We start from the raw sequence: 226,781 nt of genomic DNA on the forward strand, positions 1-226,781 counted from the left end.
GCGCATTGGGGTTTGACCCGATAGCGCTGGATTATAACGGGGTCGCGATGACAGCCAATGGCAGCGTTTCAACCGCCACAATCACGCTTGACCGCGTCTCATTGGGCGATCAGACCGATCTTGCGGTGCCAGCGTTTGTGAATGGTGGCACGATGGATCAGTCATTGCTTGGAATGTCCTATCTCAACCGCTTTGCGCATATTGAAATTTCGAACAATTACATGGTGTTGACCCGATGAAATATGTTGTTCTTTCTCTCTTGGTATTGGCGGCCTGCGCCCCTGCCCCCACTGAACTGCCCGAAGATTTTGATTCAAGTTTTACCTTCTAAGGCCGGCGCAATTTACCCGCACTTAATGATTTGCCGCGAAGCTGCTGCAATGGATCAAACCCGCCAATTGCACCCGACGGTCATCGCGGTCATGGCAAGCTGTGCGTTTTGCCTGACATTGGCCGCGGCACAATGGGTACAGGGCAATCTTTGGGTCTGGGACATGCTGCGCGCGCTTTGCGGCGGCTAGTTCTTTTGCGCCTTTAGCACCCAACGCCCGTCTTCTTGCGCGTGATATTGTGCGGTGCATCCCGCATCGGTCAGGGCCTTCCACTGGCTGCGTGCATGCGCAAGCGCCGCCTCGTCCCAGCCGTCGAACATAATACAGCTGCGCGCCAGCGCTGTGACCTCTGCCGCGGTCAGATCGGCCCCGCCGACACAAATTACATAGTCAAACCCCTTAACAGGTACATCGCCGATCAGCACGGGTTGCGCGTCATCATGCGGCCCGCCCGCGATCCCGTGCGGCAAAAACGATGCATCCGGCCCTTTCCACAACACAGCGTCCAGCCGCGCGGCCAAATCAGGATCAGCCGTGCGGATCAGCACCCGCAGGCCTTGCGCGCGCGCCATGACGACGAGTTTGGGCAGCGCCACGTCAAGCGGGCTTTCCTTAAGCTGATAAAATTTGGCCGCGCCCATATCAGTTTTCGTATTTATCCGCGATCAACCGGTTAAGCGCCATCACTCCCCAGCCAGTCGCGCCCGCAGGCGCAAGTGCGGTTTCGGATTTCACGCTAGCCACACCGGCAATATCGATATGGCACCACGGCACATCTTCTTTGACGAATCGTTGCAGGAATTGCGCGGCGGTGATCGATCCGGCCATGCGCCCGCCAATGTTTTTCATGTCTGCAATGCGCGATTTGAGCATATCATCATAGGCTTTGCCCATCGGCATGCGCCATGCGCCTTCGCCTTCGGCGCCTGCGGCTTTGATGAATGCATCCGACAGATCATCCGAATTCGAAAATACCCCTGCGTTTTCATGGCCCAATGCAACCAGAATAGCGCCTGTCAGCGTGGCAAGGTTGATCATGCCCACTGGTCTGAACCGTTCTTGCGCATACCACATCACATCGGCCAGCACCAAACGGCCTTCGGCGTCGGTGTTGATCACCTCGATCGTGTCGCCCTTCATGGATTTCACCACATCACCCGGGCGCACCGCATTGCCCGATGGCATGTTTTCGACCAGCCCAACCAGCCCGACAACATTGGCCTTGGCCTTGCGCAGCGCCAGCGTGCGCATGACACCGGCCACAACACCTGCGCCGCCCATATCCATGGTCATGTCTTCCATGCCTGCAGCCGGTTTGATGCTGATCCCGCCAGTGTCGAACACCACCCCTTTGCCAACCAGCGCAAACGGGGCCTCATCGCCGCCGCCGTTCCACGACATGACAACAACCTTGCTCGGGCTATCAGACCCCTGCCCGACGCACAGCAAGCTGCCCATGCCGAGCCGTTCAAGATCATCTTCTTCAAGGATTTCGACCTCCAGCCCCAGTTCATGCATCGCCGCCAGCCGCGCCGCGAAATCATCCGTGGTCAGGATATTGGCGGGCTCGTTCGTCAGGTCACGGGTGAAAAACACGCCTTCAGAGATTGCGGCCATCGGGGCGGCGGATTTTGCGACAGCTTCGGGTTTGGCCACCATAAAGGTCACCGCGCCTCTGGCGGGTTTGTCCCCTGTTTTATGGCTGTCAAAACGGTAGTCACGCAGCGCAAGCCCAAGCGCGATTTCATCCGCGCGCGCAATGCTGCCCGCGACCACGGTGATATCGGCGTCACCCATCAGCTTGGCCAGTTGTGCACCCGCTTTGCGTGCCTGTGCCTCGCTGGGGCGGCGCGGTAGTTTGGCCACCAGCACCGTTTCCGCCGCCAGCCCGACCGGATAGGCAAGCACCGCTACATCGCCCTGCGCCATTTTTTCGAACTTTTCGCCATCCACAAACCGCGCGATCGCCTTACGCGTCAGCGTGTTCACCTTGCGCGCGCCCGCGTCAAGCTTGCCGTCTTCTCCAACAAAAATGGCAATAACCCCGCGGGCCGTTGCAAGTTGATCAAGATTGACGTCTTTGAACTGAATTTCGGCGGGCGTTGTCATGGTGGCTCCTTGGGGTGGATATGTTTCGCGCATTGGTAGCGCGCGCCCTGCGTAAATACCAGATAGCTGTTCAATCCCGCCTGTGAATGCGATAGCTTGGCAGATATACAAGCCCCGCTTGCAACAAGGATATCCGATTGGCCAAGTTCGACCGATACTTGCTGTCTCAATTGATGGTGATGTTTGGCTTTTTCAGCCTTGTTCTGGTGCTGATCTACTGGATCAACCGGGCGGTTGTTCTGTTTGACCAGCTGATCGCCGACGGGCAATCGGCGGGGGTTTTCCTTGAATTTACCGCGCTTTCCTTGCCATCGGTGATCCGGCTTGCGCTGCCTTTGGCGGCATTTGCGGCGGCAGTTTATGTGACCAACCGGATGACAACCGAATCTGAACTGGTAGTGGTGCAAGCCACGGGCTATTCCGCGTTCCGTCTGGCGCGTCCGGTGTTCTATTTCGGGTTGATTGTGGCTTTGCTCATGTCGCTGTTGATGCATTACCTTGTACCGCTCAGCTCTGCGCGGCTGGATCAGCGGCAGGCGGATATTTCGCGCAACATCACCGCACGGCTGTTGACCGAAGGCCAGTTTATCGAGCCGGTCAACGGGATCACCTTCTACATCCGCGACATCACACAGGCCGGCGAATTGCAGGATATTTTCCTGTCGGACATCCGCAATCCCGAGGAACAGGTCACCTATACCGCCACGCGCGCGTTTTTGGTGAATGACACCGCCGAGACACAATTGGTCATGATCGACGGGCTGGTGCAGGTGTTCGACACAAGCACCGAGCGGCTGACCACGACCGCGTTTGACGATTTTGCCTATAATATCGGAAGCCTGTTCACGGCCCAAGGATCGACCAAACGCAAGGAAAACCATCTTTCAACCGCCGAATTGCTATGGCCCACGCCAGAAATTATCGCCGAAACCAACCGCAGCGCCGCTGTGCTGATAGCGCGCGGCCATGACCGGTTCAGCCAAACCCTGCTGGGGACGGTCGCAGCACTGCTGGGTTTTTCTGCGCTGATGGTCGGGGGGTTCAGCCGCTTTGGTGTCTGGCGCCAGATAATCGCGGCGATTCTATTGATTGTCGTCGTCAAAGCCATGGAAACCGCAGGGATCAACGCCGCACGCAGCGATGACCGGCTGTGGTTTGCAGTCTATTTGCCGGTTGTGGCCGGATTTCTGATCATCTGGTTCCTTTTGTTTTGGGCCACTCGCCCACATCTCTTCAAGCGCCGCCGCAATGCGAGGGTCGCGCCATGATTTTGCACCTGTATTTTGCGCGCCGTTTCCTGATGACGTTTCTGGGCGTTCTGGGCATTTTCTTTGTGATCATGTTGTTCTTGGACATCGTTGAACAATTGCGCCGCTATGCAACGGCGGATGCGAGTTTTTTTGATATTCTGGCGTTGTCGTTGCTGAATATCCCCCAAGGCGTCTATGTCATCTTACCGCTGATCATGATCCTTGCCGCGATTGCATTGTTTCTTGCACTGGCGCGTTCTTCTGAAATGGTGGTGACCCGCGCGGCGGGGCGTTCCGCGCTGCGGGCGCTTGTCGCGCCCTTGGTCGTTGCCTTGATGATCGGCGTTATCGCTGTCGGCGTGGGTAATCCGATCGTGGCAAGCACATCCAAAGAATATGAATCGCGTTCCGGCGCGCTCCGCGGGCGCGAATCTGTGCTGTCTGTCGGGTCTTCGGGGCTTTGGCTGCGGCAAGGCACAGACGCGGGCCAATCCGTGATCCGTGCGCAAAGCGCAAATCTGGACGGCACGCGGCTGACCGATGTGAGCTTTATCCGCTTCGGGCGCGACGGCACGCCCACACAGCGCGTCAACGCCAAGACTGCGCAGCTTGTGCCTGGTGCCTGGGCGTTAACCGACGCAAAGCAGTGGTTTTTTGGCACCGGCGTAAACCCCGAAGCCGCCGCGATCAGCCACGCGACATTCAGCATTACATCGACACTAACGCCGGATCAGATCCGCGACAGTTTTGGCACGCCTTCCTCGATTCCGATTTGGGAATTGCCTACCTTTATCAAGCGGTTGCAGACCGCCGGATTTTCCGCGCAGCGGCATCTAGTCTGGTTCCACGTCGAACTGGCACAGCCGCTATTTCTGGTCGCGATGGTGCTGATCGGCGCGGCCTTTACCGTGCGCCACCAGCGCGGCGGGCGCACGGGGCTGATGGTGATGTTTGCGATATTGCTTGCATTCGTGATCTACTTTATCCGCAACTTTGCGCAGGTCTTGGGCGAAAACGGGCAATTGCCAGCTGTTCTTGCGGCATGGGCGCCGCCATTGGCCGCGATCGGCATCGCCTTTGGTATTTTGCTGCATAACGAGGATGGCTGATGCGCCTGATTGCGATACTTTTGCTGCTTGTTCTTCCCCAGACCGGTCTCGCGCAGGGCGCGGCAAGCCTGATTGCGGATCAGGTCCGGCTGACCACGGACCAGCAGTTGATCGCCAGCGGCAATATCGAAGTGCTTTATGACGGCACGCGACTGACCGCGACGCAGATTACCTATGACCGCGCCAGCGACCGACTGAGCATTGTCGGGCCTATCGTCATCCAATTGGCCGATGGCACTGTTGTTCTTGCCGATAGCGGCGCGTTGGATCCGACTTTGGAAAACGGGATATTGCGCGGCGCGCGTATTGTGCTTGACCAGCAATTGCAACTTGCGGCCAATCAGGTCGACCGTATCGACGGGCGTTATTCGCAGCTTTACAGGACTGTCGCGTCATCCTGTCAGGTTTGCGCGGATCAGGCGCCGCTTTGGTCGATCCGTGCGCAAAGGGTGGTCCATGACAGCGTTGAGCAGCAATTATACTTTGAAAACGCAACGCTGTTCATTCGCAATGCGCCGGTGTTCTGGCTGCCTATGATGCGCCTGCCTGATCCAAGCCTTGAACGGGCAACAGGGTTCCTGATCCCAAGGCAGCGCAATAACACCCAATTGGGTTTCGGGATCAAAGTGCCGTATTTCATCACCTTGGGCGATCACCGCGATTTGACGCTAACGCCTTATGTGTCGGCGGAAACGCGCACGCTGGAACTGATCTACAGGCAGGCATTTCGTAACGGGAACCTGCGGATACAGGGCGCGGCCAGCGATGATACGCTAGAGGATGACAACCGGTCCTATGTGTTTGCGCAGGGCGCGTTTGAACTTTCCGGCGGTTACCAGCTGGATTTCGATATCGAAGCGGTCAGCGACACCGCCTATTTGCAGGACTACGGCTATTCCTCAAAGGACCGGCTCGACAGCGCGATATCGGTGACACGTGCGACGCCCGACAGCCTGCAGCAGGTGCATCTGACCTATTACCAGACCCTGCGCGACGACGAATCAAATGCATCATTGCCACCCCTCGTTGCCGATGCCCAATACGAGACCCGCCAGCCCGCACGATGGGGCGGCACGTTGACCTATGGCGCCAGTATCGACAGCGCCTATCGCTATAGCAGCACTGACGGGGATGCGGGGCGCGATGTAACACGGGTCGGCGGCTTTGGCAGCTGGGAAGAAAGCCGCATCCTGTCAGGCGGGTTTGTCGCCCAGACCAAACTTTCGCTGCGCGCCGATTATTATGCGGTGCAAGACGACAGCAGCTATGCCGCGGGCGCAGTACAGGTGGTGCCATCCTCGCAGGTCACATTACGTTGGCCCTTGGCCGCTTATAGCGACAGCGGTGCCGCACATTTGCTGACACCTGTGGTCAGCCTAGCTTGGGCCGATGCCTATGGCGATACACCCCCAAACGAGGACAGCACCCGCAGCGAATTGGACCGCGGCAATCTTTTTGATCTGTCGCGGTTCACCGGCGAGGACGCCGTTGAAACAGGCGGGCAGATGGCGGTCGGGCTGACCTATACGCGCATTGGCTCTGCGGGGCTGGATACGACACTGGCGTTCGGACGGATCTTGCGCAGCGAGGCGCAGGAAGATTTCACCAGCGCCTCTGGTTTGGACGGGTTGCAATCCGACTGGCTGGTTGCAGGGCAGATTGCGGGCAATAACGGTTTCTTGTTTGACGCGCGCGCATTGTTTGACGACCGTGACGGGCTTACGGTCGCAGATGCGCGTATTGCGTGGCAAAACACACGGGTTTCGCTGGCGGCGCATTATATCTGGCAATCTGCGGATGCCGCAGAAAACCTGACCAGCACCGTGTCGGAATGGACCGTTGATGCGGGCGTTGTTTTGTCGGACCGCTGGCGCGTTGAACTTGACGGGCGCTATGACATTGCCGCCGATTCCCCCGTCAGCGCGGGGATCGTACTGGGATGGCAAAACGAATGTGTGAAAATAGACGTTTCCGCCTCGCGTAGCTATACGTCTTCCACTACAGTTGATCCAAGCACGACTTTTGGGCTAAGTGGCTCTTTGACAGGCTTTTCTGCAGGGCGTTCTGCAGCGGGCCGCGCCACGAGTTGCCGGAATTGATGATAAGAACGAGGACCCCGATGCGCGTATTTACCTATTTCGCCCTGATGCTGGCTTTTGCGCAGACGCTTGGCACGCAAGCCAGCGCGCAGGGGCAGCTGACCCCTGTGATCACAGTTAACGACATGGTTATCACCCGCTATGAGCTTGACCAGCGCATGCGGCTGCTTGAACTGTTTCGCACCCCTGGCGATCTGAACGAGGTCGCGCGCGAAGGACTGATCGAAGACCGGCTCAAGCAGCAGGAAATGGACCGCGTCGGACTGCGCCTAAACCCGGGCACGCTTGAAACCGCGCTCGAGGATTTTGCGGGCCGTGCCAATATGACCTTGCCGCAGTTCACCAATGTTCTTGCGCAAAACAACGTTGATCTTGAAACCTTGCGCGACTTTGTAAAGGTCGGGGTTGCATGGCGTGACTATATCCGCGCGCGTTATAGCCGCGAGGTCACCGTGACCGATGCCGATGTCGAACGCGCGATTCAGGCCCGCGGCACCCAGCCGACCCAGATCGAGGTCCTGCTTTCCGAAATCATCATCGCACCGCCGCCGGACCGGATTGCCCAAGCACAACAAGCAGCGCGCGAAATCTCGCAATTGCGCTCTTTTGCCGAATTCGAGGCCGCCGCGCGCCAGGTCTCTGCACTGCCATCACGTGAAAACGGTGGCCGTTTGGGCTGGTTGCCAATTTCCAACTACCCGCCGCAATTGCAGCAGGTCCTGCTTGACCTTGCACCGGGCGAAGTCACCGAACCGATTGATATTCCCAATGCGATTGCCCTGTTCCAAAAACGCGGCATGCGCGAGGCAACCCGCCCGCAACAGCCGCCATTAAGCATTGATTACGCGGCCTATTATATCCCAGGCGGTCAGTCCGACGCGGCATTGCGGATCGCGGCAGATGTTAAGGATAACGTGGATAGCTGCGACGATCTTTACGGGGTTGCGCGCAACCAGCCTGCCGAAATGCTTGACCGTCTGGTCGTCGCCCCGTCAGAGATTTCAGGCGATGTCGCACTGGAACTGGCGCGGCTTGATCCGGGCGAAGTGTCCTATAACCTGACCCGCGACAACGGGCAGACATTGGTGTTCTTGATGATGTGCGCGCGCAATCATGCCGGCAGTGAAGGGCTCGACGCGGGCACTGTGCGCAACCAGATTGTCAGTCAGCGGCTTGCCGGACTGGCCGAAGCATTGGTCGCGGATTTGCGTGCATCGGCTGTGATCACCGCCCGATGAAACCCGTCGCGATCAGCTGCGGTGAACCTGCGGGCATCGGCCCGGAGGTTGCGGCGGCAGCTTGGGCGGCGCTGCGGAATGAATTGCCACTGTTATGGATTGGTGATCCCGCGCATTTGCCCGCAGGCACCCCGTTTCAAGTGGTCCGCGACGCCGCCGATGCGGGCGGCATAAGCGCCGATGTGCTGCCAGTTCTGGCACAGGATTTCGGCCCCGCAGCCACGCATGGCACGGCCAATCCGGCCCATGCCCAAGGCGTGATCGACGCGATTGCAACAGGGGTCGCGTTGACCCAAAGCGGCGCGGCAAGCGCGCTTTGCACCGCGCCTATCCATAAGGCCGCGCTGATTGACGGGGCAGATTTCCCCTATCCCGGCCATACCGAATATCTCGCGGCTTTGGCCAAGGTCGACCGCGTTGTGATGATGCTTGCCTGTGATGCATTGCGCGTTGTGCCGACCACCATTCATATCGCGATTGACGCAGTGGCCGCCCAGCTGACCGCCAGCCTGCTGACCGATACCATGCTGATCACACATGCGGCGCTGCGCCGCGATTTCGGGGTTGCCGCGCCGCGTATCGCGGTGGCCGGTCTGAACCCGCATGCCGGCGAAAACGGCAAGATGGGCATGCAAGAAATCGACATGATCACCCCCGTGCTGGACGCTTTGCGCGCGCAGGGAATGAATATTGCAGGCCCCTTGCCCGCAGATACGATGTTTCATGCAGGCGCACGGGCGCAATATGACGTTGCTGTGTGCATGTATCATGATCAGGCCCTAATCCCGATCAAGACTTTGGATTTTGCAGGCGGCGTCAATATCACCTTGGGATTGCCGTTTATTCGCACCTCACCGGATCATGGCACTGCGTTTGATATCGCGGGCAAAGGCATTGCCGACCCGACATCGATGATCGCGGCCCTGCGTATGGCGGCAAGAATGGCACATAGTCGCGCGCAAATTTCGTAAATTTGCACGCCGCTCCGCGGGGAGTATTTATGGGAAAAAAGAAGACATGAGCACCATTGATAACCTGCCTGCGCTGCGTGACGTGATTGCAAAGCATGAACTGGCGGCGAAGAAGTCGCTGGGTCAGAATTTTCTGCTGGATCTTAATCTGACCGCAAGGATTGCACGGTTGGCGGGCGATGTTTCGGCGGCGGATGTGCTTGAAATCGGGCCTGGTCCGGGCGGTTTGACCCGCGGGCTTTTGGCCGAAGGCGCGCGCCGTGTTCTGGCGATTGAAAAGGATCCCCGTTGCATGGCGGCGCTGGCGGAAATCTCGGATGCCTATCCGGACCGGTTTCAGGTGATCAATGGCGATGCGCTGGAGGTGGACCCGCTTGCGTATTTGACGCCCCCGATCAAGGTTGCCGCCAATCTGCCCTATAATGTCGGCACCGAATTGTTGGTGCGCTGGCTGACCCCGCCCGCATGGCCACCGTTCTGGCAAAGCCTGACCTTGATGTTCCAGCGCGAAGTTGCGCAACGCATTGTGGCGCAGCCGGGCAGCAAGGCCTATGGGCGGCTTGCCCTGCTTGCGCAGTGGCGCAGCGATCCGCGTATTGTTCTTGAACTGCCGCCCGAGGCCTTTAGCCCGCCACCAAAGGTGAATTCGGCAGTGGTGCATCTGACCGCACTGCCCGCGCCGCGTTTTCCGGCGGATCCTGCGATTTTGAACAAAGTGGTCGCCGCCGCCTTTAACCAGCGTCGCAAGATGCTGCGGTCGGCGTTGAAATCCGTCAGCCCTGATATCGAAGCGCATTTGACGGCAGTGGGCATCAAACCGACAGAGCGCGGCGAACAGATCGGACTAGAGGCCTATTGCGCCCTTGCCCGCCGGATTGCCGACAACCCCGCCTAAGAAAAAGCCCCCCGCAAACCGGAGGGCCAATCGTTTAATCCGCGGCTTCTGTTGTGTTATCGCTTGGCGGTGTCTTGGGCTTGCGCGGTGCGCGTGGTTTGCGCGGGCGCGGCTTTGGCTTTTCTTCGGGGGTGTCCACCAGCCCCGAACCGCCATCATCGTTTGACGTGGCATCGACATGCTGGTCAATTGCGTCTTGCGGTTGCGCATGGTCAGGCTGCGCGTTTGCGGCGGCTTCCTGCGCGCTGATCCGGTCCTGGCGTTCGCGGTCCCGTTCGGCCTGACGTTCGCGGTTTTGCGCCTCTTGCTCTTCGCGCCGTTGATCAACCTCGCGCTGCGCCTCGGCCAGAAGCCGTGTGTAATATTCGGCGTGTTGGGCAAAGTTTTCGGCATTCACCCGATCGCCTGCCAACTGCGCATCCCTGTGCAATTGATTATATTTTTCAATGATCTGCTGAGGTGTTCCGCGTACTTTACCATCCGGACCGGAGCTATCAAACACGCGGTTGATAATGTTACCACCCGACGGGCGTGGATTGCGGTTCTTGTTCCGTGACCGGGACTTAGATGATCTCATTGATTTGCTTTCAAGCCTTTGGCTGTCGTTGCGCTTGCCATTTCACGCCTTATGCGCGTCTTGAATATTTGGCCTTGCGATGTTTTGGCGACTAATCGGGGAGAGATCCAAGCGGGCTCTCTTACCGTCCGATGCATTTGAATAACCATGTGCTGCGGGTCAAGACAAGTAAAAATTTCGCAATTGCTGTGCTTTTTGCGCCAATATCACTGAAAACCCGCTATTGCGGCATATGGGCCGCAACAATTCTGTCGCGCCCGTCAAGATCTTGCAGCACCTGCACCTGAACCAACCCTGCGTCTTGCATCATTTGTGAAACGGCCGCGGCCTGTGTTGGCCCGATTTCAACCATCAACCGCCCTTGCCACGTCAGATATGCCGGTGCCTGCGCGCAAATGGTCCGATATGCCGATAGCCCGTCCGCCTCGTCGGTCAGCGCCAGCCGCGGCTCGTGCAATTGCACTTCTGGCTGGAGCCCGTCCATTTCGTCAAGCGCGATATAGGGCGGATTGCTGACGATCAGATCAAACGTGCCGTCGATGGCCTGAAACCAGCGCGATTGCACGAAACCGATCCGGTCAGCAACAGCAAGGCTTTCGGCATTGCGCCCAGCCACGTCCAAAGCCTGCACCGAAATATCTGTGGCAATCCCTGTCGTTGCGGGCCGCTCTGCGGCAAGCGTCACAGCAATGGCGCCGCTTCCGGTGCCAAGGTCCAAAAACGTGGCAAAAGGCGCCGCGAGCGCCGCAGCGATCAGGCATTCCGTCTCGGGGCGCGGGTCAAGCACATCTGGCGTGACCGTAAACCAGCGGCCATAAAATTCGCGCCCACCCAAAAGATGCGAAACAGGAACACGCGCCGCCCGTTTTGTCAGCAACCCGTCAAACGCGATTTGTGCAAACGCATCAAAATCATCTAGCGGATCATGCATATGCAGGCTGATCCGGTCGGGCGCGATACCCAAAGCCGAGGCCAAAAGCCGCCGTGCGTCCTTTGGTGCCGTATCGATACCCGCCGCGCGCAGCTGCGCAACAGCCGCAAAAAGCGCCTGCTGGACAGTTGTCACGCGCCCATTTCCGCAAGCAATGTTGCTTGGGCATCTGCCTGCAAGGCCGAAATCGTTTCCTCAAGATCGCCCTGCATCACCTGATTAAGCGAATAAAGCGTCAGGTTGATGCGGTGGTCGGTCATCCGCCCTTGCGGGAAATTATAGGTGCGTATGCGTTCCGACCGATCCCCTGACCCGACCTGCGCCTTGCGGTCCGCAGACCGTTCACCGTCCACCCGTTGCCGTTCAAGGTCAAACAGCCGCGTCTTAAGCACCTGCATCGCAATTTCGCGGTTGCGGTGTTGTGACTTTTCGGCGCTGACAACGATGATCCCCGTCGGAATATGCAAGATACGCACTGCAGAATCGGTTGTGTTGACGTGCTGCCCGCCGGACCCTGACGCGCGCATCGTATCAATGCGCAGATCGCCCGGATTGATTTGCACGTCGACGTCTTCGGCCTCTGGCAGGACGGCCACGGTCGCCGCCGATGTGTGGATGCGCCCGCCGCTTTCGGTTTCGGGCACGCGCTGCACACGGTGCACGCCGCTTTCATATTTCAGCTTGGCAAAAACGCCATCGCCCGCGACCCGCGCGACAACTTCCTTGATCCCGCCCAGTTCGGTTTCGGACATTTCCAGAATTTCGAACTTCCAGCCCTGCCCTTCGGCATAGCGCTGGTACATGCGCAGCAAATCCCCCGCAAAAAGTGAGGCCTCATCGCCGCCCGTACCGGGGCGGATTTCAATCAATGCGGGGCGTCCGTCGGCGGCATCTTTGGGCAAAAGCGCTAGCTGCACCTCATGCTCTGACGCGGCCAGTGCCGCCTTGAGATCGGGCAGTTCGGCTTCGGCAAGCTCTTTCATTTCCGGATCGGAAAGCATGGCGCGTGCGTCGGCAATTTGCGCGACTAGCGCCTTATAGGCGGTCACGGTTTCGACAACCGGACGCAGCTCTGCATATTCGCGGCCAAGTGTTGCAATTTCCTGCCCCACAGAACCATCGGCCATCTTGGCCTCGAGGAACTGGAACCGGTCGATAATTTGTTCAATTTTGTCAGGTGCTATCATGCCCACCGGATTGGCGGATCACAGCGGTTCGGTCAAGGGGGCAAGCGCGCGCAACCAGCCCAAGATGCGGGTTTTATTGACCCCCATATCCGACCGGCCATAGCGCAAGTGCCCCGCAATCACGACAAGATCGCCCTGAATGGCGATCACGGTATAATCCGGAAACCCCCAAAAAGCGGAACGGGTCTCAAAGGTCAGCGACCCTTTTGCAATATCGCCGGCAATCTGTCGGCTGCGCGGCGTGGCCAGCACGGCTTGCGATGCTGCTTCAAGCACCTTTGCAGGTGGCGCCGTGATCCTGCGCGCCGCCTGAAACCCGCCCGCGCGCAGCACATCACCTGGGGCGCTCTGCGCGCGCTGCTCATGAATTGCGCCCATATGCAAAGGTGCAAAACGGACATAGACCCACAGACAAGCTGCGGCTAGTACAAGAAACAATACGATATATTTCAAAATCTTACCTGCCGAACCTTATGCGCTATCCGCGCGTTTCGCGTCTATTCCAAAGTGCCAGACAACACAGCTCCATCGCAATATGCGCACCCGCAACCGCCGTGGCGCCAGTGGTGTCGTAGGGGGGCGATACCTCGACAATATCACCGCCCACCATATTGATCCCCGCCAGATCACGCAGCATCGCAGCCGCCTGCCAGCTTGCCAGCCCGCCCCAAACAGGCGTGCCTGTGCCTGGCGCAAAGGCAGGGTCAAGCGCGTCGATATCAAAGGTCACATAGGTCGGATGCGCGCCGACAATCTGCTTGATCTGTGCCACCACGTCCGCCGTGCCGCGTTCGTGACAGGCGCGCGCGTCTATATAGGTCATGCCCAGATAATCATCGCATTCGGTGCGGATACCCACCTGCACCGACCGCGCCACATCCACCAGACCCAGCTTTACGGCCTTATACATGAATGTCCCGTGATCTATCCGGCTCATGTCGTCATCGGCCCAAAGATCCGAATGCGCGTCAAACTGGATCACCGCTAGCGGCCCGTATTTCGCCGCATAGGCGCGCAAAATCGGCAAGGTCATGAAATGATCCCCGCCCAAGGCGACAGTGCCCGGCCCGGCATGCAAAATGCGGGCAAAATGTGCTTCGATGAGCGAAGGCACCTGCGCCACATTGGCATAGTCGAACGGCATATCGCCATAATCAATGATCGCAAATTCGGACAGCGGGTCGAACCCGTCCCAGCCATATGGCGGATCATAGGGCTGCAAACACGATGCCTCGCGGATCGCGCGCGGGCCAAATCTTGTGCCAGGGCGATGCGTCACCGCCTGATCAAAGGCAATGCCGGTAATCGCCAGATCCACATCCGACAAATCCTTTGTATAGGTCCGGCGTAAAAACGACGGCGCGCCCGAAAACGCGTTCTCATAAGCCAGCCCTTTGCGGCCCTCGCGCGTAAACGCCAGATCTACCTGCCCCTTTGCATCCTCAAGCGCCATCGCCTATCCCTTCTTTTTTCCAACAAATACTCCCCCCGGAGGGGACGACAGATCAACCTAGCGGCAAGGCCCGCTCGACCAGACGCGCAAAATAGGACGCGCCGTAAGGCGCCGCCTCATCATCAAAATCAAATTGCGGATGATGCAGACCGGCCGTATTCCCGTTGCCGATAAACAGATAGGCGCCGGGGCGTTTTTCCAGCAGATAGGCAAAATCCTCGGCCCCCATATCGCGGCTGGCGGTATCATCGACATCGGCGGAAATTTCGCGCGCGACATCCACGGCAAAGGCGGTGCGTTCAGGATCGTTGATCGTGGCAGGATAGCCGACCTCATAGGTCAATTCCGCCTGCACGCCAAAGGCCGCCGCCTGCCCTGCGACAATTTGCTCTAGCCGTTTCATCACCATCGCCTGCACATCGCGGTTAAACGTGCGCACCGTGCCGCTTAATTGCGCAGATTCGGCAATCACGTTATCAGCCGATCCTGCATGCATCTGGGTGATCGATACCACCAGATCTTCTTGGGTGAAATGATTGCGGCTGACGATGGTTTGTACGGCATTATAGATCGCAACGGCCACAACAAGCGGATCATTGGTTTCGTGTGGCAGCGCGGCATGGCCACCGACACCGGTAATTTGCACGCGAAATTCATCCACCGCTGCCAAAACCGGCCCTGGCGTTGCGTAAAACGCGCCTACAGGCGTGCCCGGCGCATTATGCAGCGCATAGACCTGCGCGATATCGAACCGTTCGAGCATACCTTCGCGCACCATCACATCGCCACCGCCGCCCGCCTCTTCGGCGGGTTGAAAAATAAGCGCGACACGGCCCGCAAAATTGCGCGTTTCTGCCAGATATTTCGCCGCCCCCAAAAGCATGGTCGTATGCCCGTCATGGCCACAGGCATGCATCTTGCCGGGTACGGTTGATGCATAATCCAGCCCCGTCAGTTCATCCATCGGTAGCGCATCCATATCCGCGCGCAGGCCTATGGTCGGGCCTGCCGCATTGCCTTCGATGATGGCAACAACGCCGGACGTGGCGATGCCTTCGTGGATGTCCGAAATCCCGAATTCGCGCAGCCGTTCCACCACAAAAGCCGCCGTTTTATGGCAATCGAACTGGATTTCAGGATGCATATGCAAATGCCGCCGCCAAGTTTTCATGTCTTCGGCGTAATCGGCAATCCGGTTGATAATGGGCATAGTCGGCTTTCTGAAAGACTTTTCTGATCCGACCGAGAAGCAGCCAAATCCGCGTGGCTGTCAAGCCCTGTCAAGGCAGGCTTGGCGCGGGCGCGCAGCTTGGCTAAGGTCCGCCGGAACAACAAAGGTCCAATAATGCCCGATGATACCCTGATCCACGACCCCGCTGGCGGATTGCCGCGTCTGCTTGAAATCATGCGCCGCTTGCGTGACCCCGACACCGGCTGTCCTTGGGATATCGAGCAGGATTTTGACAGTATCGCCCCCTATACGATCGAAGAATCATACGAGGTTGCCGATGCTATCGCCCGCAAGGACTGGCCCGAATTGGAAGGCGAATTGGGCGATCTGCTGCTGCAAACCGTCTATCACACGCAAATGGGTGCCGAGGCCGGATTGTTTGACTTTGAATCGGTAGTGAAATCCGTAGCCGACAAGATGGTCGCGCGCCATCCGCATGTGTTTGGCGACGAATCGCGCGATAAATCCGCCGAACAGCAGACCGCCGATTGGGAAAAGATCAAAGCTGCGGAACGTGCGGGCAAGGCGCAGGAACGCACGTTGGACGGGGTGGCAACCGGCCTGCCCGCGCTGACCCGCGCGGTCAAATTGCAAAAACGCGCCGCGCGTGTCGGGTTTGACTGGCCCGAAACCACCCAGGTTATCGCCAAAATCCAGGAAGAAGCCGCCGAACTGGTCGAAGCGCGCGACACATTGACCCAAGCCGAGATCGACGAGGAATTTGGCGATCTGATGTTTGTGATGGCCAATCTGGGGCGGCATCTGGGCGTCGATCCTGAAACCGCGCTGCGCCAAGCAAATGCCAAGTTTACAAGGCGCTTTGAGGGGGTTGAGGACGCGTTAGCAGCCCGTGGCAAGCTGCCATCAGAAAGCAATCTGGCGGAAATGGATTCGCTTTGGGACGCCGTGAAAGCGGGAGAAAAAATGCCAAAGTAAAAAAGTCACCTATTGACCCGAGTAAAATAGTCAGATTAAAGCAGGGCAACCAATAACGGAGCCTTGGACATGACCCTACGTACAACCTTGCTTGCAACTGCCTGCGCGGCAATCGCCGCCCCTGCCGTCGCTGATGTGAACATCTACACAACCCGCCAGCCTGAATTGATCCAACCGGTGATGGATGCGTTTACCGCACAAACCGGTATTGCGGTAAACCTTGCCTATGTCGACGACGGGCTTGTTGAGCGGCTCAAGGCCGAAGGCGCGCGTTCACCCGCCGATCTGGTGATGACTGTCGATATCGCCAACCTGATGCAAATCGTCGAAGCGGGTGTGATCCAGCCCGTCGAAAGCGATGTGTTGACCGCGGCCGTGCCTGAAAACCTGCGCAGCAGCGACAACCTGTGGTTTGGCCTGACAACACGCGCGCGCATCATCTACGCATCCCGCGACCGCGTGGCCGATGGCGAAGTCACCACCTACGAAGATCTTGCTTCCGACAAATGGGAAGGCCGCATTTGCACCCGTTCCGGCGTGCATAACTATAACCTTGCGCTGACATCCGCCGTAATTGCTCATCTGGGCGAAGAAGGTGCATCGGCTTGGGCCGCTGGCGTGCATGAAAACCTTGCGCGCAAACCCGAAGGCAACGACCGCGCGCAGGTCAAAGCGATCTGGGCCGGCGAATGCGACATCAGCCTTGGCAACACATATTACATGGGCCAGATGCTGTCGGATCCGGAACAGACCGAATGGGCAAATTCCGTGCGCATCATCTTCCCGACGTTTGAAAACGGCGGCACACATGTGAATATTTCCGGCGTTGCCATGACAAACGCGGCCCCGAACCGCGCCGAAGCCCTGCAACTGATGGAATATCTTGTCTCGCCCGAGGCGCAGGCCATCTATGCCGAATCCAACTTTGAATACCCTGTGCTTGCGGATGCGCCACTGTCTGAACTGGTCGCAAGCTGGGGCACATTTGACGCCGATACCGTCAAGCTCGATGAGCTCGCCGGACACCGCCCAACAGCGTTGCGGATCATGGAAGAAGTCAACTTCGACGGCTAAATGACACCAAACGGGCGGGGGCAATGCCCCTGCCCACCCCATTGTAGTGGCTTGCACATCTGGTCCTGACTTCGCATTGTTGCGCCATGTCAGATGTGCGCGACCAATATGAATCCTTTCCCTATCCCGCCCGCGATCCACGTGATGAGGCCAAGCGGCTGATCACCGGATCGCCTTCGATTCCTATCGAGATGGATCACTGTCTTTGGGCCGGTCAGCGCGATTGGTCGCAGCCGCTGCGTGTGCTGGTCGCGGGCGGCGGGACGGGTGACGGGCTGGTGCAATTGGCGCAATTGCTGACAGATGCCGGCAAACCCTATGCGATCACCTATGTCGATCTGTCGACAGCATCGCGCAAAGTCGCCGAGGCGCGGATCAAGGCGCGCGGGCTGACTGGTGTCAGCTTTCACACCGGATCATTGCTGGACGCGCCCGATTTCGGGGTCTTCGACTATATCGACTGCTGCGGTGTACTGCACCACCTGCCCGATCCGCGCGCCGGATTGCAGGCGCTGCGCGCCGCACTGGCCCCCGGTGGCGGGCTTGGGTTTATGGTTTACGCGCCATACGGGCGTAGCGGCGTTTACCCGTTGCAAGCCGCGTTCAACCGGCTTTACGGGCATCTGCCGCCACGCGCGCGGCTCAAACACGCCAAAAAAGCCTTTGCTGCGATCCCCGAAACCCACCCGCTGCACCGCAACCCGCATCTGGGCGATCATAAACAAAGTGACGCAGGCTTTTACGATCTTTTGGTGCATAGTCAGGATCAGGCCTTTGATGTGGCAGCATGGGTTGGCGCGCTGAACGATACCGGCTGGGCGCTTGCCGCATTTGCGCAGCCGGGGCTATATGATCTGGGACGGTTGGTTGACGTGCCTGAAAACATGGATGACATCACCCGATTGGCCACGGCCGAACAGCTGCGCGGCACGATCAAGGTGCATGTCGGCTACGCCCGTGCCGCCACTGACCCCACCCCGCATTGGCAGGCTGCGCCCGACCGTGTGCCGCATTTGCATAACGTGCCTGCCGCCGCTTTTGCGGCAGCGATCGCCGCGCAGAAAATCCCGAAACTGCGCATGGGGACCGAACAAATCGACGTGCAAATCCCCGCGGCAGCGGCCCCGTTGGTTGCGGGCATCAACGGGCAAAACAGCATTAGGGCAATCGCGCAAGACGCTGGTATTGCCGAGGAAAAAGCTCTGAAGCTTTGGACAAAAATAGACGCAGCACTGACCCCTTGGGGGACGCTGCGCTATTCTGGCATTACCCGTTAACCCGCCGCTTTTTCTTCCAGCATCAGCCATTCGTCTTCGGCGTCCGAACGCGCGTTCTGGCGCGCGATCAGCGCATCGGTTGCCTTCTGGAATTTGGCCGGATGTTTGGTAAACAATTCCGGATCGGCCAGCAGTTCTTCTAGCTTGGCGATTTCGGCTGTCAGTTTGTCAATCACGCCAGGCAATTCTTCAAGCCGGTGTTTTTCCGTGAACGACAGGCCGGATGTAGATTTCTTTTCGGCCTGTTTTTGCTTTTTAGCCAAAGGCTTGGACGCCTCTTTGCTTTCAAAGAAATCCCCGCCCCGCTGCGCGCGGTAATCAGTCCAGCCGCCCGCATAAACGACCGCCTGCCCGTTGCCTTCCATCGCGACTGTCGTAGTCGCCACGCGGTCCAGAAAATCACGGTCGTGGCTGACCAGCAGCACGGTGCCGTCATAATCGCCCAGAATATCCTGCAACAGATCCAGCGTTTCGATATCGAGATCATTGGTCGGTTCGTCCAAGATCAACAGGTTGCTTTCGCGTGCCATCAACCGCGCCAGTAGCAGACGCGCCTTTTCGCCACCCGACAGCGACCGGACAGGCGCGCGGGCTTGGGCCTCGTCGAACAGGAATTCTTTTAGATAGCCGACAACATGTTTGGGCTGTCCGCGTACCATGATCTGGTCCGATTTGCCGCTGACCCCAAGCACCGGATCAGTGGCAAGGTTTTCCCAAAGTGTCATGTCAGGGTTCAAGGCCGCGCGCGTCTGGTCGAACACCGCGATGTCAAGGTTGGTGCCTAGTTTGACAGTGCCTGCATCTGGTTCAACCTGACCCAGCAGCATTTTGATAAGGCTTGTTTTTCCGACACCGTTGGGGCCGACAAATGCAATCCTGTCACCGCGCTGCACAGTAAGGTCCAGCCCCTGCACAATTTGTTTTCCGTCAAAGGCTTTGGTCAGGCCGATTGCTTCGACCACTTTTTTGCCTGATGTGCTGCCGCCATCAAACGCCATCGCCGCGGTGCCCTGACGCCGGATTTGCCCTGCTTTTTCGGCACGCAAATCCTGCAGTGCGCGCAGCCGCCCTTGGTTACGGGTACGGCGGGCAGAGATGCCTTCAACGGCCCAGCGGGCCTCGGCCTTGATTTTGCGGTTCAGCTTGTGGCGCTGCTGGTCTTCTTCTTCCCAGATTTTGTCGCGCCATTCTTCGAATCCGTCAAACCCCTGTTCAGCGCGGCGCACGGCCCCACGATCAATCCACAGGGTTGCACGGGTCAGCGCGCGCAGGAACGCACGGTCGTGGCTGATCAGCACAAAGGCCGCGCGCGTTGTTTTCAGCTCGTTTTCAAGCCACGCAATTGCTTCGATATCCAGATGGTTTGTCGGCTCGTCCAGCAGCATCAATTCCGGTGCTTCGGCCATCAGTTTGGCCAATGCCGCGCGGCGGCGTTCCCCGCCTGATGCGGTTGCGACCTTGCCATTGGGGTCAAATTTCAACCCTTCGGCGACCATATCGACCTTATAGGCCTCGTCTATGTCCAGCCCGCTGGCGGCATATTCGCCAAGGGTTTCAAACCCCTCCATCGTCGGGTCCTGTTCCATATAGCCGACCTGCACGCCCGGTGATGCCACGCGGGTGCCGCTGTCGGCCTCGACCAATCCGGCCATGACTTTCATCAAGGTGGATTTGCCCGATCCGTTGCGCCCGACAAGCGCCACGCGGTCGCCAGGTTGAACCACCAGCGACAAGTCTTGAAATACGGGATCGCCGCCGAATGTCAGCGCGATGTCGGAAATTTGGAGTAAGGGTGCTCTAGCCATAGCGCCTGCTAGAGCGCGGCGCGTGCGCCGTCAACTGGCAACCGTACGCAGCCGCGCTACACGGGCCGCAGACATGGCAGCAACGGGCAGACAGGTGAACACATGCAGGGTGTTCATTGCAGGGTCAATCACCGCATGATCGCCGACCCATCCCCCTAAGGAGAGGTATGATTTGAGCAGCGCAGGCATTGGCGCAATACCGCGCGGCGCGATATCTGCAAGCCGGACCGCCTGCGCCGCCGTGACCGCCGGCAGCAGCGCATCAGGCCCTTGGTGGTTGCGCAAAAGCCGCTGGAACGCCGCCCCGTAGATAGCGGGGTCGGTACCTGCAAAGCTTGTGCAGCCGAACAGCAATTGCACGCGGTGCCGGTCGACAATCCGCGTCAGCGCCCCCCAAAGCATCCGCAGCAAATCCGCATCCAGATCACCACGCGCTGTGCAAAAGCGCCCGATTTCAAGAAAGGGGCCTGCCTGCCCGTCCCAGCCTGACAAATCATAATATTGCGCCACATAGCCCTGCGCCAGATCGCGGGGTGTTTGCGCCAGCCGGAACCGCAATGTGGCCCGCAGCACCCCCGCCCTGTCATGGATCATCAGATGTTGGAATGCAGGGTCCAGCGGGTCCGCATCCGCACCCGCACGCCCATAAAAACAAAGATGCCGAAGGCCCTGACAGGCGCGCAAATCCGCCGCATGCGCTGCCAAGCGCGCGCATAGCTGTCCCTTTTGATACGGAAATGTCATCACGGCATCCCTTGGCGATCCTCTTGCATCAGCTTAGGTTAGATCCGAGAAATGCAAAAGGATTATGACCGATGGGTAAGATCGTGAAAACGGACGCTGAATGGCGCGCGCAACTGTCCGATGAGGCTTATCGCGTCGCCCGCAAACACGGGACCGAACGCGCAGGCACGCATGACAATTTCCCCAAGGGCCCGGGTACATTTAGTTGCGTCTGTTGCGATGCGCCGCTGTTTGACCAATCCGCCAAGTTTGAAAGCGGCACCGGCTGGCCATCGTTCTTTCAACCGATCAGCGCTGACGCGGTGGGCGAAAGCGTGGACCGCAAGTTTTTCATGAAACGCACCGAAATCCACTGCGCGCGCTGCGACGCCCACCTCGGCCATGTCTTTCCCGACGGCCCGCAGCCCACAGGGCTACGGTACTGTATGAATGGGGTGACGATGGTGTTTGAGGGGGATTAACCCGCTTCGTCCTTCATCACCCAGGCGCTTGCCCCAATAATCACAGCCGCGCCGATCCACATCATGCCAGGTGGTGCAAAGCCGAAGAAGATGATCCCAAGCCCGACATTGAGCGGCAGTTTCAGGTGGTCAAACGGCTGGAGATACGCGGCATCCGCCACCGAATAGGCCTTTGCGATCAGGTATTGCGCGGCGGCGATCAGCAGTCCCGACAGCGCCACAAGCCAAAGCGCCGAAGCCGTGACCGCAAATCCGCTGCTGATAGCCGCGACCCCGTTGATCGGCACTAAAAGCACCAAAAGTGCCAACGTCAGCGTGCCTGCATTCTCAGACTTGGTCAGTTCCTTGGTCACCACGGATGAGGCCGCCCAGAACGCTGCGGCGCCCACCGGCAAAAGTGCAGATAGTTGGAACGCATCGGCCCAAGGGTCCAGAATAATTGTGCCACCGACGGCCCCGACAAGAACTGCAAGCACGCGCGGGGGTGTCATCCGCTCGCCCAGAAACAGCCAAGCACCAAGCGTGACAAATAGGGGCGAAGTAAGAATCAGCGCAATCGCCTGCCAGATCGGCACAACGGCCAGCCCTGCGACCCAGAATTGCACCCCGATTGCCGCCAAACCCACGCGCAACAAATGCGCCAGCGGGCGGTCACTGCGCCATGGTGCGCGCCAGACCAGCGGGATTACAATCGCGCAGGCCAGCGCATATTGCCAGAATGCAATCGTGGCCGATGGCACCCCGTGGATCATGCCAGCGCCCTGCACGGCTGTATTGGCGCCCGCAAACAATGCGCCAGCAGCGACAAAATAAAGCGGGCCCATGATGGCACCGCTGTTCATGACTTTCATTTGGATCATCGCATCTGTCCTTTCATCTTGCGCGTGACCCAAGGCAAAACAGGACAGACCCGGCGCGAAAACGCACCTGGTTTGCACTATTCTCTTTCATCCGGACTATGACCGTCGGCTCAGGCATCGCACCTGATCTGCTGACCAAGGGAAAACCCCTTGCGCTCGCGGGCTTATCCCATCGGGACATACCGCCGGTGGGGAATTGCGCCCCGCCCTGAGAATATGCCGGCACAATTGCACCGACCCCATGCCCGATAGGCAAAAGGCGGTCCAAATTCAAGCGCAGATTGAATGGCTTAGCTATCGCCGAGGAATGTGCCCGCGTCGATCCGGCCCAATGAGCCCAGCAATTGCCCGATAAAGGTAATATCCTGAATCCCGTCGTCCGTGACGCGCCGGTCAAGCGACACGACCTGCCCGTCTTGCAACGTATAGCGCGCAACGTCTTGGGTGATGTTGTTTTCGTCAAAGCGGAAAGCCACAACCTGCCGGTCGACCTCTTTGGGGGCGAAGGCACCAAAATGCACAAACTGGCTCGAGGCGTAGTAAACCGCGTTATTGGCAAGCGTGCCTTCGGACATGGGCGGGCCAAAACGCGCGACTACTTCGGCGCGGGTGGTCAGGCCAGGCGTAATTTCGGTCAATTCTTCGGGCGCAGGCGCGTAGCCGTGGAATTTGTCGATCTTGCTGCAGGCCGATGTGGCCGCCAAAACCAGCGCAATCCCTGCGATCCGTGCAGCGATTTGGAATTTTCCTGATGTCTTGCTCATGACTGGCCTCTTGCTTTGGCGACTTATGCCTTTTATCCCCACTATATCACCGCCCGCCCCTGATCAAGAATGGAAGCACCATTGGCCCAATTGCCGTCATCACTGTTACGTTTTGCCGACCTGCCAACCCGCAAAGCCACGGGGTTTGAACTGATACCCACCGCCGAGCAACGCAAAGCGATTGCGCAGCTGTTGAATATTGTTGCGGTGAAAAAGCTGCGCTTTACCGGCGATCTGGCCCCGCAAGGGCGCAAGGACTGGACGCTGAACGCGTCGCTGGGCGCAACCGTGGTGCAGTCTTGTGTTGTCTCGCTTGATCCGGTGACCACCCGCATCGACGAAAACGTCAGCCGCCGCTACATGTCGGATATCGCCGAAATCGAAGCCGCCGAGATCGAGATGCCCGAGGATGACACGATTGATCCTTTGCCCGACTCGCTTGATGTGGCGCAGGTGATGATCGAGGCCTTATCACTGGCCCTGCCCGCCTATCCGCGCGTCCCGGGGGCCGATATTACACAGGTAAATTTTAGCGCACCGGGCGCCGCACCAATGACCGACGAGCAGGCAAAACCGTTTGCAGGCCTAAGTTCGTTAAAAGAAGCCCTTGAAAAAAAGGACAAATAGGCGTCTAAGCCGGATATCGCAAAAAAGGTTGCGTCACAATTAAATCGCAGTATGTTCGCGACCTCTTTTATATCTCTCTCGACAGGGCTGCCATATTGGCGTAGGACCCGCCGAGAATGCACGAAATCAGGGCCGCGGCCCTACTTATCATAGGGTTGAGACATGGCTGTCCAGCAGAATAAAGTATCCAAATCACGTCGTAATAACCGGCGCGCGCACGATTCACTTGTCGCGGCGAACCCCAACGAATGCGACAACTGTGGTGAGCTCAAGCGCCCACACCACGTTTGCCCATCATGCGGCCACTACGCGACTCGCGAAGTGATTGCAGACACAACAGAAATCGATCTGGACGAAGACGCAGCGTAAGCTGCGGCATAGGTACCTGTTGATGCAAGATAGCCAGATGGACAACGCTCCTTTGCCGGCTACCAATGCATCTAATGTGCTGTCGGTCGACGCCATGGGCGGAGATAAAGGGCCTGCAACAGTTGTTGCGGGCCTTTCCAAGTTTCTGGGCAAGAATCCCGATGCGCAGGTCATACTGCATGGCCCGGAATCAGAACTGGCCCCGCTGCTTGCCAAACATAAGATCACCGGTCGTGTCGCTATTCATGACGCCGCCGAAGTGGTCAAAATGACCGACAAGCCCAAGGATGCGTTCCGTAAGGGTGCCGCCACGTCGATGTGGTCGGCGATTGCGGCTGTGCGTTCTGGTGATGCGTCTGTCTGTGTCAGCTGCGGCAACACAGGCGCGTTGATGTTGATGTCAACAATCCGGTTGCGCAAGACCGACGGGGTGAACCGCCCCGCCATTGCCTGCCTTTGGCCGTCACGTAACCCTGCGGGGTTCAATGTGATGCTGGATGCGGGTGCCGATATCAGCGCCGATCAGGATGATCTTTTGACCTATGCGCTGATGGGGGCGTCTTATGCGCGCAACGGGCTCGACATCGCGCGCCCGCGCGTCGGGCTTTTGAATGTCGGGACCGAAGACCACAAAGGCCGCGCCGAACTGAAGGTCGCGCATGAAATGATTGCAGCGGCGGCGGATGCCGGCGGGTTCGACTATATCGGCTTTGTCGAAGGTGGCGATCTGCCAACCGATAAGGTCGACGTTATTGTCACCGATGGGTTTACTGGCAATGTCGCTCTCAAAACCGGTGAAGGCACGGCATCGCTGATTGGTGATCTGCTGCGCGAAAGCCTGCTCAAGACACCGCTTTCGATGCTTGGCGCGTTGCTAGCGCGCGGGTCTCTCAAGCGCTTGCAAAAACGCATTGATCCGCGCCGTGTCAACGGCGGCGTGTTTTTGGGTCTGAACCAAACCGTGATCAAAAGCCACGGTTCATCCGATGCAACCGGTGTCGCGGCCGCGCTGCATCTTGCTTACCGCTTGGCGCAAAACGGTTTTTCGGAAAAATTGGCGGCGCGGGTTGCATCTGTCGCGGCTCTTGCCCAAGATGTCCCACATGACGCTGGCACCGACAAACCAGGCACCAAAACAGGTTAATACGTATGACACGCCGCGCTGTTGTTAAGGGAATCGGACACTATCTTCCCGAACGCGTTGTCCCGAACGCCGAATTCGAAAAGACCCTTGAAACATCCAGTGAATGGATTATCGCGCGCTCGGGGATCGAGCGCCGCCATTTTGCCGCGACGGGTGAAACCACTTCCCAGCTTGCCACCCATGCCGCCAAAGCCGCGCTCGCGATGGCGCAGATGGATGCCGACGATATCGACGCAATCATTGTTGCGACCTCGACCGCTGACAACACCTTCCCTTCTGCGGCGACCATGGTGCAGGCCGCACTTGGCAATACTTCCGGCTTTGCCTTTGATATACAGGCCGTTTGCGCCGGATTCGTCTATGCGCTGAGCAATGCAAATGCGCTGATCCTGTCAGGTCAGGCAGAGCGGGTTTTGGTCATTGGTGCCGAAACATTCAGCCGGATCATGGATTGGACCGACCGGTCTACCTGTGTGCTGTTCGGTGATGGTGCGGGCGCGCTGATTCTTGAAGCGCAAGAAGGCACAGGCGACACTAGCGACCGCGGGATTCTGGCGACTGATCTGAATTCCGATGGCCGCTACAAAGACCTGCTTTATGTTGATGGCGGGGTGGCCACGCAAAATACCGGCGTGCTGCGCATGGAAGGCAAAGAAGTCTTTCGCCACGCCGTCGAAAAGCTGGCGCAAACAGCCGATACAGCACTCGAAAAGGTCGGGCTGACAGCGGATGACGTCGATTGGGTTGTGCCGCATCAGGCCAATATCCGGATCATCCAGTCGACGGCCAAAAAGCTCGGCGTTGAAATGGACCGCGTGATCGTCACGGTTCAGGACCACGGCAATACCTCTGCGGCATCGATTCCTCTGGCGCTCTCGGTTGGGGTCGCGCAGGGCAAGATCACGCCTGGCGACCTTGTCGTGACCGAAGCCATCGGCGGCGGGCTCGCTTGGGGTGCGGTTGTACTGCGCTGGTAGCCGCAAATGACCGTGTTAAAGCGACTTGCCAAGCCCTTGTTATTGACTCTGAATTTCCTGCGCGCCTATGCTGGGCAAAATAGGTAGGGGAAGAGTAATGGTCGACAAAACATTAACACGTATGGATCTTGCGGACGCTGTCCATTCACAAGTGGGCCTTTCGCGCAATGACAGTGCCGATTTGGTCGAAAGCGTGCTGACCCATGTGTCGGATTCTTTGGTCGCTGGCGAATCCGTGAAGATCTCGTCTTTCGGGACATTCTCGGTCCGTGAAAAGGCCGCCCGCGTCGGCCGTAACCCCAAGACCGGTGAAGAAGTGCCTATTCACCCGCGCCGTGTCCTGACATTCCGCCCCTCGCATCTGATGAAAGATCGCGTAGCCGCAGGAAACAAGTCCTAGCACTATGGCCAAAGCCAAAGACGCATTTCGAACGATCAGCGAAGTCGCTGAATGGCTTGATACGCCCACCCATGTCTTGCGATTCTGGGAAACGAAATTTTCCCAGATCAAACCCGTCAAAGGTGCGGGCAGCCGCCGCTATTACCGGCCGGCCGATATGGAATTGCTTGCCGGCATCAAACAGCTATTGCACGAAGACGGGCTGACCATCAAAGGCGCACAAAAAATGCTGCGCGAACATGGCGTGAAACATGTGGCCAGCTTGGGCAAATCGCTGGTCCCTGCCGCCAATTCGCCCGCGCCGCCATCTGCGGCCGCATCCGCCCCCCTGACAACCGCAGCACCTGCACCCGCCCCCAAACCGCAACAGCCGCCATTTCAGGACAGTCTGCCGTTTGAACAGCAACCGGCATTTACGCTTGATATCGCGCCCCTGCCCGATGAATTCCCGACCTTGCCTGCGCGGCTGGTCGGAACCCGATTTGCCGACAGCGCCACGTTGCAGGCGCGCGCGGCCCGAATTGCGCCATTGCTTGCGCGGCTGGGCGCACTGCGCGACCAGATGCACAAACAGTCATGATAACCATGCGTTTCGGGCTTGCCCCCACAGGCAATTCTTGTATGAAAGCGCCTAGTCGGGCTATAGCGCAGCCTGGTAGCGCGTCCGTCTGGGGGACGGAAGGTCGCAGGTTCGAGTCCTGCTAGCCCGACCAATCATAACCGCCCGCTTGCGTTTTCACGCAGCGGGCGTTTTGCGATCCAAAGGGGGGTATGATGCAAACACCCGGCGTTTTAGCTGATCACCAAATTCGTGCGCTTATCGCGGCGGGCCATATCCGCGCCACCGCTCCGGTGACCGACGCTCAAATCCAGCCCGCTTCGCTTGATCTGCGGCTTGGCACGACTGCCTACCGTGTGCGCGCATCATTTCTGGCAGGGCGCAACCGCAGTGTGCGCGACCGTTTGGCAGATTTCCAGATGCATGCCATTGATCTGGACGGTGGTGCCGTGCTGGAAAAGGGCTGTGTTTACGTGGTCCCCCTGATGGAAAGCCTGTCCCTGCCCCAAGGCATGACCGCCGCTGCCAGTGCCAAATCATCCATCGGGCGGCTGGATCTGCTGACCCGTATCATTACCGATCACGGTGTCGAATTTGACCGCGTGCCAGCGGGCTATGACGGCCCGCTTTACGTCGAAATCTGCCCCCGTTCGTTTTCCGTGGTGGCCCAACCAGGCCAGATGCTGAACCAGATTATCTTCCGGCAGGGCAAGACCATGATGTCGGACGACGACCTGCGCCGCCTGCACGCGCAAACGCCGATTGTGTCGGGCGATCCGGTGATTTCGGACGGTTTGGGATTTTCGGTCGATCTGCGCCCAGAAACAGGAAATCTGGTCGGATACCGCGCCAAACCGCATACGGGCGTGATTGATCTGGCAAAATTGGACCACTACGCCCCCGCCGATTTTTGGGAACCAGTGCACACGGATGATGGCTGGATCATTCTTGATCCGGGCGCATTCTATATTCTGGTCAGCCGCGAATCGATTGTGATCCCGCCGATGCAAGCCGCCGAAATGGCCCCCTATCTGGCGATGGTTGGTGAATTTCGGGTGCATTACGCGGGTTTTTTTGACCCGGGATTCGGCTATGCGGATGCGGGCGGGACAGGGTCGCGCGGCGTGTTAGAGGTCCGCTGCCACGAGGCCCCGTTTGTGCTGGAGCATGGGCAGGTCGTGGGGCGGCTGGTCTATGAACATATGGCAGCCATGCCCGACGCGCTTTATGGGCGCGAGATCAAATCAAACTATCAAGGACAGGGGCTAAAGCTGTCCAAGCACTTTAAATCTAACGCATAAAGCGGCGCATCATCCGCATACCGCGGCGCGCCTTTTTTAGGTTTTGCTGGGTTGCCTGCGCGGATTGGCGTTCTTCGGGCGTCATATCCTCGGGGTTTTTGCCACGGTTTGCCGCCACTTTGATGCCGTTGTTCATCAGCATCCGCAGCCCCATGTTGATCAGCCTGTTCATGTTCATTTGCGCTATCCTATCGCTATGTTGCGCAAACTATCAGAAAAAGAACTAATCCTCAAATAATTCTGTCTGGTTATCATCGCCCTCTTCGCGGTCGTCGTCAGACTGACCCAAGGCCCCCGGCGGCGGCCGGTTTTCAAGCAGACCCGCAGCGCGCAGGTCTTTCAGCCCCGGCAGATCGCGCGCACTTTCCAAGCCAAAGTGATCAAGAAAGGTCGGCGTCACCACAAATGTCACGGGCCGCCCAGGTGTCATGCGGCGTCTGCCAAAGCGGATCCATTCCAGTTCGATCAGCTGGTCCAGCGTGCCGCGGCTGACACTGACGCCACGGATTTCTTCGATATCGGCGCGGGTCACCGGCTGGTGATAGGCGATAATCGCAAGCGTTTCGATCGCGGCGCGCGACAGTTTGCGGGTCTCGACCGATTCCTTTTGCATCAAGAACCCGAGGTCGGGCGCAGTGCGGATCGCCCAAGCATTGTCGATCTTAACGAGATTCACCCCGCGCCCGTCATAACGTTTGCGCAGGTAGGCGATCGCCTCGGCAGGGTCGCAGCCATGCGGCATCCGCCCAACCAGTTCTTGGACGGTGACCGGTTCGGCCGATGCAAATAGTATCGCCTCGACCATGCGTTCTTGTTCGCCCATTGGCGGGGCTTCGAACAGGCTGTCGTTTTCGGATTTAGACATCACGCGGCGCCCTTTTGCGAATTTCAATCGGCGCAAAGCTTTCGCCCTGTCGCAGTTCAATCTTGCCTTCTTTGGCCAGTTCCAGACTGGCGGCAAAGGTCGCGGCGGTCGTCGACCTGCGGCGCTGCGGGTCAGCATCCCAGCCTTCGGGCAGATAGCTGACAAGATCGGTCCAGTCACCGGCAAAGCCGATCAAATGGCGCATATGTTCCAGCGCCTGTTCCATCGTCATTACATGCTGGCGGTCCATCACAAAGGGCCGGAAATCATCGCGGGTGCGGATCCGCGCATAGCCTTGCATCAGGTCCAGCAATGACGCCGTATAGGTCACGCGCCGCACGCGCTGCACATCTTCTGTGATGCCACGCGCAAAAAAATCGCGGCCCAATTGATCGCGCGCCATCAATTTGGCGGCCACATTGCGCATGGCCTGCAAGCGTTCCAACTGAAACGCAAGATGCGCGGCCAGCTCTTCGCCTGACGGGCCTTCTTCTTTGGGATCGGGGGGCAACAGCAGGCGCGATTTCAGGAACGCAAGCCAAGCCGCCATCACCAGATAATCCGCCGCAAGTTCAAGCCGCAGCTGTTTGGCGCGTTCCACAAAGGCCAGATATTGCCGCGCCAGTGCAAGAATGGAAATCTGGCGCAGGTCCACCTTTTGCGTGCGCGACAGGGTCAACAACAGATCAAGCGGCCCTTCAAAGGCGCCCACATCTACGATCAGCGCCTCGGCGGCGACCCGGTCGCTGACGCTGATCTTATCATTGGAAAGGTCGAAATTCTCTTGCATCAAAACTCACGCTAATAGCGTCTCAAGTTCGGCCTCCAGCGCGCTGATGTCAACAATTTCGGGCGCTTTGCGCAGCGATAAAGCCTGATCCGCGCGGTTTTGTGCGGCTTGGGTCATGGCACCTGCCGCATTGGCGACCGATTGCATTTCAGTGGCGACACCATTGCAGTGCAAAACAATATCACAACCCGCCACAATTGCGGCCCGCGCGCGGTCGGCCACGGTGCCCGATAGTGCCTGCATCGACAGATCATCAGTCATCAACAACCCGCCAAAGCCGATATCGCGGCGGATCACGTTGATCATCGCGGGCGATGTGGTGGCGGGTGCGTCGGGGTCAATCGCGGTAAAGACGATATGCGCGCTCATCCCCATTGGCAGATCGTTCAGCGCTTTGAATGGGGCGAAATCTTTTGCATCCAGCGCGGCGCGATCCGCTGTCACTGTGGGCAGGTTCAGGTGGCTGTCGACCGCCGCGCGCCCATGGCCCGGAATATGTTTCAGCACCGGCAAGACACCCCCCGCCAGTAACCCGTCCGCGCAGCTACGCGCCGCCGCAACGACCGTTTCGACATCGCGCCCGTAAAGGCGGTTTTGCAAAAACGGGTGGGTCACATCCTCGGCGATATCTGCTAAGGGCGCGCAATTCACATCAATGCCTACGCTGCGCAGATCAGCCGCGATCAGCCGGTTGCGAACCCATTGCGCGCGCAGGGGATCACGGGTGCGGTCCATTTGGTCCAGCGCAGGCAGAAATTCGCGCCAATGCGGGCTGCGCATCCGCTGCACCCGCCCGCCTTCTTGATCAATCAGTATCGGGGCATCGCGCCCGACGGCTGCGCGCAAATCGGATGTCAGGCGTTTTAGCTGGTTCGGGTTATCAATATTGCGCGCAAAAAGAATAAAGCCAAAAGGCTGCACATCGCGGAAAAATTTACGTTCCCATTGTGTGATTTCTTGACCTTCAGGCGCAAAAATCGCGGCGTTCAGTGTCATTAATTGACCACAACGGCGATGCAATCCGCGCCTTCGGCGGTTAAGGCTGCACAAAAACGGCGGGCTTCGGCGCGGTCTTCAAAACCGCTGGCGCGCAGGCGATACCATGTGCCGCTGGACTGGTCGGAAACCTGAATGACCCGCTCCTTGCCGCTCAGCAATGTGTCAAACTGCCCTTCGATCAGCGCCCATTGGGTCGCCGCCAACTCAGGTGACGGGAACGCGCCAAGTTGCACAAGGTTGGTGCCTGCGGTGAAGCTGGCAGAGTTTACGGCGACCTCGCTATTTGTTGTAGCCGCTGGCGTGCTACGCAACGCTGCAGGGCGCAAAATCGGCCGCAATGAGCGCGCAACGCCAGGCACATCGGCGGAAATTGTCACGATCTGTTCTGTTTGCGGCGGTGTTTGAGCCGTGATCTGACTTGCGGCTTCAAGGATTTCCGCGACAACGGCATCCGCTTCGGACTGGGCCAGATCGGCTGCGGCCCGCGGGTCTGCGGCTTCGGCGATGGGTTGCGCGTCCAGATCTTCTTGGGCCAGCCCTGCGGTTGTTGGTGCCAGCACAAGCCGGTCTTCAGGGCCGCCCGCCTCGCCGATTGCGGCGACTTCATTGACAGAAAGTCCGGTATGCGCGGCAACAGCCCCGCCCGGATTATCGGGCAGCACCCGCATTTCACCTTCCATGGCGCGCACAACGGGAATGCCGCTGACATCGCGCATGATCAATTGGTAACCCCAAATACCGACACCAAGCATCAATGCTAGTGACAGTCCGGCGCCTGCAAAATTCATAATGGAATTGGTGCGCGATGCGTCACCCGACGGGGCGAACCCTTCGTTGTATACTGCCATTTCTGCCTCACTGCCCGTGCCTTTTTGGCTTTTGGGTCCGTTAATTCAGCTTACTCTGGCAGCATGTGCGTTAGCGCATCTCTTCTGCCGGAGTGACCCCAAGAATACCCAATCCGTGCGAAATGACAATCGCTACGGCGCGAATCAGGGCAATTTTCGCCTGTGTGGCATCTGAATCACTCTCTTGGACAAAGCGCAGCGCGGTTTCATCATTGCCACGATTATAGAGTGCGTGGAAATCCGACGCCAAATCATAAAGATAAAACGCAATCTTGTGTGGCTCGTGCCCTTTGGCGGCAATTTCAACAAGTCGCGGCCACTCGGCCAGCTTTTTGATCACGCCCAGTTCCGCGTCATGCGTCAGGCCAGACAGATCAACACCCGCCAAAGTCGCATCATCGACCGCCGTAAAGACGCCCGCCTTTTTCATCGCCGAATTCACCCGTGCATAGGCGTAATTCACATAGAAAACGGGGTTGTCCTTGGATTGTTCCAACACTTTATCAAAGTCGAAATCAAGCGTCGCATCGTTCTTGCGCGTCAACATATGGAACCGCGTCACGTCCGGACCGACAAGATCAACGACATCGGCCAGCGTGACAAATGTCCCTGCCCGTTTGGACATTTTGAACGGTTCGCCGTTTTTATACAGCTTTACCAATTGCGTCAGCTTCACATCCAGCGGCACCTTGCCGTCAGACAGCGCCGAAACGGCCGCCTTCATCCGTTTGACATAGCCGCCATGATCGGCGCCGAATACGTCGATCAGCTGGTCATAGCCGCGCTGCACCTTGTCATAATGATAGGCGATGTCGGGCGCAAAATATGTCCACGCTCCGTCAGATTTCTGCACGGGCCGGTCCACGTCATCGCCGTGTGCGGTGGATCTGAACAGCGTCTGTTCGCGCGGTTCCCAATCTTCGGGCAGTTTGCCTTTGGGGGGTTCCAGCGTGCCGCGGTAGATCAGGCCTTTTTCGTCCAGCTCTGCGATCGCTTTTTCGATCAGGCCGGTGCCATAAAGCGATTTTTCGGAAAAGAAGCTATCCATCACAACACCAAGCGATTCCAGATCGGTGCGGATCAGGTCCATCATCGCTTCGGTTGCGAATTCACGGATATCGGCAAGCCAGTGATCTTCGTCCTTTTCGACGTATTTATCACCGACCTTCGCCTTAAGCGCCTCTCCGACCTCGATGAGATAATCGCCCGGGTATGTCCCCTCGGGCCACTCCACGCTTAGGTCGTGGGCCTCAAGATAGCGGTTATACACCGACCGCGCGAGCACATCGACCTGCGCCCCGCCGTCGTTGATGTAGTATTCCTTGGTCACGTTATAGCCCGCGTAATCCAGCAGACGCGCGAGCGCATCACCAAACACGGCGCCGCGTGTGTGGCCGACATGCAAAGGCCCTGTCGGGTTCGCCGATACGTATTCCACCAAGATTTTGGCGTTCTGGCCCAATGTGGATTGCCCGTAAGTCGGATCGGTCAATGCGGTTTTTACCACCGCCTGCCAGACACCCGCATCAAGCCGCATGTTCAAGAACCCCGGCCCTGCGACCTCGGCCACGGTGATCATCGGGTCGGCCAGCAGTTTGGCCGCGAGCGCATCTGCAATCGCGCGCGGGTTCATCTTGGCGGGCTTTGCCAGCACCATCGCTGCATTGGTTGCCATATCGCCGTGGGCGGCGTCGCGTGGGGGTTCAACCGCGACGGCATCTGTCGACAACCCTGCGGGCAATGTGCCTTCGGCCACCAGTTGATCAAGGCAGGCAACCACACGGGTACGGATATCAGCAAACAGGTTCATAGCAGTCCTTTGGCCCGATATCGGGCATCATAACATTTGGTCAGGGTTTACCACCCTAACCGCGCAGGTCAATGGACCCTCGGCGTTTGCAGGCCCGCACATAAGTCACACCGCGGTTCACCCGCTAAAGTGCGACACAATCCGCAAAATAGGCCGATGTCCCGTCTTCGGCGATCTCGTGCACAAGCCCGTGAATGTCATTTTCAAACCCGGGGCATTCGCGCGCAAATTCGCGGTTGAATTTCAGATAATCGACAATTTTCTTGTTGAACACCTCGCCCGGCACCAAAAGCGGGATACCTGGCGGATAAGGGGTGATCAGGCTGGTTGTGATCCGCCCTTCGAGTTCATCAATCGGGACCCGCTGCGTGGTGCGCTGTGCGATATGGGCAAAGGCCGCGCTTGGCGTCATCGCGGGGGTATGATCGCTCAGGTAGATATCGGTCGACAGGATCGCTACATCGTATTTGGTATAAAGCGCATGCACATGCTGACACAGATCGCGCAGCCCCATTTTTTCATAGCGCGGGTGCTGGGCACAGAATTTCGGCATCGTCCGCCATAGCGGCTGGTTGCGGTCATAATCGTCTTTGAACTGCTGCAATGCCGCCACAAGCGTGTTCCAGCGCCCTTTGGTGATCCCGATCGTGAACATGATGAAAAAGCTGTAAAGCCCTGTTTTCTCAACAACGACACCGTGTTCAACCAGATATTTCGACACGATGGACGCCGGAATGCCGGTTTCTTCGAACCGGCCGTCCAGATTCAAGCCCGGAGTGATCAAGGTCGCCTTGATCGGGTCAAGCATGTTGAAACCGGGTGCCATATAGCCGAACCCGTGCCATGAATCTTCACCGTCCGAGGCCTGCACACCGTCCGCATCGGTCCGTTTGAGCACCCAATCCTTGGTTTCGCCGATCCCCTCGTCGCCTAATGCCTCTGGTCCCCAGACTTCGAACCACCAGTCGTCTTCACCGAATTCTTCATCGACTTTGCGCATCGCGCGCCGGAAATCGAGAGCCTCTGCGATGCTTTCTTCAACCAGCGCGGTGCCGCCTGGCGGTTCCATCATCGCCGCCGCCACATCACAGCTTGCGATGATCGAATATTGCGGGCTGGTCGATGTGTGCATCAGATAGGCTTCGTTGAACAGGTGACGATCCAGCTTGGTGTCTTCGCTGTCTTGCACAAGCACATGGCTTGCCTGTGAAATCCCCGCCAACAATTTGTGGATCGACTGGGTCGCATAGGTCACGGAATGCTTGGTGCGGCCACGTTTGCGGCCCATCGCATGATAGCTGCCATAAAACGGATGGAACGCAGCATGGGGCAACCATGCTTCGTCGAAATGCAGGTTTTCGACATAACCGTCCAGCAGACCCTTGATGGTTTCGGTGTTATAAAGCACCCCGTCATAGGTTGATTGGGTCAGCGTCATGATCCGCGGTTTGATCGCATCAACATCGACACCTTCAAGCAACGGGTTGGCGCGGATTTTGGCCTTGATGCTTTCGATCTCGAATTCGCTTTGCGGGATCGGGCCGATGATGCCGTAATGGTTACGCGTGGGCTTCAGGAACACAGGGATCGCGCCGGTCATGATAATGCTGTGCAGGATCGATTTGTGGCAGTTGCGGTCAACCACCACCACATCGCCGGGTGCAACGGTGTGATGCCACACCATTTTGTTGGACGTCGATGTGCCGTTGGTCACGAAATAGCAGTGATCTGCGTTGAAAATCCGCGCCGCATTGCGTTCGGACGCGCCAATCGCGCCGTTGTGATCCAACAGCTGGCCGAGTTCCTCGACCGCGTTACACACATCCGCGCGCAGCATGTTTTCACCGTAAAACTGGTGGTACATCTGCCCGATAGGCGATTTCAGAAACGCCACGCCGCCCGAATGGCCGGGGCAGTGCCACGAATACGACCCGTCTTCTGCGTAATCCAAAAGCGCCTTGAAAAACGGCGGCTGGATGCCTTCAAGATATTGTTTGGCTTCGCGAATAATATGGCGCGCCACAAATTCGGGCGTGTCTTCGAACGCATGGATAAACCCGTGCAATTCGCGCAGGATGTCGTTGGGCAGATGCCGGCTTGTCTTGGTTTCGCCGTACACATAGATCGGCACGTCTTCGTTTTTCCAGCGTACTTCTTCGATGAAATTGCGCAGATTCAAAACGGCAGGGTCAAGGTCGGGACCGGGCGTGAACTCTTCGTCGTCGATGGACAAAAGAAAGGCGCTCGCGCGCGATTGTTGCTGCGCAAATTGCGACAGGTCGCCATAGCTGGTGACGCCCAGCACCTCGAAACCTTCTTCCTCGATCGCCGTGGCCAGCGCCCTGATCCCGAGGCCCGATGTATTTTCGGACCGGAAGTCTTCGTCGATGATGACAATGGGAAAGCGGAATTTCATGTTTGATTCCTTCTTGCGCTGAATTTGGGTGCATCGAACTCCATGGACTATGCAGGCAAAGCTGCCCGCATGTCCATGAAGCCGGTCTTAAGTGGACACAGGAGCCGGTTGTTCGGGCTCGTCCGATCCAGGCGGGCGCAGGGCAATGATGCGCACATCGGGGGCGGGTTTCACCTCTTCATCTTTGCGGATCAGTTTGATCGCGCCATTTGTGCCGATCCGCGCGAAAAGATGCGCATCGGGCCGTTTTGCGCGCCAGTCCTCAAGCGTGTATTCTTCGCTCAGCCGCGTGATCCGGAATGTCCAACCATCCGCAATCATACGTTCCAACCCGCGGTGGGTTTCTTCAACGCCAAACTTGCGCCCGCCCAATGTCCGCGGCAACTGGTGGCGCGCGCTGTCGTTTTTGGCGCGCATGACTTGGAACACGGAATCGCGGCCGAATTCTGGTGCCAGATCGGTGGCGACCAGCGTGTTATAGGCGTCGTTATCTGTGGCGGCGACCAATGTCGCATAGCTGATCAATTCCAGCCGCTGCTCGGCGGCCTCGGACAGGATATCGCCCGAAAACGTCGGGATGCCCGCCGCGCGCGCGCCGCGCAAGTTGCCAAAGTTCGGGTCGGTCATCAGCACTGGCACCTCGGCCTTTTTCAATGCTTCGGCAAAGGCGGTTGTCCAGTTTGACCCACCAATCACCACAACCCCCGGCACGTCCGCGCCGGTCAACCCCAGCCAGCGCGCAAAAGGCGCGAGCGTGAACCCGTGCAACACCACGGTGACCGCAACCAGAACAAAGGCCAGCGGTGCAATCAGCGGCGCATCTTCAAAACCAAGCCCGATCAGCCGGTCCCCGAACAATCCTGCGACAGCAACAAGAACCACCCCGCGCGGGCCGGTAAATGCCACAAGGATCTGTTCACGATACGGAACCCCCGACCCCAAAAGTGCCACAAACACTGTCAGCGGGCGGGCAACCAAGATCACCAGCAGAACAAAGCTGATTGCGCGCAGATCAAGCTGACGTAGCGCGGAAAAATCAAGGCTCGCTGCGAGCAGGATAAACACGCCTGAAACCAGCAAGACCGTGGCGTGTTCCTTGAAACGCCGCAGTTCTTCGTAGCTGGGCAGGTTCGCATTGGCGATCACGATCCCCATGATGGTAACCGCCAAAAGCCCGCTTTCGTGCAGCACGTAATCCGACAGGCCAAAAATGCCCAAAAGCAACGCAAACAGCACGGGCACTTTCATATACTCAGGCACCCAGCCCCGTTTGAACGCGCGCGCAAGCCCGTAGCCGGCAAGGATGCCCAGCACGGTCGCAACCGTGATCCCGATGACCAGATCCATGATCGCGGCATTCACCGTGGTGGCCGTGTTCATTACCAGCACGACCTCGAATGCCAGCACAGCGGCCAAAGCGCCGATCGGGTCGTTGACGATGGCCTCCCACTGCAGCAAGGCCGCGGGGCGTTTGGACAGTCGCGCGGTGCGCAACAACGGTGCAATCACGGTAGGACCGGTCACGATCATGATGCCGCCGAAAACAGTCGCGCTTTCCCACGACAGCCCTGCCCCGTAGCGCAGCGCCAATGTTGACGTCAACCAGCCAAGCGGCGCACCGATAAACACCAGCCGCCGCACACCCTTGGCCGCATCCGCCAAATTATGAAAGTTCAAGGTCAGCCCGCCCTCGAACAGGATAATCGCAACCGCAATCGATATCATCGGCCCCATCAGCGGCCCGATATCACGTGCCGGATTGAAAACGCCCGTTACCGGCCCGATCAGCACCCCCGCGACCAGCATTAGTACAATCGCAGGCATCCGCAGGCGCCAAGCCACCCATTGCGACCCGACCCCAAGCGCACCCACAAGCGCAAATGCCATGACAGGCGCCATTGCGCCAATGTCCGATTCAACTGCCATCGATAACCCCTGCTGGTATTTCTTCGCCACCGATCAGCCGGCGATGTTCCTGAATCGCGAACCTATCTGTCATGCCTGCAATATAATCCGCAACACTCCTTGCCAAGGCGATTTCATCGGGCGCATCCGCCACATCCTTGCGCCATTGCTTGGGCAGTTCATCCGTATTCTGCATGAAAAACGGAAATAAATCATTGACCATCTGCGTCACCACCACCCGCATTTCCACAACCGCAGGCGCGCGGTACATGCGGGTAAACAGGAATTTGCGGATGACCTTCAGGTCGGTCCACAGTTCCGGCGAAAACTGGATCATCATGCGCCCCGCGTGGCGGATGTCATGCACGGTGGACGGGTTCAGGTCTGTCAAATTGCGCTGGCTGACCTTGATCACATCCTCGACCAGCACCCCAAAGAACCGGCGCAAGGCCTCGTGGCGGCGACGGTAATAATTCAGATCGGGGTATTTCGCGTCCACACGCGCAAAACAATCGCGCAGGATCGGCAGTTCTGCCAGATCATCCGTGCTGAACAGCTCAGCACGAAGACCGTCGTGTAAGTCATGGTTATTATAGGCAATATCGTCGGCAAGTGCAGCAACCTGCGCCTCGGCGCTGGCATGTGTGTGCAATTCAAGATCATGGCGCGCGTTATAGGCGGCCAGCGCATAGGGAATATCGCCCGTCACAGGACCATTGTGTTTGGCGATACCTTCCAATGTCTCCCACGTCAGGTTCAGCCCGTCCCATTCGGCATAGTGGCGTTCCAGATCGGTCACGATCCGAAGCGCCTGCGCGTTGTGGTCAAACCCGCCGTAAGGCTGCATCAAGGCATCCAACGCCTCTTCGCCGGTATGGCCAAAGGGCGTGTGACCCAGATCATGCGCCAATGCGACGGCTTCGGTCAGCTCGACATTCAGCCCCAATGTGCCCGCAACAGTGCGCGCGACCTGCGCGACCTCGATCGAATGGGTCAGCCGCGTGCGGAAATAATCACCTTCATGTTCGATAAATACTTGGGTCTTATGTTTGAGCCGCCGGAAGGCTGACGCATGAATGATCCGGTCGCGATCGCGTTGAAAAGGCGAGCGAAAATAGCTTTCTTCTTCGGGGTAAAGCCGCCCGCGCGGGTTTTGCGGGTCGGTTGCATAGGGGGCTGCCATTGTTTTGCCTGTCTTGTCCGTCTTGCTTATGGACCCTATATTGCAATTGAACACAAACGCATAGGTCGCAAAATGCTGACAATTCCCCCAAAAGTAACGCCACGCGCCTTTGAACGGCTGGCCGAGATTGGTGCCGCAGCCCAAGGCAAGGCCCTGCGCATCGCGGTTGAGGGCGGCGGGTGTTCGGGATTTCAGTATGAAATTGATCTCGATGAGGTCAAAGACGATGACCTTGCCCTGACAGATCAGGGCGAAACCGTGGTGATTGATGCCGTGTCCCTGCCCTTTCTGGCCGATGCGACGATCGATTTTTCCGAAGAACTGATCGGCGCGCGATTTGTGATCAACAATCCCAATGCGGCATCATCTTGCGGCTGCGGCACATCATTTTCGATGTAGCCTGCCCTTGTACATCGCCGCGCCCTCCTGCAAAACTGGCCAAAACAGGGGCGGACAATGAAAATCGCGACATTCAACATTAACGGCATCAAGGCGCGGATGAACGCGCTGACCGATTGGCTGGACGATGCCAATCCCGATGTCGCTATTTTGCAGGAAATTAAATCCCAGGACGAAGGATTCCCGCGCGAAGCCCTTGAAGACAAAGGCTATAACGTCGAAACCCATGGGCAAAAAGGGTTTAACGGTGTTGCGATCCTGTCCAAGCTACCGCTTGAAGATGTGACCCGCGGCCTGCCCGGTGCGGCGGGTGCCGGACGTGAAGGTGTCGACGATGAAGAGGCGCGCTATATCGAAGCCACGGTCGTGGGCGATGTCGCGATCCGCATTTGCGGGCTGTATCTGCCCAATGGCAACCCTGCCCCTGGCCCCAAATATGATTATAAACTGCGCTGGATGGACCGGCTGTATACCCGCGCCCAAGAATTGATGGCGGCTGAAATGCCCGCGCTGATGGCCGGTGATTACAACATCATCCCCCAGCCCGAGGATGCCGCGCGCCCCGCCGATTGGACCGATGACGCGCTGTTCCGGCCCGAAAGCCGCGCCGCATTTCGCAAAATCGTGAACCTTGGCTTCACCGAGGCTTTTCGGTCGTGTGAAACAGGCGACGGGCATTATTCATTCTGGGATTACCAGGCGGGCGCATGGGAAAAGAACAACGGCATCCGCATTGATCACTTTCTTTTGACCCCGCAATGCGCGGATTTGTTGAATAATTGCTGGATCGAATCTGCGGTTCGCGGGCGCGAACGCCCGTCGGATCATGTGCCCGTCTGGGTTGACCTCGCGGCCTAGGTTCATCGATAATTAAGACAGGCGCATTATGCTATGCGCCATTGTTAAGGTGCATCTTGTAAGGAGCATGGCAAAAATGCTCGGTAAAACAATTGCTTTGGCCTGCAGTCTGGCCTGTTTTTCGCCTTCTATTGCGGCGGCGCAATGCCTGATGGCCAACACCAGTGCCAGTTGCGTCACCGCGCCCGTATCCACAACCCCGCGCCCAAGCCCTGTTGAAATCGGCAGCTATCTGGAACGTGGCGAACATTCGATCATGATGAACGCAGACTATTATGGCCTGCCGCCGGTACGCGATGGCTGGGTCTATATGCGGATCGAAGATGACGTTTACCGCGTTGATTTCAGGACGTTTCAGGTACTGGAACAGGTGACCGACCAGACCAATTACTATTTTCGCTAGGTAGACACGTCAAAATCATACAGCCATGACAGCCGGTTCAAAAACGCATTCGGCGCGACAGCCCCCATTGCACGCAGGCCACTATGGGCGATGCGGCGCTTGACGCCTGAAAAATGGTAGTTGCGCGCATTGGCATTGGCTGCGTTGATCGCACGGACCACACGGTCGCGGCGGTCCTGTTGATACAGGCGCAGACCTGTCGCAAGCGTTTCATGGCGATTGCATGCGCGCGCCAGAACATATGCATCCTCGATCGCAAGATTCGCGCCTTGTGCCAGAAATGGCAGCGTCGGATGCGCCGCATCGCCCAAAATCGCCATGCTGCCCATCTGCCAGCGCTGCGCCACCGGATGGCGGAACAACCCCCACAGGTTTACCTTTTCGACATCGGCAAGGATCGATTTCAGCCGCCAGTCGCAATCCGCAAAAGCGTGCCGCAGATTGCCCGGATCATCATTGTGATTCCAGCCTTCATCGGCCCATTGGCTGCGCTGCTGCACGGCCACAATATTCAGCCGTCCGCCCGGCAGCGGATAGGTGACCATATGACGCCCAGGTGCCATCCAGATCCGCGCCACCGGTTCATGATCTTCCGATTGCACCAAGGCGCGCCATGCAACCTGACCGGTAAAAAACGGCTGCGCGGGCGTGTTGATCACGCTGCGCAGCACAGAATGCAGCCCGTCCGCCCCGATGGTCAGATCAGGCGTCACGGTTTCGCCGGTTGCAACAAACGATCCGTCCTGCCTGATATCGCTGATCCGCGCGTTCAGCTTCACCACAACGCCGGTTGCCGCGCAGGCACGCGCAAGCAAATCAATAAGTGCGGCGCGATGAAAAAAACGGTAGGGGGGCGATTGTTCAGACAGGTCAAAACGGGTGATCGCCCGCCCGGTAAGCGCATCCATGGGCACAACCGCCTGCGCCTGTAGCCCCGAAAGGCCCAAAGGTTTTTCCAGCCCCAGCGCATAAAGCGCGCGCATCCCGTTGGGGGTAATTTGCAGCCCCGCCCCGACTTCGGTCAATGCGGGGGCCTGTTCGTAGACAGTGACAGAGGCGCCATGTCGCGCAAACGCAAGGGCCGCGGTCAGCCCTCCGATGCCGCCGCCAATTATGGCGACGTTGCGGTTTGCGTTATAATGCATCCTAGTCGTCGCGATGCACCTTTTCACGGCGCTCGTGGCGTTCTTGCGCCTCAAGGCTCATGGTGGCGATGGGGCGCGCGTCCAGCCGCTTGAGCGAAATCGCCTCGCCGGTAATTTCACAATAGCCGTATTCACCTTCGTCGATGCGGCGCAAGGCGGCGTCGATTTTGGCGACCAATTTACGCTGGCGGTCACGTGTGCGCAACTCGAGCGAACGGTCGGTTTCTTCGGATGCACGGTCGGCGACATCGGGGATATTGCGGGTCTGGTCTTTCATCCCTGCAACGGTGTCACGGGTATCTTCGACAAGTTCCGCCTTCCAGTTCAACAGCTTACGACGGAAATATTCCGTCTGGCGTTCGTTCATGAACGGCTCGTTGTCGGCAGGGGTATAGTCTTCTGGCAGAAACGTTTCGGCTTTCATCTTCATACCTTATCAATTCTCCGGCACGGCCTTGCCACAATCCAAAAGTACAGTAGCGGGGGCCATATTTACGCGGGGGTTTACTCCTTCGGATGGCAACTGTCACCCCCTGTTTTTGACGATTAAGGGTTGTTGATGATCGGCACGGACCTGATAGGTTGCGACCACAATAACTGGATTTGCGAAGATGAAGTTTACAGGCACCGACACATATGTAGCGACTGAAGATCTGGGGGTTGCGGTGAATGCGGCGATGGTTTTGCAGCGCCCCTTGCTTGTCAAAGGCGAACCCGGCACCGGCAAAACCGAACTGGCCCGTCAGGTCAGCGCGGCGCTGGATATGCCGATGATCGAATGGAACATCAAATCCACCACCAAGGCGCAGCAGGGGCTTTATGAATACGACGCCGTCAGTCGGTTACGCGACAGCCAATTGGGTGACGCCAAGGTCAATGATGTGGGCAATTACATCAAAAAGGGGAAGCTCTGGCAGGCGTTTGCGTCTCCCGAACGTGTGGTTTTGTTGATTGATGAAATCGACAAGGCCGACATCGAATTTCCCAATGATCTGCTGCAAGAACTGGATCGCATGGAATTCCACGTCTACGAGACGGGCGAAACCGTGCAGGCGCGCCACCGCCCCGTGATCATCATCACGTCCAACAATGAAAAGGAATTGCCAGACGCGTTTTTGCGCCGCTGCTTTTTCCACTATATCCAGTTTCCCGATATCGACACCCTGCGCAAAATCGTCGCCGTGCATTTCCCGGGAATCAAGGACGCGCTTTTGACCACGGCGCTGACGCAGTTTTATGACATCCGCGAAACCGCAGGACTTAAGAAAAAGCCGTCAACATCCGAAGTTCTGGACTGGCTGAAACTGCTCTTGGCCGAAGATCTGACGCCCGAGGATCTTAAACGTGACGGCGCCAATGCATTGCCCAAATTGCATGGTGCCTTGTTGAAAAACGAACAGGACGTGCATCTGTTTGAACGGCTTGCCTTTATGGCCCGCGCGGGGCGGTAATACGGGCGTGACTGGCGGGGGCCGAATTTCCCGCTATGCTTGGCGCAATCAAGGGGCCAATAACATGACACAGACCATCATCCGCCCGCTGCGCAGCAGCGACAGACCCGCATGGGAAACCCTATGGACCGGTTACCTGACATTTTACAAAACGTCATTACCGTCAAATATTTACGACACGACTTTCGCGCGATTGATCGGCGAAGATTCGCAAGATTACAGCTGTCTGCTTGCGGTGCAGGACGATCAGCCCGTGGGCTTGGCCCATTATCTGTTTCACCGCCACTGCTGGCGCGTTGAAAATGTCTGCTATCTGCAGGATCTGTTTGCCGCCCCGCATGTGCGCGGCACCGGTGTCGGTCGGCAATTGATCGAAGCCGTTTATGCCGCCGCGGATGCGGCAGGGGCGCCAAATGTCTACTGGATGACCCAACAGGACAATCACACAGGTCGCCAGCTTTATGACCGGGTGGGCAGCTTGACCGATTTCATCAAGTACCAGCGCCCAACATGAAGCGGATCGCGGCCTTTGCATTTGCCTGTCTGACAGCCTGCACGCCTGCGCCACAGGCCAGCCAGACGGCGCAGCCGACCCTGCTGGAATTTCCGCAGATGCGCAGTTTTGGCACCCCGACCCCGACGCCGCCCCAGCGCCCTAATTCCGAAATCGCAGGGGATATTCTGGACCTCGCCTTTGCGATGGAAACCGGACAGCCGCTGCCGGTCCTGACAAGGTTTGAACAGCCGATCACCCTGCGCACTGCAGGCAACCTGCCCGCCCATATGAGCCGCGATCTGGAGCTGCTTTTAGCACGTTTGCGCGCAGAGGCAGGGATTGACATCAGCCGCAGCAACGCCGCCCGCGCCAATATCGTGATCGAAATTGTCACCCCCGCGCAGATGCGGCGCGTGGCCCCCAATGCCGCCTGTTTTGTTGTCCCGCGGGTGCAAAGCTGGGCCGAATTGCAACGTTCGCGGCGCAATGGCGCGCTGAACTGGGCAACGCTGACCACACGTGAACACGCGGCGATTTTCATCCCTTCGGGCACCCCCCCACAAGAAGCCCGCGACTGTATGCACGAAGAACTGGCACAGGCGCTTGGACCGCTCAACGATATGTACCGGCTGCCGGATTCAGTCTATAATGATGATAATATCCATGCCGTGCTGACGGGGTTTGACACGCTGGTTTTGCGGGCCTTCTACGACGACCAACTGCACAGCGGCATGACCCGCGCACAGGTCGCAGCCCGCCTGCCCGGCATTCTGGCGCGGATCAATCCGGGCGGGCAACGGGCGGGCGGCGCTGCCGATCCCGCCACGCCACGCGACTGGAAATCCGCCATCGAAACCGCGCTGAACGGTCGCCTGACACCAGCTGCAAGGCGCAACGCCGCCGCGCGCGCCATAGATATTGGCGAAGAAATCGGCTGGACCGGTGCGCGCAGGGGTTTTGCCTATTACGTCTACGGTCGGTTACAAATCGCGCATGATGCATCGGCTGCGTTGCGGTCGTTCAACACTGCCTTTGCGATATTTTCGCCGGATCGCACGCTTGATATCCATGCCGCCCATGTGGCGGTGCAACTAGCCGCCGCAACGCTGGTCGCGCGCGACCCCCAAGCCACAATCGCCATCACGGATCAGGCGATTCCGATTGCGCAACGCTACGAAAACGCAGCGCTGTTGTCGCAGCTTTTGATGTTCAAGGCCGAGGCGCTTGATCTACAAGGCAACACCGAGGCCGCATCCGCGCAACGGCTGGACAGTCTGGCATGGGGGCGTTACGGATTTGGCAGCCGCGATGAGGTCATCGACCGGCTAAACGAAATCGCGTCGCTTGCGCGTGATAATCCAAGCTAACAAAGGATAAACGCGATGATTTTTCCACTTATTGGACTGGTATTTGGGGCCATCTTTGGCGGGTTTCGCGCCAAATCGCGGGGCGGATCGGGCAAGGATATCGCGCAATGGTCGGCGGTCTTTGCGATCATCTTCGGGTTGGTTGGTCTGTTCACCCTGATCTACATCGAACGCAGCCTGACCTAAGCGATGTTTCTGCCCTTCTTTGACAATTTGCGCAAACATGCCGTTCCGGTATCGCTGCGCGAATTTCTGGCCTTTCTCGAGGCGATGAAAGCGGGGCTTGCCACCTATGATATCGACGCGTTCTATTATCTGGCGCGCACGATCATGGTCAAAGACGAACGCAATCTGGATAAGTTCGACCGCGCCTTTGCGGCAACCTTTGAAGGGCTGGACGCGATCCCCCCCGAAGCCGTGATGGAGGCCGTCGATATTCCTGCCGATTGGCTTGCGAAGCTCGCCGAGAAGCACCTGTGCGCTGCGGAAAAAGCCGAGATCGCGGCGATGGGCGGTTTTGACAAGCTGATGGAGACGCTCAAAAAGCGGCTTGAGGAACAAAAGGGCCGCCATCAGGGCGGGAATAAATGGATCGGCACTGCGGGCACTTCGCCCTTTGGCGCCTATGGCTACAACCCCGAAGGCGTGCGCATCGGCCAAGCCGAGAGCCGCCACCAGCGCGCGACCAAGGTCTGGGACAAACGCGAATTTCGCAACCTTGATGACAGCGTCGAACTCGGCACCCGCAACATCAAGGTCGCGCTCAAACGCCTGCGCAAATGGGCGCGTGACGGGGCGCATGAGGAACTGGATCTGTCAGGCACCATCCGCGCCACGGCTGAACATGGCTATCTTGATGTGCAAACACGGCCAGAGCGGCGCAATGCAGTTAAGGTTTTGTTATTTCTGGATATTGGCGGTTCAATGGACCCGCATATCAAACTGGTCGAAGAACTGTTCAGCGCCGCGAAATCCGAATTCAAACACTTTGAGCATTTCTATTTTCACAACTGCCTGTACGAGGGCGTCTGGCGCGACAATGCCCGCCGCTGGGATGCGCAAACCCCGACTTGGGACATTTTGCGCACCTACGGGTCTGATTACAAATGCATTTTTGTCGGTGACGCCAGCATGTCGCCTTATGAAATCGCCTATAAGGGCGGTGCGAATGAACATTGGAATGCCGAAAGCGGCGCGACATGGCTGGCACGCGCGCGCGACCAATGGCCCAGCCATCTGTGGATCAACCCTACCGACGCCCGCTATTGGGGCTATACGCAATCGATCCGGATGATTCAGGATATTTTTGGCGCCGACCGCATGGTGCCGATGACATTGGCCGGCATTGAAACCGGTATGAAAGCATTGGGGCGATAGGTGGAAATCTTAGGCATCCAGATCGGCAAACCCGAACCGACCAACGCCAAATCGGGCCTGACAGGGCATTTCAAAAAACCCGTGCCAAGCGTCCAGATCACCGATCAGGGGCTTGTCGGCGATACCATCTGCGACAAGAAACACCACGGCGGCGTGGATCAGGCAGTTTATATTTTCGGGGAACCCGACCGTCTGTGGTGGGAGGCTACGTTGAAACGCCCTACCCCGCCCGGATTTTTCGGCGAAAATCTTTTGATATCCGATCTTTGCAGCGCAAAGCTAAACCTTGGCGATATCTTTGAGATCGGGGAAACCCTGCTGCAAATCACATCGCCGCGCATTCCTTGCGCCACCTATGCCGCCCATATCGGCAGTGGTCAGGCGATCAAACAATTCTATGCCGCCGAACGCCCTGGCGCCTATGCGCGGGTGCTGCGCGCGGGCAGCGTGACCACCGGAATGGCCGTGCGCCACCAGCCGTTTGACGGGCCAAAGATCACGATTATCGACAATATGCGCGCCTATCTGGACGGGTTTTCCGACGCGGATTTTCTGTGCAAAGCCCTGCAAACCCCCGCCCATTACAAGCTCCATGCCGAGGCCAGACAGCGGCTGGGGCTGCCCTTGTGATGGGCCGATTCACCCCCATATTAACCCTATGATCAAATTCACCCCGATCCTTTTGGCCGTGCTTTACGGTTTGGCGATGTACCGCTTTTCGGTTTGGCGCACAGCGCGCGAGCTGGATGCAAAATCCACCGAACTGGTTGATCCGGGGCTGGGCCAGATGCTGCGCCGAATGGCGGATGCTTTGGATATCGCGCGCATTCGCGTCCATATCTATGAGATTGAACCAGTGAACGGGCTGGCGGTCGAAGACGGGCGCATTTTCATCACGCGCGGGTTTTACGAAAAATACCGCGAAGGCAAGGTCAGCGCGGATGAAATGGCCTCTGTGATCGCACATGAATTGGGGCATGTGGCCTTGGGACATGCGCGCCGCCGGATGATTGATTTTTCAGGACAAAACGCAATGCGCACCGCGCTGGCGATAGTTCTGGGGCGGTTCATTCCGCTGATCGGCCCATGGATTGCGGGAATGGCGATGCGGCTGCTTGCGGCGGGAATTTCGCGCAAGGACGAGTTCGAGGCGGACGCCTATGCTTCGGCGCTTTTGATCAAGGCGGGGATCGGAACCGCGCCGCAAAAGGCGCTGTTTACCAAGCTTGAAACCCTGACCGGCGCGCGCGGCGCGACCACGCCTGCGTGGCTACTGAGCCATCCCAAGGTCGCGCAACGCATCGCCGCGATAGAGGCAAACGAGTCCAAGTGGCACTAGCCGATCAGCGCTTTGCCGAACCTTGGAAGCCGCGCTTTTTTCATCAGCGCGCGCATTTCCCACGGGCGTTCTGACAGGCGGTTTGCTTCGGCCAGTACGCGGTCTGCAACGGGCCGCACGGCATCAGGGGATTGCGCGAACAACTGGCACAAAAACCCGTCAGGGTCGCGGCGGATCAGCCCTTCTTCGGCAAGGATATTGCCCGGAAAATCCTTGGCGTTCATCGTCAGGATCGCGTCACATGACCCGATCACCGCCGCCGTCAGCACATGGATATCGCCCGCGTCAGGCAGCCAGAATTGCGCCTCGCGCGCGGGGTCGTAGGTGACGCAGGCCTGCGGGAACTGCGCGCCGAGTGCGGCGATTTCACCGCGCGCGAAAACTTCCGCTTCTGGCCCAATCTTGCGCGTGGCCCGCGCCCATTCTTCCAGAATTCGCGGGCTCCAGCGGGGTGCGAACAGCCCCGCCTGCGCGCAGCCAAGCACGGTTTCGCGCATGACCGTCGGGTAAAGAACGCAGGCGTCGATCATCACCCTCATAGGCGGAAGACAACGACCTTAAGATAGCCGCTTTCGGCCAGATGCGGCAGTTGCGGATGATCAGGGCCGGCAAAACCGGTATAGATGATCTGCCCGCGCCGCCCTGCGCGGCCAATCCCGCGCGCGGATGCGTTGCGAAATTTGGTCAGATCGGCGGCATGTGAACATGAACACAGCACCAGATACCCGCCTTCGGTGACCAAAGGTGCCGCCAGCCGCGCCACACGTTCATAGGCGCGCAGGCCTGCTTCGGCGGCGTTGCGGGTTGGTGCAAATGCGGGCGGATCACAAACGACAACGTCGAAATTTGCGCCCTCTTCGGCCAAGGCGGCAAGCACGTCAAAAGCATCACCCTTGCGGGTTTCAAACCGGTCACTGGCCCCCATTGCGGCAGCGCCCTGTGCGGCCAGTTCCAGCGCGGGTGCGGATCCGTCAACCGCCAGCGCCGATGCAGCGCCCCCCGCCAATGCCGCCAGCCCAAAGCCGCCGACATGCGAAAACACATCCAGAACCCGCGCATCCTTGGCCAATCCGGCGGCAAAGGCATGGTTGGGGCGTTGGTCAAAGAACAGACCGGTTTTCTGGCCGCCCATGACATCGGCCATATAGATGGCGCCATTCATCGGCACTGGGATCGGCCCTTCGGGCGCTGTGCCAAGCACGATTTCGGTCTTTTCTTCCAAACCTTCCAGTGTGCGCGCGCGGCCTGTGCCGTTCATGATCACGGTTGTGACGCCGGTCACCTCGGCAAGTGCGGCCACCAGCGGGGCAATCAGCACATCGGCCCAAGCCGCGTTCGGCTGTACCACGGCCACATCGCCAAAACGGTCGATGACCACGCCAGGCAACCCGTCGGATTCGGCATGCACAAGGCGATAGAACGGCGCATCATAAAGCCGCGCGCGATGCGCAAGCGCGCGGGTCAGACGGGCAGCAAACCATGCCTGATCAATCACCGCCTCGGGATCTTGGTCGAGCATCCGGCAAATGATTTTTGACGCAGGCGTGACTGCGACAATGCCCATAGGCACGCGGTTCGCGTCTTCGAGCATTGCAATAGTACCGGGCGCAAGATTGCGTGTGCGGCGGTCGGTGACCAGCTCATTGGCGTAAACCCAAGGAAAGCCGTGACGGATCGCACGGGCTTCGGCCTTGGGGATCAGGCGGACAACGGGCATGGTGGCGGGGGAGGTGTCAGATGTGTTCATATCTGACCTCCTACCCCTATTCGCCCCTGCTTGGGAAGATGTCGCGTGATGTCTTTAGATCAGGTTGTTGCGCAAGGTTGCGGTCAGGAAATCTGTGACCTCAACCTTTTCGGTGCGCCCTGCAGCCTCAAGCGCTTGGGCGCCGCTGCCACCAGGTGCATCAAGATTGGCGACAATCCGGCGCGCGGGTTCGATCACTGCACCTGTGCGCGCATCGCGGACCGTCATCATAAAGATGATGTTATAGACGCCACCGATCGAACCACGTGTGCGTTCGGTCACCCCGTGAAAGCGGATCAGCTGGATATCAACTGTCACCGGCGTGTCCCCGCGGATCACGGATGTATTGCGTGCTGCGGCGGTTTCGAACATCGCGCCGATCTGGGCAATACGCGGTCCGGGCGCATCGCCGCGCCAGACGATATCTGCTTGCGGGTAATAATTATTGGCTTCGGAGACCACCAGACCTGGGGTTGCGGTAAAGTTCAATGATTGCAACGTATAAGACCGGTCAACCGCAGGGCGCGGGTCTGAACCCGGTCCCGCACAGGCAGCCATCGCGCCAATCAGCAAGACAATTCCAAAAAATCGTTTTATCATCGTTATATCCTTAACCGCAGTCACATATTTCGGGCAGGCGTATCATACCGCACCAAGTCGGGTAAATAGGTACAACACAAGGGCTAACAATTAGACAACGGTTTGACGCACGATAGACTTGTTAGCGCTAACAGAATATGCTACGCCCTGCGCGAACACATGTTATGAGGAAGCCAATGCCACTTCATCCAGTAATTGCGCAAGTCACTGACCGCATTCGTGCACGCTCAGAATCAACGCGCCAGACCTACCTTGAAAACATGGCACGTGCCGCATCCGAGGGGCCGCGCCGCAGCCATATGGCCTGCGGAAATCTGGCCCACGCCTATGCGGCAATGGGCGAAGACAAAGACACGCTGGCCGCTGGCCGCGCACCCAATATCGGCATCATTACCGCTTATAACGATATGCTTTCGGCGCATCAGCCGTTTGAACAATACCCGAATCTGATCCGCGCCGCGGCCCGTGCGGCCGGTGGCACCGCACAGGTTGCGGGTGGCGTGCCTGCAATGTGTGACGGCGTGACCCAAGGCCAGACCGGCATGGAACTGTCGCTGTTTTCGCGCGATGTGATCGCGCTCGCCGCCGGTGTCGGCCTGTCGCATAACGTGTTTGACGCTGCAATCTATCTGGGCGTCTGCGACAAGATCGTACCGGGTCTTGTGATGGCCGCCGCCACTTTCGGCTATATCCCCAGCGTGTTCCTGCCTGCGGGGCCAATGACATCCGGCCTGCCCAATGACGAAAAGGCCAAAGTCCGTCAGAAATTCGCACTGGGCGAGGTTGGCCGCGAAGAATTGATGAAATCCGAAATGGCGTCATACCACGGGCCGGGCACCTGTACGTTCTACGGCACAGCCAACACCAACCAGATGTTGATGGAATTCATGGGATTGCATCTGCCGGGTGCGTCATTTGTGAACCCCAACACGCCGATGCGCGATGCGCTGACCGTAGCAGGCACCGAACGCGCGCTTGAGATCACCGCACTAGGTAATCAGTTCACCCCGACCTGCGATGTCTTGGACGAAAAGGCGTTTGTGAACGGGCTTGTCGGGCTGATGGCAACCGGCGGGTCAACCAACCTTGTGCTGCACCTGCCTGCGATGGCGCGAGCGGCGGGGATTATCCTTGATTTGCAAGACTTTAGCGATCTGTCCGATGTGACCCCGCTAATGGCAAAGGTCTATCCAAACGGGCTGGCCGATGTGAACCATTTCCACGCCGCAGGCGGGCTTGGGTACATGATTGGCGAATTGCTGAATGCCGGTTTGCTGCATGACGACGTGAAAACAGTCGCGGGCGACGGGCTGCATCTTTATACGCAAGAGCCAAAACTGACCGACGGGCGGATCACCTATGCGCCCGGAGCAGGCAAATCACTGAACGAAAAAATTCTGCGCCCCGCCAGCGATCCGTTCCAGCCACAAGGCGGGCTCAAGCAATTGAAGGGCAATCTTGGGCGCGGCGTGATCAAAGCCTCCGCCGTCGCCAAAGAACGCCATATCGTCGAAGCCCCTGCCCGCGTTTTCCACACCCAAGAAGCCGTGAAGGACGCGTTCAAAGCTGGCGAATTCACCAGCGACACAATTATCGTCGTGCGCTTTCAAGGGCCTAAATCCAACGGCATGCCCGAACTGCACGGGCTGACGCCAACATTAGCCGTGCTGCAAGACCGCGGGCTGAAAGTCGCGTTGGTCACGGACGGGCGCATGTCGGGCGCATCGGGCAAGGTGCCGTCGGCAATCCATCTGTCCCCCGAAGCCGCCGATAACGGGCCGATCAGCCTGATCATGGACGGCGATATCGTGCGGCTTGACGCGACCAAAGGAACCATTGATGTACTGGGCGTCGATCTGGACACACGCAGCCCTGCGATTGCGGATCTGACTGGCAACGGCAACGGCGTGGGCCGCGAATTATTCGACGTCTTCCGCCGCAATGTGGGCCTGTCATCAGAAGGTGCTGCGGTGGTTGTCTAACCCGACCACGACCTGATAGTATGCTAGTATGGGACTTAAGAAACCCCCTGCGCCACAAACCAACGATGAAAGCCAATAAAATGACCCCACAAGAAGCCTCTGCCGCCGCCACCAAAGTCTGCCAATTGGCGCCTGTTGTGCCTGTTCTGGTTGTCGATGATGCAAGCACTGCCGCCGATCTTGCCCGTGCGCTGATTGCTGGCGGTCTGCCCGCTCTGGAAGTGACATTGCGCACCCCCGCAGCTCTGGACGTGATCCGCGAAATGGCCAGCGTGCCGGGCGGTGTTGTTGGCGCTGGCACATTGCTGACGCCAAAAGACGTTGAAAACGCCAAGGCCGCAGGCGCGACATTCGGGGTGTCACCAGGCGTGACAGAACGGCTTTTGGATGCTTGCGAAGCCAATGATCTGCCGCTGTTGCCCGGTATCGCAACCGCAACCGAAGCCATGTACCTGCTCGAGCGCGGCTATACAGTGCAAAAATTCTTTCCCGCCGAGGCCAATGGCGGCGCGCCCGCCCTTAAGGCGATTGGCGCACCGATCCCGCAGGTCAAATTCTGCCCGACTGGTGGTGTCAGCCTGAAAAACGCCAATGATTACCTCAGCCTGAGCAATACGCTTTGCGTGGGCGGGTCTTGGGTTGCGCCCAAGAATCTGGTCGACGCGGGCGATTGGGCCGGAATCGAGGCGCTGGCCCGCGAAGCCGCGCAACTGACCGTCAGCTAGTTATTCAGACACCCGCGCCCGTCTACCGCCACGGCGTTTGGGCGGGCGCGCGGTTTCCAGCGCAGCGTTTAACGTTGCGATCATCGGATGTGCAGGGTTAGCGTTGCTGTGTCGCGCAAGATGCGTCTTGACCGCCGCCAATGTATCCACATCCGCCGAAATCCCCATCGCCCATTCCAAAAATATCGTCCGGCATTCCGGCTCTGATATGTTTGCGATCAGGAACGATTCCGCAATCAATCCGGTGGGGTCGATGGGATCAATGGCCATCATCGATCCCCAGTTTCCGGCAAATCACCGCTGCCGCTGCTGCCGCGGAACGGATCAGCTGCTGTGACAAACCGTCAAGATCCTTGCAATCTGTTTCGCGCAATATCAACCGTTTTGCCCCTTCGCTCATTTCGTCAGGGTGTAACGGCCCTGCGGTGACCAGACGCGCCACTACCTGCACCGACCACATAAGCCGCGCCGCATGGGTTAATGCCTGCGCATCAGCGGCATCCAGCCAGCCGTCAACGACACCTGCCTGCAATTGCCCCGCCATATCGCATGCATTGGCACCCGCACGTAGACAGGCTGTCTGCGCAAGCAATTCGATATCTTGCAAACGCCCCGCCCCGATCTTGGCATCCCATGCACCCTGCGGCGGTTTTGCCTCGGCGATGCGGCGGCGCATGTCGGCAACATCGGCCAGCACAGTGGCACCTTGACCTTTGCCCGTCAGGATTTTTTGGCGGAATGTCTCGAACTCTGCGGCCAGTTCAGGGTCACCGGTAATGGCGCGGGCGCGCGTCAACGCCAGATGTTCCCATGTCCATGCCTCGTCCGCCTGATAATGCTGGAACGCATCGAAAGAGGTCGCAACAGGGCCGGACCGGCCAGACGGGCGCAACCGCATATCCACCTCATAAAGCCGGCCTTCGGACATTTGCGCGGATAATGCGGTCACAAGCGCCTGCGTTAGCCGCGCGTAATAGGTGCGCGTCGCCAATGGGCGGCGCCCGTCCGACATTTCAACGCCACTTGCGTCATAGATCATGATCAAATCAAGGTCGGATTCCGCATTCAGCCGCCCCGCGCCAAGCGACCCCATTCCCAAAACAATACCGCCGCGCCCCGGCATGTCCCCGTGTTTTGTCGTAAATTCAGCAACAATAGCAGGCCAAAGCCCCGCCACCACAGCACCGGCAAGATCGGCATATTGCGTTCCTGCAACATCAGCGGAAACCAATCCGCGCAGCAAATGCACACCAATACGGAAATGCCATTCTTTGGCCCAACGGCGCGCAGCGATCAGTTGCGCCTCATAGTCGGGCGCTTGCGCCAGAACATCGGCAAGCCTTGCCTGTAACGCAACCTGTCCCGGCCACGGATCAAAAAACGCGCCGCCGATCACCGCGTCAAACACGCCCGCGTTGCGCGACAGATATTGCGCCAATGCAGGGGCCGTGGCGGCAATATCGACGATCAACTGGGTTAGTTGCGGGTTGGCCTCAAACAGCGAAAACAGCTGTACACCGGCGGGCAGTCCAGCCAGAAACCCGTCAAATTGCAACAAGGCCTCGTCGGGTTTGGCGGCCTCTTTCAGCTTTGACAGGATTTCGGGTTTCAGACGCTCGAAAATCTCGACGGCGCGGGACGAACGCAGCGCAGGGTAATTGTGCCAACGCGCCACGGTTTCGGCCCCCCAGTCGTCGGTCAACGGCGGTGCGGCGTCGGGTGCAAAGAAGCCTTCGGTCAGCGCATGCACCTCTGCGCAGCGGTTTGTTATCTCTTGGCGCAGCGCGGCAACTTCGGTGCCCATGAATGCCGCAAGCCGCGCGAACCCCTCTGCATCGGCGGGCAGATGATGGGTTTGCTGGTCGTTGATCATTTGCAAACGATGCTCGACTTCACGGTGGTATTTATAATGATCATAAAGCGTTACAGCATCATCTTCAGGCAACCAATTCGCCGCAGCCAGCGCGTTCAGCCCGTCGCGTGTCCCGCGCACCCGCAACGAAAGATCGCGCCCGCCCGCAATCAACTGGCGGGTCTGGGTGAAAAACTCGATCTCGCGGATACCGCCGCGCCCAAGCTTCATATTATGGCCTTCAAGCACCAGGTCGCCGTGCAAGCCCTTGTGATCGCGGATCTTGAGCCGCATATCATGCGCGTCCTGAATGGCCGCAAAATCCAGATGTTTACGCCACACGAACGGGCGCAGCGTGTCTAGAAACCGTGCGCCCGCGGCGGCGTCGCCGGCACATGTGCGGGCCTTGATATAGGCGGCACGTTCCCATGTACGGCCAAGGCTTTCGTAATAGCGTTCGGCCATTTCCGCAGACAGGCATACAGGCGTCGATGACGCATCCGGACGCAGCCGCAGATCGGTGCGGAACACATAGCCGCCTTCGCGCACATCAGACAGAATCGCCGCCATTTTGCGCGTGACGCGGATAAAGCTGGCGCGCACCTCGTGGTAATCGTCGGCGCTGAAACGGGTTTCGTCAAACAGGCAAATCAGGTCGATGTCGGAGGAATAATTCAATTCGCCCGCACCCATCTTGCCCATCGCAAGCGCAAACATCCCCCCCGCCTGCGCCGGATCATCCCCGCTTGGCAGTTTGCCGCGCGCGGCCTCGGCAGCGACAAGTTGCACCAATGCGGCCTGCACGGCGGCATCCGCAAAATCGGTCAGCACCTGCGTCACTGTTTCCAAAGGCCAAACACCCGCAAGATCGGCTAGCGCTGTGATCAGCGCGATCCGGCGCTTGCATTGGCGTAAATGTGCGGTCAGATCATCAAGCGCCACCAGCGGAATTTTCGCGAAAATTCCGCGCACCGCCGCCTCGGGATCATCGAGCGCGGGCACGATCCACGCCGCTTCTTTTTCAAGCAATCCCGCCAGATAGGGGCTGCACCCCGCCGTGCCAATAACCAGCGGAGCCAGCGCGCGCGGCAAATCAGGCAAATGGGTCAGCACATCCGCCCCGCGATCGGGGTCAAATGCATGGGGGCAACGGGTTTGGCGATCAAGAAATGACATGGGTTACAGTTACTCTCTGGGGCATGCGGGTCAATTGCTAGCAATGATAGCCTATGCCCAAAAACATCATAATGGTCATGAAAATACCCCGCAATCATTGCGCACACCATCTAAATATCGAGCTTAACAATTTGAAATAAAACGCATTTCAAAGAAAATGTAAAAAAGATTCACATTAGCCCTTGAAGCAAGACCCCAAGATGCCGATATCTATTCATGTGAAAGGCATTCACATTAACAACGCAACCAAAGGAGCCCACAATGAACACCGCAACCACCCAGACGTCGATGGGACACAGCAACCCTATCGGGTTTTTCGCCCGCGCAGAGGCCTGGCTAGATGAGCGTGGCAAAGGCGCGTGGATCGCGGCCATGGTTCTGGGCTTTATCTTTGTCTGGCCCGTCGGCCTCGCCCTTCTTGCCTATATGATCTGGAGCAAACGCATGTTTAACAAATCTTGCAGTCACACTTCCCACCGTCGCACCATGCGGCACACCAGCGGCAATTCGGCCTTTGACGCCTACAAGCACGAAACGCTGCGCCGCCTTGAAGAAGAACAAGACAACTTCGAAGCCTTTCTCAAGCGCCTGCGCGATTCGAAAGACAAGGCCGAATTCGACCAGTTCATGAACGAGCGCGCCAGCAAGGCTGATACCGATGCCCTGCCGGAACCAAGCCACTAATGGCGATCGGGTGGCCCAGTGCGCTGGGTCGCCCCCCATTTTTAGACGAGATTTCCATGACCACCTATTCGTATGATCCCACTGCCGCCTATGCCGGTGTCGCCCTGAAACGCGGGCTGGCGTGGGTTTTTGACATGATCGCAATCGGGTTTATCTGCACCCTTGCCCTGCCGTTTACCGCCTTTACAGGGATATTTTTCTTTCCGTTCTTGATGCTGGTGATCGGGTTCTTTTACCGCTGGTTTACCATCGCGAACGGATCGGCCACTTGGGGGATGCGCATGGTGGGGATCAGCTTGCGTGATCACCATGACCGCCCGCTGACATCACAAACCGCGTTTTTGCACACGCTGGGCTATTCGATCAGCGTCTGCGTCGCCCCCTTGCAATTGATATCCGTGATTTTGATGCTGGTCTCACCACAGGCCAAAGGGTTGACCGATTATTTGCTGGGGACCTATGCGATCAATCGCGACTATTGATCGGGAATTCGCAGATTTGCCACATGCCCAAAAGGGATAGGTGGCACCTAAAATGAGGGGCTTGGCCAATGTAAAACGGATTGCTAAGCTTTTTGCTGCAACAATCCGGATTTCCTCATGCGCCATACGCTTCCTATTGCACCGCAGTTCTATGTCACTGCACCGCAACCCTGCCCTTATCTGGACGGCAGGATGGAGCGTAAATTATTTACTGCATTGCAAGGCGACAGCGCCACAAAACTGAACGATTCCCTTTCCAAGCAAGGGTTTCGCCGGTCGCAAAATGTGCTTTACCGCCCGTCTTGCGCCGAATGTTCGGCCTGTATGTCGGCCCGCATTGATATCTCGCAATTCAGCGCCTCGCGCAGCCAGCGCCGTATCACCAAACGTGCGCAGCATCTGGCGCGCCGTGCAACATCGCCTTGGGCGACCGAAGAGCAATACGATCTGTTTCGCGACTATCTTGACGGGCGGCACGCCTCGGGCGGGATGGCGGATATGGATATGTTCGAATTTGCGGCCATGGTCGAAGAAACCCCGATCCGGTCGCGCCTGATCGAATATACCGATGGCCGCGCGCTGCGCGCTGTCTGCCTGACCGATATTCTCGATGATGGGCTGTCGATGGTTTATTCCTTCTTTGATCCTGCGCATGAAAAACTGTCGCTTGGCACCTATATCATTCTTGATCACATCGCGATCGCCCAGGAACTGGGCCTGCCCTATATCTATCTGGGCTATTGGGTCCCGGGCAGCCCCAAGATGGATTACAAGGCCAAATTCGAAGGGCTAGAGATCTATAAGGGCGGGCAATGGACGCCGCTGGGTGATCCGGCGCATCACACTGCGGATGTGCATCCGCTGTCGAATGATCCGATTGCCGAACAGGTCGCGCAAATCCGCCTGCCCGACGGCCGTATCTGACCCCCCCCCAAACGCAAAAGGCGCCCGCAGTTTCCTGCGTGCGCCTTTGTTTTGTGATCTTCCCGGCCGCTATTTCAGCAGGTTCGGCACGATTGTCACCACGCTTGGCACCAGCGCCAAAAGCAAGAGCGCGCCGACCTGAATGGCAATAAACGGCATCACCCCGCGGTAGATTTGCCCTGTCGTGATCGACTTGGGCGCAACCCCGCGCAGATAGAACAGCGCAAAACCAAAGGGTGGTGTCAGGAACGATGTTTGCAGGTTCACCGCGATCATGATGGTCACCCATTTGGGATCAAACGTGCCGCCATAGATGACCGGCCCCACAATCGGGATCACGATGTAGATGATTTCAAGGAAATCCAGCACAAACCCCAAGATGAACAGCACAAACATAACCAGCAGGAAGACCTGCCATTCATTGTCGAACGACCGCAGGAACTGTTGGATATAGTGTTCCCCGCCAAACGATATCAGCACAAGGTTCAGCAATTGCGAGCCGATCAGGATGGTGAACACCATCGACGTCACTTTGGCCGTTTCGCGCACAACAGGCGACAAAACCCCACCCGACAGCAAGATCCAGCACGACCAGCCCAAACCGAACATCGCATAAAGGAAGCTTGCAAAGGCCACGAGGTACGCAATCGTGTTTTCGAACAAGACAACTTCCTGCCCCATGCGCATGTCAAAATTCACGCCAACCAGCAGCATCAAGGCAATGGCACCTGTTGTATATAGCACGATATTGCCGGACAGCCCTTGGTCCTGACGTTTGCGGTAGGCCGCAAGCAACAGCGCGCCGCCCGCCCCCAAGGCCGCAGCCGGTGTCGGGTTGGTGATCCCGCCAAGGATCGAGCCAAGCACAGCAACGATCAAGACCAGCGGCGGGAAGACCACGCGCAAGATTTCATTGCCCGCAAGATACCCCACGGCCCCGCGCAACCCGCGGTAAATCACATAAAGCGGAATTGCGATCAGCAATGTTGTTTTGCCAGGCGATGTCAGCGGCGTGATCATCACAAGATCAACCACCAGCAGCAGCGCGATGCCAGCGGCACCGATCAACAGCGGGCGGGCGTCCTTGCTTGGCGCGACACCGCGCGCGATCGCAAAGGTCAGCGCAAGGAACATCGCGGTGATGCCGATGCCTTTGCCAATCGGTGCGGCGGCTTCGACTTTGGCAGCCATGATCGTGGCACGTTCTTCGTCGGACAGCGCGCGCGCTTCTGCGACGCCGCCTGCGGCCTCGATCGCGGCTTGTTCTGACAGTGCGGCTTCCCAAGCTTCGGTGCCGTGCAGTTCTTGCATGGCGACAGCGCAATCGTCACCGACATTGGTGCGCAGTGATGCGGTTTGACCGGCATCGGTAAAGCTGTCCACAATGATCGACTGCGACCCCAACAGGCCCGTTTGACCCAGACCGATGGTCAGCCCGATAATCGCCACAGGTGCCGCAAGGAACCATGTAAAGGCTTCATTGCGGGTGACCGCCTCGCCTTTGCCAGAGGTTTCAAATTGCACAGGCGGGGCTTTGGATGGGTTGATCAGCGCAAACACAAAGGCGTAACCAGCATAAAGAACGGCCAGCAAAATACCTGGCAGCATCGCCGCCTGGAACAATGTGCCGACCGATACCACGGCGGGTTCACCCAGATAGGTCAGCGCATCGGAACAACCGACAAGCTGCGCGCGTTCTTCTTGCGCGGCAGAATACAAATCGCCCGCAAGCGTGCCCAAAAGCACGATCACGATGGATGGCGGAATGATCTGCCCCAATGTGCCGGAAGCCGCGATAACACCTGTCGACAGTTCGGGTGAATACCCGTTCTTGAGCATGGTTGGCAGCGCCAATAGGCCCATGGTTACAACCGTCGCGCCAACGATCCCTGTGCTTGCTGCCAGAAACGCGCCCACGATCACGATGGAAACAGCCAAACCACCTGGCAACGGGCCAAAGACCTTGGCCATTGTGGTCAAGAGTTCATCCGCAATGCGCGACCGTTCCAGCACGATCCCCATCATCACGAACATGACAACGGCAAGCAGCGTTTCAATCGATTGCCCCGCCAGAACCCGTTCGTTCATCCGGTTCACAAGGAAGCCGATATTGCGGTCAAGCGCCTGTTCCCAGCCATTGGGGAACAGCACATGTTCGGCACGCGGCAGATCGGGGTATCGGAAAACCGAGATCGCATCGGTGCGCACACCTTCGGCAATCAGCCCTGCGTATTCCGCGGAATTTGTATCAATCGCTGCATGGATCAACAGACCCGAACTATCCAGCGCCGCAATCACGGCAAATGAAATAACTGCAGATCCGGAAATCGCAAATGCGACCGGAAAGCCTGACAAAATCCCTGCGAACAATGTCAGGAAAACAATGATAATGCCGATTTCAACGCCATCTAAACCTAAAAGCATGTCTTCGGTCCTACCTTAGTGAATTTCAGCGACAAGTTCGGCGGTTTCATCGCCCAGAACGTCGCGGTCAAGATGTTTACCTTCGCTTTGCTCGCCCTCTATCAGTTCGAGATACGAGCGGTAGAAAAAGGCAACCGCCTGCAGCATCACCATCGCGGTGAAGGTGATCAGAAGGATTTTGAACAAGAAATAGGCGTTAAACCCGTTGGGCGAAAAGCCGATGAATTCGATATTCCAGCGTAGCGCGCGCGCCTTGGTGATCAGCCGGTCAAGCGTGTCGGAGGCAGAAGGGTTTGGCACCACCAGATGCCGCCACAAGAAAAACCAGCCGTAAAGCCATGTGACAATCGCCGCAGGGATCATGAACAACATCGAACCGACCATATCAATGATCCGCTTGGTGCGGAAACTGACGGCGGAATAGACCAGATCAACCCGCACATGGCCGCCTTGGACAAATGTATAGCTGGCGCACATGCAGACGATCATCGCGTTATAAAGCTTGAGCTCTTCGGACCACCAGCTCACGTCTTTGGCGAAATTCACCCCGAAGCCGATGCCGATTTCAGACACGGCAAAGACACGTTGCATAAAGATGATCACGATCTGCTGCAGCACCATCAACAGGCCCGCCCATGCGAAAAAGCGGCCCACCTTATTGGCAAAGCCTTCAAGAACGCGCACGCAGCCCCACATGAAGTTATTATTGATAAACCCAATCACGCTGATGACGAGGAAAACCGCAAAGACGACAAAGAACAATTCGACCGAGGCACCGTAGTAGATAAAGCGCATCAGCGCTTCTTTGACCTCTAGGTCCGCCATTGCCGCATTTGTAAAGGGGACCCATGACAACCATTGGCCGGGATGTGTGACAGCGTAACCAAAATTGTAAAATGCTTCGATGAGGTTCGCAAAGAACCACCCAACGGGGTTCCCCCCCCAAGCTTCGACCAGGCCCATGTCCCACCCCTTTTGAAAATTCTGACGGTGTTTTGAACAAACACCTGACGCATGAGGGCCCCTATGCATGCGCATCGGGCCCTCATGACATTTGGTTCACATTGCGCGAACGGGCTTAGCCCATTACACGGTCACGCTGTGTACGGTAAACACCTTCGGATTTCTGGATCCAAGAAGAAGATGCCGCCATTGACGCGTTGTAGCTTGCGCGGAGACGATCATAGATCTCGTCGCCAGCATATTCATCAAGCGTTTCTTTCGCAGCAGCACCCATCGCATCCCAAACGCTGTCAGGGAATTCCAGAACCTTCACACCACCGGCTTGCAGACGCTGAAGCGCTGCACCGTTGTTGTTCATGAACTGTGCAAGGTTCCACTGGTGCGCTTCGCCAGATGCGATTTCGATAATCTTCTGATGCTCTGGGCTCAGGCTTTCGTACACGTCAAGGTTTGTTGCCAAAGACAGGGCTGCGCCCGGCTCGTGCATACCAGCAGTGTAGTAGAACTTGGTGATTTCCTGGAAACCGGCTTTTTCGTCAGCCCACGGGCCGATCCACTCGGTGCCGTCGATCGCGCCAGATGCCAGCGCCTGGTACACTTCTGCACCTGGAAGGTTCTGGATAGATGCGCCCATTTTGCCCAAAGCTTGACCGCCAAGGCCAGGCATACGGAATTTCAGGCCTTGGAAATCTTCTGGGCCGGTGATTTCTTTTGAGAACCAACCGCCCGCTTGTGGGCCAGTGTTACCCGCGAGGAATGACTTCAGACCAAAGATCTGGCCCAATTCGTCGTGGAATGCCTGACCTTCGCCTTGGTAATACCAGTTAGAGATTTCTTGCGCGGTCATGCCGAATGGCACGGATGTGAAATAAGCATAGCCCGGGTGCTGGTTTACAAAGTAGTAATCAGCGCCGTGGTACATGTCGGCCTGACCGGATGTTACGGCGTCGAATACTTCGAACGCACCAACCAGTTCGCCCGCTGCTTTCAGGTCGATTGTCAAAGACCCGCCTGACATGGCTGTGATTGTGTCTGCGGCGCGCTGTGCTGCGTCATGTACACCGGCAAGGCCGCGGCCCCATGTGGTAACAAGCGTCAGCGTGCGGTTGCCTTGTGCATATGCAGGTGCTGCAAGCGCTGTTGCGGCTGCGGCTGTCCCGCCAAGTGCAGAATTCTTTAGAAATGAACGGCGATCCATGAAATTTCCTCCCAGATATTATTCCCTTGGCCACATCTGGGGCCAAGTCGCGATCGTTTTTCGTCCGAGCAGACTAACGCGGGTTTTGCGAACGTAAAATACGTAGTTCTACGTAGTTCGGGTGTTTTTGGTACATTTTCTGCACCAATCTGCATTATTATTAGGCGATCACTAAACAGTGACCACACGGTTGACGAAAGTGAGGGGTTTGATTCGCATGTGATTCCCCGCTAACGGTCGTCCTATGACAAGGCCGTTCGCAAGTTTACGCAACATCATGACAATCGGTTACGGGCAAAAGGTGTTCCTTCTGGCTACCCTCCCGCTTGTGATTGCGGTGTTCTTGATTTCGATTGTGGTCGCGCGGCAATCTACGCAACTGGCCGAACGCGAAATTCAGGCGCTCGAGACGCAACTGATTGCAACCAAACGCGAAGAGCTGAAAAACTACCTGTCAATTGCGCGTACGGCGGTGGTGAATACCTACGGGCGCGCGGCACCCGATGACGAGGCGGCCAAACTGACTGTGACGCAAGAACTATCGTCGATGCTTTACGGGCAGGACGGGTATTTCTTTGTGTTCGATTATGACGGCAACAATCTTGTCGCGCCCCGCCAGACCGATCTGATCGGCCGCAACTGGCTGGGGCTGACCGACCCAAACGGCACCGCCATCACCGATGAATTGATCCGGATCGCGCGCACAGGGGGCGGCTTTCACAGTTTTGTCTGGACCAAGCCATCGACAGGCGAACAGGCCAGCATGATTGCCTATGTGAACGGGTTCCAGGATTGGCGGTGGGCCATCGGCACGGGGATATTTATCGACGATGTGCTTGAAAACGTGGCGGCATCGCGCGCCGAAGTACAGGCGCGGGTCAAACGCACATCATTCTACATCGTCGCCATCGCGATTGTCGCGCTGATGGGCGTATTTCTGACGGGGATGCTTCTCAATATCCGCGAAAGACGTCTGGCGGATGTAAAACTCAAGGAACTGACGCAACGGATTATCGACACCCAAGAAGAAGAACGCGGACGCGTCGCGCGCGAATTGCATGACGGGATCAGCCAGATGCTGGTGGGGGTGCGCTATGCGCTCGAACTCACCCGCCGCAAGCTCGACCCGCAAAGCAGCGATAGTCTGGATAAGGGGATCGAGGGGCTGAGCCAGACAATTCAGGAAGTCCGCCGCATCAGCCGCGACCTGCGCCCTGGTGTTTTGGATGATTTGGGGCTGGGGCCCGCGTTGCAGGCGCTGACAGATGATTTTCGCGCGCGCACCGGCATCAATACCGAATTCGAAACCGTGGTTTTCCGCAACCGGCTTGATCAGGACGCGCGGATCGCTCTTTACCGGATCGCGCAGGAAGCGCTGACAAATATTGAACGCCACGCTGGTGCGCGCCAAGTTGTCATGTCGCTCAAGGGGCACCGGCACGGCGCGATGCTGCGGATCGCCGATGACGGCGTCGGGATGGTTTGGCCGCCGTCCAAACACGGGCCTGCGCATGGTCTTGGCTTGCGAAATATGCAAGAACGCATCGAACAGCTGGGGGGCAGCCTGCGGATCACCACCGCCCGCAACGGCCAGACCGGCACGATAATCGAAGCACAGGTTCCCTTGACCCACCTGCTCAACCCGCAAAAGGAAACGGCATGACGATCCGTATTTTGATTGTAGATGATCACCCGATGGTCGCGCAGGGCATTCAGGCGATCCTTGAAAGCTATGACGATATCGAAGTCGTCGGGACGCTGAACAACGGGCAGGATGCCGTAGATCAGGTGGTGGCACTTGCGCCCGATGTGATCTTGCTTGACCTGAATATGCCGCGCCTGTCCGGTCTTGCCGCAACCGAGATGATTCTCGAAAAACGTCCCGAAACACTGATCGTGATTTTGTCGATGCATGACAGTCCGGAATATATTTCAACCGCGCTTAGCCACGGGGCCTGCGGTTATATCCTCAAGGACGTGCCGACCGATTCAATCCGGCAGGCGATTGACGCCGTTCTGGCGGGCGAACAGTATCTGTGCACCGGCGCCAGAGGGTCATTGCGCCCAAAAATCAGCGGCGGACGCGAACCGTTGACCAGCCGCGAACAGACGATACTTCTGGAACTGGCGCAGGGAAAATCAAACAAGGAAGTGGCGCAGAATTTGAACATTTCCGTGCGCACCGTGGAAACCCACCGCAACAATATCAAAGGCAAGCTGGGGATCAGTTCGACCGCAGGGCTGACGCGCTATGCGTTGGAACACGGGGTGTTGCAGGGAACCGGCATTTAAAGAACCACGCCTGCGGGGGGCAGGCGTGGTATTGCGTGATCAGTTTTCGACGGTCTCTTTGATGCCTTCACGCACGATCTCGAACCATTCGCCCGACAGGCGCAGTTCTTCAAGACCCGCGTTGATGATATCCATATAGGCATCACCATTGGGATTGTTTTTGGAAACAAAGACATGCAGCGTTTGTTGCGATGTCAGATTGGCGATTTGCGCCACGACGTCCTTCATCCCTGCGTTATCAAGATCTTCTTCTGCTGGCAGCGCGTCATAGGTCACGATGTCAACCTCGCCGTTGCGCAGCAGTTCCCAGCATTCCATCTGCGGCACCTGAACAAGCGAGATCGTCGGATCGACCAGCTGCTCGGCTTCGAGATCGAAAGTGAACCAGCTTTCTGGGCGGCACAGACGCGCGCCAAACAGTTCAGGATAGGTTGTCGCGCCGTCATAGGCGCTGCCCGCTAATGTGTAGTAGCCGACCAACGCGTCATAGAACGGTGCCGAGTGGTTGAAATCGGTACAACGGAACGCATTCGGGGCTGACAGGTTTTCAACCTTGTCGCAATCGGGCAGAAACCAAGGGAAGGCCATGTCAAATGCGCCCGATGGCAGCAGGTCGTTCAAATGCGACCCCCAATCATTCACGAAAATGATGCTGAAGGCCTGATCAGGGTTTCCCAGTTCCATGGAACGGCGGACCATTTTTGTTAGCATACCGCCGCCGTCCATCGATTCTTCGGTAAAGGGCGCATAGCCGCTGGCCGTTACAAACCGCAGCGGACGATCCAGACTTTCGGGCTGCAAACGCGGGGCGGATTCTGCGGGCGCGGCTGCTGCGGTTTCGGTTGTTGGCAACGATCCGTCTTCACAAGGGATTTTCAAGACTTGCCCGACTTCAAGCAAGTTCGGGCTGGCCAGAATATCGGTATTGGCGTTGAACAGCACTTGATAACCGCCACGCACATTTGCGCGTCCTGCCACCTGACTAAGCGTATCACCGCGCACGATGGTATATGTCGAACATTGTTCTTGGGCATGAACCTGACTGGTGGACGCCACAACCAGCCCGAGACTTGCTGCACATAGCGCGCTTGCGCCCGTTGACGTAAGCCTCGACAGCCGCTGCTTTGCGATGCTGGTGCCATAAGTATTTGATTTCGACATAGGCCGACCCTTTCAGATATCACGTTTCCGTAGGGTCAGTATTTCACAGAAAACGAAAATGTCTTGCGAATAATTGAATTTATCCAATATTTTTCAACCCTGACGATATAAGGCCTGCACGCATTCGCAGGGTCGGTTATTGAAATGTCTGCGCGCAACTGTGCGCGCCCTCTTGTTGGCAGGCAGATGCTTGATATTAGTCAGGCACACAAATTGCGGAGACACTCATGAGCGACCAAAAAAATTATGTTCCCCCCAAAGTCTGGACTTGGGATGCCAAGAACGGCGGCGAATTTGCGAGCATCAACCGCCCCATTTCGGGCCCGACCCACGACAAACCCCTACCCGTCGGCAAACATCCCTTGCAGCTATATTCACTGGCGACACCAAATGGTGTTAAGGTCACAGTTATGCTCGAAGAGTTGCTGGCAGCTGGGCATGACGCGGAATATGACGCATGGCTGATCAAGATCGGTGATGGCGACCAGTTCGGCAGCGGCTTTGTCGAAGTGAACCCCAATTCGAAAATTCCCGCGCTGATGGACCACGGCACCGGCAGCCGTGTTTTTGAAAGCGGTGCGATCCTGTTGTATCTGGCGGAAAAATTCGGGGCGTTCCTGCCCAAAGACCCCGCCGCACGGGTCGAAGCAATGAACTGGCTGTTCTGGTTGCAGGGATCGGCCCCCTATCTGGGCGGCGGCTTTGGCCATTTCTATGCCTATGCCCCTGAAAAATTTGAATATCCGATCAACCGTTTTGCAATGGAGGCAAAACGCCAGCTTGACGTGCTTGACCGCCGCTTGGGCGCGGTGCGGTTCCTGTCGGGGGATGACTATACAATTGCCGATATCGCGACCGCCCCGTGGTATGGCCGTTTGGTGCAAGGTGATGCCTATAATGCCGGCGAATTTCTGGATGTGGGCATCTATAAAAACGTAATCCGCTGGGCGGATGAGATCATGTCGCGCCCTGCCTACCAGCGCGGTGCGATGGTGAACCGCACCTTTGGCCCGGATGAAGGCCAATTGCACGAACGTCATGATGCGGCGGATTTCGCGACAAAGACGCAAGATAAGGTCGAAAGCACCAGCTAGGACACACCCCCGGCGTCAGGCAACGGCGCTGGGGGGTCTTGCCGCAAAGGCCGATTCCGACACGTACCAGACGATGCGGGCGCGTCCTGCGGCCTTTGCCTCGTAAAGTGCATGATCGGCCTTGCGCAGCAATGTTGTCGTATCCACGCCGCGATCGGTCCAGTAGCCGCCAACCGAAATGGTGACCCGAATGACGCTGTTCGAAAACGGCTCCACGTGTTGGGCCCCCTGAACAAGCCGTTCACCCAATGCATGGGCCGCATCCCCGTGCAGACCCGGGGCAAAAATGGCAAATTCCTCGCCCCCGAGCCGCCCGACAATATCCCCGCTGCGCACTGCGGTGGTCATCGCCGCCGCAACCACGCATAAAACGTCATCGCCCACCAGATGCCCGTAGGTATCATTGACCTGCTTGAAATGATCAAGATCAAGCATATAAAGCGCGCCGCCCTGCTGGTTGCCCAGCTCTGCGAGAAATGCACGCCTGTTCAGCAGGCCGGTCAGCGGATCATGCGAGGCCATGAACATCGCCTCGTGCCGGAGCTGGTTTGCATGGCGCACAAGCAACAAGGCAAAGATAACCAAAGGTGCCGCCGTCAACACGGTTTCCGGAAAACTTAACAAAATGGTCTGGTCCGGTTCCCCGTAAATCATGATGTCCACAAAATGCGCCACCAGCGTCGCAATCCCCCCCCACAAAAGCAGCGAGAGCGGCCAATGCCACCATAGGCGCGGGACAACGCGTGCAAGCAAACTATCCATATTGCGACCAGTGCGAAAAACCATATGTCACCCTATTCATAAAGCCGCTAACAGCCAGTTAATCACCGGCCGAATGCGGCTTTCGCAAGAAAGTTCCAAAAATGCCCCCACAGACGACATTTTCTCCAATATGCGGTTGACCCTTGGTTTTGACACCCCTATTGTCGCCGCACACGCAAAGGAAACCCGATGACCAAGGTCGTACTAATTGTGAGATACACGCGCATGGGCCGGTAACGGTAAGACCATAATGATCCCATGCGCCTCCGACACTCTCGGGGGTTTTTTTGTGACTAATAGAAACCAAAGCGGATAGGACGCGAGAACAATGACAAAAGCCATGACGGGCGCAAAAATGGTAGTACAGGCCTTGATCGATCAGGGTGTGGAAGTCGTCTTTGGATACCCTGGTGGTGCCGTCCTACCGATTTATGACGAGATTTTCCAGCAAAACAGCATCACCCATGTTCTGGTGCGCCACGAACAAGGGGCTGTACACGCCGCCGAAGGCTATGCGCGTTCAACCGGCAAACCGGGTGTTGCGCTGGTGACATCCGGCCCCGGCGCGACCAATGCAGTGACTGGCCTGACTGATGCGCTGCTGGACAGCATCCCGTTGATTGTTCTGACGGGGCAAGTGCCGACATTCATGATCGGCTCGGACGCGTTCCAAGAGGCGGACACCGTTGGCATTACCCGCCCCTGCACCAAACATAACTGGCTGGTCAAAGAAACCGACAAGCTGGCCGCGACCCTGCACGAGGCATTTCATGTCGCGACATCTGGCCGCCCGGGTCCGGTGCTGATCGACATCCCCAAGGATGTGCAATTTGCAACCGGCACCTATACAAAGGCGCAGCAGGTCGAAACCCATTACAACCCGCAAGTCAAAGGCGATCTGGACGCGATCACCGAATTGGCCAAGGCGATGGAAACGGCCAAACGGCCTGTGTTCTATACAGGCGGCGGCGTCATCAACTCTGGCCCTGCGGCCTCGCAATTGCTGCGCGAACTGGTAGCTGCGACCAACTTCCCGATCACCTCAACCCTGATGGGGTTGGGCTGCTACCCCGCATCCGGTGACAATTGGCTGGGCATGCTCGGCATGCACGGGCTGTACGAGGCCAACATGGCGATGCATGATTGCGATCTGATGATCAACATCGGCGCGCGGTTCGACGACCGGATCACCGGCCGTCTGGACGCGTTCAGCCCAAAATCCGTTAAGGCGCATATCGATATTGATGCTTCATCTATCAACAAGGTGATCCATGTCGATATTCCGATCCTTGGCGATGTTGCTCATGTGCTTGAGGATTTGCTGAATGTCTGGAAGGCACGCGGGCGCAAAACCAATGCCGAAGGCCTGTCCAAATGGTGGGATCAGATCAACGAATGGCGCGCGGTTGAATGCCTGAACTACAAACAAGAAGGTAAGATCATCAAGCCGCAATACGCGCTGCAACGTCTTGAAGAGCTTACCAAAAAGCACGACCGCTATATCTGCACCGAAGTCGGACAGCACCAGATGTGGGCCGCGCAATATCTGGGGTTCGAAGACCCCAATCGCTGGATGACATCAGGCGGTTTGGGCACGATGGGCTACGGCTTCCCGGCATCCATCGGCGTGCAAATGGCGCATCCCGATGCGCTGGTCATTAACGTCGCGGGCGAAGCATCATGGCTGATGAACATGCAAGAACTGGGCACCGCGATGCAGTACCGCCTGCCCGTCAAGCAGTTCATTCTCAATAACGAACGGCTGGGCATGGTGCGACAATGGCAGCAACTGCTGCATGGCGAACGCTATTCATCCAGTTGGTCGGAATCCCTGCCCGATTTCGTAAAACTGGCCGAGGCTTTTGGCGCCAAAGGTATCCAGTGCCATGATCCTGATACGCTGGACGATGCGATCATGGAAATGATCACCTATGACGGGCCGGTGCTGTTTGATTGCTTGGTTGAAAAGCACGAAAACTGCTTCCCGATGATCCCGTCAGGCAAGGCCCACAACGAAATGCTGATGGGCGACGCATCAACCGAAGGCGCGATTTCAGGCGCTGGCGAGGCGTTGGTATAGAATTGTGGGGCTAATAACGGTTTCGTTCCAGAAAGAACCCATTCCCTGGAATATTTGGGTGATGGCAGAGCTGAGTACCTTTGCTTCTACGGAAGAAAAGGAAAAGCTCTGGAACGAAGTATTTCGACCCTATGAACATGGCTTGAACTCAATTTACGCTGAACAAATGGAACCTACCGATCTCAAAAACTTCATTGCCTTACTGCAACGTTTCAAGATTACCTCATCACAAGAGGAACATGTAAACGAGGTCATAGAGTTATTGAAAACTGAACTGGAAATAAAATGTCCGCACTAAAAATCAAAAAAGGCGCAACAAGCCACTCAGCCTATAACCTACGGCCCAACTATTCTGACACCGTTGAACGGCACACGCTGGCCGTTCTGGTTGAAAATGAACCGGGTGTTCTGGCCCGCGTGATCGGGCTTTTCTCTGGGCGTGGCTATAACATCGATAGCCTGACCGTGGCCGAGGTCGATCATCTGGGGCACCGGTCGCGGATCACAATTGTCACATCCGGAACACCGCAGATTATTGAACAGATCAAGGCGCAGCTGGGTCGAATTGTCGATGTGCATCAGGTCAACGACCTGACCGTCGAAGGTAAAACCGTGGAACGCGAACTGGCGCTATTCAAAGTATCCGGCAAGGGCGACAACCGGATCGAGGCCGTGCGCCTTGCCGATATCTTCCGCGCCAATGTGGTTGATAGCACGCTGGAATCATTTGTGTTTGAAATCACCGGCACGCCCGAAAAGATCGACGCATTTGCCGAACTGATGCGCCCGCTTGGCCTGCAAGAAATTGCACGCACCGGTGTTGCGGCCCTGTCACGCGGCGCAGTTTAACCTGCCGCGCCGGGCCACGCGTTAGCGCGGTAGCAGCCCGGCGGCTTGGCCATTGGCGATCTCATCGGCGTTAAGCAGCCCGTCGCCGGATGTATCAAGCACCTCGAAGGTGGTGTCGGTCAGATCGGGCATAACGGCGGTGAGTTCGGGGTAGCTATACATGCCGTCGCCGTTTATATCGATATTGGGGTCTTGCGCCAGTGCGGGACCCGCCAGAAAAATCGCGGCGGGGATCACTGCTGAAATCAGTTTGCTCATCTTTGTTCTCCGATAGCTCTGCGTTTTTGTGGCCTTGAATCGCATATGGGGATGCAGGCCATGGCTTACCAGCTTTCAGCCAAAATCAAAGCAATTTTCCTGTGCCGGCGTGGCATTATTGCGCCCCTTGAGCGCAATTGCCCCCTTGCCCCTGCCCGATTGACGCGACACTCTACCCCAAAGAGAGACAGGAAACCAAATGCCCGCGCGCAAAATTATTATTGATACCGACCCCGGCCAGGATGATGCGGTTGCCATTCTTCTGGCGCTTGCCTCGCCCGAAGATATTGACCTGCTGGGGATTACCGCCGTGGCGGGCAATGTGCCGCTGGCGCTGACGCAAAAGAACGCGCGGATTGTTTGCGAACTGGCAGGCAAACCCGACACGCGGGTCTTTGCAGGCTGTGACGCGCCGATGCACCGCAAACTGGTTACCGCCGAACATGTGCACGGCAAGACAGGGCTGGACGGGCCACAGATGGACGACCCGAAAATGCCACTGCAGGCCCAGCACGGCGTTGATTTTATTATCGAAACCCTGCGCAGTGAACCGACTGGCACGGTGACGCTTTGCCCGATTGGGCCACTGACAAATATTGCGACAGCCTTTGAAAAAGCGCCCGACATTATTCCGCGCATCCAAGAGATCGTATTGATGGGCGGCGGTTACTTTGAGGGCGGCAACATCACGCCCGTCGCCGAATTTAACATCTATGTTGATCCCGAGGCCGCGAAAATCGTGTTTGATTCCGGTGTTCCGCTTGTCGTGATGCCATTGGACGTGACGCATAAAGCGTTGACCACAAAGGCCCGCATCGACGCATTCCGCGCGATGGGCACCAAGGTCGGCGATATGGTCGCGGCCTGGACCGACTTTTTTGAACGGTTCGACATGGAAAAATACGGATCAGAAGGCGCGCCGCTGCATGATCCGTGCACGATTGCCTATCTGATTGACCCAACACTGTTCACGGGCCGTCATATCAACGTTGAGATCGAAACAGAATCCGAGCTGACCCTTGGCATGACCGTTGCCGATTGGTGGCGGGTGACCGACCGCGCACCCAACGCGCTGTTTATCGGTGATCTGGACGCCGAAGGGTTTTATGCTTTGCTGGCTGACCGGCTGAAACGCTTGTGAAAATTCCATTTGATAACAGCTATGTAAACCTGCCCGCGCAGATGTTTGTGGCCACGGCCCCAACGCCTGTGCCAGCACCTGCGCTGATTATCTATAATCAGGCGCTTGGCGATGCATTGGGCATTCAGGGCGATCCTGACGCGGCAGTTTTTGCAGGCAACCTGATCCCCGAAGGGGCTGCACCTATTGCCCAAGCCTATGCGGGGCATCAATTCGGCCAGTGGAACCCGCAACTGGGTGACGGGCGCGCCGTGCTTTTGGGCGAGGTTGTCGCGGCTGACGGCACCCGCCGCGATATTCAGCTCAAGGGTGCAGGCCAGACTCCGTTTTCGCGGCGCGGTGACGGGCGCGCATGGCTGGGGCCCGTATTGCGCGAATATCTGGTGTCAGAGGCAATGCATGCGCTTGGCGTGCCCACAACCCGCGCGCTGGCCGCTGTCACCACCGGTCAGGATATCTACCGCGAAGAAATCCTGCCCGGCGCAATTGTGACACGTGTGGCATCGAGCCATATTCGCGTCGGCACATTCCAATATTTCGCAGCGCGTCAGGATTTAGCGGCACTGCAGGCACTGACCGATCATGTGATCGCGCGGCACTATCCGACGGCGACTGGCCCAACCGATCTGCTTGATCAGGTGATCGCGCGCACGGCAAAACTGGTCGCGCGCTGGATGGGGTTGGGGTTTATTCACGGGGTGATGAACACCGATAATATGTCCATCGCGGGCGAAACCATTGATTACGGGCCTTGCGCCTTTATCGACGGGTTTCATCCGGGGCAGGTCTTTAGCGCGATTGATCGCCAAGGCCGCTATGCCTATGCCAACCAGCCGCAGATTGCGGCGTGGAATATGGCGCAATTTGCGACGGCGCTGATTCCATTGATGCCCGACCAAGACGCGGCGATTGAGCAGTTCACCCAAGCCGTGAACCGCTTTGGCGATATCTATCTGGCGCAATGGCGCGCGGTTTTTGCAGCCAAACTGGGGATCACAGCCCCCGTGGCCGAAGATACCGCGCTGATCACCGATCTGCTTGATCTGATGGCAGTCGAGCGCACGGATTTCACCAGCCTCTTTGCGCAGCTTAGCGGTGAAAACCCGCGCGACCTGTTTATCGACCGCCCCGCGTTTGATGCTTGGGCGCTGCGTTGGCACGCGCGCAGAGCCCCTGATTTTTTAAAGATCATGGCTGGCGCAAACCCGCAAATTATTCCGCGCAATCATCAGGTTGAAGCCTGCATTCAATCCGCTGTTTCAGGGGATTTTGCGCCGTTCCACGCGCTTTTGGGTGCCGTAACACAGCCCTTTGCCCCGCTGAACGCGGCAACCGCGCAATTTGCAAAGCCGCCAACAGATGCTGAATTGGTCAAGCAGACGTTTTGCGGGACCTAGGCGGGCGGTTGATCAGCAAAATGCCGACGGCCACCAGCGCCAGCGCGCCAATCAGATCAAATCCGACCTGTTCGCCCAGCAAAAGCCAGCCCAACCCAACGCTCAGCACCGGCGACAGAAAGCTGAACGACGCCACGCCAGAGGCCGGATAGACCGACAACAGCCAAAGCCAGAAAACAAAGCCTGCGCTAACCACAACCACCGTCTGGAACAACAGCCCCGCAATATGGATCGGCCCCAGATCACGAATAAATGGCCCGAAAAAGAACGCCGCCCCCAGCAGGATCGGCGCAGAGACAAGCACCTGCCAATATAGCTGCAATTCGGGGCGCAGGCGGGCCATTGGCGATGCTTTGGCCATCATCGCGGTCACCGCCCATGACAGCGCCCCGCCAAGCGCTGCAATATCGCCCCAGATGCTTGCCTCGCCGCTGCCGCGGTTCAGCATGGCCCATGCCACGCCCGCCATCGCAAATACCAGCCCCAACGCCTTGAGCGCGGAAATCTTGTCATTGGGCATCACAAAGTGCGCAATGATCGCCAGCCAGACAGGCATGGAATAAAATATCACCGCAGAGCGCCCGACCGTTGTCAGATCAAGCGCAACAAAAAGGCACAAAAACTGCAATCCAAAGAAAAAACCGGTGACCAGCACGGCCATGCGCGTGCCTGCTTCGAACCGGATCGGAATGCCGCGCCAGCGCAGATAGGCCCAAAGACAAACCACTGCGCCCGCTGATCGCAGCCCCGCAAAAAACACCGGTTGCAGCCCGCCATTGGTGACCTTGATCACCACCTGATTAAAGGCCAGAAACAGGGCAAACCCCGATAGTGCTACCGCGCCGAACATGTCGATATGTGATTTTCTTTCCATGCGGGCACCCTTTGCCGATGCCCTTGCAAAGTCAAGGCGTTAGCCCGGGTCGATCATCCATTCGCCGTCGGGCCAGAAGGCGTGAAAGGCAAAGGCAAATAGCACATCATGTGCAATGTCGGCACCCGCAGCGTCACGCACGCGGATATTGCCCACATCGCGCCCCTGCCCAATGTTGCGGCTGTCCAACGCTGAGGCCTGACCGGCCACCCACGTGAGCGTCAGGCCGGATTCGCTAATGGCACCCGCTGCGGCAATCCGCCCAAGCGGCCACGCCTGATTGCCCACGCGCACCACACGGGCAAGGGCCGGGATATCATGCGGGGGCAATGCGCCAGAATAAAGAAACGGGCGGTGGGAACTATCATAATTCACATAAGGGTTTGCGCCGTAATCGCGGTTAAAATCGGGCTGCGCCATCACGCGGGCGTCCGGATTACGGGCGCGGAATGTGTCCCAGCTTTCCATCCATGACGGCAGCGTTTGCAATTGCGTCCCGGTCAATTCCCCCACAATTGCCGTACCGATAGCTTGCTGCCACCAGCTTTGGGTTTCGCGGTCAAACATGATCATATCCGAATTGCGCAGTTTGCCCGAAACCCCGAACCGTAGGGTGCCTGCGGCGGTGCGCCGGTCAAATGTTATGCCTGAATTGCACAGCGGGCAAAATGTGACCGCGATGGGCAGATCGCCAATCTGGTCATTCACGATTTCATGCCAGATCAAATAGCGGATCGGATAGGCGCGCGGGCTGTGTCCGGCGATTTCGACAGTGATCACGGGTTCATGCGGGGTTAGGGCAGCGTCTGCCACCGCGATAAACTGCGGATCGTCGATTGCGGGGATGCCGTCTTTGGGCGGGCCGCCCGACAGGATTTCAACCCAGCTTGCGACGTTTGTCTTGGAAAAATCGGTCGCGGGCCATTCATGCACCCAGAATTCGGGGCTGGCGCTGGCGCTATGGGCAGCCAGAATTAATGCGGCGATGGTTTTGATGATACGCATGGCGGGTCTCCCTGATCTTGAGGGTGACTGAAGCGGGCGCGCGGGACTAGCCCCCTCGCAAAGATGTGAGGGGGCTTGAAGTTTGCTATTCGGTGACGCGCACGGCGGTCATCACATCGGGGCGGCCAATGACCGCGCCGTTCTGACCTGCGCCGCGTTTGATCGCATCGACGATGTCCATGCCTGCGGTGACTTCGCCGACAACCGTATATTGGCCGTTCAGGAAATAGCCGGGTTCGAACATGATAAAGAACTGGCTATTGGCAGAATTGGGGTTCTGCGCGCGCGCCATGCCGACAATGCCACGTTCAAACGGCTGGTCTGTAAATTCGGCCGGAATATCGGCAAATTCGGAACCACCGGTGCCCGCCATCGACAGATCACCGCCCAAGATGCCGTTTTGTACATCGCCAGTTTGCGCCATGAAACCGTCGATCACGCGGTGAAACACAACACCGTCATAAAGACCGGATTCCGCGATTGCGGCGATTTGGGCCGCGTGCAGCGGGGCGGTTTCTTCGAACAGGTCGATGGTGATTGTGCCGTTGGCCTCGCCTGCGACATCAATCTCGAGCCCGACAGCAAGCGCAGGGCCCGCCAAAAGCGTCAGAACAGAAGCGAGCTTAAACATCAGCAGCAACTTTCACGGAAATCATGCGGTCTGGGTACATTGGTGGCTCGCCTTTGACGATCGCATCCACATGTTCCATGCCGGAAATCACCTGACCGTAAACAGTGTATTGGCCGTTCAGGAAATCATTGTCTTTGAAGTTGATAAAGAACTGGCTGTTGGCCGAATTCGGGTTCTGGCTGCGTGCAGCACCAAGTGATCCGCGTGCGTGCGGCACCTTGGAAAACTCGGCTGGCAGATCAGGCAGGTCGGAACCGCCGGTGCCTGCGCGCCCAATGTCAAAGTTTTCTTCCATGTTGCCATTGGCCACATCGCCCGTCTGCGCCATGAACCCGTCAATCACACGGTGGAACGCCACGTTGTCGTATTTGCCAGCGCGCGCCAGTTCTTTCATCCGCGCAACGTGCTTTGGGGCCACATCGGGCAACAGTGCGATGGTCACATCGCCACCGGCAAGGGTCATGATAATCGTGTTTTCGGGATCTTTGATATCGGCCATTTTGGGCTCCTGTTAGCTATATTGCCCACTGACATATGACCAAGCGCACAAAATGCCAAGCGGGTCTGGTTGACGTGACGCAGCATTTGCCGCAACAAAGCGTGAAACATGGCCCATAAAGGAATCTCACATGGCTTGGAAAACGCTCGACGACATGGATTTCGCCGGAAAACGCGCTTTGGTGCGTGTGGATATCAACGTGCCTGTCGAAAACGGCGTGGTCACCGACACCAGCCGGATCGCACGTATTGCGGCCACCGTGGATGACATTCAGGCCAAAGGCGGCAAAGTGATCCTGATGGCGCATTTTGGCCGTCCCAAAGGGCAGGTTGTGCCTGATATGTCGCTTGAAATCATCGCGCCTGCCGTGTCCGATGTGCTGGGCCTGCCTGTCACCTTTGTCAGCGATGATTACGCCGAAGCCGTGGCCGAAATGGACGACGGCGATGTTTTGCTGCTTGAAAACCTGCGGTTTAACGCGGGCGAAGAAAAGAATGACGCGGCTTTTGCCCAAGAACTGGCAAGCCTTGCCGATATCTATGTCAACGATGCGTTTTCGGCCGCACACCGCGCCCATGCCAGTACCGAAGCGATTGCAAAACTGCTGCCCGCCTGTGCAGGCCGTCTGATGGCCGAGGAATTGGGCGCGTTGGAAAAAGCGCTTGGCGCCCCTGCCCGCCCTGTTGTTGCGGTGGTTGGCGGCGCAAAAGTGTCCACGAAACTGGACCTTTTGGGCAATCTGGTTGGCAAAGTCGATCATCTGGTGATCGGCGGCGGCATGGCAAATACGTTCTTGGCGGCGCAAGGGATCAACGTCGGCAAATCGCTGTGCGAACATGATCTGGCCGACACCGCCCGCGATATTCTGGCCAAAGCAGATGCCGCAGGGTGCGAAATTATCCTGCCCCGCGACATCGTGATCGCCCGCGAATTCAAGGCCAACGCCGCGCATGAAACCGTGGCTGCAGCTGATTGCCCCGATGACGCGATGATTTTTGACGCAGGCCCGCAGACGGTTGATTATATCAACGGGGTCGTCAAAAATGCGAAAACGCTGATCATGAACGGGCCTTTGGGCGTGTTCGAGCTGACACCGTTCCACGCCGGCACATTTGGCATTCTGGACGTGATCGCCACCCAGACCAAAGCGGGTGCATTGGTGTCGGTTGGCGGCGGCGGCGATACGGTTGCAGCGATCAACGCATCGGGTCACGGCGCTGATTTCACCTATATCTCGACCGCTGGCGGTGCGTTCCTTGAATGGATGGAAGGCAAAACCCTACCCGGTGTCGCGGCACTTGGCTAATTCTACGAAGACAACGCTTGAACAGATCCCCTGTGCGCCTCCGCTGCGAATGCAATTTCTTGCGGGGACGAACGATCACTTGGTTGTTGCATTTAGTGGCGTCGGGGAAAGGCCCAGGGGCTATCAGCCTATTACATTTTTTGCGTCTGCTTCACAGGGCGGGAAAAACAGCGTGCTCTTTGTGAGCGACCGGAGTCGTAGCTGGCTAAACGCAGCGGGCATCGATACCGTCATCCGTGATACGATTGCGATGATTATGAAGCAGCACGCCCTCTCCAAGCTTTCACTGCTAGGAAATTCAATGGGGGCAAGCATGGCTCTCTATTTGGCACCGCTGACAAATGCTGACGTTGTAATCGCCTTTACACCGCAATATGCCGCTAACCCCGCCACGATGCCGGACGAGCGACGTTGGTTACGATTTCGCAAGGTAATTTCAGAATTCAAATACGATGTTGTCCCCTTACAACCGCGGGTCGGGCAGTTGATTTACATTGTACACGGCGGGAATCCTAGCGAGCTGCGCCATGCCAAGAAATTTCCGGTGGTTAAAGGTGTCCGTCATTTCATCTTTCCGCAGCACGGACATAACTTTATTACAGATCTAAGGAAACAAAAGTTACTTTCGCCATTGATTGGCGCAGCTCTTGATGGGCGCCCCTATCGGTTTCGGCGCATAATACAAAAGTTCGGTGGAACATGGCGCAACAAGACACCGGGTTAACCATCCCGCCTGCCATTGCCCAAATCACGCGTTATTTGCCACCGATGATGTGCGGCGCGTCATAAACCATTGGTGCGATCACCGTGCCGTCGTTTTCGAATGCATGCGCGCGATAGGTGGGAAAATGCGGCGGGATCACGGTACCTTTCCACGCAGAATCCAGAAAAATATGCTTGGCATTTTCAGGGCTGATTTGCAGCCAGTCGGGATCATCAAAGGTTCCACCATACACCCCGACAGCGCCTTCAAAACGCGCGAACGTCAGATAGATTTTTGTGCCGCAGGTATCACAGAAGTGGATATATACTTCCATTCCGCTGCCCTCTGACACATGCGTATAGCGTTTGGGATTGCCGCGAATAAGCGCAAAATCCGAACTATCGAACACGGGTTCAACGAGATAGGCGCCACCAGTCGCACGTTGGCAGAATTTGCAATGGCACATGGTTGTGCGCGAAGGCTGCTTTTTGACCTCATACCGCAATGCGCCACAAAGGCACCCGCCCTGAGAAGACATCATCTTAGATCCTTTTCGATAGGTTTGGCCCGACCCTAGCACATATTCGGTTGGCTGTCAGATGGGCCGGTTTTGCGCGCGTGGCCGCCATGGGTGCCCCCGAAACTTTGTTGATGTTGCAGCGTATTCGGCCCGCAATCAACTTTTGTCTTGCAATGTGAACGGCGTTCATAAATGATGTCCCGATAGAGGAGATCATTATGAACAAGATTTACAGCCTATCCACCACCGCGCTTGCGCTTTGCCTGTGCACGCCTGCGCTTGCTCAAACCCGCGACCCGCTGCCGACATTGGGCGAATTTTTCAGCCCCGACCGGATTGCAACAGCGATTGCACATGCGGGGATTTCGGGGCTGCGCACGCAGATGGAACTGCAATATGATCACATGTCGGTCGATCCGATGCGCGGGATCGTGTCGCTTTCGGGGATCGTGGCGCGCCCGCAGCTGCCCTATGATCAGGCCAGCCAATGCGAAATCACAATCGCCCGCGTGACCCTATCGAGCGATTTCACCAGCCCGTTCCAAACCGCCGCCGAGGTCAATCTGAACGTGATCGGTGCGCGGGCCAATCTGGCTTGTTTTGAACGCGATATGGCGGTGGGGCTACGCACGGCGGGCTACCGCGATCTGCCGATTGATCAGTTCAAGCTGCGCGGGTCATATACCTATGCAACCGGCGCGACCGCGATTGATAGCACAGTGGCAATCAACGGGCTGGCGGTGCTGGATTATTCCGCATCGGGCACGATCCTGCCGCGTTTGGGGCGCTACGGGGTGCCTGCCGAACCTGCGATCCGCGTGACCCGCGCGGTTGCGACGCTCAAAGATGATGGCGGCTGGGCCGCTATTTCGCAGGTACTGCCCGAAAACCTGCGTGATCCGGTGATGATCCGCGAAATGGGCACACAAGGCGTGTCAGGCATGCTGAGCCAAGACGGGTTGCGCCCGCTAGGCGCGGTTGAACGCCGCTTTGTCGGGGATCTGATGGCGCAGGTCGAAGCCTATGTCACCGATCCGGGCGAAATCACCATCGAAGCCACCCTGCCCGAGAACGGCATCACGCTTGAGCCTGAAATGTATGCCGATCCGCTGGATCTGATTGCGGGGCTCGGGCTTCAGGTACGCGCGACACCGCTGGCACGCTCGCAAATCCTGAGCCTTGATGCTTTGGCTGCCGTGCAAACGCCCGAAACCCTGTCGGATGATGCGCGTATTGCGCTGGCCACGGCGCTGCTTGACGGGAATGGCGTGCCGCGCAGCACGAGCATGGTCGTCGGCCTGCTGGAACCGCTGCTTGATGCCCCCGCAACGGCGGGCGCTGCGGCCGTTTTGCTGGCGCGCGCGCAGCAAGACAGCGATGTGCCCAATGCCTACCGCCATGCGCTGGTTGCGGCAGCCGCGGGCGAAGCCGGTGCGATCGGACTGCTTGACCGGCTTGAAGCGCGGATGACCACGCAGGCCGTACTGGCCGCGCAAGACCTGCACCTGACCACAACAGGCGCACCCGCACCTATCGCGCTGGTCACTGGTGATGATCCGCGTGATCTGCGGACGCTGGCGTTGGATTACCTGACCGGCACAGGCAAGGCGCGGTCTTATGCGCACGCTTATTACTATGCGCTTTTGGCCGAAGCCGCGGGCGATATCGCCGCCGCATCACTGCGCGATGAAATCACCGCACGGTTTGGTGCGCGCGGGCCCGATGTCGCGCAGGCTTGGCACGCGATTGCTGCGCAGGTCGAACAGCAAGCGGTCACCGATTGGATCAACGCCGATCTTCCCGCGCGCTATCTGGTCGCGGAATAAACATTGCTGGCCCGCAGGCAACCCTGCGGGCCATTGCCCTAGGCCATGCCACCATTGGCGCGTAGGGTCTGGCCGTTCACCCAACCCGCATCGCCGCGCACCATTGCTGCAACCAGATTTGCGATATCCTCGGGCTGCCCGATCCGCCCCATAGGCGACAGGCCTGCAACATGTTCCAGCTGCTCCGGCGTTTTGCCATCAAGATAAAGCGCTGTCGCGACCGGTCCCGGGGCAATCCCGTTCACGGTGATATTGCGCCCAGCCAGTTCCTTGGCAAAAATCGGCGTCATCGCGTCAACCCCTGCTTTGGCCGCGCAATAGCCTGCGTAACCGGGAAAGTTCACTGTTAGCGCCGTCGTTGAAATGTTGATGATGCGTGCCCCATCTTGCATTGATCTTCCCGCCGCGCGCAGACAGTTGAAAACGCCCTTGAGGTTGATCGCAACCATCCGGTCGAAATCCGCGTCAGATGTATCAACCAAAGGTGCCAGCGTCATGACGCCCGCGTTATTGACCAGCAGGTCAGGCGCGCCAAATTGTGCGACGCATGTTTCGAACATTTCGGTGACCTGCGCGGGATCGCTGACATCCGCCCGCACAGCTAGCGCCCTGCCACCTGACGCCGTGATTTGCGCGACAACCTCTTGGGCGGCATCCGCGCGGCCTGCGTAATTGACGATCACCGCAAAACCATCTGCCGCCAAACGCTGCGCAATTGCGGCACCAATCCCGCGCGAACCACCCGTCACGATCGCCGCATTCAATTTCTCTTGTGTCATGGGTTTCTCCTTTAACCATGCCGATTGGTACGCCGCGACCCAATTCCGGACAATTCGCGCATTTTCGGTTTTACTATCCGGATTTTTCGAACAATAATGCGGCATGGACCGGTTTTCAGAAATGCGCATCTTTATGCATGTGGTCGAAGCGCGCAGTTTTCGGGCTGCAGCAACGGTGCTTGGCATGCCGCCGTCGACGGTATCGGATGTTGTAAAACGCGCCGAAGCGCGGCTTGGCACCCGTCTTTTAGATCGCACGACGCGGGTAGTTGCACCAACACCAGACGGGCTTGCGTGGTATGAACGCTGCCGCGAGATTGTCGCACAGATCGAAGACGCCGAGGCCGCCTTTCGCGGGGTGCCAGCCCATGGGCGCGTGCGCATTGACGCTGTCGGGTCATTGGCCCGCGAGGTGTTGCTACCCGCCCTGCCCGCATTTCTGGATGCGCACCCTGAGCTTGATCTGGTCATTTCCGAAGGTGAACGGCTTGTCGATTTGATCCGCGAAGGCGTCGATATTGCGCTGCGCACCGGCCCGCTTGACGATAGTGATCTGATCCGACGCCCGCTTGGTACGCTGGACGAGATTACAGTCGCGGCACCTGCCTATCTTGCGGGACGCCGCATGCCGAACTCACCGGATGATTTTGGGGGACACCATATGGTGGGATATTTTTCGTCGCGCACCCGCGATGTCTTGCCACTTGATTTCGCGGTGCAAGGCAAGGTTGTCACGCGCAGGCTGCCATGTAAATTGACCGTGACAGGTACAGAGACGCTGATCGCAGCGGCGCGTGCAGGGCTTGGTATCGCGCAGCTACCACGCTACCGCGTGCTTGCGGATCTGACGCAGGGGCGGCTGGTTGAAATCCTGCCAAACTGTCAGCCGACACCGTCGCCATTGGCCGCTGTTTACCTGCGAGACAGGCATTTATCACCACGGGTACGTGTCGTGCTTGATTGGCTTTCTGGTCTGTCATTTGGCTAATTTTGCCCCGTCCAATCGATGTTAACGCAAACATCTGGTATGTTAGCGCAACCGTCATTGTACCCTTGTTTCAAGCTGTTAAAGCGCGCTTAGCGAACAGCAAACAAAGGGTGCGATACCATGAAAACCACAAAAGCCGTCCAACGTATTCTGGCCAATTACGAAGGTGAAACACCCGGCGTTAAGGCAAACCTTGCCCGCATCATGATGGCCGGCAAACTGGGCGGCACCGGCAAGATGATCATTCTGCCCGTGGACCAAGGGTTTGAACACGGGCCTGCACGGTCGTTCGCACCCAACCCTGCCGCCTATGACCCGCATTACCATTACCAGCTGGCGATTGACGCAGGGCTGAACGCCTATGCGGCACCCTTGGGCATGCTCGAGGCGGGCGCAGATACATTTGCTGGGCAGATCCCGACGATCCTGAAAGTGAACTCGGCCAATTCGCTGATCCCTGACGCGGCACCAAAAACCCAAGCGATCACCGCATCGGTTGACGACGCCCTGCGCCTTGGTGCATCGGCCATCGGGTTCACGATCTATCCCGGGTCATCGGCTGCGCTGAACATGTTTGGCGATATCGCAGAAATGCGCCGCGAGGCCGCGGCCAAGGGCGTTGCCACTGTGATCTGGTCCTACCCACGTGGTGAAGCTTTGGATAAAGACGGGGAAACCGCGATTGATATCGCCGCCTATGCTGCACAAATCGCAGGTCTGTTGGGCGCACATATCATCAAGATCAAACTATCCACCGATCATCTGTCCCTGCCCGAAGCCAAAAAAGTCTACGAGGCCGAAGGGATCGATATTTCCACCCAAGCTGCTCGGGTCAAACATTGCGTTGACAGTGCGCTTGGCGGGCGGCGTTTGATGGTGTTTTCGGGTGGTGCGGCCAAAGGTGCCGACGCGGTTTATGACGACGCGCGCGCGATCCGCGATGGTGGCGGCAACGGGTCGATCATCGGGCGTAACTCGTTCCAGCGCGACCGTGCGGATGCGCTGGCGATGTTGTCCAAGCTGATGGATATCTATCGCGGCAAGGCGTAATTCCGCCAAAATCCAGTGATTATCCCCTATCTGCGGAAAATAGGGGATTCACATTGCGAATCAGATGTGCGATTCTATGGCCAGTTACCCGCAAGAGGTAACATCTGAGGCAAGCAAATGTTCCGACGTCACCGCCCCCAAATGGGCACCCTTTTGTATTTCCTAGGCGCTTTGATGCTTGGGCTTTATTTCACTTTTGCCGCCGTGCAGGGTGATTATGGCCTGTTCAAGCGTATCGAGATCCGCGCGGAGGGCGCAGCGTTAGAACAAGAACTGGCAATCCTTCAGGCAGAGGTGGGGCGCATGGAAAACCTCACCTCTCGCCTGTCGGACGATTTTCTGGACCTCGACCTGCTCGACCAGCAAGCGCGCGACGTATTGGGACTTATCCGGGCGGATGAGGTTGTTATTCGCTAGTTCGCCCGAATACCCTATTTACCCTGACTTGCCGCGAATGCCTGAACCGCAGCTTCTGCCACCGAAAGATCCTGCGCGGGTGACCCGGAGCTGACACCGATACCACCGACAACCTCTTCGCCTGCAAATACCGGCAGACCGCCGCCAATTGCGACCATGCGCCCGCCCAAAGCAGATGAAATACCATGTGCCGGCTGGCCGGGTTGATTGGCATCGCCAAGCAAATGGGTGCCTTTGCGAATGCCGATTGCGGTAAAGCTTTTATCGATCGCAAGGGTAATCGCGGTGACCTTGCCGCCATTCATCCGTTCAAACGCAATCAGATTGCCGCTTTCATCGGTGATCGCGATACACATCGGCACATCGATCTCTTGCGCTTTGGCGCGCGCACCCGCGATTAGGACATAGGCATCGTCAATGCCAAGACGTTTGATGGTGAGCATGGTGGCCTCCTACAAATTTGATTTCTGTATTCTAGTATACAAGATATGCATTTGAAAGAACAACTGGCCATAGATCATGCGCGCAACCGGCCAATGGCTGGCGCTGCAGGCTGGCACACGCCGTATTAACATTTGCGCAGGCATTTTTACCCTAGGTCACATTAATTTGGGTCCGCATCGCAGAATCGCACAGTTTTCGGGGTGTAAATCGCTGAAAACACCTCCAAAACAACAGTTTTCACTTTACCCCTCGTAATCTTGACAGTCCTCCTGTATAAGATAGTTTAACGTTAAACTATATTTGCAATAAACGCTGGAGGAGCACCCATGCCGCCCAAAAAGGCCGCCGCGAAACCAAACGTCTCAGCCGAGGAACTGCTGGGGCATTACCGTGAAATGCTGCTGATCCGGCGATTTGAAGAAAAGGCAGGCCAACTTTATGGCATGGGCCTGATCGGCGGTTTCTGTCACCTTTATATCGGTCAAGAGGCCGTTGTTGTCGGACTTGAGGCCGCAGCTGATGAGGGCGACAAGCGCGTGACATCCTACCGCGACCACGGCCATATGCTGGCCTGCGGCATGGACCCCAAAGGCATTATGGCCGAATTGACCGGCCGCGAAGGCGGCTTTTCAAAGGGCAAAGGCGGCTCGATGCATATGTTCTCTAAGGAGAAACATTTCTACGGCGGTCACGGCATTGTTGGGGCGCAGGTTCCACTGGGCGCGGGTCTTGCATTTTCGGACAAATACAAAGGCAATGACCGCGTGACATTCGCCTATTTCGGTGATGGCGCGGCGAACCAGGGTCAGGTCTACGAGACCTACAACATGGCGCAACTGTGGGACCTGCCGGTTATTTTCGTGATTGAAAACAACGGCTACGCGATGGGTACATCTGTAGTCCGCTCCACCAAATCCCCATCCTTGTGGGAACGCGGTGCCGCTTATGGCATCAAAGGCGAAGAAGTTGACGGGATGTCGGTTCTGGCCGTCAAAGAGGCGGGCGAACGCGCCGTGGCACACTGCCGCGCAGGCAAAGGCCCCTATATCCTCGAGGTCAAGACATACCGCTACCGCGGGCACTCCATGTCTGACCCCGCAAAATACCGGACCCGCGACGAAGTGCAGAAAATGCGCGATGAACGTGACCCGATCGAGCAGGTCCGCGATATGTTGCTGACAGGCAAACATGCATCCGAGGATGACCTGAAAGCCATCGACAAAGAGATCAAAGCCGTGGTGAACGAAGCGGCTGAATTCTCGAAGGAAAGCCCCGAGCCCGCATTGGAAGAGCTTTGGACAGATATTTACGCAGAAGTGGAGGCTTAAGCCATGGCAACTGAAATTCTCATGCCCGCCCTGTCGCCCACCATGGAAGAAGGCACATTGGCCAAATGGTTGGTCAAAGAAGGTGACACTGTTTCATCCGGTGACATCATGGCCGAGATCGAAACCGACAAAGCCACGATGGAATTCGAAGCTGTTGACGAAGGGATCGTTGGCAAAATCCTGATCGCTGAAGGCACCGAAAACGTCAAGGTAAACGAAGTTATCGCGATCCTGATCGAAGAAGGTGAAGCTGTCCCCGAAGCGGGTGCCGCCCCTGCGGCCGCAGCGCCTTCCGCGGCAGAGCCTGTTGCAGCGGCGCCTGCAGCAGCTGCGGCCCCTGCGGCCCCGGTTGTTGATGCCACCCCTGATTGGCCCGCCGATACGCCCGTGACATCAACCACCGTCCGCACCGCCCTGCGCGATGCGATGGCCGAAGAAATGCGCCGCGACGATGATGTGTTCTTGATGGGGGAAGAGGTCGCCGAATACCAAGGCGCCTATAAGATCTCGCAAGGGCTGCTGGATGAATTCAGCGCCAAACGCGTGATTGATACGCCCATTACCGAACATGGTTTTGCCGGTATCGCGACAGGTGCCGCCTTTGGTGGATTGAAGCCGATTGTCGAATTCATGACTTTTAACTTCGCCATGCAAGCCATTGATCACCTTATTAACTCTGCCGCCAAGACGCTTTATATGTCTGGCGGCCAGATGGGTGCGCCGATGGTATTCCGTGGGCCAAACGGTGCCGCTGCCCGCGTCGGCGCGCAGCATTCGCAGTGTTATGCCGCGTGGTATATGCAGGTGCCTGGCCTCAAGGTTGTGATGCCCTATTCTGCCGCTGATGCCAAAGGTCTGATGAAAACTGCCATCCGCGACCCCAACCCTGTGATCTTCCTTGAAAACGAAATCATGTACGGCAAATCCTTTGATGTGCCTGACATGGATGATTTCACTATTCCCTTTGGCAAGGCCAAGATCGAACGCGGCGGCGATGATGTAACCATCGTTTCCTTCGGGATCGGTGTCGGCTATGCGCTTGAAGCCGCCGAAAAACTGGCCGCTGACGGGATCAGCGCCGAAGTGATCAACCTGCGCACCCTGCGTCCGATGGATACCGCAACGATCCTTGCCTCTGTGCGCAAGACAAACCGCTGTGTCACCGTCGAAGAAGGCTGGCCGCAAGGGTCCGTCGGCGGATATATCAGCAACGTCATCATGCAAGAGGCGTTTGATTATCTTGATGCCCCAGTGATCAACTGCACCGGCAAGGACGTGCCGATGCCCTATGCTGCCAACCTTGAAAAACATGCTTTGCTGACCGTCGACGAAGTCGTCGACGCCTGTAAATCAGTGACCTACCGCTAAGGAGACAATGCGATGCCTACAGAAATCCTGATGCCCGCCCTGTCCCCCACAATGGAGGAAGGCACATTGGCCAAATGGCACGTCAAAGAGGGCGACACCGTGTCCTCTGGCGATATCATGGCCGAAATCGAAACCGACAAAGCCACGATGGAATTCGAAGCCGTTGACGAAGGGGTGGTCGGCAAGATCATCATCGCCGAAGGTACCGAAGGCGTGAAAGTCAACACAGTGATTGCCGTTTTGCTTGAAGATGGCGAAAGCGCCGCCGACATTGGCGCAACACCGGCTGCGGCACCGGCGGCAACGCCCGCCGCGGGCGCAGAGGCGGCCCCCGCAGGGGGCTCCGATAAGCCCGCAACCCCTGCCCCGGCCGCACCCGTCAAAGACGGCAACCGGATCTTTGCAACCCCGTTGGCCCGCCGGATCGCGGCGGACAAGGGTCTTGATCTGGCGGCGATCACCGGTTCTGGCCCGCATGGTCGGATCGTGAAAGCCGATGTTGAAAATGCAACCGCTGCGCCAAAAGCTGCTGCTGCGCCCGCCGCCAAAGCCGCAGCCCCCGCTGCCGCGACAATGGCCACCGGCCCGTCAACGGATGTTGTGTTGAAAACATATGCCGATCGTCCGTTCGAAGAGGTCAAGCTCGACGGGATGCGCAAAACCATCGCCGCCCGTCTGACCGAAGCCAAACAATCCGTGCCGCATTTCTACCTGCGCCGCGATATCCAGCTTGATGCGCTGCTCAAATTCCGCAGCCAGTTGAACAAGCAGCTCGAAGGGCGCGGCGTCAAGCTGTCCGTCAACGACTTCATCATCAAGGCCTGCGCGATTGCCTTGCAGCAAGTTCCCGAGGCCAACGCTGTTTGGGCCGGTGACCGGACGCTGAAATTCACAAAATCGGATGTCGCGGTCGCGGTCGCCATCGAAGGCGGGTTGTTCACACCTGTGCTGCAAGATGCTGATAGCAAATCATTGTCGGCCCTGTCCGAGCAGATGAAAGACCTTGCTACCCGTGCGCGCGACCGCAAACTGGCACCGCATGAATACCAAGGCGGGTCTTTTGCGATCTCCAACCTTGGCATGTTCGGCATCGACAATTTTGACGCCATCATCAACCCGCCACATTCCGCCATTCTGGCCGTTGGTGCGGGGGTTAAAAAACCAATCGTTGGCGCAGACGGCGAACTGACTGTCGGCACGGTCATGTCATGCACATTGTCGGTCGATCACCGCGTGATTGACGGCGTTCTGGGTGCAAACCTTCTGAACGCAATCAAGGACAATCTTGAAAACCCGATGACGATGTTGGCTTAAGCCACCAACGAAAACCCCTAAAACGACACGGCACCTTGCGTTAAATCAAGGTGCCGTTTTGCATTCCACGTCATTCAGGAGCCAACTTGCAATCAAGAAAGTCATCTGACATGGACTGGAACAGCGAACTGGCCGAAGCCAGCAGCAACATCGAAAACTTTCGCAAAGTACAAAGCCCGGCCGGAGATGGCTTTACCGCAATTCACCGTGCGGCGATGACGCCAGGGGCGTTGGATGCAAAGCAAAAAGAGCTGATCGCGCTGGCAATAGGTATTTCCAAGCAATGTGTCGATTGTATTGGCTTTCACGTTCGCGCAGCCATCGAAGCAGGTGCCACGCGTGATGAAATCGCCGAAGTGATTTCAGTTTGTATGATGATGGGCGGGGGACCTGCCTATATGTACGGTGTCAAAGCACTGGAAGCCTATGACCAGCTAGCGATACGGTAGCTCTATGCCCGATTTCATTTGCCTTGACTGACTATTTGCCCTCAATCACAAGTTAGATCGACATTGCGGGCTGGGCACAGCCCGCTTCACCAACGATCTGCCTACACACGGCCGTGACGCGGCACGTCGTCCTATACGTCCGACTCAGCCGCGTGACCGCGCGCGCCGTTTAGGTGGGCGGCACCAGTGCAACGACGGTGATCGATATATCCGAAATATCGCGGGCGCAGTGCACCGTTGCTTGTCGGCCATCATGTTCAACAAATGCTTCACCCGGCCCGCTTGATAAGACCAGCCAATTATCGCCTTCGCGTTCGCGCACCCATTTGGCGACAGTGCGTGATATGTCACCTGAACTCAGGTTCGGCCGGAGCGGGCCATAGGAAATCAGGTCGTCGGCGCCACCAGAAACAAAATCATAATCACTTGTCGTCAATCCTGATGCTTCGCCGATATCAAGAAAACACGGGATCGCCTCGGTTGTCCTATCCGCAATTGCAGGCCTGCGCCCCATCAACGACAGCTGCGCCGTTTCGACAATGCTTCCTTCAGGAATAGCGGCAAGATCGAAAAATGCTTTGCCCTGATAGGCGTGATGTATCCATGTATTACAAGGGATCGGGTCTTGGCCTGGGATAAGCGTAGATTCGAAGCCGACCCGCACATCGCCACGGTCGCGCCCCCCAGTATCACGCCAGTCGTGCATCAACGCCGAGCCAGTTCCGGTACGTTGCAGGAACGGGCAAACCCCGGTTGTGTAGGATGCCGCGACATGATGCACGCCTTGCACAGTGGGTCGCAACACAAATGTCTGCCGTTCGCGGTCTGCAAGATTATCAAGAATGTCGCAGCCGGCCAAAGCTCCAAGCGCTGAAAGAACAGCTATTTGTCCAAGTTTCATCTCTAAAATGCCTCCAATCAATCAAATAATGACTGATTGTAGCACAAATCGAGCGCCTTCATAACAGCGTAGTGTTGGCCGGTCGTTAGCTTCCGTTGGGCAAAAGCTGATTCATTGACATTGCGGGCTGCGAACAACCTGCTTCGCCGACGATGCGTGCGGGTACGCCTGCGACCGTTTTCATCGGCGGTACGTCTTCGAGAACAACAGATCCGGCCGCGATACGACTGCAGTGACCAACAGTAATATTGCCTAGCACCTTGGCCCCTGCGCCGATCAGCACGCCATTGCCAATCTTGGGATGCCGGTCGTCGTCTTCCTTTCCGGTCCCGCCAAGCGTGACGGAATGCAGCATCGATACGTTGTCACCGATCACAGCCGTTTCACCGACAACGATCGAATGCGCGTGGTCGATCATGATCCCTTGACCGATCCGCGCGGCGGGGTGGATATCAACGCCGAAAATCTCGCTGACGCGCATTTGAACAAAATAGGCCAGATCGCGCCGCCCCTGCTGCCAGAGCCAATGCCCGAGCCGGTAGGCCTGCACAGCCTGAAACCCCTTGAAATACATCAAAGGTTGCAAGAAACGCTGGCAGGCGGGGTCACGGTCAACGATGGCCACGATATCGGCGCGCGCCGCCGCGCATAGCGACGAATCTTCGGCATAGGCCGCATCGGCGATTTCGCGCACGATCTGTTCGGACATTTCCGCCGAAGCCAGCTTCATCGACAATCGGTAGGCCAGCGCCCCTTCAAAGCTGTTGTGGTGCAAAATGCAGGCATGGATCATCCCGCCGATCAGCGGCTCTGCCTTGATCGCGTCTTCGGCTTCTGTGCGGATACGCCGCCAGACCGGATCAACTTCGCGCAAACTTGGGTTCGGATGTGCCATCGGGGTTTCCTTTGCCTCTCAGACTTCCTGTTTAGAACAAAACGGCGCCTGTGGCCAAGAACAAAGCTGTGATTTCACATATCAACCGGCGTGATCCCCCCGAGATGGGCGCAAAGCAGCGCAAGACTGGTCAAAAACGCAGGCTCTGACGTGGCAGGTTTGACAGGTTGCGGGTGTTTCATCGCCGCTGACATCAGCGTGCCGGTGCCGAATTTCGGGTGTGCAAGGCCACAGCCAAGCCGGTAAATGTCGGCCATATCCGCCTGATCGCACAACAATTTGACCATCGCGCGCCGTGCCGGCGCGGGCTGTGCTGCCACAACCCGCGCCGCGATTTCCAGATCGGCCAACTGTACGGGCCGCATGGTTACACCTGCATATCCACGCCCATATACGGCCCCGCGCCATAACGGGCCGAGACCTGCGCAACCTCGATCCGGTAGGGCAATGCGCCGACGTCAGCGGCGCGTGCGGTATCCGCATAGGACCAGTCGGGCGTATTTGTCACCGCGCTACGTTTCACCAGCCCGTCTTGTATGACCCTGATTTGATAGCTTTCTGTATCCTCGCCCAGCGGGATTTCCCCGTCTGCCCAGATATCGCCGTCGATCCGGCTGCACCGTATCCATGACAGATCGGTGCCGCCCGCCCCCGCCTGTGCGCGCAGATGCGCCACCGGATAGGGCCGTAGCCCGTTGCCTTGGAATGTGTGCACCGCATAGCGAAAGCTCGCGTCTGTGATGGGTCGTTTGGCCGGCCCAAAACGCAGGTGCCGCGGCAGACCGCGCAGCGCCGAAGGGATCGTGATCTGTGCAGGCGTCCCATCCAGCACGACAATTTGCGATGCGGCGGGCCAGATAGCGGGCATCAACCCGCGGCTTCCTGCTTGCCCGCGCAGCAGTCCGGTTAACCGGTAGCTGCGCGTGGCCGTGGGCGTGGCGGTTTCAAACTGGATGATTTCCCATTTGTCGGGCGTCCCGTCCCCGATTGCAATTGTGTTCGCCCCTGACAAAAGCGCTGCTTTACTGGCGGAACTAAGTTCGCCGTTGATCAGCGTCACCTCGAACCCGCTTTGGCGGTCCCATATCCCGACAGGCCCCGCGCCCAGCGCCGACTGGCTGATCCCGATTATTGCGGGGCTATCCGAGATGGATTGCAGCGTATAATCGCTATCTTGCGGAGCACCATATAGCGCGATGCTGCCTGGCCATGGCCGCCCAGCCGCAGCGAAGTAAGGCGCGGTTGGTTGTTCGTCACCTGTCAGCAGCGGCAGATCCATGAACAGCGCGGTGACCGGCACCGGCCCGAAATAGGGCTGCAAAACCGGACCAGAGCCGTCATCGGGCGCGCTGCGATAGGTTTCCGCGTCAATCCGCGTCGCCTCGATCAGCCGCAAGCCGGATTCTTCGATCCGGTCTACGCGGTAGCGGCCAGCGTGATCAGCCGTGTGCAACGCAACCACATCACCCGCCCCAACATCAAGCCGTGATGGCGGCAGCGCAAAGCTGGCCTGATCGCGCGCGATCCGCGCCTCTTGCAGCCAGCGGGTGACAGCATTGCCGGCCTCGGCGCGGGTCAGGGCCAGCGGCACCTCGGTCTGGTTCACACCGTAGGTTTGTGTGTCAGGATGCACGGCCTCTGCCGCGATGGCGGCGTAATCGGCATCATTGTCGAAATGCACAAGCTGGATACGCGCAGCAGTTTCGGCCGCTGGGCTGCGGGTCAGCGCGATGGATTGATCCTTTTCAGGATCAATCGCCAGATCATCCGCACCCAGTTGATGATCCGCCCGCCCGACGCGGTTTTCAAACACCAGCATCCCGTCGCGTTCCATCGCGTCAAACCCGTAGGTCATCATCAACGGCTGGAGCGCCGCGCGCCCCGATCCGATATCGCGCACATCATAGCCGCGCACGACACCGTATAGCCGCGACACATCAAAGCGCGTGACCCCAGAGCGCGTACAGATTTCCGCAACAACAGAGGCAAGACTGCGGTTACTGACCCGCCCGTTCAGCCAATGCCCGCGTGCATAGTTATCCCCGTCCGACCAAAGACTGCGATTGCCCGGAAAGAACGGATAGGGTCGTGCGTCCCATGCCCAGACATGCATGCGGGCCGTGTCAACCATCGGGGCGCCGTATGCGGTTGACACGGGGTTGTTGGCGACATCCCCGAAATGCCCGTAGACCGCGCGCAAATATTGCATCTGCATGAAATCATCGCGGTTGCCGTTGGAAAAATGCGGCAATTGCGATTCAGATGATTTGGGATCAAGGAATTTATTGGGCTGGTTGGCGCCCTTGTCGATGGCCGCACAGCCAAATTCGGTAAACCAGAACGGTTTGCTTTGCGGTATCCACGCGGTTGGGCTGGTGTCGCGCACCCCGCCCACGCGGTTATGGTGCGGGTTCTCCCACCAGCCTTTGAAATCCTTGTATCGCCAGATCCATGGTTCCCCCATCCCGTCAGTGATCGGGGTGCGCCGCTGGGATGCGCGGGCTTCGGGGCTGGGATAGTACCAGTCATAACCTTCGCCACCTGCGACATTGCTGCGCAGATAGTCGAGATTATAGATCGCACCCGCATCTACATCGGCATGATCATCGCCATCGCGCCAATCGGACAGCGGCATATAGTTATCCACGCCGATAAAGTCGATATTGGGATCAGCCCAAAGCGGGTCAAGATGAAACAGTTTGTCGGCAGTGCCTGTGGGCTGATACCCGTGATATTCCGACCAATCCGCCGCATAGCTGATCTTGCAGGTGGGCCCAAGAATACCGCGTACATCTGCCGCCAGTTGGATCAGCGCGTCCACCGCCGGAAAGCTGTTCCCCGCCCCACGTATCTGTGTCAGCGCCCGCATTTCTGAGCCAATACAAAAGGCAGACACGCCCCCTGCCGCCGCACAAAGATGCGCGTAATGCAGGATAAAGCGGCGGTAGCCCCAATCGGTGGGGCCCACATAGGATACTTGCGTGCCGCTCACGGTGAAATCGGACGCCTGCGCATTGCCCATAAACGCGGCAACCTCTGCCGCTGCCCCTGCGGTCCCGTCGGTGGTGCCATCCATATAGGGGGCGAGCGCCGTGGTAATCCGCCCGCGCCATGGCAGGGCGGGCTGGCCCGTGTTCCCCGTCCACGGATCGGGGAGCGTATTATCCGCCAGTTGCTCCATCAGAATGAACGGATAGAACACAGGCGACAGACCCCGCGCAGTCATATCGCGCAAGGCTTCCACCACAGATGCATCCGTCGGCGTGCCGCCATAGACGGGCGCGCCGTCCAGTTGCGGGATCACCTGCGCGCCCGAACGGGTTACGCCCGACACGCGCCATGGCATCAAATCTGCGTCCACGTCATTTTGTTCGACCTTGGGCATAATCTGGCAATCACCGCAGCGCAGATCATCACCGAACCACGACACCACCATCATCACAGATCCGCAGGCGGGCACCTCGCCCTGCAGCGCATCCATGGACGTACTGAAATCGCTTTGCCCCATTGGCGTGTTGGTGTTGACCGCCACCTGTTCACCGTAGGACGGCGACATATGCACCTGTGACGTGGCCAGCGCATATTCGCCCGTTCCGGGGATCAATGCGACACCAGAGATCAGATCGCCAAGTGCTTCATCGCCGGGGCGCATGACCTCGAACGTCAGCTGCGGGATACGGTTGCCGAATTGGCCCAGTGGCACATCTTCAAGCACGACATAGGCCGTACCACGGTATGCGGGGGTGTTTTCAATGCCTTCAACCGCGGCAATTTTCGGGTCGGGTTGCTGGTCAAGCGCGCCAGTATAAACGCGCATGTTCAGATCATCTTGGGCCACTTCGGTGCCATCCGCCCAAATGCGCCCGATGCGGCTGATTTCACCTTCACAAAGCGCGATGGCCACGCTGACGCTATAGGAAAATTCGGTCACCTTTGGCGTGGGCGGCGCACCTTTGCCGCTGCCCGATGTCTTGCTACTTTCTTTGAACTCGGACGCCCAGATAAGCTGTCCTGGCACGCGCATCCGCCCGTATAGCTGCGCAAGGTCCGCGCCCTCGTTCGCGCCGGTCAGGCGCAAGCGGTCTACCCGCCCCGTTTCCACAGGATCAGACCCCGCACCCATGATCCGCTGGTCAATCTGGCGCCCCAGCGCCGCCCCCGCCGCGCGGCCGATCGTTGCCATAGATAGCCCCAAGACAGAGCCGCCGATTGACCCGCCCAGCGCCATACCCGCTGCGGAAAGAACGATTGTCGCCATGACCTGTTATCCTTTTGAAATCTCGAATTGCGCGGCAATCCTGCGCCGCCACGGGTGCGACAGCGGGCTTTCAACCACGCCGTGCCCCGCATATGAATGGATGAAAGCAGGCTGCACGCCTGCACGGCTGATAATGCCGATATGTTTGGCCACAGCCCCTGTGCGCATCCGAAACAAGATCACCTGCCCCGCGGCCAGCGGATCGCCTGTGACCTCGTGCATATGGGTGCGCGCGCCCCTATAAAGCGCCTCATCCCCTTGGGGTTCGGACCAATCGGCGGTATAGGCGGGCACCTGTGCGGGCTCTGCGCCGTACAGCTCGCGCCAGACCCCGCGCAAAAGCCCCAGACAATCGCAACCAACACCCTTCACGGACGCCTGATGCAGATAGGGCGTGCCGATCCATGCGCGCGCGGCGGTGACAATTGGCGGGCTCATCGGAACAGGCTTCCGCCCGCATTGGCCCCGTCACTGCGCGGCACGCTGACCAGCCAGTCATTCCCCGGAATATCGGGAAAGCCCTGAAAGTTGATGAAGTTGCTGAATTTCTCGCGGCAGGTATCGGCACGTTTGTTGCACCCAGCGATCAGGCGGATCTGATCGCCTGCCACAATCGGCGCTTTGATCTGGTCCCAAAGGGTAATCTGGCGACTGCCACCTGCCAGCGCATCCGATTTGATCACGCCGCGCAATCCCTGTGCGGCCCCTGTTAGCACTTCCAACTGCCCTTGTTCAAACCAGCGGTCATTGAACGGCGCCATATCCGCCAATGCAAAGACCTGCCCGTCAGTGTCACCCGCCACAGCTTCGGCCATGCACGCAGGGTCCGACAGATCAACACCACAACGCGCATCGCCCAGGACCGCGCTACAGGTCTTGAAATAGGACCGCCCTTGCGGCTGGTTTAACGCCTCGGTCAGCCCGCGCAATTCGGCCTGAAACCCGCCGCGCGCGCGGGTGATTTCGCCGATGGTGCCATAAAACCGCAGCTTGCGCGCGCTAGGGTCATCCCATTGCACCAGCCAAGTCTGCACGACGGCCCCGTCATAGCGGCCCGCGTTGATATCCGATTCCGTAATCGCATCGGCTGACAGCACGCCAATAGCCTCGGTATTATCAACCGAAAGCCCTGTGGAGCTGGCCAGCGCGCGGGCGCTTAGCCCCGATTCCGGTGTGAAATCAATGCCATCAAAGGAAAGCGGCAGATCATGATCGGTAAAGCCCAGCGTCACGCCGTTGCTGCGCGTGACCGCCCAGCAGGTGCATAAATGTGTGGCGCCGGTTGCCAGATGGTTTTGCAATGGCGTGGTCATACCCGCACCTCGACCACTGGCACATCGGGGATTTCGCCCGCCTGAAAATGGGAAACAGATGTTTTGATCGCATCGGTGTCAAAGCGCACGGGCACGTCAAAATCAAAACCAGCCGTAATATCCGCTCCCAGATCCGGCGGATGGCCAAAGGTCAAAAGCCCTGTGGTATGATCAATCGTGTAATCCACCCCGTCGGTTTGAACCACGCCGCCAATGGCCACACGGACCGACCCCACCACAGGTTTGGCAACGGGCCGCAAATAGCTGGTATCGCCGGACCGGTAGGTCTTGGTCAGTTGAAACACATCTGCGATCTCATCGCCTGTGCCGATCAGCTGGTCCTCTGCATCGGTTTCCGCCGACGGCGCGCAGGATTTGAAATCGCTCCAGTCTTTCCAGCGAAAGCCGATCAGCTGACCCTGACGGGCCTCAAAAAACGCAATCAGCGTGGCGATATCATCCAATGACCGCAGCCCCATGCCCGCGTCATAGCGGCGGCGCGCGTGTGCCCATGGCGTATTACGTTCTTCAAACCCGTTGGCGAGCGTGACAATATCGGTGCGCCGTTCCGGCCCGCCCACAGACCCAAGGCTTAGTGACGCAGGAAAACGTATCTCGTGAAATGCCATTTTGGCCCCCTTACCGGTTCCGCTGGCTGCGGCCCAAGGCGCGCGCCATCTGTGATGCAACCTGCCCGCTTGAGCGCTGGAAGCTTTGCGCATCAGGTGTTGAAATGTTCATATTGACGGTGACAGCGCCGCCGCCTTGGGTGCGCACCCCCAACCGCCCATCCGCGCCACGTGACAGCGGCATGATGGCTTCGGGGCCGGCTTCGCCCATCAGACCCGTGCCGCCGCGCATCGGGAATGCGACAGGGCTGCTAACAACCCCGCCTTTGGCAAAGGGCATGACGCGGCCTTGGGAAAATGGCGCGCCATCGGCATAGGGCATCATCGACGACACAGCCGCGTTGATCCCGTCTGACAACATGCCGCCCAGATGGTTCATCACCGGATTGACGGCCGCCGAATAGGCCGTGTTGACCATAGATTGCGCCAGCCCGCCCAAAACATCCGACAGTTTCGCGCCATCCAGCACCAGCCCGTCAAATGCACGGCGCAGCCCGCCCGAAAACCCGCGTTCAAGATTGCCCAGATCGCGGGTGGTGTCCGATAGCGACCCCTGCACCCCGCGCAACTGGCTATCAAAGGCGGCGGTCACTTGCGCCGCATCGCCGATGGTTTGTTCCAGCGCGCTGACATTACTGTCCAGCTGGTCGATCTTATCTGCGTCGTCCATCATTCTCTCCAAAACTCGCGTCAGGATATGCCTGTTCGAGTTCGGCCAGACGGTTGCGCCCCATCGGCGCGACGGCTTGCGTCTGGCCCAACATGGTTTGCAGCTCGAACGGGGTAAGCGCCCAGAACTGGGCAGGTGTCAGGCGCAGCCCATGCAGCCCCGCCCGCATCAACCCCTGCCAATCAAGCCCGATCATGGCGGCGGCGCGAATGCCCGCGCGAGCAAGGTTGCCGCCAGTTGCGCAGCCCCCACCGGACCGCCAGCAATATCCGCCGACATCAGATCAGCCGATGTGCCGCGCCAGCCGCCCCCGCGCAGCCCCGCCACGATCACGGCCATCACATCGCGGCTTGAAAATGCACCGCTTTCAAAGCGGCGGATCAAATCAATCAATGACCCTTCGCCAAGGCCCGCCTCCAGCTCGGCCAATGCGCCAAGTGTCAGCTTGCAGGCATGGGGCGCACCATCGATGCGCACTTCGGCCTCTCCCGTCCAAGGGTTTGCCATCAGATCAACGCCGTAAATGTCAGCGCACCCGCCGAGGCCAGCGACAATTCATATGTTGCCTCGCCATTGTGCGACCCTGCATATTCGATTGACGTGATCTGGAACGGCCCTTCGACGGTGCCAAAATCGGGGATAATCACCTGAAAATCGGGCGTTTCACCGTCAAAGAAAATCTGGCGCGCGCGTTCATCGGTGGCTTCGTCCTTGAACACGCCTGATCCTGAAATCGATGCGGATTTCACGCCCGCACCGCCCAGAATTTCGCGCCAGCCGCCTGTGCTTTCCAGACTGGTCACATCAACCGTGTCGGCGTTAAAGCTGATCCGCGTGGCGCGCAGCCCCGCCGCCGTTTCAAACAGGCCTCCGCCCGTCATGTCGATCTTGACCAAAAGGTCTTTTCCGTTTTGCGCTACCATAGCCCGTTCTCCGTTGTATGAAATTAAGCGTCATCCGCGACACGTGCGCGAAAGATCAGGTTGATTTGGCGGACATCGCCCGTGCCGACACGCGCGGCCTTTGCCTTGTAGAAATTCAGTGACACCAGCGCGCCGCGCGTCAGCGTCAGATTGGCATCAACCAATGCGTCCGATACCGCCGCTGCCGCGGTTTTTGCGGTCGAAAATCCGGCACTTTCCGTCACGACCGTGACCGTGAATTCATGCACCGCACCGCCGCCGGTTTTATCGGACGCATCGCGCACGTCCTCCGCGCCCAAAACCACATACAGCGCGGGCAATGTGCCGCTCGGTAGCGCGTCATAGATCGCCGCCCCCACAAGCGCAGTCAGGTCCGGATCGGCGGCCAGATGCGCGTAAACAGCCGTTTGAAGTGCCGAAGCAACGCCATAGCTCATGATGCGGTCTCCTCGGTTGCGTGGCAGGTCAGATAACGCTGGTCGGCGTCATGCTCGGCCACGGCGGTGATTTCGAAAAACCGGTTCCCTTCGCGAAACCGCTGCCCCGCGACAGGCCGCGAAGCCGCGCCATGCGGTGCCGCGCGCACGGTAATGCGGTAAGGCACCCGCGACACAGTCGCGGCAAAAGCTGCCGTCTCGCGCCCAGATCCGGGTTTGATTGCAGCCCAGTGAACGCCCAGCGGTTCCCACTGACGGATATATCCGCCCGCGCCATCACTGACCTGCGTCGGAGCCTCGAGAACAAGCGCGCGGTTGAGATGCGGCATCTTCATAGCGGGCCACCCATGAACAGGCGCACCGTGCGGTACTGTTCAATGAGCGCGCTCACGCCAAAAGGCATCGCAGGCGTGCCACGGGCCACATCATGGCGGTATTCGTAATAATGCGCGGCCAGCATCAAGACGGCCTGCGCTAGATCGGCAGGCAGGTCCGACCATTCCGGCCCGAACCCCGCCAGCAAACCGATCTGCACACGGCCATTTGTCGGCACTGTGGGCAGGCTTGCGCCGCTGGCCTTGAGGCTGGGGCGTTGCATGTCGGGTTCCAGATACCAGCCATCGGTCACGACGGTTTCATCGCCATTCATCGCGATCAATGTGACTTCGGAAATCGCGCTGACGGGCGCCACTGGCAGCGGCTGGCGCCGCGCATCACGCCAATCGGTCAGGGTCCAACTGAAATCGCGCGCGATCAGGATCTTGCCGGTGCGCGCCTCGATCGCAGCCATTGCGGCCCGCAGATAGCTTTCCAGCACCCCATTCTGCAGCCCATCATCCGAGAACCCCGAACCAAGGCGCATATGGTCTTTGAATTGTGCGACCGGCAGCGCCGATTGCGGCACGGTGGTCTCTTCGACTAACATCATGGAATTACTCCGAAAATATCCGATCTTGCGACCGTTTTGATCAAATTCCCCGGACGCGACCCCCTCGCATCACTCGGACGGAAGCAAGTAGCTAGACAATGCGAGACTGCCCAATGCGTCCGGGGACCAAGGGCGATTGCGCCCTTGGGGTTTCACGCCAGGATTAGCTGGTCGCGAACTTCAACAATTTGATCGCGCCAAAGTCGCTCACGGCACCGCCCACGCGTTTGGTTGCGTAAAACAGCACGTGCGGCTTGGCCGAAAACGGATCGCGCAGCACCCGCAGATCAGGGCGTTCGGCCACGGTGTAGCCCGCGCCAAAATCACCGAAGGCGATCGCCATTGCGTCAGCGGCGATATCGGGCATGTCTTCGGCGATCAGCACCGGATAGCCCATCAGACGTGCAGGTTCGCCCGCCGCCAGACCGTCAGACCACAAGAAACGCCCGTCATTGTCTTTGAGCTTGCGGATGGTGCCTGCGGTTTTGGAATTCATCACAAATGTGCCGTTAGCGCGGTATTCGGCACCCAGTGCATAGACCAGATCAACAACCGCATCGCCACCATCAATGCCGCCCGCCGTGCCTGTCGGCACATAACCAAGATTGCCCCAGACCCAGATATCATTATCCACCGCTGGGTAGCTCATGATGCCCTTTGGCTTGTCGATCCCGTCACCGTTGATAAATGCACCGGCCTCGGAACGGGCGAATTTATCGGCGATACGGCCAGCCAGCCAACCTTCGATGTCAAAGGCGCTGTCATCCAGCAAACGCTGGGACGCTTTGGGCAGGGCTGACAATTCATGCAGCGCAATTGTGATCCGGTCGATCTGGGGCGTCGCGGTTTCCACGGTTGCGGCCGTCTCAGTCGCCCAGCCTGCCCCCATTTCCGTGTGATCGACCAGCACGTCATAAGATGTCGCATCGACGCTGACCACATTGGCAATTGCGCGGATAGATGCGGTGGACGACAGCGTGCCCTTGATCGTATCCGCGGTTTGCGGATCGACAAGATAGCCGCCGTCCGCCGCCACAGATGTGGTCATTGATTTACCGTCAAGTTCCAGCCCGCGCAGCGCATCATCATCGCCCGAACGCAGGTAAGCTGCAAAGGCTTTTTGATGCGGCGCTTCTGTTTGCGCGCAATTGGCCAAAGCGGCACGTGATGTCATCATTGTTTTTCGATCCAGCTTGTTCATCCGGTCATCCTGTTTTTGAAGTTTGGCATTAATGCCGTGGGAAAAGTCTTTGAATTCGCTTACGAATCCGGCAATTGCCGCATTCAGCTCCTGTGCCGGAGACATATCTTCCCCGACCCGAGACTTGCTCTCAGTCTTGCTCATCAATCTGTCCTTTGATCGTGATCTGGGCGGGTTAATCCCGCGCCATCAAACGGCGGGCATCGTCAAATGCCTTAGCCAAACCGCGCATGGTAGCAGCAGCGGGGTCGTCGCCCTTGGCCGCAACACGCGCCTCTTGCAGCATCGGAAATGTCACCAGCGACACCTCCCACAGCTCCAGCTGAGACAAAAGCCGTCCGCCTTTGTCGTTCTTTTGGGCTTTGACGGTCCGGTAGCCGATCGACAGACCGTCAATCGCACCCGCCGCCACCAAGGACGCGGCTTCGCGCCCTTTGGCCACATCGGTCAGCAGCCGCCCCTTGACCCAAAGGCCTTTGGCGTCTTCGCGGACTTCATCCCAGACCCCGATGGGTTGGGCCGGATCATGCTGCCAAAGCATCTTGATCTGGCGACCCTGCGCCAATGACGCAGCATATGCGCCCGGCTGAACCGTATCGCCGCCCTGATCCGCCTGCCCGAACAGTGACGCGTAGCCGCTGATCACAGATCCGTCCGTTACGGTCACATCCGCGCCCAATGCGCAAAACTTATGTTCCAAACTCATAGCGTTCTCCCGCTGAGTGCTTTTACAATTTCGAAAACCAGCAGCCCGAAACAACCGCAGACGATCAGCCAGATCTGCCATTCAAGACGGGTGATCATGGTCTCGATCCGGCCCAGCCGGAGATCAACCTGTGCAAACCAGAAATCAGAAACGGGCGGGCGGTGCGGCTGGCCTTGCAGGTCGACAACTTTATGATCCATCGCCAACCTCAAGCGTTGGCAAGCCCAACAATGCGCGCTTCTCGGCATCCGTCAAAAACGCGGCCTCGCCAACACGGCGCCACTGCGCATCGCGCTCAGCCGAAAGGGCGGGGATCTGGTCCAGATCAGGCCGCAATTCAAACCGTTCGCCGGTAAAGTCTGACAGCCAGTCCGCAATCGTGCTTGTGACCCGCGTCACCAGCGGCAGCACGGTCAGCCGGTAAAACGCGCGGTTCGATTCCTGGTAATTGGCATAGGTCGCATCGCCCGGAATACCCAAAAGCATCGGCGGCAACCCGAAAGCAATCGCGATTTCGCGCGCCGCGAGTTCCTTGGTTTTCTGGAATTCCATATCCGAAGGCGAAAACCCCATCGGTTTCCAATCCAACCCGCCTTCAAGCAACATCGGCCGGCCCGCATTGCGCGCCCCTTGGTGCTGGGTTTCCATTTCCACCAGCAGCCGGTCATATTGATCCGCCGAAAGCGACGCCTGCCCGTCCGCGCCGCGGTACACAATCGCACCTGATGGGCGGGCCGCGTTATCCAGCAGGGCCTTAGACCAACGCGACGCGGCATTATGCACATCCACCGCATTGGCGGCGGCCTGAAGCGCCGACAGACCGTAATGATCATCCTGCGGGTGAAAGCTTTTGAGGTGGCAAATTGGGCCCTGCCCGTCGACCATGGCAAAACGGTGCTTGCGCCCGTTCACCGCATATTCATAGCCAACAGGCCAGCCATCAGCGCCCGGCACAATCGACATCCGGTCGGACCGCAACACATGCAATTCAAGCGGCAGACCTTCCTCGCCCACGGCCTCAAGATAACCATTGCCCGTCAACAAAAGCTGGCCGACAGCGGCCTCGATCAATTCCGCGCGGCCCTGCGCCCCGTTCGGGCGGTTAAGCAGCGCCAGCACCGGATGCGTGTCATAGCGGCGCGTCGAGTCTTGCAAGACCAGCGGGATGGCAGCAGCGGCTTCGGCGATCATTTTGACCGCGCGAAACCCGATGGGGTTGTTGGTAAACCCTGTGCGGGTCAGTGAAGCGGCGTCACGCGGGCTCCAGGCGACGCGGCCCGCACCTGACATCGCCATCACACGGCCCGTTGCCGATGCTTTCGCTTCGGGAACCGTGTCGTCTGACGTGGTGCGGTTAAAGAATTCGAACATCCAGATCTCCTTGGTGCAATCGTTGAAAACAATTTGCGCTGAATTGATTGTGAAATTGGTAGGGGCGCGTACGCACCCCTACGCAACGCCGTCAAAGCCCACGAATGCTGGGGTTTCGCCATTTCTGGGCGGGCTCCACCATCAAATCATAAAGCGCCCAAACCAGCGCATCGACACGGTCAGGCGACCCGCGCCCTGCGAATCCCTGCGTCGTCATCTGGCACATCTGGTCCTCAAGCTGCGCCAGCCCGCGCAGGTGTTGCACGCGGCCCTGCTCATAAAGGGCGGCAATCGGTTCCGCCCGCGCGACTTTGCCCTTGGACGCATGCACCGACCGGTAAGACACCAGCGGGTCGACCTGCCGGATGACGGCTTCGACCATATCGCCACCTTGATTGACCTCAGCCACAAGACGATCCGCCCCAAAACGGTCCATCGCATCAATCGCGGCACGCGCCCAGTCGGTTGGTCGGGCCGCAGACATCGACACATCCGCCAGAACATAAGCACGCCAATCCTGCGGTGGACCTTCCATGACGACACCTGCCACAACGATACCGCACTCATCTGACCCTTTGTGCGATGTGCCCGGTGGATCAATCGCCACGACAACGCGAGTGCAAACCGGATGATGATCGGTTTGCAAATTTGCCAGCTGATCCGTCCCCCAAAGCGCGCCTTCGACATCATCCAGCAGCGCACCGTCAATTTCTTGGCGGCCCAGCGACGTGCCCGCATAACGCGCTTCGATTTCAGTGAGAAAGCTTTGCGCAAGATTGGCACGGTTGGCTTGGGTCGGCGCATGGGTTTGCACCGTGGAATCCAAAGCAAGCAATTCGCGCAACGCAGCCGTACGGCGCGGCGTGGTGGTCACACAGGCCTGTGGATGATCGCCAAGTCGCAAGCCGAACTGCAACATATCCCACGTGTCCCCCGCCTTGCGCCATTTTGCCAGCTCATCCGCCCAAAGCGCATCAAACTGCGGGCCGCGCAGGGATTCAGGCTCGTGCGCCGAAAACAGCTGGGCCTGCGCGCCATTGGGCCAGACCAGCAATCGCCGTGTTGCGATCCAGTCGGGGCGGCGATCCGGCGGACAAACCGCCATGATCCCGCTTTCACCAAACACCATGACCTCGCGGGCCTGATCCATGGTTTCGGCCACAATTGCCAAGCGGCGCGCGCGGCCCGGCACTGTGGGGCGCGGCCCTTCGACCATCGTGCGCACCCATTCGGCACCAGCGCGCGTTTTGCCCGCCCCGCGCCCGCCCAAGATCACCCATGTGCGCCAATCGCCAACAGGCGGCAACTGGTGCGGCAAGGCCCAGAATGCAAACATATAGGGCAGCGCCGCCACCTGCGCCTCTGTCAGCCCGTTGATAAATTCAATCTGCGTCAAGCGCGGCGCGGATGCGATCAAGCTGGCCCCCGATGTCATCGCGCAGGGCGTCATAGTCGATGGTTGTGTCGGGTTCGTTGGCTTGTTGCAGGGCATAAAACGCCTCCTCTGCGGCAAGCACCTTAAGATGTGCTGCCTGTAAATCACTGAGCTTGCTCAGGATGGCTTTGGGGGGGATGGCAGTGGCGGTTTCAATTTCCGCAATCATTTGCCGCAACAGATTACGGATCGAAAGATACAGCTCCGCAGTCTCGGCCACACGGGCCGCAGCATCATCAAAGGCGGCAGGCCCTTGATCGTCTAAATTATTCATGTGGATTTTGCCTGTATTAGGCTTCCGTGTCCCCGAGAGGTGCCAAGCACCTTCTAGCAGGACCACAATAGGCATATCAGCGCCCAAAAGTCAATCAGCCGGGGGCCCATCTAAGCGCCCCCGGCTGACAAATAGTTAACCTTTACAAAGCCTTAATTGTCCGTGCTTTGCTCTGCTTCCAGCGCACGCCAACGGGCGACATTGCGGTTATGTTCGTCCAATGTGGTGGCAAACGCATGCCCGCCCGTGCCATCCGCCACAAAGAAAATGAACGGCGTCGTGTCAGGATTTAGGGCAGCTTCGATGCTCGCACGGCCCGGGTTCGCAATCGGTGTCGGCGGCAGCCCGTCTATCACATAGGTGTTCCACGGGGTTTCACCACGCAGCTCACTTTGGCGCAACCCACGGCCCAAGACGCCTTCGCCTTGGGTGATGCCGTAAATCACGGTCGGGTCCGTTTGCAGCTTCATGCCTTGGTTCAAACGGTTGATAAAGACGCTGGCCACCTGACGGCGTTCTTCGGCAATACCTGTTTCTTTCTCGACAATACTGGCAAGGATCAACGCCTCTTCAGGGGATGCAAGCGGCAGGCCGTCAGCGCGTTCAGCCCAAGCAGTGGCAAGGATTGCGGCCTGACGTTCGGACATCTGCGTCACCAATGTAGAAACGCGCATATCCGCCGCAATGTCATAGCTGTCGGGCGCAAGCGTGCCTTCGGGCGGGGCTTCGCTGACGTCGGCAACCAGCAAATCAATCGCGCCAAGCGCATTTACGATCTGCCAGCTTGTTACCCCTTCGGCCAAAGAAACACGGTAGCGCGTATCCGACGATGCACGTACTTGGGTGTAGGCCTCGGGCGTTTCTTCGATCTCCGGCTCGTAGCTGACCAGTTCGACAAAACGATTTGTCGCGGGGTCCAGTTCGCGCACCTGCACCTGCAACCGGTTGATCCCCACACGGTAGACGACTTCGGTGCCGCAGGTATTTTGACCGCCACGGGTGACGATGCTGACAATTTCTTCCATTGAGGCCGCTTCAGGCACCAAAAAGCTGCCAGCCTTAAGCAGGCCGGATTTATTGGCATAATCTGCACCGGTCTCAAAGATGAACTCGGATGAAATTGCTTCGCGTTCGGCCAGATTTCCAGCCACGCGCGACATATTTGACCCCGGATCGACCTGAAAACAAATCGCCTGCGCCAACGGGCCGGGTGCGGAATATTGGCTAATGCCCCATCCGATTGCGCCAACCAGCAAGAACAGCGCGACAATCATCAGGTTCAGAAAATTGGACGCGGTATGGCGCCACATCAGCTGACCTTTCCGAACACGACGCTGGCATTTGTACCGCCAAAGCCGAATGAATTCGACAAGGCGATGTCGATCTTGCGTTCGCGTTTCGCGTTGGCACATAGATCAACCGTGGTTTCCACAGCCGGATTGTCCAGATTGATTGTCGGCGGGGCCACCTGATCGCGGATCGCAAGGATCGAGAAAATCGCCTCGATCGCGCCTGCGGCCCCCAAAAGATGCCCTGTTGCGGATTTTGTCGACGACATGGTCAGTTTGGCTGCGGCCTCTGGCCCGACAAGCCGTTCCACTGCACCCAATTCGATTGTGTCGGCCATGGTCGAAGTGCCGTGCGCGTTGACGTAATCAATCTGCGTCGGGTCAATGCCCGCATTGCGGCAGGCCGCGCGCATGGCGCGTTCGGCGCCTTCGTGATCAGGTGGCGGCGCCGTGATGTGATGCGCGTCACCGCTAAGACCGTAGCCCAGCACTTCGGCGTAAATACGCGCGCCGCGTGCCTTGGCGTGTTCGTATTCTTCGAGCACAACCATGCCCGCACCCTCGCCCATCACAAAACCATCGCGGTCAGCGTCCCACGGGCGGCTGGCCTTTTGCGGGTCATCATTATGCTTTGTACTCAGTGCCTTACAGGCATTAAACCCCGCGATCCCGATTTCGCAGATTGCTGCCTCGGCGCCGCCTGCGATCATAACATCCGCATCGCCATGCTGGATCAGCCGCGATGCATCACCAATTGCATGGGCACCGGTTGAACAGGCGGTCACAACGGCGTGGTTGGGACCACGGAAACCGTATTTGATAGACACCTGACCGGAGATCAGGTTGATCAGCGCGCCTGGCACAAAGAACGGCGACACACGGCGCGGGCCTTTTTCAGCCATCATCACGGCGGTATTTGCGATTGAATTCAGCCCGCCGATGCCCGACCCCATCATGACACCGGTGCGTTCCTGATCTTCGCGGTCCTGCGGCATCCAGCCAGCATCCTCGATCGCCTGCTGCGCTGCGGCCATGCCAAACAGGATAAAGGTGTCAACCTTACGCTGTTCTTTGGGTTCCATATATTTATCGGCGTTGAACGTGCCGTCGGTGCCATCACCAAGCGGCACCTCGCAGGCATATTGAGTGGTCAGCGCGCTTGGATCAAAGCCGGTAATGCGCCCTGCCCCTGATTGCCCCGCGAGAATACGTTCCCACGATTTTTCGACACCATCTGCCAGAGGTGTCACCAACCCCAAGCCCGTTACTACCACACGACGCATATTCTGCCCTCACCTGATTGGCGTATTTGAACGCAGTGATAACCCAGCCTGTCAGGTCGGGGCAAGTGCGCGCAGAGATTCAGGTGGTTACCGCGCGAATCTTCACCGCAAATTAACAGATCAAAAGCGATAAATGCAGCGTATGAACAGGCTGGCGCAGATGAACGCACGACTTCGGCAATACATCGTTTTACTTTTGCTGACCTGCTTTGCCGGTCGGGCCTGCGCAAATTGCGCGGTGATCAATACAATCGACAATCTGCACAGCGTCGAAACACGCCTGCTGCACAACCCCAATTCGCCACTTTTCATCTCCGAGATTCGCTATCTCACCAGTCAGGCCCGCCAGCTAAGCGGGTCTTCCATCACAGAAGGAATCGGCGCAAACCCGATGTCCGAAAAAGGGGCGGCGCTTCTCTATTTTATCTACTACGCGAAAAAGCTCACGCTTGAGGTCAGTATCGACGAACCGAATACTGCCATGCGGCATCTACAAAATCCGCAGGTCCTAGAAAATATGGCAACAGTCGGCACTTACCTGAATTCAATGCGCTGCACCGAGGCGCAGATTGCCAGCGCCGAAAAGCTGCCGATCGTCGTCTCGGACCAGATTGATATTGATCTGCTGGTCGCGCGCGCCTTTGTGACGGCGGCGTTTAGCATGCGCAATATCGCAATTGTGCTGGTGATCGCGCTTTGCCTTCTGGTCTGGTCGTACCTGCGGCAACCGGAAAATACGCGGATAAGGCAGGCAAAACGCGATTGATCCGCCATACGCGGCTTGCTTTATCGTTTCTTAACGCACTGCCGCTTATCGTTGGCCCACCCAAAATGGGAATGACGATGGCCCGTGGTTTACGCATTTATTTTGCTGTTCTTTTGCTTTTGCTTGGCACGCAGTCCGCGCGCGCGAACTGTCTTGTGATCGCTGTTCTTGATAGTATGCACAGCGTTGAACAGCGTCTGGCGCGGGGCGACGACAGCCCCGATCTTGCTGCCGACATTTTGTTCTTGCAACGCGAACTGGCGCTGGTTGCGGATCTGGATCTGACCGATGCGGTCGGGCCTGCCAATCTGGCCGCGTTTGAAACCTTTGTGGACAATACCGCAGTTTTCATACGCATATATCTGCGCGGCGATGCGGTTGTTGCGCGCGCGCATTTAAGAACCCGCGCAGTTGCCGACAATCTGCACGCGGTCGCCGCACGGCTGCCCTATCTGCGCTGTGATGCGCCGCCAAATGCGACCCCGGATCTGCCCGCCGATGAAACCGGATCAAACCTGTCTGGCGTTGCGCTAAACTTCAGCCTGAACCTGCGCCGGATATTGGGTGTGCTTGCCGCGCTGATCGGTGTTTTCTTGACAGTTTTCACGGGGTTCCATTTGCGGGCGCGCAAGCATCGGCGCGAAAAACGGCACCGTATCCACTACCCCACCAGCTATGAGGCGATGAACAGCACATTTGACGGCGTTCTTCTTGATGTGAGCGCCGCAGGCGTGAAACTGCGCCATGACCCGATGCATCCGCTGACAATCGGCGCCAAGGTCAAGGTGCGTATTCTGGACACATGGACCGCCGGAACCATCCAATGGGCGAACCCGAATTACAGCGGGATCCTGTTCAGCCACCCGATGAACACACGCGAGGTTCTCAAACTTGTGCGCGCACCAAAGACATAGCCGGTCCAACAAAAAACGGCGCCCGAAACGGACGCCGTTCTAGATCAATCAGACCAATGGGCTTATTGCGCGCCGTTGATGAATTTAACCGCGTCACCAAATGTCTGGATCGTTTCGGCCGCATCATCAGGGATTTCAATCCCGAATTCTTCTTCAAAAGCCATAACCAGCTCAACTGTATCAAGGCTGTCTGCGCCCAGATCGTCGATGAAAGACGCTGTTTCTGTTACTTTATCTTCTTCAACACCAAGATGCTCTACTACGATCTTGCGTACGCGGTCTGCAACGTCGCTCATGTCAAATTCCTCATGTCTTTCTGGGCAGTTGCCCGTTCTAATTTGGGCTTGCGCCCGACTTAATCTTTCCCCTCGCGGGGTTTCACCGATCTGCGCCACAAACATCCGACGTGACGTCACATGCGCTTTTTCGGCAAATCTGGATGGCCTATAGCAGAGAAATCCGCTTAGGCAAACGGTTTCATGCCCATCATTAAAGCATGGCCATCCCGCCGTTCACATGCAAGGTGGTGCCGGTCACATAAGCGGCCTCTTGACTAGAAAGATACAGCACTGCCGCTGCGATCTCGTCTGCGTTGCCCATGCGGCCTGCCGGAACTTGCGTCAGAATGCCTGCCTTTTGATCATCTGTCAGTTTATCGGTCATTGCAGTGGTGATAAACCCGGGTGCCACGCAGTTCACGGTGATCCCGCGGCTGGCAACCTCGTAGGCGATGGATTTCGACATGCCGACAACACCGGCCTTTGACGCCGCATAGTTTGCCTGACCAGGGTTTCCGGTGGCCCCCACGACGGATGAAATATTCACAATCCGCCCCCAGCGCGATTTCATCATGCCACGGATCACGCCTTTGCACAGGCGCATGGTTGATGTCAGGTTCACATCCAGCACCGATGACCATTCATCATCCGACATGCGCATAAAAATATTGTCGCGGGTGATGCCTGCGTTATTGACCAGAATATCCACCGATCCCATCGCATCCGCTGCCTGTTTTGGCAGCGCTGTGACGGCCTCTGCATCGCTTAGGTTACAGGGCAGCACATGCGCGCGGTCGCCCAGTTCGGCGGCCAGCGCCTCGAGCGGGGCAACGCGTGTGCCAGACAGCGCAACAGTTGCACCAGCCGCATGAAGCGCCTTGGCAATCGCGCCGCCAATCCCGCCAGAAGCCCCTGTAATCAGGACATTTTTTCCATTCAAATCAAACATATATTTTCCTTCAAGCATTCAACGCGGCAACGGCTGCGGCCACATCATCAGGGGTGCCAACAGCCGCGGCTGTCAGGCTGCGGTCGATCCGTTTGACCATACCACATAGCGCCTTGCCAGCGCCAATTTCATAGACTTCCGTGACCCCTTGCGCGGCCATATAGCTGACACTTTCGCGCCAGCGCACAGATCCGGTGACCTGTTCCACAAGCAGCGACCGAATCGTTGCAGGGTCGGTCACGGCGCTGGCTTCGACATTGGCAACAAGCGGCACTGTGGGCGCGTCAATCGCGACACCGTCCAGCGCCTTCGCCATTGCTTCAGCGGCGGGGGCCATCAGGGCACAGTGGAACGGCGCGCTTACCGGCAATAGCAATGCACGTTTGGCGCCTTTTTCCTTGGCAATGACAGTGGCGCGTTCCACGGCATCTTTATGCCCTGAAACAACCACCTGCCCTGGATCATTGTCATTGGCAGCCTGACAGATTTCGCCTTGCGCAGCCTCGGCCGCAACAGCGGCCACGGTTTCGAAATCAAGCCCCAGAATTGCGGCCATCGCGCCAACGCCAACCGGCACTGCCTCTTGCATGGCGGTGCCGCGCAGACGCAACAGGCGTGCGGTATCGGCAATGCTGATCGCGCCCGCAGCGGCAAGCGCGGAATATTCGCCCAGTGAATGCCCAGCGACAAATTGCGCCGCTGTGATGGCAACGCCTTCGGCCTCTAGCGCGCGCATCGCGGCAAGCGAGGTGGCCATCAACGCAGGCTGCGCATTTGCGGTCAGCGTCAGATCGGCAATATCGCCTTCCCAAATCAGCTGCGACAGTTTTTCGCCCAAGGCGTCGTCCACCTCGTCATAAACGGCTCGTGCGGCGGGATAGGCATCGGCCAATGCCTTTCCCATCCCGATTGTCTGTGCCCCTTGGCCCGGAAATACGAATGCGCGCATGCGACCTCTCCCTTTTGATCACGGTTTGCGCCTAGGCTTACCCTGCGGCGCGCAAGCGCACAAGCGAACCCTCATGTGATCGTGACCGCACAAATCCCATGCACAGGCACACATACGCGGCAGTTTGCGCGAATCCTTTGCCCTGCTAGCCTGTGGTAAATTATTCCGGAGATTGCGATGCCTGCCACCAATTCAAACAGCGCCTATGGCTCTGTGAGCAAAATTTTTCACTGGCTGACCGCCCTGCTGATCCTGACAGTTATCCCGCTGGGGGTTGTGGCGAACAGGCTGGCCTTGGACGCGCCGCTAAAGGTGCCGCTGTTTTCAGTGCACAAATCGCTGGGCGTGATCATCTTTTGTGTCGCACTTGCACGGATTCTCTGGGCGCTTACCCAAGAAAAACCGGGCGATCTGCACCCGCAGCGCAAGGTCGAAACGCTGGTCGCGCATATCGTGCACTGGCTGCTTTATCTATCGCTGGTTCTGGTGCCGCTGTCGGGCTGGCTGCATCATGCGGCAACTGACGGGTTTGCGCCGCTGCTGCTGCCGTTTGGCGATAACCTGCCGTTTATCCCCAAAAACGAAAGCATTGCCGCGGTGTTTTCGGGCCTGCATTGGGTCTGGAGCAAAGTTCTCGTGGCATCAATATTGCTGCATTTCGCGGGTGCGATGAAGCACCAGATCATCGACAAGGACGCCACGCTGCGCCGCATGTGGTTTGGCAACCCGACCTTGCCAGAGACACAAGCGCCGGACCGCCAACGCGCAGCCCCGATCGCCGCTCTTGCCATCTATCTGGTTGCCGCAGCAGGGGCCGGACTGGCGGGGCTGTTCTCGCATAATGATCTGGAAAACCGCGCATCGCTTGCGCAGGTGGCGACCGAATGGCAAGTCACCGAAGGCACGCTTGGCATCAGCATTACCCAGCTTGGCAACCCTGTCAGCGGGCAGTTTGACGATTGGACTGCGGCGATCCAGTTTGACGAAAACGCCAGCGGCACGCTTGGCAGTGTCACCACGACAATCGCTATCGGATCACTGCACTTGGGGTCTGTTAGCGGTCAGGCCATGGGCGCCGATTTCTTTGATGCAGCCGCGTTCCCCACCGCGGCATTTACCGCCGATATCACGGCAGACGGGCCAGACTATCTGGCGACAGGCTCGCTACAGATCAAGGATATCACCCTGCCCGTGGTCCTGCCTTTTGCGCTTGATCTTGATGGGGACACGGCAGAAATGTCGGGAACGCTGGCGCTTGACCGCCGTGATTTTGCAATCGGCCAAAGCGTTGCGGATGAAAGCAATCTGGCGTTTGCGGTCGCGGTTACAGTGAACCTGCGCGCGACACGCAACTAAAAAAAACCCGCGCCCGGATCACGGGCGCGGGTCAAAAATTGCATTGGCGCTATGGCCTATTCGGCTTTCATTGCCTCGACAGAGATCACGACCGAAACTTCGTCGCTAACATAAGGGGCAAAGGCACCGACGTCGAATTCAGAACGCACGAGGGTGGTTGTCGCAGTGAAACCGGCCCAAGGCTTTTGCGCCATTGGGTGATCGCCGGCCTGATTAAGCACCGTATCAAGCACCACCGATTTGGTCACACCGTTCAGAGTCAGATCACCAGTAATCAGCGCCGTGTTATCGCCTGTGACCTCGATTCCGGTCGACGTGAAAGTCACCATTTCATCGGAATCCGCGCCAAAGAATTCACCGGACATAAAGTGTTCGAACCGTGCTTCCCAGCCTGTCATCATGCTGCGAACGGGGAAAGATACCGAAACGCTGGATGCTGCGGGGTCTTCCTGATCAAAGGCGATTTCGCCCTCAAACCCAGAAAACATGCCATGGCTGGTCGAATAGCCAAGGTGGTCATAGGAAAACACGATCTGGCTATGGCTTGCATCAAGCACATAGGTTTCAGGGGCGGCAACTGCGGGGGCTGCTGCGGCCATCAAAATTGCGGTGGCAAAAGTTGTGCGTATCATTGGGGGGCTCCATTAATGAGAAATTACCCATACACCAGAAGCCCGATCGCCCCACAAAGCAATTCAGCAATTCCAAACAAATTGTGTTCGGCAATACACGTAAGCCGCAATCAGGCCTTTGTGCCACCCCCGACCATCAGATCCCGTGCCAGCCGGTCACGCAGCGCAATCAGCTGCGCCTCTAACCCTTCGGCAACGCTAATCTGTTGATCTGTATCGCGATATTGCAGCACCAAAAGCGACATCGGGCCATGCCCGTCAATGATGTGAACGCCGCCAATTGTGTCAAACCCGTATGCACCCACCGTAGTCGGCCTGCCCGCGCGGTTGCTGATCACCTGCCGGATTTCGCCGACGCTTGTGTCGACATGGATCTCTGTTTGGGACCCGCGGCTTGCAAACCACAGCAAATAGAACGCTGCCGCCCCCAATAAAACGGAAGCCACAATGCGCATGGTGCCCACGCCCTCGCCCGTAAACAAAAGCGGCACTATAGTGATGCTGACCGCGGAAATCATCAGGCACGCGCCAAAAAAATAAGAAGCCGATTGCGCAAGGATCACGCCAAGTGCGGGGCTGGTGCCCGACCGGATCTGGTAGCCCCAAAACGTATCTTCAACCGAAAACTGCGTATTATCTGTCATGCGATTTTGCCCGTCTGTGCGTTCTGACACCAAGCTACCGCTCGCGGCGCCGCTTGAACACTGTTTTTGCGAAAAAAATTGCGATCATTCACATCAATTGCGGCCAGAATCACACAGCGTTACAATAATGCGACCGACCCGCATTCAGGCAATAAAGACTGGGCAATGCGGCTTGCATCATGGCTCAGGACATGTATAAGGCCGCAACCTTTCTGTGTAAATTTGAACTGCGCAGTCTCTCGTGGATGGGGTGCAGAAAGGGTCACTGCCCCATACTTTGAAATGCGCTGATAAATGAATGGAGTACGCATGCCGCTATACGAGCATGTCATGATTGCGCGTCAGGATCTTTCCAACTCGCAAGCAGAAGCCCTTATTGAACACTTCGGTTCGGTACTTGCTGACAACGAAGGCAAGTTGCTGGAAAGCGAATACTGGGGCGTCAAAACGATGGCCTATAAGATCAACAAGAACCGCAAGGGCCACTATGCCCTGCTGCGCACCGATGCGCCTGCACCTGCGATCCAGGAAATGGAACGCCTGATGCGCCTGCATGACGACGTCATGCGTGTGCTGACCATCAAGGTCGACGCACATGAAGAAGGCCCGTCAGTTCAGATGCAGAAACGCGAAGAACGTGGCGAACGCCGCGAGCGCCGCTAATCAGATCTTAGATAAGGACCACAATCATGGCTACTAAACCATTTTTCCGTCGTCGTAAGTCCGATCCGTTTGAAGGCGAAAACGCGCCAAAGATCGACTACAAAGACACTCGCCTTTTGCAGCGCTATATCTCCGAGCGCGGCAAAATCGTTCCAGCCCGTATCACAGCTGTTGGTGCCAAGAACCAGCGCAAGCTCGCCCAGGCGATCAAACGCGCACGTTTCCTTGCCCTGCTGCCATACGCAGTCAAGTAAGGACACCGACACATGGATATTATTCTACTGGAGCGCGTGGCCAAACTGGGTCAAATGGGCGAAGTCGTTTCTGTCAAAGAAGGCTACGCACGTAACTACCTGCTGCCACAAGGCAAAGCACTGCGCGTCAACGCTGCCAACATTGCCCGTTTCGAAGCCGAGAAAGCTCAGCTCGAAGCACGCAACCTTGAAAGCAAAAAAGAAGCAGAATCACTGGCTGAAAAGCTGGATGGCGAAACCTTCATCGTTATCCGCTCTGCGTCTGACGCAGGCGCGCTTTACGGTTCTGTGACCACACGCGATGCCGCAGAAGCTGCAACGCTTGCCGGTTTCACCGTCGACAAGAAACAGGTCGTTCTGTCTGCAACAATCAAGGATCTGGGCCTGCACGACGTTACCGTCAACCTGCACCCCGAAGTTGCTGCAACAGTCACCCTGAACGTCGCCCGTTCCGCCGAAGAAGCCGAGCTGCAAGCAGCCGGTAAATCTATCGCTGAACTGGCCGCCGAAGAAGAAGCAGCCGCTGAATTCGAAATTCAGGAACTGTTTGACGACATCGGCTCTGCCGCTGACGAATTCGGTGACGACGAAGCACCGGCAGCAAGCGAAGACGAATAATAATTCGTCCCTGCTTATGCAAGAATCAAGGCCGCGCCAGAAATGGGGCGGCCTTTTTCGTGGCCATCCGCGCTTCCCGCTCCGGATGTATACACCCTTGTTACGAATCCCCATCAGATGTCTAATCACCACACATCTAGAAATCCGGGGGATTATCTTATGACACTTCGCTTAAACCGTCGTCACTTTCTTGCAGGCTCTGCCGGGCTGATCGCCATGCACCCGTTTTCCGTCAACGCCGCCACCGGCCAAGCGCATTTGCGCCTGATGGAAACCACCGATCTGCACGTGCATGTGTTCCCATATGATTATTACGCCGATAAGGCCGTTGATACGGTCGGCCTCGCGCGGACCGCATCCATCATCGAAGGGGTGCGCGCGGAATCGACCAACTCGCTTTTGCTCGACAATGGTGATTTCCTTCAAGGGAACCCGATGGGCGATTACATCGCCTATGAACGTGGTATGGCCGAAGGCGACATGCACCCTGTTATTACGGCAATGAACACGCTGGGCTATGATGCATCTACATTGGGCAATCATGAATTCAACTATGGCGTGCCATTCTTGATGAAGTCGGTCGCAGGGGCTGCATTTCCGGTTGTGTCCGCAAACGTCATTAAGGAAATGGGCGCAACCCCAACGCAAGACACGACATTGCTGCCGCCTTACACCATTCTTGAGCGCACCCTGACCGACGGCACAGGTGCGGCCCATCCGATCAAGATCGGGCTGATCGGCTTTGTGCCGCCGCAAATTATGAACTGGGACCGCAAGCATCTCGAAGGGAATGTGCAGGCCCGTGATATCGTCGCTACCGCCCGCGCCTATGTGCCGCAAATGAAAGAACAAGGCGCCGATATCATTGTCGCGCTTTGCCATTCGGGCATCGGCGAGGCTAATGAATCTGACGGGATGGAAAACGCGGCAATCCCATTGGCGGGTGTGGACGGGATCGACGCGATCCTGACGGGGCACAGCCACCTTGTATTCCCGTCATCGAACTATGACGATTGGGCGGGCGTTGATGTTACCGCTGGCACGATCAACGGCAAACCCGGCGTGATGGGCGGGTTCTGGGGCAGCCATATGGGTCTGGTTGATCTGCTGCTGGAACGTGACGGCAACGGCTGGCGCGTGCTGTCGCACACATCCGAAGCCCGCCCCATTTCGCGCCGCGAAGAAGACCGCAGCATCACCCCACTGGTCGCGGATTACGCGCCGGTGCTTGCATCCATCCAGGACATCCATGATGAAACCTTGTCCTATGTGCGTACCGCCGTGGGTAAAACCGATGCGCCGCTGCACAGCTATTTTGCGCTGGTCGCGGATGATCCATCGGTGCAGATCGTATCCAATGCGCAGACATGGTACATCGCCGACCAAATGGTCGGCACCGCCTACGCAGGTCTGCCGATCCTATCAGCCGCAGCCCCGTTCAAAGCAGGCGGACGCGGTGGCCCTGAATATTTCACCGATGTGCCTGTGGGTGATGTCGCGATCAAAAACGTCGCCGATCTTTACCTTTACCCCAACACCGTCCGCGCGGTGAAAATCACCGGGGCGCAGGTAAAACTTTGGCTGGAACGCTCTGCGGGCATGTTCAACCAGATCACGCCGGGATCATCCGATGCGGTGCTGCTGAACCCTGACTTCCCCAGCTATAACTTTGATGTGATGGACGGGGTGACATATCAGATTGACCTGTCACAACCCGCGATGTTCGACCGCGAAGGCGCGGTGATCAACGCAGACACCAACCGGATTGTGAACCTGTCCTTCAACGGCGCACCGATTGATCCGGCCCAGGAATTCATCGTCGCGACCAATAACTACCGCGCATCCGGCGGTGGTTCTTTCCCTGGTGCGGACGGCTCTACCGTGATCTTTGAAGGGCCCGACACCAACCGCGACGTGATTGTGCGCTATATCGTCGACCAAGGCACAGTCAGCCCCCGCGCCGATGCCAACTGGTCATTTGCGCCTATGGCGGGCACCACGGTGATCTTTGAATCCGGTCCTGCGGGCGCGCAATATGCAGATAGCGTCGCGGGCATGGATATCACCCCTGCGGGCAATAGCGACACGGGCTTTGCCCTGTTCCGCATCGCGCTATAACGCAAAAGGCCCGGCATCCGCGTGGATACCGGGCCTTTCTTTACTGTCAGATCGGCTTAGCGATCAAATGTTTCCATTGACAGGCGCGCATTGCAATATTCGCCGTCATAGGTCCCTGCCCAGATATCAATCCGGCCATCCGCCGGACGCGTCAGAACGATACGCGGATCAAGATTGCCGTTATCGTCATCATCGTAATACCAATTGGCCGAAGATGTGTTGATCAGCAGCGCAGAATCGCATTCGCTGATCATGCTGATTACCAACTGATAACGGCCCATGCCGGAAACCTGAAACGAGAAATCAGGTGCGGTGGTGAAATATCCGGCACCTGTATCTGTGCCCGGACGCACGTTTGAACAGTTCCAAATATAGTTTTCACCGCCCGCGATCACGTCAAACGTGCGCTCTTGGTAAAGCTGCTGACCTGTCGCCTGATAAGAGGCCGCAGGTGTCGCATTAAAGTTAGGGCAGGCAACCGCAGCCGAGGCAAAGCCCAGCATCGCTGCCGCAGTCATCAAAATAGATTTCATCATTATCTCCCAAAGGTAAGCTATCACAATTATGGTCGTTAAATATAACGGCCCACTTGCGGTAGGCGTATGACAATACAGTGGCAAAATAATGCGCACTGCGTCAAATAAAAAGGCGCCCCGATGGGACGCCTTTTCATAAAATATCGTTTGGTCGTTTACTCTTCTTCGAGCTTCTCAACCGCAGCCTGCAGATCGTCTTTGCTGACCTCTTTGTCGGTCACAGCGGCCTTTTCAAAGATGTGGTCAACGACCTTATCTTCAAACATCGGCGCCTGAAGCTGCTGACGGAACTGCGCGTTTTGCTGCACGAATTCAAAGAACTGACGTTCCTGACCCGGGTATTGGCGCGCCTGGTTCATGATCGCTTGGGTCATTTCCTGATCGGTGACTTTGACTTCGGCCTTTTGACCGATGTCAGCCAGCAACAGGCCCAGTTTCACGCGGCGCTCGGCCAGTTTCTTGTGCTCGTCAGTGGCTTCGATGGCAGGGTGATCATGGCCTTGCACATCGGGGTTTTCTTCATGCCATAGCTGATGCGCGATCTGGTTTGCCTCGGCGGTAACCAATGATTCCGGCAGCTCGAATGAAACGGCTGCGTCCAAGGCATCCAGCAAGGCGCGTTTGGCAACCGCGCGTGACGCGCCGGTGTATTCTGCTTCCAGACGCTCTGTGATTTGGGCTTTCAAACCGGCCAGATCTTCGGCGCCGAATTTCTTTGCCAGCTCGTCATCAAGTGCGGGCGCTTTTGGCGCTTTGACTTCTTTGATGGTGCAGGTGAAAACTGCCTTTTTGCCCGCAAGATTTTCCGCTTGGTAATCTTCGGGGAAGGTCACTTCGATGTCTTTTTCTTCGCCCGCTTTGACCTTGAGCAGGCCATCTTCGAAACCGGGGATGAATGAGTTGGAACCGATCACCAGCGGGTAATCTTCGGCAGCGCCACCTTCAAAGGCAACGCCGTCAACCTTACCAACGAAATCCAACACGACCTGGTCGTCTTTCTTGGCTTGGGTTTTCTTTGGCTCGTAAGTAACGGCCTGCGGTGACGCGGCAAGGTTATCAAGCGCTTCTTTCACCGAATCTTCATCCGCTTTGACGACCATGCGCTCAAGCTTGATGGCAGAAAAATCCGTGTCAGCGATTTCCGGCAGTTTCTCGTAGGAAACTTCGACTTTCACGTCGTCGCCTTCTTTCCAATCGGGATCAGCCATTTTCATTTCCGGCTGCGCCGCAGGACGGTCACCTGATTCTTCAAGGTGCTTGCTCATTGCGCCGTCGATGGCTTCTTGCATCGCTTCGCCCATGACGCGCTGGCCAAACTGCTTGCGCAGAAGTGCCATCGGTACTTTACCCTTGCGAAAGCCCTTCATTTCAACGGTTGGCTGCGCTTCTTTCAGCTTTTCTTCAACCTTCGCGTCCAGATCGGCCGCGGTCACGGTGATCGCATAGCCGCGCTTGAGGCCTTCGTTCAGGGTCTCAGTAACCTGCATGTGCTGTCCTTCATAAACTTATGGTGCGGGTGAAGGGACTCGAACCCCCACGCCTCGCGGCGCCAGAACCTAAATCTGGTGCGTCTACCAATTCCGCCACACCCGCATGATTAAAGGGGCAGTCTGTTAGGCCTGCCCCATGGTTGGGCGCTGTCTAGCAAAGCCTTCCACCGGATGCGAGAGGAAAAATGCGCTTTCTTGATGCGATTGCGCAGAAACTTCGGATCAGCTTGCTTCAAGCGCGCGCAGAACCGCGGGCAATTGCTCGGGCAGGTCTTCGGCGATCAGACCGGGGCCGAATTTCAGGGCGCATTCCGTATGCAACCATGCCCCTGATTCCGCAGCCTGTTGGGGCGCAAACCCGCGCGCCAAAAGCCCGGTAATGAACCCCGCCAACACATCCCCCGATCCGGCCGTCGCCAGCCAAGGCGCTGCACGCGCGTAGACAGACGCATTGATACTGCAGCGCCCCTTTGGGTCGGAAATTACCGTGTCCGGCCCTTTGAATAAAACAACGCAGCCTGCCCGCTTGGCCGCCTCGCGCGCGGCGTCCACTTTGGAATAGGCGGGGCCCTTTGTCGCGGGCGCGTTCAGCCTGTCGGCAATATCCGGAAACAGCCGCGCGAATTCGCCCGCATGTGGAGTCAGGACACAAGATTTATGCAGCTTGGCAAAAAGCCCTGCATCGCGCGCAAGCAATGTCAAAGCATCCGCATCCAACACCGCCGCACGTCCGCTTTCCAACACAGTGCCAACCAGCGCCGCCTCCCGCGCGCCCAGTCCTAATCCCGGCCCGATGCAAAGCGCGTTGATCCGCGCATCCTCCAGAATCCCCTCAAACGCGGCCGCATCATCCACAGAGGTCAACATCACAGCATTCAACTGCGTCGCATTCTCCACCAACGCAGCCTCAGGACAGCCAACCGTGACAGCCCCCGCACCAATCCGCAAAGCCCCGCGCGCCGCGAGCCGCGCAGCGCCACCTTTGGCGATGCCGCCAGAAAGGATGAATGCGTGACCGTGAGAGTATTTATGGCCATTCCCCTTCCCCAAAGCACCAATTGTATGACATTGCGCCAGCCGCACATGCGCCTGATGCGCCACTGCAAATCGCCCGAGCCCGATATCAACGACCCGCAGTTTGCCGCAATTTTCAGGCCCCGCTTCCAGTAAATGGCCCGGCTTTCGTGTGTGAAAGGTAACCGTCAGACGCGCTGCGCCAACACCACCCCACATTGGCGATAGCATCATGCCTGTGTCGCTGGACAGCATGCTCGGCACATCAATCGCGATGCGCGGACAGTTCACAGTTGCCATAAGCACATTTCGTACGGTGTCAGGCAGCGGACGGCACGCACCAATTCCAAACACGGCGTCAATTACAAGCGGCTGCCCGACCCAGCGTTCCGATGTGCAAGCCGACATTGCGCACACGCGACCCAATTCCAACCACCGCGCATAATTCGCCTTTGCATCCGGCGGCAGCTTATCAGCATCGCCATACAAAAACACCTCAACATCCCAGCCTGCCGCAAACAACAAGCGCGCCACAACAAATCCGTCACCGCCGTTATTGCCCGGCCCACACAGCACGACCGCCCTATGCTTGCCCTTCTCATCATCTTGCAAAAAATACTCCGGGGGTTTGGGGGCTGGCCCCCATGACGGCGCCAGTTCCGGCCATTCTTCAAAAATGGCAGAAACCACCCCGCGCCCTGCGCGTTCCATCAGTTCAAGACCGGTGACATCGCCACTCGCAATCGCCGCGGTCTCGATGGCGCGCATTTGGGCAGCGGTTAAAACTTCGGTCATCAAATAGGCATCCAGTTTATATTTCGCTCAAAAATCGGGACAGTTGCACAATTTTTAATCACATGTGGCGCTTTACCCCATTGCATATGCCCTTATCGTTCGCCACGAATTGTCCCGATGCAACAGAAATGTTCTGACCAGCTTGAAACACCGTTAGGGGAGTCGCAGCCTATGAAAAAGATCGAAGCGATCATTAAACCATTCAAACTCGACGAAGTGAAAGAAGCACTGCAAGACGTGGGCGTGCAAGGTCTTTCCGTGGTCGAGGTCAAAGGCTTTGGCCGCCAGAAGGGTCACACAGAATTGTACCGCGGTGCAGAATATGTGGTCGACTTCCTGCCAAAGGTGAAAATCGAGATCGTCCTTGCCGATGATCAGGTCGACGCCGCTGTTGAGGCCATCGTCGGCGCTGCCAAGACCGACAAGATCGGCGACGGCAAAATCTTCGTCTCGACAATCGAGCAAGCCATCCGCATCCGCACCGGCGAATCCGGCGACGAAGCGCTTTAATTCCACGCCGCAGCCTGCTGCGGCACGCAACACCACGACAAGATACTCAGAAAGGCACCAACTATGGACAACAAAGCTTTCCTTAAGCTGATCAAAGACGAAGAGGCCGACTATGTCGATATCCGCTTCACTGATCCACGCGGCAAACTGCAACACGTAACTGTGGTTTCTGATCTGGTTGACGAAGACTTCCTTGAAGAAGGCTTTATGTTCGACGGTTCATCCATCGCCGGTTGGAAATCAATCGACAAATCCGACATGAAACTGATGCCAAAGGCCAGCAGCGCCTATGTTGATCCGTTCTATGCGGAAAAAACAATCTGTATCCACTGTGACGTGGTCGAGCCCGACACAATGGAACCCTATGACCGCGACCCGCGCGGCACAGCAGCCAAAGCCGAAGAATACCTGAAATCTACCGGTATCGGCGACGCCGCATATTTTGGCCCAGAAGCAGAATTCTTTGTCTTTGACGACGTGCGCTTCCAGGTTTCCATGAACAAAGTGTCCTATCAGGTTGACGCGATTGACGGTGCTTGGAATTCCGACACCGAATATGAAATGGGCAACACAGGCCACCGTCCAGGTATCAAGGGCGGCTATTTCCCTGTGAACCCGATCGACGACGCACAAGAAATGCGTTCCGAAATGCTGTCCACCATGAAGCGCATGGGCATGAAAGTTGACAAGCACCACCACGAAGTGGCGTCTTGCCAGCACGAGCTTGGCCTGATTTTCGGCACGCTTACACACCAAGCGGACGAAATCCAGAAATACAAATACGTTGTGCACAACGTCGCCCAAGCCTACGGCAAATCAGCGACATTCATGCCAAAGCCAATCTCTGGCGACAACGGCACCGGTATGCACGTGAACATGTCGATCTTCAAAGACGGCAAGCCACTGTTCGCAGGCGACAAATACGCGGACCTGTCACAAGAAGCGCTGTATTTCATCGGTGGTATCCTCAAGCACGCCAAAGCGCTGAACGCGATCACCAACCCCTCCACAAACAGCTACAAACGCCTGATCCCTGGCTTTGAAGCCCCTGTTCTGCGCGCCTATTCTGCGTCTAACCGGTCTGGTTGTGTGCGTATTCCTTGGGCCGAAAACCCGAAAGCAAAGCGCGTCGAGGCACGTTTCCCCGATCCGTCCGCAAACCCATACCTGTGCTTTGCAGCACTTCTGATGGCCGGCCTTGACGGCATCAAGAACAAGATCGATCCAGGCCCCTCTTCTGACAAGGATCTTTACGATCTGCCACCAGAAGAACTGGCAGGTATCCCAACTGTTTGTGGGTCACTGCGCGAAGCGCTTGAAGCCCTCGAAGCAGACCATGACTTCTTGATCCAAGGTGACGTGTTCACCAAAGAACAACTCGAAGGCTACATGGAACTGAAATGGGAAGAAGTGTACGCCTACGAGCACACACCACACCCGATCGAATACAAAATGTACTACAGCTGCTAATTTCCGGCAGTTGCGAATTTGGAAAAGGCATCGCGCAAGCGGTGCCTTTTTTGCATTGGCTAGCGCGCAAGCCGGACGGTCGCCAAAACCCCGCGGTGATCAGACCCGAGCAGATCACGGTAAACCACATGCCCGCCACCGGGCGCGGCAACGTGATCCAGAAACAGGGGCACCCCGTAAAGTGAATAAGTCGGGCGCAGGGGGCGGGCCAGAACACTGCCCGCCGCCTGCCGGATACGGCGGGCAGAAGCCGCCCAGGGAAAGATATTGAAATCCCCGCCCAGCACGACCGGCCCGTCCAGCTGCGCGATCAACGCGACAGCCGCATCAGCGGCGCCCGCGTGATCATAGGGATAGGGCCACGGCAAATGCACCGAAGCCACCCACAACCGCTGCCCGCCGTTTTCGATCTGTGCTGCTGCAACGCCGCGCTGCGCAGAACAGCGGGCTGGCGCGGTGAAAGCCGTCTTTGACAGCACAGCAACGCCGCTCCAGCCGGAAAAGCGGCACAGGTGCTGGTAGGGGTATCCAGCCGCCAGCAGCTTCAAGATCGCGTCATTGCGGTGCGAGACCTCTTGCAATGTGACAACATCCGCGCCGCTGGCACGAATATCGGCCGCAAGCACAGCCAAAGCATCATTGCGGTACAGCAGGTTCTTGGAATAGACCGTCAACGCGCCACCCTCGGGTGCGCCAATCATCGCAGGCACCGTCGTTGCAAAGGCCGCACAAGCAGCAACCAAGGCAAAAAAACGCAAGACCGCGGACAGGCGAAACCCCAGATAAAGACAGCAGACCACCCCCAGCGGCATACGCAGCAGCGACAGGCTGTCGCCCAGCGGATGCAGTCTGCCCGCAAAACCCAGCGCCACGCCCGCGCAGGCTGCAAGCAAAGCCAATGCGCCCAGTCTTCGAAACCATAGCATGCGCGTCCCCTTCTCTTGCATCACCTGCCATCCATAGCGTGCAGCGACATCAGGATATGACAAGCATCTGTGCAAAGTTTGCGCAGATCCCACAGGTAGGGTGGATTTAAATCCGCCTTGCGTTTGAGCAATCGTTTGCTCCGAGCCTTCCGTTACCAACTTTGCAAGCACCGAGAACCTGACTTTCGCGCTTTGCGCAGCTAACGGAAGCAAAGAGGAAAATGACCATTGTTGCGGCGACTGGCGCGCTGTACCTTGCCTTTGTGTTGCGGTCGCACAAGATGTAAGTTGAAAGTTCAAAAGCCGTTTCTTGGGGAGATTGCTCAAGGCATTTTGTTGAGCCGCGCTTTTGCAGGCAGATTTGTGTCTTAGTTTCATCTAACCTTAATACGAAATTCGAGAGACTCCCACGGGCACAGATAATAGGATGACAACATGGACAGTACACTTGGTCTGATCTGGCTGCTGACGAGTTTGACAGATATGACGTTGAATGATTGCCCCAACGGTTGCCTGAAAACCGAAAAGCTGGAACCACAGATATTTTATCAGCTGGGACAACTGCATTCTGATGAATTTCAGAATGCGAATGAGTTCTACCTTGGTTACGACAGCCATCGTCGTCGCGGCCCGTCTCGCCCCACTTATGGCCTATCGCTCACAGCTGATGGGGCTGCATGGTTCGGGATTGGCGGGAAATGGAGCAGCCAGTACGTCTACGACTCCCCATTGTTCATCGAAACCTCACTGATGCCTGGTTTGTACAGGCAAGGTGACGGCGCTGATCTTGACGGGACTCTGCAAATTCGAGCGGCACTTGGTGTTGGATATACGTTTGACAACGGCAGTAACCTAACGATCATCTACGACAGCATGTCTAATGCAGATTTTTTCGATGACAGCCCGAGCCGCGAGACACTCGCCATCCGTTGGACGACGAACTGGAACGGTTAGAGCCATCCAATGGCTGCTTTTGGTTGGCTGCCGACATTGTCGAAAAACGCGTAATTGGCGAAGACGTCCCGCATAGCAGCACATAACCAAGATTTACTGAAAGTCGGGTATGGGCCAATATCGCGTCGTGCGACCCTTCAGTGAATGAGTGAAATTTCGCGGCATCGTGCCATTGATGCGGAACGTGACACACTTCCACTTGAGCCTTTGCCCCCTGCCCCTTATGACGCAGGGGAATATTGCTGCTCACCCCAAGAAAGGTGCCCCCCATGATTCCACGCTATTCCCGCCCAGAAATGACCGCCATCTGGGAGCCCGCCACCAAATTCAAAATATGGTACGAGATCGAGGCCTATGCCTGCGACGCACAAGCCGCGATTGGCGTGATCCCCGCCGAGAGCGCCGCCGCAGTCTGGAAAGCCAAGGACGTGGAATTTGACGTGGCCCGCATCGACGAAATCGAAGCCGTGACCAAACACGACGTTATCGCATTCCTGACCCATCTGGCCGAACATATCGGATCGACCGAGGCGCGCTTTGTGCATCAAGGCATGACATCTTCCGACGTGCTTGACACAACATTCAACGTGCAACTTGTCCGCGCCACTGACATTTTGATTGCAGGCATGGACCGTGTTTTGGCCGCGCTCAAAACCCGCGCGCATGAACATAAAGACACGATCCGCATTGGCCGCAGCCACGGTATCCACGCCGAACCCACCACGATGGGGCTGACATTCGCACGGTTCTACGCCGAAATGGACCGTGGTCGTGCCCGTCTGGTCGCTGCCCGTGCAGAAATCGCAACCGGTGCTATTTCAGGTGCAGTCGGTACTTTCGCCAATATCGACCCATCGGTCGAAGAATACGTCTGTGAAAAACTCGGTCTGTCACCGGAACCGATCAGCACACAAGTTATCCCGCGCGACCGTCACGCGATGTTCTTTGCCACGCTGGGTGTGATCGCATCATCTATAGAAAACATCGCCACCGAAGTCCGCCATATGCAGCGCACTGAAGTGCTTGAAGCCGAAGAATTTTTCTCGAAGGGTCAAAAGGGATCGTCCGCGATGCCGCATAAACGCAACCCCGTGCTGACCGAAAACCTGACTGGCCTTGCGCGCCTGGTGCGCATGTCCGTTGTACCCGCGATGGAAAACGTGACACTTTGGCATGAACGTGACATCAGCCATTCATCCGTTGAACGTGCAATCGGGCCCGATACCACAGTGACGCTTGATTTTGCGCTGCACCGCCTGGCGGGCGTGATTGAGAAACTGGTGATCTACCCTGACAACATGCTGGCCAACATGAATAAATTCCGCGGGCTGGTGATGTCACAGCGCGTTCTTTTGGCCCTGACCCAAGCCGGCGTCAGCCGCGAGGACGCCTATAAGCTGGTCCAGCGCAACGCGATGAAAGTCTGGGAGCAGGGCAAGGATTTCCAAACCGAGCTTTTGGGTGACGCCGATGTGCTGGCGGCGCTTTCAGCCGACGAAATCAAGGAAAAATTCGACCTTGGCTATCACACCAAACACGTCGAAACGATCTTTGCACGTGTCTTTGGCGACAGCTAAACACATGCGGTCGGCCCTGCGCAAACACGGGCCGACCGCATTCCCCTGCTAGACAACCGACGGCGCATGAAGCGCAGCCACAGCCGCAGCACCGGTTGCCTTTGGCGCGGCGACTGCTGCAATCGGCTTTTGGCGACGGGGCTTGGCGGGCATGCTCATTGCGACATAGCGCCGTTGATCGTGGCAATTCACATAGGGATCGCCGATCAAATCCACCTCATAGCCAAGCTGGCGCAAGGTGCGCGCAAAAACCGGCGGGCAAAGTGCGATAATTTCGGTGCCGCCATGGGCCTTGGTTTGCGCCACCACCCCGTCCAGCACAAGCCCAAGACATTCGGACCGCTCGGCCTGTGTCGTGACCTCGTCTGAAATGACAACGCGGGTTGCTTCCCAGACGTTGGGCGTAACTGTCGCGACATTGATAATATCCTTGGGAATGCCAATCAATTTACCGGCAACCGCATCACCCAGCATATAGGTATGCGACCCCCATTGCGCCGTTGTGGACATGGCGCGCATGCCGCCGATCACCTTGCCGTCGCGCAAAACAAGCGAATAATGGGCGTTGGGATTGTCATATTGATCCATCTCGACGTTATCGTCATGCGGGATATCCCAGCCAAGCTGGTCAACAAAAAACTGCTTGCGAAGTGCAAGGAACTCATAAAATGCGGTGCCGTGCTGATGCAGCTGGGCAAAACTAAACGAAATATTTTCCATGGTGATTTCTCTCTACCGAAAAGCGATCTCAACGCCAAATTACACCTGCTAATTGTCACATAAACTGTGACTTAAGCAAATTAGCGTTAAATTTTACATAAGTAATGAAAAAACGACCAATGGGTCTAGATTAGCCCGTACTGGTTCGCAAGTGCCGCAGCCTGCGTGCCGGTTTTTGCACCCAGTTTCAATTTTGCGTTTTTCAGGCGTTGCTTCACCGCACCTTCGCTGACGCTCAACTCAAAGGCGATCTCCTTGAGCCGTTTACCATCCTTGACCATGCCCAATGCCTCCAGCTCGGCGCGGGTCAGATTGGTTGGCGGTGCGGTTTCATTGTGGCGCCGCACCAGCAAGGCTTTCAGCAATTTCATCTCAAGATCGGTATACTCGCGGTCGCTGCGGGTAAACGATGCAAACGAACGCTGCGCATCAACATTCCCGTCAAATACGGAAATTGTTACACCGTAGGCCATGCCGAATGTCTTTGCCTGGGCAATGATGCGTTTGGGGTCGTCAATCGGGATTTCGCTCCAGCGGCATGTGCCTGTATTGCTATAGGCCCACCGCACTGCCGGATCGAACAGCATAAACCTCTGGGTTGTATAATGTTGCACCCACTCTGGCGGAAATGCATTTACTTCCTCCATCGGAAAGGCAAAGCCGATCCGCAGTGCAATATAATGTCCAGACGGCGCGAGCTGCTCGATTTCGTCTGGTCCCATCAGTGTCGACATTCTGATTCCTTAAGCCCCGATATTTTTAAGGCCTTGTTGTTAATCCACTGATATCTGTACAATGCAAAAACGCGGTGCTTCGAACAGTAGTATTGCGAAAACGCAGCCCATGGCAACCGGAAAGCGAGTAAAGCAATGTCGCAAACACAATTCGAGATTAGCGAAGTCTTAGAACAGCTCAGCGAATGTGCACCCGCAGGTTATGCATTGGGTTTTCATATCGCGTTCACAACGCCAAAATTTATGTTCCAATCCTATCCAAAAGCGTGGCTCGATTATTACTCACAAAATGGTCTTATTATGGCAGACCCGATGGTTGCATGGGGCTTTGAAAACACGGGCGCCTGCCGTTGGTCGGACCTCGACGATCCGGGTGGCGTGATGAAAAAAGCGGCCGAATTCGGCATGCCCTACGGCGTTGTTTACGCCATCAAAGCCGACGATAGCCTTAGCATATGCGGCTTTGCGCGGGCGGATCGTGAATTCTCGGACAGCGAAATTGACGATATTTCGAACAAAATCAACTATCTCCACAAATCCACCGCGGATCAGGCGCGGCTTTCACCCGAAACCGTGCAAGAACTTAAGAACATGTCGATCCTGTTCACGCACCCGGGGTCCTAGGGGCGGCTTCTAACCTTTCGTTTACCCCAGCAGGCTAGATTGCGGGGATGAGCATGCACTTTGACACATCTGATTCTCCGGCGCTTTCGCGTCGACGCAAGGCCGCAATGATTGTCCAGATGATGATCAGCGGCGGCAGCAACCTATCGTTGTCCCAACTGCCCGAATCGCTTCAGGAAGTGTTGACCGATGAACTGGGCGCAATCAAACTTGTTGATCGTGATACAGTTGCCGGCGTCGCGGCAGAATTCACCGCACAGCTTGAATCCATCGGGCTTTGCGCACCTGGCACGCGCGACGGTGCCATTGCCGCACTATCGGATCACCTAAGCCCTGATTTGGCCGCAAGGTTGCGCGCGCAAACCGCAAAAGTGCGCAATGGCGATCATTGGCATGTGATCGCGGATCTTCCGACCGCGCGGCTTGTTGACATCATGACCCGCGAAAGCATCGAAATCTGCGCTGTTGCGCTGTCCAAGCTACAAGTCGGTAAAGCTGCAGAAATCTTGACGCAAACACCTGGCGAACGCGCGCGCAGGATTACCTATGCAATGGCGCTAACGTCCGAAATATCCCCCGATACTGTGCACCGGATCGGGGCATCTTTGGCGAAAGAATACGGGCAACCCGCCAAAATCGCCTTTGAAAAACCGCCCGTGCAGCGCCTTGGTGCCATTTTGAATTCAACCGTCACCGATACCCGCGAAGACGTACTGGCATCACTTGGTGAAGCAGATCCCGCATTTGCCAACGACGTGCGCAAGGCCATTTTCACCTTCAAGGACATCGCGCCGCGGGTCAAACCGACCGATATTCCCAATTGTATCCGCGCAGTCGATGCAGAGGTGCTAACCCGCGCGATTGCCGCTGGACTTGCCGGTGAACAGGCAATGGTCGATTCCGCAGAATTTATTCTTGGCAGCCTGTCGCAGCGTATGGCCGGACAACTGCGTGAAGATGCCGAGGAAATGGGAACCATCAAAAAATCCGAGGCAGAGGCAGCTATGTCCGCCATCACAACAGCCATCCGCGAAATGGCCGAAAGCGGGGTCATCACCCTGATCGATCCGGACGAGGAGGAGGAGGACAAAGACGAATAGCGCGTGGACAGCCCCCCGCATATCGCCCTATCATCGCGCGATGATTCAGACCGAAACAAATGCACCGCGATGACGCCGCGCAGTTCACCACAAGGCACTAATGCAGACTGGATCGCCAACCGTGTTTTACGGGGCTTGATCGCGACAATGCTGCGGCTTCCTTACGAAAAACGCGTCCCCGCGATGGGGCGCGCGCTGAGTGGTGTCATCGGCCCGCTTGCTGGCTATCGCAAACGCGCCGAAGCGAATCTTGCGTTGATCTACCCCGATATGCCCGCGGCACGGCGGCATGAAATTGCTGTGGCCTGCTGTGATAATTTCGGGCGCACGTTGATTGAAAACTATTCTTGGCAGGAATTCTCTGCGCGACTGGCGCAGGTTACGCCAACAGGCCCGGGTGTTGCGGTCCTTGCCCAAGCCGCAGCCGACAAGCGGCCCGTGATGTTTGTAACCGCCCATTACGGCAATCACGAAGCCCCGCGTCAGGTGCTTACAGCCATGGGATACAACATTGGCGGGCTATATCGGCCGATGGAGAACCCCTATTTCAACGACCATTATGCCCAGACAATGACTTCTTGGGGAGGACCAGTGTTTGCACAGGGACGGCGTGGAACGCTCGGGTTTGCGCGGCACCTGAAATCGGGCGGCATGGGCACGCTTTTGTTTGACGTTTCTGCCAAAGGGGTCAGCCTGCCGTTTTTGGGGCATGGCGCACATACCGCGACCTCGGCCGCTGATATTGCGCTGCGCATGAATGCCGTTGTCATTCCCTATTTCGGTATTCGCCAGCCGGACGGCCTGTCCTTTGCGGTCGAGATTGAAACCCCGATCACCCCTGCAAGTCCGGAACAGATGATGCTGGAAATGACACAGCGGCTCGAAGCGCAGATCGGCCGCGATCCCGCACAATGGTTCTGGGTCCATCGCCGCTGGAAGCCGCGGCGCAATCACTAGCGCAGTTGCGCGGCCCCCACGATCGGCCCGTTGCCCGCATGTTGAACAAGGACAGCAACCGGATCGTCGCCATGCATTTCCGCACGCACGGTCAAAACCCCTGCACCATCCCACGCCGCCACCTGATCAAAGGCGGTCACAACATTGGAATAGGTCAATTGCTTTCCGGCATTTTCACCATGGCGAATGTCAACAATTTCTTCGGGTGTAAACCGCACGATTTCAACGACATAGCTTCCTGTTGTCTGTGCGACCGCTGAAATCTCCAGCTGGCCTTGGGTCCGTGTCAGTGTCACCGTGACAGGGTAGACCTCCCGCCCATGCGCCTGCAAAAGCTCCATCACCTGCATGGGCCGCGACCCGATCACATGATCCACACCCCCGATAATCATCTGCGGCGTATAGACTGTTGGCGCATGCGCCGCACGGGCATAGGCATGTTGGCGCGCCGTGTTTTCTGGGCGTCCAAAGATATCGGTCCAGCCGATATAATCCCAGTAGTCGACATGCAGCGCAAGAGCGATCACATCGTCACGTTTAGCCAATTCATGCAGCAACGCATCTGCGGGCGGGCATGATGAACAGCCCTGTGATGTGTATAGTTCGACAACCACTGGGTCGGCCTGCGCCGTGTCGGTTGCTGAAACTATAAACCCACAGACTGCTAGAGCAGATAATATCCTAAGCATTGTACATCCCGATTTGACTTGCATCCGGTGTAGCCCGCCCCGCCTGTAATGACCAATCAATGAATTGCGAACAGTTTGTTATGTATGTTTCAATGGCAGCAGCGTGAACCTTGTTAAAAAGTCCGTGTTTTGGTAAGGTTAGCCGCACGCATACGTTGATCATCTTACATTGTTTCGATAGTCCAACAGTGCGGCTTTCTTAAACAGACTTGGGCTATCGTGGACTGGACCAACCTACTTCGTGAATTTGTCACACTCTTTGTGGTCATCGATCCGGTGGGTTCAATTCCGGTGTTCCTGTATTCCGTCGCATCCGTGCCGTCTAGGCTACACCGCCGTTACGCAGTGCGCGCGGTGTTTGTCGCCACAATGGTATTGTTTACGTTTCTAATCGCCGGGCAGTTTGTGTTAGAAACGCTGGGTTTACGATTTGGTTCATTCCAAATTGCAGGCGGGATCATCCTGTTCCTATTCGCCTTAAGCATGATCTTTGGTCACTCAAAGGCGGAAACCGAAATCGAAGAGGCAGGCAAGGATCATCTTGCAGGTGCCGTTTTCCCGCTTGCTATGCCGTCAATCGCGTCACCTGGCGCAATGTTGGCTATTGTCGTATTGACTGACAATCACGAACAAGCTTTGACAGAACAATTGATTACTGCAGGCTTACTAATTGTCATAATGGCCTTTACCTTAATACTATTGTTAGCGGCAACCTACGTTCACCGGATTATCGGGAATACAGGCGCGAGCGTAATCAGCCGCGTGATGGGAATGATTTTGGCAACAATTGCAATTGACTCCATAATCGGAGGGATGGAGGCGTTGGAAATGATCGTCCTACCAACCGAACAATCTGCAGATGGGCTTTTGAGCGATTAGCCTACTTAGCCGCTTCCAACAGGGCTGGCAAAAACCGCTGTTCATAATCTGATCCGACCAGCGGCCCGACATAGCGAAACAGCACAGTGCCATCACCGTCTACGATAAATGTCTCGGGCGGGGCTGTGACCCCCCAGTCGATCGCCACCCTGCCCCGCAAGTCGAATCCGGTGGCGAAAAACGGGTCTTCGTAGTCAACCAGATAAGCGGATGCCTGATCTTGTTGATCGCGGAAATTGATGCCTGCCACGCGGTAGCCTTGTTCGGCCAGTTCCAGCAGTTTCGGGTGCTCTGCGCGGCATGGCGGGCACCAGCTTGCCCAGAAATTGACGATGGTCAATTCACCACTGCGCAGGTCCGCATCTGTCAATTGCACGGTGCCTGACACCGCCTCGGTCGGGACTGCGGGTGCTTGCTGTCCAATAAAGGTTGATGGCAGGTCGTCCGATTTTCCCTGCCACATGCTTACTGCGAACATCCCCGCGAGTGCGGCAAATATTGCTGGCGGCAAGATCACAAGCGGCGATATTTTAGCCATTTTTTTCAATCCGTTCCAAGGCGGCGCGCACCCGCACCGACCGCCGCCAGCTGATCACGATGATCACAGCCAAAAGACCCAAGCTCACCCCGTAAGCGGCCAGCACTTCGACGGCGTATTTCCCCAATTCAGGCACGGCGCGCCCTCGCTTCTAGGGCCCGGATACGGCGGGCGCGAATTTCAGTCCGCGTGCGCAGCAGCACAAGACCAATAAACAATAAGACAAATCCGGCGATACAAATCACCAGCGGTATCCAGAATACGTCCGACACGTTTTCTTCGGCATCCAGTGACAGTGACGCGCCTTGATGTAGCCCTTGGTTCCAGAAATTCACCGCATAGCGGGACAGGATCGCAAAGACCGACCCCACCATGCACAGCACCGATGTTAGATCAGCGGCGGTGTCGGGGTCTTCGATCGCTTCCCACATGGCCATGTAGCCAAGGTAAAACAGAAACAGGATCAGGAATGACGTCAGGCGCGGATCCCACGCCCAATAGGTGCCCCACATCGGCTGGCCCCAGATCGCGCCGGTGAACAGGGCGATCAGCGTCATCACCAGCCCGATTGGTCCAGCCGCCCGCGCGGCCAAGGCCGATACATGGTGGCGACGCACAACCCAGATAAGCGAGGCCACCAACATCATAATCCATGCGTTAATCGCCATCAGCGCTGCGGGCACATGCAGATAGATGATTTTAACAGTTGATCCTTGGCGGTAGTCATCAGGCGTGAAAAAGAACCCCCAAACCAGCCCGACCGTCAGGCACAGTGCCGCCGCCCCGAAAACATAAGGCAGCACGGGCGCTGTCCAGCCCATGAATTTCTTTGGATTTGCGTATTCCCAGAATGACATATCGCCTACCTACCCTGCCCTTACTGCTGCATCAACGCAGATTGATGCGTAACGTGGCCGCAGTCGCAAAGGGCAGCACCGCAAAACACCCTGCGGTGATTACCCCCAGCAAGATCAGCGCGCCCGATGCGTCCTGCCCGTCCGCGCCGCGCCGCACAGCCTCGGCCCCGTAAATCAGGGTCGGCACGTAAAGCGGCAGAACCAGCAGCGACAAAAGCAAACCGCCACGCCGCAGCCCGACGGTTAATGCGGCCCCAAAGGTGCCGATCATCGACAGGGCGGGTGTACCAAGAAGCAGCGACAACAGCAGATAGCCATAGGCTTCGGGTGCGAGCGACAGCAGAAAACCCAGCGCGGGCGCCGCCAACGTCAGCGGCAGCCCTGTGGTGATCCAATGCGCAAGCGCCTTTGCCAATGCGGCCCCTTCCATTGGCAGCGGTGACGTGGCCAAAAGCCCGAGCGATCCGTCTTCAAAGTCCAATGCGAAAATCCGGTCCAGCGACAAAAGCGCTGCCAGCAATGACGCAACCCAAAGAATGCCAGGCGCGATGCTGGTCAGCAGCGCGGTCTGCGGCCCGACGCCAAGCGGCACAAGCACGATGACAATCAGAAAAAATGCAAGTCCAAGCCCAAATCCGCCGCCTGCGCGCACCGCAAGGCGCAGATCACGCAGCAAAAGCGCGATCACAAGAACGCCTCGTCGGCGGCTCCGCCCGCATCAGGGGCGGCTTGAAACGGGGTCAGGTCCATTTCGGGCGCATCAATTCCCAGATCAATATGCGTCGCGATCACCGCGATCCCGCCACTGGCAAGATGGGTGTCTTGCAGCCATTTCGCGAATAGTTTGACGGAAAAACCGTCGAGCGACACAGTCGGTTCGTCCAGAAACAACACCTTGCGCCCGATCACGCCAAGCCGCGCGAGCCCCAGCCGTCGCTTTTGCCCCGCCGACAAGGTGCCCGCAATCCGCATCCGCAGGTCGGCCAGATCAAAGGCCTCCCAGATTGTGTCGGGAACAGGATTGCCATAGATATCGGCCCAGAATTGCAGGTTCTCGGTCACGCTCAGCGCGGTCTTGATGCCGTCGGCATGGCTGGCATAGGCCAGTTCATCCTCGGGCGCGTCCACATGCCCCGATAATGCAGGCTGAAGCCCCGCCAATGTGCGCAGCAATGTGGTTTTGCCGATCCCATTTGGACCCCGCAGCACCAGCGCCTGCCCTGCGGCCACATCAAAACTGACATCGCTCAGCACCGGAATACCGCCACGTGCACAGGTGACTTCCTTGACGCGCAGCATCAGACGGGGATCAAGGCAACCGCGACACGCCGCCCTTCGGACAAAAGCACATTATAGGTGCGGCAGGCGGCGGGTGATGCCATGGATTCGACCCCGATACCGGCCTGTTCTAGCAGGGTGCGAAATTCGGCGGGCAAATGCGCAATTTCGGCGCCCGTACCGACAAAAAGCACATCCAGCGCATCGGCCAGCGCGGTCAACGTTTCAGTGTCGACGTATCCGCCCCAAGCCTGCACACCGCTGGCAGAGGCCACAACCGCACCGTCATAGCGTTTGCCGCCAATGCGAAAGAAACCCGCGCCATAGCCATCGACCGGAGCCGAATTGTCATAGCTGATTTCATTCATCCGCATCGGCGTTCCTTAGGTATCAATATGGGCGTAACGGGTGCCCGCACTTGGGTCTTTCTTGGACCAGTCGCGTTTCACGCCAAGTACCAGCAAAATGGTCGAGGCTACAAAGATCGACGAATAGGTCCCGATCACAACGCCCCAGATCATCGCAAAGACAAAGCCACGGATCACATCGCCGCCCAATACATAAAGCGAGACCAGCGCAAGCAAAGTAGTAAACGATGTCATCAGCGTGCGGCTAAGCGTTTCGTTGATTGACAGGTTCAGCACCTCTTTGAGGTCCTTTTGCTTGTATTTGCGCAGGTTTTCACGCACGCGGTCAAATACGATCACCGTATCATTGATCGAATAGCCCACGATTGTCAGCAACGCCGCAATGATGGCCAGATCAAATTTGATCTGCAATTCCGAGAAAATCCCGATAGTCAGCAAGACATCATGCACCAGCGCCAACACCGCACCGACCGCAAACTGCCATTCAAACCGCATCCAGATATACAAAAGGATCGCGCCAACTGCCAATGACACGGCCAGAATTGCAGTATTGATCAATTCACCCGAAACCTTGGGACCAACGGATTCAATGGACTGGAACGACAGCGTGGGTTCAAGCGCGACCAACGCGGCTTCAATTGCGTCCACGGTTTCTGACGCGATCCGCTCGTCCCCTTCTTGGGACTGGATGCGGATCATCGCGACATGCTGGTCATCGGCAAAGCCGGGGTCGTTGACTTCGGCGATGGACACATCGCCAAGCCCCAGCGGCGCAATCGCGCCACGGTAAGCGGCAACATCAACCGCAACTTCGGATTGGGTGCGGATGCTTGTCCCGCCTTGGAAATCAATCCCGTATGCCAGCCCTTGGACCAGAAACGACCCAAGCGCCACAACCATCATGACCAGCGAAATACCCAGCCAGATCCGCGCCTTCGAGAAAAAGTCGATCGCCGTGTTATCACGTACAAGTTTCAGGCGCATGTTAAACCTCGATTGTCTTGGGGCGGGCGCGGGCGAAGTAAATCGCGATCAGCGAGCGGGTCACAAAAATGGCCGTAAAGACCGATGTCAGAATGCCGAAACCAAGCGTCACCGCAAAGCCAGACACCGGACCCGATCCAAAGATAAACAGGATCACAGCCGTCATGAATGTTGTAAAGTTGGCATCAATGATCGACGACAGCGCCCTTTCGTAGCCCAGTTCAACCGCGCGTGCGGCGCCCTTGGCTGTTTTCAGCTCTTCGCGGATGCGCTCGAACACGATCACGTTGGCGTCTACGGCCATCCCGATGGTCAGCACGATCCCCGCAATCCCGGGCAATGTCAGCGTGGCCCCGATGATCGACAGCAGGCCAAAGATCAGCCCGACGTTGATCACCAGCGCGATATTGGCAAAAATCCCGAACAGCCCATAGCTCAGCACCATATAGCCAAGAACCGCAATGCCTGCGACCAGACAGGCAACTTTGCCGGCGTCAATGCTGTCTTGGCCCAACTCTGGCCCGACTGTGCGTTCTTCGAGAACCGTCAGCTTGGCCGGCAGTGCGCCCGCGCGCAGCAAAATCGCAAGGTTTGTGGCTTCTTCGACGCTGAAATTGCCTGTGATAATCCCCGAACCGCCTGGAATGTGGCTGTTAATGCGTGGCGCAGAAATGACTTCGCCATCCAGCACGATCGCAAACAGGGACCCGACATTTTCCAGCGTATAATCACCAAAATCGCGCGCGGCAGAGGTGTTGAACCGGAAGGCCACCGCAGGTGATCCGTTCTGGTCAAAATCAAGCTGCGCGTTTTCTAGATCTTCACCCGTCACGACAGGGTTCTTTTCAAGAATATAGAACGCGGCTTCGTTTTCGGCATCAGGTGCCAGAATATTGCCTGTCCCCGGTGATGCAGCAGGGTCGCTTGTGCTGCCCAGAACGGGGTTGAACGTCAGCTGCGCGGTGGTGCCGATCAGGTCGATCACCTCTTGGGCAGACCCGACACCTGGCACCTGGATCAGCACACGGTCGGTGCCTTGGCGTTGAATGGTGGGTTCGCGTGTGCCTGCTTCGTCGATACGGCGGCGCACGATTTCAAGCGTCTGCGCCATCGTGCGATTGTTCATCGCTACGATTTCGGCCTCGCTTAGCTTGATCGTCAGGACTGGCCCGTTAATGGACACATCCAGATTGCTGCCGGCAGCCCCTGTCAGCGATGTGACCGGCTGGCCAAGGCCGCGCACGATCTCAAGCGCGCTTGCGGCGCCGGCCTCTTGGGAAATGCGCACGCGCAATTCATCGGCAGGGCTGCCATCGCGGGTCACAAAACCGATGGTGTCGCGTTCGGCGGCCAATGCATCGCGCACATTTGGCCATAACCCTTCAAGAAAGGATGCCTGCACGTCTTCTAGCTGCACTTCGACCAGCAAATGCGCACCGCCGCGCAGATCAAGCCCGAGGTTCACAAGCCCCGACGGCAAGAAACCGGGCCAAAGCGCGGCATCAGCGGCAAGCGCATCATTGGTCTGGCCACTGTCGATGATCGCAGCCGCGTCATTATGTGCTTCAACCCGCGTATAGAATGCGTTGGGCATTGCAAACAAAAGGCCAAGAACCACAGTTCCCCAAATCAGAATCTGCTTGGTGAGTGAAAAATTAAGCATGACGCGGCCCTTCGGCGTTTAGGATTTCGCCGGATCGGTTTTGTTCAGAACGGTCGTGATCGTTGATTTCACAACGCGCACATTCACGCCAGCCGCGATTTCAACTTCAACTTCGTTGTCGTCCTTAACTTTCGTGATTTTGCCTTTCACGCCGCCTTGGGTCACGATCTGGTCGCCACGGCGCAGCGATTCAAGCATCGCCTGATGCAGTTTCAGCTTTTTCTGTTGGGGCCGAATAAGCAAGAAATACATGATCCCGAAGATCAACGTCAGCATTAACAGGTCGGCAGGTCTCATTTCAGCATCCTTTAATTCGCGCAGGGCCAAACGGCCCGAAAGTCGCGGCACGTTACTGGCGAGATAAGCAATTGGCAACCAGATGCAAGGCCATAAGCCGCCCATTACAGTGATTTGAAAGCATATCAGGCGCGCGCGCGTAATTACGGGTTCACTTGGCCTGCATGATGATGCATATCACGCGCACTATAAACATCCCAAAAGGACCGATGCCATGCATGATATCCGCGCCATCCGTGACAACCCCGCCGCTTTTGATGCGGCTCTGTCTCGTCGTGGGATGTCACCTGCGTCGTCCGAAATTCTGGCACTGGACGAGGCGCGGCGCGCCAAAATTCTGGCCGCCGAAACAGCGCAAGCCGAAGCCAACAAAGCCGCCAAAGAAGTCGGTGCCGCCAAGGGCCGCGGCGACGAGGCGGAATTCCAGCGCCTGCGCGCATTGGTCGGCGAAAAGAAGGCTGAAATTGCTGCATTGAATGACGAGGCAAAAGCCCAAGACGTTGCGCTGAATGATCTTTTGATGGCCATTCCGAACCTGCCTGATCCGTCGATCCCTGATGGGGCTGACGAAAATGACAATGTTGAAATCAACCGCGCAGGCAGCCCGCGCAATTTTGCCTTTACGCCAGTGGAACATTACGAAATTGCGGGCATCCGCCCCGGCATGGATTTCGAAACCGCTGCCAAACTGTCCGGCAGCCGTTTTGTGCTGCTGTCAGGTGCTGTGGCACGCCTGCACCGTGCGCTGGCGCAGTTCATGCTGGATACCCATGTCGACGAACACGGGCTAACCGAGGCCATCACCCCCGTGCTAGTGCGCGAGGAAATGATGTATGGCACCGGCCAACTGCCGAAATTCGGCGATGACAGCTATCAAACCACCAACGGCTGGTGGCTGATCCCTACAGCCGAAGTCACGCTGACCAATATCGTCAACGGGCTGACAGTCGATGAATCCTACCTGCCCCGCCGCTATGTCGCACATACGCAATGTTTCCGGTCAGAAGCCGGATCAGCGGGCCGTGACACATCGGGAATGCTGCGCCAGCACCAGTTTGAAAAAGTCGAAATGGTCAGCGTAACAAAGCCCGAAGATAGCGCGGCAGAGCATGACGCGATGACCAAACGCGCCGAGGCGATCCTTGATAAACTCGGCATCCCCTACCGCACGGTTGTGCTGTGCACTGGCGATCTGGGGGCTGGCATGCGCAAGACACACGATATCGAGGTCTGGCTACCCGGCCAGAACGCATATCGTGAAATCGCGTCTATTTCGGTCGCGGGCGACTATCAGGCGCGGCGCATGAATGCGCGCTACAAGCCAACCGGCGGCGGCAAACCCGAATTCCTGCATACGCTCAACGGGTCGGGTCTTGCGGTCGGGCGCTGCTTGATTGCTGTGGTCGAAAACGGCCAGCAAGAGGACGGATCTGTTGATCTGCCCGCCGTGTTGCACCCTTACTTGCGCGGCAAGACACGCATCACCGCTGACGGTCAACTGGCCTAAGCACGCGGGAGCAGATCATTTTTGGTGATCTGCTCTTGCAAGGTTTTCATGATTTTTTCCAATGACTTCGGCAGGTAATCATTGTCGCAGGCGATCCGCGCGCGGGTGATGTCGCTGACATCTTCAATCCGCACGGGCCCTGCGCGATGATGTTTGCGTAGGCTCATGACTTTGGTCATCACGCTGCGCTTGCTCTTGTTGATCAGATGTTCGCGGATGTTTTGCCCTGCGCGCACCTCGTCGATCACGCGCGCGTCCATTTCAAGCCCGACACGCTGCGCGCCTTGCGCAATCCAGTCGCAAGCAAATGTCGACAGCCCCAAGCGGTCCCCGCCGCCGCCAATCGACCCGTGATCGCCTGGAAACCATTCCTGCCGGTAGGCCCAGTTATCGCGGGTGGTCGGTTCAAGCGATGCATCGCTTTCCAGCCCCAGAGCCGCAAGGTTCATCCGGTCGAGCTTCTCAGACCAAAGTGCCGGCGGAAATGTCTTGCGGTGTTCATCAATGGCCACGGCATGGCGCGCGGATGTCACCATGCTGCTCAGATGTTCATCATGGAATTCATGGCGTTTGTTGAACAGCTTGGCCGTCATCCAATGACCCGGCACGCCCAATGCGCCCACCGTGTCCCAGACCCCAAGGTAATTCACCGCAAGGTTGACACAAAGATTTGGTCGCGTTTGCAAACGCCACTGCCATTCCTTTGCGCTTGTGGCCGTATAGGGGGCAAAATCCGACCGGAACAAGAAACTTTCAGGATCATCGGGGTGGGTATTGGGATCACGCGAGCGATAGCGGGTCATCGCCTCGCCCAGCCGATGCACATGATTGCGCGGCGGGATACCGCACGACCGGATCAGCCCGGCCAATGAACGCGCGGTATAGGCCCCGCGCGAAAATCCGAAAATGTAGATCTCATCGCCCGGCTCATAGGCAAAAACAAGCGCGCGGTAGGCGTCTTCGACGTTTTCGACCAGCCCCATGCCCATCGCGCCGCCAAGAAAGCGATCCAAGAAACGCGCGACACGATTTGAACCGCGCCCCGCCCCGACGCCCAACACATAGAAAACCTCTTGCTTGACGCCATCTTTGGCCGTGTGTTTCACAGCCTGCGCTAAACGCACCACATTGGTCTGATGTGCCGCGTCATGGCGGTTCCACGTGCCGTCACAGAAAATAGCAATGCGCTTCATCTTAAATCACCCTTTGCGAATACGCAGATGCTGCGCAACGCAAAGGAGAAATTCAAGTCAGCTTTTCCCGACCTAACGGTCAGAACCACCCTTTTTAAGGTGCTTGGACAGGCGCGATGGCTGCGACGATTTTTTATCCTTATATGGGTTCTTGTCGCCCTGATCGCGCAGGAACAGCCGGATCGGTGTGCCGGGCATGTCAAAATCGACGCGCAACCCGTTGACCAGATAACGTTTATAGCTTTCGGGCATCATATCGGGATGCGATGTCATCACCACAAAGGCAGGCGGGCGCGTCTTCACTTGGGTCATGTAGCGCATTTTGATGCGCTTGCCGCCCGGTGCGGGTGGCGGGTGCTGTTCCAGCATCCCAACCAACCAGCGGTTCAGGTTGGCGGTGCTGACGCGGCGGTTCCAAACCTCATGCGCGCGCATGATCGCCTGTTGCAGCTTGTCGACGCCCTTACCGGTCTTGGCCGACACGGTGACCAATGGCGCACCGCGCAGCTGCGGTAGCAGACGTTCAAAGCTTTCGCGCAGTTCTTTAAGCTTGGTTTGCTTTTCGTCTTCGATGTCCCATTTGTTCACCGCAATCACCACGGCGCGGCCTTCGCGTTCGGCCAGATCGGCGATCCGCAAATCCTGTTGTTCAAACGGAATTTCCACATCAAGCAACACAACGACTACCTCGGCAAATTTCACCGCGCGCAACCCGTCGGACACCGACAGTTTTTCCAGCTTTTCCTGCACTTTGGCCTTGCGACGCATGCCGGCAGTGTCGAAAATCCGCATCGGCACGGGCACACCGTCCGGCCCCGCCCAGTCCTGCTGGACAGAGATCGCGTCGCGGGTAATGCCCGCTTCTGGTCCGGTCAGCAGACGTTCTTCACCGATAATCTGGTTGATCAGCGTGGATTTACCCGCATTCGGGCGGCCAACTACGGCAATTTGGAGCGGCTTTGCCTTGGTCGGGACGCGCGGCGCATCCTCGTCATCATCACCGACTTCAACGTCGATATCGGGCGCGTCGGCCGCGGCACGTTCTTCGTGGGCTTCATAAATAGGGCGCAGCACATCCATCAATTCGCCCATGCCTTCGCCATGTTCAGCGGACAAGCGGATCGGTTCACCCAGCCCGAGCGAATAAGCCTCTAGGATGGTGGCATCAGCAGCTTTGCCTTCGCCCTTATTGGCGGCAAGGATCACATTGGCGTTTTTCTTGCGCAGAATTTCCGCGAACACCATATCGGCAGGCAGCACCCCTGCCCGCGCGTCGATCATGAACAAGCAAACATCAGCCATTTCAACGGCACGTTCGGTCAGACGGCGCATACGGCCTTGTAGGCTGTCGTCGGTGGCCTCTTCCAGACCGGCACTGTCAAGCACGGTAAATCGCAGGTCGGCAATCCGCCCTTCGCCTTCGCGCAGGTCGCGCGTTACCCCCGGCTGGTCATCGACCAAGGCCAGCTTTTTGCCAACCAGACGGTTGAACAGCGTGGATTTGCCCACATTGGGGCGGCCCACGATCGCAAGGGTAAAACTCATTGTCTTCGGCTCCTGACGGATGTTGAGGCCCGCCGATACACCAATCAGCGGCTAACGGAAAGCATGCAATTTGCCGTCTTTGCTGACAACATACAGCACCTGCCCCGCAATCACCGGCGCAGAGGCCGCACCACCTGGAAATTCGAGCGTGCCAATCAATGCGCCGGATGCCGGATCAAACTGACGGATCAACCCGTCGGATGAGGCAACAATCAACCGGCCACCGGCCAAAACAGGGCCATAATGCGCGTGAACGCGGCGTTGGCGGGCTGTGCGTTCGCTGGTAAAGTTCGGCAGATCAATCCGCCAGACCGGATCGCCGCTATTGGCGTCAAGCCGCACCAGTTCATTTACATCATTGATCAGATAAACGGCATTGCCCACCGGCCAAACGGGGCTTAGCGCGCCTTCGCCTGCGGTCCAGATCCGGCTGCCGTCCTTGATATCAAGCGCCACGATTCGTCCGCCAAAGTTGCCGATATAGACGCGGTCGCCCATGATCACGGGATCGCCCGCAATATCGGTGACAAGCGACGCCGCACTGCCCAGACGTTCACCCGAGACGACCGTGCTCCAACGGCGGATGCCGCCTTGGGGGTAGACAGAAACAACTTCACCCGACGGGAAAGGCAGGATCAAATTGTCGCCTGAAACCGCAGGGGATGCACCGCTGTCAAAATTCGCAACTGATGGCGTGCCACTATATTGCCAGCGAATGCGGCCGTCATTGATATCAAGCGCCCAAGCCGTGCTATCGCGGCCCACAACGTAGACCAGATCGCCGCGCAGCGTCGCCGAAGCATTCACCGGCGCGTCCAGATCCTGCACCCAGTTAATTGCGCCCGTTCCCGCATCGAGCGACGTGATTTCACCAAAGCCGGTGGTCGCATAGACACGCCCGCCGCCAACCATGACAGCGCCGCCCGAAGCATCGCTTGCACGGTCGCGTGACGGGGTCAGATCGCGGGTCCAGACGGGCTGCCCGTCAACGGTGGTGGCGGTCACGGTAGCGCGTGCATCAACCGTATAGACAATGCCGCCAGCAACCACGGGTTCGGCGGTGATCCGCGCGCGGCGGCTGTCGCCTTCGCCGATGGACACAGCAAACAGCGGCGACAGGCTGGCCCCAAGCGCCGGATGGTTAATCTGATGTGACGGCCCGCCGTTGCGGTCGGACCAATCGGCGTTGACCTGTGCTTGCGGCAAGGTCACGGGCAGCACCGTGTTTTCAAAAACCGGGGCGTCACGCAGGGCAAAACGTTCTCCTGGCAGGATCACGTCTTTTTCACCACATGCGGACAACAACGCCAAAGCGAGCCCCGCGCCGAGAATAGATTTTGCCATCACGGTGCGTTCCAATCTGGGTACTATTGTGTCACAGGCTCGGGCAATGGTTCGCCCAAGGCAATCATCATATTTTGCACACGCTCACGCAAGCCTTGCGTCGACGCGGCGTCTTCTTCGATCTGGCGCAAAATCACCAGCGCGGCCTCTTTATCGCCGCCGTCCAGATGCACATAGGCGATCTGCTCCATCGCCAGCAGATAATAGGGCTGGCCAGGCTGCGACAGTGGCGTCAGTGCTGCGATTTTTGCGGCGGCGTCGTCATTAGGCAGCATCGCCGCCTTGAGCGCAGCAAGATCACGGTACATTTGCGGCGCGGTTTCATCGGCAGCAAGTGCGGCAAAACCGGCGGCTGCCCCTGCAAAATCATCGGCTTCGACCATTGCGGATGCGGCCAGCATTGCGGCCACGGCTGCGGCGGGGCCATCAACCGGAACGGCTGCCAGATCTTGTGCCCGTGCGCTCGCATCGGTGCCTGTCAGCGCATCATAAATCGCATCACCTGCGGCCTGCGCGCGCGCATTTTCCTGCGCCGACTTATATTCGGAATAGGCCGCACCGCCCACCAAAGCGAGAACCAGCGCCACAGCGATAGGCCCGTATTTGCGCATCTGCGCATAGAGCTTGTCGCGCTTCACCTCTTCGGTGACTTCGTCGATAAAACTGTCCGAGTTGCTCACTCTGGCCCCCATTTAACGCTGAATGTTTCACATCCTTTGCGCGTTCATATCGCGAAGCGGCCCAGATGGACAAGTAAGAAGGCGCGCATCACAGCATTACACGCTGATTTTATCGCCTTTTTCTGTGCCCGCCTGCCCCATCAGCCGAAACGTGCGCAGCGCCGTGATCAAACCAAGCACCGCACAAAGCGCGATCCCCGCGATCATCGGAACGGCGGTGCCATCAAAAAACAGCCCCGTCACAACGACCATCATGCCTGCTGTAACCATCTGCAACGTGCCGCCAAGGCTAGAGGCAAGCCCCGCGATTTCGCCGTGCGGATCAAGCGCCACAACCATCGTCGTTGGCAATATCAGCCCCAGACAGGCGTTGGCGCAAAACAGCCCTGCGATAATCACGGGCAGGCTTGCAAATCCTGCCAGCCCGATCCCCAAGAGCACAAGCGCAAAGCCCGCAAACCCGATGACCGCAAGCCGCATCACCGGCAAAATGCCAAATCTTTCGCCCAAAGGCGCCGCCATCTGCGACGCCCCGAAAAAGCCCACCGCGTTGATTGCAAATGCCACGCTAAACCCTGTCGGGGTTAGCCCGAACTGGTCAGTATAGACAAAGGCCGCGCTGGCGATGAACACCAAAAAGCTGGAAAACCCAAATCCGCCGATCAGCGTCAAACCCATGAACACCGGATCGCGGGTCAGAACCTTTGTGCCGGACCAAAGGTTGGCGACGTTCACCTTGACGCGATGTTCAACCAAAAGCGTTTCGGGCAGCACAGTCCCGACAAGCACGAGGCTTAACACTGCGGCAAGCGCCAGCGCCCAAAAGATGGATTGCCAGCCCGATATGGCGATCAAACCCGATCCGGCCAGCGGCGCCAGCATCGGCGAGACGGAAATCACCAGCATGATCATCGCCATCAATCTAGTCGCCGCTGTGCCTGTATGCATATCGCGCACAATCGCGCGCGGCACGACCATCAACACGGCCCCGCCCATGCCCTGGACGGCGCGCGCTGCAATCAGCCAGCCGATTGTGGGCGCCAGCGCACAGGCGACAGACCCTGCGATAAATATCCCGACACCAGTATAAAGCGGCAGCTTGCGCCCGACCTGATCCGCCCAAGGACCATAGAACAATTGCGCCAACCCGAAGGCCACAAAATAAGAGGTCAACGTGAGCTGCACAGCCGTCACATCAGCCGCCAATGCCGCCGCAATCGCGGGCATCGCAGGCAGATACATGTCAATCGCGAAAGGACCAACAGCGGATAGAAGCCCAAGAATAAGGGCCGCGCGAAACAAAGACATGAGAATACCTGAAGTTGTGGTGATTTGCCCCTTCAGTATGGGCGCATCACCGCAATTGCAACCGCTGTCTTAGGCGGCATCTTCTTCGGATTGGCGGTTCCACAGATGCGCATAGCGCCCCGCAAGCCCCAGCAATTCATCATGTTTGCCCTGCTCAACAATCACCCCGTCCTCAAGCACGACAATCTGGTCGGCATCGGCAATTGTCGACAGGCGGTGCGCGATTGTGATCACAGTGCGCCCCTGCCCCATTGCCTTCAGCTCCGCCTGAATTTCCATTTCTGTTTGGGTATCCAGCGCCGATGTGGCCTCGTCCAGCAGCAGGATCGGCGGATTTTTCAACAAGGTGCGGGCAATGCCCACGCGCTGTTTTTCGCCCCCCGACAGTTTCAGCCCACGTTCGCCCACAGATGTCTGATAGCCATCTGGCAGGCTGACAATAAAATCATGAATTTTGGCAGCTTTGGCGGCCGCGATAATGTCGTCTTCGGTCGCATCAGGGCGCCCGTAGGCGATATTGTAATGCACGGTATCATTGAACAGCACGGTGTCTTGCGGCACCACGCCGATCTGTGCGTGCAAGCTTTCTTGGGTCACGTCGCGCAGGTCTTGGCCGTCGATTTTCAGCGCGCCTGAATTCACATCATAAAACCGGAACAACAGCCGCCCGATGGTGGATTTGCCGGAACCCGACGAGCCGACAATCGCAACCGTCTGCCCCGGAGCAACCACCAGATTGATCCCCTTGAGGATCGGGCGCGCGGCATCATAGCCAAAACCCACATTTTCAAGCGTGACCTGCCCGCCTGTGACCGCCAGCGCGGGGGCGTCTGGCTTGTCTTGCACCTCGGCGGGTTGTTCAAGCAGGTCGAACATGTCACCCATATCAATCAGCGCTTGGCGAATTTCGCGGTAAACCGTGCCCAGAAAATTCAGGGGCATGGTGATCTGGATCATGTAGGCGTTGACCATGACAAAATCGCCAACGGTCAACGTGCCGTTTTGCACACCAATCGCGGCCATTACCATCACCGCGACAAGCCCGCCGGTGATCAGAACCGATTGGCCAAAGTTCAGGAAAGCGAGCGAATAATTCGTGCGCACCGCCGCTTTTTGGTATTCGGCCATCGCCGCGTCATAGCGGTCCGCCTCCCATTTTTCGGCACCGAAATATTTGACGGTCTCGAAATTCAGCAGGCTGTCAATCGCCTTTTGGTTGGCGTCGGTGTCCTGTTCGTTCATGATCTTGCGGATTTTGACGCGCCATTCCGTGACCTTGAAAGTAAACAGGATATAAAGCGAAATTGTCACAAAGACGACGGCCAAGTACCAGACATCAAACAAGAAAAACAGAACGGCTGCGATCATCAACAACTCGAGGATCAGCGGCCCGATGCTGAACAACAAAAAGCGCAGCAGAAATTCGACGCCTTTGACTCCGCGTTCAATCACGCGGCTTAACCCACCGGTTTTGCGCATGATGTGATAGCGCATCGACAGGCGGTGGATATGGGTAAAGGTTTCCAGCGCAAGCTGGCGCAACGCGCGCTGCCCTACGGGCGTAAACACCACATCGCGCAACTGCTGGAACCCGACCGTCATCAGCCGCGCGATACCGTAGGATAACGTCAACCCCACCGCGCCAAAGCCAAGAATTGTGGCCGCTGACGCGCCTTCGGGGGCCAATGCATCGACGGCTTGCTTGTAGAAAAGCGGGGTCGTGACCGCGATCAGCTTGGCCGTGAACAAGATAACCATCGCCAGAATAACACGGCGTTTGACCCAAGGTGCGGATTTCGGCCAAAGATAGGGCGCCACGCGGCGGATCACATCCCAGCCTTGCACTTTGGTATTTTCAAGGTTGGCGGATGTTGTGGACAGGTGACGCATGTTGGCTCTCCGGCTGGCAGCCCCCTTACCTAGGACGCCGCCCGCCTGATTACCAGTGCACGCCGCCTATTGATTGATGTCGGGCACGCGGAATATCTGTCCCGGATAGATCAGGTCCGGGTCGCGGATCAGATCGGCGTTGGCTTCGTAGACCTGCACATAATAAACACCGTTGCCCAATGTTTCTTCGGCAATCGCCCAAAGCGTCGACCCCGGTTGCACGGTACGCACGGCAACCTCGAACCCGTCCTGACCGGTTTCTTCAGCCAGAACGGCGGCAACTTCGGATGCTTCTTCGCGCTTGAACGGGGTTTCAAGCCGCGACACAACGTCTCCGGCATCGTCGACCTCATCCACCCGGAGCGTGTATATACCGGTCTCGATCTCGGGGAGGTCAATGCGCCAGTCGCCGCCTTGGGTCACCGGCGAGGTCGTCACGGGTCGGTTATCAAGATAGATCTGCACCGCCCCGTCCCCGATTGCACGGCCCGAAAGCTGCACTTCCCCGGCGGGATCATATGTGATTGCGTCCAAGCCCACATTTGGCACCGCCAGTTCGGGCCCCGATTGCACCACGCGCACGCCCTGCGCATCGGCTTGCAAAACGGTTGGTGCTGCGGGTGGTGACAGGGTCGGGGTCGGTGCTGCCGCGACTTCGGGTGCGGCGGGCGGCGCGGGCGCGGCAGGGGTTGCGGGCTGCGTGGGGGCGCTATTTGCGGCGGGTGCAGTGGCGGGAGCAAGTTGCGTGTCTGTTTGGTCGGGCAATGCGGGTGCAGCAACCTGCGCCACGACAACAGCAGGGGCGGCTATCGGGGCTACAATATAGCTGGTTTCAGACCGCACTGCCGTCGCATCAGGATCCGCAATGAGCAGCAGACTGCGCGGCGTTTGCGATGCCCCTGCAACGGGCAATGCGACAAAATTACCTGCAGCGTCAGCGGTCACACGGTCCAGTTCCTCTCCGCCCAGCATGATCGCAACGACCTGCCCGGGTTCGGCGCGGCCCGCGATCACGATACCGCCGTCGGGGTCTACGCGAAACGTGTCAAACTGCGGGCCAACAGTGGTTGGCGGCGCCGCTGGTTCTGCGGGTTCGGGTGCAACAGTGGCAATTGTGTCTTGCGCCTGCGCCGCTTGGGCGGGCGCGGGGGCTGTTTTGGCAAAGTACACGTAAGCGCCGATCCCGACCGCCACTGCGACCACCCCGCCCAGCGCCATCGGCACGGCGTTTGATTTGCTTGCTTCTGTCACGTCTTTCCCCCTAAAGGCCATTGTATTCGGTGCCCCCACCGCACAAGGTAAGCCACCGTAACAACGCTACATTCATGCGTCAAAGTGAAGCTGCACAAAAAGGGACCATATGTCTACATTTCCAAAATCCGTTTGCGTCTATTGCGGGTCACGCGATGGCGCCCTGCCCGCCTATGCGCAGGCCGCTGAAGCCACTGGCCAGATGCTGGCACGCAACGACTGGCGGCTGGTATACGGCGCGGGCGATGTCGGGCTGATGGGACGGGTCGCAAATGCGGTCCAGGATGCGGGTGGCCGCACCTTTGGGGTGATCCCGACCCATCTACTGGATTGGGAAGTCGGCAAGCGCGATCTAGACAGTTTTGTGATCACCGAAACCATGCATGAACGCAAAAAGGTGATGTTCATGAATGCCGATGCAGTGGTTGTGTTGCCTGGCGGCGCCGGATCGCTTGATGAATTTTTTGAAGCACTGACATGGCGACAGCTCAAGCTCCACGAAAAACCGATTATCTTGCTCAATACTGACGGGTTTTGGGATCCGCTTTGGGCGCTACTGACCCATGTGGTTGATCAGGGTTTCGCAGGCGATGATATTCTGGGCTATGTCGATATTGTGCCCGATGTCGCAGCGCTTGAAACCCGTTTGCGCGCGGCCCTTTCCTGACGCAGGGCCGTGACAGAATAAATAATCACACCGCCCCAGATCATCGGAAATGCGATCATATGGGCGGTGCCAAAGGGTTCGGCAAAGATCAGCACCGCGACCAGAAACTGGAGCGTCGGGTTGATATAGAACGCGATGCCCGTTGTTGCCATCGTCACCCTGCGCGCGCCATAGCTGAACATCAACAGCGGGATCGAGGTAATCGGCCCCGCAAGAACCAGCATCAGACTATCCGATAAATCGCGACCGAATCCGCCGCTGCCCGTGTGACCCCCCGAAAAATACCCCAGTCCCAGCCAAGCAATCGCAAAAGGCAGGACCAATGTGACCTCGCCCGCGACGGTCAACAGCGGCCCCGCCGATACACCTTTTTTGATCAGCCCGTAAATCGCAAATGTGCCCGCCAGTGACAGCGCAACAATGGGCACAGTGCCAAGCCCAAGGGCCAACACCATCACAGCCGATAAGACCAACACAATCGCCAGCCATTTGAGCGCGCTCAGCGCCTCGCCCAGTACAAACCGCCCGATCAGCACCGACAAAAGCGGATAAATGTAATAGCCGATGCTGGCCTCGGTCGAGCGGTCGATTTGCGACGACAGGATAAAGATAAACCAGTTGGCGGATATCATCAGCGCCGCCAGCAGCATCAGGCCGGTTTGCGTGGCGATCAGTTCAATCATCTGCCGCATCCGGCCTTGCACCAGCAAGATCACTGCAAAGAACAGGAACGACCACAGCGCGCGGTGCGAAAGGACTTCGAGAGGCGGCACATGCGACAGCGCCTTGTAATAGATCGGCGACAGCCCCCAGATCACACAAGTACCAACGATTGCAAGAATGCCTTTGGCCGGATCGGTCATTGGGCCAGATCACCCATCAGCGCGGCATAGCGGGTCAGCGAAACATTGGACCCGCAAGCGATAATTCCGACATGACGGTCGCGCAATTCATCGCGCAACGGCCCCAGCACCGCCGCCAAAGAGGCGGCACAGGCCGGTTCCGCCGTGATCCGCAAAATCCGCTGGTAGTGATCCATCGCCTGGCGCATTTGATCATCCGTAATCCGCACGATCCGTTCCGCATAGGCACGCGCAATGCCGAAAGAATAGGGCAGCGCATAAGGCGCGCTCAGGCTGTCGGCGATGGTATCGACTTGGTCAAGCGTCGCAGGCGCCCCCGCTTCAAAACTGCGATACATGCTGTCCGCGCCAAATGGTTCCACACCAATCACCGTGGCGTTTGGGTGCAGTTGCCTGATCGCGCAAGCCATGCCCGAAATCAGCCCGCCGCCACCAACGGGCACCACATATGTGTCAATCTGCGGGGCCTGCGCGTGATATTCCACGCCAAGGGTTGCCGCACCCAATGTCATATGCGCGCCCTCAAACGGGTGCATCAGGGTGCGGCCTGCATCGGCATAGGCGTTCATCGCAGCAAAAGCATCGGCCATCGTGTCAAAAAGCTGCACCGTCGCACCCAAACCCTCGCAACCTGCAATGCGCGACGGATCAACGCTGCGCGGCATACAAATAAGCGCTTCCACCCCCGCCGCCTGCGCGGCCCAGGACACGGCCAAAGCATGGTTGCCACCGCTTGCCGCGACAACGCCCGCTGCCCGCTGCACGGGGTCAAGCTGCGTCATCCCAAGATAGGCACCGCGCGCCTTAAACGACCCCGCCTGTTGGAACAGTTCAAGCTTAACAGTCACGCTGGCGCAATCAGGCAACACCCCCGCCCAGCGCGACGATTCCAGCGGCAGGATCGGGGTCTGGATCAGAACGCCATCAAGCTGCTTGGCAGCCGCGTCAATGGCTTGCAAATTTGGAAAAGACATCGCGTACCACTTTTCAGAATGTTTGCGCGACCTTTTCACGCCCCTGATTCATTGTCTACGCGTGAAATATATAGCGGGGCTTCAAATTAAAGGCCCGCCGCGGGGTGCGCGACGGGCCTTTTCAATCACACATTGGATTTGATTACAGGCGGCCTGCGACGTTTTCCCAGTTCACGAGGTTATCAAGGAAGTTGGTCAGGTAAACAGGGCGTTTGTTGCGGAAGTCGATGTAGTAGGAATGCTCCCACACATCGCAGCCCAAAAGCGCCGTTTGCCCAAAGCACAGCGGGTTCACGCCGTTTTCGGTTTTTGTCACTTTCAACGCGCCGTCGGTGTCTTTGACCAGCCAGCACCAGCCGGATCCGAACTGGCCTGCGCCTGCTGCGGAAAACTGTTTTTTGAATTCATCAACAGACCCAAAGCTTTCGACCAAGGCTTTTTCCAGCTCGGTTGGCATCGCATTGCCGTCTGGGCCCATCATTTCCCAAAACTGGTTGTGATTCCAAAGCTGAGAGATGTTGTTGAAAATGCCGTTTTGGGCAACCGCATTGGCATCATAGGTGCCAACGATAATTTCTTCGAGGCTCTTGCCTTCCCACTCGGTGCCCGCAATCGCTGCGTTGCCATTGGTGACATATGCGTTGTGGTGCAGGTCATGGTGGAATTCGAGCGTTTCGGCAGACATGCCTTTGGCAGCCAAAGCGTCGTGTGCGTAAGGAAGATCGGGGAGAGTAAATGCCATTGTATTAACTTTCTGTGTTGGTGACAGGATGCATTGATACATGTCACATGCGCGCGCGGCGTCAAGCCCGCTGGCCGGACATTACGTCATTCTTATAGCACCCAAGTTATGACATTTGCATGTAAATCGCACCGATTGCATGCGCTGCCTAGGCAAAAAAGCCAACCCTGCCTGCTTTGGCCGAGGTCGCCAAAAGATCAAACGCGTATTCTGCAACGGACCGAAAACAGATCACTGCAATCGTGTCTTGGTCACGCATCCAGAACGCAGCGGCCACTTGCCCGATATGCGAGCGCCGGAAATCACCGGGCTGGAAAGCATCCGGATGCAGATCAACAGGCGCGAGTTTCGCGATGACCTCGCGGGCGAATGTGCCTTCGACGGTGATCAGCGCGCGCGCATCCGATACATTTTCGGCCAGATGATGTTTATTTTTCAATGCCTTGGCGATTTGTTCAAGCGCATCCGCGACGGTATCATATGGCACAAGAATCAGAACCTCGTCCGGTGACATCCAGCACAGCCCCTTAGCGTCATCGCAATTGGCCTGACCGCTACTCGGGAACGCAGCGCCTGTCAGGCTGGTACAAATCGACTTCACTTTACTATCGGACAAATCCGCGCGCAGCGTGATCATGCCGCGCAGACCCGCCTCGCGGATCGTGACTTCTCCGGCGGCGACCTTGCCGTTCAAGGCACTGACTGCATTAGACATTTTGCTTTGCCCCTTCTTTGTCATAGAACACCGGATCAACGATTTTCGCCGCGATCGTCGTGCCGTCGACCTTGTTGAATTCAATCACCTCGCCCATGCGGTCGGGGCCTTTGTGGACCAGCCCCATCGCAATCCCGCGATCCAGCGTGGGCGAATAATAGGTCGACGTCACACGCCCTTGGGTGTTGCGTTGGCCGTTGGCGTTTTCACCTGTCGCAATCGCATAGGCCCCATCAGGCAAAACAGACCCATCGACGGTTTCCAACCCAACCAGTTTCCAACGGTTCGGATCGGCCATATGGCTGCGCAGATGCGCGCGTTTGCCTAAGTAATCCTCTTTCTTCTTGGATAGCGCCCAGTTCAGGTTCAAATCCTGCGGGATCACTGTCCCGTCGGTTTCATCCCCGATCATGATAAAGCCCTTTTCGGCCCGCATGATATGAAGCGCCTCGGTGCCATAGGGCATCACCCCGAATTCCTCGCCCGCCGCGATCAGCGAATCCCAGAATGCGGCACCCTGCCCGGCGGGCACGGCCACCTCGTATGACAATTCACCTGAAAAGCTGATCCGGAACACGCGCGCGTCAAATTCTCCGATCCTGCCAGCCTTCCACTGCATAAACGGCAGTGCCTCGGCAGACAGGTCCATATCGCCGCCCAATTTTTGCAGCAGCTTGCGCGCCTTCGGCCCGACCACGGCGATCTGCGCATATTGTTCGGTGACATTGGCGACATAGACTTGCATGTCCCACCATTCGCATTGCAGCCAGTCTTCCATATGGGCATGAATACGCTCGGCCCCGCCGGTTGTGGTATGACAAAGCCACGTGTCGTCATCCATGCGGACCACCACACCGTCATCCATCAAGAACCCGTTTTCCGAACACATCAGCCCGTATCGGCATTTGCCGACAGGCAACGTCGACGTCATGTTGGTATACATCAGATCAAGGAACTTCCCTGCGTCCGGCCCTTTGACAATAAGTTTGCCCAATGTCGACGCATCGAGCAGCCCCACGTTTTCACGCGCATTCTTCACCTCACGGTTCACGGCGTCATGTACGCTCTCACCCTCGCGCACATAGGTATAGGGTCTGCGCCATTGGCCAACAGGTTCGTTATCAGCGCCATTAGCATTGGACCATGCAGACACCGGTGTCTTGCGCACTGGCAGAAACAGATCATCCCGCGCGGCACCCGTAATCGCCCCCATCGAAATCGGCGTATAGGGCGGGCGGAATGTGGTTGTGCCCACGTTCGGAATATCGGCGTTCAAAGATTGCGACAGGATCGCAAGCCCGTTGATATTGCTTAACTTTCCCTGATCTGTCGCCATGCCAAGCGTGGTATAGCGCTTGGTGTGTTCGACGCTTTCAAAACCTTCTTGCGCGGCAAGCTGCACGTCGGACACTTTCACGTCATTCTGAAAATCGAGCCAGGCCTTTGACCGCAATTCATGGCTTGCGCCTTGCGGCATCAGCCAGACAGGGGAAATCGGGCCTTCTTCGGCATCTTCGCCCAGCGGGGATTGGGAACCGCGTTTGCTATGGCCCGCAACCTTTGCCGCAGCGCGCCCAGCCGCCCAGCCGTCACTGACAGCTTCGGCGGTAAACAGATGCCCGTTTGCCGTGCCCGCGGTGATCACAAACGGTTGCCCGTCAGCACCTGTCGGCGGCTTTTCATGGTCGGGGCGGAACATCACCTGATCGGCATCCCAAATCAGCTTGCCACCGCAATGTGACCACAGATGCACAACGGGCGACCAGCCGCCCGACATCGCCACGCAATCGCATGCAATTTCTTCCAGTACCGCGCCTTCACCCGCTTGGGCGCAGATACCGACAGATTTGACGCGCTTGCCGCCTTTGACCTTGGCGATGGCTTTGCCTTGCTCCACGCGGATGCCCAAAGCGCGGGCTTCATCAATCAGCGGGCCTTCGGCATCGGGGCGCGCGTCGATGATCGCGGGGATATCCAGCCCCGCCTTTTTCAGGACCAAGGCCGTGCGGTAGGCATCATCATTATTGGTCACAACGACCGTGCGGTCGCCCATGGATACGCCGTAATTTACCACATAGTCGCGGACGGCGGCTGCCAGCGTGACACCCGGAATATCATTGCCCGCAAACGACAGCGGACGTTCAATGGCCCCAGTCGCGGTGATGATTTGCTTGGCGCGGATACGCCAAAGCCGGTGGCGCGGCCCCTCAATTTCCGGCGCGTGGTCCGTCAGTCGCTCGTACCCAAGCGCGTAACCGTGATCATAAACCCCTGCCCCCATGCAACGCAAACGCATGTCAACATTCGACATATTTTCAATCGCTTGAACGGTGTTTTTCACCCAATCTTCCGCTGGAATTCCATCAATCATCGGGGCATCAACAACTGCACGGCCGCCCCAATCGGCGGTTTGTTCCATCAGCAGAACACGCGCGCCCGCTTCGCCGGCAGCATGGGCTGCGGCAAGTCCGGCGATCCCGCCGCCCACGACCAGCACATCAACATGGGCGTGGAAATGCTCGTATGTGCTGGCATCGCGGTCCTTGGGCGCGCGGCCCAATCCGGCTGATTTGCGGATCACAGGTTCATATACATGTTTCCAGAATGCACGCGGATACATGAACATTTTGTAATAAAATCCGGCAGGTAGGAACCTTGCAAAGGCCGTGTTGATCGCACCGACATCATATTCAAGGCTCGGCCAGTGGTTCTGCGATTGCGCCTGCAACCCGTCAAACACTTCGGTCGTGGTGGCGCGCTGGTTTGGCTCAAACTGGCCGCCTTCGCCAAGGTTGACAAGCGCGTTGGGCTCTTCCGCGCCCGCGCCCACAACGCCACGCGGACGGTGGTATTTAAACGACCGCCCCATGAGCATCTGGTCATTGGCCAAGAGCGCCGAAGCGAGCGTATCGCCTTCAAAGCCACGCAGATTTTTTCCATTAAAAGAGAACTCTACCGCTTTGCCTTTATTGATCAAACGGCCCATTCCGGTCAGACGCGTGCTCATCGAAAGTTCCCCCATGACCAACCGGGCCGCTGCGCGGATATGGCGTCTTTGATGTCTTGTGGTGGCTCATGCGTTTGCGCGCGATACGTGCCAAACACCTGCAATGTCGCAGTGCAACGTGCCGCCAGAAACCATTTGCCGCAGCCGTAAGCATGGCGCCAGCGTTCGAAATGCACGCCTTTGGGGTTTTCACGCATGAACAGGTAATCCTCGAACGCATCGTCGGATGATCCGGTGCTTGCGCGTTTCAAATGCGCCTCGCCACCTGCGTGCAGGTCGGTTTCATCGGCATCAACGCCGCAATAGGGGCAATGCAAGGTCAGCATGGGGACACCTCGGAATTTAGAAATAGTTGCGCGATATCCAACATCAGTGTGCCACCCCCGCTGCGACGCTTTCGTCGATGAATTTGCCTTCGCGGAAACGGTACATGCTGAATTCGTCGGTCAGCGGCGATTGCCCTTTGGCCATGAGTTCGGCCATCGCCCAGCCTGAACCGGGGATTGCCTTGAACCCGCCGGTGCCCCAGCCGCAGTTCACAAACACGCCGTCCACGGGCGTCTTGGACAGGATGGGCGACCGGTCGCCGGTGACATCCACGATCCCGCCCCATTGGCGTAACATCTTAAGCCTTGAAATCATTGGGAATGTCTCGACCAATGCGCGCACGGTTTCTTCGATATGGTGGAATGATCCGCGCTGGGTGTAGTTGTTGAACCCGTCCGTGCCGCCTCCGATCACCATCTCGCCCTTGTCGGATTGCGACATATAGCCGTGCACGGTGTTCGCCATCACAACAACATCCATGCACGGTTTGATCGGCTCTGACACCAGCGCCTGAAGCGCAACGGATTCGATCGGCAGCCGGAACCCCGCCATTTTGGCCATCACGCCAGCGTGGCCGGCAACAACCATCCCCAGCTTATCGCAATCAATCGCGCCTTGGCTGGTGTCCACACCGACAACCTTGCCGTTTTGCTGGCGCACGCCCGTAACTTCGCATTGCTGGATGATATCCATGCCCATATCCGAACAGGCCCGCGCATAGCCCCAAGCCACGGCATCATGGCGCGCCGTGCCGCCGCGTTCTTGGTAAAGCCCGCCCAACACCGGATAGCGCGGCCCTGAAATATTCATGATCGGGCATAATTCCTTGACCCGCTGCGGGCCGATCCATTCGGTTTGCACGCCTTGCAGCGCGTTGGCCTGCGCCGTGCGCTGATAGCCGCGCACCTCGTGCTGGGTCTGGGCCAGCATAATCAGGCCGCGCGGGCTGAACATCACGTTATAGTTCAGGTCCTGCGACATGGTCTCGTACAGGCTGCGCGCCTTTTCATAGATCGCCGCTGACGGGTCTTGCAGGTAATTGGAGCGAATAATCGTCGTATTGCGACCGGTATTGCCGCCACCAAGCCAGCCCTTTTCAAGAACGGCGACATTGGTGATCCCGAAATTCTTGCCCAGATAATAGGCGGTTGCCAGCCCGTGCCCGCCTGCCCCCACGATAATTACATCATATTTTTTTTTGGGCGCGCGTTTGGCCCATGCGCGGTCCCAACCCTTGTGTTGGCGCATGGCTTCGCGGGCGACGGCAAAGGCGGAATAGCGTTTCATGCGATCATCGATTCCCTGATAAGGCCGGTTTAGGTGCTGCATTCTAACTGGACCGATCACAGTGCCAAGAGGATACTGCCAGCGGCGTCTGGCTGCACAATTGCGACATCGCAACTGCCACGTGGTCGCAGCCCCCTTTCCAGTGGCGGCAGTGATGGTTATGTCACCCTTGACTGGCTTGGATGGATAGAATGATTTTTTGGCTGATATGTGTGGTGCTGACGCTTGGGATCGCGGGGGGTCTGGCGGCCCCGATGCTGCGACCTGCGCAAAGTGACGCGCATAACCCCGATATTGCGATCTACAAAGCGCAACTGGCGGAAATCGCGCGTGATCTTGAACGTGGCGTGCTGCCCGAGGCCGAGGCCGCGCGCGCGCGCACCGAAATCGCACGGCGCCTATTGGCGGCAAGCAACAGCGCAACCACCCCGACACAGTCGGGGCCGACATCACCCGTTTTTACAGGCGCGGTGGTGCTTGGGCTGATCGGGCTGAGCTTTGGGGTCTACGCCTATTTGGGCGCGCCGGGCTATGCCGATCTGCCGCTGCATACGCGGATCGCAACCGGCGATGAAATGCGTGAAAACCGCCCCAGCCAAGAGATGCTCGAGACATTGGCCCCGGCCCCTGCGCCGGTTGATGTCCCGCAAGAATTTCTGGACGCGATGGCGCAATTGCGCGCGATCGCACCGCAGCGTCCGAACGATACAGAGGCCTGGGCGCGGCTTGCCTATTACGAGGCGGATTTGCGCAATTTCGCGGCGGCAGCGCGCGCGCAAGCGCATCTGTTGGAAATCTTTGGCGCGGATGCAACGCTGGATGATATGCGCTTGCTAGTCGATTATCGGGTCGCGGCGGCAAACGGCTATGTCTCGCCGCAAGCCGAGGAAACGATCCGCGAAATTCTGGCGCGCGACCCACAAGATATTGCCGCACGCTACTATCTGGGCGCGCTATATTACCAGACGGATCGGGCGGACTATGCCTTTCAGCTATGGCGCGAATTTGCGGAATCCGGTGACCCGCGCAGTTATTATGTGGCCTCGGCAAGGGCGCAGATCGAAGATGCAGCCTACCGCGCTGGGATTGATTACACATTACCCGAAACGCGCGGACCTACTGCCGCCGATATCGCAAATGCCGCCGATTTGACAGATGAGGAACGCGCCGGAATGATCAACGCGATGGTCGCCGGGCTGGCCGAAAGACTGGCAAGCGAAGGCGGGCCCGCAAGCGATTGGGCGCGGTTGATCACAGCCTACGGCGCGCTTGGGGATACGGCCAACGCGCAGGCGATCTGGGTGAACGCACAGGCGGCCTTTGGCGCGGATGAACCCGCGATGCGCATGCTGCGCGAAGCAGCGCAGGCAGCGGGGGTTTTGCAATGATTTTTGAAACACCACAGGAATTTGCAGCGCAATTGCCGGATTTCGGGGCGATTGCCGGATTGGATCTGGGGACTGTGACTATCGGGGTTGCGGTCTCTGATTTGATGAAATCGGTGGCGACACCGCTTGAAACGATCCGGCGCAAGAAATTCGGGGTGGATGCGACCAAGCTCTTGGCGATCACCGATGCGCGCCAGATCAAGGGGATCGTGCTTGGGCTGCCGATGAATATGGACGGCTCTGAGGGGCCGCGCTGTCAGGCGACGCGCGCCTTTGCGCGCAACCTGTCCGGTCTGACCGACCTTCCGATCACCTATTGGGACGAACGGCTGTCGACGGTTGCGGCGGAACGCGCGCTGCTTGAGGCCGATACTTCACGCCAGCGCCGGTCCGAAGTGATCGACCATGTTGCAGCAGCCTATATTTTGCAAGGGATGCTGGACCGTTTGGGCAATCTGCGGGCCGCGACATGAGCGATGAAATCTGGGCACGAGACGAGGTCGAAAGCCCCTGCGTCAAAATCTGCGTGATCCATCCGGCCAGCAGACTGTGCACCGGATGCCTGCGCACGATTGAAGAAATCGGGGAATGGTCACGGATGACGCCGGACGCGCGGCGCGCAGTGGTGGATGATCTGGCAGCCAGAGCCGGAAAAATCACCAGACGGCGTGGCGGACGGGCCGTGCGGATTGCGCAGAACGGCGATTAGGGGGACAGACTTTCATCGAAAGTCTGTAGCCAATTTCTGTACCAGAAATTGGCGCTAGCGGCGCGGGAATACAAAACAGCGATCGCGGCGGATCATGATCCACAGAGGCGTGCCGGGTTTGGGCAGAAACACCGAGGGCACGCTCGCTTGCAAAAACGACCCGTCGTAATCCATCCGGAATGTAATCAGGCTCGATGCGCCGATAAACCGCGCCCGCTCGACCACGCCGCGCGCAGGTGTGCCATCTACCGCCGTGGGATTTGGCCCGCGCCCTGCCCGATCAAAGTCGATCTTCAGATGCTGCGGCCGGATCACAATATCAACCTCTGTTCCGTTTGGCACGCCTGGCGCCAAAAACTGGCCAAAGGGCGTATCTGTCAGCGCACCTTCAACTTTGCCCTTTATCACGTTGATATCACTGAAAAATGCGGCCGCTTTCAGATCGACGGGTGTGTTGTAAATATTATATGGCGCGCCTTGCTGCACAATCTTGCCGTCACGCATCAGCGCAATTTCGTCTGCCATGCGCATAGCTTCGCCAGGTTCATGGGTAACCAGCAACACGGCTGTGCCTTCGCCTTTGAGCACCTCTAGGGTTTCATCGCGGATATCGTCACGCAGCCGGTCATCAAGCCCTGAAAACGGCTCGTCCATCAGCATCATCCGCGGGCGCGGCGCCAAGGCACGTGCCAATGCAACGCGCTGTTGTTCACCGCCCGACAGCTGGTGCGGGTAGTCGTCAATATAGCGGGACATGCCGACCTTTTGCAGCAATTCCTTGACCCGTTCGCGCGCGCCCTTGTCGCCACGCAGGCCAAAGGCCACGTTTTCGCCGACACTCAAATGCGGAAAAAGCGCAAAATCCTGAAACATCAACCCGATAGAGCGCGCCTCGGGCGGGACCCGAAAGACCGTATCGCAGACCAAAGCGCCATCGACATGAATGGTGCCGCTATCTTGCATCTCTACGCCCGCAATAATGCGCAGGGTCGAAGATTTACCGCATCCGGACGGCCCCAAAAGGCATGTCACCTTGCCCGGCATGACGCTCAGGCTCAGATCGTCGACAACCCGTCGCCCGCCAAAGGATTTGACAATATTCTTGATCTCGAGACGGGGCGTCGACATGCGGGGATTGGTCCCTGACTGAAACATTAAGGTAAACCGCACCTAACAAGCGGCGCCGTTCAGGGCAAGCTACCGCAACGTGAAATCACAGCTTTGTACGATCCGCCCGTTGATTTGCACATGGATACGGTGCGCACCGGGGTATAGCCGGAAGGTTGTCGCATTGCCTTTGAACCTGTGCATTTTGCGGATTGTAACCGGCACGCCCGGGACCGCGGCAATCTGTTTGCACTTGAACACTTTGGGTGCGGTCTTGCCGTTTGATTTCATGAAATCAATGGCATAATCGATAATCAACGGTGCCGGTCGGGGCACGTGCACGGTGAACGCGATCTCGGCTGTTGCGTCGATTTCCAACGGCTCTGGCGTGATCGAAAACCCCGTTACGCTGACATCGACATCAGGCCGGAAACCCAGATGGCGCAGCGCCGCGGGGTGGCCGCTCTTGATCAGGCTGCGCAGCGCATGCTTGCGCATATAGTCAAGTTCGGGCGCGGTTTGCGCTTCTAGTTCCTGCCAGTCTGACAGCCGCGCAATTACCGCATCGGCGTCTGTCTTTGCGATATCATTCAAATGGTTCGCAACCGATCGCGTCACATAGCGCGTCCGATCCGCGTGCAGCGTGTCAAGCAGCGGCAATGTCTGCGCCGGCAAAAGCCCGACCCCCTGCCCCCAAGGCAGTTTTGGCCGCGTCCCTTCGGATACCAGCCTGCGCAAATGGTAATTCTCATGGCTGGCCCAATCTTGCATCCGTGCCAGCGTTGCGCCCTGATGAGCATTCAAAAACGCGCGGATCGAAAACTCCATCGAAAACCGCTGGGTAATTAACGCAAGCAAATCAAGGCTTTGATCCAGATGGCAATCCGCAATTCCCTTGGTTTCGACAAAAACGCCAAGCGGGGCGTAGATGAAATGCCCGAAATCATTATCCGTCTTTTCCGGATCTAGCGGTGGCGGCAGCGCGGCGGCAATCGCTTTGGCGGCGGTAGGGAAATCGGCGGGCAGAAAATCCGCAAGAACCTGCGCAATCAGATTGATCCGCGCCTTGAGTTCCAAAGGCGCCATCCGCGCCAGAACGGCATCGACAAAGGGGGCGGCATCAAAGACGCCCGCCTTTTCGAAATCATTGCCTAACTGCGCAACGGTTTGCGCGTTAAACAGCTGATCTTTCAAGCTAAATCCAGCGGCCACTAGATTGTCGCGTTGATGGCACCGCCGTCAAGCACAAGGTTCTGCCCGACAATAAAGCCCGCGTGCTGCGAACACAGAAACGCGCAGGCCGCGCCAAATTCGGCTGCCGTGCCATATCGGCGTGCTGGAATTGTGGCCTGCCGTTGGGCGGTGGCGGCAGCAATGTCGATGCCTTGGGCCTTTGAAACGCCGGCATCAAGGCTTGCCGCACGGTCAGTGGCATGGATACCTGGCAGCAGATTGTTGATATTGACGCCATATTGCGCCACCTGCCGCGATGTGCCCGCAACATAGCCGGTCAGCCCCGCGCGCGCCGAATTCGACAGCCCCAGTTGCGGGATCGGCGCTTTTACCGAACCCGAAGTGATATTAACAACCCGCCCCCAGCGACGTTCGATCATGCCCGGCATCAAGGCCTTCATCAGGGCAATCGGGGCCAGCATATTGGCATCGAGCGCGGCGATAAAATCGTCGCGATCCCAATCCGACCACAACCCCGGAGGCGGGCCGCCCGCATTATTGACCAAAATATCAACATCCCCCGCCGCCGCGAGCAGGGCCGCGCGACCCGCGTCGGTCGCCACATCGGCGGCAACGGTGGTGACGTTTACGCCGTATTTGCTGCGAATATCTGCGGCGGTCGCCTCAAGTGCTTCGGCGCCGCGCGCATTCAAAACCAGATCTACGCCAGCCTCGGCAAGGCTTTGCGCGCAGCCGCGCCCCAAGCCTTTTGATGATGCACATACCAGCGCGCGTTTGCCCTTAATTCCCAGATCCATTGTTTTCTCCAAACTTGATTTGGGTCACTCCTACCATTGCCGCCGCATGGGGTCTATTCCCTTTGGAAAATGTCACGTATAGCTTGGCCATATGACTGAAAACCTGCTGAATATTGACGTGTTTTGCGCCGGAGATTTTACGGTTGCCGACGGGGTGCGCATTGGCGAGCCGCTGTCGTTTGCCGACGATCTGGTCATGGATGACCAGTACCGGATGCGCGGTGGTGCCCGTACCATCGGGTTGGCGCTGCAAGATGACGGGCAATCCTTGCGGCGGGCGGACGGGGCGCACAATCTTGTGCATATTGATTGCTGCCTGACATTGATCGCGCCCGACGGCGGCACCCACGAAGCCGTGATCCTTGTCGAGGTCGCAGCCGACATAATAGCCGCGATCTATGTCTTGCCGCTGGGTGATTTCATCGCCGCGACTGAATACCGGCTGATCGGCGTCGAACGCCACAGCGCAACCAAACGGTTTGCGCAATCGGCGGGTGGTTCATTTGCGCGCGGCACGCTGATCACTATGGGCAACGGGATGATGCGCCCGATCGAGGATCTTGTCGTCGGCGACGAGGTATTGACCCGCGACAGCGGCAAACAACCCATCCGGATGATTGATCAATGTACCTTGCGGGCCTCCGGTCGTTTCGCCCCGATTGTGATCACCAAAGGCGCGCTGCACAATGAAAACGATCTGGTGTTACGCCCTGACCACCGGCTGATGGTCTATCAGCGTGCTGATTTTCTGGGGGCGGGGCGCGCCGAAGTGCTGATCAAGGCGCGCCAGCTTGTTGACGGCAAAACCGTGGTGCGCCGCAAGGGTGGCTATGTCGATTATTACCAGCTGATCTTTGACGAACATTACATCATTTTTGCCGAAGGGATCGCCGCGGAATCACATCTGGTCAATGCCCGCAGCCGGAATGCGCTGACCGCGCAGGCGGCCGTGAAATCACATCGCCCGCGTGATCCGCATGACTACGAGTTTCAGAGCAATCTGACGCCGGTTGCGGATATCGCAAAGCTGTTGCGGCGTGCGTCGCGCGGCTAGGGTGTTAACGTGCCCGCAAAGCTGCCGTCAAAAATATCAACTATGATACCTTGGGTAATATCCCCGAATACCAGACCTGCGATGCCGTCCCATTGCGGACCGTAAAGATCACCCGCAAGCGTTCCGTCAATCACATAGATTGTGCCGTTTGCATCCAGATTGCCGTCAAGACCGGCGAAAAACTGGTAATCGACGGCGGGTTGCGCATGCGGGTTCAGCACACCACTGTCGATCTGCAACACGCCCACAAGCACCTGCTGGCCGTTTGCGAGCTGTGACACGCTGCCCAACACAGGATTTGCACCTGCATCAAACCCGATGCTGATCTCTAAAAGGCCCTGATATTGCTGCGCGGGTCCGTCAATTGGCAGGTCAAGCCGCACACGCCCCGCATATTCATAGCGGCCTGTAACAGGCAGGCTGGCGACAGGCGTCACACCCGTGCCGGTGATCTGGTTGAAGTAATCGTCAAAATCCGCAGGCGCGCCCCCGTTGCCGCCCCCGTCATCACCGCCACCACCGCAAGCGCAAAGCAGGCTGAAAATTAACACTTGATGCTTCATCACATGAAGATGCGCGCAACATCGTTAACGGATGGTTAAGGCGACAGGACCGTTTCACCGACCACCACAAAAGTCGCATCGACAAGCGTGCCGTTATAATACACTGCGGCGTCAAGCTCTGACGCGGCCAACGCCGCAAGCGGGTCGCCCAAGAACATTCCCGTGAGCGTACCATCAAACACCAGTGTATTTGCCCCTTCGGTTAGCGCGCCGGCATAATCAAACGATAAATCGGGGCTTACCGCGCCCGCATCAATTGTGATCGTGCCGGTATAATCGACAAGCGCGCCACTGTCGTTGGTGCCAAAAAACGCATCCATCGTGCCTGTTACACTGCCCTGTGCAAAGCTGATCGTCACAACCGAATCACCATAAAGCACAAGCGGCGCCGCCGTGTTTTCGACGCGGATCGTCGCAAACCCGTCGAAATCCGCGCTGCCCACAACAGGCACACCGACCGCCGGGGTCGGATCCATGCCGGCCACGCCCGTTTCAGCATCACCCAGCACGCGCAAACGTTGCATATCATAGGCGTCAATGCGGGCCACGCGCGGATCAATCCCGGAACCGGGATCATCGCCGCCCCCGCCACAGCCCGCAAGGCAGGCCAGCGCAAGAAATTTTATCAAACCTGTATTCATGCATGCAACGATACCAGCGAAATCCAAACCACTGGTTAAGCGCAGTGTGGATTGCCCTTTGCGCAGCAACCGCATAAAGCATCAGCCATGACAAAACGCCCTGACCTGCCCGCTGAAATTGCCCGTCGCCGTACCTTTGCGATTATTTCGCATCCGGATGCCGGCAAGACGACATTGACCGAAAAATTCCTTTTGTTTGGCGGCGCCATTCAAATGGCCGGACAGGTGCGCGCCAAGGGCGAGGCACGTCGCACGCGGTCCGACTTTATGCAGATGGAAAAGGACCGTGGAATCTCGGTCTCGGCCTCTGCCATGTCGTTTGATTTCGGGAAATACCGGTTCAACCTTGTTGATACGCCCGGTCACTCCGATTTTTCGGAAGATACCTACCGGACGCTGACAGCCGTTGACGCCGCCGTGATGGTTATTGACGGCGCGAAAGGTGTGGAAAGCCAAACGCAAAAACTGTTCGAAGTGTGCCGCTTGCGTGACCTGCCGATTTTGACATTCTGTAACAAGATGGACCGCGAAAGCCGCGATACATTTGAAATTATTGATGAAATTCAGGAAAACCTTGCCATTGACGTAACCCCTGCCTCTTGGCCCATCGGGGTGGGGCGCGAATTTATCGGCTGCTATGATATCTTGCGCGACAGGCTTGAACTGATGGATCGCGCCGACCGCAACAAGGTCGCCGAAAGCATCCAGATCGCTGGGCTTGATGATCCCAAGCTTGCCGAACATGTGCCTGCGCATCTGTTGACGAAATTCCTTGAAGAAATCGAGATGGCCAAGGAATTGCTGCCTCCGCTGGATCCGGAAGCGCTGTTGAACGGGTCGATGACGCCGATCTGGTTTGGCTCGGCGATGAATTCATTTGGCGTCAAGGAATTGATGGACGGGCTTGCCACCTATGGCCCCGAGCCGCAGATCCAATCCGCCCTGCCCCGCAATATCGCGCCCGAGGAACCAAAAGTCGCCGGATTTGTCTTTAAGGTGCAGGCGAATATGGACCCGAAACACCGCGACCGCGTGGCGTTTGTGCGGCTCGCCTCGGGGCATTTCCAACGCGGCATGAAACTGACCCATGTGCGCGCGAAAAAGCAGATGGCGATTTCAAACCCTGTGCTTTTCCTTGCTGCCGACCGCGAACTGGCCGAAGAGGCATGGGCAGGCGATATCATCGGTATTCCCAACCACGGGCAATTGCGGATCGGCGATACATTGACCGAAGGCGAAGATATCCGTGTTTCCGGCATCCCGTCATTTGCCCCCGAATTGCTGCAAGCCTGCCGCGCGGGTGACCCGATGAAAGCCAAGCACCTTGAAAAAGCGCTGATGCAATTCGCCGAAGAAGGTGCCGCCAAAGTGTTCAAGCCAACCTTTGGTTCCGGTTTCATCGTCGGCGTGGTCGGTGCGCTCCAGTTCGAAGTGCTTGCCAGCCGGATCGAGCTTGAATACGGGCTGCCCGTGCGGTTCGAACAATCGCAATTCACCTCGGCGCGCTGGGTTACCGGCAACAAAGAGGCGGTCGATAAATTTGGCGCGGCCAACAAACAGCATATCGCGACCGACAATGACGGGGACACGGTTTTTCTGACACGGCTGCAATGGGATATTGATCGGGTCGGGCGCGACTATCCCGATGTGACGCTCAGTGCGACCAAAGAAATGATGGTCTGGTAAGGTATGGCGGGCGCTTCCCCGCCGGTTCAGGTAAATGTGAATTTATCGGACTGGCGGCACGCAACCCAAAGCTGATATAGATATGCGCAACAGCGACCCATGTTTGAGGAAAGAATGAAACAAGTCAGCACATTTGCGCTAGGCGCGGCACTTTGTTCAACCGGCACGATGACATGGGCGCAGTCCAACGACTGGGACCTTTTGCGCGGTATCACCATTCAGGAAATCGTCACCGAAACCAGCTACCGTGTCGACAAGACCTACCCGCCCGAAATCGCGGATGGACGCAAGGGGATGGTGCTGACCGGTTACGCCGCCCCCATATCTGCGGGCAGTGAAATCAGCGAATTGATCCTTGTTTCTGACATGGGGTTTTGTCCGCTTTGCGGCGACCCCGATCACGGGGCCAGCATCCGCGTCACGCTGCAAACACCTGTCAACGGCATCCAAGAAGGCGCCCGCATAACCCTGCGCGGGGATATGATCCCCGATGCGGATCCCGAGACGTGGAATGCCGCGATTCTCGAAAATGCGGAAATCATCCGAAGCTAGCGATAATTGCCGTAATTGGCAGGCGCTGGCGCGCATCTGTGCGCATTGCTTGACCAACAGCCCCAATTTCGCTATCCGATCACCTGACGGCACGGGCCGTTCAGACTGGGGCGCTCGGGAAAATGCGTCCTTTCACACTTGCGGATCGATCCCGCACACTTAGGACGCACATGACGAAATTCACTGATTTGAACCTTGATCCCAAGGTTCTCAAGGCTGTAGCCGAAACCGGCTATGACACCCCGACACCTATTCAGGCCGGCGCGATTACGCCCGCACTTGAAGGGCGCGATGTTTTGGGGATCGCGCAAACTGGCACAGGCAAGACCGCCGCATTCACATTGCCCATGATTACGCTTTTGGGTCGTGGACGCGCACGCGCACGCATGCCCCGTTCGCTTGTTTTGGCGCCGACCCGCGAACTGGCTGCGCAAGTTGCCGAAAACTTTGACACTTACGCAAAATACACCAAACTTACCAAGGCCTTGCTGATTGGCGGCACGTCATTCAAAGATCAGGACAAGCTGATCGACAAAGGCGTTGACGTGCTAATTGCGACGCCTGGGCGGTTGCTTGACCATCTTGAACGCGGCAAACTTATTTTGACCGATGTTAAGGTCATGGTGGTCGATGAAGCCGACCGGATGCTCGACATGGGGTTTATTCCCGATATCGAAGAAATCTTTAAACGCACCCCGTTTACCCGCCAGACCCTGTTCTTTTCCGCAACGATGGCGCCGGAAATTGAACGGATTACCAACACGTTCCTGTCAAATCCCGCCAAAATCGAAGTGGCGCGCGCGGCGACGACAAACACCAATATCACCCAAAGCGTTGTGATGTTCAAAGGTTCGTCCAAGCCCAAAGAGCCGTCAGAAAAACGGGCGCTTTTGCGGCAGTTGATTGATGCCGAAGGTCCAAGCTGCACCAATGCGATCATCTTTTGCAACCGCAAGTCTGACGTCGATATTGTATCGAAATCATTGAATAAATACGGTTACGAGGCCGCGCCGATCCACGGTGATCTGGACCAGGCCCATCGCACTCGCACACTCGAATCTTTTCGCGATAACAAACTGCGTTTCCTTGTGGCCTCTGACGTGGCGGCGCGCGGGCTGGATATTCCGGCGGTGACGCATGTGTTTAACTTCGACGTGCCCAGCCATGCCGAAGATTACGTGCACCGTATTGGCCGCACGGGTCGCGCAGGGCGTAGCGGCACCGCGATCATGATTTGCATCGGCCGCGACGACAAAAACCTTGCCGATGTCGAAACATTGGTAAATCAGGAAATTCCGCGCAAGGAAGTGCCCGGCAAAGCGGCCCCTGCCCGCAAATCCACCGAAAAAGCGGATGCGGATACCGAAGCCAAGCCGAAGCGGACCCGCAGCCGGTCACGTCGCAAACCCGTAGATGCGGATGCGCCGCAACCCGTTGCCGAAAACACAAGCGCGCCCAAAGCACCCGCCAAAGCCGCAGCACCTGCACCGGCCCCCGCGGCCGAGCAAAAGCAGCCGCGCGACCAAAAACCGCGTGAACAAAAACCACGCGAAGATCGCCCACAAGGCGGGCGTGGCCGCAACAACTATCGCGACAACGGGCCTGCTATTGTCGGTATGGGCGAAGACACCCCTGCGTTTATCGCGCTGAGCTTTGCGGAACGCGCCAAAGTTTAGCACGCGGGTCACTGTACGCTGCATTTAGGGTTCCGGCGGAGCCCAATGCGGCGCTACATCCGTCGCGCGGCATCCCTGATCGCCGCCACAATCTGTTCAGTGCGGATATATGGCGTCTCTATTGCAGACCCGTTGACGGGCAGCAATTCTGACGGCCCTGTTTGTGCGCTGCCGTTTCTCACGCAAGGTTTCGCGGCCATCGCTGCCTTGACACGCATACCATGCTTGAGCCGGCGGTTCATCGCATCCGCCATTGCAATACCGCGATCTGCTGGCACAGGCCGTTGCGAAATGGGGTCAAAATACTGCGGATAAAGCACATAGGCACCTGCCACCACTTCGCGCAGGCTTAGGCTGCGCTGTCGTTTTTGTGCAATATCGGACGGGCCGTGATCGGTGGTAAACCCCCAGCCCGCGTAAAACGGCATACCATAGGTATGCACTTCAAGACCCTGAATTGCCGCCTCGAAACCGGCAAGAGAGGTCATCGCATGCACCTCGTCAACGATTTGAAATGTCTCGTTCAGGCTCCATCGCCGGCCAACAATCTGGCACATCCCGTTGACATCATTCGGATTTGAATAATGTTTCTTGCGCCGTTCAATTGCCTCGGGATGGGGGCGGTAGAAAATATTTGCGTCGGGGTAATTTAGCGCGACCAAACGGACGAAATCATTGCCCGTCATCGGTTTTGCCATGCCGCACAGGATGGACATATCGTCTTCGACCTGACCAAGCACCAGAATATTGCGCACGCCCGGTTCGCGGTAGAAATGATCTGCAATATTATCGGCGCTTTCGGCCGAAATATATTTGGTGACGCCTGATTTTGCCAAGGTAATCACGCGATCCGCCAGCCCAAGCGCATCGGGTTCATTGCTGAATTCAACGGTATTCAAAAGCCTGTCCAGCCCGCTAACGCGGTGCCTGTCGAAATGCATTGCCGATTTATCAAACACCAGCGAAAGCGGCGCCGATTTCTTGATCCCGAGCCCAACCGAACGGATAAAACCGTCTTCGACATAGACCATATCAATATTATTGGCGGCGCAGATTTCATTCAGCGCATCAGGGTATTTATAGGACCAGACGAAAACCGTCACATCGTCAAATTTCGGAATTGCCCGCAAGAGTGCATCAGCAACCCGTGGCGAATGCCCCAGGAAAACAACGTGATAGTCGGGCAATGCGTCAACCATCCAAGATTTCCAATCCGAAAACCCGACCAGCACTGCAGTCGGTTTTTCCGATGCGTTTGCTTCTTTGATTTTCGGGCGCAATTTGCGCAACGGGTATCGTTTATCAAGCGCGTCACGCATGAAAATGCGCGGCGTCCTGACAAGTTTGGTTAGTTTAGACATAGAGCATCCATAGCATTGCGCTGAACCACTGGTATGGGTTCAGCACATTGCTAACAGGCGGCTCCTAAGTTTTGGTTAACGCAAACCGGTTAGCTCAACCGTGACACGATAACTGTGACTTCGGGTTTCTTGCCAATCTCGGCAGCGGCAGACCGGCGCGCGATTGTCTTCAGCTCTTTTTCAAGCTTCACCTCGTCGCGCAATGTCTTGGCATTGGCGCGGTTCACAAACTGGCTCAGGTCCTGTTCAACCACGTCGACAAGCGCCGCGTTGTTGCGGCCGGTTTCCGCAATACCCGAGATTTCGACCCATGGATCGCCCAGCGGCTCATCGTTTTCGTCAATGATCAACGTGACAATCAGATGCCCGTTCAGCGCCATGCGGATACGGTCGCGCACGATGCCGTCCATCGCGCCGATTTGCACGGTGCCGTCCAGATAGGTGCGGCCTGTTTCGATATATTCCGCAACTTTGGGCGTGTTGCCCGACAAGTCGATCATCATACCGTTGACCGCAACAATCCCGGTCAAGCCTTTGGCATTGCCGACTTTTACATGTTCGCGCAGGTGGCGGTGTTCACCGTGCATCGGGATCAGGATTTGCGGTTTCACGATTTCATGCAGGGTTTCCAGATCGGGGCGGTTGGCGTGGCCGGAGACATGGTATTTCCCGCCGGCATCGTCGATCACATCAACGCCCAGTTCCGACAATTGGTTCATGATGCGGATCACACCGCGTTCATTGCCAGGGATCGTTTTGGATGAAAACAGGAAGGTATCCCCTTCCTTCAGCTTCAGCCCCAAATATGACCCTTGCGCCAATTGCGCGGATGCGGCGCGGCGTTCGCCTTGCGATCCGGTCACCAGCAACATCACGTTTTCGCGCGGCATGTTCAGCGCGTCCTCGGGGGACACCACGGGAGGGAATCCCGACAATATGCCGACTTCGGTCGCGGCTTCGACCATGCGGCGCATGGCGCGGCCAAGCAGCACGACAGAACGCCCGCCCTTTTCAGCGGCAATCGCCAGCGTTTTCAGGCGCGCGATGTTGGATGCAAATGTGGTGGCGACGACCATGCCGGTCGCCTCTTTCATCATATCGGCAATCGCATCGCCGATTGTGGCCTCTGACCGGCCGGGAGCCTCGGAAAAGATATTGGTGCTGTCGCAGACAAGCGCCTTAACACCGTTTTTGGACACTTCTTCCCAAAGCGCCGCGTTCCACGGATCACCGACAACGGGGGTCTCATCAATCTTGAAATCACCCGAATGCAGAACCCGCCCGTCAGGGCTGTCGATCAAAAGCCCCGCGCTTTCGGGAATTGAATGGCTGATTGGCAAATAGGACACTTTGAACGGCCCGCATTCGATAACTTGCGGATAAACGTCGACAACCGTCACAACGCTGTCCGGCAGCCCGTGTTCGGACAGCTTGCGCCGCGCGATATTTGCGGTAAAGGGCCGCGCATAGACAGGCGCGCCCAGCTGTTCCCAATAATGGCCGATTGCGCCGACGTGGTCTTCGTGCGCGTGGGTGATAAAGATCCCGTCAATCTGGGATTTGCGTTTCTTCAACCATGAAATATCCGGCAGGATCAGGTTGACCCCCGGCGTGCCGTCCATATCGGGGAAAGTCACACCCAGATCGACAACGATCAGCCGTTCCTTACCCGGCTTGCCGTAGCCATAAACATAGGCGTTCATGCCGATCTCGCCGGCGCCCCCAAGAGGCAGGTAAATCAGGCGGTCGGTCATGTGTTTTCCTTATTGTACTTATGGATCACGGTCAGCCCGTGCATCGTCAGATCTTCTTCGAATACGTCAAACAGGTTTGACGCCTGTTGGAAAAGAGGCGCAAGCCCCCCTGTTGCGATCACTTTCATCGGCGTGTCGCGTTCCGCTTTGATCCGCGCACATATCTCGCGGACCAGCCCGATGTAACCCCAAAAGACACCCGATTGCATGCAAGCCACAGTATTTGTGCCCACAACGCGCTGTGGCATGGTGATATCGACATGAGGTAGCGCGGCAGCGGCGTTGTGCAATGCCTCAAGGCTAAGGTTAACGCCCGGTGCGATCACACCCCCGACATAGGCACCATCGGTTTCAACCACGTCGAATGTGGTGGCTGTACCGAAATCCACCACGATCAGATTGCCGCCGTGGCGGTCAAACGCGCCTGCTGCGTTCACAATCCGGTCGGGGCCGACAGCCGTACCTGCGTCTACACGCGGCGGCTGTTCGAGCAGGCAGTCAGGCTTGCCCACAACCAACGGGCGGCAGTTGAAATAGCGGTCGGACAGCACGCGCAGGTTAAACACGACGCGCGGCACGGTCGAGCTGATGATCACCTCGTCAATCGTGACATCCAGCTTTTGCACGCCCATCAGGGTCGACAGCCAGACATAATATTGATCAGCCGTGCGCTGCCATTCGGTGCTGGTGCGCCATGTCGCAATAAAGCTTTCGCCGTCCCAAATGGAAAACACCGTATTGGTATTGCCGCAATCAATTGCCAAAAGCATGGGGTCTCTCCCGTCTAAAAATACACATCCGCCGCAGGGATAATGCGGGGGCCTTGGGCAGTTTGCAGCACAAGGTTTCCGTCAAGATCAACGGTGTCGAAACGTCCGGTAATTTCTTCGCGACCGGTGCGCGCGGTGATCACCTCGCCCAGACGTGCGGCCTTGGACAGCCAGTCGTCGCGGATGCGCGCAAAGCCGAAGGTCCGCAGTTTGTCTTCTTGGGTGGCATAGGCATCGGCCAGAACGGATAGAAAATCAACCGGATCGACATCCCAGCCACCGGCGGCACGCAGGCTAGTCGGCGCAAAGGCGGCATCGGTCACGCCTTCCGGCACGGCCGCAAGGTTCACGCCGAACCCAATTGACAGCCAGTCGACAAACGGGCCCTGCCCGCTGGATTCGAGCAATATGCCCGCCACCTTGCCACCCGACAGCAGCACATCATTGGGCCATTTGAGCGACAGCTTTTCCGGCTGCACATAGATCGCGAGTGCTGCCTCTAATGCATTTGCAGCCAGAAACGAACGCTTTGCCGCTTCGACCGCGGTGCAGGCAGGTCTAAAGACAAGTGTCGCATTCAGATTACCCGCGGGCACCACCCAAGGCCGCCCGCGCCGCCCGCGCCCCGCGGTTTGGGTGCGCGCCATAATCCAAGTGGGTTGGGTCAGCGTTGGCGCCAGCCGCGCGGCCTCGGCCATTGTGCTATCCACGCTGTCGTGGATGACACGCGCATAGGCTTCGGGCCAATGCGCGTGTGAATTGTCGCTAGTGGACAAGCGCTTGTGCTGCTGCTTGGGCGATGGGTTCGATCCCGAACAGGTTGAACACCCCGATTACCATCGCCAATGACGCGGCCATCAAGAAGCCCCACAGAACAGGGTTCAGCTTGCCGTCAAGCGGCTCTGCCTCTTCGCCGAAATACATGTAGAACACGATGCGCAGGTAATAGAAGGCACCGATCACCGATGCGATCACACCAGCCACAGCCAACCAGCCAAGACCGGCATCATAGGCCGCGCGCAGCACGTAGAACTTGCCAAAGAAGCCGACCATCGGCGGCACGCCCGCAAGGCTGAACATCAGCACGAGCAGCGCAAGCGCGCGCAGTGGCTGACGCTTGGAATACATGCGCAGGCTTTCGATTGATGTAACCGGACGGCCGTCACGCTCCATCCCAAGGATAAACGCGAATGTGCCGATGTTCATCACCACATAGATCGCCATGTAGATCAGCATCGCCTGCACGCCCAAGACCGTACCAGCCGCCAAGCCCATCAGGGCAAAGCCCATATGCGCGATGGATGAATAGGCCATCAGACGTTTGATGTCTTTTTGGCCAATCGCCGCGACCGCCCCAAGGAACATGGACACAACGGAAAGGAAGGCCACGATCTGCTGCCAGTCGGATACAATATGGCCGAATGCATCATGCACAACCCGCGCAAACATCGCCATTGCCGCGATTTTTGGCGCGGTAGCAAAGAATGCGGTCACGGGAGTTGGCGACCCTTCGTAAACATCAGGTGTCCACATGTGGAACGGCGCTGCGGATACTTTGAACGCCAGCCCCGCCACAAGGAACACGATGCCAAACAGCAAGCCCAAAGACGGGTGGTGCGCGCTCGCTTCGATAATGCCCGAGAACAATGTTGTGCCCGCAAAGCCGTAGGTCAGCGATGCACCGTAAAGCAGCAAACCCGATGACAGCGCGCCAAGCACAAAGTATTTCAAGCCCGCTTCGGTCGATTTCACGCTATCACGGCGCAAGGATGCCACAACATAAAGCGACAGCGACTGCAATTCGAGCCCCATATAAAGCGCCATCAGATCGCCGGCCGAAACCATCACCATCATCCCGACAACCGCAAGGGCCACAAGGATCGGGTATTCGAACCGCAGCAAGCCGCGGCGTTTCATATAGGCTTCTGACATCAGCAAAACAGCGGCGGCAGACAGCAGGATTGCAACCTTCGCAAAACGCGAAAACGCATCATCGTTGAACATGCCGTCAAAGGCCGTTTGCGTGCCCTGCCCGTTCACCCCGATCCACAGGCCCAGCAGGACGAAAAGCCCCGATGTGACCCATGTCAGCAAGGACGCGGATTTGTCTTTGTTGGTATAGACCGCCGCCAAAAGGGCCAGCATGGCGTAAACAGCCAGCAGGATTTCAGGCATGACGATTTGGATATCTGCGGAAATCATGTCATCCGTTCCTTAATGCGACGCGACAGGGCTGGCAGGGGCAAAGCCCGCAACAGCCGTTTCGTAATTTTCAACCAGTGCTTCCACGCTTGGCCCGATGATATCAAGAACCAGCGCCGGATAGACACCCAAAAGCAAGGTCATTGTGACCAGCGGGACAAAGATCAGCTTTTCACGTTTGCCCATATCGGTGATGGATTTCAGGCTTTCCTTGATCAGATCGCCCATCACAACACGGCGGTACAGCCACAGCGCATAAGCAGCCGAGAAGATAACGCCCGTTGTCGCAATCGCCGCCACCCAAGTATTCACTTGGAAAATACCGACGAGCACCAAGAATTCACCGATAAATCCGGATGTCCCCGGCAGACCGACGTTTGCCATCGTGAAGAACATAAAGATCAGCGCATAGGCCGGCATCCGGTTCACCAACCCGCCATAGGCGTCGATGTCGCGGGTGTGCATCCGGTCATAGATCACCCCAACGCAAAGGAACAACGCGCCAGAGATAAAGCCGTGGCTGATCATCTGGAAAATCGCCCCATCGATACCTTGTTGGTTGACCGCAAAGATCCCCATGGTCACGTAACCCATGTGTGCGACGGATGAATAGGCGATCAGCTTCTTCATGTCTTCCTGGACCAGTGCGACCAGCGATGTGTAGACAATCGCAATGGCAGACAGCCACAGCACAAACGGCCCCATGACCTCTGACCCGATGGGGAACATTGGCAGGCTGAAGCGCAAGAAGCCGTAGCCGCCCATTTTCAACAGGATCGCCGCCAGCACCACAGAACCCGCAGTCGGGGCTTGCACGTGTGCATCTGGCAACCAGGTGTGGACTGGCCACATCGGCATTTTCACCGCGAAGCTTGCAAAGAACGCAAGCCACATCAGGGTCTGCATGCCGCCAACGATCTGAATGCCCAGCAGGCTAAAGTTTTCAGACCCAAAGCTATGCGTCATCAGCGTCGGGATATCGGTCGTGCCCGCATCCGAGAACATCGCAACCATCGCCACCAGCATCAGCACAGAGCCAAGGAAGGTATAGAGGAAGAACTTGAAGGACGCGTAAATCCGGTTCTTGCCGCCCCAGATACCGATGATCAGGAACATCGGGATCAGACCTGCCTCGAAGAACAGATAGAACAGCACCAGATCAAGCGCCATGAACACGCCCAGCATCAAGGTTTCCAGGATCAGGAAGGCGATCATGTATTCTTTGACGCGGGTTTTCACGTTCCAGCAGGACGCGAAAACAAGCGGCATCAGGAATGTGGTCAGCATCACAAACAGAATGCTGATCCCGTCAACGCCCATCTTGTATTGCAGACCAGCCAACCAAGTGCGGGTTTCCACCATCTGGAAGCCGGTGTCGGACGGGTCAAAGTTGGACAGGATGAACAGCGACACCACAAAGGTCACCAGCGATGTCACCATCGCCACCCATTTGGCGTTTTTCTGTGCGGCCTCATCATCGCCGCGCAGGAATAGCGCAAGGATCACAGCCCCGATCAGCGGGATAAACGTCGTAAGCGAAAGAATATTGCCCATTAGTTTGCCCCCCCTGACATCGTCACAATTGTCAGAAGTACCGTGATCCCGATAACCATGCCCAATGCATAGGTGAACAGATAGCCAGACTGCGCACGACCTGCGAGCCTTGTGAAGAATGGAATGATGCCCATGGCCAAACCGTTAATCCCACCGTCAATAATTTGTGTATCTCCGCGCTTCCAGAAGATGCGCCCGATGGCCATGGCAGGCCGTACGAAGATCACATCGTAAAGCTCGTCAAAGTACCATTTGTTCAGCAAGAACCGGTATAGCGGAGCTTGCTGTGTGGCCAATTTTGCAGGCAGATCAGGTCGGCGGATATACATGATATAAGCCAGCGCCAGACCAAGGATCATCGCGACAAACGGCGATACCTTGACCCATTTTGGCGCGTGGTGCGCATCATCCATGACATGGTTGTCATCGGACATAAAGATCGCACCTTTGCCCGGAACAGACGCATGTTCCGCATCCGCTGCATGATCATCGGTAGCAACCGCGTGATCATCGCCATGCGCGTCAGCCTCTGCGGCATGATCATCGCCATGTGCATCAGCATCGCCGTGACCATCGTCCGCGTGCATTTCAGCATCCGCGATCCCAAAGAAGGTTTCGACCTTATGGTGATCGCCAAAGAACGAATTATACCAGATCATCCCCGAGAACACGGCACCAAGGCTAAGCACACCCAGCGGCACCAGCATCACCATCGGGCTTTCATGCGCGTGGTCATGCGTATGCTTGTCGCCGCGTGGCTTGCCGTAGAAGGTCATAAACATCAGGCGCCAGCTGTAGAAACTGGTCATAAAGGCCGCGATCACCAACATCCAGAAGGCATAGCCCCCAGCGGTGCCTGCATAGGCGCTCTCGATCACGGCGTCCTTGGACAGGAAGCCCGCAAAACCGATATGTGTCAGCGGGATACCAACACCGGTGATCGCCAATGTGCCGATCATCATCGCCCAGAATGTATAGGGGATCTTTTTGCGCAGACCGCCATAGTTGCGCATGTCCTGTTCGTGGTGCATCGCGTGGATCACAGAGCCCGCGCCAAGGAACAACATCGCCTTAAAGAACGCATGTGTCAGCAGGTGGAACATGGCAACCGAATAGACGCCAACACCGGCAGCAACAAACATGTAGCCCAGCTGCGAACACGTTGAATAGGCAATCACGCGTTTGATATCGTTTTGTACAAGGCCCACAGTAGCAGCAAAGAACGCCGTTGTGGCACCAAGGAACACGATGAAAGCAGTGGTTTCAGGCGCGTATTCCATCAGCGGCGACATGCGACAGACAAGGAACACACCAGCGGTCACCATGGTTGCGGCGTGGATCAGCGCAGATACAGGTGTTGGCCCTTCCATCGCGTCTGGCAACCATGTGTGCAGGATCAATTGTGCCGATTTACCCATCGCGCCGATAAACAACAGCATCGCGATCAAATTGGCCGCGTTCCAGTCACGCCACAAGAAATGCAGGTTTTGTTCGGCCAGATGCGGCACAGCTGCAAAGATATCATCAAAGCGAATGCTATCCGTCATCATATAAAGCGCAAAGATACCCAGCGCGAAACCAAAGTCACCGACGCGGTTCACGACAAAGGCTTTGATCGCAGCAGCACCCGCAGATGGTTTTTTATAGTAGAAACCAATCAGCAAATATGAGGCTACGCCCACGCCTTCCCAGCCAAAGAACATCTGCACAAGGTTGTCAGAAGTCACGAGCATCAACATCGCAAAGGTAAAGAACGACAGATACGCAAAAAAGCGCGCCTTGTAGTTCTGGCCTTCGCTAAAGTGCTCATCATGGGCCATGTAGCCGAATGAATATAGGTGCACGAGCGCGGACACGGTCGTGATCACGATCAACATGATCGCGGTCAAACGGTCCATGCGGATTGACCAGTCAGTCGACAGCGTGCCGCTTTCGATCCAGCGCAGGATGTGGATTGTCTCGGTTGTGCCGTCAAATGTCAGGAAAACGATCCATGACAAGAATGCCGCCAGAAACAACAGGCCGGTGGTGATCCACTGCGCGGCTGTTTCGCCGATCAGTCTCCAACCAAAGCCGCCAATAAGCGCGCCCACAAGCGGGGCAAATAGGATGGTGGTTTCCATGTGCCTTAACCCTTCATCACGTTGACGTCTTCAACGTCGATGGTTCCGCGGTTGCGGAAGAAACAAACCAGAATGGCCAAACCGATCGCAGCTTCGGCAGCGGCAACAGTCAGCACAAACAAGGTAAAGACCTGACCAACCAGATCATCAAGATAGCTTGAGAAGGCCACAAAGTTGATATTCACCGACAGCAACATCAATTCGATGCTCATCAGCAAGATGATCACGTTTTTGCGGTTCAGGAACAGACCAAAGATCCCGATAACAAACAGGGTCGCCGCCACTGCCAGATAATGTTCAAGTCCGATCATTGCATCGTTCCTTCTAGGCCAAAACCGTTCACAGAATTGTTCGTCATCACAGCCCCTGCCCCGGTTTTACGTCGATAAGTTCCATCGCCTTGGCGGGATCGCGGTGCATTTGCGCGATCACGTTCTGGCGTTTGATGTCTACGCGGTGGCGCAGGGTCAGAACAATTGCGCCAATCATCGCAACCAGCAGGATCAGACCCGCAAGCTGGAACAACATGATGTATTTGTCATAGATCAGCAGGCCCAAAGCGGCAGTATTGTCCGCGTCACCTTGGGGTGCGGCGACACGGCCGGCCACGCCGTCCGAGAAATCCCAAACACCCACGGCCATGATCAATTGCATGATGATCACGATCCCGATCAACAAGGCCAGCGGCATGTATTTCGCCATTTCCGCCTTAAGTTCGGCGAAATCAACGTCGAGCATCATGACAACGAATAGGAAAAGCACCGCGACCGCGCCGACATAGACGATGATCAGCAGCATCGCGACAAATTCAGCGCCCAGCGTGACAAACAGGCCCGCCGCAGACAAAAACGCGAGGATCAGCCAGAGCACCGAATGCACAGGATTGCGGCTCACAACGGTGAACAGCCCGCCAACGACCGTTGAGATCGCAAACAGATAGAATGTGAACGCAAAAACACTCATGCGGTTTCGTCCTTTTCCAACACTTCATTGGCCAATTGCATGGCCTTATTCATCGCAGGCACACCGCCAAACATGCCCATCTGGGCGATTGTTTCGGCGATTTCCTGTTTCGTTGCGCCCGCTTCGGTCAAATGCCGGACAGTCAGGCGAATTTGGGATTCGGCTTGGGCGCCCAGCACTGTCAGCCCTGCGAGGGTCAACAAAAGCCGGGTCTTGGCGTCAAGCCCGTCTGGGTTCACGCCTTTGCCAAAAAACATTTCCATGGTTTCCTTTGGCATCGTCGGCCAGAGGTTTTCGAATCCGGCGGGCGTAAAGGCATCCATGTCGACATTCATCGACTTGGCCCAGTCTTGGCCCATCTTCATCATGGCTTCAAAAGGATTCTGATCGCTCATGCTGTATCCAATCGCGCGCGCAGCGTCTTCATTTGGGTCAGCCAATCGTCCAGCTCATCCGTTTCAGCCCATAGATCATAAAGTTCGGACGTTTCCGCATCCCCCATCAGCGCCTCAAGCGCCTCGGAAGTGCGGGCCTGCACGTTGTCGACATCCATCAGCGCGTCTTTGTGGTTCTCAACGGGTTCTTCCAGCTGGTCAGCCAGATCTTCGTCAGGTTTACCAAGGGCGGCAGCGACAACCTCGGCCAGTGCCACAACGCCCATCCCGATATCACTATCAACATAGCCGCTGGCGACAGCATCAGCGCAGGCGTCAAGAATATCGGTGGCCGCAGTCGCCCCGAATTCAGCAAAATCGGTCAGCCAGTCCTGACTGCCGTCATTGTCGAATGATCCTACGCCCCAAGCGCCCATTGTTCTTCCCCTACCGGTACGGTGCGTCAAGCTCGAGATTGCGCGCAATCTCGGATTCCCAACGGTCGCCGTTCGCCAGCAGTTTTTCTTTGTCGTAATACAGTTCTTCGCGGGTTTCGGTGCTGAATTCGAAATTCGGCCCCTCGACAATTGCGTCCACTGGGCAGGCTTCCTGGCAGAAACCACAGTAGATGCATTTGGTCATATCAATGTCATAACGCGTGGTGCGGCGTGACCCGTCATCGCGTGGCTCCGCGTCAATGGTGATCGCCTGCGCGGGGCACACAGCCTCGCAAAGTTTACAAGCGATACAACGCTCTTCGCCATTCGCATAGCGGCGCAACGCATGTTCACCACGAAAACGCGGGGACAAAGGCCCCTTTTCATGCGGGTAGTTCAACGTCGCCTTGGGCGAAAAGAAATACTTCAACCCCAGCTTAAAACCGACATAGAAATCCTGCAGCAGGAAATACTTTACGGCGCGTGTGTAATCCATTTGTGCCATTTTTATCCCTCAGAGCCTTCCGTAGAGATGATTTCTTTTGTCCATGTCCGAATCTGAGTGAAACTTACCCCTCCTTCGGATGGCAGTTCGCTCCCAGCGATATCAAACCCAGTTTCACGCCCTAAGCATTCAGACGTATTTGAAATTGCAGCCAGCAAAGCAATGTCCGCTGGATCCGCATCCGGAGACGCAATCAACTTTGCCCCGTCCGGCGACGGTACAGCAATTGGCAAAAAGCTAGAAATATGTGTAGCAAAAACCATTACTTTCGCCGCATCCTCCAGCGACACCTCTGGGTTTATGCCATTTTTTGCAGTCATAGCTACAAGGTCATGACTAGGACTAATTTCACGAAGTGCAGCAAATTCAGCCGAACAATTTTGATCCATAAACTCTGCAATCGTTGCAGGCTCGTCGTCCCAACGCGCCCAAAAACCGCCTGCTACTTCAAATTTCGCGAGGAATGAAATCAGCACAACCCAGATCAAAGACATTGGAAGGAAGACTTTCCAGCCGATCCGCATCAGTTGGTCATAGCGGTAGCGCGGTGTGATCGCCTTGACCATTGAGAAGACAAAGAAGCAGGCGGACATTTTCAGCACCATCCACAGGATGCCATCTGGCAGGCCCGGAATTGGTGACAACCAGCCGCCAAAGAACAGCAGTGAAATCAGCGCGCACATCAGCACGACGGCCATCAATTCACCGATCATGAACAGCAAGAACGGCGTTGATGAATATTCAACCTGATACCCCGCAACCAGTTCTGATTCCGCTTCGGGAAGGTCAAACGGTGGCCGGTTGGTCTCAGCGAGTGCCGAGATAAAGAACAGGAATAGCATCGGGAAATGCGCAACCCAGTACCAGTTGAACAGACCCGCTTTGCCGTCTTGGGCCGCGACGATATCGCCAAAGTTCATGGAACCGGTTGAGATAATCACACCGATGATAATCAGGCCCAATGAGACTTCGTAAGAAATCATCTGCGCGGCGGACCGCAGCGAGCCAAGGAATGGGTATTTCGAGTTCGACGCCCAGCCGCCCATGATCACGCCGTAAACCTCGAGCGAGGACACCGCGAAGACAAACAAGATGGCCACGTTGATGTTGGACAGCACCCAACCATCGTTGAACGGGATCACCGACCATGCGACTACAGCCAGCACAAATGAAATCATCGGCGCAAGGAAAAAGACAAATTTGTCAGCGCCCGCAGGTACGACAATTTCTTTGACGATGTATTTCAAGAAATCCGCAAAGGATTGCAGCAGACCAAAGGCACCAACGATGTTTGGCCCTTTGCGCATCTGAACAGCGGCCCAGATTTTGCGGTCCGCATACATCAAGAACGCCAAAGCGACCAGCAATGGGACCAGAACCAGCAGACACTGGGCCAGAATCACAAGGACGATCCCAAGGTTGGTATTGGTGAAGAACTCGACCATATTTATTCCCTCACACCGTGAACTGGTGCCAACATGATGCGGCGCGCATGCATGTCACGCCGCTGGTGCCAGCCCAAAGGCTGAAATTATGGGGCGAACCCCGTCTTACTCTGCCGCGACAGCGGGGTTAGCCCGCGCTTTGGCGTTTGCGCTCAGCTCTGCCATCAGGCCAGAGGCGCGCGCGATTGGGTTCGTCAGGTAGAAATCCGTGATTGCGTACTTAAATGCGGCCTTACCAGGCTTTTTCGCCTTGATAGGTTGCCATTCATTTTCCGTGACTTCGTCAATCTGTCCCAAATGCGGATGTGCGCTTACAATCGCCTGACGCAGTTGCGCCATGCTGTCGTAAGGCAATGTTGCGCCCAGTTCTGCAGAAAGTGCGCGCAGGATCGCCCAGTTTTCTTTGGCCTCACCCGGAGGGAAGCTGGCCCGCAGCGCCAATTGCGGACGCCCTTCGGTGTTCACAAACAGCCCGTTTTCTTCGGTATAAGCGGCGGCTGGCAGGATGATATCAGCGCGGTGTGCGCCACGATCCCCGTGCGAGCCCTGATAGATCACAAAGGCACCAGCAGGCACATCGCCCTCGTCTGCGCCAAGATTATAGACCACTTCGGCACCATCAAGCGCAGCCGTCAGCCCGCCATCGGTGACAGCACCCACATCCAGCGCACCTACGCGCCCAGCGGCGGTGTGCAAAATCATGAATGTCGACTTGGTGCTTTCAGCAAGCGCCATGACAGCCGCCAAGACCGCATCGCCATCTTCACGCGCAAGCGCACCGGCACCGACAATAATCATCGAAGATTTCTTGGCCACTTCACTATGGTCGCGCCCCAGAAGGTCGGTGATCACGTCAGGCGAATTCCCGATGTGGGTATATTCATAGGTCAGATCAACCTGCGGACCGACCAAGCCGACATTCGCGCCGCGAGACCATGCCTTGCGCAGGCGGGCGTTCAGAACGGGGGCTTCAACACGTGGGTTGGTGCCGATCAACATGATCGCTTCGGCGGTATCAATGTCCTCGATGGTCGCGGTGCCAACATAGGCAGACCGGTTTCCGGCAGGCACCTTAATGCCATCGGTGCGGCACTCGACGGATCCGCCTTGGGCTTCGATCATTTGCTTGAGCGCAAAAGCCGCCTCGACCGGAGCCAAATCGCCCAGAAGACCGGCAGGTTTCTTGCCCTTCATCGCGGCGGCAGCAGCTGTCAGGGCCTCGGCCCAGCCTGCTTTGCGCAGTTTGCCGTTTTCGCGGATGTAAGGTGTATCCAGACGTTGGCGTTTCAGACCATCCCAGACAAAGCGGGACTTGTCGGAAATCCATTCTTCGTTCACGCCGTCGTGGTTGCGCGGCAGAATCCGCATCACTTCGCGGCCTTTCGTATCGACGCGGATGTTAGACCCAAGCGCATCCATCACGTCGATTGATTCTGTTTTGGTCAGTTCCCAAGGACGGGCGGTAAAGGCGTAGGGCTTGGACACCAGCGCGCCCACGGGGCACAGATCAATGATGTTGCCCTGCATGTTCGAATCGAGCGTTTCGCCCAGATAGCTGGTGATTTCCGCATCTTCGCCACGGCCAGTCTGGCCCATCTGGGCAATACCCGCGACTTCGGTTGTAAAGCGCACGCAGCGTGTACACGAAATACAGCGGGTCATATGCGTTTCAACAAGCGGGCCAAGATCAAGATCATCGGTCGCGCGTTTGGGTTCGCGGTAACGGCTAAAGTCGACGCCATATGCCATCGCCTGATCTTGCAGATCGCATTCGCCGCCTTGGTCACAGATCGGACAATCCAGCGGGTGGTTGATCAGCAAGAATTCCATCACGCCTTCACGGGCCTTTTTGACCATAGGCGAATTGGTTTTCACAACGGGCGGCTGCCCTTCTGGACCGGGGCGCAGATCGCGGACCTGCATCGCACATGACGCGGTTGGTTTTGGCGGGCCGCCGACGACCTCGACCAGACACATGCGGCAGTTGCCCGCAATCGAAAGACGTTCGTGATAACAGAATCTCGGGACCTCGACCCCGACCTGTTCACAGGCCTGGATGAGGGTCATCGCCCCATCAACTTCGACCTCAGTTCCATCAATGACGACTTTGCGTAGATCAGACATGGCGTGCCTTTTTATTCCCTTGCGCGCCTTCCCCGACAATTTGGGGTGGGACCGCGTTAGCCGCGTTCTAACGCGACAGGGAACATGATGCCAGTCAGTTTGACAAAAAAGACGCCAATTTTCGTGTCAAAATCGGTTCCTTAGCGCAACAACCACCCAACACGGGTGTTTGCAGCCATTTGCGCGCGCCCAACGGCGCAATATGTCGCAGGGTCATCGGCCACGACACCAAGCAGTGAAAGCTGTTCGCGCGCAATCGCCTCTAGCCTGCGTTTCTCGTCGCGGTCGCTGACATAGGCGTCAATTTCGGCCTCCGAATAGCCCAGTTCCGCAGCCCGCCGTTTCAGCGATTGCAGATAGCTGATGCCACGAAATGTGCGGGCGCGGATTTCATCGCATTGCTGTGAAATCTCGTAGGCCATGCCGACCTGAATAATGCCGTCGCGCACTTCGGGCTGGTCGCGCAGCGCGGTTTGCGCCGACAGATTGCCCGCAAGCCCGCAAACAAGCGCGGCGGCGGCAATAATAAACGGGGTCTTGGCCATGTGTCGTCTCCTGCTGGGCGGTTCTTGATGCGCCTTTGATCCGTTCAGACATCGGCATTCACGCCGCGCTATTCAATATCAAAGCGGGGATATCCCTTTTGGCACGCCGATTTTCGCACAATCGCCAATAAAAAGGGCCGCGCAGAAAACTGGGCGGCCCGTGGGTTCGGTTATGGCGCAAACCGGCCTAGACCGGCACCAACAAAGCGCTGAGCGCCGAGCCTTCCAGCGTTTCGGCCGCAGCCGCAGCACATAGATCGCCACCATCGAGCGCAATCCCGTGTTTGGCCTCAAAGCTGCGCGCGCTGACGCTTGTTTCCGTCTCGATCGCAAGGCGCAACGGAATCGCGGACAAGGTGCCGCGGCCCATTTCATTGCGCCGTTCGTTCAGTTCCGCATCCAGCGCGGCATCATAGCGGTAATCCGCACAATTGCGAGCCACATCATTGGCGATTTTCAACGTCGCAAAATAGAGCGGCGTCGACATTGTATAAAGCTTTTGCACCGCAGGATCATCAAACGGGCGCGCCGCATTTGATCCGGTGGAACAGGCGGCAAGCGTCAAAGCTGCGCCGAAAATCAGACCTGATTTCATCATTCTGCTGCAATCCCCGCGACGCGTTTATGCTTGATCCGGTCTTCAATTTCGTCGCGGAAATTGCGGATCAGCGCTTGAATTGGCCATGCGGCCGCGTCCCCAAGCGCACAAATTGTGTGGCCCTCTACCTGTTTGGTCACGTCAAACAGCATATCGATTTCTTCGACAGATGCATCACCTTTTACCAAACGCTCCATCACGCGCATCATCCAGCCGGTGCCTTCGCGGCACGGCGTGCACTGCCCGCAGCTTTCGTGCTTGTAAAACTTGGACAGGCGCCAAATTGCTTTGATCATATCTGTCGATTGATCCATCACGATCACGGCAGCGGTGCCAAGGCTTGACCCTTTTTCTTTCAGCCCGTCAAAATCCATGATCGCATCGCGCATGTTTTCACCGCGCACGTTGGGCACGGATGACCCGCCAGGGATCACGGCCTTAAGATTGTCCCAGCCGCCTTTGATCCCGCCGCAGTGCTTTTCGATCAGCTCTTCGAACGAAATGCCCATTTCTTCTTCGACAACGCAGGGGTTGTTGACGTGACCCGAAATCGCGAACAGCTTTGTGCCTGCGTTATTGGCGCGGCCAATGCCTGCAAACCAACCACCGCCACGGCGCAAGATAGTTGGAACAACGGCGATTGATTCGACGTTATTCACAGTTGTCGGGCAGCCATAAAGACCAGCACCCGCAGGGAACGGCGGCTTCATCCGCGGCATACCCTTTTTGCCTTCAAGGCTTTCGAGCAGCGCAGTTTCTTCACCGCAAATATAGGCTCCAGCCCCGTGGGTCAGGTAAATGTCGAAATCCCAACCGGATTTGGCAGCGTTTTTACCAACCAGACCGGCAGCATAGGCTTCGTCGATCGCGGTTTGCAGGGCTTCTTTTTCGCGGATGTATTCGCCGCGGATATAGATATAGCAGGCGTTCGCATTCATAGCGAATGACGCGATCAAGCAGCCTTCGACCAATGTATGCGGGTCATGGCGCATGATTTCGCGGTCTTTACATGTGCCCGGCTCGGATTCGTCGGCGTTCACAACAAGGTAGGACGGGCGACCGTCAGATTCCTTGGGCATGAACGACCATTTCAAACCGGTCGGGAAACCCGCGCCACCACGGCCACGCAGGCCAGAGGCTTTCATCTCGTTCACGATCCAATCGCGCCCTTTTTTGATGATATCGGCGGTGCCATCCCAATGACCACGTGCTTGTGCGCCTGCCAAGGTGCGGTCGTGCATCCCGTAAAGGTTCGTGAAAATCCGGTCTTCGTCTTTGAGCATCAGCTTTCGCCCTTGTCGTTCTGGCCACTCCGCCAGAGTTGAAATGTCTGCCACAGCGCAAAGCCGAAACCAGCAAGCGCCGCAAGGTCAAATAACGCGCGGACCCGATTGGTCCAACCAAAATGTGACCCTGCCCATGTCGCTATGATCCATAAAGCACCAGTTCCGGCAAGAATCAACGCGGCGCGCTGTCCGGCCTTGGCCCGTTTATGATCGAGATCGTTGCGCATGTGTGAAACGGCCCCAAACGGTGCCGCCTTTCGTGTCTATTATACGGCCCTTTATCCGGCCGCCAGTGTCTTGGCCTGTTCTACCCATTTGTCGCGGGTTGCACGACCCTTAAATCCGGGCAAATTCTCATCGACCCATTTTTGTTCAGCCGCCCCCCACGCTGCGACCTGATCGAAATGGTAGAATCCCATCTCGTTAAGCATCACCTCAAGCTTCGGCCCAACACCTTTGATCTTCTTAAGATCGTCCGCACCCTCAGCACGCGCAGCATCTAGTGTGGCAGGTTTGCCTGCTGAAACAACGGGTTCTGGAGATGATGTAGGCGCTACCGCGGGTTCGGGCATTGGTGCTGGCGCCGGTTCTGGGGCGGCCTCTGGTGCCACGGCGGTCTTTGGTTCGGGCGCGGCAGCAACTGGGGTATCGGAAATCACCGGCGGCGCAGATGTGGGCGAATCTTCACCAACAAGCGCATCAAGCAACCCCAACATCATCGCAAACAAAATGGCAGCGGCGACAAGCGCGCCAATCAGCAATGCTCCGAAAAATCCGATTTTACTAAACAGCAGCAAAAGAATCGCAAAAACGATACCAGTACCGCCGGCAATTGTCAGCATCCGCTGGGTCATAGGCTTCAAATCATTCATTGTGCAGTCTCCCTTCAGGTGAACAAGCCGCCCAACAGTTACCTGCACGCGCGCAATTACCAAAGGATTTTTGCAAATTGGGCGATTTATCTGATGTTATCGCCCAATTCCTGCGCAAAAGTTACTTTTTCGCCAATTCCTTGGCCTGCGCCATCCAGTTGTCGCGTTCGATGCGGCCTTTGAATTTCAGGCGGCTATCAACCCATGCAACCTGCTCTGCAGTCCAATCCGCGATCTGGTCAAAGTGCCAGAAGCCAAGATCATTCAGCACGCCTTCCAGCTTTGGACCAACACCAGAGATCAATTTCAGATCATCGGCACCGGTTTCGCGTGCAGCATCCAATGTCAGCGGCTTTTCTTCGGCCACGTCCGCAGGTGCAGCGGCGGGTTTCGCGGCTTTCGGCGCAGCGGCTTTCGGCTTTGCGGCTTTCGGCTTTGTGGCGGGCTTTGGCTTGGCCGCTTTTGTCGCGCTATCTTTGACCCATGGCGTCAAAAGTGGCACTTCGGTGCCGTCGATGCGTTTGACCGTATCGCCAATTTCAACAGCCGCCTGCACAGAGGCGTTGTGTTTGGTCTTGCCGCTGTCAAAGCCGCGCAGGCTGGACAGCCCCTTGAGCGGCTCAGCGGCAAAGCGGCCGTTTTGCGGGCCGGGCACCGGCACTTTCCCTGCAGCCAGTTCATCGATGATTTCACTCAGGCGAGCGGCGGTCAGGTCTTCGTAGTAGTCCTTGCCGATCTGGACCATGGGCGCATTTGCACATGAACCAAGGCATTCAACCTCTTCCCAAGAAAACTTGCCGTCTGCGGACACTTCATGCGCTTTGTCGGCGATCTTGTTTTTGCACACACCGATCAGATCTTCGGCGCCGCAAATCATGCACGACAATGTGCCGCAAACCTGAATATGGGCAATCGACCCAACTGGTTGCAATTGGAACATAAAGTAGAAAGACGCGACTTCCAGCACGCGGATATAGGCCATATCCAGCATATTGGCGACATATTCGATCGCGGGGCGGGTCAGCCAGCCGTGCTGTTCTTGCGCACGCCAAAGCAGCGGGATCACCGCCGAGGCCTGCCGGCCTTCGGGGAATTTTTTCATCTGCGCCTCGGCCCATTTCTGGTTGTCTGGCGTGAATGCAAATGATTCTGGCTGGTCGTGATATAGGCGGCGTAGCATTAGTGTATCCCAGTCATTACGGCGGCTGATGTGATCAGCGTGAACAAGGCGGTGGGGACAATCCCACCAGGGTTAAGAGCGCCCAACAAAAGCACCAGACCAGGCAATCCAATATTGGTCATCATGCTGGTGGCTTCCATCACAGGCAGTTCGCGGAAATAAGTTCAAAGGACTGCTGGTCGGCAGCAATCTGCCCGCGCCCTTCAGCCCGAAGCTCGGTCATGATGCGTGCAAGGTCTTCGCGTGACAGCGTCGCATCGGCAAGAATAATGGCAGAGTTGGCTTGGTTCACCACACAGCCGTTTTGTTCAACGGTCGTGACAAACCGTTCCTTGGCCGAAAGCGGGTTGACCACGGGGGCTGCGACCGGTGCGGGCGCTGGCACTGTCGGGGCAGGCCGGAAATCTGGGATTTGAAACATCGCGCCCGAACAGGCGGAAAGCGTCGCAAATGAAAGTCCGATCAGATATTTTTTCATGCCTATCCCCTACCCTTTGCGCCTAAAGCATACCGCGAACAAGCGTCGCCAAAAATACGGCAATGGCACCCGCCAAAGCAGATTTCAACAAACGGCTGCGGCCTGTGGCCACCAGCCCGCCCGCAATACCGCCAACGGCGCCCAAAACGAGCAGCCAAATATCAAGCGTGATCGACCCCATCAGCGGTCAATCTCACCAAACACAACGTCCATCGTCCCGATGATCGCGGCAACATCGGCCAATTGGTGGCCGACCGCGACGTGATCCATCGCTTGCAAATGCAAGAAACCCGGCGCGCGCAGTTTTGCGCGATACGGTTTGTTGGACCCGTCTGCGACCAGATAGACACCAAATTCGCCTTTGGGGGCTTCGACAGCGGCATAAACTTCGCCCGCAGGTACGTGGAACCCTTCGGTATAAAGCTTGAAGTGATGGATCAGAGATTCCATTGATGTTTTCATCTCGCCGCGTGTCGGCGGGGTCATCTTACCGCGCGCCATCACGTCGCCTTTTTCATGGCGCAGCTTTTCGCAGGCCTGACGGATGATCGATGTGGACTGGCGCATTTCTTCCATGCGGCACAGGTAGCGGTCGTAGCAATCGCCGTTCTTGCCAACCGGAATTTGGAATTCAAATTCGTCATAGCATTCATAAGGCTCTGCGCGGCGCAAATCCCATGCAAGGCCAGAACCGCGCACCATCACCCCCGAGAAACCCCATTGCTGGATGTCTTCTTCGGTGACGATACCGATATCGGCGTTGCGCTGTTTGAAAATCCGGTTCTCAGTCAGCAGCCCGTCAATATCGGCAAGCATTTTTGGGAACTCAACAGCCCATTGATCAATATCCTCGATCAATTGGTCTGGCAGATCCTGATGCACACCGCCGGGGCGGAAGTACGCCGCGTGCAGACGCGCGCCACAGGCCCGCTCGTAGAATGTCATCAGCTTTTCACGTTCTTCAAAACCCCACAGCGGCGGGGTCAGCGCGCCAACGTCCATCGCTTGCGTGGTGACGTTCAGCAGGTGGTTCAGCACCCGACCGATTTCGGAATAAAGCACGCGGATCAGCGATGCGCGGCGCGGCACAACCGTACCTGTCAGCTTTTCAATCGCCAGACACCACGCGTGTTCCTGATTCATCGGGGCCACGTAATCCAGCCGGTCGAAATACGGCAGGTTTTGCAGATAGGTGCGGCTTTCCATCAGCTTTTCGGTGCCGCGGTGCAGCAGGCCGATATGCGGATCGCAGCGCTCAACAATTTCGCCGTCCAGTTCTAGTACCAGACGCAACACCCCGTGGGCCGCAGGGTGTTGCGGGCCAAAGTTGATGTTGAAATTGCGGATCTGCTGTTCGTCGGTCGCAGCATCTGTTGACCCGTCATCATACGCGTTTGTGCGGATATCACCGTCCATCATGCTACTGCGCCTTCTCTTTTTTCTCATCGCCGGGCAGGATGTATTGGGCACCCTCCCATGGCGACATAAAGTCGAACTGCCGGTATTCTTGCACCAGCTTCACCGGTTCATAGACCACGCGCTTTTGAACTTCGTCATAGCGCACTTCGGTATAGCCGGTTGTCGGGAAATCCTTGCGCAGCGGATAGCCGCGAAAGCCGTAGTCGGTCAGGATGCGGCGCAGATCGGGGTGGCCCGTAAACAAGATGCCGAACATGTCAAAGACTTCGCGTTCGAACCAGTTCGCCGACGGATGCACGGAAATAATCGACGGCATCATTTCGTCTTCGCGGATCTGTACGCGCAGGCGGATACGGTGGTTCTGGTACATGCTCAGGAAATGATAGACCACGTCGAACCGCTTGGCGCGGCTGGGGTAATCCACCGCGGTAATATCCACGAGGCTGGAAAACTTGCACGCCTGATCGGTTTTCAGAAACTCGACAAAGGGCACAAGCGCGGATGGCGCGACGGTGACCGTCAGCTCGTCATGGGCAACTTCCCATGACAGCACGCAGTCACTGCGCTTCATTTCAAGATGGGTGCCGAGTTCGTTCAGTGCTTCGGTCATACTTATTATTCCTTTCGGCACGCAGCTTAGCGCACGATGGTCCCGGTGCGGCGGATTTTGCGTTGCAGCTGCAAGATACCGTAAAGCAGCGCTTCGGCCGTGGGTGGACAACCAGGCACATAGATATCTACAGGCACAATGCGGTCACAGCCGCGCACGACAGAATAGCTATAGTGGTAGTAGCCGCCGCCATTGGCACATGATCCCATCGAGATCACATAGCGTGGCTCTGGCATCTGGTCATAAACCTTGCGCAGCGCAGGGGCCATTTTATTGGTCAAAGTGCCTGCAACAATCATCAGGTCAGATTGGCGCGGGGACGCTCGGGGCGCGGTGCCAAACCGTTCAAGGTCGTAGCGCGGCATCGAGGTATGCATCATTTCAACCGCGCAACAGGCCAGACCAAAGGTCATCCAGTGCAACGATCCAGTGCGCGCCCAATTAATCATATCTGCGGTGCTGGTCACAAGGAAACCCTTGTCCTGCAATTCGCGATTAAGGGTCTGGGTGGCAGCTTCCTTGTCGGCGCCCGCATCATTCAGGCCGGTGGCGATCCCCATAAGTGCGTCTTTCCTTATCAGTTACCATGCAGACCAAGGGCCTACCTTTTGCTAATTAGGAACTACGCGCGGTGCCCTCTAAGGTCAAGTCGACACAATGCCCCAGAGGGGCCTGTTTTGGGCCAATCGCATGAATTCTTTACTATGCGCGCACTGCTGCGACAAAAAATGCCGGCTGCAAGCGCAACCGGCATTCAAGAATTCACATTTCAGGGCGGGTTATTCCCACTCAAGCGCGCCTTTTTTCCACTCGTAGGCAAAGCCGGCTGTAAGCACACCCAAGAATACCATCATCGACCAGAAGCCGACCATGCTGATGTCTTTGAACGCGACCGCCCATGGGAACAGGAACGCAACTTCAAGGTCGAAGATGATGAACAGGATCGACACCAGATAGAACCGCACGTCGAATTTCATGCGCGCATCGTCAAAGGCGTTAAATCCGCATTCATAGGCCGATACTTTTTCCGGATCAGGGTTACGTACTGCAACAATCGCGGCTGCGAGAATCAGGATCAACCCGAGCGCAATAGCCAGCCCTAGAAAAATCATGATCGGCAGATATTCAGCAAGCATTTCCTGCATGGCGGGTCCCTTTTGGCACGGCGCGCCGGTCAGAGCGCGCAAAATTAGCTTTGGGTTGCATACAACTGCCCCAAGGGCGGGTCAACAAGCAGTGGCCGCAAAATCGCCTGCGCGGTGTGCAATTCTAGTGCAGCAAAGGCTGGCGCGGCGATAAGACCACGCCGGCAAGCGACAAAAACGACACTGCATGTGCAAGCCCGTTTGCACGCGGCGGGTCCGATTGTAGCAATTCTGCGACCTCGACCAGATTGTCGGTCTGCTGGTCCGTCAGCCAAAAAAGCGCATACATGCCGTAGGTGAAATCACCCGGCACTTCGGTCACCGTGACCGTGCAGCCCCGTGCCAGCGGGGTAAACCGCTGCGCCGTCACCGTGACCGCCCCGTCCGGCAACACCAGCATGGTTTTGTGCGTATGACCATCGGACGACAGAATTTTGGCGTCCAGCTTTACCACAAGCGGGCAGCTTGGGTCTGCGGGGTCGGCCATTTGGCTGGATACGACAGCGACATCAAAGAACCCGTGATCATCAACCGGACCGGCCATCACCCGCCCGCGGCGCGTGTCAGGACGCAGGCCAAATTGACGATGTGCAAATTCCGGCGCATGCGGCACCCAAAGCGCGGTGCGCAGCCGCAAATGCACCGTTGGCCCCGCGTAGACACAAATTTCCAGAAATTTGTGCACCACCATGGTGCAAGCAAGCGCCAACAGCACCGCCAGAACCGCCGCAAATGTTAACGCAGCCTGATACAATGTAATCGGCGCAAATCCTGCAAGATCGGGCAAAACCGGCAACAGGGTGGCAAACCCCGTGCCCACAACCGACAGGCTGAGCGTTTCAAGCGCGACATTAGGGAACAGCATCACATGCAGGCACAAAAGCAATGCGATGGCTGCAAATATGCGCAAGATTCGCGCGGCAGTCAGCAATTCGGGCGCAATGACCGCCGCACAGCACAAAACCGTTGCCGACAAGACCAATGCCGTCAATATCAACCGCCGCAGCCGCATAATGCGGTAAGTTGCCTGTGCCAATGTTGGCCATGAAAACGACATCGCAATCCCTCTTGCGCCCGCAAATGACCCGCAAATCGGTCATAAATGAGACGGAATTCTGACATCTCGGGCGCGGCAAACCCGTCGTTTTAGCTACCGCGCGATCGGGCCTGAAATACGGTTCCAACCTCGGCGCGGATGATGCGCGCGATGCAGGCGCAATCGTCCAGATCAAACGTCAGCGGCAGGCGCAAATCGACCAGACCCGCCAGCACGCGGTCGGTGGTCGGCATCGGTGCACTGGGCGCATAGCGCCAGCTATCATAGCGCGATGTAAAGCCCGCAGGCTCTGCCCCGCCAAACCACTTTAATGTGACCCCGCGCCGCGCGCAGCGGTCGATCACGGCAGCCACCGCATCGGCGGACCAGTCCGGCAGCAAAAACTGGAACGACGATCCTACAAAACCTTCGGCGGCGGGGCGCGCAACCAGCCGCAGACCCGGCGTTTCTTTCAGCCCGTTTTCAACGACTGCATAGCGCGCGTTCCACCGCTGCACCCGCCCTTGCAAGTCTCGCAACTGGGGCCGCAAGATGGCCGCGCGCAGATTATCCATGCGCCCCGAAATATTGGGCGTTTCATATTTGATCTGCGCAAAAACCGCAGGCGGCGGGGCCGCGCGGTGCCGGTCAAACAACATATAACTGCCCGACAACATTATCGCGCGCGCCATCCCTTCGGCGTCATCTGATATCAGCAAGCCACCTTCGCCGGAATTGATATGCTTATAGGTCTGCGTGGAATAACAGCCAAACCTGCCCCGACGCCCGCTTGGCACCCCGTTCCAATGCGCGCCCATCGTATGCGCGCAATCTTCAATCACCGTCACATTGGCCGCATCACATAGCGTCATGAGCCGATCCATATCGCAAATATGCCCGCGCATATGGCTCAGCAGCAGCACATTGGATTGGTCCAGCTTTGCCGCCAGATCATCCAGATCAATCACCAGATCTTCGGTCACGCCGACAAAGACGGGCACCCCGCCCACCGCCGCAATCGCGCCCGGCACGGGCGCAAGCGTGAAGGCGTTGGTCAAGACCCGGTCGCCATGCTGCACACCACATGCCCGCAAGGCCGTGGTCATCGCATAGCCCCCCGAGGCAACCGCAAGGCAATATGTTGCGCCGACGCTGGCGGCGAATTCTTCTTCGAGCAGGGCAACCTCGGCCACTTCGCCGTCAACGGTATTATAGCGGTGCAACCGCCCGTGCTGCATCACGGCATTGGCCGCTGCGATCCCTTCTGCGGGAATCGGTTCTTGCTGGGTGAAACTGCCGGTGAATTTTTCAGTCATATGATATCCATCGCGGGCATGGCATGCGCCGGTTTTCCTTATCCAATCAACTGCGCGACAACCGCGTCAAGCTCGTCAAAATGGTCGATTGTGGCCTCGGGCGACAATGCGCGCACGTCATGTGGCCCCGGCCCGAATGTCACCAGTACCGAAGGCACCCCCGCATTGCGCGATGTATCGCGGTCGGTCGCGGTGTCGCCCACCAGCAATGATTTGCGCGGATCACCGCCCGCACGGCGCACCGCCTCAAAATGATGTTCCGGGTCGGGTTTGCGTACTGGCAAAGTATCCGCACCGATCAGCGACGCAAATTCACCGCGTACCCCAAGGCTTTGCATCAAGGTTTCAGCGAGGCCTTCAGGCTTATTCGTAGCAATCCCCACCGCATAGCCCGCCGATTTCAGCCGCGTGACGGCATCCATCGTGCCAGGGTACAGGAATGTATGGCTGTTGATGTCGCGCGCATAGGCATCAAGCAACACAGGGTATTGGCGGTCCACCTCGCCTGGATCAACGCCATCGACACGCGAAAATCCAAGGGTCAGCATCGCCCGCCCGCCGCGTAGCGCTGTGCCCGCATCATGGCGCGCATCCAGCAGATCCCCCAGACCCAGCCCGCGAAAACAGGCGTTTGCTGCTGCAATCAAATCGCCGCTGGTATCGGCCAAGGTGCCATCAAGATCAAAAATCACGGTGCGCATCTGCGGCCCCTTTGCCAAATCATTCGCCCCCATCTGTAACGCCCTGTAAACTGATGTGAACCCCCTCCCCCTTGTGATAATCACAAACCCAAGTAGAAGACGTGTAAACAAAAGATCCGAGGCAGCAATGGCGACCGCATTAATCATCCTAGCCGCAGGCATGGGCACACGCATGAATTCCGACCTGCCCAAGGTGCTGCACCAGATCGCGGGCGCACCCATGCTGGTGCACGCCATGAAGGCCGGCGCGGCGCTTGACCCTGCACATACGATTGTTGTCGCAGGACACGGGGCGCAGGCGGTTGAAAAGGCGGCACAGGCCTATGATCCCGATGCTGTCATCGCGCTGCAATCAGAACAATTGGGCACCGCCCATGCCGTGGCACAAGCCCGCGAGGCGCTGGCAGGCTTTGACGGTGACGCGCTTGTACTTTATGGCGACACGCCTTTTATCCGGCCTGAAACTCTGGCCGCTATGGCCGCCGCACGACTGACCCATGATGTTGTGGTGTTGGGCTTTGATGCGGCTGATCCGGGGCGCTACGGGCGGTTGATAATGGACAATGACCAGCTTGACCGGATTGTCGAATTCAAAGACGCAACGGACCAAGAACGTGCCGTCACATTGTGCAACAGCGGCGTTGTGGCCGCCAATGCAAGCACGCTTTTTGACCTAATTGACGCCGTGGGCAATGATAATGCGGCGGGCGAATATTACCTGACGGACATTATAGGGATCGCCCGCGCGCGCGGGCTTTCGGCGACGGTCGTGCGCTGCGACGAGGCGGAAACGCTGGGCGTGAATGCGCGCGCAGAACTGACCCGCGCCGAAGCCATGTTCCAAACCCGCGCCCGCGCTGCGGCCCAAGAAGACGGGGTCACGCTGGTCGCGCCCGACACCGTGTTCTTTGCGCATGATACAGTAATCGGGCGCGACACGGTGATTGAACCAAACGTGGTTTTTGGCCCCGGTGTGTCGATTGAATCAGGCGCCACAATCCGCGCGTTTTCGCATCTTGAAGGCTGCCACGTGTCGCGCGGGGCGGTGGTTGGCCCCTATGCGCGGCTGCGCCCCGGTGCGGAACTGGCCGAAAACACCAAGGTCGGCAATTTTGTTGAAATCAAGAATGCCGAGATTTGCGAGGGCGCGAAGGTCAACCACCTGTCCTACATCGGCGATGCGACCATCGGCGCGCGCGCCAATATCGGTGCTGGGACAATTACCTGCAATTACGACGGGTTTTTCAAACATCATACGCATGTAGGACCGGATGTGTTTATCGGGTCCAACACCATGCTGGTCGCCCCCGTCAGCGTTGGCGCCGAAGCCATGACAGCATCGGGGTCGGTTATCACGCGCGACGTGCCTGCGGGCGATCTGGCACTGGCGCGAGCACGTCAAGAAAACAAATCCGGCCTAGCCGTGCGGCTGTTTGACAAGCTGCGCGCGCTCAAAGCGAAAAAAGGGAAATAGGACATGTGTGGCATTGTTGGGGTTTTGGGCAATCACGAAGCTGCACCGATCTTGGTCGAGGCGTTAAAGCGGCTTGAATATCGCGGCTATGACAGCGCGGGGATCGCCACGGTCAACAACGCGCGGCTGGATCGACGGCGGGCGGTTGGCAAACTGGTAAACCTTTCGGATTTGCTGGTGCATGAACCTTTGGCGGGCAAAGCGGGGATCGGCCACACCCGCTGGGCCACGCATGGCGTGCCCAATGTCGGCAACGCGCACCCGCACCGCGCGGGCGGTGTTGCCGTAGTGCATAACGGAATTGTCGAGAATTTCCGCGAATTGCGGGCGTATCTGGCCGAAGCCGGCATCGGGTTTGAAACCGACACCGATACTGAAACCGTCGCGCTTCTGGCACAGCATTTTTGCGACCAAGGGCATTCGCCGGTTGATGCCGCGGCCAAGACGATTGCGATGCTTGCAGGGGCCTATGCGCTTTGTTTCCTCTTTGACGGGCATGACGATCTGCTGATCGCCGCGCGCAAAGGGTCGCCTCTGGCCATCGGCTATGGGGATGGCGAAATGTTTGTCGGCTCTGACGCGATTGCACTTGCGCCGATGACTGACAAGATCAGCTATCTCGAAGAGGGCGACTGGGCCGTGATCACCCGCACGTCCGTCGAAATCCGCGACAGTCACGGCACAATCGCAAACCGCGAAATCAGAACAATCAACATCGATACCGCCCAAGTTGACAAAAGCGGCTATAAACATTTTATGGCCAAGGAAATCGCCGAACAGCCGACCGTGCTGCAAGGCGCTCTTGCGCATTATATCAACGCTGATGCAACGGGCGTTGCCCTACCCGCACCGGGTCTGGATTTCACGAAAATCGAACGCATGACGTTGGTTGCCTGCGGCACGGCATTCTATGCCTGCATGGTTGCGAAATATTGGTTCGAACAGATCGCGCGTATTCCGGTAGAGGTCGATGTCGCTTCTGAATTCCGCTACCGTGAACCGCCGGTGACGCCCGGCACTGTCGCACTTTTTGTCAGTCAATCGGGCGAAACCGCCGATACACTGGCCGCCCTGCGCTATATGCAAGGCAAGGCCAGCAAGATCGTGTCGGTCGTGAATGTCCCTGAAAGCTCCATCGCGCGCGAAAGCGATCTGGCGCTGCCCATTTTGGCGGGCACCGAAATCGGGGTGGCGTCAACCAAGGCGTTTACCTGCCAACTCACCACGCTTGCCATTTTGGCGCTGAACGCGGCCCACGCACGCGGGCAGATGGATGACGCGACGCTTGCCAAACACCTTGCGGACCTGCGCAGCCTGCCCGGTATCTTGAACCTCGCACTGGGGATCGAGGATAAGGTTTCATCCATCGCCGCAGAGCTTTCCGAAGCGCGCGATATTCTTTTCCTTGGGCGCGGCGCGATGTATCCACTGGCGCATGAAGGTGCGCTAAAACTTAAAGAAATCAGCTATATCCACGCCGAAGCTTATGCATCAGGCGAATTGAAGCACGGGCCAATTGCCTTGGTCGATCCGCATGTGCCCGTGATCGTAATGGCCCCGCGCGATGCGCTGTTCGATAAGACAGTTTCAAACATGCAAGAGGTCATGGCGCGCGGCGGCAAGGTGCTTTTGATCACCGATCAAAAGGGCGCGACCGAGGCCAGCGAAGGCGTTTGGAACACCATCATCATGCCTGAAATCGACCCGCTGCTTGCGCCGATCCTTTATGCAGTACCTGCGCAATTATTGGCCTACCATACCGCTGTCGCAAAGGGTACAGATGTGGACCAACCCCGCAACCTAGCCAAATCGGTGACAGTCGAATGACCTCAAAACGAGCAGCCTTGGACGCATTACGCGCCGCGGGCGATCCAGAAAAAGCCAAAGACATGCACCGCTATCACAAGGTGGACCGCCCCTATCTGGGGGTCGCAAACCCGGTGATCGACGATCTGGTTAAAGCATGGCGCGCGGATATTGATCTCGATGCGCGGCTGGTACTGGCGAATAGCCTGTGGAAAAGCAATATCCACGAGGCGCGCGTCGCCGCAGCGAAACTGCTGACCCAAGCCCGCCTGCGCCCCGATGATGGCCCTGCATGGGATTTGATCGTGTCTTGGGTGCCCGATTTTGACGCTTGGGCTATTGCGGATCATGTCTGTATTGCGGGGCAAAAGCGGCTGGTCGCGGACCCGGCGCGGCTCGATGTTGTCGAAGGTTGGACGCGGTCCGATCATATGTGGACGCGGCGCGCGGCCCTTGTGATGTCCCTGCCATGGACCAAGCAAAACAACCCCAAACCCGCCGAACTGGCCGCGCGCGACCGTATTCTTGGCTGGGCTGCGGGCTATAGCACCGATCACGATTGGTTTATCCAGAAATCAATCGGCTGGTGGCTGCGCGAATTGTCCAAACATGACCCCGTGCGCGTGCGCCAGTTTATCAGCCATCACGGCGCGGATATGAAACCCTTTGCGGTCAAAGAAGCCACGCGCAAATTACCAGCGTAGGGTGGATCAAGATCCACCTTACTTTTTGTAAACCACAAGTTCCGGCAAGCTGGTCAGCGGCACCCCGAGCAGTCGCATCGCCGCAAGGCTGATCTGGCTGCCAGACCCGGGTGCGCCGCCAGACGGGCGCAGTTCAAGGTTCACGGATGTGCCGTTGTAATCCACGCGGCCTTGCGTCACTGCATCAACCAGCGGTGTTTTCAGCCATATGCCCGGCGCGGTCGGTGGGCCAAGCGATGCAATCGTCACCCCCAGACGCACATCCACATCCGCGACAGCTGCGGTCGCGGCGGCACGCTCGTCCGCGCTAGTTGTGTCAAATTCTTCGACCGTAACCGCATCTGCGGCGGGTGCGGCTGTCACCACGGTTGTCTCTTGCGGCGGCGCAGAAAGATCAGACGCGGCGGGCGTGAATGCGCCATCAAACGAAGCGGTCGTACATCCGGCGACAACCAGAAACGGAAGGGTGAGTTTTGCTTTCATACGCCCAACATATGGTGGCGTGCGCGATGTTACAACATGGCGTGTTGCGCTTGCGCGCCCCCGCGCGCAGCCCTAGATTGACCGGATGAACCAGCCGCTTATTGACCCATTTGCACGCGCGATTGAATACCTGCGGGTATCGGTCACGGACCGTTGCGATTTTCGCTGCGTCTATTGCATGTCCGAAAACATGACCTTTCTGCCCAAGAAAGACCTTTTGACGCTCGAAGAACTGGACCGGCTATGTTCCGCCTTTATCCGGCTGGGCGTGCGTAAACTGCGCATCACTGGCGGAGAGCCATTGGTGCGGCGCGATATCATGACGTTTTTTCGGGCGATGTCGCGGCATCTTGAAACCGGATCACTACACGAGCTGACGCTGACCACCAACGGCAGCCAATTGGAACGTTTCGCAGGTGATCTTTATGGCGCAGGAGTACGGCGGGTGAATGTATCGCTTGATACGCTGGACGCCCAAAAATTCGCCGATATCACCCGTTGGGGGCGCCTGCCCCAAGTTTTGCGTGGGATCGATGCTGCCCAAAATGCCGGACTGCGGGTTAAGATCAATACCGTGGCCCTTAAAGGGTTCAATGAGGACGAATTATTCACTTTGACAGATTGGTGTGCATCGCGCGACGTGGACCTGACCTTTATCGAAGTCATGCCGATGGGCGATATCGGGAATGAAGACCGTTTCGGGCAATATTGGTCGCTTAAAGACCTGCGCGCGCAGCTGGCGACGCGCGGCGACATCACTGATTTGCCCGAAAAAACGGGGGGGCCTGCGCGCTATGTCCGGCTGGAAAGTACGGGCCAAAAGATCGGGTTTATCACGCCTCTGTCGCATAATTTCTGCGAAAGCTGCAACCGTGTGCGGATCACCTGCACGGGCGAAATCTATACCTGTCTGGGTCAGGAAGGGCATTCCGATCTGCGCGGCCCCTTGCGCGGCTCGCAAACCGACGCCGATCTTGACGCGGCCATTCGCGCGGCCATCGCCCGAAAACCCAAAGGCCATGATTTCGACTATTCACGCCAAAGGGCGGATGGGCAGGTCAGCCGCCACATGTCACACACTGGCGGCTGATCCGTAGGGTGGATCCTGATCCACCGCGCCTAGGCGGCAGGCATCCGTTTTTCAACAATTTCCGCCCACCAGCTACAGCCCGCCGGAATTGCGTCATCGTTGAAATTGTAGTGCGGGTTGTGCACATCGGCGCTGTCGCCATTACCCACCAGAATATAGGCGCCGGGACGTTCTTCGAGCATATAGGCAAAATCCTCGCCACCCATGACCAGCGGTGCCTCGGCGCAATCGCCCGATATGGATTTCGCCACATCCGCCGCAAATGCGGTCTGTTCGTCATGGTTCACCATGCAAGGATAGCCGTGATAATAGGTCACGTCGGCCTTGGCGCCCAAGGTCGCCGCCGTGCCTTCGCAAATCTCGGTCAGGCGTTTTTCGGCCAGTGCGCGCATCTCTTTTGACATGGTGCGCACGGTGCCTTTGATCTGGACACGCTGCGCGATCACGTTGAACGCTTTGGACGATGATTCAATCGAAGTCACCGACACAACAACCTGATCAACCGGATCCGCGTTGCGGCTGGCGATGGTTTGGAGCGCGTTCACGACCTGTGCTGCAACCACAATCGAATCGACTGTTTGGTGCGGTTTCGCCGCGTGACCGCCAAGCCCCTCGATGGTCACATCAAATTGGTCTGTGGCGGCAAAAAACGCGCCCGGACGGATCGCAAATGTGCCCACATCATGGCCCGGCCAATTGTGCATGCCGTAGACCTCTTGGATGCCCCAGCGGTCCATCATCCCGTCTTCGCACATCTCGCGGCCACCGCCGCCGCCCTCTTCGGCAGGCTGAAAGATCACCACAACTGTGCCGTCGAAATTGCGGGTTTCGGACAGGTATTTGGCAGCGCCCAGCAGCATGGCCGTATGGCCGTCATGGCCGCAGGCATGCATCGCGCCGTCAACCTTGGATTTGTAATCCAGCCCTGTTTGCTCAAAAATCGGCAGTGCATCCATATCCGCGCGCAGGCCAACAACCTTGCCGGATGTGTCGGATTTGCCTTTGATCACACCGACAACGCCCGTGCGCCCGATGCCGGTGACGATCTCGTCACAGCCGAATTCCTTGAGCTTTTCAGCGACGATGGCAGCCGTCCGATGCGTTTCAAACAGGATTTCGGGGTTTTCGTGCAAATCGCGGCGCCAGGCGGTGATTTCTGGCAGCAATTCTGCAAAACGATTCTTGACGGGCATGTCGTCTCTCCAGTGGGATATTTAGGTTTGTTAAAGGTTCGGACCAAGCACCAGCTTGGACCCGTCGGTAAAACGGGACAGCCTGAACCGCGTGATATCATGCGTCGGGGTTTTCCCAAGTGCAAGCCGTGCCGCAACCCGCCCAAAGCCGGGACCGATCCCGAACCCGTGACCGCACATGCCTGTGGCAATTGTCAGCCCCGCAATGGACTGCACCGTGTCGACCACCGGCACCACGTCCGGCATCGTGTCAATCATCCCCGCCCATGCGGTTTTGATCTGCACATCACCAAGCTGCGGGAAGGTATCGCAAAAGGCCTGGCGCATGGCCGCAAGCTTTCTGGCATTGGGTTTCGGGTTCAGGACACGCATTTTTTCAAACGGGCTGATTGCATCTGCGGCCCAGCGCCGCTGCGTTCCCCATGCATCGGGAAACCCGCGCGGGGCGCTTGCACGCAACCTTGTGCCAAGCGGGTTTTGCAGCAGTTGCGGTGCAAATTTTGCAAGCGCCCGAAACGCATCAGGCCCTACAAATATCTCATTATAACCGGATGGCGCCAGCGTATAGCCGCCATCAGCGCGCCTGCGAAATGCAAGCCGGTGATCCACGGCCGCACCGTCATGCACGTTATCGACCGGTTCGGTCGCCGCGACGGTGGCGCGCACGGATAGCTGCGGGATATTGATCCCGTGCCGCCGCAAAAACAGCGATGACCACGCCCCGCCCGCAACGACAACGGCACTGGTCTTGATCAGCCCCTGCTCTGTCACGACACCGGCTATGCGTCCGGCCGCAAGATCAAGCAGGCGCGCAGCGCAGTTTTCGACAAAAGTCACCCCATCTGCCGTTGCAGCACGCGCAATTGCAGGCACCGCCGTCCACGGCTCTGCCCGCAAATCCCCCGGCGTCCAAAGCGCGCCGGCCCAATCACCTTGCGCCCGTGGCAAGACATCCGCCAAGCCTGATTTGGTCACCACCCGCGTATCAATCCCGTGCGCCTTTGCATCGGGAATCCATGATGCATAGCGGTCCAGATCGGATTTGGTCTTGGCCAGAAACGACACGCCACCCTGCCGCAGCCCGATATCCGCACCGATCAGCGTGTTCATTTCGTGCCACATCTGCGCCGCTTCCTGCATGATCGGGATTTCGGCAGCGTCGCGCCCCTGCACCCGCACCCACCCCCAATTGCGCGAGGATTGTTCCGCCGCGATGCGTCCTTTTTCCAGCACAACAACCGATTGCCCCTGTTTGGCAATCTCCCAAGCGGTCATCACCCCGATGATCCCGCCGCCGATCACAACCACATCCGCCTTCGCCGGAGGCGGACCGGCGTAAGTAATTGGCGAATCAATAGAAATGGGGAATGGGGTCATCGTGATAGGCTTTCGATCAGATCTTTCATAAAGGCTTCGCCTTTTTCGAATTGCGCGGCCGAGATATATTCATTTGGCTGATGCGCCTGCGCGATATTGCCCGGACCGCAAACAACCACCGAATAGCCTTGCGCCTGAAAATGCCCGGCTTCGGTGCCATAGCTGACGACTTCGCTCGCATTTGCGCCGGTTAACCGCCGCGCGAGCCTTTCGGCGCTGCCATCGGTTTCAGGGGCAAGCCCAGGCAGTTCAAAGAATTGCGTCGCAGTGATTCCCGCATCGGGGTGGATCGCTTTCATTTCGGCCGCAAGCGCGGCCACTTTGGCCAAAAACCGATCGCGCCACGCGCCAATGCTTTCGCTTGGTACCACACGGAATGTCACGTCAAAGGTGCAGTCTTTGGCGGTGATATTATGCGCGGTGCCGCCGTTGATCGTACCGACATGCAGCGTGGTATAGGGCGGCACAAAACCGGCATCGCGCGCGGCGGGTGTTTTGGCGGCGTTCTCCGCATTTACCTGATTCGCCCAATCAATCAGCTTGGCACCCATCATGATCGCGCTCACACCCGTATGCAGCAGCGATGAATGGACCTCGAACCCGTGAAAATGCAGCTTATAGCCAATACCGCCCTTATGGCCCGTAACCACCGACATCATCGACGGTTCGCCAACAATCACGGTATCCGCGCGCGGCATGCCCATGCTGACCATGTGGTCAATCATTGGCGGCGCGCCGGTGCAGCCGATTTCTTCGTCATAGCTTAGCGCGATTTGCAGCGGGCGTTTCAGATCGGCTTTGGCCGCCTGTGTCAGCGCCCAGATTGCCAGCGCGTCAAACCCCTTCATGTCGCAGGTGCCGCGCCCGTAAATCTTGCCCTGACGCGTGGTCAATTTGAACGGATCACTGTCCCAGTTCTGCCCCGCCACAGGCACAACATCCGTATGTCCCGAAAGCACAACACCGCCGTCGATTTGGGGACCGACATGGGCATAAAGCGCCGCCTTGGTGCCATCTTCATTTGGCACGCGTTGTGACGCAATCCCGTGACCTTCCAAATATTTTTCAACAAAACCAATAAGGTCCAGATTCGAAACCGTGCTGACCGTGGGAAAGGAAACCAATCGTTCCAGCAATTGAGCAGCGCTCATTTCCATAAATAATCCTTTCTGTGCCGCGTTTGCAGCGATTTATCTGTGCAAGTGTTCAAATGGCTGGCAAATCATGTCTGGCGCGGCATCATCCGCATGGCAATTACGAAACGTCTTGCGGCCTCCAAAATAACTGTTACCGTTTGTTCAAAATCGCAATGCCTAATAAAAGCGCAATTGCAAAAAAATAATCCGAACCACGTGGGAGGTTCTATATGCCCGATGGGGCCTTGCCTGTTCTGGATGTCCAGAATCTCAAAACTGTATTCCAAACACGATCCGGCGAAGTCCATGCCGTGAATGACGTCAGCTTTTCGCTGCGCCCGGGTGAATTGCTGGGTGTTGTCGGCGAAAGCGGATCGGGAAAATCGGTCACGATGATGTCGCTTCTGGGGCTGTTGCCCTCGCCGCCCGCCGATGTGCGCGGCGGATCGGTGATGTTTGACAACAAGGACCTGCTGCACGTGGATGCAGAAACCCTGCGCGCCGTGCGCGGCGGAAAAATCGGGTTTGTGTTCCAGGACCCGATGACATCGCTTAATCCGGTGTTCAATGTTGGCATGCAGATCATGGAACCCCTGCGCAAACATATGGGCATGAACAAAAAACAGGCGGCGGCGCGCGCGCAAGAGCTGCTTGAACTTGTGGGAATCCCCGATGCCAAACGCCGCTTGGCCGATTACCCGCACCAGTTTTCTGGCGGCATGCGCCAACGCGTGATGATCGCAATCGCGCTGGCCTGTGATCCGCAGGTGCTGATTGCGGATGAACCGACAACGGCGCTTGATGTCACCATTCAGGCGCAGATCCTTGAACTGATGAAAGAGCTGCGCACGAAACTGGGCATGGCGGTGATCTGGATCACCCATGATCTGGGTGTGATTGCCGGTATCGCCGACCGCGTGATGGTCATGTATGGCGGTCAGGTCGTTGAACATGCGCCGGTGCATGATCTGTTTACCGACCCGCAGCATCCCTATACGCGCGCCTTGCTGAAAACCATTCCGTCCATCACAGGGGCGCGTGCCGCCCGCCTGACCGTGATCGAAGGCCAGCCTCCTATCCTCAAGGACGCGCCGGCCGCCTGCCCTTTCCGCAACCGCTGCGACGTTGCATTTGACCGCTGCGCAACCGAGAACCCGCCGCGTTATGATCTGGGTGCCGGTCATGACGCCGCCTGTTTTTTCGATGCCCGCACCGGAGCCCCACGCAATGCTTGATTCATCCCCGAAGCCGCTGGTCAGCGTGCGCGATCTTAAGATGCACTTTCCGATCCACGCAGGCCTTTTGCGCCGCCGTGTCGGCGAGGTCAAAGCCGTCGATGGCGTCAGTTTCGATGTGATGGAAGGCGAAACGCTGGGGCTTGTCGGCGAATCGGGCTGTGGTAAGTCTACTTGTGGTCGTGCTGTGTTACGGCTTTATGACATCACGTCGGGCGCGATCATGATTGATGGCGAAGACATCGGCGACAGCACGCAGGCGCAATTGCGCACCAAACGCCCCACCATGCAGATGGTGTTTCAAGACCCGCAAGCATCGCTGAACCCGCGCATGACCGTCGAAGCAATTATCAAGGAACCGCTTGATGAACACACAAAGCTGACCGAGGCCGAAAAGCGCGAAAAAGTCGGTGAACTAATGGATGCGGTCGGGCTGAACCGGCAATTTGCCAAACGCTACCCCCAAGCCTTTTCCGGAGGGCAGCGGCAACGGATCGGGATTGCCCGCGCGCTTGCGCTGAACCCTAAATTTATTGTCTGCGACGAACCGATTGCGGCGCTTGATGTGTCTATTCAGGCGCAGGTGGTGAACCTGCTCGAAGACCTGCAACAACAATTTGGGCTGACCTATCTTTTTATCAGTCACGATCTGTCGATGGTGCGCCATATCGCAACCCGCGTGGCGGTGATGTATCTGGGCAAGATTGTCGAACTCGCCCCGCGCGAGGCGCTTTATGCGGAACCCTTGCACCCCTATACCAAAGCATTGCTATCAGCGGTCCCCGAGCCGGACCCGAGTTTGGCGCGCGCCTCTGAACGGATCATCCTGCAAGGCGATGTGCCAAGCCCCGCGAACCCGCCGCAAGGCTGCAATTTTTGCACCCGTTGCCCCGCGGTCATGGACATCTGCAAGACAACAGAACCGGAATACAAAGAGGTGCGCCCCGGGCGGTTTACGGCCTGCCACCTCTACGAGAATAAGACAAACACTGCCGGATAAACGGCAGGTATCGAGGTCAAAAATGAGCACAACCAACAAGGAGAAGACAATATGAAACTCAAGACAGCACTGCTTGGCGCTGTTGCGACCGTTTCCCTCGCGCCCGCGGCATTCGCCGACGCGCATATGGGTGAACGTGGCCGCGACGGTCAGCTGAACATCATCTATTGGCAAGCGCCATCAATCCTGAACCCGTATCTTTCAGGTGGGACAAAAGACATTGAATCTGCCAGCTTGGTGATCGAACCGCTAGGTCGTTACGACCAAACCGGCGCATTGGTCCCTTATCTGGCTGCTGAAATCCCAACAGTTGGCAATGGCGGCGTGTCAGAAGACCTGACAACCATTACATGGAAGCTGCAAGAAGGCCTGCTTTGGTCCGACGGCACACCGCTGACATCAGCTGACGTCGTGTTTACGGCTGAATACTGTATGCACCCCGAAGGCGGCTGTGCGCAGCTGTCAAAATTCGAAGGTGTTGAAACCGTCGAAGCGATCGACGATCTGACTGTCAAAGTCACATTCAGCGGTCCACAGCCTAACCCATATGGTCCGTTCATGGGCGGCCAGTCCCCGATCCTTCAAGCCGCTCAATTTGCGGATTGTCTGGGCACAAAAGCACCGGAATGTACGGATGCGAACTTTGGCCCGATCGGCACAGGTCCGTTTGTCGTCACTGACTTCCGCACAAACGACGTGATCCAGCTGGTTGCGAACGAAAACTACCGCGATCCGAACAAACCAGCCTTTGCGACTGTGACCTTCAAAGGTGGCGGCGACGCAACTGCAGCGGGCCGTGCGGTTCTTGAAACCGGCGAATTCGACTATGCCTGGAACCTGCAACTGGCACCCGATGTGATTACATCAATGGCTGCTGCTGGTGTGGGTACGCCCGTATCCGCGTTCGGGACATTGGTCGAGCGTCTGGAAATGAACCTCACCGATCCATCTTCAGCACTTGAAGAAGGTGTGCGCTCTACTTCTGCAGCACCGCACCCATTCCTGAGCGACGAAGCCGTGCGCCGCGCGTTGTCTATGGCCATTGACCGCGACCTTCTGGTCGAAGTCGGCTATGGTCAGGCGGGTCGTCCGACTTGTAACCTTGTGCCTGGTCCAGAAGTCTATGCTTCAACTGAAAACACTGGCTGCTTGGTTCAAGACATCGAAGGCGCAAAAGCGCTTCTTGACGGTGCAGGCTGGGTTGACAGCAATGGCGACGGCATCCGTGAAAAAGATGGTGTTGAACTGCGCATTCTTTACCAAACTTCGACAAACGCCGTCCGTCAGGATTTCCAAGCGTTGATCAAAGAATGGTGGGGCGAAATCGGTGTTGAAACCGAACTGCGCAACATCGATGCGTCCGTGTTCTTTGGTGGCGACCCAGGTTCGCCTGATACATTCCAGCGTTTCTATGCAGATGTTGAAATGTACGCCAACAACTTTGACGGCACAGACCCACAAGCATATTTGTCAGCATACACATGTGACAAGATGCCAAGCCCTGAAACACAGTGGCAGGGTGAAAACATCAACCGTTTCTGTGACCCAGCCTATGACGCGCTGGTTGCGGAACTGGGTGCCACTGCTGACCAAGCAGAGCGTAGCCGCATCGCAATCGCGATGAACGACATGCTGACCAAAGACACGATGACAATCGTGCCGCTGGTTGACCGTGGTCGTGTGTCTGCGCATGCAAACAGCCTTGGTGGTGTGGTTCTGAACACTTGGGATTCCGAGCTGTGGAACGCAGCTGACTGGTACCGCATCGGCGACAACCGCTAAGCCCGCAACGTAGGGTGGATCATGATCCACCCTACCCGAAATATCCGACAGGGCGTTTAGTGGCGCCCTGTCACCAATCAAAGCTCTGACCAAAGGCGTTGCTACCGTGCTGATCTATACCATTCGCAGATTGCTCTTATCGATCCCGACGCTTTTGTTCATCGCTTTTGTGATTTTCATGCTGCTTGAACTTGCCCCCGGCGACCCGATGGCGCAAATGCCGCTGACAATCCCCCCCGAAGTCAAAGAAAAGATGCGCCTCGCCCTCGGGCTAGGAGAGCCATGGTACGTGCGCTTTCCGCTTTGGCTGAAACAGTTCTTTATTGTTGAGCCGCAATATTGGATCGACGGGGCCTTTGGCACCAATTTCGCCGATGGCGCACAGCGTATTATCAGCTTCCAGTCGCGCAGCCCCGTGTTTGACACTATCGCGCAGCGTATGCCCCAGACGCTTTGGGTTGTGGGTATGTCCTATGTGGTTGGCGTGCTGATCGCGCTGCCGATCGGTATCATCAGCGCATACCGCCAATATTCGGTCTTTGATCAGGCGGGTACATTCGTTTCTATGATCGGCTTTTCCGTTCCGCCGTTCTTTTCGGGGGTTCTGCTGATCGTTATTTTCTCGGTGCAGCTCAAATGGCTGCCGTCCATCTATGACACCACCCATGTCGTCACCGACATGGACAGCTTTGTTTTCCAGCTACGCCAGATGGTGATGCCCGTCATGGTACTTGCACTGCAAACCACGGCCCAAGTCAGCCGCTACATGCGGGCGTCCATGCTTGACAACCTTGGCCAAGACTACGTGCGCACCGCCCGCGCCAAGGGCATGTCCGAAAGCACCGTGGTCCTGAAACACGTGCTGCGCAATTCCATGATCCCCGTTGTGACCGTTATCGCGCTGGGTATTCCGTCAATCTTTGGTGGCGCGATCATTACTGAGCAGATCTTTAAAGTGAACGGCCTTGGCCAACTGCTGATCATTGCTTTGCAAGGCAACGATATTCCGATGGTCATGACCATCACATTCCTGCTGGCGGTGCTGATCGTCATGATGAACCTGATTGCCGATATTCTTTACGGTATTCTGGACCCGAGGATCCGCTATGACTGATACGACCGTGACCCCCGTCGAAAAACCCCGCAACCACTGGTGGGATGTCTGGGCACAGTTCCGCACCCATAAGGGCGCTGTCGCCGGGCTTGGCTTTCTTGTCTTTATCACGCTTTTTGTGACCGTCGGCCCCGTGATCTGGGACGTTGACCCAGGCAAGCTGAACATCCGCAACAAGGACGTGCGCCCGATCTATATGGCGCTGCTGGACAGTAACGCCAAGGTCAACTGGGCCAACCCGATGGGCACCGACAACCTTGGCCGCGATATTATGGCCAATATCATGGCCGGCGGGCGCGTGTCGCTGGCCGTGGGCTGGACCGCAATGATTTTGGCCGTGTTTATCGGCACGTTGATCGGCGTGTTGGCCGGCTATTTCAAACGGCTGGACGGGCTGTTGATGCGATTTACCGATCTTGTGCTCGCGCTGCCACTCTTGCCGCTACTGCTGGTTATGATGCTTTTGTTCCGCGATCCATTGCGGGCAACATTTGGCCCAGAAAACGGGATTTTCATCCTGATCGTAACCGGTATCGGCATCACGTCATGGATGCAGACCGCGCGGATTGTGCGCGGCGATGTGATGGCGCTGAAGGAACGCGAATTTGTGCTGGCTGCGCGGTCGATCGGGACACCAGCGCGCCGGATGATCACGCGGCATTTGTTGCCAAATGTGCTTTCGCCGATCATGGTTTCGGCCACACTGGGGCTGGCCACTGCGATCATCACGGAAAGTGCGCTGTCGTTTCTTGGCCTTGGCTTCCCGTCGGATTTCCCGACGTGGGGGAAGATCCTGTTTGATAGCGTTGACCGCATGACCGCATTCCCCGAACGGGTGATCTGGCCGGGCTTGGCGATTTCGCTGACCGTTCTGGCGGTGAACTATATCGGTGACGGGCTGCGCGACGCGTTGGACCCACGCATTCGCGGACATTAAACAGCTATGGGTTCAGATTGCGCCGCGATAATACGGTCAATCTCGGCCCGCGCATAGATACCTAGCTGGCGCTGTGCATCGCGCGCGGCGCCGTCCGGCAGATCTAGATCGCCCAGCACAATGATGTTTTCATCATTCACAAGGTTCGCAGGACCGGTGTAGTTAAAGCTACCCAAGATGATCAGGCCATCGTCCATGACCATCAGCTTGTGGTGGATTTTGCGCACACCGGTTCCGGTGCGGTTCTGATGCAGCGTCACACCACCCGACACAAGCGTATCCTTTGACGCCCATGTCTGGTTGGCCTGCCGTCGATCCAACACGCCATTCACACCGAGCCCCTTTTGCCGCGCATTCACAAGCGCATCGTCGATCCCGGAGGATTGCGAAAAGGTAAAGACCGCAAAATCAATCCGGTCCCTGGCTTTGATCATCTGCTTGATGAACTCCATTTCGGGCATGTGGTCGGGCGCAAACAGCGGCTTGATCCGGATGCCACCCACAAAATGGCCCTCAAGCGGTTTACGCGGCGTGGTCAGACTGCGCGCACCAAAAATACCTTGGCGTAGTTGCCGGAATTCACGCCCGTATTCGCGCGCGACTTCCACGTCATGGATCACACAGATATGGTTGAGGTTCTTAGTAACCCCCGTGGTGGTGAAATTGGTTGATCCGGTCAGCACGCTCGCCTTGTCGCGGATCATGAATTTCTGGTGGAAAATGGCGGGGTTATAATCGGCCTTTGCGTCCACCCCTGCCCGCAATATCCGCATCAGCAATTCGCGGTTTATTTCCTGCACCCCCAGACTATCGGGATCAGGCGCGTTTTTCTCGCGCAGGTAATCTTGCTCCATAATCGCGCGCACCCGCACGCCGCGGCGCGAGGCGGCAATCAGCGCATCCGCTATGGGGCGGTGGTCAAGCTCTTGGACACAAACCAAAAGTTCCGCCTGTGCGCCGTCAATAAAATCAATGATCGGCGCTTCCAGACTGTCGGGGGCCCCAAGCGTATCGGGGCCCATATGCAGGGTGATCGGGCCAGTCGTGATGAGCATTACCTGTCTCCATATCTGCGGCTGTTGCGATATGGTGCACCTTCTTTGCCAGCGCAGACAAGTGTGGTTTTCCTGACCGCCCCGCGCTGGCAGCCCCGAGGACCCTATTGGGAAACTGTGCGGACACCCCATGTTTGATAGGCAGCCAGTTCATCCGAACAGGGTTCAATCGTCAGCACCTTGATCTGGTTTGCATCACTGCGCCCCGAAACCGTGTCGGCACCAACCGTTACGCACATTTCGGCAGCAGAGGCCGGAACAATGGTGCCTGTCCCTTCAAAGGTGAATTCTTGCGCCGCACGCCCGTCACAAGCGGCAAGCGACAATGCGCTACCGGCATCGGTTGCATCGAGTGTCGCGCAAACGTCAAAATTGGTCATATAAAGCAGCCCTTGCGCAAATTTTTCAGTCTCGAAGGTCTGGTCATAGCCCAGTGCGCCACCGGGGCTATAGCAGGTATGCCCCTGCAAGCCGTCATCAGGGTTGGCCGCCTCTTCGCGTCCTTTTGCAATATCGATGCAATAGCCCGCTTGGGTATTGTCGAGCATATCAAGAAGATAGATTTCGACCGCCTCCGCCTGCGCGGTAGAGGCAGCACAAGTCAGCGCAAGCAAGGATGCGACGGGAAGGAATTTTTTCATCTGGGTTTTTCCGAATGTTTGTCTCGTTGAACTTATGTCAATTAAACGCGCGCGCATTGTAATCCCGTCGCAAAACAATCAAAAATTTCCGGCCTTGTCGCAGGCGCCAAATCCGGGGTGCCCGCGTAGGGTACTGCTAACCGACGACAATCCAAACGATGGTCAGCAGAACACAAAGATATACAATCATATTCATCATCGACCGGATCAGACCGGCATCCGCCTCTGGGTCGACCCCCATGCGTTCGCAGATTTTAGTTCCGGGCCACAAGATCAGGTCTGTCAGGGTCATTGCCGCACTCACTTTAAATAGGTATTTTGATTGCGTAATTTATGGCATTGTTAAATCCGCATTGCAAATGCTAATTAATGCCCATGCAGTTAGACAAATTCACAGATTACGCGCTGCGCATGCTAGTGGCCCTTGCCATGCGCGCGCCAGAGCGCGCCACCGCATCGGCGATCGCACAAGCCTATCGCATCTCGGAACACCATATGGCCAAGGTCGCGTCGCAACTTGCACGCGAAGGCTTTGTCATTTCCGAACGTGGACGCGGTGGCGGGCTGACGCTGGCGCGCGACCCCGCACAGATCAACATCGGCGCGGTTGTGCGGGCGCTCAAGGCCGATAGCCCTGTGGTCGCTTGCTTTGGCAGTGACAAATCATGCGTGATCATGCCCGCCTGCGGGTTGCGCACCCCGCTACAACGCGCGCAAGAGGCGTTCTTTGCCGTGCTTGATGAATACACGCTTGCAGATGTCACGACGTCACGCGCCGGACTATCCGCGCTGCTGACCCCGCAGACTTAAAAAGGCCCCGCCAATTTAATGGCGGGGCCAATCCGTAGGGTGGATCTTGATCCACCGCCCTTAGTCGATTTTTGGCAGCAATTCGTCCAGCGACTTTTTCGCGTCACCATAGAACATCCGCGTGTTTTCCTTGAAGAACAGCGGGTTTTCGATACCTGAATAGCCAGTCCCCTGCCCGCGTTTGGATACAAACACTTGCTTGGCCTTCCAGCATTCCAGAACCGGCATCCCAGCGATCGGGCTGTTTGGATCGTCTTGCGCCGCAGGGTTCACGATGTCGTTTGACCCGATCACGATAGCAACATCCGTTTTCGGAAAGTCGTCATTGATCTCGTCCATCTCCATCACGATGTCATAGGGCACTTTGGCTTCGGCCAGCAGCACGTTCATATGGCCCGGCAAACGTCCCGCAACGGGGTGAATGGCGAAACGCACGTTCTTGCCCTGCGCACGCAGCTTGCGGACCAGTTCTGCAACGGATGCCTGCGCCTGTGCCACGGCCATGCCGTAACCGGGGATGATCACGATGCTGTCCGCCTCGTTCAGCGCGGTAGCAACCCCGTCTGAATCAATTGCGATCTGCTCGCCTTCGACTGCCATTTGCGGGCCCGAAGTACCACCAAAGCCGCCAAGGATCACCGATACAAAACTACGGTTCATCGCCTTACACATGATATAAGACAAGATCGCACCGGACGAGCCGACAAGCGCACCGACAACAATCAACAGATCATTCCCAAGGCTGAAACCAATCGCCGCTGCCGCCCAGCCGGAATAGCTGTTGAGCATCGACACAACGACAGGCATATCCGCGCCGCCAATCCCCATGATCAGGTGGTAACCGATAAAGAGCGCCGCCAATGTCATCACGAAGAGCGGAAAGAAACCGCCGGTGTTGAAATACCAGATCAGGCAGATCACAGATAGCGCGGCAGCACCCGCGTTCAGCATGTGACCGCCGGGCAGTTTGACCGCCTTTGAATTCACCTTGCCCGCCAGTTTGCCATAGGCAATGACTGATCCGGTGAATGTCACCGCACCGATAAAGATGCCCAAGAACAATTCAACCCGCAGGATGTTGATCTCGACGGGTGACTTATGCGCGATCAAGGCCGCAAATGTGCCAAGGTCTTCGCCATGCGCGCCGCCCAAAACATTGCCGATCTCGAAATGCGCGATAAAGCCCACGAATACCGCGGCCAGCCCGACAAGGCTGTGCATCGCCGCGACCAGTTCGGGCATTTGCGTCATCTGTACCTTGGTAGCCAGCATATAGCCGATAGCACCGCCGCCCGCGATCAGGATCAGCGACAAGAGCCATAGCCCGCTGCCCGGTCCGATCAATGTTGCAAACACCGCCAGCGCCATGCCCGCAATGCCGTACCATACTGCGCGTTTTGCGCTTTCTTGTCCTGATAGCCCCCCAAGAGAGAGAATAAACAGAACCGCTGCGACCACGTAAGCCGCTGTTGTAAATCCGAAATCCATTTGTTCTTACTCCGCTTTAAGACTTTTGGAACATGGCAAGCATGCGCCGTGTCACGAGGAACCCACCAAAGATATTGATCCCCGTCATAAAGACCGACAGTGCGGCCAATAAGATCACGAGGAACGACCCTGATCCGATCTGCATCAAGGCCCCCAAAATGATGATCGACGAAATCGCGTTGGTCACCGCCATCAGCGGCGTGTGCAGTGAATGCGATACGTTCCAGATCACCTGGAAGCCCACGAACACCGACAGAACAAACACGATAAAGTGCTGCATAAAGCTGGCGGGCGCGACAAGCCCAACACCCAGCAGAAGCGCGGCACCAACCACCAACAATGTCACTTGGTTTTTCGTCTGCGCCTTGAAATCGGCCACTTCTTTGGCGCGCTTTTCTTCGGCTGTCAGCTCTTTCGGGGCCTCTTTTTTCGGGGCCGCCGCGATTGCTGCGATCTTGGGTTTGGGCGGCGGGAATGTGACTTCGCCTTTGTAGGTTGCGGTCGCGCCACGGATCACATCGTCTTCCATGTTGTGATTTGGCTGCCCGTCTTTCTCAGGGGTCAAATCGGTCATCATGTGGCGGATGTTGGTTGCATAAAGCGTTGACGCCTGCGCCGCCATCCGGCTTGGGAAGTCGGTGTAACCGATGATGGTCACGCCGTTTTCAGTGACGATTTTTTCGTCTTTGACAGTCAGTTTGCAGTTCCCGCCACGTTCTGCCGCAAGGTCAATGATGACGGAACCGGGTTTCATGCTGTCGACCATATCTTTGGTCCACAGTTCCGGCGCGTCACGGCCCGGGATCAACGCGGTGGTGATCACGATATCCATATCGGGCGCGATTTCGCGGAACTTGGCCAATTGGGCCGCCGCAAATTCGGGGCTGGACACGGCGGCATAGCCACCTGTTGCGGCGCCGTCCTGCTGTTCTTCCTTGAAATCAAGGAACACAAATTCCGCACCCATCGATTCGACCTGTTCGGCCACTTCGGGGCGCACGTCAAACGCATAGGTGATCGCACCAAGGCTGGTAGATGTGCCAATTGCGGCCAATCCGGCAACGCCTGCACCAACGACCAGAACCTTAGCCGGCGGCACCTTGCCCGCTGCGGTAATCTGCCCAGTAAAGAACCGGCCAAAATTGTTGCCGGCCTCGATCACAGCGCGGTAGCCTGCGATATTGGCCATGGACGACAGCGCGTCCATCTTTTGCGCGCGGCTGATGCGCGGCACCATGTCCATCGCGATGACAGTAGCGCCTTTTTTGTTGGCAGCCTCCATCAATGCGGCGTTCTGGGCCGGATAGAAAAATGAAATCAATGTCTGATCTGCTTGCAGGCGTTTTACTTCTGTATCAGATGGCGGCTGGACCTTGGCAACAATATCGGCGGCCTTGAACAGCGCCGCACCCGTTTTCACCACCTCGACGCCCGCGTCGATATAGGCCTGATCAGAGAAACCTGCCGCAATGCCCGCGCCGGTTTCAATCAGGCAGGTATAGCCCAGCTTTTGCAAATCCTTGGCCGAGGCAGGGGTCATCGCGACCCTGTTCTCGCCCGGAGAGCTTTCTTTTGGTGTCCCGATTTTCACAGATAATCCCCTATTTTACCAGTCAGCGGTCGGCGCGTAATTACATAGTATACTAACATATTACAACTCCCGAACCCCTGTTTTTCATATGTTATGCGCTAACAGTCACAGCCAGCGCGGCGTTTTTTGACAATAACGCGCGAATTCCGCATGGAACTTGCGTCGCAGCCTGTCCTCCTCTGGAATGATAAACCGCTGCTGAAGCGTTGCCATCAGCAAAGCAACCAAAACCAAGCCAACCGGCGCGTCCCAACGCAGGCAAAGCCCTGCCAAGACCATGAGATCGCCCAAATAAATCGGATTACGCGTGCGCCCGAATATCCCTGTGGTCACAAGTCTGTCCGCGTCGCGGTGCGGCACGATTGTTGTGCGATGCCGGCGCATTTCAACGGCGGCCAGCAGCATCAGAACGATGCCAGCGCCAACGGCCAAACCGCCCAGTAAATCGGTGAACGGGCCACCAAAACGCAATGCCATCGGCTGCACGCGCCCGACCATCCAGACACATACGGCGGCAAGCCCAAGCCAAACTGGCGGTATATCGATCCATTTCATGCAATGACATTGCCCCGCACATTTTGGCTTGTCCATGTGGATTCAACAGATACGCTGGGTCAAAAATGGGGGCGGCATGGAACATACCGGAAAACACGCGCTGGTTACGGGCGGCGGCACGGGGATCGGGGCGGCGATTGCCACCGCATTGGCGCAAGCCGGCGCCGAGGTCACGATCACCGGCCGCAGGTCGGCACCGCTGCACGATCTTGCCGCCAAGCAGCCGCGTCTGCACCCGCTTGTCATGGATGTCAGCGATGAAACATCTGTCCACGAAGGCGTGGCCCAAGCCGCCGCTGCGCGCGGTCCGGTCCGTATTTGTGTGGCCAACGCGGGGATCGCAACCGCGCAACCCTTTGCCAGAACCCGCCTGAATGACTGGCGTGAAATCATGACGACGAATCTGGATGGGGTTTTTCTGACCCTGCAAGCCGCGCTTGCAACCCTGCCCAAAGACATGTCGGGGCGGATGATCGGGGTTAGCTCAATCGCCGGCGTGCGCGGGCTGAAAAACGGGGTCACATATACGGCCAGCAAATACGGGGTGATCGGGCTGATGCGCGGATTGTCCGAGGAATACATGGGCGGTCCGGTGACGTTTAACGCGCTTTGTCCAGGATATGTCGACACGGATATTGTGCGCGGCCAAGTTGCAGGGCTACAATCAAAATTCGGCATGACCCGCGATGCCGCCACGGCAGTATTTGCCGCTGGAAACCGCCATGGTAGATTGCTAGGCGTTGATGAAATCGCCGCTGCGGCCATGTGGCTAGCCAGCGACGGCGCGCAAAGCGTGAACGGCCAAACACTTGAAATATCGGGCGGTCAAACCTGCCCCTAAAAGGATAATCCCATGATTTTTACGATCTTCGCACTGATAATTGCTGCGATCCATGTCTATATTGCTGTACTTGAAATGCTGCTGTGGGATAAACCGCGCGGTCGCCGTGTGTTTCGCACCACCGCCGAATTTGCGGCCCAAACAAAGATGATGGCTCTGAATCAAGGGCTGTATAACGGGTTTCTGGCTGCCGGAATTCTGGTGGGGCTGGTCTTGGGCAATACGCAACTGACCGCTTTCATCGTCAGCTGTGTATTGGTTGCGGGTGTGGTTGGCTATCTGAGCGGGTTCAAGACCGCGCTTTATGTGCAGTCCATTCCTGCGGCGATTGCCATTTCAGCGCTGACTGTCGGCCTATGACGGATTTTGCCGCGACCAAGGCCCAATTCGATCTGCCCGAAGGCATGATCTATCTGGATGGCAATTCACTGGGGCCCCTGCCACAAGCGGCCAAAGCCCGCGTTGCGCAAGCGGTGGCGGATGAATGGGGGCAGATGCTGATTACTGGCTGGAACAAGGCCGGTTGGATGGCGCAGCCCACCGCATTGGGGGACCGTATCGGGCGGCTTATCGGTGCCGAACAGGGGCATGTGGTTCTGGGCGACACATTATCGGTCAAGGTCTATCAGGCCCTTGCCGCCGCCGTGGATCTGGTGCCCGACCGCCGCGTGATCCTGACCGATAGCGGCAATTTTCCGTCCGACATCTATATGGCCGAAGGGTTGATCAAATCGCTGGGGCGCGGATACGCGCTGCGCGTGGTTGCCCCCGAAGATGTCGCCGACGCCATCACGGATGACGTGGCCGTCCTAATGCTGACCGAGGTCGACTACCGCAGCGGGCGCATGCATGACATGAAGGCGCTTACTGCCAAGGCGCATGCCGCAGGCGTGGTCACGGTTTGGGATCTGGCGCATTCAGCAGGCGCATTGCCCGTGGATGTCGCCGGATGCGGCGCAGATTTCGCGGTAGGCTGCACCTATAAATATCTTAATGGCGGGCCGGGCGCGCCTGCGTTTATTTATGTCGCACCTCGCCACATTGACCGCTGCCAGCCTGCGCTTTCGGGGTGGCTGGGGCATGCGGCGCCATTTGCCTTTGATCTGGATTACCGCCCCGGCACGGGGATTGAACGGATGCGCGTCGGCACCCCGCCTGTCTTGCAAATGGCCGCGCTTGGGTCCGCGCTCGATATTTGGGATCAAGTTGATATGCAGGCACTGCGTGCGGCTTCTATCGCCCTGTCTGAACAGTTTATCGCAGGGGTTGAAGCCACCTGCCCGATGCTGGTGCTTGCCAGCCCGCGCGACGCGGCGCTGCGCGGCAGTCAGGTATCGTTCCGTTTTGAACAGGGCTATGCCGCGATGCAGGCCTGTATTGCACGCGGGCTGGTCGGCGATTTTCGCGCGCCAGACATCATGCGGTTTGGATTTACGCCTTTGTTTATTGACACCGACGACATCACCCGTGCCGTGAACATAGTGGCGGATGTGATGCAAAACCGGCTTTGGGATGATGCCAAATATCAGACCCGCGCCGCGGTGACCTAAGCCTCATCCAAGAACGACGTGTCCCCCGATGCGGGCGGCACGTCATAGCCGTGGATTTGCAAATTCAGCGCCGCCCCGAGCAAGATCAGATAGGCGGTGACATATAGCCACAAAAGCAGCCCGATGACCGCACCGATTGATCCGTAGACCTCGTTATAGCTGGCGAAATTCGTCAGATAGAATGACAGCCCCAAAGAGGCCGCGATCCACAAGATCACCACAACAAATGCGCCGACCGTCATCCAACGGCCGCGCGGGCCGATGCGGGCCGGCCCAAAGCGGTACAAAAGGCTTAGGCCCATCATCAGCACCGAAAGCGCGATCAGCCAGCGCGCACCTTCTACGATCCATGCGGTTGATGCGGCAACCGGCACAAACGCCAGCACAAGCGGCAGGATCACAACAGCAGTCAGCGCGACAATCGCCAAGGACACCAGCGCAATTGTCAGCGCAAAGGCAATCAACATTTGCAAAATACCGTTGCGCTGCCGCTGCCCCGCGATCGCGTTCAGCCCGCCGATCAACCCGCCGACCCCCGCCCGACACGACCAAAGCGCCAGCACGATCGACACGACCGTCGCCCAGCCCAGCTTTTCGGGCGGGGCCATCACCAGCCGGTTCACTTGGGTCGATAGCAACCTGTAAGCATCTTGCGGGATGATTTCATCCATCAAAGCAAGCTGTTCTGCAATCACCAGCGGATCGGCCAGCAGCCCAAAAATAGCGATGACCGCCGCAATGCCCGGAAAAATGCCAAACATGCCAAAAAATGCAACGCCTGCCGCGATCAGCCCGAGGTGCTTTTTTCCGGCCATGTCCCAAACCGCATAAAGGACACGCCACAGCTGTTTGACCTTTGCCATTTCCGGCACCCTTAAACCTTTGCGTTCCGCTATACTTAGGCCATCACAGGCGCAATTACCACGCAGCACGGCACATCCGAAAATTTCATTCGCCAGCTCGCAAGTCTCGGGGTAGGCTTGGGTTAAGCGGCACAAAGCCCGCATACAGGCAGAGCATTTTGGACAAGTTGACACAGCATATTAACACGCTGGCAGAGCATCTCTTGCAGGTCGGGGACGCACGCCAGATCATCGCAATCACCGGCGCGCCGGCTTGCGGCAAATCCACATTGGCCATTGAACTGGCGCGGCGGTTGACTGCCCAGCGCCGTTCGGCGGTGGTGGTGCCGATGGACGGGTTCCATTTGGACAACGCGGTGCTGGCAGACATGGGGCTTGGCCCGCGCAAGGGTGCGCCCGAGACATTTGACGCCGACGGGTTCATCCGGCTGGTCCACGCGCTGAAATCCGGCCGCGATGTTTATGCGCCGAAATTCGACCGCACCCGTGATCTTGCAATTGCAGGCGCGGTCAAAATTCCTGCGGCCACGCAATTTGTGATCGTCGAAGGCAATTATCTGATGTTCGATGAAAACCCATGGCGCGAACTTGTGCCGCTTTGGGATGTCACTGCGCGGTTAGAGGTCGCGATGCCCGAATTGCGCGCCCGCCTGATCCACCGCTGGCTAAGCCTGAACCACACCCGCATGGTCGCCACAAGACGCGCCGAAGGCAATGATATTCCCAATGCGCAGCGCGTGGTCGATCGCGCCTTGCCCTGCGATTTCACGCTCGACGGGCAACCGCACCTTAGCTGATCCACACCAGCGTCAGCGCCGGAAACAATAGCAAAAGCGCCACGCGCACAATATCCGAACAGACAAAATACAGCACCGCGCGATAGGTCTGGGATATCGGCGTGTTGCGATCCATGTTGTTGATAATAAACAGGTTCATACCCACAGGCGGGGTGATTAACCCGACTTCGACCACGATCAGGACGATGATCCCGAACCAGATCGCGACCTGTTCGGTTGTCATCCCGAAATCCAGCCCACTGATCACCGGCCACAGGATCGGCACGGTCAACAGGATCATCGAAAGGCTGTCCATCAGACAGCCCAAGACCAGATAGCTGAGCAGAATAAGGATCATCACCATCCACGGGTTGAACCCCTGCGAGGTGACCCAAGTCGCCAGTTCTTGCGGCACATGGGTGAGCGCCAGAAACCCGTTATAAAACGCCGCCCCCAGCACGATAAAAAAGATCATCCCGCTGCCTGTCGCCGTCTCGATGATCGCACCGCGTAGCGCAGTCCAGTTTAGGCTGCCTGCAAACAGCGCAATCAGCGCTGTGCCTGCTGCGCCAACAGCGGCCCCTTCGGTGGGGGTGAACCAACCTTGGTAAATGCCGCCCACAACCAGCCCGAAGACCGCAACGACCGGCCAGACGGCGCCCATCGCCTTGATCCGCGCGCGATATGGCATCGGTGCTTGGGTGCCTGCCGCATCTGGGTGGCGGCGCACATAGATTGCGATGGTGATCATATAGCCAAGGGCCGCCAGGATGCCGGGGATAATCGCCGCTGCGAACAGTTTGGCGATATTCTGGTCGGTCAACATAGCATAGATGACCAAAATCACCGAAGGCGGGATCAAAATGCCCAATGTCCCGCCTGCTGCCAGTGTCGCGGTCGAAAACCCGCCCGCATAGCCGAACTTGCGCAACTCTGGCAGGGCGACCCTGCTCATGGTGGCGGCGGTGGCAAGCGATGATCCGCAGATCGCACCGAACCCTGCGCAGGCCCCGACCGCGGCCATTGCCATACCGCCCTTGCGGTGGCCAAGCCACGCCTGTGCTGCGCGAAACAATGCTTGGGACATGCCTGACAGGGTTGCAAATTGCCCCATCAACAAGAACATCGGGATGATCGACAGGTTGTAATTGGAAAAGGTCGCATAGGTTTCGGATTTCAGCCGCGCCATGAATACGGTGGTGCCATCCGTGGCCAGATACAGCCCGCCAATGCCGCAGATCAACATCGCCAGCCCGATCGGCGCGCGCGCAAAGATCAGCACCAAAAGCACCGGAAACGACAGGTAACCAAGGGCAAGATCACTCAGCATCGGCCCGCCCTCCCATGATCTGCACCGCCGCGCAATAGGCGCTGACACAACAGGCAATGACCGCCGCGCCAAAACAGGCCGCATAGGCCCACCAGACCGGAAACTGGATCAGATAGCTGGTGTCGCCATAGCGGTATTTATCTTGCAGCCCGTCAAACAGCCGCCAGCTGATCAGCAACATAATGGCCAGCATCACAAGCGCCCAGAACGCATCCATCTGCTGTCGGGTATTGGCCGAAAGCCCCGTCGTAAACACATCAACACGCGCATGTGCGCCCGATAGTTGTGTGATCGGCAAGAACGCAAAAACGGCAAAGGCAGTACCGGCTTCGACCAGTTCAAAATCGCCAAGGATCGGCCCCAGCCCCCGCGCCAGCAGCCAATCACCGGCCGCCCCCAGATAGCCTGCATGTGCCAGATCCCCCAGCGCGCGCCCGCCGACACTGACACAAACAGCGCCAATAACCGCACAAAGCGCGATCCCGCCCAGCAGCGCCATGGTTCTGGCGCAAAAACCTATCACACGGTGGGCGATCATCATTTTATCGCTTTTTGGCTTTCGGGGTGGGACTGCAAAGCAAATGCACCATCACGTGATTTCTATGTTTATTGCGTTGTTTTGACACCGGCACTACCCTATTTACGTCTCACGCGATAGCTTCGCGCTTAACTGGGGGCAAGCCCCCTTTGCAGATCAGGATAGTGATAACCTTGTCGCAGTCATTGCCACCCCTTGATGATCTGGTTGCCTGCCATCATTGCGATACGTTGCATGTCGCACAGGATCTTCCCGATCGGGCCCGTGCCTATTGCCAGCGCTGCGGGTCGGTCATGATGACCACCCAGTCGACGGCAATTGCGCGTGTGCTCAGCCTTGCGATAACGGCGTTTGTCTTGCTGATTGCAGCGATCAGTTTTCCGTTTTTGGCGCTGGATGCCAAAGGGTTACATAACACAACTTCGGTGATTGATGCGGTACTTGCCTTTAATGAAGGCTATGCATTTCCGCTCGCTGTTGCTGTGGCTTTCTTTATTATCATCATCCCGCTGACGCGGTTGGGAGCGCTGATCTACGCGCTGGGACCGCTTGCGCGTGACAAGCCTGCGCATGCTGGTGCCAAACGCGCCTTCGGGCTTGCCGAACAACTGCGCCCGTGGAGCATGGCCGAAATTTTTATCGTCGGGGTCACTGTGGCCCTGATCAAAGTGGCCGGCCTTGCGGCGGTCACAATCGGGCCCGCGTTCTGGGCTTTTGCGGGGGTGGTGATTGTCACCGTTCTCAAGGATCAAATGATTTGCAGGTATTCGATTTGGGAAGCACTGGAACAACAGCCGGATTGATCACCGCACGCAACGCAGGGCTGGTTGCATGCCAGCGGTGCGGGCAGGTGCATGCAATCGGAACAGCCTATTGCAAACGTTGCGAAGGGCGATTGCAAAGCCGCGACACGCAAAGCCTGCAAAAGGTCTGGGCCTGGCTGATCGCCGGAATAATTGCCTATTTTCCGGCAAATATCTATCCGATGCTGCTGACCAATACATTGGTGGAACATTCCGAAAGCACAATCATCGGCGGGGCGGTGGACCTGATGCATCACGGGGCAATCGGCATTGCGCTAATCGTGCTTTTTGCATCGGTGGTTATCCCGATTGGCAAGTTTGGGGCAATTATTTATCTTGCCCTAAGCGTCCAAAGCAAATCGGCCCGTAACCCCCATGAACGTCACAAAGCCTATGAACTTGTCGAATTTATCGGGCGCTGGTCGATGATCGACGTTTTTGTTGTTGCGATCCTTTCGGCCATGGTCCAACTGAACACAGTTGCCACCATCAACCCAGGTATCGCTGCACTTAGCTTTGCGTTATCAGTTATATTCACGATGCTATCGGCGCAAAGCTTTGACTCGCGCCTTATTTGGGATGCCGACAAACCATGACCGACACAAATCCGCCTCGCCCTGCACGTCTAGACGTGCGTCCGGTCAAGCGCCCGATCTGGCAACGGTTTTCTTTGGTCTGGCTTGCGCCGGTGCTGGCGCTTGCGGTCTCGCTGGGTGCGGCGTGGAAGAACTATGCCGATCGTGGCACGCTGATTGTCATCAGCTTTGAAAATGCCGCCGGCGTTGCGGCGGGCGAAACGTTGATCAAATACCGCGACGTCACTGTCGGCAAAGTCGAAACTGTCGAATTTGCGCCCGGTCTTGGCGATGTGCTTGTGCATGCGCGGATCGACAAGGATGTCGCCCCCTATCTGGATGATGATGCCGAATTCTGGGTGGTCCGCCCCGATGTCTCTGTGCGCGGGATTACCGGGCTCGATACAGTGCTGTCTGGCGTTTATATTCAAGGCAACTGGGACACCGAGGCCGATGTCGCCCAGTTTGAATTCACCGGCCTTGAACGCCCGACCCTGACCCTTGCAGGTCAGGACGGCACACGTATTATTCTGCGCGCAACCGACGGCAGCACCGTATCTGCGGGCGCGCCTGTGCTGCACAAGGGGATCGAGGTCGGCTATCTTGAAACCCCTGAACTGAATTTTGACGGCAGCGAAGTTATCGTCGCGGCCTTTATCGAAAGCCCCTACGACCGCCGGATCACAACAAGCACCCGTTTTTGGGATACGTCGGGCTTCTCGGTTTCATTTGGTGCCGGCGGGGTTTCATTGAACGTGAATTCGCTTGCCTCGTTGATCGAAGGCGGGGTTGCTTTTGACACAGTCGTATCAGGCGGTGCCACCATCGATGACGGGCATCTGTTTTCTATTTTCAATAACGAACAATCCGCCCGCGAAAGCCTGTTCACCGATCCCGATGCTGAATTGCTGCATGTCGCCGTCCTGTTCGAAGAATCCGTCAGCGGCCTGACAGTCGGATCCGAGGTCCGGTTCCAAGGGATCCGCGTCGGCGAGGTTTCCGAGATCAGCGCGATTGTTGTCGGCGAAGGCGATACTGCACAGGTCCGGCTGCAAACTGTTCTCGCGATCGAACCTGCGCGGCTAGGTATGCCCGCAGGATCGACCAATGATGATGCGATTGCGCTTTTGTCTGATTTCGTGTCCCGCGGGCTGCGCGCCCGTATGGTGACCGGCAATATTCTGTCAGGCTCATTGATGATCCAACTGGCCGAAATCGAGGATGCGCTGCCCGCCATTATGACCCGCGCGGTCGGCCCCTACCCCGTCATCCCGACCACGGATTCGCAAATTTCGGATGTGGCCGCCACCGCCGAAGGCGTTCTGGCGCGGA

Annotated in this window: 236 protein-coding genes, 2 tRNA genes, 1 pseudogene and 1 riboswitch (2 of these 240 running past the window's edge); of the genes and pseudogenes, 93 read left to right on the forward strand and 146 right to left on the reverse strand. The window is 57.5% G+C overall.

Going from position 1 to position 226,781, the window contains the following annotated elements; translation table 11 throughout:
• Both BM320_RS07735 and BM320_RS16390 read left to right on the forward strand, forming a co-directional pair.
• Positions 1-239 carry the end of a retropepsin-like aspartic protease family protein gene (locus BM320_RS07735; RefSeq protein WP_090198532.1) on the forward strand. Its footprint begins 340 nt before the window's first position, so the window shows 239 of its 579 coding nt (coding positions 341-579); its start codon lies off the left edge, out of view; its stop codon occupies positions 237-239.
• Between the two features lie 141 nt (positions 240-380).
• Complete coding sequence (locus tag BM320_RS16390; protein ID WP_165615008.1) at positions 381-521, forward strand: hypothetical protein; 141 nt, start codon at positions 381-383, stop codon at positions 519-521.
• On the opposite strand, the gene BM320_RS07740 is transcribed toward BM320_RS16390, so the two are convergent.
• Both BM320_RS07740 and BM320_RS07745 read right to left on the reverse strand, forming a co-directional pair.
• Entirely contained in the window at positions 518-973 is a 456-nt protein-coding gene (locus BM320_RS07740) for a DNA polymerase III subunit chi (RefSeq protein WP_090198534.1), read from the reverse strand. The genes BM320_RS16390 and BM320_RS07740 overlap by 4 nt on opposite strands.
• A gap of 1 nt (position 974) precedes the next feature.
• A complete protein-coding gene (locus BM320_RS07745; protein WP_090200465.1) occupies positions 975-2,441 on the reverse strand; it encodes a leucyl aminopeptidase in 1,467 nt (488 codons plus the stop codon).
• Between the two features lie 137 nt (positions 2,442-2,578).
• Here BM320_RS07745 and lptF point away from each other — a divergent pair, with 137 nt between their 5' ends.
• From lptF to rsmA, 6 genes are read left to right on the forward strand one after another with little or no spacing between them, the layout of a single operon-like run.
• Positions 2,579-3,709, forward strand: a complete 1,131-nt coding sequence (gene lptF, locus BM320_RS07750) for an LPS export ABC transporter permease LptF (RefSeq protein ID WP_278246420.1) — start codon at positions 2,579-2,581, stop codon at positions 3,707-3,709.
• A complete protein-coding gene (gene lptG, locus BM320_RS07755) occupies positions 3,706-4,800 on the forward strand; it encodes an LPS export ABC transporter permease LptG (RefSeq protein ID WP_090198537.1) in 1,095 nt (364 codons plus the stop codon). Before lptF ends, lptG begins: the two co-directional genes overlap by 4 nt.
• Positions 4,800-6,899, forward strand: coding sequence for an LPS-assembly protein LptD (locus tag BM320_RS07760; protein ID WP_090198540.1), 2,100 nt, complete (start codon positions 4,800-4,802; stop codon positions 6,897-6,899). The genes lptG and BM320_RS07760 overlap by 1 nt, the downstream gene beginning before the upstream one ends.
• A 20-nt stretch (positions 6,900-6,919) precedes the next feature.
• On the forward strand, positions 6,920-8,137 hold the full coding sequence (locus BM320_RS07765; protein ID WP_090198543.1) for a peptidylprolyl isomerase: 1,218 nt from the start codon (positions 6,920-6,922) through the stop codon (positions 8,135-8,137).
• Entirely contained in the window at positions 8,134-9,108 is a 975-nt protein-coding gene (gene pdxA / locus BM320_RS07770; protein WP_090198546.1) for a 4-hydroxythreonine-4-phosphate dehydrogenase PdxA, read from the forward strand. The genes BM320_RS07765 and pdxA overlap by 4 nt, the downstream gene beginning before the upstream one ends.
• A 46-nt stretch (positions 9,109-9,154) precedes the next feature.
• On the forward strand, positions 9,155-10,003 hold the full coding sequence (gene rsmA / locus BM320_RS07775) for a 16S rRNA (adenine(1518)-N(6)/adenine(1519)-N(6))-dimethyltransferase RsmA (RefSeq protein ID WP_090198549.1): 849 nt from the start codon (positions 9,155-9,157) through the stop codon (positions 10,001-10,003).
• 34 nt (positions 10,004-10,037) lie between these two features.
• On the opposite strand, the gene BM320_RS07780 is transcribed toward rsmA, so the two are convergent.
• The 6 genes from BM320_RS07780 to BM320_RS07805 all read right to left on the reverse strand — a co-directional run bounded on the left by BM320_RS07780 (position 10,038) and on the right by BM320_RS07805 (position 15,361).
• Positions 10,038-10,580 carry a DUF4167 domain-containing protein gene (locus BM320_RS07780; protein ID WP_090198551.1) on the reverse strand — a complete coding sequence of 181 codons (543 nt, stop codon included), beginning with the start codon at positions 10,578-10,580 and terminating at the stop codon, positions 10,038-10,040.
• Between the two features lie 220 nt (positions 10,581-10,800).
• Positions 10,801-11,646: a peptide chain release factor N(5)-glutamine methyltransferase gene (prmC, locus tag BM320_RS07785; RefSeq protein WP_090198554.1), complete on the reverse strand. Its 846-nt coding sequence runs from the start codon at positions 11,644-11,646 to the stop codon at positions 10,801-10,803.
• Positions 11,643-12,698 (reverse strand): peptide chain release factor 1, encoded by a 1,056-nt coding sequence (prfA, locus tag BM320_RS07790; RefSeq protein WP_090198557.1) that lies wholly within the window; start codon positions 12,696-12,698, stop codon positions 11,643-11,645. The genes prmC and prfA overlap by 4 nt, the downstream gene beginning before the upstream one ends.
• A gap of 18 nt (positions 12,699-12,716) precedes the next feature.
• Positions 12,717-13,151, reverse strand: a complete 435-nt coding sequence (locus BM320_RS07795) for a DUF1499 domain-containing protein (RefSeq protein WP_090198559.1) — start codon at positions 13,149-13,151, stop codon at positions 12,717-12,719.
• A 25-nt stretch (positions 13,152-13,176) separates the two neighbouring features.
• Positions 13,177-14,151 carry an agmatinase gene (speB, locus tag BM320_RS07800; protein WP_090198562.1) on the reverse strand — a complete coding sequence of 325 codons (975 nt, stop codon included), beginning with the start codon at positions 14,149-14,151 and terminating at the stop codon, positions 13,177-13,179.
• Between the two features lie 52 nt (positions 14,152-14,203).
• A complete protein-coding gene (locus BM320_RS07805; RefSeq protein ID WP_090198564.1) occupies positions 14,204-15,361 on the reverse strand; it encodes a M20 aminoacylase family protein in 1,158 nt (385 codons plus the stop codon).
• Between the two features lie 135 nt (positions 15,362-15,496).
• Here BM320_RS07805 and mazG point away from each other — a divergent pair, with 135 nt between their 5' ends.
• The 3 genes from mazG (at position 15,497) to BM320_RS07820 (ending at position 18,669) form a co-directional block, all read left to right on the forward strand.
• Positions 15,497-16,318: a nucleoside triphosphate pyrophosphohydrolase gene (gene mazG, locus BM320_RS07810; protein ID WP_090198567.1), complete on the forward strand. Its 822-nt coding sequence runs from the start codon at positions 15,497-15,499 to the stop codon at positions 16,316-16,318.
• Positions 16,319-16,387: 69 nt separating this feature from the next.
• Positions 16,388-17,392: a Fe(3+) ABC transporter substrate-binding protein gene (locus BM320_RS07815; RefSeq protein WP_090198569.1), complete on the forward strand. Its 1,005-nt coding sequence runs from the start codon at positions 16,388-16,390 to the stop codon at positions 17,390-17,392.
• Positions 17,393-17,478: 86 nt separating this feature from the next.
• On the forward strand, positions 17,479-18,669 hold the full coding sequence (locus BM320_RS07820) for a class I SAM-dependent methyltransferase (RefSeq protein ID WP_090198571.1): 1,191 nt from the start codon (positions 17,479-17,481) through the stop codon (positions 18,667-18,669).
• Here the strand turns inward: BM320_RS07820 and BM320_RS07825 are convergent.
• Positions 18,666-20,474, reverse strand: a complete 1,809-nt coding sequence (locus BM320_RS07825) for an ABC-F family ATP-binding cassette domain-containing protein (RefSeq protein ID WP_090198572.1) — start codon at positions 20,472-20,474, stop codon at positions 18,666-18,668. The genes BM320_RS07820 and BM320_RS07825 overlap by 4 nt on opposite strands.
• Positions 20,475-20,504: 30 nt before the next feature.
• On the reverse strand, positions 20,505-21,218 hold the full coding sequence (locus BM320_RS07830; protein WP_090198575.1) for a GNAT family N-acyltransferase: 714 nt from the start codon (positions 21,216-21,218) through the stop codon (positions 20,505-20,507).
• A 71-nt stretch (positions 21,219-21,289) separates the two neighbouring features.
• Between BM320_RS07830 and msrB the strand changes: the two genes are divergently transcribed.
• Positions 21,290-21,679, forward strand: coding sequence for a peptide-methionine (R)-S-oxide reductase MsrB (gene msrB / locus BM320_RS07835; RefSeq protein ID WP_090198579.1), 390 nt, complete (start codon positions 21,290-21,292; stop codon positions 21,677-21,679).
• On the opposite strand, the gene BM320_RS07840 is transcribed toward msrB, so the two are convergent.
• Both BM320_RS07840 and BM320_RS07845 read right to left on the reverse strand, forming a co-directional pair.
• The gene (locus BM320_RS07840; protein ID WP_090198582.1) at positions 21,676-22,539 is read right to left on the reverse strand and encodes a DMT family transporter; all 864 of its coding nucleotides are present in this window, start codon (positions 22,537-22,539) and stop codon (positions 21,676-21,678) included. The two genes, msrB and BM320_RS07840, sit on opposite strands and share 4 nt — an antisense overlap.
• Positions 22,540-22,614: 75 nt before the next feature.
• A riboswitch (FMN riboswitch) is annotated at positions 22,615-22,759 on the reverse strand.
• A gap of 70 nt (positions 22,760-22,829) precedes the next feature.
• Entirely contained in the window at positions 22,830-23,303 is a 474-nt protein-coding gene (locus BM320_RS07845; RefSeq protein WP_090198585.1) for an outer membrane protein assembly factor BamE, read from the reverse strand.
• Positions 23,304-23,372: 69 nt separating this feature from the next.
• Between BM320_RS07845 and BM320_RS07850 the strand changes: the two genes are divergently transcribed.
• The 8 genes from BM320_RS07850 to BM320_RS07885 all read left to right on the forward strand — a co-directional run bounded on the left by BM320_RS07850 (position 23,373) and on the right by BM320_RS07885 (position 28,680).
• Positions 23,373-23,930 carry a YceD family protein gene (locus BM320_RS07850; protein WP_090198588.1) on the forward strand — a complete coding sequence of 186 codons (558 nt, stop codon included), beginning with the start codon at positions 23,373-23,375 and terminating at the stop codon, positions 23,928-23,930.
• A 162-nt stretch (positions 23,931-24,092) separates the two neighbouring features.
• Positions 24,093-24,299 (forward strand): 50S ribosomal protein L32, encoded by a 207-nt coding sequence (gene rpmF, locus BM320_RS07855; protein ID WP_090198591.1) that lies wholly within the window; start codon positions 24,093-24,095, stop codon positions 24,297-24,299.
• 37 nt (positions 24,300-24,336) lie between these two features.
• Positions 24,337-25,443, forward strand: coding sequence for a phosphate acyltransferase PlsX (gene plsX / locus BM320_RS07860; protein WP_242650974.1), 1,107 nt, complete (start codon positions 24,337-24,339; stop codon positions 25,441-25,443).
• 5 nt (positions 25,444-25,448) lie between these two features.
• The gene (locus tag BM320_RS07865) at positions 25,449-26,420 is read left to right on the forward strand and encodes a beta-ketoacyl-ACP synthase III (protein ID WP_090198597.1); all 972 of its coding nucleotides are present in this window, start codon (positions 25,449-25,451) and stop codon (positions 26,418-26,420) included.
• A 97-nt stretch (positions 26,421-26,517) separates the two neighbouring features.
• A complete protein-coding gene (gene ihfA, locus BM320_RS07870) occupies positions 26,518-26,820 on the forward strand; it encodes an integration host factor subunit alpha (protein ID WP_090198600.1) in 303 nt (100 codons plus the stop codon).
• 4 nt (positions 26,821-26,824) lie between these two features.
• On the forward strand, positions 26,825-27,400 hold the full coding sequence (locus tag BM320_RS07875; protein ID WP_090198602.1) for a MerR family transcriptional regulator: 576 nt from the start codon (positions 26,825-26,827) through the stop codon (positions 27,398-27,400).
• A 56-nt stretch (positions 27,401-27,456) separates the two neighbouring features.
• Positions 27,457-27,533 (forward strand) — tRNA-Pro (locus BM320_RS07880).
• Between the two features lie 61 nt (positions 27,534-27,594).
• Positions 27,595-28,680: a 2'-deoxycytidine 5'-triphosphate deaminase gene (locus tag BM320_RS07885; RefSeq protein WP_090200469.1), complete on the forward strand. Its 1,086-nt coding sequence runs from the start codon at positions 27,595-27,597 to the stop codon at positions 28,678-28,680.
• On the opposite strand, the gene BM320_RS07890 is transcribed toward BM320_RS07885, so the two are convergent.
• The 9 genes from BM320_RS07890 to BM320_RS07930 all read right to left on the reverse strand — a co-directional run bounded on the left by BM320_RS07890 (position 28,670) and on the right by BM320_RS07930 (position 39,496).
• Positions 28,670-28,858: a hypothetical protein gene (locus tag BM320_RS07890; RefSeq protein WP_090198604.1), complete on the reverse strand. Its 189-nt coding sequence runs from the start codon at positions 28,856-28,858 to the stop codon at positions 28,670-28,672. The genes BM320_RS07885 and BM320_RS07890 overlap by 11 nt on opposite strands.
• A 45-nt stretch (positions 28,859-28,903) precedes the next feature.
• A complete protein-coding gene (scpB, locus tag BM320_RS07895; RefSeq protein ID WP_090200471.1) occupies positions 28,904-29,545 on the reverse strand; it encodes an SMC-Scp complex subunit ScpB in 642 nt (213 codons plus the stop codon).
• Positions 29,538-30,335 carry a segregation and condensation protein A gene (locus BM320_RS07900; RefSeq protein ID WP_090198607.1) on the reverse strand — a complete coding sequence of 266 codons (798 nt, stop codon included), beginning with the start codon at positions 30,333-30,335 and terminating at the stop codon, positions 29,538-29,540. Before BM320_RS07900 ends, scpB begins: the two co-directional genes overlap by 8 nt.
• Before the next feature lie 6 nt (positions 30,336-30,341).
• Entirely contained in the window at positions 30,342-31,331 is a 990-nt protein-coding gene (nagZ, locus tag BM320_RS07905) for a beta-N-acetylhexosaminidase (protein WP_090198610.1), read from the reverse strand.
• The gene (locus BM320_RS07910) at positions 31,331-32,182 is read right to left on the reverse strand and encodes an SPOR domain-containing protein (RefSeq protein WP_090198612.1); all 852 of its coding nucleotides are present in this window, start codon (positions 32,180-32,182) and stop codon (positions 31,331-31,333) included. Before BM320_RS07910 ends, nagZ begins: the two co-directional genes overlap by 1 nt.
• 70 nt (positions 32,183-32,252) lie before the next feature.
• Positions 32,253-33,992 carry an arginine--tRNA ligase gene (gene argS, locus BM320_RS07915; protein ID WP_090198615.1) on the reverse strand — a complete coding sequence of 580 codons (1,740 nt, stop codon included), beginning with the start codon at positions 33,990-33,992 and terminating at the stop codon, positions 32,253-32,255.
• A gap of 124 nt (positions 33,993-34,116) precedes the next feature.
• Entirely contained in the window at positions 34,117-36,408 is a 2,292-nt protein-coding gene (locus tag BM320_RS07920) for an arginine/lysine/ornithine decarboxylase (protein ID WP_090198618.1), read from the reverse strand.
• An 87-nt stretch (positions 36,409-36,495) separates the two neighbouring features.
• Positions 36,496-38,334, reverse strand: a complete 1,839-nt coding sequence (locus BM320_RS07925; protein WP_090198621.1) for a cation:proton antiporter — start codon at positions 38,332-38,334, stop codon at positions 36,496-36,498.
• Positions 38,324-39,496, reverse strand: coding sequence for a deoxyguanosinetriphosphate triphosphohydrolase (locus BM320_RS07930; RefSeq protein WP_090198624.1), 1,173 nt, complete (start codon positions 39,494-39,496; stop codon positions 38,324-38,326). The genes BM320_RS07925 and BM320_RS07930 overlap by 11 nt, the downstream gene beginning before the upstream one ends.
• A gap of 72 nt (positions 39,497-39,568) precedes the next feature.
• On the opposite strand from BM320_RS07930, the gene BM320_RS07935 reads away from it, so the two are divergent.
• From BM320_RS07935 to BM320_RS07945, 3 genes are all read left to right on the forward strand, one after another.
• On the forward strand, positions 39,569-39,895 hold the full coding sequence (locus BM320_RS07935) for a HesB/IscA family protein (protein ID WP_207496861.1): 327 nt from the start codon (positions 39,569-39,571) through the stop codon (positions 39,893-39,895).
• Positions 39,896-39,952: 57 nt separating this feature from the next.
• Positions 39,953-40,753, forward strand: a complete 801-nt coding sequence (xth, locus tag BM320_RS07940; protein WP_090198626.1) for an exodeoxyribonuclease III — start codon at positions 39,953-39,955, stop codon at positions 40,751-40,753.
• 76 nt (positions 40,754-40,829) lie between these two features.
• Entirely contained in the window at positions 40,830-41,156 is a 327-nt protein-coding gene (locus BM320_RS07945; RefSeq protein ID WP_131802333.1) for a hypothetical protein, read from the forward strand.
• On the opposite strand, the gene BM320_RS07950 is transcribed toward BM320_RS07945, so the two are convergent.
• The gene (locus BM320_RS07950; RefSeq protein WP_090198632.1) at positions 41,153-42,301 is read right to left on the reverse strand and encodes an FAD-dependent monooxygenase; all 1,149 of its coding nucleotides are present in this window, start codon (positions 42,299-42,301) and stop codon (positions 41,153-41,155) included. The genes BM320_RS07945 and BM320_RS07950 overlap by 4 nt on opposite strands.
• Position 42,302: 1 nt before the next feature.
• Positions 42,303-42,725 carry an RNA polymerase-binding protein DksA gene (gene dksA / locus BM320_RS07955; RefSeq protein ID WP_090200475.1) on the reverse strand — a complete coding sequence of 141 codons (423 nt, stop codon included), beginning with the start codon at positions 42,723-42,725 and terminating at the stop codon, positions 42,303-42,305.
• Positions 42,726-42,912: 187 nt separating this feature from the next.
• On the opposite strand from dksA, the gene BM320_RS07960 reads away from it, so the two are divergent.
• From BM320_RS07960 to BM320_RS07990, 7 genes are all read left to right on the forward strand, one after another.
• Positions 42,913-43,752, forward strand: coding sequence for an AAA family ATPase (locus BM320_RS07960; RefSeq protein ID WP_090198635.1), 840 nt, complete (start codon positions 42,913-42,915; stop codon positions 43,750-43,752).
• A 64-nt stretch (positions 43,753-43,816) separates the two neighbouring features.
• Positions 43,817-44,266 (forward strand): GNAT family N-acetyltransferase, encoded by a 450-nt coding sequence (locus BM320_RS07965; RefSeq protein ID WP_090198638.1) that lies wholly within the window; start codon positions 43,817-43,819, stop codon positions 44,264-44,266.
• Positions 44,263-45,615 carry a DUF2927 domain-containing protein gene (locus BM320_RS07970; RefSeq protein WP_090198641.1) on the forward strand — a complete coding sequence of 451 codons (1,353 nt, stop codon included), beginning with the start codon at positions 44,263-44,265 and terminating at the stop codon, positions 45,613-45,615. The genes BM320_RS07965 and BM320_RS07970 overlap by 4 nt, the downstream gene beginning before the upstream one ends.
• A 15-nt stretch (positions 45,616-45,630) precedes the next feature.
• Positions 45,631-45,801: a hypothetical protein gene (locus tag BM320_RS16395; protein ID WP_090198644.1), complete on the forward strand. Its 171-nt coding sequence runs from the start codon at positions 45,631-45,633 to the stop codon at positions 45,799-45,801.
• 3 nt (positions 45,802-45,804) lie between these two features.
• Positions 45,805-46,992, forward strand: coding sequence for a vWA domain-containing protein (locus tag BM320_RS07980; protein WP_090198647.1), 1,188 nt, complete (start codon positions 45,805-45,807; stop codon positions 46,990-46,992).
• Entirely contained in the window at positions 46,993-47,622 is a 630-nt protein-coding gene (locus BM320_RS07985; RefSeq protein WP_090198650.1) for an MOSC domain-containing protein, read from the forward strand.
• A gap of 28 nt (positions 47,623-47,650) precedes the next feature.
• Positions 47,651-48,331: a M48 family metallopeptidase gene (locus tag BM320_RS07990; RefSeq protein ID WP_090198652.1), complete on the forward strand. Its 681-nt coding sequence runs from the start codon at positions 47,651-47,653 to the stop codon at positions 48,329-48,331.
• Here BM320_RS07990 and BM320_RS07995 read toward each other — a convergent pair.
• From BM320_RS07995 to BM320_RS08005, 3 genes are read right to left on the reverse strand one after another with little or no spacing between them, the layout of a single operon-like run.
• Complete coding sequence (locus BM320_RS07995; RefSeq protein WP_090198657.1) at positions 48,328-48,870, reverse strand: RSP_2648 family PIN domain-containing protein; 543 nt, start codon at positions 48,868-48,870, stop codon at positions 48,328-48,330. The two genes, BM320_RS07990 and BM320_RS07995, sit on opposite strands and share 4 nt — an antisense overlap.
• A complete protein-coding gene (locus BM320_RS08000; RefSeq protein WP_090198659.1) occupies positions 48,867-50,078 on the reverse strand; it encodes an RSP_2647 family RNA methyltransferase in 1,212 nt (403 codons plus the stop codon). Before BM320_RS08000 ends, BM320_RS07995 begins: the two co-directional genes overlap by 4 nt.
• A 54-nt stretch (positions 50,079-50,132) precedes the next feature.
• Entirely contained in the window at positions 50,133-50,678 is a 546-nt protein-coding gene (locus BM320_RS08005; protein WP_090198662.1) for a DUF6778 family protein, read from the reverse strand.
• A 176-nt stretch (positions 50,679-50,854) separates the two neighbouring features.
• On the opposite strand from BM320_RS08005, the gene edd reads away from it, so the two are divergent.
• Positions 50,855-52,660, forward strand: a complete 1,806-nt coding sequence (gene edd, locus BM320_RS08010; RefSeq protein ID WP_090198665.1) for a phosphogluconate dehydratase — start codon at positions 50,855-50,857, stop codon at positions 52,658-52,660.
• A gap of 80 nt (positions 52,661-52,740) precedes the next feature.
• Complete coding sequence (gene eda / locus BM320_RS08015; RefSeq protein WP_090200476.1) at positions 52,741-53,385, forward strand: bifunctional 4-hydroxy-2-oxoglutarate aldolase/2-dehydro-3-deoxy-phosphogluconate aldolase; 645 nt, start codon at positions 52,741-52,743, stop codon at positions 53,383-53,385.
• Here the strand turns inward: eda and BM320_RS08020 are convergent, their stop codons facing one another.
• Together BM320_RS08020 and BM320_RS08025 are read right to left on the reverse strand one after the other, a co-directional pair.
• On the reverse strand, positions 53,386-53,655 hold the full coding sequence (locus BM320_RS08020) for a hypothetical protein (protein WP_242650975.1): 270 nt from the start codon (positions 53,653-53,655) through the stop codon (positions 53,386-53,388).
• Entirely contained in the window at positions 53,645-56,413 is a 2,769-nt protein-coding gene (locus BM320_RS08025; RefSeq protein WP_090198670.1) for a [protein-PII] uridylyltransferase family protein, read from the reverse strand. Before BM320_RS08025 ends, BM320_RS08020 begins: the two co-directional genes overlap by 11 nt.
• Before the next feature lie 261 nt (positions 56,414-56,674).
• Here BM320_RS08025 and BM320_RS08030 point away from each other — a divergent pair, with 261 nt between their 5' ends.
• The 3 genes from BM320_RS08030 to BM320_RS08040 all read left to right on the forward strand — a co-directional run bounded on the left by BM320_RS08030 (position 56,675) and on the right by BM320_RS08040 (position 58,503).
• Complete coding sequence (locus BM320_RS08030; protein ID WP_090198673.1) at positions 56,675-57,097, forward strand: DUF2852 domain-containing protein; 423 nt, start codon at positions 56,675-56,677, stop codon at positions 57,095-57,097.
• Positions 57,098-57,153: 56 nt separating this feature from the next.
• Complete coding sequence (locus tag BM320_RS08035; RefSeq protein ID WP_090200478.1) at positions 57,154-57,579, forward strand: RDD family protein; 426 nt, start codon at positions 57,154-57,156, stop codon at positions 57,577-57,579.
• A gap of 117 nt (positions 57,580-57,696) precedes the next feature.
• Positions 57,697-58,503, forward strand: a complete 807-nt coding sequence (locus BM320_RS08040; RefSeq protein ID WP_090198675.1) for an arginyltransferase — start codon at positions 57,697-57,699, stop codon at positions 58,501-58,503.
• Positions 58,504-58,572: 69 nt separating this feature from the next.
• On the opposite strand, the gene BM320_RS08045 is transcribed toward BM320_RS08040, so the two are convergent.
• The 3 genes from BM320_RS08045 to BM320_RS08055 form a co-directional block, all read right to left on the reverse strand.
• Positions 58,573-60,927: a TRAP transporter large permease gene (locus tag BM320_RS08045; protein ID WP_090198678.1), complete on the reverse strand. Its 2,355-nt coding sequence runs from the start codon at positions 60,925-60,927 to the stop codon at positions 58,573-58,575.
• Between the two features lie 15 nt (positions 60,928-60,942).
• Complete coding sequence (locus tag BM320_RS08050; protein WP_090198681.1) at positions 60,943-61,890, reverse strand: TRAP transporter small permease subunit; 948 nt, start codon at positions 61,888-61,890, stop codon at positions 60,943-60,945.
• Between the two features lie 115 nt (positions 61,891-62,005).
• Positions 62,006-63,088 carry a TRAP transporter substrate-binding protein gene (locus BM320_RS08055; RefSeq protein ID WP_090198684.1) on the reverse strand — a complete coding sequence of 361 codons (1,083 nt, stop codon included), beginning with the start codon at positions 63,086-63,088 and terminating at the stop codon, positions 62,006-62,008.
• 244 nt (positions 63,089-63,332) lie between these two features.
• On the opposite strand from BM320_RS08055, the gene BM320_RS08060 reads away from it, so the two are divergent.
• Both BM320_RS08060 and BM320_RS08065 read left to right on the forward strand, forming a co-directional pair.
• Positions 63,333-64,751, forward strand: coding sequence for a cache domain-containing protein (locus BM320_RS08060; protein WP_090198687.1), 1,419 nt, complete (start codon positions 63,333-63,335; stop codon positions 64,749-64,751).
• Positions 64,748-65,380 (forward strand): response regulator transcription factor, encoded by a 633-nt coding sequence (locus BM320_RS08065; RefSeq protein ID WP_090198690.1) that lies wholly within the window; start codon positions 64,748-64,750, stop codon positions 65,378-65,380. Before BM320_RS08060 ends, BM320_RS08065 begins: the two co-directional genes overlap by 4 nt.
• Before the next feature lie 39 nt (positions 65,381-65,419).
• Here BM320_RS08065 and BM320_RS08070 read toward each other — a convergent pair whose 3' ends face one another.
• Positions 65,420-66,541, reverse strand: coding sequence for a LysM peptidoglycan-binding domain-containing protein (locus BM320_RS08070; RefSeq protein WP_090198693.1), 1,122 nt, complete (start codon positions 66,539-66,541; stop codon positions 65,420-65,422).
• A 227-nt stretch (positions 66,542-66,768) separates the two neighbouring features.
• Here BM320_RS08070 and yghU point away from each other — a divergent pair, with 227 nt between their 5' ends.
• The gene (gene yghU, locus BM320_RS08075) at positions 66,769-67,635 is read left to right on the forward strand and encodes a glutathione-dependent disulfide-bond oxidoreductase (RefSeq protein ID WP_090198696.1); all 867 of its coding nucleotides are present in this window, start codon (positions 66,769-66,771) and stop codon (positions 67,633-67,635) included.
• Positions 67,636-67,650: 15 nt separating this feature from the next.
• Here the strand turns inward: yghU and BM320_RS08080 are convergent, their stop codons facing one another.
• On the reverse strand, positions 67,651-68,421 hold the full coding sequence (locus tag BM320_RS08080) for a GGDEF domain-containing protein (RefSeq protein WP_090198699.1): 771 nt from the start codon (positions 68,419-68,421) through the stop codon (positions 67,651-67,653).
• Positions 68,422-68,725: 304 nt separating this feature from the next.
• Between BM320_RS08080 and BM320_RS08085 the strand changes: the two genes are divergently transcribed.
• The gene (locus BM320_RS08085; RefSeq protein ID WP_090198702.1) at positions 68,726-70,477 is read left to right on the forward strand and encodes an acetolactate synthase 3 large subunit; all 1,752 of its coding nucleotides are present in this window, start codon (positions 68,726-68,728) and stop codon (positions 70,475-70,477) included.
• Between the two features lie 285 nt (positions 70,478-70,762).
• Positions 70,763-71,326, forward strand: coding sequence for an acetolactate synthase small subunit (gene ilvN, locus BM320_RS08095; protein ID WP_090198708.1), 564 nt, complete (start codon positions 70,763-70,765; stop codon positions 71,324-71,326).
• Positions 71,327-71,347: 21 nt separating this feature from the next.
• Here the strand turns inward: ilvN and BM320_RS08100 are convergent, their stop codons facing one another.
• On the reverse strand, positions 71,348-71,584 hold the full coding sequence (locus BM320_RS08100; RefSeq protein ID WP_090198712.1) for an EF-hand domain-containing protein: 237 nt from the start codon (positions 71,582-71,584) through the stop codon (positions 71,348-71,350).
• A 199-nt stretch (positions 71,585-71,783) separates the two neighbouring features.
• Here BM320_RS08100 and BM320_RS08105 point away from each other — a divergent pair, with 199 nt between their 5' ends.
• Together BM320_RS08105 and BM320_RS08110 are read left to right on the forward strand one after the other, a co-directional pair.
• Positions 71,784-72,725, forward strand: a complete 942-nt coding sequence (locus BM320_RS08105) for a nucleoside hydrolase (RefSeq protein WP_090198714.1) — start codon at positions 71,784-71,786, stop codon at positions 72,723-72,725.
• Positions 72,722-74,122, forward strand: coding sequence for a protein adenylyltransferase SelO (locus BM320_RS08110; protein ID WP_090198717.1), 1,401 nt, complete (start codon positions 72,722-72,724; stop codon positions 74,120-74,122). Before BM320_RS08105 ends, BM320_RS08110 begins: the two co-directional genes overlap by 4 nt.
• On the opposite strand, the gene BM320_RS08115 is transcribed toward BM320_RS08110, so the two are convergent.
• The 4 genes from BM320_RS08115 to BM320_RS08130 all read right to left on the reverse strand — a co-directional run bounded on the left by BM320_RS08115 (position 74,097) and on the right by BM320_RS08130 (position 77,131).
• The gene (locus tag BM320_RS08115; protein WP_090198720.1) at positions 74,097-74,996 is read right to left on the reverse strand and encodes a DMT family transporter; all 900 of its coding nucleotides are present in this window, start codon (positions 74,994-74,996) and stop codon (positions 74,097-74,099) included. The two genes, BM320_RS08110 and BM320_RS08115, sit on opposite strands and share 26 nt — an antisense overlap.
• Positions 74,997-75,035: 39 nt before the next feature.
• The gene (locus tag BM320_RS08120; RefSeq protein ID WP_090198723.1) at positions 75,036-76,001 is read right to left on the reverse strand and encodes a DUF3179 domain-containing protein; all 966 of its coding nucleotides are present in this window, start codon (positions 75,999-76,001) and stop codon (positions 75,036-75,038) included.
• 85 nt (positions 76,002-76,086) lie between these two features.
• A complete protein-coding gene (locus BM320_RS08125; RefSeq protein ID WP_090198726.1) occupies positions 76,087-76,632 on the reverse strand; it encodes a peptidylprolyl isomerase in 546 nt (181 codons plus the stop codon).
• Complete coding sequence (locus BM320_RS08130; RefSeq protein WP_090198729.1) at positions 76,625-77,131, reverse strand: peptidylprolyl isomerase; 507 nt, start codon at positions 77,129-77,131, stop codon at positions 76,625-76,627. Before BM320_RS08130 ends, BM320_RS08125 begins: the two co-directional genes overlap by 8 nt.
• 130 nt (positions 77,132-77,261) lie before the next feature.
• Here BM320_RS08130 and BM320_RS08135 point away from each other — a divergent pair, with 130 nt between their 5' ends.
• On the forward strand, positions 77,262-78,437 hold the full coding sequence (locus tag BM320_RS08135) for a phosphoglycerate kinase (RefSeq protein WP_090198732.1): 1,176 nt from the start codon (positions 77,262-77,264) through the stop codon (positions 78,435-78,437).
• Complete coding sequence (locus tag BM320_RS08140) at positions 78,430-79,161, forward strand: alpha/beta fold hydrolase (RefSeq protein WP_090198735.1); 732 nt, start codon at positions 78,430-78,432, stop codon at positions 79,159-79,161. The genes BM320_RS08135 and BM320_RS08140 overlap by 8 nt, the downstream gene beginning before the upstream one ends.
• A gap of 31 nt (positions 79,162-79,192) precedes the next feature.
• On the opposite strand, the gene BM320_RS08145 is transcribed toward BM320_RS08140, so the two are convergent.
• Entirely contained in the window at positions 79,193-79,681 is a 489-nt protein-coding gene (locus tag BM320_RS08145) for a GFA family protein (protein ID WP_090198739.1), read from the reverse strand.
• A 197-nt stretch (positions 79,682-79,878) separates the two neighbouring features.
• On the opposite strand from BM320_RS08145, the gene BM320_RS08150 reads away from it, so the two are divergent.
• Positions 79,879-81,486: a hypothetical protein gene (locus BM320_RS08150; protein WP_090198742.1), complete on the forward strand. Its 1,608-nt coding sequence runs from the start codon at positions 79,879-79,881 to the stop codon at positions 81,484-81,486.
• A gap of 38 nt (positions 81,487-81,524) precedes the next feature.
• Here the strand turns inward: BM320_RS08150 and BM320_RS08155 are convergent, their stop codons facing one another.
• Entirely contained in the window at positions 81,525-82,265 is a 741-nt protein-coding gene (locus BM320_RS08155; RefSeq protein WP_090200480.1) for an SDR family oxidoreductase, read from the reverse strand.
• A gap of 103 nt (positions 82,266-82,368) precedes the next feature.
• Here BM320_RS08155 and BM320_RS08160 point away from each other — a divergent pair, with 103 nt between their 5' ends.
• From BM320_RS08160 to BM320_RS08170, 3 genes are all read left to right on the forward strand, one after another.
• Positions 82,369-83,253: a LysR family transcriptional regulator gene (locus BM320_RS08160; protein WP_090198745.1), complete on the forward strand. Its 885-nt coding sequence runs from the start codon at positions 82,369-82,371 to the stop codon at positions 83,251-83,253.
• Positions 83,254-83,373: 120 nt separating this feature from the next.
• A complete protein-coding gene (locus tag BM320_RS08165) occupies positions 83,374-84,303 on the forward strand; it encodes a class I fructose-bisphosphate aldolase (RefSeq protein WP_090198748.1) in 930 nt (309 codons plus the stop codon).
• Positions 84,304-84,420: 117 nt separating this feature from the next.
• Positions 84,421-84,720 carry an FtsB family cell division protein gene (locus BM320_RS08170; RefSeq protein ID WP_090198751.1) on the forward strand — a complete coding sequence of 100 codons (300 nt, stop codon included), beginning with the start codon at positions 84,421-84,423 and terminating at the stop codon, positions 84,718-84,720.
• A gap of 14 nt (positions 84,721-84,734) precedes the next feature.
• On the opposite strand, the gene BM320_RS08175 is transcribed toward BM320_RS08170, so the two are convergent.
• Positions 84,735-85,163 carry a GlcG/HbpS family heme-binding protein gene (locus BM320_RS08175; protein WP_090198754.1) on the reverse strand — a complete coding sequence of 143 codons (429 nt, stop codon included), beginning with the start codon at positions 85,161-85,163 and terminating at the stop codon, positions 84,735-84,737.
• Positions 85,164-85,490: 327 nt separating this feature from the next.
• Here BM320_RS08175 and pdhA point away from each other — a divergent pair, with 327 nt between their 5' ends.
• The 4 genes from pdhA to BM320_RS08195 all read left to right on the forward strand — a co-directional run bounded on the left by pdhA (position 85,491) and on the right by BM320_RS08195 (position 89,623).
• Positions 85,491-86,492 (forward strand): pyruvate dehydrogenase (acetyl-transferring) E1 component subunit alpha, encoded by a 1,002-nt coding sequence (gene pdhA / locus BM320_RS08180; RefSeq protein ID WP_090198757.1) that lies wholly within the window; start codon positions 85,491-85,493, stop codon positions 86,490-86,492.
• 3 nt (positions 86,493-86,495) lie between these two features.
• Positions 86,496-87,860: a pyruvate dehydrogenase complex E1 component subunit beta gene (locus BM320_RS08185; protein ID WP_090198761.1), complete on the forward strand. Its 1,365-nt coding sequence runs from the start codon at positions 86,496-86,498 to the stop codon at positions 87,858-87,860.
• A 12-nt stretch (positions 87,861-87,872) separates the two neighbouring features.
• Positions 87,873-89,174, forward strand: a complete 1,302-nt coding sequence (locus BM320_RS08190) for a pyruvate dehydrogenase complex dihydrolipoamide acetyltransferase (RefSeq protein ID WP_090198764.1) — start codon at positions 87,873-87,875, stop codon at positions 89,172-89,174.
• Positions 89,175-89,284: 110 nt separating this feature from the next.
• Positions 89,285-89,623 (forward strand): carboxymuconolactone decarboxylase family protein, encoded by a 339-nt coding sequence (locus BM320_RS08195; RefSeq protein WP_090198767.1) that lies wholly within the window; start codon positions 89,285-89,287, stop codon positions 89,621-89,623.
• A gap of 169 nt (positions 89,624-89,792) precedes the next feature.
• On the opposite strand, the gene BM320_RS08200 is transcribed toward BM320_RS08195, so the two are convergent.
• The 22 genes from BM320_RS08200 to fabF form a co-directional block, all read right to left on the reverse strand.
• Positions 89,793-90,524 carry a hypothetical protein gene (locus BM320_RS08200; protein ID WP_090198769.1) on the reverse strand — a complete coding sequence of 244 codons (732 nt, stop codon included), beginning with the start codon at positions 90,522-90,524 and terminating at the stop codon, positions 89,793-89,795.
• A gap of 85 nt (positions 90,525-90,609) precedes the next feature.
• Entirely contained in the window at positions 90,610-91,419 is an 810-nt protein-coding gene (gene cysE / locus BM320_RS08205) for a serine O-acetyltransferase (RefSeq protein WP_090198774.1), read from the reverse strand.
• A gap of 74 nt (positions 91,420-91,493) precedes the next feature.
• The gene (locus BM320_RS08210; RefSeq protein ID WP_090198776.1) at positions 91,494-91,784 is read right to left on the reverse strand and encodes a DUF7742 family protein; all 291 of its coding nucleotides are present in this window, start codon (positions 91,782-91,784) and stop codon (positions 91,494-91,496) included.
• 2 nt (positions 91,785-91,786) lie between these two features.
• Positions 91,787-95,677: a baseplate multidomain protein megatron gene (locus tag BM320_RS08215; protein ID WP_090198779.1), complete on the reverse strand. Its 3,891-nt coding sequence runs from the start codon at positions 95,675-95,677 to the stop codon at positions 91,787-91,789.
• 6 nt (positions 95,678-95,683) lie between these two features.
• The gene (locus BM320_RS08220) at positions 95,684-96,115 is read right to left on the reverse strand and encodes a C40 family peptidase (RefSeq protein ID WP_090198782.1); all 432 of its coding nucleotides are present in this window, start codon (positions 96,113-96,115) and stop codon (positions 95,684-95,686) included.
• A complete protein-coding gene (locus BM320_RS08225; protein ID WP_090198785.1) occupies positions 96,112-96,990 on the reverse strand; it encodes a phage/gene transfer agent baseplate hub protein in 879 nt (292 codons plus the stop codon). The genes BM320_RS08220 and BM320_RS08225 overlap by 4 nt, the downstream gene beginning before the upstream one ends.
• A complete protein-coding gene (locus BM320_RS08230; protein ID WP_090198788.1) occupies positions 96,987-97,619 on the reverse strand; it encodes a DUF2460 domain-containing protein in 633 nt (210 codons plus the stop codon). Before BM320_RS08230 ends, BM320_RS08225 begins: the two co-directional genes overlap by 4 nt.
• Before the next feature lie 10 nt (positions 97,620-97,629).
• On the reverse strand, positions 97,630-98,289 hold the full coding sequence (locus BM320_RS08235; RefSeq protein WP_090198791.1) for an RcGTA-type gene transfer agent tail tape measure protein: 660 nt from the start codon (positions 98,287-98,289) through the stop codon (positions 97,630-97,632).
• Positions 98,273-98,485, reverse strand: a complete 213-nt coding sequence (locus BM320_RS08240) for a rcc01693 family protein (RefSeq protein WP_090198793.1) — start codon at positions 98,483-98,485, stop codon at positions 98,273-98,275. The genes BM320_RS08235 and BM320_RS08240 overlap by 17 nt, the downstream gene beginning before the upstream one ends.
• On the reverse strand, positions 98,482-98,796 hold the full coding sequence (locus BM320_RS08245; RefSeq protein ID WP_090198796.1) for a gene transfer agent family protein: 315 nt from the start codon (positions 98,794-98,796) through the stop codon (positions 98,482-98,484). The genes BM320_RS08240 and BM320_RS08245 overlap by 4 nt, the downstream gene beginning before the upstream one ends.
• A complete protein-coding gene (locus BM320_RS08250) occupies positions 98,796-99,212 on the reverse strand; it encodes a phage major tail protein, TP901-1 family (protein ID WP_090198799.1) in 417 nt (138 codons plus the stop codon). Before BM320_RS08250 ends, BM320_RS08245 begins: the two co-directional genes overlap by 1 nt.
• A 23-nt stretch (positions 99,213-99,235) precedes the next feature.
• Positions 99,236-99,649 carry a DUF3168 domain-containing protein gene (locus BM320_RS08255; protein ID WP_090198802.1) on the reverse strand — a complete coding sequence of 138 codons (414 nt, stop codon included), beginning with the start codon at positions 99,647-99,649 and terminating at the stop codon, positions 99,236-99,238.
• The gene (locus BM320_RS08260) at positions 99,646-99,984 is read right to left on the reverse strand and encodes a phage head closure protein (protein WP_090198805.1); all 339 of its coding nucleotides are present in this window, start codon (positions 99,982-99,984) and stop codon (positions 99,646-99,648) included. The genes BM320_RS08255 and BM320_RS08260 overlap by 4 nt, the downstream gene beginning before the upstream one ends.
• Entirely contained in the window at positions 99,981-100,577 is a 597-nt protein-coding gene (locus BM320_RS08265) for a head-tail connector protein (protein WP_090198808.1), read from the reverse strand. The genes BM320_RS08260 and BM320_RS08265 overlap by 4 nt, the downstream gene beginning before the upstream one ends.
• 163 nt (positions 100,578-100,740) lie before the next feature.
• Positions 100,741-101,922, reverse strand: a complete 1,182-nt coding sequence (locus BM320_RS08270; RefSeq protein ID WP_090198811.1) for a phage major capsid protein — start codon at positions 101,920-101,922, stop codon at positions 100,741-100,743.
• A 31-nt stretch (positions 101,923-101,953) separates the two neighbouring features.
• Entirely contained in the window at positions 101,954-102,484 is a 531-nt protein-coding gene (locus BM320_RS08275; RefSeq protein ID WP_090198813.1) for an HK97 family phage prohead protease, read from the reverse strand.
• On the reverse strand, positions 102,481-102,684 hold the full coding sequence (locus tag BM320_RS08280; protein ID WP_090198816.1) for a hypothetical protein: 204 nt from the start codon (positions 102,682-102,684) through the stop codon (positions 102,481-102,483). The genes BM320_RS08275 and BM320_RS08280 overlap by 4 nt, the downstream gene beginning before the upstream one ends.
• Positions 102,674-103,855: a phage portal protein gene (locus tag BM320_RS08285; RefSeq protein WP_090198819.1), complete on the reverse strand. Its 1,182-nt coding sequence runs from the start codon at positions 103,853-103,855 to the stop codon at positions 102,674-102,676. Before BM320_RS08285 ends, BM320_RS08280 begins: the two co-directional genes overlap by 11 nt.
• A gap of 91 nt (positions 103,856-103,946) precedes the next feature.
• Positions 103,947-105,290, reverse strand: coding sequence for a DNA-packaging protein (locus BM320_RS08290; protein ID WP_090198822.1), 1,344 nt, complete (start codon positions 105,288-105,290; stop codon positions 103,947-103,949).
• Positions 105,238-105,564 (reverse strand): hypothetical protein, encoded by a 327-nt coding sequence (locus BM320_RS08295; protein WP_090198825.1) that lies wholly within the window; start codon positions 105,562-105,564, stop codon positions 105,238-105,240. Before BM320_RS08295 ends, BM320_RS08290 begins: the two co-directional genes overlap by 53 nt.
• Before the next feature lie 152 nt (positions 105,565-105,716).
• Positions 105,717-106,874: an endolytic transglycosylase MltG gene (gene mltG, locus BM320_RS08300; protein WP_090198828.1), complete on the reverse strand. Its 1,158-nt coding sequence runs from the start codon at positions 106,872-106,874 to the stop codon at positions 105,717-105,719.
• Complete coding sequence (gene fabF / locus BM320_RS08305) at positions 106,874-108,136, reverse strand: beta-ketoacyl-ACP synthase II (protein ID WP_090198831.1); 1,263 nt, start codon at positions 108,134-108,136, stop codon at positions 106,874-106,876. The genes mltG and fabF overlap by 1 nt, the downstream gene beginning before the upstream one ends.
• A 160-nt stretch (positions 108,137-108,296) precedes the next feature.
• On the opposite strand from fabF, the gene BM320_RS08310 reads away from it, so the two are divergent.
• On the forward strand, positions 108,297-108,902 hold the full coding sequence (locus BM320_RS08310) for a hypothetical protein (RefSeq protein WP_131802352.1): 606 nt from the start codon (positions 108,297-108,299) through the stop codon (positions 108,900-108,902).
• 77 nt (positions 108,903-108,979) lie between these two features.
• Positions 108,980-109,816 carry a PilZ domain-containing protein gene (locus tag BM320_RS08315; RefSeq protein WP_165615009.1) on the forward strand — a complete coding sequence of 279 codons (837 nt, stop codon included), beginning with the start codon at positions 108,980-108,982 and terminating at the stop codon, positions 109,814-109,816.
• A gap of 62 nt (positions 109,817-109,878) precedes the next feature.
• Here BM320_RS08315 and BM320_RS08320 read toward each other — a convergent pair whose 3' ends face one another.
• The 3 genes from BM320_RS08320 to fabD form a co-directional block, all read right to left on the reverse strand.
• Positions 109,879-110,112, reverse strand: a complete 234-nt coding sequence (locus BM320_RS08320) for an acyl carrier protein (protein WP_045996352.1) — start codon at positions 110,110-110,112, stop codon at positions 109,879-109,881.
• Between the two features lie 193 nt (positions 110,113-110,305).
• Complete coding sequence (gene fabG / locus BM320_RS08325; protein WP_090200482.1) at positions 110,306-111,043, reverse strand: 3-oxoacyl-[acyl-carrier-protein] reductase; 738 nt, start codon at positions 111,041-111,043, stop codon at positions 110,306-110,308.
• A gap of 10 nt (positions 111,044-111,053) precedes the next feature.
• Complete coding sequence (gene fabD / locus BM320_RS08330) at positions 111,054-111,992, reverse strand: ACP S-malonyltransferase (protein ID WP_090198839.1); 939 nt, start codon at positions 111,990-111,992, stop codon at positions 111,054-111,056.
• A 177-nt stretch (positions 111,993-112,169) separates the two neighbouring features.
• On the opposite strand from fabD, the gene BM320_RS08335 reads away from it, so the two are divergent.
• Positions 112,170-113,348, forward strand: a complete 1,179-nt coding sequence (locus BM320_RS08335; protein ID WP_090198842.1) for a cytochrome b/b6 domain-containing protein — start codon at positions 112,170-112,172, stop codon at positions 113,346-113,348.
• Between the two features lie 56 nt (positions 113,349-113,404).
• Here BM320_RS08335 and BM320_RS08340 read toward each other — a convergent pair whose 3' ends face one another.
• Together BM320_RS08340 and BM320_RS08345 are read right to left on the reverse strand one after the other, a co-directional pair.
• On the reverse strand, positions 113,405-113,980 hold the full coding sequence (locus BM320_RS08340) for a YceI family protein (RefSeq protein ID WP_090198845.1): 576 nt from the start codon (positions 113,978-113,980) through the stop codon (positions 113,405-113,407).
• Positions 113,981-114,090: 110 nt separating this feature from the next.
• Positions 114,091-114,624: a hypothetical protein gene (locus BM320_RS08345; protein WP_090200484.1), complete on the reverse strand. Its 534-nt coding sequence runs from the start codon at positions 114,622-114,624 to the stop codon at positions 114,091-114,093.
• A 309-nt stretch (positions 114,625-114,933) separates the two neighbouring features.
• Here BM320_RS08345 and rpsF point away from each other — a divergent pair, with 309 nt between their 5' ends.
• From rpsF to BM320_RS08365, 4 genes are all read left to right on the forward strand, one after another.
• Positions 114,934-115,287: a 30S ribosomal protein S6 gene (gene rpsF, locus BM320_RS08350; protein ID WP_090198847.1), complete on the forward strand. Its 354-nt coding sequence runs from the start codon at positions 114,934-114,936 to the stop codon at positions 115,285-115,287.
• 26 nt (positions 115,288-115,313) lie between these two features.
• Complete coding sequence (rpsR, locus tag BM320_RS08355; RefSeq protein WP_045996359.1) at positions 115,314-115,541, forward strand: 30S ribosomal protein S18; 228 nt, start codon at positions 115,314-115,316, stop codon at positions 115,539-115,541.
• 12 nt (positions 115,542-115,553) lie between these two features.
• Positions 115,554-116,159, forward strand: a complete 606-nt coding sequence (rplI, locus tag BM320_RS08360) for a 50S ribosomal protein L9 (protein ID WP_090198850.1) — start codon at positions 115,554-115,556, stop codon at positions 116,157-116,159.
• A gap of 159 nt (positions 116,160-116,318) precedes the next feature.
• The gene (locus BM320_RS08365) at positions 116,319-118,277 is read left to right on the forward strand and encodes a bifunctional 2',3'-cyclic-nucleotide 2'-phosphodiesterase/3'-nucleotidase (protein WP_090198853.1); all 1,959 of its coding nucleotides are present in this window, start codon (positions 116,319-116,321) and stop codon (positions 118,275-118,277) included.
• 56 nt (positions 118,278-118,333) lie between these two features.
• On the opposite strand, the gene BM320_RS08370 is transcribed toward BM320_RS08365, so the two are convergent.
• The 4 genes from BM320_RS08370 to BM320_RS08385 form a co-directional block, all read right to left on the reverse strand.
• Positions 118,334-118,810 carry a hypothetical protein gene (locus BM320_RS08370; RefSeq protein ID WP_090200486.1) on the reverse strand — a complete coding sequence of 159 codons (477 nt, stop codon included), beginning with the start codon at positions 118,808-118,810 and terminating at the stop codon, positions 118,334-118,336.
• Positions 118,811-118,968: 158 nt separating this feature from the next.
• Complete coding sequence (gene tig, locus BM320_RS08375; RefSeq protein WP_090198856.1) at positions 118,969-120,300, reverse strand: trigger factor; 1,332 nt, start codon at positions 120,298-120,300, stop codon at positions 118,969-118,971.
• 21 nt (positions 120,301-120,321) lie between these two features.
• A tRNA-Leu gene (locus tag BM320_RS08380) sits at positions 120,322-120,406 on the reverse strand.
• 119 nt (positions 120,407-120,525) lie between these two features.
• Positions 120,526-122,112, reverse strand: a complete 1,587-nt coding sequence (locus BM320_RS08385) for an NAD(P)H-hydrate dehydratase (protein ID WP_090198859.1) — start codon at positions 122,110-122,112, stop codon at positions 120,526-120,528.
• Positions 122,113-122,283: 171 nt separating this feature from the next.
• On the opposite strand from BM320_RS08385, the gene BM320_RS08390 reads away from it, so the two are divergent.
• Together BM320_RS08390 and glnA are read left to right on the forward strand one after the other, a co-directional pair.
• A complete protein-coding gene (locus tag BM320_RS08390) occupies positions 122,284-122,622 on the forward strand; it encodes a P-II family nitrogen regulator (protein ID WP_090198861.1) in 339 nt (112 codons plus the stop codon).
• Between the two features lie 63 nt (positions 122,623-122,685).
• Positions 122,686-124,092, forward strand: a complete 1,407-nt coding sequence (glnA, locus tag BM320_RS08395) for a type I glutamate--ammonia ligase (RefSeq protein WP_090198864.1) — start codon at positions 122,686-122,688, stop codon at positions 124,090-124,092.
• Positions 124,093-124,151: 59 nt separating this feature from the next.
• Here glnA and BM320_RS08400 read toward each other — a convergent pair whose 3' ends face one another.
• The gene (locus tag BM320_RS08400; protein ID WP_165615010.1) at positions 124,152-125,018 is read right to left on the reverse strand and encodes an endonuclease/exonuclease/phosphatase family protein; all 867 of its coding nucleotides are present in this window, start codon (positions 125,016-125,018) and stop codon (positions 124,152-124,154) included.
• A 435-nt stretch (positions 125,019-125,453) separates the two neighbouring features.
• On the opposite strand from BM320_RS08400, the gene BM320_RS08405 reads away from it, so the two are divergent.
• On the forward strand, positions 125,454-125,972 hold the full coding sequence (locus BM320_RS08405) for an acyloxyacyl hydrolase (protein WP_090198870.1): 519 nt from the start codon (positions 125,454-125,456) through the stop codon (positions 125,970-125,972).
• A 269-nt stretch (positions 125,973-126,241) separates the two neighbouring features.
• A complete protein-coding gene (purB, locus tag BM320_RS08410; protein ID WP_090198873.1) occupies positions 126,242-127,549 on the forward strand; it encodes an adenylosuccinate lyase in 1,308 nt (435 codons plus the stop codon).
• A gap of 48 nt (positions 127,550-127,597) precedes the next feature.
• Here purB and BM320_RS08415 read toward each other — a convergent pair whose 3' ends face one another.
• On the reverse strand, positions 127,598-128,269 hold the full coding sequence (locus tag BM320_RS08415; protein ID WP_090198876.1) for an acyl-homoserine-lactone synthase: 672 nt from the start codon (positions 128,267-128,269) through the stop codon (positions 127,598-127,600).
• A gap of 125 nt (positions 128,270-128,394) precedes the next feature.
• Positions 128,395-129,003 carry a helix-turn-helix transcriptional regulator gene (locus BM320_RS08420; RefSeq protein ID WP_090198881.1) on the reverse strand — a complete coding sequence of 203 codons (609 nt, stop codon included), beginning with the start codon at positions 129,001-129,003 and terminating at the stop codon, positions 128,395-128,397.
• 243 nt (positions 129,004-129,246) lie between these two features.
• On the opposite strand from BM320_RS08420, the gene BM320_RS08425 reads away from it, so the two are divergent.
• The 3 genes from BM320_RS08425 to BM320_RS08435 all read left to right on the forward strand — a co-directional run bounded on the left by BM320_RS08425 (position 129,247) and on the right by BM320_RS08435 (position 131,684).
• Positions 129,247-129,627: an autoinducer binding domain-containing protein gene (locus tag BM320_RS08425; protein WP_242651030.1), complete on the forward strand. Its 381-nt coding sequence runs from the start codon at positions 129,247-129,249 to the stop codon at positions 129,625-129,627.
• 53 nt (positions 129,628-129,680) lie between these two features.
• Complete coding sequence (locus BM320_RS08430) at positions 129,681-130,727, forward strand: FliG C-terminal domain-containing protein (RefSeq protein ID WP_242650976.1); 1,047 nt, start codon at positions 129,681-129,683, stop codon at positions 130,725-130,727.
• A 69-nt stretch (positions 130,728-130,796) separates the two neighbouring features.
• Positions 130,797-131,684 (forward strand): lysophospholipid acyltransferase family protein, encoded by an 888-nt coding sequence (locus BM320_RS08435; RefSeq protein ID WP_090200488.1) that lies wholly within the window; start codon positions 130,797-130,799, stop codon positions 131,682-131,684.
• On the opposite strand, the gene BM320_RS08440 is transcribed toward BM320_RS08435, so the two are convergent.
• A complete protein-coding gene (locus BM320_RS08440; RefSeq protein ID WP_242650977.1) occupies positions 131,681-132,298 on the reverse strand; it encodes a DUF1223 domain-containing protein in 618 nt (205 codons plus the stop codon). The genes BM320_RS08435 and BM320_RS08440 overlap by 4 nt on opposite strands.
• Before the next feature lie 291 nt (positions 132,299-132,589).
• On the opposite strand from BM320_RS08440, the gene BM320_RS08445 reads away from it, so the two are divergent.
• The gene (locus BM320_RS08445) at positions 132,590-133,252 is read left to right on the forward strand and encodes a MarC family protein (RefSeq protein WP_090198894.1); all 663 of its coding nucleotides are present in this window, start codon (positions 132,590-132,592) and stop codon (positions 133,250-133,252) included.
• 1 nt (position 133,253) lies between these two features.
• Here the strand turns inward: BM320_RS08445 and BM320_RS08450 are convergent, their stop codons facing one another.
• From BM320_RS08450 to yajC, 9 genes are read right to left on the reverse strand one after another with little or no spacing between them, the layout of a single operon-like run.
• Positions 133,254-133,790, reverse strand: a complete 537-nt coding sequence (locus tag BM320_RS08450) for a DsbE family thiol:disulfide interchange protein (protein ID WP_090198896.1) — start codon at positions 133,788-133,790, stop codon at positions 133,254-133,256.
• Entirely contained in the window at positions 133,783-133,926 is a 144-nt protein-coding gene (gene ccmD, locus BM320_RS08455; RefSeq protein ID WP_090198899.1) for a heme exporter protein CcmD, read from the reverse strand. Before ccmD ends, BM320_RS08450 begins: the two co-directional genes overlap by 8 nt.
• A complete protein-coding gene (locus BM320_RS08460; RefSeq protein ID WP_207496862.1) occupies positions 133,919-134,647 on the reverse strand; it encodes a heme ABC transporter permease in 729 nt (242 codons plus the stop codon). The genes ccmD and BM320_RS08460 overlap by 8 nt, the downstream gene beginning before the upstream one ends.
• Before the next feature lie 31 nt (positions 134,648-134,678).
• On the reverse strand, positions 134,679-135,335 hold the full coding sequence (gene ccmB / locus BM320_RS08465; RefSeq protein WP_090198905.1) for a heme exporter protein CcmB: 657 nt from the start codon (positions 135,333-135,335) through the stop codon (positions 134,679-134,681).
• Positions 135,332-135,949: a heme ABC exporter ATP-binding protein CcmA gene (gene ccmA / locus BM320_RS08470; RefSeq protein ID WP_375342070.1), complete on the reverse strand. Its 618-nt coding sequence runs from the start codon at positions 135,947-135,949 to the stop codon at positions 135,332-135,334. The genes ccmB and ccmA overlap by 4 nt, the downstream gene beginning before the upstream one ends.
• Positions 135,946-136,299 (reverse strand): Mth938-like domain-containing protein, encoded by a 354-nt coding sequence (locus tag BM320_RS08475; RefSeq protein ID WP_090198910.1) that lies wholly within the window; start codon positions 136,297-136,299, stop codon positions 135,946-135,948. The genes ccmA and BM320_RS08475 overlap by 4 nt, the downstream gene beginning before the upstream one ends.
• A gap of 9 nt (positions 136,300-136,308) precedes the next feature.
• The gene (gene secF / locus BM320_RS08480; protein WP_090198913.1) at positions 136,309-137,277 is read right to left on the reverse strand and encodes a protein translocase subunit SecF; all 969 of its coding nucleotides are present in this window, start codon (positions 137,275-137,277) and stop codon (positions 136,309-136,311) included.
• Between the two features lies 1 nt (position 137,278).
• Positions 137,279-138,940 carry a protein translocase subunit SecD gene (secD, locus tag BM320_RS08485; protein ID WP_090198915.1) on the reverse strand — a complete coding sequence of 554 codons (1,662 nt, stop codon included), beginning with the start codon at positions 138,938-138,940 and terminating at the stop codon, positions 137,279-137,281.
• 18 nt (positions 138,941-138,958) lie between these two features.
• Positions 138,959-139,237 (reverse strand): preprotein translocase subunit YajC, encoded by a 279-nt coding sequence (gene yajC, locus BM320_RS08490; RefSeq protein WP_090200489.1) that lies wholly within the window; start codon positions 139,235-139,237, stop codon positions 138,959-138,961.
• A gap of 214 nt (positions 139,238-139,451) precedes the next feature.
• On the opposite strand from yajC, the gene serS reads away from it, so the two are divergent.
• Positions 139,452-140,744: a serine--tRNA ligase gene (serS, locus tag BM320_RS08495; RefSeq protein ID WP_090198918.1), complete on the forward strand. Its 1,293-nt coding sequence runs from the start codon at positions 139,452-139,454 to the stop codon at positions 140,742-140,744.
• Here serS and BM320_RS08500 read toward each other — a convergent pair.
• From BM320_RS08500 to BM320_RS08530, 7 genes are all read right to left on the reverse strand, one after another.
• A complete protein-coding gene (locus BM320_RS08500) occupies positions 140,741-141,937 on the reverse strand; it encodes a T6SS phospholipase effector Tle1-like catalytic domain-containing protein (protein WP_090198921.1) in 1,197 nt (398 codons plus the stop codon). The two genes, serS and BM320_RS08500, sit on opposite strands and share 4 nt — an antisense overlap.
• A 72-nt stretch (positions 141,938-142,009) precedes the next feature.
• Positions 142,010-143,482, reverse strand: a complete 1,473-nt coding sequence (gene der, locus BM320_RS08505) for a ribosome biogenesis GTPase Der (protein WP_090198923.1) — start codon at positions 143,480-143,482, stop codon at positions 142,010-142,012.
• A 51-nt stretch (positions 143,483-143,533) separates the two neighbouring features.
• Positions 143,534-144,826: a PQQ-like beta-propeller repeat protein gene (locus BM320_RS08510; protein WP_090200491.1), complete on the reverse strand. Its 1,293-nt coding sequence runs from the start codon at positions 144,824-144,826 to the stop codon at positions 143,534-143,536.
• 23 nt (positions 144,827-144,849) lie between these two features.
• Positions 144,850-145,506: a tetratricopeptide repeat protein gene (locus BM320_RS08515; protein WP_090198926.1), complete on the reverse strand. Its 657-nt coding sequence runs from the start codon at positions 145,504-145,506 to the stop codon at positions 144,850-144,852.
• A gap of 96 nt (positions 145,507-145,602) precedes the next feature.
• Positions 145,603-146,814, reverse strand: a complete 1,212-nt coding sequence (locus BM320_RS08520) for a multidrug effflux MFS transporter (RefSeq protein WP_090198929.1) — start codon at positions 146,812-146,814, stop codon at positions 145,603-145,605.
• A gap of 69 nt (positions 146,815-146,883) precedes the next feature.
• On the reverse strand, positions 146,884-148,704 hold the full coding sequence (locus BM320_RS08525) for an ABCB family ABC transporter ATP-binding protein/permease (protein ID WP_090198932.1): 1,821 nt from the start codon (positions 148,702-148,704) through the stop codon (positions 146,884-146,886).
• 66 nt (positions 148,705-148,770) lie between these two features.
• A complete protein-coding gene (locus BM320_RS08530; protein ID WP_242650978.1) occupies positions 148,771-149,955 on the reverse strand; it encodes a LysM peptidoglycan-binding domain-containing protein in 1,185 nt (394 codons plus the stop codon).
• Positions 149,956-150,064: 109 nt separating this feature from the next.
• Here BM320_RS08530 and BM320_RS08535 point away from each other — a divergent pair, with 109 nt between their 5' ends.
• Complete coding sequence (locus BM320_RS08535) at positions 150,065-150,622, forward strand: LOG family protein (RefSeq protein WP_090198938.1); 558 nt, start codon at positions 150,065-150,067, stop codon at positions 150,620-150,622.
• Here the strand turns inward: BM320_RS08535 and rarD are convergent.
• The 7 genes from rarD to BM320_RS08570 form a co-directional block, all read right to left on the reverse strand.
• Complete coding sequence (gene rarD, locus BM320_RS08540; RefSeq protein WP_090198941.1) at positions 150,559-151,485, reverse strand: EamA family transporter RarD; 927 nt, start codon at positions 151,483-151,485, stop codon at positions 150,559-150,561. The genes BM320_RS08535 and rarD overlap by 64 nt on opposite strands.
• Positions 151,482-152,459, reverse strand: coding sequence for a threonine ammonia-lyase (locus BM320_RS08545; RefSeq protein ID WP_090198944.1), 978 nt, complete (start codon positions 152,457-152,459; stop codon positions 151,482-151,484). Before BM320_RS08545 ends, rarD begins: the two co-directional genes overlap by 4 nt.
• 142 nt (positions 152,460-152,601) lie before the next feature.
• Entirely contained in the window at positions 152,602-153,201 is a 600-nt protein-coding gene (locus tag BM320_RS08550) for a superoxide dismutase (RefSeq protein ID WP_090198946.1), read from the reverse strand.
• 148 nt (positions 153,202-153,349) lie between these two features.
• On the reverse strand, positions 153,350-153,916 hold the full coding sequence (locus BM320_RS08555) for a sarcosine oxidase subunit gamma (RefSeq protein ID WP_090200492.1): 567 nt from the start codon (positions 153,914-153,916) through the stop codon (positions 153,350-153,352).
• Positions 153,909-156,923: a sarcosine oxidase subunit alpha family protein gene (locus BM320_RS08560; RefSeq protein WP_090198949.1), complete on the reverse strand. Its 3,015-nt coding sequence runs from the start codon at positions 156,921-156,923 to the stop codon at positions 153,909-153,911. The genes BM320_RS08555 and BM320_RS08560 overlap by 8 nt, the downstream gene beginning before the upstream one ends.
• A complete protein-coding gene (locus BM320_RS08565) occupies positions 156,920-157,249 on the reverse strand; it encodes a sarcosine oxidase subunit delta (protein WP_090198952.1) in 330 nt (109 codons plus the stop codon). The genes BM320_RS08560 and BM320_RS08565 overlap by 4 nt, the downstream gene beginning before the upstream one ends.
• Positions 157,250-157,292: 43 nt before the next feature.
• A complete protein-coding gene (locus BM320_RS08570) occupies positions 157,293-158,537 on the reverse strand; it encodes a sarcosine oxidase subunit beta family protein (protein WP_090198954.1) in 1,245 nt (414 codons plus the stop codon).
• Positions 158,538-158,728: 191 nt separating this feature from the next.
• Between BM320_RS08570 and ccmI the strand changes: the two genes are divergently transcribed.
• Genes ccmI through BM320_RS08585 form a run of 3 tightly spaced genes read left to right on the forward strand, consistent with a single transcriptional unit; the run spans position 158,729 to position 160,634 of the window.
• Positions 158,729-159,925, forward strand: coding sequence for a c-type cytochrome biogenesis protein CcmI (gene ccmI / locus BM320_RS08575; protein WP_090198957.1), 1,197 nt, complete (start codon positions 158,729-158,731; stop codon positions 159,923-159,925).
• On the forward strand, positions 159,922-160,398 hold the full coding sequence (gene ruvX / locus BM320_RS08580; protein WP_090198960.1) for a Holliday junction resolvase RuvX: 477 nt from the start codon (positions 159,922-159,924) through the stop codon (positions 160,396-160,398). The genes ccmI and ruvX overlap by 4 nt, the downstream gene beginning before the upstream one ends.
• Positions 160,395-160,634 (forward strand): DUF1289 domain-containing protein, encoded by a 240-nt coding sequence (locus BM320_RS08585; RefSeq protein ID WP_090198963.1) that lies wholly within the window; start codon positions 160,395-160,397, stop codon positions 160,632-160,634. Before ruvX ends, BM320_RS08585 begins: the two co-directional genes overlap by 4 nt.
• 54 nt (positions 160,635-160,688) lie before the next feature.
• Here BM320_RS08585 and BM320_RS08590 read toward each other — a convergent pair whose 3' ends face one another.
• The 3 genes from BM320_RS08590 to BM320_RS08600 all read right to left on the reverse strand — a co-directional run bounded on the left by BM320_RS08590 (position 160,689) and on the right by BM320_RS08600 (position 163,732).
• Positions 160,689-161,762: an ABC transporter ATP-binding protein gene (locus BM320_RS08590; protein ID WP_090198965.1), complete on the reverse strand. Its 1,074-nt coding sequence runs from the start codon at positions 161,760-161,762 to the stop codon at positions 160,689-160,691.
• 69 nt (positions 161,763-161,831) lie between these two features.
• Positions 161,832-162,935, reverse strand: coding sequence for a YhaZ family DNA alkylation repair protein (locus BM320_RS08595; protein WP_311135495.1), 1,104 nt, complete (start codon positions 162,933-162,935; stop codon positions 161,832-161,834).
• Between the two features lie 17 nt (positions 162,936-162,952).
• On the reverse strand, positions 162,953-163,732 hold the full coding sequence (locus BM320_RS08600) for an SDR family oxidoreductase (RefSeq protein ID WP_090198972.1): 780 nt from the start codon (positions 163,730-163,732) through the stop codon (positions 162,953-162,955).
• A gap of 91 nt (positions 163,733-163,823) precedes the next feature.
• On the opposite strand from BM320_RS08600, the gene BM320_RS08605 reads away from it, so the two are divergent.
• On the forward strand, positions 163,824-164,786 hold the full coding sequence (locus BM320_RS08605) for a Hint domain-containing protein (protein ID WP_090198974.1): 963 nt from the start codon (positions 163,824-163,826) through the stop codon (positions 164,784-164,786).
• On the opposite strand, the gene BM320_RS08610 is transcribed toward BM320_RS08605, so the two are convergent.
• Both BM320_RS08610 and BM320_RS08615 read right to left on the reverse strand, forming a co-directional pair.
• Positions 164,783-165,337 carry a hypothetical protein gene (locus BM320_RS08610; protein ID WP_131802356.1) on the reverse strand — a complete coding sequence of 185 codons (555 nt, stop codon included), beginning with the start codon at positions 165,335-165,337 and terminating at the stop codon, positions 164,783-164,785. The genes BM320_RS08605 and BM320_RS08610 overlap by 4 nt on opposite strands.
• 47 nt (positions 165,338-165,384) lie before the next feature.
• Entirely contained in the window at positions 165,385-165,978 is a 594-nt protein-coding gene (locus BM320_RS08615) for a hypothetical protein (protein ID WP_131802358.1), read from the reverse strand.
• Between the two features lie 99 nt (positions 165,979-166,077).
• On the opposite strand from BM320_RS08615, the gene BM320_RS08620 reads away from it, so the two are divergent.
• From BM320_RS08620 to BM320_RS08630, 3 genes are all read left to right on the forward strand, one after another.
• Positions 166,078-167,676 (forward strand): peptide chain release factor 3, encoded by a 1,599-nt coding sequence (locus tag BM320_RS08620; protein WP_090200494.1) that lies wholly within the window; start codon positions 166,078-166,080, stop codon positions 167,674-167,676.
• A gap of 114 nt (positions 167,677-167,790) precedes the next feature.
• The gene (locus BM320_RS08625) at positions 167,791-168,228 is read left to right on the forward strand and encodes a hypothetical protein (protein ID WP_090198984.1); all 438 of its coding nucleotides are present in this window, start codon (positions 167,791-167,793) and stop codon (positions 168,226-168,228) included.
• Between the two features lie 170 nt (positions 168,229-168,398).
• On the forward strand, positions 168,399-169,904 hold the full coding sequence (locus tag BM320_RS08630; protein ID WP_090198987.1) for a DEAD/DEAH box helicase: 1,506 nt from the start codon (positions 168,399-168,401) through the stop codon (positions 169,902-169,904).
• Between the two features lie 53 nt (positions 169,905-169,957).
• Here the strand turns inward: BM320_RS08630 and BM320_RS08635 are convergent, their stop codons facing one another.
• From BM320_RS08635 to BM320_RS08770, 29 genes and pseudogenes are all read right to left on the reverse strand, one after another.
• Positions 169,958-171,265: a capsular polysaccharide export protein, LipB/KpsS family gene (locus tag BM320_RS08635; protein WP_090198989.1), complete on the reverse strand. Its 1,308-nt coding sequence runs from the start codon at positions 171,263-171,265 to the stop codon at positions 169,958-169,960.
• An 89-nt stretch (positions 171,266-171,354) separates the two neighbouring features.
• The gene (locus tag BM320_RS08640; protein WP_090198992.1) at positions 171,355-173,019 is read right to left on the reverse strand and encodes a ribonuclease J; all 1,665 of its coding nucleotides are present in this window, start codon (positions 173,017-173,019) and stop codon (positions 171,355-171,357) included.
• Entirely contained in the window at positions 173,016-173,789 is a 774-nt protein-coding gene (locus tag BM320_RS08645; RefSeq protein ID WP_090198995.1) for a type III pantothenate kinase, read from the reverse strand. Before BM320_RS08645 ends, BM320_RS08640 begins: the two co-directional genes overlap by 4 nt.
• A gap of 14 nt (positions 173,790-173,803) precedes the next feature.
• Complete coding sequence (locus BM320_RS08650; protein ID WP_090198998.1) at positions 173,804-174,565, reverse strand: biotin--[acetyl-CoA-carboxylase] ligase; 762 nt, start codon at positions 174,563-174,565, stop codon at positions 173,804-173,806.
• Positions 174,555-175,991: an NADH-quinone oxidoreductase subunit NuoN gene (gene nuoN / locus BM320_RS08655; RefSeq protein ID WP_207496863.1), complete on the reverse strand. Its 1,437-nt coding sequence runs from the start codon at positions 175,989-175,991 to the stop codon at positions 174,555-174,557. The genes BM320_RS08650 and nuoN overlap by 11 nt, the downstream gene beginning before the upstream one ends.
• Positions 175,992-176,003: 12 nt before the next feature.
• Positions 176,004-177,545, reverse strand: a complete 1,542-nt coding sequence (locus BM320_RS08660; RefSeq protein ID WP_090199002.1) for an NADH-quinone oxidoreductase subunit M — start codon at positions 177,543-177,545, stop codon at positions 176,004-176,006.
• Positions 177,545-179,668, reverse strand: coding sequence for an NADH-quinone oxidoreductase subunit L (gene nuoL, locus BM320_RS08665; protein WP_090199005.1), 2,124 nt, complete (start codon positions 179,666-179,668; stop codon positions 177,545-177,547). The genes BM320_RS08660 and nuoL overlap by 1 nt, the downstream gene beginning before the upstream one ends.
• A 5-nt stretch (positions 179,669-179,673) precedes the next feature.
• Positions 179,674-179,979 carry an NADH-quinone oxidoreductase subunit NuoK gene (nuoK, locus tag BM320_RS08670; RefSeq protein WP_090199008.1) on the reverse strand — a complete coding sequence of 102 codons (306 nt, stop codon included), beginning with the start codon at positions 179,977-179,979 and terminating at the stop codon, positions 179,674-179,676.
• A 46-nt stretch (positions 179,980-180,025) separates the two neighbouring features.
• On the reverse strand, positions 180,026-180,631 hold the full coding sequence (locus BM320_RS08675; protein WP_090199011.1) for an NADH-quinone oxidoreductase subunit J: 606 nt from the start codon (positions 180,629-180,631) through the stop codon (positions 180,026-180,028).
• Positions 180,628-181,026: a carboxymuconolactone decarboxylase family protein gene (locus BM320_RS08680; protein ID WP_090199014.1), complete on the reverse strand. Its 399-nt coding sequence runs from the start codon at positions 181,024-181,026 to the stop codon at positions 180,628-180,630. The genes BM320_RS08675 and BM320_RS08680 overlap by 4 nt, the downstream gene beginning before the upstream one ends.
• A complete protein-coding gene (locus BM320_RS08685) occupies positions 181,023-181,442 on the reverse strand; it encodes a DUF4259 domain-containing protein (protein WP_090199017.1) in 420 nt (139 codons plus the stop codon). Before BM320_RS08685 ends, BM320_RS08680 begins: the two co-directional genes overlap by 4 nt.
• Positions 181,443-181,452: 10 nt before the next feature.
• Positions 181,453-181,947: an NADH-quinone oxidoreductase subunit NuoI gene (gene nuoI / locus BM320_RS08690; protein WP_090199019.1), complete on the reverse strand. Its 495-nt coding sequence runs from the start codon at positions 181,945-181,947 to the stop codon at positions 181,453-181,455.
• 419 nt (positions 181,948-182,366) lie between these two features.
• Positions 182,367-183,392: pseudogene (gene nuoH / locus BM320_RS08695) on the reverse strand (NADH-quinone oxidoreductase subunit NuoH); the annotation flags it as partial.
• A gap of 105 nt (positions 183,393-183,497) precedes the next feature.
• Positions 183,498-185,516, reverse strand: a complete 2,019-nt coding sequence (gene nuoG, locus BM320_RS08700; protein WP_090199022.1) for an NADH-quinone oxidoreductase subunit NuoG — start codon at positions 185,514-185,516, stop codon at positions 183,498-183,500.
• A gap of 140 nt (positions 185,517-185,656) precedes the next feature.
• Positions 185,657-186,061, reverse strand: a complete 405-nt coding sequence (locus tag BM320_RS08705) for a DUF5333 domain-containing protein (RefSeq protein ID WP_090199025.1) — start codon at positions 186,059-186,061, stop codon at positions 185,657-185,659.
• 187 nt (positions 186,062-186,248) lie between these two features.
• Positions 186,249-186,659 carry a hypothetical protein gene (locus BM320_RS08710; RefSeq protein ID WP_090199028.1) on the reverse strand — a complete coding sequence of 137 codons (411 nt, stop codon included), beginning with the start codon at positions 186,657-186,659 and terminating at the stop codon, positions 186,249-186,251.
• Positions 186,656-187,942, reverse strand: a complete 1,287-nt coding sequence (gene nuoF, locus BM320_RS08715) for an NADH-quinone oxidoreductase subunit NuoF (RefSeq protein ID WP_090199030.1) — start codon at positions 187,940-187,942, stop codon at positions 186,656-186,658. Before nuoF ends, BM320_RS08710 begins: the two co-directional genes overlap by 4 nt.
• Positions 187,942-188,172 carry a DUF5337 domain-containing protein gene (locus BM320_RS08720; RefSeq protein WP_090199033.1) on the reverse strand — a complete coding sequence of 77 codons (231 nt, stop codon included), beginning with the start codon at positions 188,170-188,172 and terminating at the stop codon, positions 187,942-187,944. The genes nuoF and BM320_RS08720 overlap by 1 nt, the downstream gene beginning before the upstream one ends.
• Positions 188,173-188,223: 51 nt before the next feature.
• Positions 188,224-188,817 carry a helix-hairpin-helix domain-containing protein gene (locus tag BM320_RS16290; protein WP_242650979.1) on the reverse strand — a complete coding sequence of 198 codons (594 nt, stop codon included), beginning with the start codon at positions 188,815-188,817 and terminating at the stop codon, positions 188,224-188,226.
• Between the two features lie 121 nt (positions 188,818-188,938).
• The gene (nuoE, locus tag BM320_RS08730) at positions 188,939-189,997 is read right to left on the reverse strand and encodes an NADH-quinone oxidoreductase subunit NuoE (protein ID WP_090199035.1); all 1,059 of its coding nucleotides are present in this window, start codon (positions 189,995-189,997) and stop codon (positions 188,939-188,941) included.
• A gap of 139 nt (positions 189,998-190,136) precedes the next feature.
• Positions 190,137-190,475, reverse strand: coding sequence for a hypothetical protein (locus BM320_RS08735; RefSeq protein ID WP_090199037.1), 339 nt, complete (start codon positions 190,473-190,475; stop codon positions 190,137-190,139).
• Between the two features lie 22 nt (positions 190,476-190,497).
• Positions 190,498-190,656: a hypothetical protein gene (locus BM320_RS16400; RefSeq protein WP_165615011.1), complete on the reverse strand. Its 159-nt coding sequence runs from the start codon at positions 190,654-190,656 to the stop codon at positions 190,498-190,500.
• On the reverse strand, positions 190,656-191,894 hold the full coding sequence (locus BM320_RS08740) for an NADH-quinone oxidoreductase subunit D (protein ID WP_090199040.1): 1,239 nt from the start codon (positions 191,892-191,894) through the stop codon (positions 190,656-190,658). The genes BM320_RS16400 and BM320_RS08740 overlap by 1 nt, the downstream gene beginning before the upstream one ends.
• A 1-nt stretch (position 191,895) precedes the next feature.
• Positions 191,896-192,504 carry an NADH-quinone oxidoreductase subunit C gene (locus tag BM320_RS08745; protein WP_090199042.1) on the reverse strand — a complete coding sequence of 203 codons (609 nt, stop codon included), beginning with the start codon at positions 192,502-192,504 and terminating at the stop codon, positions 191,896-191,898.
• A gap of 26 nt (positions 192,505-192,530) precedes the next feature.
• A complete protein-coding gene (locus BM320_RS08750; RefSeq protein WP_090199045.1) occupies positions 192,531-193,064 on the reverse strand; it encodes a NuoB/complex I 20 kDa subunit family protein in 534 nt (177 codons plus the stop codon).
• Between the two features lie 219 nt (positions 193,065-193,283).
• A complete protein-coding gene (locus BM320_RS08755) occupies positions 193,284-193,649 on the reverse strand; it encodes an NADH-quinone oxidoreductase subunit A (RefSeq protein WP_090199047.1) in 366 nt (121 codons plus the stop codon).
• Between the two features lie 124 nt (positions 193,650-193,773).
• Entirely contained in the window at positions 193,774-194,706 is a 933-nt protein-coding gene (locus BM320_RS08760) for a hypothetical protein (RefSeq protein WP_090199050.1), read from the reverse strand.
• A gap of 89 nt (positions 194,707-194,795) precedes the next feature.
• Positions 194,796-196,001, reverse strand: coding sequence for a DegT/DnrJ/EryC1/StrS family aminotransferase (locus BM320_RS08765; protein WP_090199052.1), 1,206 nt, complete (start codon positions 195,999-196,001; stop codon positions 194,796-194,798).
• 38 nt (positions 196,002-196,039) lie between these two features.
• Positions 196,040-196,702 (reverse strand): HAD-IA family hydrolase, encoded by a 663-nt coding sequence (locus BM320_RS08770; protein WP_090200498.1) that lies wholly within the window; start codon positions 196,700-196,702, stop codon positions 196,040-196,042.
• 127 nt (positions 196,703-196,829) lie between these two features.
• Between BM320_RS08770 and glmU the strand changes: the two genes are divergently transcribed.
• The 3 genes from glmU to BM320_RS08785 are packed head-to-tail and all read left to right on the forward strand — an operon-like array spanning position 196,830 to position 200,686.
• Positions 196,830-198,176: a bifunctional UDP-N-acetylglucosamine diphosphorylase/glucosamine-1-phosphate N-acetyltransferase GlmU gene (glmU, locus tag BM320_RS08775; protein WP_090199055.1), complete on the forward strand. Its 1,347-nt coding sequence runs from the start codon at positions 196,830-196,832 to the stop codon at positions 198,174-198,176.
• A gap of 3 nt (positions 198,177-198,179) precedes the next feature.
• The gene (gene glmS, locus BM320_RS08780) at positions 198,180-200,003 is read left to right on the forward strand and encodes a glutamine--fructose-6-phosphate transaminase (isomerizing) (RefSeq protein ID WP_090199058.1); all 1,824 of its coding nucleotides are present in this window, start codon (positions 198,180-198,182) and stop codon (positions 200,001-200,003) included.
• The gene (locus tag BM320_RS08785) at positions 200,000-200,686 is read left to right on the forward strand and encodes a DNA alkylation repair protein (RefSeq protein ID WP_090199060.1); all 687 of its coding nucleotides are present in this window, start codon (positions 200,000-200,002) and stop codon (positions 200,684-200,686) included. The genes glmS and BM320_RS08785 overlap by 4 nt, the downstream gene beginning before the upstream one ends.
• Before the next feature lie 18 nt (positions 200,687-200,704).
• Here the strand turns inward: BM320_RS08785 and BM320_RS08790 are convergent, their stop codons facing one another.
• The gene (locus BM320_RS08790; RefSeq protein ID WP_090199063.1) at positions 200,705-201,169 is read right to left on the reverse strand and encodes a hypothetical protein; all 465 of its coding nucleotides are present in this window, start codon (positions 201,167-201,169) and stop codon (positions 200,705-200,707) included.
• Between the two features lie 85 nt (positions 201,170-201,254).
• Here BM320_RS08790 and moaA point away from each other — a divergent pair, with 85 nt between their 5' ends.
• Entirely contained in the window at positions 201,255-202,259 is a 1,005-nt protein-coding gene (gene moaA / locus BM320_RS08795) for a GTP 3',8-cyclase MoaA (RefSeq protein ID WP_090199065.1), read from the forward strand.
• Between the two features lie 29 nt (positions 202,260-202,288).
• Here moaA and BM320_RS08800 read toward each other — a convergent pair whose 3' ends face one another.
• Genes BM320_RS08800 through argE form a run of 3 tightly spaced genes read right to left on the reverse strand, consistent with a single transcriptional unit; the run spans position 202,289 to position 205,986 of the window.
• Positions 202,289-203,452, reverse strand: coding sequence for a M20 aminoacylase family protein (locus tag BM320_RS08800; RefSeq protein WP_090199068.1), 1,164 nt, complete (start codon positions 203,450-203,452; stop codon positions 202,289-202,291).
• A gap of 30 nt (positions 203,453-203,482) precedes the next feature.
• On the reverse strand, positions 203,483-204,829 hold the full coding sequence (locus tag BM320_RS08805) for an NAD(P)/FAD-dependent oxidoreductase (protein WP_090199070.1): 1,347 nt from the start codon (positions 204,827-204,829) through the stop codon (positions 203,483-203,485).
• A complete protein-coding gene (gene argE, locus BM320_RS08810) occupies positions 204,826-205,986 on the reverse strand; it encodes an acetylornithine deacetylase (protein ID WP_090199073.1) in 1,161 nt (386 codons plus the stop codon). Before argE ends, BM320_RS08805 begins: the two co-directional genes overlap by 4 nt.
• Before the next feature lie 209 nt (positions 205,987-206,195).
• On the opposite strand from argE, the gene BM320_RS08815 reads away from it, so the two are divergent.
• The 5 genes from BM320_RS08815 (at position 206,196) to BM320_RS08835 (ending at position 212,033) form a co-directional block, all read left to right on the forward strand.
• Positions 206,196-207,200 carry an ABC transporter ATP-binding protein gene (locus BM320_RS08815; protein ID WP_090199075.1) on the forward strand — a complete coding sequence of 335 codons (1,005 nt, stop codon included), beginning with the start codon at positions 206,196-206,198 and terminating at the stop codon, positions 207,198-207,200.
• Positions 207,193-208,200, forward strand: a complete 1,008-nt coding sequence (locus BM320_RS08820) for an ABC transporter ATP-binding protein (RefSeq protein WP_090200499.1) — start codon at positions 207,193-207,195, stop codon at positions 208,198-208,200. Before BM320_RS08815 ends, BM320_RS08820 begins: the two co-directional genes overlap by 8 nt.
• A 51-nt stretch (positions 208,201-208,251) precedes the next feature.
• On the forward strand, positions 208,252-209,982 hold the full coding sequence (locus BM320_RS08825) for a peptide ABC transporter substrate-binding protein (protein ID WP_090199077.1): 1,731 nt from the start codon (positions 208,252-208,254) through the stop codon (positions 209,980-209,982).
• Positions 209,983-210,088: 106 nt separating this feature from the next.
• Positions 210,089-211,096, forward strand: coding sequence for an ABC transporter permease (locus BM320_RS08830; RefSeq protein WP_090199080.1), 1,008 nt, complete (start codon positions 210,089-210,091; stop codon positions 211,094-211,096).
• Entirely contained in the window at positions 211,089-212,033 is a 945-nt protein-coding gene (locus BM320_RS08835; RefSeq protein ID WP_090199083.1) for an ABC transporter permease, read from the forward strand. Before BM320_RS08830 ends, BM320_RS08835 begins: the two co-directional genes overlap by 8 nt.
• Here the strand turns inward: BM320_RS08835 and BM320_RS08840 are convergent.
• The 3 genes from BM320_RS08840 to BM320_RS16405 all read right to left on the reverse strand — a co-directional run bounded on the left by BM320_RS08840 (position 212,030) and on the right by BM320_RS16405 (position 214,021).
• Entirely contained in the window at positions 212,030-213,088 is a 1,059-nt protein-coding gene (locus tag BM320_RS08840) for a phospholipase D-like domain-containing protein (RefSeq protein ID WP_165615012.1), read from the reverse strand. The two genes, BM320_RS08835 and BM320_RS08840, sit on opposite strands and share 4 nt — an antisense overlap.
• A gap of 104 nt (positions 213,089-213,192) precedes the next feature.
• Positions 213,193-213,729: a ricin-type beta-trefoil lectin domain protein gene (locus BM320_RS08845; protein WP_090199089.1), complete on the reverse strand. Its 537-nt coding sequence runs from the start codon at positions 213,727-213,729 to the stop codon at positions 213,193-213,195.
• A gap of 136 nt (positions 213,730-213,865) precedes the next feature.
• Positions 213,866-214,021 carry a hypothetical protein gene (locus tag BM320_RS16405; protein WP_165615013.1) on the reverse strand — a complete coding sequence of 52 codons (156 nt, stop codon included), beginning with the start codon at positions 214,019-214,021 and terminating at the stop codon, positions 213,866-213,868.
• A 77-nt stretch (positions 214,022-214,098) separates the two neighbouring features.
• On the opposite strand from BM320_RS16405, the gene BM320_RS08850 reads away from it, so the two are divergent.
• A complete protein-coding gene (locus tag BM320_RS08850) occupies positions 214,099-214,539 on the forward strand; it encodes an RrF2 family transcriptional regulator (RefSeq protein WP_242650980.1) in 441 nt (146 codons plus the stop codon).
• Between the two features lie 60 nt (positions 214,540-214,599).
• Here the strand turns inward: BM320_RS08850 and BM320_RS08855 are convergent, their stop codons facing one another.
• The 3 genes from BM320_RS08855 to BM320_RS08865 form a co-directional block, all read right to left on the reverse strand.
• On the reverse strand, positions 214,600-216,027 hold the full coding sequence (locus BM320_RS08855) for an NAD(P)(+) transhydrogenase (Re/Si-specific) subunit beta (RefSeq protein WP_090199095.1): 1,428 nt from the start codon (positions 216,025-216,027) through the stop codon (positions 214,600-214,602).
• Positions 216,028-216,043: 16 nt separating this feature from the next.
• The gene (locus BM320_RS08860) at positions 216,044-217,618 is read right to left on the reverse strand and encodes a Re/Si-specific NAD(P)(+) transhydrogenase subunit alpha (RefSeq protein ID WP_090199098.1); all 1,575 of its coding nucleotides are present in this window, start codon (positions 217,616-217,618) and stop codon (positions 216,044-216,046) included.
• 105 nt (positions 217,619-217,723) lie between these two features.
• Positions 217,724-218,173, reverse strand: coding sequence for a methyltransferase family protein (locus tag BM320_RS08865; RefSeq protein ID WP_090199102.1), 450 nt, complete (start codon positions 218,171-218,173; stop codon positions 217,724-217,726).
• A gap of 76 nt (positions 218,174-218,249) precedes the next feature.
• Here BM320_RS08865 and BM320_RS08870 point away from each other — a divergent pair, with 76 nt between their 5' ends.
• The 3 genes from BM320_RS08870 to kynU are packed head-to-tail and all read left to right on the forward strand — an operon-like array spanning position 218,250 to position 220,564.
• Positions 218,250-219,014, forward strand: coding sequence for an SDR family NAD(P)-dependent oxidoreductase (locus BM320_RS08870; protein WP_090200501.1), 765 nt, complete (start codon positions 218,250-218,252; stop codon positions 219,012-219,014).
• A 12-nt stretch (positions 219,015-219,026) separates the two neighbouring features.
• Positions 219,027-219,374 carry a DUF1304 domain-containing protein gene (locus BM320_RS08875; RefSeq protein WP_090199104.1) on the forward strand — a complete coding sequence of 116 codons (348 nt, stop codon included), beginning with the start codon at positions 219,027-219,029 and terminating at the stop codon, positions 219,372-219,374.
• Positions 219,371-220,564 (forward strand): kynureninase, encoded by a 1,194-nt coding sequence (kynU, locus tag BM320_RS08880; protein ID WP_090199107.1) that lies wholly within the window; start codon positions 219,371-219,373, stop codon positions 220,562-220,564. The genes BM320_RS08875 and kynU overlap by 4 nt, the downstream gene beginning before the upstream one ends.
• Here kynU and BM320_RS08885 read toward each other — a convergent pair.
• Positions 220,561-221,427: a YihY/virulence factor BrkB family protein gene (locus BM320_RS08885; protein ID WP_090199110.1), complete on the reverse strand. Its 867-nt coding sequence runs from the start codon at positions 221,425-221,427 to the stop codon at positions 220,561-220,563. The genes kynU and BM320_RS08885 overlap by 4 nt on opposite strands.
• Positions 221,428-221,585: 158 nt before the next feature.
• Between BM320_RS08885 and BM320_RS08890 the strand changes: the two genes are divergently transcribed.
• Positions 221,586-222,224 (forward strand): nucleoside/nucleotide kinase family protein, encoded by a 639-nt coding sequence (locus BM320_RS08890; RefSeq protein ID WP_090199113.1) that lies wholly within the window; start codon positions 221,586-221,588, stop codon positions 222,222-222,224.
• Here BM320_RS08890 and BM320_RS08895 read toward each other — a convergent pair.
• Both BM320_RS08895 and BM320_RS08900 read right to left on the reverse strand, forming a co-directional pair.
• A complete protein-coding gene (locus BM320_RS08895; RefSeq protein ID WP_090200502.1) occupies positions 222,217-223,530 on the reverse strand; it encodes a TRAP transporter large permease in 1,314 nt (437 codons plus the stop codon). The two genes, BM320_RS08890 and BM320_RS08895, sit on opposite strands and share 8 nt — an antisense overlap.
• Positions 223,523-224,074 (reverse strand): TRAP transporter small permease, encoded by a 552-nt coding sequence (locus tag BM320_RS08900; RefSeq protein WP_242650981.1) that lies wholly within the window; start codon positions 224,072-224,074, stop codon positions 223,523-223,525. Before BM320_RS08900 ends, BM320_RS08895 begins: the two co-directional genes overlap by 8 nt.
• 170 nt (positions 224,075-224,244) lie before the next feature.
• On the opposite strand from BM320_RS08900, the gene BM320_RS08905 reads away from it, so the two are divergent.
• The 3 genes in view from BM320_RS08905 to BM320_RS08915 are tightly spaced (each overlapping or abutting the next) and all read left to right on the forward strand, a layout consistent with a single transcriptional unit that may run on beyond the window.
• Positions 224,245-224,874: a paraquat-inducible protein A gene (locus BM320_RS08905; protein ID WP_242650982.1), complete on the forward strand. Its 630-nt coding sequence runs from the start codon at positions 224,245-224,247 to the stop codon at positions 224,872-224,874.
• Positions 224,829-225,470: a paraquat-inducible protein A gene (locus BM320_RS08910; RefSeq protein WP_242650983.1), complete on the forward strand. Its 642-nt coding sequence runs from the start codon at positions 224,829-224,831 to the stop codon at positions 225,468-225,470. The genes BM320_RS08905 and BM320_RS08910 overlap by 46 nt, the downstream gene beginning before the upstream one ends.
• Positions 225,467-226,781: the 5' portion of a PqiB family protein gene (locus tag BM320_RS08915; RefSeq protein WP_090199119.1), read on the forward strand. 779 nt of this gene lie beyond the right edge of the window; only the first 1,315 of its 2,094 coding nucleotides appear in the window; its start codon is at positions 225,467-225,469; its stop codon lies beyond the right edge, outside the window. Before BM320_RS08910 ends, BM320_RS08915 begins: the two co-directional genes overlap by 4 nt.

The organism is Yoonia tamlensis (assembly GCF_900115105.1).
GTDB classification, from domain to species: domain Bacteria; phylum Pseudomonadota; class Alphaproteobacteria; order Rhodobacterales; family Rhodobacteraceae; genus Yoonia; species Yoonia tamlensis.

Excerpts from the sequence above, each read along its gene's own strand:
- BM320_RS16390 (WP_165615008.1), top strand. The coding sequence starts at position 381 with ATGGATCAAACCCGCCAATTGCACCCGACGGTCATCGCGGTCATGGCA.
- BM320_RS07740 (WP_090198534.1), bottom strand. The coding sequence starts at position 973 with ATGGGCGCGGCCAAATTTTATCAGCTTAAGGAAAGCCCGCTTGACGTG.
- BM320_RS07745 (WP_090200465.1), bottom strand. The coding sequence starts at position 2,441 with ATGACAACGCCCGCCGAAATTCAGTTCAAAGACGTCAATCTTGATCAA.
- lptG (WP_090198537.1), top strand. The coding sequence starts at position 3,706 with ATGATTTTGCACCTGTATTTTGCGCGCCGTTTCCTGATGACGTTTCTG.
- BM320_RS07760 (WP_090198540.1), top strand. The coding sequence starts at position 4,800 with ATGCGCCTGATTGCGATACTTTTGCTGCTTGTTCTTCCCCAGACCGGT.
- BM320_RS07765 (WP_090198543.1), top strand. The coding sequence starts at position 6,920 with ATGCGCGTATTTACCTATTTCGCCCTGATGCTGGCTTTTGCGCAGACG.
- pdxA (WP_090198546.1), top strand. The coding sequence starts at position 8,134 with ATGAAACCCGTCGCGATCAGCTGCGGTGAACCTGCGGGCATCGGCCCG.
- rsmA (WP_090198549.1), top strand. The coding sequence starts at position 9,155 with ATGAGCACCATTGATAACCTGCCTGCGCTGCGTGACGTGATTGCAAAG.
- BM320_RS07780 (WP_090198551.1), bottom strand. The coding sequence starts at position 10,580 with ATGAGATCATCTAAGTCCCGGTCACGGAACAAGAACCGCAATCCACGC.
- prfA (WP_090198557.1), bottom strand. The coding sequence starts at position 12,698 with ATGATAGCACCTGACAAAATTGAACAAATTATCGACCGGTTCCAGTTC.
- speB (WP_090198562.1), bottom strand. The coding sequence starts at position 14,151 with ATGGCGCTTGAGGATGCAAAGGGGCAGGTAGATCTGGCGTTTACGCGC.
- BM320_RS07805 (WP_090198564.1), bottom strand. The coding sequence starts at position 15,361 with ATGCCCATTATCAACCGGATTGCCGATTACGCCGAAGACATGAAAACT.
- mazG (WP_090198567.1), top strand. The coding sequence starts at position 15,497 with ATGCCCGATGATACCCTGATCCACGACCCCGCTGGCGGATTGCCGCGT.
- BM320_RS07815 (WP_090198569.1), top strand. The coding sequence starts at position 16,388 with ATGACCCTACGTACAACCTTGCTTGCAACTGCCTGCGCGGCAATCGCC.
- BM320_RS07820 (WP_090198571.1), top strand. The coding sequence starts at position 17,479 with ATGTCAGATGTGCGCGACCAATATGAATCCTTTCCCTATCCCGCCCGC.
- BM320_RS07825 (WP_090198572.1), bottom strand. The coding sequence starts at position 20,474 with ATGGCTAGAGCACCCTTACTCCAAATTTCCGACATCGCGCTGACATTC.
- BM320_RS07830 (WP_090198575.1), bottom strand. The coding sequence starts at position 21,218 with ATGACATTTCCGTATCAAAAGGGACAGCTATGCGCGCGCTTGGCAGCG.
- msrB (WP_090198579.1), top strand. The coding sequence starts at position 21,290 with ATGGGTAAGATCGTGAAAACGGACGCTGAATGGCGCGCGCAACTGTCC.
- BM320_RS07840 (WP_090198582.1), bottom strand. The coding sequence starts at position 22,539 with ATGATCCAAATGAAAGTCATGAACAGCGGTGCCATCATGGGCCCGCTT.
- BM320_RS07845 (WP_090198585.1), bottom strand. The coding sequence starts at position 23,303 with ATGAGCAAGACATCAGGAAAATTCCAAATCGCTGCACGGATCGCAGGG.
- BM320_RS07850 (WP_090198588.1), top strand. The coding sequence starts at position 23,373 with ATGGAAGCACCATTGGCCCAATTGCCGTCATCACTGTTACGTTTTGCC.
- rpmF (WP_090198591.1), top strand. The coding sequence starts at position 24,093 with ATGGCTGTCCAGCAGAATAAAGTATCCAAATCACGTCGTAATAACCGG.
- plsX (WP_242650974.1), top strand. The coding sequence starts at position 24,337 with ATGGACAACGCTCCTTTGCCGGCTACCAATGCATCTAATGTGCTGTCG.
- BM320_RS07865 (WP_090198597.1), top strand. The coding sequence starts at position 25,449 with ATGACACGCCGCGCTGTTGTTAAGGGAATCGGACACTATCTTCCCGAA.
- ihfA (WP_090198600.1), top strand. The coding sequence starts at position 26,518 with ATGGTCGACAAAACATTAACACGTATGGATCTTGCGGACGCTGTCCAT.
- BM320_RS07875 (WP_090198602.1), top strand. The coding sequence starts at position 26,825 with ATGGCCAAAGCCAAAGACGCATTTCGAACGATCAGCGAAGTCGCTGAA.
- BM320_RS07885 (WP_090200469.1), top strand. The coding sequence starts at position 27,595 with ATGCAAACACCCGGCGTTTTAGCTGATCACCAAATTCGTGCGCTTATC.
- BM320_RS07890 (WP_090198604.1), bottom strand. The coding sequence starts at position 28,858 with ATGAACATGAACAGGCTGATCAACATGGGGCTGCGGATGCTGATGAAC.
- scpB (WP_090200471.1), bottom strand. The coding sequence starts at position 29,545 with ATGTCTAAATCCGAAAACGACAGCCTGTTCGAAGCCCCGCCAATGGGC.
- BM320_RS07900 (WP_090198607.1), bottom strand. The coding sequence starts at position 30,335 with ATGCAAGAGAATTTCGACCTTTCCAATGATAAGATCAGCGTCAGCGAC.
- nagZ (WP_090198610.1), bottom strand. The coding sequence starts at position 31,331 with ATGACACTGAACGCCGCGATTTTTGCGCCTGAAGGTCAAGAAATCACA.
- BM320_RS07910 (WP_090198612.1), bottom strand. The coding sequence starts at position 32,182 with ATGGCAGTATACAACGAAGGGTTCGCCCCGTCGGGTGACGCATCGCGC.
- argS (WP_090198615.1), bottom strand. The coding sequence starts at position 33,992 with ATGAACCTGTTTGCTGATATCCGTACCCGTGTGGTTGCCTGCCTTGAT.
- BM320_RS07920 (WP_090198618.1), bottom strand. The coding sequence starts at position 36,408 with ATGAAATTCCGCTTTCCCATTGTCATCATCGACGAAGACTTCCGGTCC.
- BM320_RS07925 (WP_090198621.1), bottom strand. The coding sequence starts at position 38,334 with ATGGCAGTTGAATCGGACATTGGCGCAATGGCGCCTGTCATGGCATTT.
- BM320_RS07930 (WP_090198624.1), bottom strand. The coding sequence starts at position 39,496 with ATGGCAGCCCCCTATGCAACCGACCCGCAAAACCCGCGCGGGCGGCTT.
- BM320_RS07935 (WP_207496861.1), top strand. The coding sequence starts at position 39,569 with ATGCTGACAATTCCCCCAAAAGTAACGCCACGCGCCTTTGAACGGCTG.
- xth (WP_090198626.1), top strand. The coding sequence starts at position 39,953 with ATGAAAATCGCGACATTCAACATTAACGGCATCAAGGCGCGGATGAAC.
- BM320_RS07945 (WP_131802333.1), top strand. The coding sequence starts at position 40,830 with ATGCTCGGTAAAACAATTGCTTTGGCCTGCAGTCTGGCCTGTTTTTCG.
- BM320_RS07950 (WP_090198632.1), bottom strand. The coding sequence starts at position 42,301 with ATGCATTATAACGCAAACCGCAACGTCGCCATAATTGGCGGCGGCATC.
- dksA (WP_090200475.1), bottom strand. The coding sequence starts at position 42,725 with ATGAAAGCCGAAACGTTTCTGCCAGAAGACTATACCCCTGCCGACAAC.
- BM320_RS07960 (WP_090198635.1), top strand. The coding sequence starts at position 42,913 with ATGAAGTTTACAGGCACCGACACATATGTAGCGACTGAAGATCTGGGG.
- BM320_RS07965 (WP_090198638.1), top strand. The coding sequence starts at position 43,817 with ATGACACAGACCATCATCCGCCCGCTGCGCAGCAGCGACAGACCCGCA.
- BM320_RS07970 (WP_090198641.1), top strand. The coding sequence starts at position 44,263 with ATGAAGCGGATCGCGGCCTTTGCATTTGCCTGTCTGACAGCCTGCACG.
- BM320_RS16395 (WP_090198644.1), top strand. The coding sequence starts at position 45,631 with ATGATTTTTCCACTTATTGGACTGGTATTTGGGGCCATCTTTGGCGGG.
- BM320_RS07980 (WP_090198647.1), top strand. The coding sequence starts at position 45,805 with ATGTTTCTGCCCTTCTTTGACAATTTGCGCAAACATGCCGTTCCGGTA.
- BM320_RS07990 (WP_090198652.1), top strand. The coding sequence starts at position 47,651 with ATGATCAAATTCACCCCGATCCTTTTGGCCGTGCTTTACGGTTTGGCG.
- BM320_RS07995 (WP_090198657.1), bottom strand. The coding sequence starts at position 48,870 with ATGAGGGTGATGATCGACGCCTGCGTTCTTTACCCGACGGTCATGCGC.
- BM320_RS08000 (WP_090198659.1), bottom strand. The coding sequence starts at position 50,078 with ATGAACACATCTGACACCTCCCCCGCCACCATGCCCGTTGTCCGCCTG.
- BM320_RS08005 (WP_090198662.1), bottom strand. The coding sequence starts at position 50,678 with ATGATAAAACGATTTTTTGGAATTGTCTTGCTGATTGGCGCGATGGCT.
- edd (WP_090198665.1), top strand. The coding sequence starts at position 50,855 with ATGCCACTTCATCCAGTAATTGCGCAAGTCACTGACCGCATTCGTGCA.
- eda (WP_090200476.1), top strand. The coding sequence starts at position 52,741 with ATGACCCCACAAGAAGCCTCTGCCGCCGCCACCAAAGTCTGCCAATTG.
- BM320_RS08020 (WP_242650975.1), bottom strand. The coding sequence starts at position 53,655 with ATGGCCATTGATCCCATCGACCCCACCGGATTGATTGCGGAATCGTTC.
- BM320_RS08025 (WP_090198670.1), bottom strand. The coding sequence starts at position 56,413 with ATGTCATTTCTTGATCGCCAAACCCGTTGCCCCCATGCATTTGACCCC.
- BM320_RS08030 (WP_090198673.1), top strand. The coding sequence starts at position 56,675 with ATGAACACCGCAACCACCCAGACGTCGATGGGACACAGCAACCCTATC.
- BM320_RS08035 (WP_090200478.1), top strand. The coding sequence starts at position 57,154 with ATGACCACCTATTCGTATGATCCCACTGCCGCCTATGCCGGTGTCGCC.
- BM320_RS08040 (WP_090198675.1), top strand. The coding sequence starts at position 57,697 with ATGCGCCATACGCTTCCTATTGCACCGCAGTTCTATGTCACTGCACCG.
- BM320_RS08045 (WP_090198678.1), bottom strand. The coding sequence starts at position 60,927 with ATGCTTTTAGGTTTAGATGGCGTTGAAATCGGCATTATCATTGTTTTC.
- BM320_RS08050 (WP_090198681.1), bottom strand. The coding sequence starts at position 61,890 with ATGGGCCTGGTCGAAGCTTGGGGGGGGAACCCCGTTGGGTGGTTCTTT.
- BM320_RS08055 (WP_090198684.1), bottom strand. The coding sequence starts at position 63,088 with ATGGATCGCCGTTCATTTCTAAAGAATTCTGCACTTGGCGGGACAGCC.
- BM320_RS08060 (WP_090198687.1), top strand. The coding sequence starts at position 63,333 with ATGACAAGGCCGTTCGCAAGTTTACGCAACATCATGACAATCGGTTAC.
- BM320_RS08065 (WP_090198690.1), top strand. The coding sequence starts at position 64,748 with ATGACGATCCGTATTTTGATTGTAGATGATCACCCGATGGTCGCGCAG.
- BM320_RS08070 (WP_090198693.1), bottom strand. The coding sequence starts at position 66,541 with ATGTCGAAATCAAATACTTATGGCACCAGCATCGCAAAGCAGCGGCTG.
- yghU (WP_090198696.1), top strand. The coding sequence starts at position 66,769 with ATGAGCGACCAAAAAAATTATGTTCCCCCCAAAGTCTGGACTTGGGAT.
- BM320_RS08080 (WP_090198699.1), bottom strand. The coding sequence starts at position 68,421 with ATGGTTTTTCGCACTGGTCGCAATATGGATAGTTTGCTTGCACGCGTT.
- BM320_RS08085 (WP_090198702.1), top strand. The coding sequence starts at position 68,726 with ATGACAAAAGCCATGACGGGCGCAAAAATGGTAGTACAGGCCTTGATC.
- ilvN (WP_090198708.1), top strand. The coding sequence starts at position 70,763 with ATGTCCGCACTAAAAATCAAAAAAGGCGCAACAAGCCACTCAGCCTAT.
- BM320_RS08100 (WP_090198712.1), bottom strand. The coding sequence starts at position 71,584 with ATGAGCAAACTGATTTCAGCAGTGATCCCCGCCGCGATTTTTCTGGCG.
- BM320_RS08105 (WP_090198714.1), top strand. The coding sequence starts at position 71,784 with ATGCCCGCGCGCAAAATTATTATTGATACCGACCCCGGCCAGGATGAT.
- BM320_RS08115 (WP_090198720.1), bottom strand. The coding sequence starts at position 74,996 with ATGGAAAGAAAATCACATATCGACATGTTCGGCGCGGTAGCACTATCG.
- BM320_RS08120 (WP_090198723.1), bottom strand. The coding sequence starts at position 76,001 with ATGCGTATCATCAAAACCATCGCCGCATTAATTCTGGCTGCCCATAGC.
- BM320_RS08125 (WP_090198726.1), bottom strand. The coding sequence starts at position 76,632 with ATGTTTAAGCTCGCTTCTGTTCTGACGCTTTTGGCGGGCCCTGCGCTT.
- BM320_RS08130 (WP_090198729.1), bottom strand. The coding sequence starts at position 77,131 with ATGGCCGATATCAAAGATCCCGAAAACACGATTATCATGACCCTTGCC.
- BM320_RS08135 (WP_090198732.1), top strand. The coding sequence starts at position 77,262 with ATGGCTTGGAAAACGCTCGACGACATGGATTTCGCCGGAAAACGCGCT.
- BM320_RS08145 (WP_090198739.1), bottom strand. The coding sequence starts at position 79,681 with ATGATGTCTTCTCAGGGCGGGTGCCTTTGTGGCGCATTGCGGTATGAG.
- BM320_RS08150 (WP_090198742.1), top strand. The coding sequence starts at position 79,879 with ATGAACAAGATTTACAGCCTATCCACCACCGCGCTTGCGCTTTGCCTG.
- BM320_RS08155 (WP_090200480.1), bottom strand. The coding sequence starts at position 82,265 with ATGACACAAGAGAAATTGAATGCGGCGATCGTGACGGGTGGTTCGCGC.
- BM320_RS08160 (WP_090198745.1), top strand. The coding sequence starts at position 82,369 with ATGGACCGGTTTTCAGAAATGCGCATCTTTATGCATGTGGTCGAAGCG.
- BM320_RS08165 (WP_090198748.1), top strand. The coding sequence starts at position 83,374 with ATGAAAACCACAAAAGCCGTCCAACGTATTCTGGCCAATTACGAAGGT.
- BM320_RS08170 (WP_090198751.1), top strand. The coding sequence starts at position 84,421 with ATGTTCCGACGTCACCGCCCCCAAATGGGCACCCTTTTGTATTTCCTA.
- BM320_RS08175 (WP_090198754.1), bottom strand. The coding sequence starts at position 85,163 with ATGCTCACCATCAAACGTCTTGGCATTGACGATGCCTATGTCCTAATC.
- pdhA (WP_090198757.1), top strand. The coding sequence starts at position 85,491 with ATGCCGCCCAAAAAGGCCGCCGCGAAACCAAACGTCTCAGCCGAGGAA.
- BM320_RS08185 (WP_090198761.1), top strand. The coding sequence starts at position 86,496 with ATGGCAACTGAAATTCTCATGCCCGCCCTGTCGCCCACCATGGAAGAA.
- BM320_RS08190 (WP_090198764.1), top strand. The coding sequence starts at position 87,873 with ATGCCTACAGAAATCCTGATGCCCGCCCTGTCCCCCACAATGGAGGAA.
- BM320_RS08195 (WP_090198767.1), top strand. The coding sequence starts at position 89,285 with ATGGACTGGAACAGCGAACTGGCCGAAGCCAGCAGCAACATCGAAAAC.
- BM320_RS08200 (WP_090198769.1), bottom strand. The coding sequence starts at position 90,524 with ATGAAACTTGGACAAATAGCTGTTCTTTCAGCGCTTGGAGCTTTGGCC.
- cysE (WP_090198774.1), bottom strand. The coding sequence starts at position 91,419 with ATGGCACATCCGAACCCAAGTTTGCGCGAAGTTGATCCGGTCTGGCGG.
- BM320_RS08210 (WP_090198776.1), bottom strand. The coding sequence starts at position 91,784 with ATGCGGCCCGTACAGTTGGCCGATCTGGAAATCGCGGCGCGGGTTGTG.
- BM320_RS08215 (WP_090198779.1), bottom strand. The coding sequence starts at position 95,677 with ATGGCGACAATCGTTCTTTCCGCAGCGGGTATGGCGCTGGGCGGGTCA.
- BM320_RS08220 (WP_090198782.1), bottom strand. The coding sequence starts at position 96,115 with ATGAGCCCGCCAATTGTCACCGCCGCGCGCGCATGGATCGGCACGCCC.
- BM320_RS08225 (WP_090198785.1), bottom strand. The coding sequence starts at position 96,990 with ATGACCACGCCATTGCAAAACCATCTGGCAACCGGCGCCACACATTTA.
- BM320_RS08230 (WP_090198788.1), bottom strand. The coding sequence starts at position 97,619 with ATGGCATTTCACGAGATACGTTTTCCTGCGTCACTAAGCCTTGGGTCT.
- BM320_RS08235 (WP_090198791.1), bottom strand. The coding sequence starts at position 98,289 with ATGGACGACGCAGATAAGATCGACCAGCTGGACAGTAATGTCAGCGCG.
- BM320_RS08240 (WP_090198793.1), bottom strand. The coding sequence starts at position 98,485 with ATGATCGGGCTTGATTGGCAGGGGTTGATGCGGGCGGGGCTGCATGGG.
- BM320_RS08245 (WP_090198796.1), bottom strand. The coding sequence starts at position 98,796 with ATGGCAAACCCTTGGACGGGAGAGGCCGAAGTGCGCATCGATGGTGCG.
- BM320_RS08250 (WP_090198799.1), bottom strand. The coding sequence starts at position 99,212 with ATGGTAGCGCAAAACGGAAAAGACCTTTTGGTCAAGATCGACATGACG.
- BM320_RS08255 (WP_090198802.1), bottom strand. The coding sequence starts at position 99,649 with ATGAGCTATGGCGTTGCTTCGGCACTTCAAACGGCTGTTTACGCGCAT.
- BM320_RS08260 (WP_090198805.1), bottom strand. The coding sequence starts at position 99,984 with ATGAAGATGCCGCATCTCAACCGCGCGCTTGTTCTCGAGGCTCCGACG.
- BM320_RS08265 (WP_090198808.1), bottom strand. The coding sequence starts at position 100,577 with ATGATGTTAGTCGAAGAGACCACCGTGCCGCAATCGGCGCTGCCGGTC.
- BM320_RS08270 (WP_090198811.1), bottom strand. The coding sequence starts at position 101,922 with ATGAGCAAGACTGAGAGCAAGTCTCGGGTCGGGGAAGATATGTCTCCG.
- BM320_RS08275 (WP_090198813.1), bottom strand. The coding sequence starts at position 102,484 with ATGAGTTTGGAACATAAGTTTTGCGCATTGGGCGCGGATGTGACCGTA.
- BM320_RS08280 (WP_090198816.1), bottom strand. The coding sequence starts at position 102,684 with ATGGATCATAAAGTTGTCGACCTGCAAGGCCAGCCGCACCGCCCGCCC.
- BM320_RS08285 (WP_090198819.1), bottom strand. The coding sequence starts at position 103,855 with ATGTTCGAATTCTTTAACCGCACCACGTCAGACGACACGGTTCCCGAA.
- BM320_RS08290 (WP_090198822.1), bottom strand. The coding sequence starts at position 105,290 with ATGACATCGGGGGCCAGCTTGATCGCATCCGCGCCGCGCTTGACGCAG.
- BM320_RS08295 (WP_090198825.1), bottom strand. The coding sequence starts at position 105,564 with ATGAATAATTTAGACGATCAAGGGCCTGCCGCCTTTGATGATGCTGCG.
- mltG (WP_090198828.1), bottom strand. The coding sequence starts at position 106,874 with ATGTGGCGCCATACCGCGTCCAATTTTCTGAACCTGATGATTGTCGCG.
- fabF (WP_090198831.1), bottom strand. The coding sequence starts at position 108,136 with ATGCGTCGTGTGGTAGTAACGGGCTTGGGGTTGGTGACACCTCTGGCA.
- BM320_RS08310 (WP_131802352.1), top strand. The coding sequence starts at position 108,297 with ATGAACGCACGACTTCGGCAATACATCGTTTTACTTTTGCTGACCTGC.
- BM320_RS08315 (WP_165615009.1), top strand. The coding sequence starts at position 108,980 with ATGGCCCGTGGTTTACGCATTTATTTTGCTGTTCTTTTGCTTTTGCTT.
- BM320_RS08320 (WP_045996352.1), bottom strand. The coding sequence starts at position 110,112 with ATGAGCGACGTTGCAGACCGCGTACGCAAGATCGTAGTAGAGCATCTT.
- fabG (WP_090200482.1), bottom strand. The coding sequence starts at position 111,043 with ATGTTTGATTTGAATGGAAAAAATGTCCTGATTACAGGGGCTTCTGGC.
- fabD (WP_090198839.1), bottom strand. The coding sequence starts at position 111,992 with ATGCGCGCATTCGTATTTCCGGGCCAAGGGGCACAGACAATCGGGATG.
- BM320_RS08335 (WP_090198842.1), top strand. The coding sequence starts at position 112,170 with ATGCCTGCCACCAATTCAAACAGCGCCTATGGCTCTGTGAGCAAAATT.
- BM320_RS08340 (WP_090198845.1), bottom strand. The coding sequence starts at position 113,980 with ATGATACGCACAACTTTTGCCACCGCAATTTTGATGGCCGCAGCAGCC.
- BM320_RS08345 (WP_090200484.1), bottom strand. The coding sequence starts at position 114,624 with ATGACAGATAATACGCAGTTTTCGGTTGAAGATACGTTTTGGGGCTAC.
- rpsF (WP_090198847.1), top strand. The coding sequence starts at position 114,934 with ATGCCGCTATACGAGCATGTCATGATTGCGCGTCAGGATCTTTCCAAC.
- rpsR (WP_045996359.1), top strand. The coding sequence starts at position 115,314 with ATGGCTACTAAACCATTTTTCCGTCGTCGTAAGTCCGATCCGTTTGAA.
- rplI (WP_090198850.1), top strand. The coding sequence starts at position 115,554 with ATGGATATTATTCTACTGGAGCGCGTGGCCAAACTGGGTCAAATGGGC.
- BM320_RS08365 (WP_090198853.1), top strand. The coding sequence starts at position 116,319 with ATGACACTTCGCTTAAACCGTCGTCACTTTCTTGCAGGCTCTGCCGGG.
- BM320_RS08370 (WP_090200486.1), bottom strand. The coding sequence starts at position 118,810 with ATGAAATCTATTTTGATGACTGCGGCAGCGATGCTGGGCTTTGCCTCG.
- tig (WP_090198856.1), bottom strand. The coding sequence starts at position 120,300 with ATGCAGGTTACTGAGACCCTGAACGAAGGCCTCAAGCGCGGCTATGCG.
- BM320_RS08385 (WP_090198859.1), bottom strand. The coding sequence starts at position 122,112 with ATGACCGAAGTTTTAACCGCTGCCCAAATGCGCGCCATCGAGACCGCG.
- BM320_RS08390 (WP_090198861.1), top strand. The coding sequence starts at position 122,284 with ATGAAAAAGATCGAAGCGATCATTAAACCATTCAAACTCGACGAAGTG.
- glnA (WP_090198864.1), top strand. The coding sequence starts at position 122,686 with ATGGACAACAAAGCTTTCCTTAAGCTGATCAAAGACGAAGAGGCCGAC.
- BM320_RS08400 (WP_165615010.1), bottom strand. The coding sequence starts at position 125,018 with ATGCTATGGTTTCGAAGACTGGGCGCATTGGCTTTGCTTGCAGCCTGC.
- BM320_RS08405 (WP_090198870.1), top strand. The coding sequence starts at position 125,454 with ATGGACAGTACACTTGGTCTGATCTGGCTGCTGACGAGTTTGACAGAT.
- purB (WP_090198873.1), top strand. The coding sequence starts at position 126,242 with ATGATTCCACGCTATTCCCGCCCAGAAATGACCGCCATCTGGGAGCCC.
- BM320_RS08415 (WP_090198876.1), bottom strand. The coding sequence starts at position 128,269 with ATGGAAAATATTTCGTTTAGTTTTGCCCAGCTGCATCAGCACGGCACC.
- BM320_RS08420 (WP_090198881.1), bottom strand. The coding sequence starts at position 129,003 with ATGTCGACACTGATGGGACCAGACGAAATCGAGCAGCTCGCGCCGTCT.
- BM320_RS08425 (WP_242651030.1), top strand. The coding sequence starts at position 129,247 with ATGTTCCAATCCTATCCAAAAGCGTGGCTCGATTATTACTCACAAAAT.
- BM320_RS08430 (WP_242650976.1), top strand. The coding sequence starts at position 129,681 with ATGCACTTTGACACATCTGATTCTCCGGCGCTTTCGCGTCGACGCAAG.
- BM320_RS08435 (WP_090200488.1), top strand. The coding sequence starts at position 130,797 with ATGACGCCGCGCAGTTCACCACAAGGCACTAATGCAGACTGGATCGCC.
- BM320_RS08450 (WP_090198896.1), bottom strand. The coding sequence starts at position 133,790 with ATGGCTAAAATATCGCCGCTTGTGATCTTGCCGCCAGCAATATTTGCC.
- BM320_RS08460 (WP_207496862.1), bottom strand. The coding sequence starts at position 134,647 with ATGTCATTCTGGGAATACGCAAATCCAAAGAAATTCATGGGCTGGACA.
- BM320_RS08475 (WP_090198910.1), bottom strand. The coding sequence starts at position 136,299 with ATGCGGATGAATGAAATCAGCTATGACAATTCGGCTCCGGTCGATGGC.
- secF (WP_090198913.1), bottom strand. The coding sequence starts at position 137,277 with ATGCGCCTGAAACTTGTACGTGATAACACGGCGATCGACTTTTTCTCG.
- secD (WP_090198915.1), bottom strand. The coding sequence starts at position 138,940 with ATGCTTAATTTTTCACTCACCAAGCAGATTCTGATTTGGGGAACTGTG.
- yajC (WP_090200489.1), bottom strand. The coding sequence starts at position 139,237 with ATGAGACCTGCCGACCTGTTAATGCTGACGTTGATCTTCGGGATCATG.
- serS (WP_090198918.1), top strand. The coding sequence starts at position 139,452 with ATGCATGATATCCGCGCCATCCGTGACAACCCCGCCGCTTTTGATGCG.
- BM320_RS08500 (WP_090198921.1), bottom strand. The coding sequence starts at position 141,937 with ATGAAGCGCATTGCTATTTTCTGTGACGGCACGTGGAACCGCCATGAC.
- der (WP_090198923.1), bottom strand. The coding sequence starts at position 143,482 with ATGAGTTTTACCCTTGCGATCGTGGGCCGCCCCAATGTGGGCAAATCC.
- BM320_RS08510 (WP_090200491.1), bottom strand. The coding sequence starts at position 144,826 with ATGGCAAAATCTATTCTCGGCGCGGGGCTCGCTTTGGCGTTGTTGTCC.
- BM320_RS08520 (WP_090198929.1), bottom strand. The coding sequence starts at position 146,814 with ATGTCTTTGTTTCGCGCGGCCCTTATTCTTGGGCTTCTATCCGCTGTT.
- BM320_RS08525 (WP_090198932.1), bottom strand. The coding sequence starts at position 148,704 with ATGCGTCACCTGTCCACAACATCCGCCAACCTTGAAAATACCAAAGTG.
- BM320_RS08535 (WP_090198938.1), top strand. The coding sequence starts at position 150,065 with ATGTCTACATTTCCAAAATCCGTTTGCGTCTATTGCGGGTCACGCGAT.
- rarD (WP_090198941.1), bottom strand. The coding sequence starts at position 151,485 with ATGACCGATCCGGCCAAAGGCATTCTTGCAATCGTTGGTACTTGTGTG.
- BM320_RS08545 (WP_090198944.1), bottom strand. The coding sequence starts at position 152,459 with ATGTCTTTTCCAAATTTGCAAGCCATTGACGCGGCTGCCAAGCAGCTT.
- BM320_RS08550 (WP_090198946.1), bottom strand. The coding sequence starts at position 153,201 with ATGGCATTTACTCTCCCCGATCTTCCTTACGCACACGACGCTTTGGCT.
- BM320_RS08555 (WP_090200492.1), bottom strand. The coding sequence starts at position 153,916 with ATGTCTAATGCAGTCAGTGCCTTGAACGGCAAGGTCGCCGCCGGAGAA.
- BM320_RS08560 (WP_090198949.1), bottom strand. The coding sequence starts at position 156,923 with ATGAGCACGCGTCTGACCGGAATGGGCCGTTTGATCAATAAAGGCAAA.
- BM320_RS08565 (WP_090198952.1), bottom strand. The coding sequence starts at position 157,249 with ATGCTGACCTTGCATTGCCCCTATTGCGGCGTTGATGCCGATGAAACC.
- BM320_RS08570 (WP_090198954.1), bottom strand. The coding sequence starts at position 158,537 with ATGAAACGCTATTCCGCCTTTGCCGTCGCCCGCGAAGCCATGCGCCAA.
- ccmI (WP_090198957.1), top strand. The coding sequence starts at position 158,729 with ATGATTTTTTGGCTGATATGTGTGGTGCTGACGCTTGGGATCGCGGGG.
- ruvX (WP_090198960.1), top strand. The coding sequence starts at position 159,922 with ATGATTTTTGAAACACCACAGGAATTTGCAGCGCAATTGCCGGATTTC.
- BM320_RS08585 (WP_090198963.1), top strand. The coding sequence starts at position 160,395 with ATGAGCGATGAAATCTGGGCACGAGACGAGGTCGAAAGCCCCTGCGTC.
- BM320_RS08590 (WP_090198965.1), bottom strand. The coding sequence starts at position 161,762 with ATGTCGACGCCCCGTCTCGAGATCAAGAATATTGTCAAATCCTTTGGC.
- BM320_RS08600 (WP_090198972.1), bottom strand. The coding sequence starts at position 163,732 with ATGGATCTGGGAATTAAGGGCAAACGCGCGCTGGTATGTGCATCATCA.
- BM320_RS08605 (WP_090198974.1), top strand. The coding sequence starts at position 163,824 with ATGACTGAAAACCTGCTGAATATTGACGTGTTTTGCGCCGGAGATTTT.
- BM320_RS08620 (WP_090200494.1), top strand. The coding sequence starts at position 166,078 with ATGACAAAACGCCCTGACCTGCCCGCTGAAATTGCCCGTCGCCGTACC.
- BM320_RS08625 (WP_090198984.1), top strand. The coding sequence starts at position 167,791 with ATGAAACAAGTCAGCACATTTGCGCTAGGCGCGGCACTTTGTTCAACC.
- BM320_RS08630 (WP_090198987.1), top strand. The coding sequence starts at position 168,399 with ATGACGAAATTCACTGATTTGAACCTTGATCCCAAGGTTCTCAAGGCT.
- BM320_RS08635 (WP_090198989.1), bottom strand. The coding sequence starts at position 171,265 with ATGTCTAAACTAACCAAACTTGTCAGGACGCCGCGCATTTTCATGCGT.
- BM320_RS08640 (WP_090198992.1), bottom strand. The coding sequence starts at position 173,019 with ATGACCGACCGCCTGATTTACCTGCCTCTTGGGGGCGCCGGCGAGATC.
- BM320_RS08645 (WP_090198995.1), bottom strand. The coding sequence starts at position 173,789 with ATGCTTTTGGCAATTGATTGCGGCAATACCAATACGGTGTTTTCCATT.
- nuoN (WP_207496863.1), bottom strand. The coding sequence starts at position 175,991 with ATGATTTCCGCAGATATCCAAATCGTCATGCCTGAAATCCTGCTGGCT.
- BM320_RS08660 (WP_090199002.1), bottom strand. The coding sequence starts at position 177,545 with ATGGGCAATATTCTTTCGCTTACGACGTTTATCCCGCTGATCGGGGCT.
- nuoL (WP_090199005.1), bottom strand. The coding sequence starts at position 179,668 with ATGGAAACCACCATCCTATTTGCCCCGCTTGTGGGCGCGCTTATTGGC.
- nuoK (WP_090199008.1), bottom strand. The coding sequence starts at position 179,979 with ATGATCGGACTTGAACATTATCTGGCAGTGGCGGCGACCCTGTTTGTT.
- BM320_RS08675 (WP_090199011.1), bottom strand. The coding sequence starts at position 180,631 with ATGAGTGTTTTTGCGTTCACATTCTATCTGTTTGCGATCTCAACGGTC.
- BM320_RS08680 (WP_090199014.1), bottom strand. The coding sequence starts at position 181,026 with ATGAGCGATCAGAATCCTTTTGAAGCCATGATGAAGATGGGCCAAGAC.
- BM320_RS08685 (WP_090199017.1), bottom strand. The coding sequence starts at position 181,442 with ATGGGCGCTTGGGGCGTAGGATCATTCGACAATGACGGCAGTCAGGAC.
- nuoI (WP_090199019.1), bottom strand. The coding sequence starts at position 181,947 with ATGGCACAAATGGATTACACACGCGCCGTAAAGTATTTCCTGCTGCAG.
- nuoG (WP_090199022.1), bottom strand. The coding sequence starts at position 185,516 with ATGTCTGATCTACGCAAAGTCGTCATTGATGGAACTGAGGTCGAAGTT.
- BM320_RS08705 (WP_090199025.1), bottom strand. The coding sequence starts at position 186,061 with ATGGCCAAGACCCCGTTTATTATTGCCGCCGCCGCGCTTGTTTGCGGG.
- BM320_RS08710 (WP_090199028.1), bottom strand. The coding sequence starts at position 186,659 with ATGATGAAATCAGGTCTGATTTTCGGCGCAGCTTTGACGCTTGCCGCC.
- nuoF (WP_090199030.1), bottom strand. The coding sequence starts at position 187,942 with ATGCTCAAAGACGAAGACCGGATTTTCACGAACCTTTACGGGATGCAC.
- BM320_RS08720 (WP_090199033.1), bottom strand. The coding sequence starts at position 188,172 with ATGCGCAACGATCTCGATCATAAACGGGCCAAGGCCGGACAGCGCGCC.
- BM320_RS16290 (WP_242650979.1), bottom strand. The coding sequence starts at position 188,817 with ATGAATGATTTGAAGCCTATGACCCAGCGGATGCTGACAATTGCCGGC.
- nuoE (WP_090199035.1), bottom strand. The coding sequence starts at position 189,997 with ATGCTACGCCGCCTATATCACGACCAGCCAGAATCATTTGCATTCACG.
- BM320_RS08735 (WP_090199037.1), bottom strand. The coding sequence starts at position 190,475 with ATGAAAAAATATCTGATCGGACTTTCATTTGCGACGCTTTCCGCCTGT.
- BM320_RS16400 (WP_165615011.1), bottom strand. The coding sequence starts at position 190,656 with ATGGGGTCGATCACGCTTGATATTTGGCTGCTCGTTTTGGGCGCCGTT.
- BM320_RS08740 (WP_090199040.1), bottom strand. The coding sequence starts at position 191,894 with ATGATGGACGGTGATATCCGCACAAACGCGTATGATGACGGGTCAACA.
- BM320_RS08745 (WP_090199042.1), bottom strand. The coding sequence starts at position 192,504 with ATGACCGAAGCACTGAACGAACTCGGCACCCATCTTGAAATGAAGCGC.
- BM320_RS08750 (WP_090199045.1), bottom strand. The coding sequence starts at position 193,064 with ATGGGGATCGCCACCGGCCTGAATGATGCGGGCGCCGACAAGGAAGCT.
- BM320_RS08755 (WP_090199047.1), bottom strand. The coding sequence starts at position 193,649 with ATGCAGGAAATGCTTGCTGAATATCTGCCGATCATGATTTTTCTAGGG.
- BM320_RS08760 (WP_090199050.1), bottom strand. The coding sequence starts at position 194,706 with ATGTCGTTTTCATGGCCAACATTGGCACAGGCAACTTACCGCATTATG.
- BM320_RS08765 (WP_090199052.1), bottom strand. The coding sequence starts at position 196,001 with ATGACTGAAAAATTCACCGGCAGTTTCACCCAGCAAGAACCGATTCCC.
- BM320_RS08770 (WP_090200498.1), bottom strand. The coding sequence starts at position 196,702 with ATGCGCACCGTGATTTTTGATCTTGATGGCACCTTGGCCGATACCAGC.
- glmU (WP_090199055.1), top strand. The coding sequence starts at position 196,830 with ATGGCGACCGCATTAATCATCCTAGCCGCAGGCATGGGCACACGCATG.
- glmS (WP_090199058.1), top strand. The coding sequence starts at position 198,180 with ATGTGTGGCATTGTTGGGGTTTTGGGCAATCACGAAGCTGCACCGATC.
- BM320_RS08785 (WP_090199060.1), top strand. The coding sequence starts at position 200,000 with ATGACCTCAAAACGAGCAGCCTTGGACGCATTACGCGCCGCGGGCGAT.
- BM320_RS08790 (WP_090199063.1), bottom strand. The coding sequence starts at position 201,169 with ATGAAAGCAAAACTCACCCTTCCGTTTCTGGTTGTCGCCGGATGTACG.
- moaA (WP_090199065.1), top strand. The coding sequence starts at position 201,255 with ATGAACCAGCCGCTTATTGACCCATTTGCACGCGCGATTGAATACCTG.
- BM320_RS08800 (WP_090199068.1), bottom strand. The coding sequence starts at position 203,452 with ATGCCCGTCAAGAATCGTTTTGCAGAATTGCTGCCAGAAATCACCGCC.
- BM320_RS08805 (WP_090199070.1), bottom strand. The coding sequence starts at position 204,829 with ATGACCCCATTCCCCATTTCTATTGATTCGCCAATTACTTACGCCGGT.
- argE (WP_090199073.1), bottom strand. The coding sequence starts at position 205,986 with ATGGAAATGAGCGCTGCTCAATTGCTGGAACGATTGGTTTCCTTTCCC.
- BM320_RS08815 (WP_090199075.1), top strand. The coding sequence starts at position 206,196 with ATGCCCGATGGGGCCTTGCCTGTTCTGGATGTCCAGAATCTCAAAACT.
- BM320_RS08820 (WP_090200499.1), top strand. The coding sequence starts at position 207,193 with ATGCTTGATTCATCCCCGAAGCCGCTGGTCAGCGTGCGCGATCTTAAG.
- BM320_RS08825 (WP_090199077.1), top strand. The coding sequence starts at position 208,252 with ATGAAACTCAAGACAGCACTGCTTGGCGCTGTTGCGACCGTTTCCCTC.
- BM320_RS08835 (WP_090199083.1), top strand. The coding sequence starts at position 211,089 with ATGACTGATACGACCGTGACCCCCGTCGAAAAACCCCGCAACCACTGG.
- BM320_RS08840 (WP_165615012.1), bottom strand. The coding sequence starts at position 213,088 with ATGCTCATCACGACTGGCCCGATCACCCTGCATATGGGCCCCGATACG.
- BM320_RS08845 (WP_090199089.1), bottom strand. The coding sequence starts at position 213,729 with ATGAAAAAATTCCTTCCCGTCGCATCCTTGCTTGCGCTGACTTGTGCT.
- BM320_RS16405 (WP_165615013.1), bottom strand. The coding sequence starts at position 214,021 with ATGACCCTGACAGACCTGATCTTGTGGCCCGGAACTAAAATCTGCGAA.
- BM320_RS08850 (WP_242650980.1), top strand. The coding sequence starts at position 214,099 with ATGCCCATGCAGTTAGACAAATTCACAGATTACGCGCTGCGCATGCTA.
- BM320_RS08855 (WP_090199095.1), bottom strand. The coding sequence starts at position 216,027 with ATGGATTTCGGATTTACAACAGCGGCTTACGTGGTCGCAGCGGTTCTG.
- BM320_RS08865 (WP_090199102.1), bottom strand. The coding sequence starts at position 218,173 with ATGAAATGGATCGATATACCGCCAGTTTGGCTTGGGCTTGCCGCCGTA.
- BM320_RS08870 (WP_090200501.1), top strand. The coding sequence starts at position 218,250 with ATGGAACATACCGGAAAACACGCGCTGGTTACGGGCGGCGGCACGGGG.
- BM320_RS08875 (WP_090199104.1), top strand. The coding sequence starts at position 219,027 with ATGATTTTTACGATCTTCGCACTGATAATTGCTGCGATCCATGTCTAT.
- kynU (WP_090199107.1), top strand. The coding sequence starts at position 219,371 with ATGACGGATTTTGCCGCGACCAAGGCCCAATTCGATCTGCCCGAAGGC.
- BM320_RS08885 (WP_090199110.1), bottom strand. The coding sequence starts at position 221,427 with ATGGCAAAGGTCAAACAGCTGTGGCGTGTCCTTTATGCGGTTTGGGAC.
- BM320_RS08900 (WP_242650981.1), bottom strand. The coding sequence starts at position 224,074 with ATGATGATCGCCCACCGTGTGATAGGTTTTTGCGCCAGAACCATGGCG.